This window comes from Alteromonas oceanisediminis (genome assembly GCF_018474025.1).
Classification (GTDB): Bacteria; Pseudomonadota; Gammaproteobacteria; order Enterobacterales; family Alteromonadaceae; genus Alteromonas_E; species Alteromonas_E oceanisediminis.
The window spans coordinates 288,358-455,874 of sequence record NZ_JAHCTA010000003.1; the positions used below are offsets into that span (position 1 = coordinate 288,358).

Annotated in this window: 154 protein-coding genes (1 of these 154 only partly in view); 75 read left to right on the forward strand and 79 right to left on the reverse strand. The window is 48.4% G+C overall.

Translation table 11 applies throughout. The features are described from left to right. The 5 genes from astD to ahpF form a co-directional block, all read left to right on the forward strand. Nucleotides 1-977: the 3' portion of a succinylglutamate-semialdehyde dehydrogenase gene (gene astD / locus KIU71_RS06765; RefSeq protein ID WP_214130435.1), read on the forward strand. The gene continues 493 nt to the left of window position 1, outside the view; 977 of the gene's 1,470 nt are visible here — the last part of the coding sequence; the start codon falls outside the window, past its left edge; its stop codon occupies nucleotides 975-977. A gap of 16 nt (nucleotides 978-993) precedes the next feature. Further along, complete coding sequence (locus tag KIU71_RS06770; RefSeq protein ID WP_214130436.1) at nucleotides 994-1,794, forward strand: DUF1338 domain-containing protein; 801 nt, start codon at nucleotides 994-996, stop codon at nucleotides 1,792-1,794. Between the two features lie 94 nt (nucleotides 1,795-1,888). Beyond that, entirely contained in the window at nucleotides 1,889-2,425 is a 537-nt protein-coding gene (locus KIU71_RS06775; protein ID WP_214130437.1) for a DUF4136 domain-containing protein, read from the forward strand. A gap of 232 nt (nucleotides 2,426-2,657) precedes the next feature. Beyond that, nucleotides 2,658-3,221 carry an alkyl hydroperoxide reductase subunit C gene (gene ahpC / locus KIU71_RS06780; protein WP_214130438.1) on the forward strand — a complete coding sequence of 188 codons (564 nt, stop codon included), beginning with the start codon at nucleotides 2,658-2,660 and terminating at the stop codon, nucleotides 3,219-3,221. A 66-nt stretch (nucleotides 3,222-3,287) separates the two neighbouring features. Continuing rightward, entirely contained in the window at nucleotides 3,288-4,877 is a 1,590-nt protein-coding gene (ahpF, locus tag KIU71_RS06785; RefSeq protein WP_214130439.1) for an alkyl hydroperoxide reductase subunit F, read from the forward strand. A 40-nt stretch (nucleotides 4,878-4,917) separates the two neighbouring features. Here ahpF and parC read toward each other — a convergent pair whose 3' ends face one another. Further along, a complete protein-coding gene (gene parC / locus KIU71_RS06790; protein WP_214130440.1) occupies nucleotides 4,918-7,218 on the reverse strand; it encodes a DNA topoisomerase IV subunit A in 2,301 nt (766 codons plus the stop codon). 107 nt (nucleotides 7,219-7,325) lie between these two features. Here parC and KIU71_RS06795 point away from each other — a divergent pair, with 107 nt between their 5' ends. Continuing rightward, on the forward strand, nucleotides 7,326-10,496 hold the full coding sequence (locus KIU71_RS06795) for a hybrid sensor histidine kinase/response regulator (RefSeq protein WP_250207321.1): 3,171 nt from the start codon (nucleotides 7,326-7,328) through the stop codon (nucleotides 10,494-10,496). Nucleotides 10,497-10,519: 23 nt separating this feature from the next. On the opposite strand, the gene KIU71_RS06800 is transcribed toward KIU71_RS06795, so the two are convergent. From KIU71_RS06800 to KIU71_RS06810, 3 genes are all read right to left on the reverse strand, one after another. Continuing rightward, a complete protein-coding gene (locus KIU71_RS06800; RefSeq protein WP_214130441.1) occupies nucleotides 10,520-11,251 on the reverse strand; it encodes a DUF2982 domain-containing protein in 732 nt (243 codons plus the stop codon). Between the two features lie 203 nt (nucleotides 11,252-11,454). Further along, nucleotides 11,455-14,601 (reverse strand): efflux RND transporter permease subunit, encoded by a 3,147-nt coding sequence (locus KIU71_RS06805; RefSeq protein WP_214130442.1) that lies wholly within the window; start codon nucleotides 14,599-14,601, stop codon nucleotides 11,455-11,457. Between the two features lie 2 nt (nucleotides 14,602-14,603). Then, nucleotides 14,604-15,749 (reverse strand): efflux RND transporter periplasmic adaptor subunit, encoded by a 1,146-nt coding sequence (locus KIU71_RS06810; RefSeq protein ID WP_214130443.1) that lies wholly within the window; start codon nucleotides 15,747-15,749, stop codon nucleotides 14,604-14,606. A gap of 333 nt (nucleotides 15,750-16,082) precedes the next feature. On the opposite strand from KIU71_RS06810, the gene KIU71_RS06815 reads away from it, so the two are divergent. Genes KIU71_RS06815 through KIU71_RS06825 form a run of 3 tightly spaced genes read left to right on the forward strand, consistent with a single transcriptional unit; the run spans nucleotide 16,083 to nucleotide 19,506 of the window. Then, nucleotides 16,083-17,096, forward strand: a complete 1,014-nt coding sequence (locus KIU71_RS06815; RefSeq protein ID WP_214130444.1) for an aspartate carbamoyltransferase — start codon at nucleotides 16,083-16,085, stop codon at nucleotides 17,094-17,096. A 4-nt stretch (nucleotides 17,097-17,100) separates the two neighbouring features. Beyond that, entirely contained in the window at nucleotides 17,101-18,396 is a 1,296-nt protein-coding gene (hemL, locus tag KIU71_RS06820) for a glutamate-1-semialdehyde 2,1-aminomutase (protein WP_214130445.1), read from the forward strand. Nucleotides 18,397-18,414: 18 nt separating this feature from the next. Beyond that, the gene (locus KIU71_RS06825; protein WP_214130446.1) at nucleotides 18,415-19,506 is read left to right on the forward strand and encodes an adenylate/guanylate cyclase domain-containing protein; all 1,092 of its coding nucleotides are present in this window, start codon (nucleotides 18,415-18,417) and stop codon (nucleotides 19,504-19,506) included. A 25-nt stretch (nucleotides 19,507-19,531) separates the two neighbouring features. On the opposite strand, the gene KIU71_RS06830 is transcribed toward KIU71_RS06825, so the two are convergent. The 4 genes from KIU71_RS06830 to glnK all read right to left on the reverse strand — a co-directional run bounded on the left by KIU71_RS06830 (nucleotide 19,532) and on the right by glnK (nucleotide 24,003). Then, nucleotides 19,532-20,482: a Dyp-type peroxidase gene (locus KIU71_RS06830; protein ID WP_214130447.1), complete on the reverse strand. Its 951-nt coding sequence runs from the start codon at nucleotides 20,480-20,482 to the stop codon at nucleotides 19,532-19,534. Nucleotides 20,483-20,488: 6 nt separating this feature from the next. Beyond that, nucleotides 20,489-22,174 (reverse strand): gamma-glutamyltransferase, encoded by a 1,686-nt coding sequence (gene ggt, locus KIU71_RS06835; protein ID WP_214130448.1) that lies wholly within the window; start codon nucleotides 22,172-22,174, stop codon nucleotides 20,489-20,491. Nucleotides 22,175-22,392: 218 nt separating this feature from the next. Then, nucleotides 22,393-23,631, reverse strand: a complete 1,239-nt coding sequence (locus tag KIU71_RS06840) for an ammonium transporter (protein WP_214130449.1) — start codon at nucleotides 23,629-23,631, stop codon at nucleotides 22,393-22,395. A 33-nt stretch (nucleotides 23,632-23,664) separates the two neighbouring features. Then, nucleotides 23,665-24,003, reverse strand: coding sequence for a P-II family nitrogen regulator (glnK, locus tag KIU71_RS06845; RefSeq protein WP_214130450.1), 339 nt, complete (start codon nucleotides 24,001-24,003; stop codon nucleotides 23,665-23,667). Nucleotides 24,004-24,225: 222 nt separating this feature from the next. Here glnK and KIU71_RS06850 point away from each other — a divergent pair, with 222 nt between their 5' ends. The 3 genes from KIU71_RS06850 to KIU71_RS06860 all read left to right on the forward strand — a co-directional run bounded on the left by KIU71_RS06850 (nucleotide 24,226) and on the right by KIU71_RS06860 (nucleotide 25,642). Continuing rightward, nucleotides 24,226-24,930, forward strand: a complete 705-nt coding sequence (locus KIU71_RS06850) for a hypothetical protein (RefSeq protein WP_214130451.1) — start codon at nucleotides 24,226-24,228, stop codon at nucleotides 24,928-24,930. Nucleotides 24,931-25,157: 227 nt separating this feature from the next. After that, entirely contained in the window at nucleotides 25,158-25,451 is a 294-nt protein-coding gene (locus KIU71_RS06855) for a hypothetical protein (RefSeq protein WP_214130452.1), read from the forward strand. Nucleotides 25,452-25,465: 14 nt separating this feature from the next. Then, nucleotides 25,466-25,642 (forward strand): hypothetical protein, encoded by a 177-nt coding sequence (locus tag KIU71_RS06860; protein WP_214130453.1) that lies wholly within the window; start codon nucleotides 25,466-25,468, stop codon nucleotides 25,640-25,642. On the opposite strand, the gene KIU71_RS18030 is transcribed toward KIU71_RS06860, so the two are convergent. Beyond that, a complete protein-coding gene (locus tag KIU71_RS18030) occupies nucleotides 25,643-26,152 on the reverse strand; it encodes a prepilin-type N-terminal cleavage/methylation domain-containing protein (protein WP_214130454.1) in 510 nt (169 codons plus the stop codon). A gap of 47 nt (nucleotides 26,153-26,199) precedes the next feature. Continuing rightward, entirely contained in the window at nucleotides 26,200-27,150 is a 951-nt protein-coding gene (locus KIU71_RS06870) for a TolB family protein (RefSeq protein ID WP_214130455.1), read from the reverse strand. Nucleotides 27,151-27,282: 132 nt separating this feature from the next. On the opposite strand from KIU71_RS06870, the gene KIU71_RS06875 reads away from it, so the two are divergent. Next, nucleotides 27,283-28,245, forward strand: a complete 963-nt coding sequence (locus KIU71_RS06875; protein ID WP_250207322.1) for an alpha/beta fold hydrolase — start codon at nucleotides 27,283-27,285, stop codon at nucleotides 28,243-28,245. 92 nt (nucleotides 28,246-28,337) lie between these two features. Next, on the forward strand, nucleotides 28,338-28,697 hold the full coding sequence (locus KIU71_RS06880; protein ID WP_214130456.1) for a DUF4156 domain-containing protein: 360 nt from the start codon (nucleotides 28,338-28,340) through the stop codon (nucleotides 28,695-28,697). Nucleotides 28,698-28,992: 295 nt separating this feature from the next. Here KIU71_RS06880 and KIU71_RS06885 read toward each other — a convergent pair whose 3' ends face one another. Continuing rightward, the gene (locus KIU71_RS06885) at nucleotides 28,993-31,056 is read right to left on the reverse strand and encodes a TonB-dependent receptor plug domain-containing protein (protein ID WP_214130457.1); all 2,064 of its coding nucleotides are present in this window, start codon (nucleotides 31,054-31,056) and stop codon (nucleotides 28,993-28,995) included. Between the two features lie 272 nt (nucleotides 31,057-31,328). Between KIU71_RS06885 and KIU71_RS06890 the strand changes: the two genes are divergently transcribed. The 9 genes from KIU71_RS06890 to KIU71_RS06930 all read left to right on the forward strand — a co-directional run bounded on the left by KIU71_RS06890 (nucleotide 31,329) and on the right by KIU71_RS06930 (nucleotide 42,306). Beyond that, complete coding sequence (locus KIU71_RS06890; RefSeq protein WP_214130458.1) at nucleotides 31,329-32,132, forward strand: MipA/OmpV family protein; 804 nt, start codon at nucleotides 31,329-31,331, stop codon at nucleotides 32,130-32,132. Next, nucleotides 32,122-32,535 (forward strand): DUF3019 domain-containing protein, encoded by a 414-nt coding sequence (locus KIU71_RS06895; RefSeq protein WP_214130459.1) that lies wholly within the window; start codon nucleotides 32,122-32,124, stop codon nucleotides 32,533-32,535. Before KIU71_RS06890 ends, KIU71_RS06895 begins: the two co-directional genes overlap by 11 nt. 12 nt (nucleotides 32,536-32,547) lie before the next feature. After that, a complete protein-coding gene (locus tag KIU71_RS06900; RefSeq protein WP_214130460.1) occupies nucleotides 32,548-33,264 on the forward strand; it encodes a response regulator transcription factor in 717 nt (238 codons plus the stop codon). 18 nt (nucleotides 33,265-33,282) lie between these two features. Further along, a complete protein-coding gene (locus KIU71_RS06905; RefSeq protein WP_214130461.1) occupies nucleotides 33,283-34,581 on the forward strand; it encodes a HAMP domain-containing sensor histidine kinase in 1,299 nt (432 codons plus the stop codon). Between the two features lie 160 nt (nucleotides 34,582-34,741). Further along, nucleotides 34,742-36,199, forward strand: a complete 1,458-nt coding sequence (locus KIU71_RS06910; RefSeq protein ID WP_214130462.1) for a serine hydrolase domain-containing protein — start codon at nucleotides 34,742-34,744, stop codon at nucleotides 36,197-36,199. Between the two features lie 128 nt (nucleotides 36,200-36,327). Further along, nucleotides 36,328-37,761 carry a serine hydrolase domain-containing protein gene (locus KIU71_RS06915; protein ID WP_214130463.1) on the forward strand — a complete coding sequence of 478 codons (1,434 nt, stop codon included), beginning with the start codon at nucleotides 36,328-36,330 and terminating at the stop codon, nucleotides 37,759-37,761. A 99-nt stretch (nucleotides 37,762-37,860) separates the two neighbouring features. Continuing rightward, nucleotides 37,861-38,556: a DUF4386 family protein gene (locus KIU71_RS06920; RefSeq protein ID WP_214130464.1), complete on the forward strand. Its 696-nt coding sequence runs from the start codon at nucleotides 37,861-37,863 to the stop codon at nucleotides 38,554-38,556. 185 nt (nucleotides 38,557-38,741) lie between these two features. Beyond that, complete coding sequence (locus tag KIU71_RS06925; RefSeq protein ID WP_214130465.1) at nucleotides 38,742-40,790, forward strand: hypothetical protein; 2,049 nt, start codon at nucleotides 38,742-38,744, stop codon at nucleotides 40,788-40,790. Between the two features lie 265 nt (nucleotides 40,791-41,055). Further along, nucleotides 41,056-42,306, forward strand: a complete 1,251-nt coding sequence (locus KIU71_RS06930) for a hypothetical protein (RefSeq protein WP_214130466.1) — start codon at nucleotides 41,056-41,058, stop codon at nucleotides 42,304-42,306. A gap of 293 nt (nucleotides 42,307-42,599) precedes the next feature. Here the strand turns inward: KIU71_RS06930 and KIU71_RS06935 are convergent, their stop codons facing one another. Further along, nucleotides 42,600-42,986 carry a hypothetical protein gene (locus KIU71_RS06935; protein ID WP_214130467.1) on the reverse strand — a complete coding sequence of 129 codons (387 nt, stop codon included), beginning with the start codon at nucleotides 42,984-42,986 and terminating at the stop codon, nucleotides 42,600-42,602. A 106-nt stretch (nucleotides 42,987-43,092) separates the two neighbouring features. On the opposite strand from KIU71_RS06935, the gene KIU71_RS06940 reads away from it, so the two are divergent. Further along, nucleotides 43,093-43,569 (forward strand): winged helix-turn-helix transcriptional regulator, encoded by a 477-nt coding sequence (locus KIU71_RS06940; RefSeq protein WP_214130468.1) that lies wholly within the window; start codon nucleotides 43,093-43,095, stop codon nucleotides 43,567-43,569. A 12-nt stretch (nucleotides 43,570-43,581) separates the two neighbouring features. On the opposite strand, the gene KIU71_RS06945 is transcribed toward KIU71_RS06940, so the two are convergent. Continuing rightward, complete coding sequence (locus KIU71_RS06945) at nucleotides 43,582-43,926, reverse strand: hypothetical protein (RefSeq protein WP_214130469.1); 345 nt, start codon at nucleotides 43,924-43,926, stop codon at nucleotides 43,582-43,584. Nucleotides 43,927-44,135: 209 nt separating this feature from the next. Here KIU71_RS06945 and KIU71_RS06950 point away from each other — a divergent pair, with 209 nt between their 5' ends. Beyond that, the gene (locus KIU71_RS06950; protein WP_214130470.1) at nucleotides 44,136-45,683 is read left to right on the forward strand and encodes a PQQ-dependent sugar dehydrogenase; all 1,548 of its coding nucleotides are present in this window, start codon (nucleotides 44,136-44,138) and stop codon (nucleotides 45,681-45,683) included. Here KIU71_RS06950 and KIU71_RS18100 read toward each other — a convergent pair. Beyond that, nucleotides 45,664-46,032 carry a GNAT family N-acetyltransferase gene (locus KIU71_RS18100; RefSeq protein ID WP_390881828.1) on the reverse strand — a complete coding sequence of 123 codons (369 nt, stop codon included), beginning with the start codon at nucleotides 46,030-46,032 and terminating at the stop codon, nucleotides 45,664-45,666. The two genes, KIU71_RS06950 and KIU71_RS18100, sit on opposite strands and share 20 nt — an antisense overlap. 460 nt (nucleotides 46,033-46,492) lie before the next feature. On the opposite strand from KIU71_RS18100, the gene KIU71_RS06955 reads away from it, so the two are divergent. Together KIU71_RS06955 and KIU71_RS06960 are read left to right on the forward strand one after the other, a co-directional pair. Continuing rightward, nucleotides 46,493-47,593: a hypothetical protein gene (locus KIU71_RS06955; protein WP_214130471.1), complete on the forward strand. Its 1,101-nt coding sequence runs from the start codon at nucleotides 46,493-46,495 to the stop codon at nucleotides 47,591-47,593. 171 nt (nucleotides 47,594-47,764) lie between these two features. Beyond that, nucleotides 47,765-48,364 (forward strand): YdeI/OmpD-associated family protein, encoded by a 600-nt coding sequence (locus tag KIU71_RS06960; protein WP_214130472.1) that lies wholly within the window; start codon nucleotides 47,765-47,767, stop codon nucleotides 48,362-48,364. On the opposite strand, the gene KIU71_RS06965 is transcribed toward KIU71_RS06960, so the two are convergent. Next, nucleotides 48,365-48,859 (reverse strand): MarR family winged helix-turn-helix transcriptional regulator, encoded by a 495-nt coding sequence (locus KIU71_RS06965; protein WP_214130473.1) that lies wholly within the window; start codon nucleotides 48,857-48,859, stop codon nucleotides 48,365-48,367. It abuts the gene before it with no gap. 109 nt (nucleotides 48,860-48,968) lie between these two features. Between KIU71_RS06965 and KIU71_RS06970 the strand changes: the two genes are divergently transcribed. The 8 genes from KIU71_RS06970 to cydB all read left to right on the forward strand — a co-directional run bounded on the left by KIU71_RS06970 (nucleotide 48,969) and on the right by cydB (nucleotide 56,225). Continuing rightward, nucleotides 48,969-49,553 carry a VOC family protein gene (locus KIU71_RS06970; RefSeq protein ID WP_214130474.1) on the forward strand — a complete coding sequence of 195 codons (585 nt, stop codon included), beginning with the start codon at nucleotides 48,969-48,971 and terminating at the stop codon, nucleotides 49,551-49,553. 1 nt (nucleotide 49,554) lies between these two features. After that, a complete protein-coding gene (locus tag KIU71_RS06975; protein ID WP_214130475.1) occupies nucleotides 49,555-50,073 on the forward strand; it encodes a DUF3237 domain-containing protein in 519 nt (172 codons plus the stop codon). 63 nt (nucleotides 50,074-50,136) lie between these two features. After that, on the forward strand, nucleotides 50,137-51,375 hold the full coding sequence (locus tag KIU71_RS06980) for an MFS transporter (RefSeq protein WP_214130476.1): 1,239 nt from the start codon (nucleotides 50,137-50,139) through the stop codon (nucleotides 51,373-51,375). Between the two features lie 8 nt (nucleotides 51,376-51,383). After that, nucleotides 51,384-51,884 carry a methylated-DNA--[protein]-cysteine S-methyltransferase gene (locus tag KIU71_RS06985; protein ID WP_214130477.1) on the forward strand — a complete coding sequence of 167 codons (501 nt, stop codon included), beginning with the start codon at nucleotides 51,384-51,386 and terminating at the stop codon, nucleotides 51,882-51,884. An 11-nt stretch (nucleotides 51,885-51,895) separates the two neighbouring features. Then, complete coding sequence (locus tag KIU71_RS06990) at nucleotides 51,896-52,660, forward strand: isocitrate lyase/PEP mutase family protein (protein WP_214130478.1); 765 nt, start codon at nucleotides 51,896-51,898, stop codon at nucleotides 52,658-52,660. Between the two features lie 552 nt (nucleotides 52,661-53,212). Further along, nucleotides 53,213-53,767, forward strand: coding sequence for a GbsR/MarR family transcriptional regulator (locus KIU71_RS06995; protein ID WP_214130479.1), 555 nt, complete (start codon nucleotides 53,213-53,215; stop codon nucleotides 53,765-53,767). 74 nt (nucleotides 53,768-53,841) lie between these two features. Next, nucleotides 53,842-55,218, forward strand: coding sequence for a cytochrome ubiquinol oxidase subunit I (locus tag KIU71_RS07000; protein WP_214130480.1), 1,377 nt, complete (start codon nucleotides 53,842-53,844; stop codon nucleotides 55,216-55,218). After that, nucleotides 55,215-56,225 (forward strand): cytochrome d ubiquinol oxidase subunit II, encoded by a 1,011-nt coding sequence (cydB, locus tag KIU71_RS07005; RefSeq protein ID WP_214130481.1) that lies wholly within the window; start codon nucleotides 55,215-55,217, stop codon nucleotides 56,223-56,225. Before KIU71_RS07000 ends, cydB begins: the two co-directional genes overlap by 4 nt. Before the next feature lie 11 nt (nucleotides 56,226-56,236). Here the strand turns inward: cydB and mrcB are convergent, their stop codons facing one another. After that, entirely contained in the window at nucleotides 56,237-58,627 is a 2,391-nt protein-coding gene (mrcB, locus tag KIU71_RS07010) for a penicillin-binding protein 1B (RefSeq protein ID WP_214130482.1), read from the reverse strand. 299 nt (nucleotides 58,628-58,926) lie between these two features. Here mrcB and KIU71_RS07015 point away from each other — a divergent pair, with 299 nt between their 5' ends. Then, the gene (locus tag KIU71_RS07015) at nucleotides 58,927-60,081 is read left to right on the forward strand and encodes a lytic murein transglycosylase (protein ID WP_214130628.1); all 1,155 of its coding nucleotides are present in this window, start codon (nucleotides 58,927-58,929) and stop codon (nucleotides 60,079-60,081) included. A gap of 6 nt (nucleotides 60,082-60,087) precedes the next feature. On the opposite strand, the gene hrpB is transcribed toward KIU71_RS07015, so the two are convergent. Next, nucleotides 60,088-62,691 (reverse strand): ATP-dependent helicase HrpB, encoded by a 2,604-nt coding sequence (gene hrpB / locus KIU71_RS07020; RefSeq protein ID WP_214130483.1) that lies wholly within the window; start codon nucleotides 62,689-62,691, stop codon nucleotides 60,088-60,090. Nucleotides 62,692-62,840: 149 nt separating this feature from the next. On the opposite strand from hrpB, the gene thpR reads away from it, so the two are divergent. The 4 genes from thpR (at nucleotide 62,841) to KIU71_RS07040 (ending at nucleotide 67,870) form a co-directional block, all read left to right on the forward strand. Next, nucleotides 62,841-63,404 carry an RNA 2',3'-cyclic phosphodiesterase gene (gene thpR, locus KIU71_RS07025; RefSeq protein ID WP_214130484.1) on the forward strand — a complete coding sequence of 188 codons (564 nt, stop codon included), beginning with the start codon at nucleotides 62,841-62,843 and terminating at the stop codon, nucleotides 63,402-63,404. Nucleotides 63,405-63,453: 49 nt separating this feature from the next. Beyond that, entirely contained in the window at nucleotides 63,454-64,308 is an 855-nt protein-coding gene (purU, locus tag KIU71_RS07030) for a formyltetrahydrofolate deformylase (RefSeq protein ID WP_214130485.1), read from the forward strand. A gap of 173 nt (nucleotides 64,309-64,481) precedes the next feature. Continuing rightward, the gene (locus KIU71_RS07035) at nucleotides 64,482-66,683 is read left to right on the forward strand and encodes a M3 family metallopeptidase (RefSeq protein WP_214130486.1); all 2,202 of its coding nucleotides are present in this window, start codon (nucleotides 64,482-64,484) and stop codon (nucleotides 66,681-66,683) included. 95 nt (nucleotides 66,684-66,778) lie between these two features. Continuing rightward, entirely contained in the window at nucleotides 66,779-67,870 is a 1,092-nt protein-coding gene (locus KIU71_RS07040; protein WP_250207323.1) for an RDD family protein, read from the forward strand. On the opposite strand, the gene KIU71_RS07045 is transcribed toward KIU71_RS07040, so the two are convergent. The 5 genes from KIU71_RS07045 to KIU71_RS07065 form a co-directional block, all read right to left on the reverse strand. Beyond that, nucleotides 67,867-69,231, reverse strand: a complete 1,365-nt coding sequence (locus tag KIU71_RS07045; protein ID WP_214130487.1) for a cyanophycinase — start codon at nucleotides 69,229-69,231, stop codon at nucleotides 67,867-67,869. The two genes, KIU71_RS07040 and KIU71_RS07045, sit on opposite strands and share 4 nt — an antisense overlap. Nucleotides 69,232-69,499: 268 nt before the next feature. Then, a complete protein-coding gene (locus tag KIU71_RS07050; protein ID WP_250207324.1) occupies nucleotides 69,500-70,021 on the reverse strand; it encodes an RNA methyltransferase in 522 nt (173 codons plus the stop codon). A gap of 13 nt (nucleotides 70,022-70,034) precedes the next feature. Next, nucleotides 70,035-70,412: a hypothetical protein gene (locus KIU71_RS07055; protein WP_214130488.1), complete on the reverse strand. Its 378-nt coding sequence runs from the start codon at nucleotides 70,410-70,412 to the stop codon at nucleotides 70,035-70,037. Further along, nucleotides 70,399-70,989: an RNA polymerase sigma factor gene (locus KIU71_RS07060; RefSeq protein WP_214130489.1), complete on the reverse strand. Its 591-nt coding sequence runs from the start codon at nucleotides 70,987-70,989 to the stop codon at nucleotides 70,399-70,401. The genes KIU71_RS07055 and KIU71_RS07060 overlap by 14 nt, the downstream gene beginning before the upstream one ends. A gap of 11 nt (nucleotides 70,990-71,000) precedes the next feature. Continuing rightward, nucleotides 71,001-71,333 carry a hypothetical protein gene (locus KIU71_RS07065; protein ID WP_214130490.1) on the reverse strand — a complete coding sequence of 111 codons (333 nt, stop codon included), beginning with the start codon at nucleotides 71,331-71,333 and terminating at the stop codon, nucleotides 71,001-71,003. A gap of 175 nt (nucleotides 71,334-71,508) precedes the next feature. On the opposite strand from KIU71_RS07065, the gene KIU71_RS07070 reads away from it, so the two are divergent. Further along, nucleotides 71,509-72,876 (forward strand): serine hydrolase domain-containing protein, encoded by a 1,368-nt coding sequence (locus KIU71_RS07070; protein WP_214130491.1) that lies wholly within the window; start codon nucleotides 71,509-71,511, stop codon nucleotides 72,874-72,876. A gap of 69 nt (nucleotides 72,877-72,945) precedes the next feature. On the opposite strand, the gene KIU71_RS07075 is transcribed toward KIU71_RS07070, so the two are convergent. Further along, the gene (locus KIU71_RS07075) at nucleotides 72,946-73,518 is read right to left on the reverse strand and encodes a hypothetical protein (protein WP_214130492.1); all 573 of its coding nucleotides are present in this window, start codon (nucleotides 73,516-73,518) and stop codon (nucleotides 72,946-72,948) included. Nucleotides 73,519-73,921: 403 nt separating this feature from the next. Between KIU71_RS07075 and KIU71_RS07080 the strand changes: the two genes are divergently transcribed. Further along, nucleotides 73,922-75,763 carry a cation:proton antiporter gene (locus tag KIU71_RS07080; RefSeq protein WP_315853258.1) on the forward strand — a complete coding sequence of 614 codons (1,842 nt, stop codon included), beginning with the start codon at nucleotides 73,922-73,924 and terminating at the stop codon, nucleotides 75,761-75,763. A 119-nt stretch (nucleotides 75,764-75,882) separates the two neighbouring features. Beyond that, the gene (locus KIU71_RS07085) at nucleotides 75,883-77,400 is read left to right on the forward strand and encodes a S10 family peptidase (protein ID WP_250207325.1); all 1,518 of its coding nucleotides are present in this window, start codon (nucleotides 75,883-75,885) and stop codon (nucleotides 77,398-77,400) included. Between the two features lie 12 nt (nucleotides 77,401-77,412). Here KIU71_RS07085 and KIU71_RS07090 read toward each other — a convergent pair whose 3' ends face one another. Beyond that, nucleotides 77,413-78,015: a DUF2306 domain-containing protein gene (locus KIU71_RS07090; RefSeq protein WP_214130493.1), complete on the reverse strand. Its 603-nt coding sequence runs from the start codon at nucleotides 78,013-78,015 to the stop codon at nucleotides 77,413-77,415. A 3-nt stretch (nucleotides 78,016-78,018) separates the two neighbouring features. Next, nucleotides 78,019-78,519, reverse strand: coding sequence for an LURP-one-related/scramblase family protein (locus KIU71_RS07095; RefSeq protein ID WP_214130494.1), 501 nt, complete (start codon nucleotides 78,517-78,519; stop codon nucleotides 78,019-78,021). Nucleotides 78,520-78,703: 184 nt separating this feature from the next. Between KIU71_RS07095 and KIU71_RS07100 the strand changes: the two genes are divergently transcribed. Both KIU71_RS07100 and KIU71_RS07105 read left to right on the forward strand, forming a co-directional pair. Further along, a complete protein-coding gene (locus KIU71_RS07100) occupies nucleotides 78,704-78,904 on the forward strand; it encodes a hypothetical protein (RefSeq protein ID WP_214130495.1) in 201 nt (66 codons plus the stop codon). Between the two features lie 44 nt (nucleotides 78,905-78,948). Continuing rightward, the gene (locus KIU71_RS07105; protein WP_214130496.1) at nucleotides 78,949-79,323 is read left to right on the forward strand and encodes a hypothetical protein; all 375 of its coding nucleotides are present in this window, start codon (nucleotides 78,949-78,951) and stop codon (nucleotides 79,321-79,323) included. Between the two features lie 169 nt (nucleotides 79,324-79,492). Here KIU71_RS07105 and rpsQ read toward each other — a convergent pair whose 3' ends face one another. Genes rpsQ through rpsJ form a run of 11 tightly spaced genes read right to left on the reverse strand, consistent with a single transcriptional unit; the run spans nucleotide 79,493 to nucleotide 84,434 of the window. Further along, the gene (gene rpsQ, locus KIU71_RS07110; RefSeq protein WP_214130497.1) at nucleotides 79,493-79,750 is read right to left on the reverse strand and encodes a 30S ribosomal protein S17; all 258 of its coding nucleotides are present in this window, start codon (nucleotides 79,748-79,750) and stop codon (nucleotides 79,493-79,495) included. Then, nucleotides 79,750-79,941: a 50S ribosomal protein L29 gene (gene rpmC / locus KIU71_RS07115; RefSeq protein ID WP_214130498.1), complete on the reverse strand. Its 192-nt coding sequence runs from the start codon at nucleotides 79,939-79,941 to the stop codon at nucleotides 79,750-79,752. The genes rpsQ and rpmC overlap by 1 nt, the downstream gene beginning before the upstream one ends. Further along, the gene (gene rplP / locus KIU71_RS07120) at nucleotides 79,941-80,354 is read right to left on the reverse strand and encodes a 50S ribosomal protein L16 (protein ID WP_214130499.1); all 414 of its coding nucleotides are present in this window, start codon (nucleotides 80,352-80,354) and stop codon (nucleotides 79,941-79,943) included. Before rplP ends, rpmC begins: the two co-directional genes overlap by 1 nt. A 3-nt stretch (nucleotides 80,355-80,357) precedes the next feature. Beyond that, on the reverse strand, nucleotides 80,358-81,062 hold the full coding sequence (rpsC, locus tag KIU71_RS07125; RefSeq protein WP_214130500.1) for a 30S ribosomal protein S3: 705 nt from the start codon (nucleotides 81,060-81,062) through the stop codon (nucleotides 80,358-80,360). Between the two features lie 9 nt (nucleotides 81,063-81,071). After that, nucleotides 81,072-81,404 (reverse strand): 50S ribosomal protein L22, encoded by a 333-nt coding sequence (gene rplV, locus KIU71_RS07130; protein WP_214130501.1) that lies wholly within the window; start codon nucleotides 81,402-81,404, stop codon nucleotides 81,072-81,074. Between the two features lie 11 nt (nucleotides 81,405-81,415). Beyond that, nucleotides 81,416-81,691, reverse strand: a complete 276-nt coding sequence (gene rpsS / locus KIU71_RS07135) for a 30S ribosomal protein S19 (protein WP_075608062.1) — start codon at nucleotides 81,689-81,691, stop codon at nucleotides 81,416-81,418. Nucleotides 81,692-81,706: 15 nt separating this feature from the next. Next, entirely contained in the window at nucleotides 81,707-82,531 is an 825-nt protein-coding gene (gene rplB, locus KIU71_RS07140) for a 50S ribosomal protein L2 (RefSeq protein WP_214130502.1), read from the reverse strand. A gap of 14 nt (nucleotides 82,532-82,545) precedes the next feature. After that, the gene (rplW, locus tag KIU71_RS07145; RefSeq protein WP_214130503.1) at nucleotides 82,546-82,845 is read right to left on the reverse strand and encodes a 50S ribosomal protein L23; all 300 of its coding nucleotides are present in this window, start codon (nucleotides 82,843-82,845) and stop codon (nucleotides 82,546-82,548) included. Next, nucleotides 82,842-83,447, reverse strand: a complete 606-nt coding sequence (rplD, locus tag KIU71_RS07150) for a 50S ribosomal protein L4 (protein WP_214130504.1) — start codon at nucleotides 83,445-83,447, stop codon at nucleotides 82,842-82,844. The genes rplW and rplD overlap by 4 nt, the downstream gene beginning before the upstream one ends. 18 nt (nucleotides 83,448-83,465) lie before the next feature. After that, nucleotides 83,466-84,104 (reverse strand): 50S ribosomal protein L3, encoded by a 639-nt coding sequence (gene rplC / locus KIU71_RS07155; protein ID WP_214130505.1) that lies wholly within the window; start codon nucleotides 84,102-84,104, stop codon nucleotides 83,466-83,468. Between the two features lie 18 nt (nucleotides 84,105-84,122). Continuing rightward, nucleotides 84,123-84,434, reverse strand: a complete 312-nt coding sequence (gene rpsJ, locus KIU71_RS07160) for a 30S ribosomal protein S10 (protein ID WP_008845776.1) — start codon at nucleotides 84,432-84,434, stop codon at nucleotides 84,123-84,125. 509 nt (nucleotides 84,435-84,943) lie between these two features. On the opposite strand from rpsJ, the gene KIU71_RS07165 reads away from it, so the two are divergent. Both KIU71_RS07165 and KIU71_RS07170 read left to right on the forward strand, forming a co-directional pair. Further along, the gene (locus tag KIU71_RS07165; RefSeq protein WP_390881829.1) at nucleotides 84,944-87,091 is read left to right on the forward strand and encodes a GspE/PulE family protein; all 2,148 of its coding nucleotides are present in this window, start codon (nucleotides 84,944-84,946) and stop codon (nucleotides 87,089-87,091) included. Further along, nucleotides 87,081-88,697 carry a sensor domain-containing diguanylate cyclase gene (locus KIU71_RS07170; protein ID WP_214130507.1) on the forward strand — a complete coding sequence of 539 codons (1,617 nt, stop codon included), beginning with the start codon at nucleotides 87,081-87,083 and terminating at the stop codon, nucleotides 88,695-88,697. The genes KIU71_RS07165 and KIU71_RS07170 overlap by 11 nt, the downstream gene beginning before the upstream one ends. 2 nt (nucleotides 88,698-88,699) lie before the next feature. Here KIU71_RS07170 and KIU71_RS07175 read toward each other — a convergent pair whose 3' ends face one another. Then, the gene (locus KIU71_RS07175) at nucleotides 88,700-91,039 is read right to left on the reverse strand and encodes a Tex family protein (protein WP_214130508.1); all 2,340 of its coding nucleotides are present in this window, start codon (nucleotides 91,037-91,039) and stop codon (nucleotides 88,700-88,702) included. A 438-nt stretch (nucleotides 91,040-91,477) separates the two neighbouring features. Here KIU71_RS07175 and greB point away from each other — a divergent pair, with 438 nt between their 5' ends. Both greB and KIU71_RS07185 read left to right on the forward strand, forming a co-directional pair. Then, nucleotides 91,478-91,951, forward strand: a complete 474-nt coding sequence (gene greB, locus KIU71_RS07180; protein WP_214130509.1) for a transcription elongation factor GreB — start codon at nucleotides 91,478-91,480, stop codon at nucleotides 91,949-91,951. Nucleotides 91,952-92,157: 206 nt separating this feature from the next. Then, nucleotides 92,158-92,604 (forward strand): CopD family protein, encoded by a 447-nt coding sequence (locus KIU71_RS07185; protein WP_214130510.1) that lies wholly within the window; start codon nucleotides 92,158-92,160, stop codon nucleotides 92,602-92,604. Here the strand turns inward: KIU71_RS07185 and KIU71_RS07190 are convergent. Beyond that, the gene (locus tag KIU71_RS07190; RefSeq protein WP_214130511.1) at nucleotides 92,601-93,086 is read right to left on the reverse strand and encodes a DUF2231 domain-containing protein; all 486 of its coding nucleotides are present in this window, start codon (nucleotides 93,084-93,086) and stop codon (nucleotides 92,601-92,603) included. The two genes, KIU71_RS07185 and KIU71_RS07190, sit on opposite strands and share 4 nt — an antisense overlap. Before the next feature lie 34 nt (nucleotides 93,087-93,120). On the opposite strand from KIU71_RS07190, the gene coxB reads away from it, so the two are divergent. From coxB to KIU71_RS07210, 4 genes are all read left to right on the forward strand, one after another. Next, nucleotides 93,121-93,834, forward strand: coding sequence for a cytochrome c oxidase subunit II (gene coxB, locus KIU71_RS07195; protein WP_214130512.1), 714 nt, complete (start codon nucleotides 93,121-93,123; stop codon nucleotides 93,832-93,834). Next, nucleotides 93,831-96,329, forward strand: coding sequence for a cytochrome c oxidase subunit I (ctaD, locus tag KIU71_RS07200; RefSeq protein WP_315853259.1), 2,499 nt, complete (start codon nucleotides 93,831-93,833; stop codon nucleotides 96,327-96,329). The genes coxB and ctaD overlap by 4 nt, the downstream gene beginning before the upstream one ends. A gap of 338 nt (nucleotides 96,330-96,667) precedes the next feature. After that, nucleotides 96,668-97,474 (forward strand): cytochrome c oxidase assembly protein, encoded by an 807-nt coding sequence (locus KIU71_RS07205; protein ID WP_214130513.1) that lies wholly within the window; start codon nucleotides 96,668-96,670, stop codon nucleotides 97,472-97,474. Nucleotides 97,475-97,728: 254 nt separating this feature from the next. Continuing rightward, complete coding sequence (locus KIU71_RS07210) at nucleotides 97,729-97,980, forward strand: hypothetical protein (RefSeq protein WP_214130514.1); 252 nt, start codon at nucleotides 97,729-97,731, stop codon at nucleotides 97,978-97,980. A gap of 73 nt (nucleotides 97,981-98,053) precedes the next feature. On the opposite strand, the gene KIU71_RS07215 is transcribed toward KIU71_RS07210, so the two are convergent. After that, nucleotides 98,054-98,824 (reverse strand): FKBP-type peptidyl-prolyl cis-trans isomerase, encoded by a 771-nt coding sequence (locus KIU71_RS07215; protein WP_214130515.1) that lies wholly within the window; start codon nucleotides 98,822-98,824, stop codon nucleotides 98,054-98,056. Between the two features lie 144 nt (nucleotides 98,825-98,968). Between KIU71_RS07215 and KIU71_RS07220 the strand changes: the two genes are divergently transcribed. The 3 genes from KIU71_RS07220 to KIU71_RS07230 are packed head-to-tail and all read left to right on the forward strand — an operon-like array spanning nucleotide 98,969 to nucleotide 100,691. Beyond that, a complete protein-coding gene (locus KIU71_RS07220) occupies nucleotides 98,969-99,985 on the forward strand; it encodes a WD40 repeat domain-containing protein (protein WP_390881826.1) in 1,017 nt (338 codons plus the stop codon). Further along, nucleotides 99,975-100,196: a SlyX family protein gene (locus tag KIU71_RS07225; protein WP_214130516.1), complete on the forward strand. Its 222-nt coding sequence runs from the start codon at nucleotides 99,975-99,977 to the stop codon at nucleotides 100,194-100,196. The genes KIU71_RS07220 and KIU71_RS07225 overlap by 11 nt, the downstream gene beginning before the upstream one ends. A 15-nt stretch (nucleotides 100,197-100,211) precedes the next feature. After that, complete coding sequence (locus tag KIU71_RS07230) at nucleotides 100,212-100,691, forward strand: GNAT family N-acetyltransferase (protein WP_315853261.1); 480 nt, start codon at nucleotides 100,212-100,214, stop codon at nucleotides 100,689-100,691. Between the two features lie 4 nt (nucleotides 100,692-100,695). Here the strand turns inward: KIU71_RS07230 and KIU71_RS07235 are convergent, their stop codons facing one another. After that, nucleotides 100,696-101,670 (reverse strand): threonine dehydratase, encoded by a 975-nt coding sequence (locus KIU71_RS07235; RefSeq protein ID WP_214130517.1) that lies wholly within the window; start codon nucleotides 101,668-101,670, stop codon nucleotides 100,696-100,698. A 156-nt stretch (nucleotides 101,671-101,826) separates the two neighbouring features. Between KIU71_RS07235 and plsB the strand changes: the two genes are divergently transcribed. Next, entirely contained in the window at nucleotides 101,827-104,274 is a 2,448-nt protein-coding gene (plsB, locus tag KIU71_RS07240) for a glycerol-3-phosphate 1-O-acyltransferase PlsB (RefSeq protein WP_214130518.1), read from the forward strand. 16 nt (nucleotides 104,275-104,290) lie between these two features. Here plsB and ilvA read toward each other — a convergent pair whose 3' ends face one another. From ilvA to KIU71_RS07255, 3 genes are read right to left on the reverse strand one after another with little or no spacing between them, the layout of a single operon-like run. Then, nucleotides 104,291-105,847 (reverse strand): threonine ammonia-lyase, biosynthetic, encoded by a 1,557-nt coding sequence (gene ilvA, locus KIU71_RS07245; RefSeq protein WP_214130519.1) that lies wholly within the window; start codon nucleotides 105,845-105,847, stop codon nucleotides 104,291-104,293. 3 nt (nucleotides 105,848-105,850) lie between these two features. Then, nucleotides 105,851-107,698: a dihydroxy-acid dehydratase gene (gene ilvD, locus KIU71_RS07250; protein WP_214130520.1), complete on the reverse strand. Its 1,848-nt coding sequence runs from the start codon at nucleotides 107,696-107,698 to the stop codon at nucleotides 105,851-105,853. Between the two features lie 14 nt (nucleotides 107,699-107,712). Further along, a complete protein-coding gene (locus tag KIU71_RS07255) occupies nucleotides 107,713-108,645 on the reverse strand; it encodes a branched-chain amino acid transaminase (RefSeq protein ID WP_214130521.1) in 933 nt (310 codons plus the stop codon). Between the two features lie 360 nt (nucleotides 108,646-109,005). Here KIU71_RS07255 and KIU71_RS07260 point away from each other — a divergent pair, with 360 nt between their 5' ends. After that, complete coding sequence (locus KIU71_RS07260; protein WP_214130522.1) at nucleotides 109,006-113,238, forward strand: EAL domain-containing protein; 4,233 nt, start codon at nucleotides 109,006-109,008, stop codon at nucleotides 113,236-113,238. A 47-nt stretch (nucleotides 113,239-113,285) separates the two neighbouring features. Further along, nucleotides 113,286-114,809, forward strand: a complete 1,524-nt coding sequence (locus KIU71_RS07265; RefSeq protein ID WP_214130523.1) for a YifB family Mg chelatase-like AAA ATPase — start codon at nucleotides 113,286-113,288, stop codon at nucleotides 114,807-114,809. Here the strand turns inward: KIU71_RS07265 and ilvY are convergent. Beyond that, the gene (ilvY, locus tag KIU71_RS07270) at nucleotides 114,791-115,654 is read right to left on the reverse strand and encodes an HTH-type transcriptional activator IlvY (RefSeq protein ID WP_214130524.1); all 864 of its coding nucleotides are present in this window, start codon (nucleotides 115,652-115,654) and stop codon (nucleotides 114,791-114,793) included. The genes KIU71_RS07265 and ilvY overlap by 19 nt on opposite strands. 117 nt (nucleotides 115,655-115,771) lie before the next feature. On the opposite strand from ilvY, the gene ilvC reads away from it, so the two are divergent. Both ilvC and KIU71_RS07280 read left to right on the forward strand, forming a co-directional pair. Beyond that, nucleotides 115,772-117,253, forward strand: a complete 1,482-nt coding sequence (ilvC, locus tag KIU71_RS07275; RefSeq protein ID WP_214130525.1) for a ketol-acid reductoisomerase — start codon at nucleotides 115,772-115,774, stop codon at nucleotides 117,251-117,253. A gap of 391 nt (nucleotides 117,254-117,644) precedes the next feature. Next, a complete protein-coding gene (locus tag KIU71_RS07280; protein WP_214130526.1) occupies nucleotides 117,645-117,977 on the forward strand; it encodes a hypothetical protein in 333 nt (110 codons plus the stop codon). Nucleotides 117,978-118,012: 35 nt separating this feature from the next. Here KIU71_RS07280 and KIU71_RS07285 read toward each other — a convergent pair whose 3' ends face one another. Both KIU71_RS07285 and KIU71_RS07290 read right to left on the reverse strand, forming a co-directional pair. Further along, nucleotides 118,013-119,227 (reverse strand): multidrug effflux MFS transporter, encoded by a 1,215-nt coding sequence (locus tag KIU71_RS07285; protein WP_214130527.1) that lies wholly within the window; start codon nucleotides 119,225-119,227, stop codon nucleotides 118,013-118,015. 66 nt (nucleotides 119,228-119,293) lie between these two features. Continuing rightward, the gene (locus KIU71_RS07290) at nucleotides 119,294-121,243 is read right to left on the reverse strand and encodes an alpha/beta hydrolase family protein (RefSeq protein WP_214130528.1); all 1,950 of its coding nucleotides are present in this window, start codon (nucleotides 121,241-121,243) and stop codon (nucleotides 119,294-119,296) included. A 188-nt stretch (nucleotides 121,244-121,431) separates the two neighbouring features. Here KIU71_RS07290 and KIU71_RS07295 point away from each other — a divergent pair, with 188 nt between their 5' ends. Both KIU71_RS07295 and KIU71_RS07300 read left to right on the forward strand, forming a co-directional pair. Continuing rightward, entirely contained in the window at nucleotides 121,432-123,186 is a 1,755-nt protein-coding gene (locus KIU71_RS07295; RefSeq protein ID WP_214130529.1) for an autotransporter assembly complex protein TamA, read from the forward strand. Next, nucleotides 123,183-126,851: a translocation/assembly module TamB domain-containing protein gene (locus KIU71_RS07300; protein WP_214130530.1), complete on the forward strand. Its 3,669-nt coding sequence runs from the start codon at nucleotides 123,183-123,185 to the stop codon at nucleotides 126,849-126,851. Before KIU71_RS07295 ends, KIU71_RS07300 begins: the two co-directional genes overlap by 4 nt. 16 nt (nucleotides 126,852-126,867) lie before the next feature. On the opposite strand, the gene can is transcribed toward KIU71_RS07300, so the two are convergent. Genes can through KIU71_RS07315 form a run of 3 tightly spaced genes read right to left on the reverse strand, consistent with a single transcriptional unit; the run spans nucleotide 126,868 to nucleotide 128,546 of the window. After that, entirely contained in the window at nucleotides 126,868-127,455 is a 588-nt protein-coding gene (gene can, locus KIU71_RS07305) for a carbonate dehydratase (RefSeq protein WP_214130531.1), read from the reverse strand. Then, nucleotides 127,442-128,038: a hypothetical protein gene (locus KIU71_RS07310; RefSeq protein WP_214130532.1), complete on the reverse strand. Its 597-nt coding sequence runs from the start codon at nucleotides 128,036-128,038 to the stop codon at nucleotides 127,442-127,444. Before KIU71_RS07310 ends, can begins: the two co-directional genes overlap by 14 nt. Further along, entirely contained in the window at nucleotides 128,031-128,546 is a 516-nt protein-coding gene (locus KIU71_RS07315; protein ID WP_214130533.1) for an RNA polymerase sigma factor, read from the reverse strand. The genes KIU71_RS07310 and KIU71_RS07315 overlap by 8 nt, the downstream gene beginning before the upstream one ends. 181 nt (nucleotides 128,547-128,727) lie before the next feature. Here KIU71_RS07315 and KIU71_RS07320 point away from each other — a divergent pair, with 181 nt between their 5' ends. Next, nucleotides 128,728-128,988 (forward strand): hypothetical protein, encoded by a 261-nt coding sequence (locus KIU71_RS07320; protein ID WP_214130534.1) that lies wholly within the window; start codon nucleotides 128,728-128,730, stop codon nucleotides 128,986-128,988. 22 nt (nucleotides 128,989-129,010) lie between these two features. Here KIU71_RS07320 and KIU71_RS07325 read toward each other — a convergent pair whose 3' ends face one another. Beyond that, on the reverse strand, nucleotides 129,011-129,967 hold the full coding sequence (locus tag KIU71_RS07325) for a carbon-nitrogen hydrolase family protein (RefSeq protein WP_214130535.1): 957 nt from the start codon (nucleotides 129,965-129,967) through the stop codon (nucleotides 129,011-129,013). Between the two features lie 148 nt (nucleotides 129,968-130,115). On the opposite strand from KIU71_RS07325, the gene KIU71_RS07330 reads away from it, so the two are divergent. Both KIU71_RS07330 and KIU71_RS07335 read left to right on the forward strand, forming a co-directional pair. Beyond that, on the forward strand, nucleotides 130,116-131,384 hold the full coding sequence (locus KIU71_RS07330) for a GGDEF domain-containing protein (protein WP_214130536.1): 1,269 nt from the start codon (nucleotides 130,116-130,118) through the stop codon (nucleotides 131,382-131,384). Then, nucleotides 131,381-131,977, forward strand: coding sequence for a carboxymuconolactone decarboxylase family protein (locus KIU71_RS07335; RefSeq protein WP_214130537.1), 597 nt, complete (start codon nucleotides 131,381-131,383; stop codon nucleotides 131,975-131,977). The genes KIU71_RS07330 and KIU71_RS07335 overlap by 4 nt, the downstream gene beginning before the upstream one ends. Here the strand turns inward: KIU71_RS07335 and envZ are convergent. From envZ to prmA, 14 genes are all read right to left on the reverse strand, one after another. Continuing rightward, nucleotides 131,974-133,317, reverse strand: coding sequence for a two-component system sensor histidine kinase EnvZ (envZ, locus tag KIU71_RS07340; protein WP_214130538.1), 1,344 nt, complete (start codon nucleotides 133,315-133,317; stop codon nucleotides 131,974-131,976). The genes KIU71_RS07335 and envZ overlap by 4 nt on opposite strands. A gap of 10 nt (nucleotides 133,318-133,327) precedes the next feature. Next, nucleotides 133,328-134,059 carry an osmolarity response regulator transcription factor OmpR gene (gene ompR, locus KIU71_RS07345; RefSeq protein WP_250207326.1) on the reverse strand — a complete coding sequence of 244 codons (732 nt, stop codon included), beginning with the start codon at nucleotides 134,057-134,059 and terminating at the stop codon, nucleotides 133,328-133,330. Between the two features lie 141 nt (nucleotides 134,060-134,200). Next, the gene (locus KIU71_RS07350) at nucleotides 134,201-135,100 is read right to left on the reverse strand and encodes a phosphoribulokinase (protein WP_214130540.1); all 900 of its coding nucleotides are present in this window, start codon (nucleotides 135,098-135,100) and stop codon (nucleotides 134,201-134,203) included. Nucleotides 135,101-135,182: 82 nt separating this feature from the next. Next, on the reverse strand, nucleotides 135,183-136,073 hold the full coding sequence (locus KIU71_RS07355) for a TIGR02285 family protein (protein WP_214130541.1): 891 nt from the start codon (nucleotides 136,071-136,073) through the stop codon (nucleotides 135,183-135,185). Nucleotides 136,074-136,103: 30 nt separating this feature from the next. Then, nucleotides 136,104-137,345, reverse strand: coding sequence for an ABC transporter permease (locus KIU71_RS07360; RefSeq protein ID WP_214130542.1), 1,242 nt, complete (start codon nucleotides 137,343-137,345; stop codon nucleotides 136,104-136,106). Next, nucleotides 137,342-138,532 carry an efflux RND transporter periplasmic adaptor subunit gene (locus tag KIU71_RS07365; RefSeq protein ID WP_214130543.1) on the reverse strand — a complete coding sequence of 397 codons (1,191 nt, stop codon included), beginning with the start codon at nucleotides 138,530-138,532 and terminating at the stop codon, nucleotides 137,342-137,344. Before KIU71_RS07365 ends, KIU71_RS07360 begins: the two co-directional genes overlap by 4 nt. Then, the gene (locus KIU71_RS07370) at nucleotides 138,516-139,481 is read right to left on the reverse strand and encodes an HlyD family secretion protein (RefSeq protein ID WP_214130544.1); all 966 of its coding nucleotides are present in this window, start codon (nucleotides 139,479-139,481) and stop codon (nucleotides 138,516-138,518) included. Before KIU71_RS07370 ends, KIU71_RS07365 begins: the two co-directional genes overlap by 17 nt. Continuing rightward, on the reverse strand, nucleotides 139,471-140,439 hold the full coding sequence (locus KIU71_RS07375; RefSeq protein WP_214130545.1) for a hypothetical protein: 969 nt from the start codon (nucleotides 140,437-140,439) through the stop codon (nucleotides 139,471-139,473). Before KIU71_RS07375 ends, KIU71_RS07370 begins: the two co-directional genes overlap by 11 nt. Continuing rightward, nucleotides 140,432-141,097: an ABC transporter ATP-binding protein gene (locus KIU71_RS07380; RefSeq protein ID WP_214130546.1), complete on the reverse strand. Its 666-nt coding sequence runs from the start codon at nucleotides 141,095-141,097 to the stop codon at nucleotides 140,432-140,434. The genes KIU71_RS07375 and KIU71_RS07380 overlap by 8 nt, the downstream gene beginning before the upstream one ends. Nucleotides 141,098-141,185: 88 nt before the next feature. Beyond that, nucleotides 141,186-142,475: a phosphoribosylamine--glycine ligase gene (gene purD / locus KIU71_RS07385; protein WP_214130547.1), complete on the reverse strand. Its 1,290-nt coding sequence runs from the start codon at nucleotides 142,473-142,475 to the stop codon at nucleotides 141,186-141,188. Nucleotides 142,476-142,499: 24 nt separating this feature from the next. Continuing rightward, entirely contained in the window at nucleotides 142,500-144,095 is a 1,596-nt protein-coding gene (gene purH / locus KIU71_RS07390; RefSeq protein ID WP_214130548.1) for a bifunctional phosphoribosylaminoimidazolecarboxamide formyltransferase/IMP cyclohydrolase, read from the reverse strand. A gap of 90 nt (nucleotides 144,096-144,185) precedes the next feature. Beyond that, nucleotides 144,186-144,479 (reverse strand): DNA-binding transcriptional regulator Fis, encoded by a 294-nt coding sequence (fis, locus tag KIU71_RS07395; RefSeq protein WP_214130549.1) that lies wholly within the window; start codon nucleotides 144,477-144,479, stop codon nucleotides 144,186-144,188. Between the two features lie 29 nt (nucleotides 144,480-144,508). Further along, nucleotides 144,509-145,522: a tRNA dihydrouridine synthase DusB gene (gene dusB, locus KIU71_RS07400; protein ID WP_261348321.1), complete on the reverse strand. Its 1,014-nt coding sequence runs from the start codon at nucleotides 145,520-145,522 to the stop codon at nucleotides 144,509-144,511. 131 nt (nucleotides 145,523-145,653) lie between these two features. After that, nucleotides 145,654-146,532, reverse strand: coding sequence for a 50S ribosomal protein L11 methyltransferase (prmA, locus tag KIU71_RS07405; protein WP_214130551.1), 879 nt, complete (start codon nucleotides 146,530-146,532; stop codon nucleotides 145,654-145,656). Nucleotides 146,533-146,658: 126 nt separating this feature from the next. Between prmA and KIU71_RS07410 the strand changes: the two genes are divergently transcribed. Further along, nucleotides 146,659-147,447 carry a substrate-binding periplasmic protein gene (locus KIU71_RS07410; protein WP_214130552.1) on the forward strand — a complete coding sequence of 263 codons (789 nt, stop codon included), beginning with the start codon at nucleotides 146,659-146,661 and terminating at the stop codon, nucleotides 147,445-147,447. 27 nt (nucleotides 147,448-147,474) lie between these two features. Here KIU71_RS07410 and KIU71_RS07415 read toward each other — a convergent pair whose 3' ends face one another. From KIU71_RS07415 to KIU71_RS07430, 5 genes are all read right to left on the reverse strand, one after another. After that, the gene (locus KIU71_RS07415) at nucleotides 147,475-148,989 is read right to left on the reverse strand and encodes a S10 family peptidase (RefSeq protein ID WP_214130553.1); all 1,515 of its coding nucleotides are present in this window, start codon (nucleotides 148,987-148,989) and stop codon (nucleotides 147,475-147,477) included. Between the two features lie 153 nt (nucleotides 148,990-149,142). Then, nucleotides 149,143-149,436: a high-potential iron-sulfur protein gene (locus tag KIU71_RS07420; protein WP_214130554.1), complete on the reverse strand. Its 294-nt coding sequence runs from the start codon at nucleotides 149,434-149,436 to the stop codon at nucleotides 149,143-149,145. Nucleotides 149,437-149,588: 152 nt separating this feature from the next. Beyond that, a complete protein-coding gene (locus KIU71_RS17950) occupies nucleotides 149,589-149,723 on the reverse strand; it encodes a hypothetical protein (protein ID WP_261348322.1) in 135 nt (44 codons plus the stop codon). Further along, the gene (locus tag KIU71_RS07425; protein ID WP_250207327.1) at nucleotides 149,713-150,396 is read right to left on the reverse strand and encodes a flavin reductase family protein; all 684 of its coding nucleotides are present in this window, start codon (nucleotides 150,394-150,396) and stop codon (nucleotides 149,713-149,715) included. The genes KIU71_RS17950 and KIU71_RS07425 overlap by 11 nt, the downstream gene beginning before the upstream one ends. Beyond that, entirely contained in the window at nucleotides 150,386-150,577 is a 192-nt protein-coding gene (locus KIU71_RS07430) for a CPXCG motif-containing cysteine-rich protein (protein WP_214130555.1), read from the reverse strand. Before KIU71_RS07430 ends, KIU71_RS07425 begins: the two co-directional genes overlap by 11 nt. Nucleotides 150,578-150,817: 240 nt before the next feature. On the opposite strand from KIU71_RS07430, the gene KIU71_RS07435 reads away from it, so the two are divergent. The 3 genes from KIU71_RS07435 (at nucleotide 150,818) to KIU71_RS07445 (ending at nucleotide 153,679) form a co-directional block, all read left to right on the forward strand. Next, nucleotides 150,818-151,147: a hypothetical protein gene (locus tag KIU71_RS07435; protein WP_214130556.1), complete on the forward strand. Its 330-nt coding sequence runs from the start codon at nucleotides 150,818-150,820 to the stop codon at nucleotides 151,145-151,147. 66 nt (nucleotides 151,148-151,213) lie between these two features. Then, the gene (locus tag KIU71_RS07440) at nucleotides 151,214-153,337 is read left to right on the forward strand and encodes an exonuclease domain-containing protein (RefSeq protein ID WP_315853262.1); all 2,124 of its coding nucleotides are present in this window, start codon (nucleotides 151,214-151,216) and stop codon (nucleotides 153,335-153,337) included. 87 nt (nucleotides 153,338-153,424) lie between these two features. Next, complete coding sequence (locus tag KIU71_RS07445; protein WP_214130557.1) at nucleotides 153,425-153,679, forward strand: TIGR03643 family protein; 255 nt, start codon at nucleotides 153,425-153,427, stop codon at nucleotides 153,677-153,679. A 15-nt stretch (nucleotides 153,680-153,694) separates the two neighbouring features. Here the strand turns inward: KIU71_RS07445 and KIU71_RS07450 are convergent, their stop codons facing one another. Continuing rightward, nucleotides 153,695-153,862: a DUF6435 family protein gene (locus KIU71_RS07450; protein ID WP_214130558.1), complete on the reverse strand. Its 168-nt coding sequence runs from the start codon at nucleotides 153,860-153,862 to the stop codon at nucleotides 153,695-153,697. Nucleotides 153,863-154,154: 292 nt separating this feature from the next. Here KIU71_RS07450 and htpX point away from each other — a divergent pair, with 292 nt between their 5' ends. Further along, nucleotides 154,155-155,030 carry a protease HtpX gene (htpX, locus tag KIU71_RS07455; protein ID WP_214130559.1) on the forward strand — a complete coding sequence of 292 codons (876 nt, stop codon included), beginning with the start codon at nucleotides 154,155-154,157 and terminating at the stop codon, nucleotides 155,028-155,030. On the opposite strand, the gene KIU71_RS07460 is transcribed toward htpX, so the two are convergent. From KIU71_RS07460 to cutA, 7 genes are all read right to left on the reverse strand, one after another. Beyond that, entirely contained in the window at nucleotides 155,013-155,888 is an 876-nt protein-coding gene (locus tag KIU71_RS07460; RefSeq protein ID WP_250207328.1) for a hypothetical protein, read from the reverse strand. The two genes, htpX and KIU71_RS07460, sit on opposite strands and share 18 nt — an antisense overlap. Nucleotides 155,889-156,334: 446 nt before the next feature. After that, entirely contained in the window at nucleotides 156,335-157,678 is a 1,344-nt protein-coding gene (gene accC / locus KIU71_RS07465) for an acetyl-CoA carboxylase biotin carboxylase subunit (protein WP_214130561.1), read from the reverse strand. Nucleotides 157,679-157,691: 13 nt separating this feature from the next. Next, nucleotides 157,692-158,147, reverse strand: a complete 456-nt coding sequence (gene accB, locus KIU71_RS07470) for an acetyl-CoA carboxylase biotin carboxyl carrier protein (RefSeq protein ID WP_214130562.1) — start codon at nucleotides 158,145-158,147, stop codon at nucleotides 157,692-157,694. A gap of 14 nt (nucleotides 158,148-158,161) precedes the next feature. Then, the gene (aroQ, locus tag KIU71_RS07475) at nucleotides 158,162-158,599 is read right to left on the reverse strand and encodes a type II 3-dehydroquinate dehydratase (RefSeq protein ID WP_214130563.1); all 438 of its coding nucleotides are present in this window, start codon (nucleotides 158,597-158,599) and stop codon (nucleotides 158,162-158,164) included. A 155-nt stretch (nucleotides 158,600-158,754) separates the two neighbouring features. After that, nucleotides 158,755-159,618, reverse strand: a complete 864-nt coding sequence (locus KIU71_RS07480) for a M23 family metallopeptidase (protein ID WP_250207329.1) — start codon at nucleotides 159,616-159,618, stop codon at nucleotides 158,755-158,757. Next, complete coding sequence (locus KIU71_RS07485; protein WP_214130564.1) at nucleotides 159,593-161,395, reverse strand: protein-disulfide reductase DsbD; 1,803 nt, start codon at nucleotides 161,393-161,395, stop codon at nucleotides 159,593-159,595. The genes KIU71_RS07480 and KIU71_RS07485 overlap by 26 nt, the downstream gene beginning before the upstream one ends. After that, nucleotides 161,392-161,712 (reverse strand): divalent-cation tolerance protein CutA, encoded by a 321-nt coding sequence (cutA, locus tag KIU71_RS07490; RefSeq protein ID WP_214130565.1) that lies wholly within the window; start codon nucleotides 161,710-161,712, stop codon nucleotides 161,392-161,394. The genes KIU71_RS07485 and cutA overlap by 4 nt, the downstream gene beginning before the upstream one ends. A 175-nt stretch (nucleotides 161,713-161,887) precedes the next feature. Between cutA and KIU71_RS07495 the strand changes: the two genes are divergently transcribed. From KIU71_RS07495 to KIU71_RS07510, 4 genes are all read left to right on the forward strand, one after another. Further along, nucleotides 161,888-162,424, forward strand: coding sequence for an FxsA family protein (locus KIU71_RS07495; protein ID WP_214130566.1), 537 nt, complete (start codon nucleotides 161,888-161,890; stop codon nucleotides 162,422-162,424). A 206-nt stretch (nucleotides 162,425-162,630) separates the two neighbouring features. Beyond that, complete coding sequence (locus KIU71_RS07500; RefSeq protein WP_214130567.1) at nucleotides 162,631-162,921, forward strand: co-chaperone GroES; 291 nt, start codon at nucleotides 162,631-162,633, stop codon at nucleotides 162,919-162,921. Between the two features lie 35 nt (nucleotides 162,922-162,956). After that, nucleotides 162,957-164,603, forward strand: a complete 1,647-nt coding sequence (gene groL / locus KIU71_RS07505; protein ID WP_214130568.1) for a chaperonin GroEL — start codon at nucleotides 162,957-162,959, stop codon at nucleotides 164,601-164,603. A 287-nt stretch (nucleotides 164,604-164,890) separates the two neighbouring features. Continuing rightward, nucleotides 164,891-165,760: an SDR family oxidoreductase gene (locus KIU71_RS07510; protein WP_214130569.1), complete on the forward strand. Its 870-nt coding sequence runs from the start codon at nucleotides 164,891-164,893 to the stop codon at nucleotides 165,758-165,760. On the opposite strand, the gene galK is transcribed toward KIU71_RS07510, so the two are convergent. Both galK and galT read right to left on the reverse strand, forming a co-directional pair. After that, nucleotides 165,761-166,942 (reverse strand): galactokinase, encoded by a 1,182-nt coding sequence (gene galK, locus KIU71_RS07515; protein ID WP_250207330.1) that lies wholly within the window; start codon nucleotides 166,940-166,942, stop codon nucleotides 165,761-165,763. Further along, nucleotides 166,935-167,517 (reverse strand): galactose-1-phosphate uridylyltransferase (gene galT / locus KIU71_RS17810; RefSeq protein WP_250207331.1); only part of this gene is annotated, 583 nt, incomplete at its 5' end. The genes galK and galT, both read right to left, overlap by 8 nt.

The window sequence follows — 167,517 nt, forward strand, 5'->3', positions numbered from 1 at the left end:
ATACCGTGGTGTTTAAGCCCAGTGATCTTACCCCAATGGTGGCAGAGCATGTACTCAAGCTATGGGAGAAAGCAGGTCTTCCAGCGGGTGTCATCAACCTGGTACAAGGTGAAGTTGAAACGGGTAAAGCGCTTGCCTCACACGATAACATCGATGGCTTGTTCTTCACCGGCAGTTCACGCACTGGGAAGTTACTGCATGAACAGTTCGCTGGGCATCCGGGTAAGATCCTGGCGCTCGAAATGGGCGGTAACAACCCACTCATCGTGAAAGGCGTCAACGACATTGACGCGGCGGTACATGACATCGTGCAATCGGCGTTTGTCACCTCTGGCCAGCGTTGCACCTGTGCTCGTAAGCTGTTTTTAGCCAATGGAGAAGAAGGCGATGCCATTTTGGCACGCCTGATTGAAGTCACCAAAGCGATTAAGGTCGGGCACTACGATGCAGATGATCAACCGTTTATGGGGGCGATGATTTCAGCCCGCGCTGCAGCGCTTATGGCGTCTGCGCAGCAAGATTTGATTGCGCGTGGCGCAGAGTCTTTAGTCGAACTGGTGCATCAAGACACTGAAACTGGGTTTGTTTCGCCCGGCATTCTGGATGTCACGGCGATAATCGACAGCATGCCTGACGAAGAACATTTTGGGCCGCTACTGAAAGTAGTTCGATATGATGATTTCGATCAAGCCATCGCATGGGCAAATAAGACAAACTTTGGTCTGTCTGCGGGGCTATTGGCTGACGACAAGGCTGACTATGATCACTTTTTGGCACATATCCGTGCCGGCATTGTGAACTGGAACCGCCCCATCACCGGCGCGTCGAGTGCAGCCCCATTTGGCGGTATTGGTGAAAGTGGTAATCATCGGGCCAGTGCCTATTACGCAGCGGACTATTGCGCTTACCCTGTTGCTTCGGTCGAACTTGAGAAAGTGGCTATGCCAGCAACATTGAGCCCAGGCTTACATTTCTAATACAGGGATCAGACTTATGCATACTTCTGTAGAATCGCTATTTGACGCGTTGTGGCAAGATTACATCGCTATCACGCCGTCGGCGCATTCGGTTCACCAATTACTGGCCACTGATGACGAAGATATCATCAATGACCATGTTGCATTTCGGACATTTAACCATGCCAAAATCAACTTGGATAAGTTAGCGGCGCATTTTTTAGCGTTAGGTTATGAAGCAAAAGGCGACTACGACTTTGAATCGAAAAAGCTGACGGCCAAGCATTTTGAACACCCTAACACGCAATACCCCAAAGTGTTTATTAGTGAATTGCGCGTTCACGAACTGTCAGATACGGCCATAGATATTATTGACCGATTAGTTGCCAGCATTGATGAAGACGCAGCAACACGTACTGACTTTTTGTACTCAGGCACGCATTGGCGAGTCAGCGCAGAAGATTATCGAATCTTATTGTCTGAATCTGAGTATGCTGCGTGGATGGCGGCATGGGGATTCCGTGCAAATCACTTTACGGTCAGTGTTAATCAGCTTCAAAGCGGACTGTCGCTTGCCCAAGTGAATCAAAAGCTGAAAGATAATGGCTTTAAACTGAATACTTCTGGCGGTGAAATTAAAGGTGGTGAAGACGTTTTTCTGGCCCAGTCGTCAACGATGGCCGATCGTCAGCGCGTTGAGTTTAGTGATGAAACGCTGGAAATACCCAGTTGTTTTTACGAATTCGCGCAACGCTACACGCTGCCCAATGGAAAGCTGTATCAAGGCTTTGTCGCTGCGTCAGCCGACAAGATCTTCGAAAGTACCAACGCGAGCTGATCCTACTTTTTCATTAGCAGCGTCTGGTTTGCCCTGTTATGCTGTGTTTGTGTAAAACAAACACAGCATTTGCTTGAAAACGAGAGGATGTCTTATGAAGTATTATGGCTGGATTGCTACTGTCCTCCTGGTGCTGTCAGGATGTAGTTCGCAGAAAGTGACCACCGATTACGATCCGGATGTTAATTTCAGTGCCATAAAGTCGGTACAGGTTGTGGCTGTTGATGGCGATCAGTCCCCATCTGCACGGAATATTCAGTCCATGGTCGAAGCGGGTTTATTAGCAGCTGGCATCAAAGTTAATGAAAACGCGTTAGACACGTTACAGATCATCGCACAAGTCGAGCAACGTGAAAATGACAGCGCTTTTAGTATCGGGCTGGGTACCGGTTCATCTACGCGCAACACCTCTATCGGAGTCGGCACATCAATAAGCATTCCTGTTGGCGATGACATGTTGGACTATCAGGTGATCACCCTCGAATTAGTGCGGGGCGCTCAGATTATCTGGACGGCCACCGACAGTGCTCGCATTAAAGTGAGAGATGGAAAAGGTAAACAGGAAACGCAGCAGAAACTGGTGGATCGACTACTAGAGCATTTTCCTGTCATTACCGAACTCGAAGACTGAGTACTTACAGTTGCCGACCTACCGAGGGGTCGTCTATTGCTTGCATAATTCTTAACCTTTAATTAGAAACTCCATTGCTAATCGATTTTTCACATTAAAAAGATTGATTGTTCCAATTATCTTTCCCTCTCCCCGACCCATATTATTGTCTTCGAACTTAATACGCGGCGTGTGTTACTGATTTATCGTTACGCACGTTCAGCAATCATAATTTTACATTCGGAGATAATTTATGGCGCTAATTAATACTCAAATCAAACCCTTCACGGCACAGGCATTTCGCGATGGTGAGTTTGTTGAAGTGAGCAGCGAAGATATCAAAGGCAAGTGGGCGGTATTTTTCTTTTACCCTGCCGATTTTACGTTTGTGTGCCCGACCGAATTGGGTGATGTGGCAGATAAGTATGAAGAATTGCAAGCGCGTGGTGTCGAAGTGTATTCGGTTTCAACCGATACGCATTTCACCCACAAAGCCTGGCATGATGCTTCCGACACCATTGGTAAAATAAAATACACCATGATCGGCGATCCAACAGGAACGATCACACGCAATTTCGATGTCATGCGTGAAACCATGGGTTTGGCCGATCGAGGTACGTTCATCGTAGATCCTGACGGCATTATTCAGGCGATGGAGATTACCGCTGAAGGTATTGGTCGCGATGCGGACGATCTCGTTCGCAAGGTCAAAGCGGCACAATACGTTGCTAGCCACCCTGGCGAAGTGTGTCCTGCAAAGTGGAAAGAAGGCGAGCAAACGTTAGCCCCCTCACTAGACCTTGTGGGCAAAATCTAAGCATATCAACGTGGCGTGCGGGTACCCCGCACGCATTCTTTTTACGTCAATCGAGGAATAGGCACAATGTTATCCAAAGAAATATTGCAAGCTCTCACCGGATACGCGGAAAAAATGCAGCAAAACGTGAACTTTGTGCTGCAAACAGGAGAGCACCCAAAACGCGCTGAACTATTAACATTTTTAAATGGCATTGCCAGTGTCAGTGACAAGCTTACCGTGATTGAGCGAGATGACCCTCAGCTTCGTAGCCCCATTAGCTTTCTACTGGAAACCGATACAGATACTGGCATTCGTTTTTCAGGTATCCCCAGTGGTCATGAGTTCAACTCGCTCGTGTTGGCGATGTTGCATGCGTCTGGCGTGCCTTTAAAATTGGATGAATCTATCCAGCAATTGATTAAAAAAGTCGATAAGCCGCTTACGTTTGAAGTGTTTGTGAGCCTGAGTTGCCATAACTGCCCGGATGTTGTTCAGGCGTTAAATCAATTTGCGGTTTTAAATACAAACATAACAACCGAGATGATCGACGGAGGTCTTTATCAGGATCTTGTTGCTGAACGCGATATCCAAGGTGTTCCAAGTGTTTATTTAAATGGTAAATTATTTGCTAACGGCAAAGTAGATGGGGCAGCGCTGGTAAACAAACTCATTGAGCTTCACCCTGAACTCACCGACACCCCCATTGCGTCAAGTTTACCGACTCAGGATGTAACGGTTATCGGCGGTGGGCCCGCTGGTGTTAGCGCTGCTATATACAGTGCCCGAAAAGGCCTTAAAGTGACACTGATCGCTGAAACATTCGGAGGTCAGGTAAAGGACACAATGGGTATTGAGAATCTGATTTCAGTATCAAAAACCACCGGGCCTGAACTGGTGGGTAATTTAATGGCGCACTTAAATGACTATGAAGTCACCTTGCGTCAGCATGTCAGGGTAAAGTCCGTTGAACAAGGGTCGCTGAAAACCATTACGCTGTCATCCGGTGAGCAGATAACATCCAAAACCATTATTATTGCTACGGGTGCGCGCTGGCGTGAACTGGGAGTTCCCGGCGAAAAGGAAAATATCGGTAATGGTGTGGCTTATTGCCCGCATTGCGATGGGCCGTTTTTTAAGGGCAAAGATGTTGCTGTGATCGGCGGTGGTAACTCGGGTATCGAGGCGGCTCTGGATCTGGCAGGTATTGTTAAATCGGTCACGGTATTTGAGTTTATGCCAGAGCTGAAGGCTGACCAAGTCCTGATTAAGCAGGCCGAAAAGCGAGACAACATCACCATTATCAAAAACGCCGCGACGAAAGAAATTGTTGCTCAGAATGGTAAAGTGTCTGCGATCAAGTATGCCGACAGACACTCTGGCGAAGTTCATAGCCAATCACTGAACGGCGTTTTCGTGCAAATTGGCTTAGTACCCAATAGCCAGTTTGCAAAAGGCTTGGTTGATATGTCAGCGCACGGCGAGATTGTTATCGACCATAAATGCCACACATCTGCGGCCGGTATCTATGCCTGCGGTGATGTATCCACAGTGCCTTACAAACAGATAATCATCAGCATGGGCGAAGGCTCAAAAGCGGCTTTGGCAGCATTTGAGTACTTACTCGCGCACGACAGTGACGAAGTTGAAGCAACTGAAGCAATGGTTGCTGCTTAATCTTAAACGCGCCACGCCTTACATCACTGTAACCTTGGCGCTATTCATCTTCCGCTTCATCGGGGCTTGGCGGTTTTAACGCTGCACTGGGTAGCTCTAGCTCGATGCCATCAACCCGTTGAAGGCCGCGAGGAAGCTTATTACCGCGTCGTCCACGCTCACCTTTGTAGTGTTCCAAATCGGCTGCTGAGAGTGACATGCCGCGCTTGCCTGCAATGATCCGAACACTGGCGCCCTCAGGCACTACAGCTAATGTCTTGATGTACTCTTCACGACTTTTGGCACGCGAACTAGGAATATTAATAATTTTATTCCCTTTCCCCTTACCTAAGCTTGGCAGGTCTCGCAAAGGGAATAATAACATGCGCCCTTCTGTACTGATTGCCAGGCACCAGTCAGACTCAATGTTAACCACCCGCTGTGGTGTTAAAACCTTGGCGCCCACTGGCAGACTCAAATACGCCTTACCGGCTTTGTTTTTACTGACCATGTCAGCAAATTTTCCGACAAAACCATATCCTGCATCAGAGGCCATTAAATAAAGCTGTTCATCGGCGCTCATTAAGACATGTGCAAATGACTCGCCAGCGACCAGCCCGAAACGGCCCGTGAGTGGTTCGCCCTGGCTGCGCGCAGAAGGAAGCGAGTGAGCGTCACACGCATAGGCACGTCCGGATGTATCAAGGAATACTGCTTGCTGGTTGCTTCGCCCTATGGCGCTGGCGAGATAACTATCGCCGGCTTTATAACTCAAGCCCTGCACATCAACGTCATGGCCTTTGGCACAACGCGCCCAACCTTTCTCTGATAACACCACCGTCACAGGCTCAGATGGAACTAACTCTTTATCAGACAGCGCTTTCGCATCACTGCGCTCTACAATGGGGGAGCGACGATCGTCGCCGTAGGTCTGCGCGTCTGCCAACAGTTCCTTTTTAACCAGTGTTTTAAGCCGTTGGTCGCTGCCCAGAATGAGTTGTAATTTATCACGCTCTTCCGCTAGAGATTCCTGCTCACCACGGATTTTCATCTCTTCCAGTTTGGCGAGATGACGTAATTTTAGTTCCAAAATCGCTTCAGCTTGTTTATCCGATAGGCCAAACCGCCGAATCAATTCTGCTTTGGGCTCATCTTCGTTGCGAATAATCGCGATAACTTCGTCAATGTTAAGAAAGGCGATCAACAAGCCTTCCAGAATATGTAAGCGTGCCAGCACTTTATCTAAACGATATTGCAGTCGCCGCGTTACCGTATCTTTTCTAAATACCAACCATTCCGATAAGATGCTTTTCAGGTCTTTGACTTGCGGACGACCGTCAAGACCAATCATATTCAGGTTAACGCGATAACTCTTTTCAAGATCGGTGGTCGCGAAAAGATGTTGCATCAATTGCTCAGTATCTACTCGATTAGAGCGCGGCGTAATGACTAAGCGAGTCGGGTTCTCATGATCCGATTCGTCGCGCAGGTCGCTGACCATGGGTAGCTTTTTAGCCTGCATTTGCGCCGCAATTTGCTCAAGAATTTTACCGCCAGAAGCTTGATGAGGTAGGGCCGTGATAATGATGTCACCGCTTTCTTCATGATACACAGAACGCATCTTGATCGAACCCCGGCCCGTTTCATAAAGCTTGGCAATATCACTGCGCGGCGTAATGATTTCCGCTTCGGTGGGGTAATCTGGGCCTTCAACAATGCTCAATAATTCAGATAACTCGGTGCGGCTATTATCCAGCAGTAAGGCACAGGCCTTAGCCAACTCGCGCGCATTATGCGGCGGTATGTCGGTCGCCATACCCACGGCAATCCCGGTCACACCATTGAGCAATATATGCGGTAATCTGGCCGGTAGCACCAAAGGCTCTTGCAGTGTGCCATCAAAGTTTGGCGTCCAGTCCGCAGTTCCCTGCCCCAGCTCTGTAAGTAACACCTCACTAAACTTAGATAACCTAGCCTCGGTGTAACGCATCGCGGCAAATGACTTAGGATCGTCAGGCGCTCCCCAGTTCCCCTGCCCATCAATCAACGGATAACGGTATGAAAAGGGTTGCGCCATCAGCACCATGGCTTCATAGCAGGCCGAGTCGCCGTGCGGATGGAATTTACCTAGCACGTCACCCACTGTTCGAGCAGACTTTTTATACTTGGCGTTGTTGCTTAGGCCAAGATCCGACATCGCATAAATAATTCGGCGTTGAACCGGCTTAAGCCCATCGCCGATGTTTGGCAGGGCGCGATCCATAATAACGTACATCGAATAATTCAGGTAAGCGTCTTCAGTGAATCGCTGCAGCGGTAGCTGCTCTATCCCATCGGCATTTATCGTTATGTTGTCACTCATAGTATGGTAATGCTGTCTTTTTGCAGTTGTTTTAGTAACAATGAGGCTAGGGTTAAACTTATCATAAACCATCCGATGCCAGAGTGATATGCGCATTAGGGGTAAAAATGTCATTAATACTTTGTCGCATCGCGCGCGCGGTGATGCGTTATTTTTCAATACTGATAAGCCTGTTGGTTGCACTCCTCTGGGCAGCAAGCAACGCTAATGCTCAGCTCGCCGTACAGATGCTTAGCAGTGACGACCACATCAGTCTGTCAGACAGTTTTCTCATTTATGAAGAGCAACACGATGAACTCACGCTGAGCGACATCTTGCAGAATAAGTCTCGTTTTCGATGGGCAGGAAAAAACAACCCTAACTACGGTTTTTCAGAAAGAGGCGTGTGGTTACATACCCGCTTTGCGCATTTTACTGAAACCAATGACTGGGTCATTGACCTAAACTTCAGCCAACTGGATAAAGTCGATTTCTACGTGATGTCTGAGGGCGAGGTTATTGCCCAGTCCCAACAAGGCAAGTTGAGAGTCTTTCAGCCGTTTCGCATTCCCTCATTAAACGTCAGTATACAACCGGGCCAGACGGCTGAATTATTCATCCGAATACAAAGCAAAAATTCGAGCCTTATCGCACCCGTTAACATTCGCTCAGAAGCCAGCCACACACGAGCGATGTTAATCGATAGCGTTGCATGGGGCCTGTTTTACGGCGGCCTCATCATTTTGGCGATTTACAATCTCGTGCTGTTTTTCAGTGTCCGTGAGCCCAGTCTGCTCGCTTATGTGGGCTATATCATTACGGTACTGATATGGCAGTTTGTTTGGGGGGGGCACGTCCATCTGGTCGCAGCGGAAGGGTTGTCGCCGTGGCTAATTGATCATACCGGTCTGATATTCGTTTTCATTGGCGTGAGTAGTGGTATTTTCAGCGTGACCTTTCTAAACACCAAACAAAATGCGCCCCGATCTCATACTGTTGTGGTCGCATTGATCTATTTACAGGCTGGTTTAGGCGTAGTCGCTCTGTTGCCCGTGCTACCACCCATGGTGCTCAATGGCATCATCTATGGTGCTGCAATCCTCGCTATTGGCAGCTATATTGTGGCGGGAATAGAGAGTTACACCAACCAGTTTTTACCGGCACGCTACTTTATTTTTGCGTGGGGCTTGTTGTCTGCTGGTGCCATCGTGGGGCTTCTCAGTTTAGTCGGTGTACTACCGGCCAATCGTTTCACGGCCTATTGTTTTCAAGTCGGTGTATTTCTTGAAGCAGGCTTGTTTTCCCTCGCACTCATGGATAAAAGCCGAAACCAGCTAGAACGTGAGGTCGAACAAGCCACAACAGATTTGCGCAATAACATGGAGTTGATTGAAGAGCAGAATGCCCGCTTAGACATCGCCCGTAAAGACGCCATTAAAGCGAGCAATATCAAGTCGCAGTTCTTGGCTAACATGAGCCATGAAATTCGTACGCCGTTAAATGCCATCCTGGGCTTTAGTCGAGAGCTATCTCATGCGCAACTTGCACCGGAAAAGCAAGAGCAAGTGCGGATCATCAATTCGGCAGCAGATAATCTGTTAACAATAGTCAACGATGTACTTGATTTTTCTAAAATTGAAGCCGGTAAGCTGCAAGTGCACCGACAACCCTTTTCGCTGAACCAGTTACTTGAAGACATGGTGAGTATGATGGCGAAATCTGCGCACCAAAAACAACTTGAGTTTATTTTTGAGTTGTCGCCGCTCCCCAATAAATTAATCGGCGACGGCTTTCGCTTAAAGCAAATTTTGAATAACTTGCTGGGCAATGCGATAAAATTCACCGCACAGGGTTTCGTTGCTTTTACCGCAAGTGGGCGCAGTCTTGACCATGGCTTATATGAACTCACATTGAAGATTGAGGATACCGGAATTGGTATCAGCCGGCACGACAAGAAAAAGCTCTTTAACGCATTCTCTCAGGTCGATGATTCACTTAACCGGAATTACCAAGGCACAGGGTTAGGCTTGGTGATCTCTCAGGAACTGGTCAAACTCATGCGCGGGCAACTGACTTTGACCAGTACGCCGGGTCAGGGCAGTTGCTTTGTGATCACACTTCAGTTGAATCAACTCAGTGCACAATACTGTCTTTCTGAGCAAAATGAGTGGCGCGACAAGCACGTTGTGGTGTTTGACCCATTGCCGGTTTCACGCCATGCCAGTGCCAGCCTTATGCGTCACTTAGGTGCCACGGTCACCAGTATAGAAAGTATTGAATATCTCAATCAATTCAACAAAACCTCGGCCACCGTTGACTACCTGTTCGCCAGCTTGCCGCTCGCAAAACGTGAACAGCGAAATGATGTGCTCAGTTACCTACTCGATTTCAAAGCCAGTAAGCGAGTGCTGCTTTATTCGGGCGCAGACCCGTTTAACCATTACCCCAGTTTAAGTCAGCATTTCAATACGCAAATGCGATTGCCATTGTCACCGCAGAAAATTGATAGCCTGCTGCATAGCCCATCACAAAGTTCGCAAAACCCGCTGTACGCCAAACTCGCCTCGTTGCCTCGAATTCATGTATTGGCCGTTGACGATATGGAGATGAACTTAAAGCTGATCAACACCTGGTTGCAGAATACGCCTGTCAATCTAACGGTCGCTATCAGTGGTGCTGAAGCCGTGGCACTCTGTCAATCAACCGCATTTGACATCATTTTGATGGATGTGCAGATGCCGAATATGGACGGATTACAAGCCACCAAAATGATTCGCAAAACTGAGCACAATATCGGTACACCCATTATCGCTGTCACCGCGCACGCGTTTAAAGAAGAACAAGAGCGGCTTATGGCATCAGGTATGGATGATTACCTGCCGAAACCGATTGAAATCGGTCAATTGGTTGACCTGATTAACCGTTGGTGTGAAAACGTTGAGCCGACGCCCGAACAGATCCCAAGTTTCGATTGGGAGCTGGCTTTGCGGCGCGCGAACGGTAGTGATGACGCTGCTTTTGAGCTACTGGAAGCATTTATTCAGCAACTTCCAGATTGCATCGATATGATCAAAACGGCAGCACGCTCGAAAGATTTTGAGACACTATTGCAGCACATACATCGAATTCATGGTGCATGCTGCTATACAGGCGTGAGCCGGTTTCAGGCATTGTGTCATGACATAGAAAGTGATTTGAAACAAAAAAATATGGAGTGCGTTTTGACTAAAATCCCCGCGTTGTTGAAAGAGAGTGAAGTCGTATTGAGTGCTGCCAGGGCGCACCTTGATTCACGGTAGTGCCACCCAATAAAAGCGCAGATTTACACCCCAGTTGCTTGGCTTGCCCTCTCGGTTGTTGAATGGCTCAGCGCATCTGACTGCACTTTGTCGTGACAACTTCTTAGCAGAGTAACAAATTCACTCACAGGTCGGTCAAGTTCTGCGGCAGCAATATAAAGATCGTAGCCTAGCCGCTCACGCAACCGCTGGGTACGGTTCGCAAACATCGCTTGTACACCCCGCAACACCTGACCACTAGGTAACTTATATTTGTCGTCTTCGAGTAAATCAGAACCGGCACAGGTGCCCGTCGTACAATTGTCATCAGGGTTTTGTAGCAACAATGGGCGTTGCTCCATCAATATGTTGGTGGCAAGGCGTGGTGAAATTGACATGACCACGGGTTCAACGTCTTTTAGCCGAATTCCCACCATTTCCAGATCTTTAAGTTCTATTCCACGGGTCACACGCGGCGCATCAATGCGCTGAATATTATCCCAATCGACTTGCCATTGCCCGTTACGATGAAAATAGCATATGCCCTGTGGCGTGAGCTCAATACTGAAATTGGGCTCACGGATTTTAAACCAGCCCATCACAAGGCCAACAATACCGGCACTGGCAATAAATACGCCGGCAAGAAACAACACGGCAGGTAACACCGTCATAACAAAAAATGATAAAAGCAACAGGCCGCAACCAATCAGAACGGTGGTGATCCCGTTGCGTTTAGAAGACGCTCGAATGGTAATACTCTGTTCACTGCCAGACATACAAATACACCACCATCATGATAATTCCCCACAGCGCAATGTAACGCCAGCGTAAACACGTTTTACAGGATGTTCGCCACCCTGATTGAGCCTTTTTTTTGGCGGGCATGCTACCTCGTTGTCGTTGTGCACATCAAGGCACGTTGACCTAGCAACAACGTTACCTCACTTCAGTACGCTGCTGCAATCGGAACGGTTTATCGCTACACGGAAATTTGAGGATTAACGGATGTTGCTGGCTGCTCCTGCCGCGCGCGTCGAGCCGAGCGACGTCGACACAGCCATGCCACCAATGATGGCGTAAACAATAGCGACAGGATCACAGAAAACCCAACGCCTCCGGCCAATACCACGGCCAGTGGTGGCCAAAAAGACCCTTCACTGAATAACAGCAAAGGTATCAGGCCGCCAATGGTTGTGAATGTTGTCGATAAGATATGCCGGCTGCAGCTCATGGTTTCATGCATGATAGCATCGGTTTTACCGGCTTTAGCATCAGCATTGGCATTGATTGCAGCGATGACCACGATGGAGCCATTGATCGCCACGCCAATAAGCCCAGCACAGCCAAGCAGCGGATTGAAACCAACGGGCAATCCAGAAATCCACAGGCTGAAAAAACCAAGCCCGACTGACAGCATTGCCACAATGGCAATAACGCCAGCCATACGCACGCTGTTGAAGGTCAGAATGAGGGTTGTGATCATCAGTACCAGCAACACTGGCGCATAAGTGCCAAGTTGCCCCACCGCCTGCGCCTGCTCATCAGCATCCCCGGCCATTTTCAGGCGGTAGCCCTGTGGCAAGGTTATAGCGCCATTTAACAGTAAATCGCGCAGTTGATTTGACACATCAATGGCCGGTACATTCGGCAGTAAAAATGCCTGTACACGATTAAGTCGCTCACCATTTTTCCGGGTGATCCCAGAAATCGTTGCGTGCAGTGCGAAATCGCCCATCGCGGCAACGGTTGTTGACTGTCCCTGCTGCGTCAGAGCGGCACTGTTGAGGGGCTGATTAGCGACATCGATAATGGAACTGCGTAAGTTGTCGCCGATACGCACCCTGACAGGTATATCTTCAGTCCCTTCAAGCACACTGCCACCGCTTTGACCACGCAGCGCGGTCTGTAATTGGTTGGCGATAGACGTGAGTGACAACGCAGCCATTTCTGAGACATCGCGCTCAGCATTCAACCGAAACTCCGGTTCAGCCTGCGTAATAGAGGCGATGGATTGAGTAATGCCTGGCACCTTCGTCATCGCAAGCCGCACTTGCATGCCTAGTTCATTTAACGTTTCCAAATCAGGGCCAAAAATATCCACTTCAATGGGTGCTGCAATGGGAGGGCCTTGTCCAAACGCGCGCACCACAATCTGCGCTTGAGGAAACGCATCGCTGAGGCTTATTTGTAATTCGCCAATCATTTGCGCTGCATCGCTAATAGAATCAACCGTGACTACGGCGTTGGCAAAGCTGGGCGTATTGTCACGCGTCATCACCTGATTGTAGTACACCGAAGGCGCTGAGCCTCCTACCAACCAAGTGACCTGTTCGACGCTGTTATGGCGACGTAATTTTTCATCGATTTGTAAAGCCACTGACTCGGTATTGGTAATTCCGGTTCCGTCAGCGGTCCACACGTATATCTCAAACTGGTCCCGATCGGCACTGGGGAAAAACACATTCGCCAGTTGAGCGGATAAGACAAATCCACTTACACAAAACAACACAACCGCAGGGAGTACACGAACCGGATGCTCAATGGCACTTCGTAACAGCGCTTTGAAGGCAGTACTCACCGAAGGCAATTGCAAACCACCTCGATACCACGCTCGCTCAGGGCTGGCGTCACGCGAGAGGTATCGTGCGGCAAGTGCCGCTATGAGGGTGAGCGAAATAAATAGCGAACCGACTAAGGCCATGACCACACTGATGGCAATCCCGCCAATAAAGTCACCGATATTACCATTCAGTAAAAATACGGGCATGAAACCTAAAATGGTCGTCAGTGTGGATGCTAACAAGGGAGCGAACAAATGCCGGATTGTTTTTTCAAGCGCTTGCAACCGAGAGAGCGCGGGGTCTTGTAAGTTCAGACGCGTCTCATCGGTGATGACGATGGCATTGTCTATCAGCAAGCCAATGGCGATGATAATGCCAAAAATGGACATCTGATGAATTTGCTCCCCATAAAAACTCAGGGAAAAAAGAGCAAAAGCGGCGCACAGAGGTAACGCGAGTCCAACAATGATGGAAGCTCGCAATCCCATGAAAACCAGTACCACAAACATCACGACTGCACAGCCCATCAACAAGTTCTGTGACAACTCAGACAAGCGTTGCTCGGTGTACACATTTTGTTCAAACACCAATTCAGTCGACAACGACCCTGCAAATTCCTGTTGAAAATCAGTCGCTACCTGTTTGATCGCGCCGGTCCACTGGTCAACTCGCACCGTGGTTTGCATGCGGGCGGCAACGAAAATGACTTGTTCACCGTTGACATAACCAATATCGTTCATTGGTTGTTGAAAACGCCGATCGATAGTTGCAATATCGCCTAGCCGGAGCAATAAACCTTGCTGATTGACCAAGGGTATAGCGCGGATCATATCGAGTCCCGCTAAGGGCTCGGCCACTTGAAGGCGAATATTTTGTCGTTCGGTGTACACCACGCCCGCAGGCAGCTTAGGGTCGGCTGCAGTGATTGCTCGGCTCACATCATTGATGGTTAACCCGGTCGCACTGAGCTTTTGAGGGTCGATGCTGACGACAAACTCCTCACTGGGCTCACCGTAGATGCGCACCAACTCGGTACCTGCAACATTACGCAAGCGATCCGCCAGCTCACTGCTTAAACGAGACACCATAGTGAGTGAGGTGGTTTCGGGAAAAGCAGGTTTTACCGCGTAAAGCACGGTAAACGCGGTAGCGCCGCGCTTTTCATCCAGAATCGGATCGCCCGAACCCGCAGGGAATCGATGCGAGACCTCGGAAATCGCATCACGGATTTCGGAAAAAAGTTGTTCATTACTGTTATTGTCGACCCAATCCTGCAACTCGACAGCAATGACCGAGATTTCACTACGTGATGTCGACTCAATTTCTTTGATCTCATAGATTTCACGCAGTCTATCCTCAATCACATCGGTTACCAGCGCTTCTACGCGCTCGGCTGATGCGCCCGGATACGGGGTCAGTATCAGCATATTGCGCGTATCGATGCGAGGGTCTTCAAGACGAGGCAGGGTCGTCAATGCAGAGTAACCTGCCACCAGAATGATAACGAGGCCAAGAACCAGCAGGTGTCCACGACGGAAAAATAGCGTGTACCACGGTGACTTCATGCTTAATCGCGCCCCGCGACATCAGTTTCACTGACGCGTGTCACTGCCACAGCCTGACCCGGCGCTAGACGGTGAGTCCCTGAAACTACCACCAGCATCTCTGGTGCAATAGCACCGCGTATGAATGCAAACTGCCCGTCACTGTACAAAACTTCAACGCTACGGGCTGTAACCGTACTTTGCCCGTCCTGACTGACGGAATAGATATTCCACAGGCCGCGTAATCCATGGCTTAGTGCCCCGACTGGCACCCAGGCACCTGACTCTCTTACCTCGACCTTTACATCCAGCGATAAAAGATCGCCCGGCAATACATCAACCGTCGCAGCATCGGTCAATTCGAAAACAGCATCCACAGTCCGCGTCGATAAACGGCGCAGCTTACCAATCGCCTTAAGCACCGCAGTGAAATGGGTTGAGCCATCCTTAAGTACATAGGTTTCGCCCACGCTCACCTGGCTAATCAATTGCGCCGGCATCGGTATGCGTACATCCCTCGCCGTGGTAGCGAACAACTCAAACACTGGCTGCCCCTGACTGACAACAGTACCCTGATCAACAAATCGCGAGGTGATTTCACCATCAAACGGCGCAGTCAATGTCGACTTGGCAATATTAACGTTAACCGTATTGAGGTTTGCTGTTGCCTCTCGTACCGCCGCACGCGCCACGTCCAACGTTTGTTTTGCTTCATCCAGACGCTGTTGAGATTCCAGCTTGCTTTGCACCAACCCTCTGATGCGCTCAAAAGAAGACTGCGCCAGCGTTTGTTGTGCCTGCGCTCGCGTCACACTCGCTGCGGCTTGTTCGCGTTGGCTGTTGAGAATATCTTGATCCAGCGAAGCCAATATCTGGCCCTGCTTCACTACCGCACCATCGTCTACATGGACTTTGTTGACTAATCCGGCTCGCTCAAATCCTAGTTGCGCCGTGTTGCTGGATTCGACCCGCCCAACCACTCGCTGAATTTTTTCAAATTGCTGCTGCCATACTAACGTGGCGGCTTCCACTGTCGGCGGTGATGCCTGTGGTGCGTCACTTTGCGCCTTGCCGTAGCCTGCAAAAAAGAGCAGCACAACCAGCCCCGAAAAGCACACTGCCACGAGAGTGAACAATGCCTTGTGCGCACCAGACCGATGATCACTCATAAACAAACCCATTTTTTAACCATGTACGCCTTAACATTACTAGACCGACTAGTTCGATAATGCAAAGGGTAGTTTAAATATACTAGACTGTCCAGTATGATAATGAGAATTCATCAGTTTGTCATGATTGGAACGTACAGCGTCTACAACCCCAAATAGCCCATTATTTGAGCAAAAAAGACTCAAAAGCAACCCTGTTGCCATTGAACATAACAGCAATTTCAGTGGCGACTGTCTCAGAGATTAGCGCATGTTGATCTTTGCCAACAAATCGCGCCGCAAACCTGTTCTTTTGTTATCATACCATTGGGTTAAAGCTTAGTTCGGGCAGTTATGAATTCATTCACAGGGCAACACATACTTTCGGTCAATCAATTCGACCGCGACGCGATTTTACGTATTTTCAGCGTCGCTGATGCGATGCAGCCCTACGCGTTAAGGCAAAAGCGCACGACCGTGCTGGATGGCGCCATTTTAGGTAATTTGTTTTTCGAAGCCAGTACGCGCACGCGGGTGAGCTTCGGCACTGCATTTAATCTGCTGGGCGGTGAAGTCAGGGAAACCACCGGCATGAGCTCGTCGGCTTTAGCGAAAGGTGAATCACTTTATGACACGGCGCGAGTGCTGAGCGGGTATTCAGATATCATCACTATGCGTCATCCGCAAGCTGGCTCTGTGGCTGAGTTTGCGGAAGGGAGCCGTGTCCCCGTGATCAATGGCGGTGATGGTGCAAATGAGCACCCTACCCAAGCGCTGCTTGATCTTTATACCATTGACAAAGAACAGCGCTCATTAGGCAATCAAATTGACGGCTTACATATTGCCATGATTGGCGATTTAAAACATGGGCGCACGGTTCACTCCCTGTCAAAGTTACTGTCATTGTTCGACAATATCCAATTCACGCTCATCTCCCCTCCAGAGCTTGCCATGCCAGACAGTGTCGTGTCTGTGATGGAAAACCATGGTCACCGAGTCACCATCACTGACCAGCTGTCTGGGAGTGTCAGCGCTGATATTTGCTATCAGACCCGCATTCAGGAAGAACGCTTCGCCTCTCAGGAAGAAGCCAATCGCTACCGCGGGCGATTCCGCTTGAATAATGAAATCTACACTAAACACTTCAAATCCAATACAGTCATTATGCATCCGCTACCGCGTGATTCACGCGCAGAAGCGAATGAATTGGACAACGATTTGAACCTAAATCCGAATCTCGCCATATTCAGACAAACCGACAACGGCGTGCTCGTGCGTATGGCGTTGTTCGCTTTGACGCTTGGCGTTGACAATATCATCAGTCACTACGATCGCGATGTCGTGTGGCACAGCAATAAGAGACTCTAATTTTATGCAACAATCTGAAGCCCTTTTCGCCCGCGCTCAAAAAACCATACCCGGTGGTGTTAACTCTCCGGTTCGGGCCTTCAAGGCGGTAGGCGGCACGCCGCGCTTTATTGTCAAAGCTGACGGCCCTTATATTTATGATGTTGATGGCAATCGGTACATTGACTACATTCAGTCTTGGGGGCCGATGGTGTTAGGCCATAACAACGCGAAAATACGTGAAGCGGTGATTGAGGCCTCTCACAGCGGACTCAGTTTCGGTGCCCCAACAGAAGCCGAGATCCTTATGGCCGAGCTGGTTACCAGTATGGTACCGTCGATGGAAATGGTGCGCATGGTTAATTCTGGCACCGAAGCCACTATGTCAGCGATTCGACTGGCGCGCGGCTACACCAATCGGAACAAAACGCTCAAATTTGAAGGCTGTTATCACGGCCATGCCGACGCGTTACTGGTCAAGGCTGGCTCTGGTGCGCTAACACTGGGTGTGCCCAGTTCGCCCGGTGTACCAGAAGACTTTGCGAAACACACGCTCACCGTTGAGTTCAATAATCTAGACAGTGTTGCTCAAGCGTTTGAACAACATGGCGATGATATTGCGTGTATTATCGTAGAACCCGTCGCGGGAAATATGAACTGTATTCCCCCGGTAGAGGGGTTTCTCGAGGGGCTTCGTGCCATCTGCGATAAGTACGGTGCCGTGTTGATTTTTGATGAAGTAATGACCGGCTTTCGCGTCTCACGCGGCGGTGCGCAAGAGCGCTATGGCGTCATACCGGATCTGACTTGCTTGGGTAAAGTGATTGGCGGTGGTATGCCGGTTGGCGCTTTCGGAGGCAAACGAAAAATTCTTGAGCATATCGCCCCGACTGGCCCTATTTATCAAGCAGGTACGCTTTCTGGCAATCCTGTGGCAATGGCCGCAGGGCTCGCCGCGCTTACGCAAATTGGCGAGGAAGGTCTTTACGACAGTATTTTCAAAAACACAGAAATCCTAGCGAAAGGAATCACTGCTGCCGCTCACGCTCATGACATTCCAATGACCTACAATGTTGCCGGAAGTATGTTCGGGATATTCTTTACTGAAGTTGAAAAAGTCACGAATTATCAACAGGCTATTCATTGTAATACCGCACAGTTCAATACCTTTTATCATGGCATGTTAGCAGAGGGCGTGTATCTCGCACCGGCCTCCTATGAAGCGGGGTTTGTTTCGAAACTTCATGACGAAGCGATTGTCGAACAAACTATTGCCGCTGCCGACAAGGTGTTGAAAATGGTGGCAGCAAAGCATCTGTAGCTATCGACGAGAACCTGAATGAGCACCACATTATTGATAGTATTGCTCGCGCTGTATGGCGCAGCTCTTACCGCTGTCGTTTTTCGTCAGCGGGCTATCATGCGAAGGCGCGCTGAGCGAAGCGAAGCACGCCGTGCAGCCGATGCCCGTTCTATCAACAATACCAAACCGTTAACAGAGCTTGGTGCCGAACAAGTTCGTTTTCAGGAAAAGGCAGATGAAGCCTTACGCTTAACCCAAACATTTCAAAAGTTTGTGCCGCGACAGTTTGTTGAGCACTTTGCCAAGCACGGAGAAACCAGCTTAGAGCTCGGCCGGGCCGATGAAGACAATGTTGCGATTCTGTTTTGCGACATTCGCGGTTTTACGGGCTTATCTGAACGCATGCGCCCTCAGGAATTAATGAAGTTTCTCAATTCCTATTTTCTTCGCATGAACGACCCTATCCATCAAAACAATGGCTTTATCGACAAATTTATTGGCGATGCCATCATGGCGCTATTTGATCACCCCAATGGAACGGAATCCGCAAAAGCCAATGATGCGTTGAATGCTGCCGTGGATTTGCACCGAGCACTTGAGGTCTATAACGCACACCGTGCAAACAGCGGGTATCCGCCGATCAAGATTGGGGTTGGGGTGCACTACGGTGCAGTGATCATCGGTACGGTAGGGTCTGATGATCGCATGGATACCACAGTGATCGGCGACAGCGTCAACATTGCTAACCGCTTGGAAGCACTCGCGCCTGTGTATCATGCTGACATTGTGGTTAGCGAACAACTGCTCAAGACCGCGGCCAACACGCGGGTGAAAGCGCGCGTACTGGATTGGGTTAAAGTCAAAGGCCGGCGTACGCCGCTTAAAATTTACGAAATTTGCAATCACTTGCCTGAAGCTCAACGCACGGCGAGAATGCACACATCACCTTTGATCGATGCGGCCATTAGCGCACGGATTGAACAGCGCTGGGATGATGCCATCGCTGCAATTCAAAAAGCCATTGACATATTACCTGACGACCCGTTATTGCTTGACCACTTAAAAGTGTGCCAACAGCATCGCGACGCCATACTACCGGATAACTGGGACGGCGCACTCACGCACTAATGCGTGCGTGTAAAAATCGCTCATACTAACGCTCCAGTTCTGGCTGAGTCTTTATCGGTTTAAGAACGGCATGATTGCGAATGAAGTGAATAGAGGGTGCGAAAAAAGCAGCGCCTGTTTCCGCACTGACAAAATCAAGCAATCGGTCGTATTCGCCTGCATCATCTCCAAAGATGCGGCTATGCAGTAAGGTTTTGAACGCACTCGCACTGGAGGAAAAACTCACAAACATCAGTCCTTGCGAATGCATATCACCAAATGGCATGGATTGGTTAATCAAGGGCAGTGGTTCTCTGTCGGCGTCTGTCACACTCATTCTTACAAAGTGAGCGCTTGGATTGCTTTCTGGGCTGTCAGTGTGATGTTCTCTGGTCACGCCCATCACCTGTTCCTGCTGCCTGTCAGTCAACGTACTCCAGCGACGAAGATCATGGCGAAAGCGTTGCACATGCACAAAGCTGCCTTGACAGAATTCCGGATCATCATCACCAATCAATGCCATACTTTGTTTTTTCATACCGCGGGGGTTATTCGGTGCGATAAGAAAACCGGTGAGATCGCGCCCATCCAAATAGCGGAAAGCATGCACATCATCGACCAGTTCCACGTGCAGTCGAAACAGATCCATTATCGCCAAACCCAGTGCGTAGCAGATGTCTTGGCGGTCGGCGCGAATTTGAATAAACAAATCACAGGGAGTCGCCGGTGCACATCGGTCTTCGCACTGCATGTCAGGGAAAGGGTACAAATGTAGCGGGATCGCTTCTGGGTAGAGTTCTGGCCAATATTGTGTGCCTACCGCGATCACCCCGGTTACCATTGCCTCGTAATGCTCCTCATCGTAATGATCAAATAAAGCAAGCGTGCGCGCTAACTTCTCACGTATCGCTTGAGTATCGTCGTCTACTACATTCAGCAGTAAGTACTGGGCATGTAAATTAGGTTCGGCGCAAATGCCTTTTTGCGGCTGTGTCATGGTTGACTAAAATCCGGCTGCATGACCATCCTTTCGAGATTCAGAAGCGCCATAGTATACACCGGTTTTAAGATCACGCATGATCGCCTGATAACCGCCAAAAGCCCCCGGCGCATCACGTAGTACGTGAGCACGATCTGTCAGCCCTCGCCTTACCAAAGACGAGAAGCCAGATTCTAAACTGACATAACCACCGTCTTTCATCTTGTGACCGGTCGGCTCACTTGACCCGCTATGCAAAATGCGTGGTGCATCGCCAGCTTCTTGCAAGTTCATGCCGAAATCAATCATGTTAACCACAATTTGAGCATGCATTTGCGGTTGCGTGCCGCCCCCCATCACACCAAAACTCATGAATGGTTTGCCATTGCGGGTGATAAATGCCGGAATAATGGTGTGAAACGGGCGCTTGTTGGGTGCAAAAACATTAGCGTGACCGGCTTCCAGACTGAATGACTCACCACGATTCTGTAGCACGAAACCTAAGTCTGGCGGGATCATTCCCGAGCCCATGCCACGGTAATTGCTCTGGATCAGAGACACCATATTGCCTTGCTGATCAGCAACGGTGAGGTAAATTGTATCGCCTTCATAAGCTCCGGCTTCATAACGCGCAGCCGCTTTGTTAGGATCGATCAGCGCGCGACGCTGCTTGGCGTAATCTTTCGACAACAGAAAGTCGACCGGCGTAGCCGAGAATTCTGGATCGGCGTAATATTTCGCCCGATCTTCAAATGCCAACTTTTTTGCCTCAACAAACGTGTGCACATACTCAGCGCTGTTTAAGCCCATACTTTCAATATCGTACTGCTCCAGCACGTTGAGTATTTGCAATGCGGCGATTCCCTGACCATTGGGCGGTAGTTCCCATACATCATAACCACGGTAATTGGTAGAGACCGGCTCAACCCAGTTTGACTGATGCGCGGCAAGATCGTCGTAGCTGAGAAACCCGCCCTGCGCTTCTACATGAGCCGCAATCGCTCTGGCGATATCGCCTTTATAAAACGCATCACGCCCCCCTGTAGCAATTTTTTCATACGTGGCGGCAAGATGCGGGTTAGCAAAGATTTCGCCTTTTTTGGGTACATCGCCCGTGGGCATAAAGACGTCAGCAAAATTAGGGTACTCACCAATGCGTTTCTTATTCAGCTGAAAATAATAGGCTATGACTTCAGAGACCGGAAAACCCTCGCGTGCATACGTGATGGCAGGGGCTAAAATAGCTGTCATCGGAATGCTGCCGAAACGTTCATGTAACATGAACCACCCATCCACAGCACCGGGTACCGACACCGGCAGCGCACCAAATGAGGGAATTTTCGTCATGTCTTGCTGCTTGAAATAATCCAAGGTCAGTGATTGTGGCGATCGGCCAGATGCATTTAGGCCGTAAAGCTGTTTAGTTTGGGCATCCCAAACGATTGCAAACAAATCGCCACCAATACCACAGCCTGTCGGTTCAACTAAGCCAAGCATTGCATTTGCCGCAATGGCCGCATCAACGGCATTGCCGCCGCGCTTCATTACGTCGAGCGCGACTTGCGTTGCTAACGGTTGACTGGTTGCTGCCATGGCATTGCTGGCTAACACTTCTGAACGCGTTGCGAACGGTTGCCCGGTTATCCGATCATAGGCTGATGCAAACGGAACACACAGGAGTAAACACAAAAATGGTACGGTAAGTTTCATAGCAATCACTCTTTGGGCAACCCGCTAGACAGCGAATGGTCAATGTTGTGATTGTCAGAATAGCAAAAGGCTGTTTCGTAAAACAGCAATAAAAAAGCCCCGCTGTGCGGGGCCAACATCAGTGATCAGGCATTATTATCGTTTTTATACTGAGCGGCTTCGACCCGCTAGCGTTTGCCTGTCTAACTTCTTTTTTGTTGTCGCATTCAATAGCAAACTTAGCTGCGACCGCTGGTGAATTCAGGGTAAGCTTCTAAGCCACACTCACTGATATCCACACCTTCAAACTCTTCTTCCTCAGTAACGCGAACCCCAATGATGGCTTTGATAATGAGCCAGACAACGAAGCTTGTGACAAATACCCAAACAAAGATGGTGAGTGCACCAATTAGCTGCCCTGAGAAGGAAACATCTGCATTGGTGATCGGCACCAGTAGAAGGCCCAACAGACCAACAACACCGTGAACCGAAATAGCGCCTACCGGGTCATCAATTTTCAGCTTATCTAAAGTGACTATGCTAAATACTACTAGCAACCCACCCAGCGCACCGAACGCGGTCGCCTCGATTGGCGTTGGCGTAGACGGCTCAGCCGTAATTGCTACCAGTCCGGCCAAAGCGCCATTCAACGCCATGGTCAAGTCCGCTTTGCGGAACATGAGTCGCGCAAGGATCAGTGCAGCGACTAAGCCACCGGCTGCGGCTGCGTTGGTGTTCAAAAAGACCACCGCAACGCTGTTCGCACTTTCGACCGAGGCAGTCGCTAAAACGGAGCCACCGTTGAAACCAAACCATCCCATCCACAAGATAAAGGTACCCAGTGTGGCTAGCGGTAAGTTCGCACCAGGAATAGCGTTGATTTTACCATCTTTACCATACTTACCTTTACGAGCACCTAAGATGAGTACGCCTGCCAAAGCCGCTGCGGCACCTGCCATGTGGACAATACCCGAACCGGCAAAGTCACTAAAACCAAGATCGCCTAACGTATAAAGGCCGAAGACAGATTGTCCGCCCCACGTCCATGAACCTTCCATGGGGTAGATAAAGCCGGTCATGACGACGGCGAACAATAAAAATGCCCATAGCTTCATGCGCTCAGCAACGGCTCCGGAGACAATTGACATGGCAGTCGCAACAAATACAACTTGGAAGAAGAAGTCAGCCGAAGGGGCGTAGGTTGCCGGATCTTCAGCAACACCTGTTGCGCCATCAGCCATCAGTCCGTTCAACAAGAAACCGCCGTCGTACATAATGGCGTAGCCGCACACCATGTACATGATGCAAGCGATTGCATACAGGGCGACGTTTTTAGTTAAGATCTCTGTGGTATTTTTCGTACGTACGAGGCCTGCTTCAAGCATCGCAAAACCGGCCGCCATCCACATCACGAGGGCGCCGCAAATTAAAAAGTAAAAGGTATCGAGTGCATACCCTAGTTCAAATGTGATTTCCATTAGTGTGTTCTCCGCAAATCGTTAATCTGAGTGCTATAGCGCGTCGTTGTCTGCTTCGCCGGTTCTTATTCTGACGGCGTGGTTAAGGTCATAAACAAACACCTTACCGTCACCAATCTTGCCGGTTTTTGCTGCATTGACGATGGCTTCAACCAAACGCTCAACCTGATCATCAAGTACGGCAATTTCGAGCTTCACCTTAGGCAGAAAATCGACTTGATATTCTGCTCCGCGATAGAGCTCGGTATGGCCTTTTTGGCGCCCAAACCCTTTCACTTCAGTGACGGTCAAACCGTCAATGCCTATCTCAGAAATCGCCTCGCGTACATCATCAAGCTTGAACGGCTTAATAATGGCAGTGACTAGTTTCATGGTATTCTCCCAAACAAATGTTGTGTGTTTTGTGATCCGTTAAGCAGACACTCACAAATGTTATGCCAAGAATAATTATTCAACATTTCAATAGATTAGAGGAAAACGGTTCACGCAACGACGGGTAGATTGCACACTTTTGGTGCGGCAGTGCAAAATTGCACCAATGTGTTCGAGATGACGACAGGGAACTTTTCATTGTCTCTGCCGCTCTGAACGACGATGGAATTTTACCTAGCGCCCGATCACCCTCAGCGGTTGACAACATCAGTAGCTGTACAACGCTTTCCACTGGCGAAGGTTGTGTTGTGCTCGTTACTCGTTCATGCGCTTATTGTTGCCGGACTTATGTGGCTTGGTGATCGCCCAGAATCACTGCGGAGTACTCCCAATTCACGTAGCATCGATGCCACACTGGTGTTTGTTGAGCAACCTCCACCACCGCCTGCTGAAGTTAAAGCTGAAGTGGAACCGGAAGTTGTATCCCAATCGCCTCCCTTGACATCTCCCGGTATCGCCAGCGATACACCTGCCAAGGCCGAACCCGATGTCATTCAACAGGATATACCCGTACCAGAAGTCGAAACACGTCCCAGTCGTGAGCAGCGCTCTTCTGGCATTTTAAGTACGCAGCAATCAACGCAATCGTTTTTGCAAAAATACCATCAACAGCGTGTCGGCTCGCTGTCAGAGCAGCAAAGTCAGCAATATCGGCAGCAACAACGCTCTCCTAACCTTAACATTCCTACCCGTGCTGAGCTTGAAGAAGACGGTATGCCCGGCGAACCCATGGTGGTCGCCTGTGACGACACGGCGGCCAATGCCCTTCGCATTGTCGGTTCATTCATGGGCGGACGGATGCGTTGCCGCGATAAACCCGATATTGACCAATTTATACAGAAGCGCTTGAACAAAGAAACGCAGTAGCGTTTTTGACCAACTCGATTGTGAGATAGCCTAAATTTTAGTATTCACTTTGACTATCTTCATCACACCTTCGGCAACAGATTTAAAATATTCCTTTATATTCAATACGTTAAATTTTTTATTCGGCTTGGCACAACTATCGCAATAGTGTTTGCGACTTAGTAGTACAACTGCCAAGCAGTCACAAAAGCGCAGTTTTTTTACATTTAACTTTAAAGGAAAACATCATGACACGTTCACATTCAATCAAAACTGCTGCTATCGCCATTGTTGCTGCATTGACTTTATCAACCACGGCACACGCCGACGAAGTTTCTTTGACAAGCTATGTTGATTCACTGGTTGTCGAGCAGGTTCAAGAGACTAAAGCAGATATTCGCAACCAGTCAGAACAGGCGGTTTTAAGCGCAAGCCATCGTTTTAGCCTGACTGAGCAATCACCACAGGAAATGGTCGCTAAAGTCACAGTCACGTTTTTAGACAGCGCAGACGCTGAAATCATCGACAACGACGCTGAGTAATAAGGGGAAGCCTAATGATCAGTGAATGGACTTTACTTATCGTCTTACTCGTACCCATTGCCGGCATGGCAGTGGGTAGCGTAGCGATAGCGTTGTGGGCGCGTTTATCCAAATTCGGTCGCGCATTTTACTCACCGCTATCAACAGCAAAAACACGTCATCTGCACGGGGTGCTGCACGCAAACCGCTAGTCAGCAACCTGTGGTAACGAGGCTTAACCCGTTGTCTTCGTTATAATTAAGGTAGCAGTCATCGTTGCTCACGTTACCGTCTTTGTTCAGGTCGTAGCCAACGTAGCTGTCTTTGCGGCGCGTTAACCGAAACGTGAGGTCACCGTTAAGTTCAACCAGTTTGTGTAACTGATTACTTTCTACCGGGCCGTTAATAAACTTGAGTATGTCAGCCCCCTGCCGTGATGTCACATCGGGTGATTCAGAGGCATCCATGTCTGCAATACCGTTGCCATTGATATCAACCCAGACTTTACGATTGTTATCTGACGGTAGCGTGCTGTTGGGCAGCATTGATTTCAGCATCACCAATTCTAACGTAGTAGCAACACTCGCTTTAACGCCATTAAGTGCAGATATGCGTGCATCGGTGGTGAAGTTCACGAATCGCGGGGCGGCGGTGACGCTCAACACGCCCAGAATAATAATCACCAAAATCAGTTCGATCAGTGTAAAACCTGTATTTCTCATTCCTGCCTCTTGTCGCGTTACTCCACTGTAGTATTCGGCCCTGAAGATCAACGACTAAGCGATGTACCGACCACGGCAAGCTTTTCTCCGTCTGGACTAACGGCCAATCGCGCAGCATCTTTGATGTTAAAGGTAGTCAGATCCGCAACACGCTGCCAATCATTCTGCGCACTGGGAGCAATGCGCATTAATACATTATTCTGGATCATGAATATTGTGCCATCCGGTGCCCATGCATAATTCATATTGGGTCCGGTGATTTGTACCAAAGGGCGAACCGCTTTCGTGGCAGGATCGAGCGCTTTTATCCAGACCTGCTCATTCAATTGCCTGTGTACAAAGCTAAAGTTATCGCTATTTGGGATCAGGTGCGGTGTGGACGGCGGTGTGTTGCCCGCCACAAAATGGTACATACCGGTGCGTTGATTGACTAACGTCACGCTGTAACCGTAGCGCGACCAGTAGAAAAAATTATCGTTGCTATGATCCCAGGCGAAATAGCCAATCGGTTCACGATTATCCGTGTCTGCCAATGCCCAAACAGGGTTATTCAAATCATTTCGTCGGCCAAGAAAAACGCTACCATTGCGATCGCTCACAAAAGCAATGGACTGATTATCTGGCGATGGTGTGGGTGAAAACTCCGTTTCAGGTGAGTCAGTCAGCTGGTTAATCTCACCTGACGATAACACGTACTCATACACGTCAGTTTGATACTCATCGCCTCGGGAAAAGACCAGCGTATCACTGTTGGGTGTGAATTTAGGCTGATTGTCATAGCCCTTTCGCTGAGTAATATTTCGAGGATTACGAAGCGAGACATCTTCTTTCGTGCTAATTAAATCGAACAAAAATATATCGGTGTGCGGAAAGTTTGCTTTGGTTTTTTCATCCTCGGCGAAGGCGTTAGAGATTCCCAAGAATAAAGCCATCAGCAGCAAAGAGCTACTTAGCCATAGGACACTTTTATGCTGTAGGCTGATCAGTATTTTTTTCATTATCTGTTCTTTTTAAGACCAAGATACATCAATGTTAACCTATGCAACCGCATTGGTCGCGTTCGCTTTCACGTAAGTTTCATAAAACTGTGAGAATGTTGATATCACTCTCATCATCAGACAGGTCCTTGTTTGCCACGCTATCGCAAAGAATCTGTGATCACCACTGCCGCCGGCATCCAGCTCAGTTATGAAGACCGTGGCGCTAAATCAAATCCCGTGATCATTTTGATTATGGGGTTAGGAGCGCAAATGACGGTGTGGCCAGACGAGCTCTGCGACGGGCTTGCACAGAAAGGATTTCGCGTGATCCGGTTTGATAATCGCGACACTGGGCTCTCTTCGCAGTTGGATGAGCATGGTACGCCCAGTTTACTCAAGACATGGCTAAGCCGACGCTTACCCATTCAATCCAATATTCCTTATCAATTAGAGGATATGGCCAATGATGTGCTCGAACTTCTGCGCGCGCTCAACATAAAGCGAGCGCACCTTGTCGGTGCGTCAATGGGAGGCATGATTGCGCAAATACTTGCAGCAAATTATAAGAAAAAAGTTGTGAGCCTAACCTCAATCATGTCAACAATTGCTCCACCGGCCCTATCGGCTCCAACCGTTAAGGTGATGTTGAAGTTGGCGAGGAGACCACGACAGTCAAGTCGTGAAGCGGCCATACGGTATACCATGCGATTAAATCGCCTGATTGGCAGCCCCGCTTATCCAGTGGATGACATGACGTTGAGACAGCAAGCTACCGCCAATATTGAGCGCGCCTATAACCCGTCGGGCTTTAAGCGCCAGTTGGCTGCACTCACAGCCAGCGGTGATCGTCGGCACTTGGCCGCTAAGATAAAAGTACCTACGCTCGTCATCCACGGTGCCGATGACCCAATAATTCCGGTCGTAGGCGGTCATACAACCGCGCGTCTGATCCGGAAGTCTAAGCTGCGTATCGTGGATGGCATGGGGCATAACCTGCCCCCTGCATTAATCGACAAAATGACAAAATGGATTGCCAAACACGCTAAACGAGCGGATAGAAAAAGACTTGCAAAAAAATCGGCAAAGAAAAAAGCGCGCCAACCTGGGGCGTAACGCCCTTACAATTGCTTACAAAGTCACTACAACATCGACTATTGAGGCTTAGTAAACTTTTAAGAACGATAAATTTTAAACAGCGAGTTACCATGAAAATTTACTTAACCGTTTTTTTAGTCGCAGGCCTGAGCGCTTGCTCCTCAATGCCATTAGATCCTAATGCCAAACTGGTTAGATTAACCAACAATGAACCTACCAATGAATGCGTTTTTTTAGGTGACGTTACCGGTAATCAAGGTGATTTCTTCACAGGAGAGTTTACGTCCAACGCAGATTTGGAAACCGGTGCAAGAAACGATATCAAAAACAAGGCTTACAATATGGGCGGCAACGTTGTCTATTTACTTACGGAGCGAGCCGGACAAAGTGGCGCATACGATCCCAAATATGGTGGCGGAACTAGCCAGACCAATGTCACTCTGAGTGGCAACGTGTACCGTTGCCCTTAGACTTTACAGGCCTGTTCCGGCATTTTGGAAGAAACAAGAAAAACGGCTTTGAAACAAAAGCCGTTTTTTTTATAAGCAGCAAAAGTGTCTAATAAATGTGAAGCCGAGATAACAAAACGTGCAAAGGTGTGAATGTCTCACTTTTATAATCTCAGTTGTTTAGTGATGGCCTAAACCTCGCGTTCAAGGTAATCAAGTGAAAGAACAACGGGTACTTTCGAGCTTGAGAAACGCAGAGAATCGAGGTTTGAGGCGCTGCTGTATGGAGTTACTTATCCTGAGTCCATCAGGTTAACTAAAACGTCAACTCAAGACCTATTGAGGGAAATGGCTCTAGGCCAAGCTCTTTAGCTATAACAAAATCATCCGGTGTTTCATTACCATCTGGTTTAAAGAAATAGCCTGACACATTCTCCGCCCCTAGCGCATTTAACACGGCAAAGGTAACGGCAGCCTCTTGCTGGTAAAACTGAAATTTGTATTTTGCTTGAATATCCAGACGCGAATATATCGGTAGCGTGCGTGAATTTAGCTGGCCATATATCGGCAAATAGTTTTCAGGAAAGTCAGGGTTCGGTTTGATACCTGTAATAGGCGTGTACCTAGCCCCACTGCGTAGGCTATATTTGAGGCCCACTTCCCACTCGTCATTCAGATGGTAGTTCACGACGCTATTAACAATAACAGGCGTATCGAGATAGTATTCGGTTGTGCGCCCCGTGATTTCATCGGTACGTTCACTTTGCGACCAACTGACCGAAAACCAAGCGTTCCAGTCATTGTGCGGGGCTCTTTCAACTAACCATTCTATGCCATGCGCCTGGCCTGATAAGTCGTTTGTATAACGTAATTGCTCAGCATCGTTTGCAAGATCGAGTGCTCGTCCAAAATTTTCCATATCTTTATAATAAAGTTCAAGCCGAGTGTGCCAATACGGCGTAATTTGATATTCAGCGCCCGTAGCGAAATGCGTCGCTTTAACAGGTTGTAAATTGGGGTTGCCGACTTCATTTAGTACTTGGTCAACATTCGGGAATCGGCTATACGTCCCGGCACTCGCAAAGAGAGAAAGATTCTCAGTAGGCATGTAGTTCACCTTGACTCGGGGATGTGCAAATGTTTTTTCTGTAAAATCATCTCGCTCTATCCTCACGCCCAAATCCAGTCCAATCGTGGGTGACAACTGCCAGTTATCATTGAAATACACGGCTAGCACGTTCACTTGCACAGTATCACTGAGTTGGATGCGCTCTCCCTTTTGATCTTGGCAGTTGGTATCGTGATCCGTACAAAAATATGGGATAACGTCCAGCTCATAATCGACATCGTTTGATTGCGTGTCTACACCCAAAGAGATGTTGTGATCCTGAAACAGCTGCGTCTGATACAAAAGCCGTGTGTTGTATTGTGTGCTTTTAGAGTTGCTAAATTGTCCATTCCCCAACGACTCCCTTTCTTTTGATTTAACGTGACTGAACGAAGTACTCCAGTAGCTATGTTCTCCTGTAAACGACTCCCACTGGACGCCTTGGCTATCGAAGCGCGTGCTGATGCGTAGATCGCCAATCAAGTCAGGGTCAATACGGCCTTCTTCGGAAGCTTTCGAAATGTTAAAGCCCCCCGTGTCACTGGCACCGTTGACGGTAAAGGTTAGTTTTTGATCATCACCAATTAACCACTGATATTTCCCTTGATAGTCGTCGCTTACCGGGGCTTTGAAAACAGAGATACCCTCTTCTTCAGTGCCTGCAGGCAGAAATAAATGGATTAAACTTCGCCGATACGATGCGTAAAACGCCGTATTATCGGAGAGCCCTCCTTCAATCAATGCACCGGTTTTTAAGAGGCTAGCATCCAGTTTGACCGATAACGGTTGATTGCGCGGGTCGCGTAGTGTGACGTCAAACACCCCTCCCACGGCATTGCCGTAGCTAGGGCCAAATGCGGCAGCTTCTAAATCAAAACTACGTAGCAAATTTTTATTAAAAATGCTGTCGCCGAATAAATGATAGATGTAGTCGGTCGGTATCTGATCAACATAGAATGCGTTATCGTCAGGTGATGAACCTCTGACCGCAGGTTCACCGCCACTGTCTCCTCCGGCATAAACGACCCCTGGCATGCTGAAAACAGCGTTGAGCGGATCGCCATCTAGTCCAGCAATACTCAGCAATCGTTCCGTTTCCTCAGTAGGCTCAGTGTAGGCCTGATTACGCTTTCCGGTTATCTCAATTTTTTCAACATCTTTGAGTTCCTGGCTCATTTCGACGGACAGCGCTAAGTGAGGATAACAACTGATCAAACATCCCAGCGCGATTGATTGCGCTTGACCGGTCTTCGTAGGAATTCGTACGGGCATAAGTTTCTCCAGCAAAAAAGGTTATTGACGAGGAGGAACTTTAGGCGAGTCGTTATAGATGTTCTGTGTACAAATTGTTCATAAAAAGCGAGCTATTGGCTGAGTTTGTAATATAGTGTTGGTGAATAAAAATTAAGCAGCGCTTCACTTACAATTTATGAACAATTTGCACAACGACTATATTTTTGCATCTGATACACTTCTAATCCGTCGATAAACAGTTGGTTTTTCTAGTGTTTAAGCATGTTACTCCTTGGTTTACAGTGATTCTTGTGAGTTTTAGTTTGTCATTGCAGGCTGAAACGGAAATTGCGGATGAGTTAGTTTGGAATCTACAAATTGATCTGAGCGTAGTGTCGGATCCGACAGAATTGGTTGGGGTTACCCAAAAAGAAGAGAGTGACTTCGTTGAGTTAGCCCTTTACATGGACTTGTATTACAAAGGTTTTTTTATTCAAAGTAACAAGAATCGGACAAGATTCAGTAATTTCGGTGCTGAAATAGGCTATCACCTCTATGAAGAATCTAACTACGAAATCTCACTCGTGCACAAAAGCTATGCGACAGGGTTTGACGAAAATGAAATTTACGGCGAAGGCGCCGGTGAAGATGTGGTGCCAGAACTCGAAGGCATCAACTCACGATTCGATACATCCATGCAAGGACTCCGCTTTCTCAACTACACAGACAATAGATTATTTTGGGTTGATGTTGCCGGCGACCTGATCAGTGGGGAGCATCGCGGTTGGGCTGTTGATGCATTCTATCTATTGACCTACCAGCTACGAAACTGGGACATAGATGCAGGGATCGGAGCGACCTATTTTTCTGATAAAACAAACACGTATTTGTATGGCGTAAGCCCAAGTGAGTCGCGCGCACTCAGACCTGCCTATACGCCGGGCAGTGGCCACGTCTTTTCCGTAGAGGTCTCTGCCCGGTATCCACTTTCAGCGTCATGGGTGTTTAACACCGGGGTGAGTGTCAACCAGTATTCAAGTAGCATATCTGATAGCCCCTTAGTGGCGCGTGACACGGTGACCCGCTTTAAAGTGAGCGTTGGCTATGTTTTTTAATCCTGCGACTCGCCTTGGACATTGCCTGATCGCCATACTTTCCTGTTGTTTTTACTTTTTCTCTTTGAGGGCTTCTGCGCAAACCGAAGAGATTGGTGTGTTTGTTTCCCCCAACAATTGTGTTGCACTGACGAAAGGCCGGGAATGCTATACGCGGGCAAACATCACGTGGCGCACTCGAGTTTCCGGTATGTATTGCATTACCATTGATACCGATTTAACACCGGTGAAATGTTGGCAAGATGCACGCCGAGGCGAATTTGTTTATGAGATGTCTTCCAGCCAGAATGTCACCATCACATTGCATAGGCCCAATACCAACACATTGATAGGAACGGCTGTGATTGAGGTCAGTTGGTTGTATGCCGGCGATAATCGCAAACGCCGGTGGCGCCTTTTCTAACAGAGGTTAACAATGACTAATTACGGCAACATTTTACTTGTTGAAGACGATGCCTCTCTGGCGCAATGGGTGGTTGAGTACCTCAATGAACAAGGTTTCTCTGTCACTCATATTGGTCGCGGCGATGAAGCGGTTGACCTAATGCGTAGTACCGAATTTGATTTGATTTTACTGGATATCATGCTTCCCGGTCTAGACGGGATTGAAGTATGTAAGATAGTGAGAGGGTTTACAGATACGCCCATTATTATGATGACAGCCCGATCAGATGAGTTTGATGAAGTTATTGGTTTAGAGGTTGGCGCAAATGATTATGTTATCAAGCCGGTCAGGCCTCGCGCGCTGTTAGCAAGGATAAAAGTGTTACTGCGGCAAGACTCCAATCCCGCAGCGCATGCAAAGCCAAGGAATGAACTTGTATTCGGTAACTTACGTTTGGACAACAACGCTAAACAGGGGACGTTGGCCGATCGTGACCTTAATCTATCATCGGGGTTGTTTGATCTGTTGTGGCTGATCGCCACAAACGCGGGCACAATCACCACCCGAGAGCAGGTTTTTCAAACATTGACAGGGCGCGAGTACGACGGACTTGACCGACGGTTTGATGTCATGATTTCTCAGTTGCGTCGCAAGGTGAATGATGACCCCCAAAATCCAAAACGGATAAAGACAGTGTGGGGTAAAGGTTACCTGTTCGTCGCGAATGCCTGGAATGATTATGGTTAATGCACGCCAGCAAATCTGATGAGAAAAATCTATCTCGGGATCATTATCACTGTCGTTGGGTCGCTGATTTTCATTGGTGCTATACTTGATTTGTTAGACAGTGAAAGCAATCAGCAGCAAGCACCAAACGAACTTTCGTTTAGCCAGCAAATGTTGCTCGGTATTGCTACACAGCTAAGCCAAATAGAGCCGGAAGACTTGATTGACCAAACCGCTGAACGCGCCCGGCAATTCGACCTTAACCTTCACATTGTTCCTCTTTCAAGCGTCTCATTACCTGCGTCTCTACTGAGTATTCTGCAAGAAAAAAACGCGTTGGTATTAGAATCAGACAATCGAATGTTCGTATTCAACACGCTGCAAAATCACCCTGGTATGTTGCTACAACTCACCGTGCCCGCGAGGCAGGAAGAAAGCTATTTTACCGATATGATGATGACACTTGGATTATATGCAGGACTTATTCTGATGCTGTTTTTATGGCTACTTCCGCTCACATCCAGGCTTCGAAAGCTAACCGAACTTGCGGCTGAATTTGGCAATGGTGATTTGGGCAAGCGCATTCAACTCAGTCGATTTTCTTACATCGAGGGGCTTGAGCAGAGCTTTAATAGAATGGCTGCCAAAATCGAAACACTCATCGCAGACAATAAAATACTCGCTGGCAGCTTGTCTCATGACTTGCGCACTCCTTTAGCGTGCCTGCGCTTTGGAGTAGAAGCAGCAATAGAAACGCAAAATAGAGAAAAGCAAAGCATCTATTTACAACGTGTTGATAGCGAACTAACCCGGCTTGAGAATATGCTGGAAGCCTTCTTAGAATACGCCAGTCTCGAGCAAAGTGGTGTTAATTTAGTCAAGCAATGGATTGATGTTAAAGCTCTGACCTTGTCAGTTGTTGATGAGCTACAGCCACTGGCAAAAGATTCTGCAATCGAGTTTTCTTTTGCACTTAGTGCATATGACGACACAAAAATAAGAGTTGATGCGCACTGGGTGTACAGAGCGATCCTTAACGTGCTTGGCAATGCTATCGAGCATGCCAACAACTGCATTACAGTCGAACTGTACACCTCTGGAAATACCGTAACTTTGGCTATCCACGATGACGGTGATGGCATTGAAGGGTTTCAGAGCGAGTTGCTTTTCGCACCTTTCCAAAAAGGCGATCAAAGTCGAAATCGCGATCAACAACACTACGGGCTAGGTTTGGCTATTGTCAGTAAGGTGGTTGAATGGCACAACGGCCTTGTCTCAGCGTCTAACTCGACTAAATTGAGAGGCGCCTGTTTTGCAATTCAATTGCCTATCGACTAACCGTGTCCTAGCGCTTTTTTAACGTCCGGTATTTGGATCTACACTATTCGCCTCATGGGTATTGCTTACAATTACCCTACAATCCTTCACTAAGTTCAAACAGATAGGACCAATAGCCCGCTATATACTTCGCAGCTTGTATTACTTTGTGAGAAAAAACATGCAAAAGTTGTTATATATCGTTGTTCTAAGCATTGGACTATCAGCCTGTGGGGGCTCTGACCCTAAAGTCACGCCGCCCGCCACCACCGATCCCGAGCAATTTATCGCACTACGCAGTGCGATCGAAAGTGACCTGTCAGAAAACGATGCTGGTGCAGTATCGGTTGCTATCTATCAAGACGGAAAGGTTGTATTTGCTGAAGCTTTCGGAAAGAAAGTAAACGGAGGAACCGAGGCGGCGACACCGCAGACTCTGTTTCAACTAGGTTCGACCACCAAAATGTTCACCGGACTAGCCACTCTTCAGTTTGTCGAGCAAGGATCGCTAACTATCGATGACAAACTGGTAAATGTGTTACCGAACGTACTCTATCCAAGCGCCGATTCACTCACTTGGCAAGATATCAGCATTAAACACTTGCTAACACATCAAAGTGGACTGCCAGATCGTTATGCAGGAGAAACGCCTGATGTCTCTTTGCTCACCTATATGGCTTCCACATACCCTCAACTGAACGAACAGATGAATCCCCCCGGTATTTTCCACAACTACAGCAACCCCAATTGGTCGTACCTTGGAGCATTGGTGGAATATCTCGCTCAGAAATCGTTTGCTGACTACATGAGCGACAACGTTTTTCAGCCACTAGGTATGACGCGCACATTTCTAAATCGTGATGACGCAATTAGCGACGGAGACTATGCGCTTGGCTTTCAAAAAGGTGAGAACGAAGGCTATCTGACTGACATTAATCAGATCCCAGCTACGCCTGCGGTGGTGCCCGCAGGCTCTGAGACATGGTCGACCCCAACACAGCAACTTAAGATGGCAGAGTTCTTACTGAATGGCTCACCCAATATCCTGTCAAATCAATTGCGTTCGACAATAACCGAGCGGCATGTTGATCAAGAAATTGGTGGTTTACCTCTACATTATGGATTTGGCATCTACGTCGACGATGGTTTTTTACATGACGGTAAATGGTATCCGGTTAAAGTCTGGCAGCATGGAGGAAATACATCAGCATACACCAGTTTATTTTGGGTACTTCCAGAGAAAAAAATTGCCGTCTCGATTATGAGTAGCGGTGGCTTTACCAGCTTTGAGTCAAGTATGCTTGCAGCACTGAAGTCGGTGACGGATTTACCGTCTCCTCAAGACATACCGTTTGTTGAGCCCAGTGAGCAAGATATTCAAAATCACTTGGGCACCTACAAATTTGGCAACTTCACCGCCATTATCGCTGAAGGCAACGAAGAGTTACAGATCACCCTTCCAGAACTGGATGTCGTTGGCATTCCTTATGAGCCAACCCTCAATCTACTTGGCGATGCTACCTTCTTAGGCGTCATCGAAAATGAACAAATTCAGTTTACCTTTCTGCCAATCACAGAAGGCGGTGAGTCTGTCTATTTACGAAATCGACAGTTCGTTGGCATCAAAGACGGTTATTAGGTGAATTTGTTCCCTATAATTGTGAACAGGGGCGTAGGCTGAGTGCGCCCCGCGGTTCGCACGTGAATGGGCTCGCAACCTATCGATAGCGATACCAATACAGTCACTAAAAATTAAATGGATACCTGATGAATCGACTCTTTCTATCTGCTGTTGTGGCGCTAGGACTATTTCAACCTACCGTTGGCTTATCAAACAGCTTAGAAGCTAAAGTTAGCGATGTTGTAACACCTTTTTTAAAAGAAACTGGCATCCCTTCAGTTTCCTACACATTTTTTGACAACAAAGGGATCATTATTTCAAACGCGCACGGTAGATCGGACCTGAAAAGCAACAAGCTCGCTGACAAAAACACTTTTTACAATGTGGGTTCTAATTTCAAGATATTTACTGCGGTAGCTGTCATGCAAATGGTTGAGCAAGGTCATGTAAAACTTGATGACCCGGTCATTGACCATTTGCCTTCAACGATTCCAGAACTAAATAAATATCCAGATAATCCAATTAAAATTAAGCATCTTCTTAATCATTTATCCGGGATTACAACAGGAGCATGGCTATCGAAGGCCTGGCGTCCACAAGATTATTACACGAAGGAAAAACTATATAATTCTATATTGGTAACTGAGACGCCAGGAACGGTTTATCAGTATTGCAACATCTGCTATTCGATTGCGGCAGATATTGTCGAGTTTTATGCTAAGCAGGCATTCGAGGATTTCATATTTGAAAACATCTTAAGACCTGCTGGAATAGAACATCGTGGATTTCTTTATCCCAAGCCCTACATGTATTCAGATATGGCATTTCCTTATAATGTGAGATTCGGTCAAGCTTACATCACTGACTTTTACATAAGCACAACAAAACCTGCTGGAGGCGCATGGTTTAGATCTGAAGATTTAGCTAACGCCTTACGCTTTATATTTTCCAAACGAAAACTTTCAGCACTCACGCCAAAATCAGTGGATGTGCTAACAACAGAGTATTCGAAAATTGAAAACTACGATGGTGGCTACGGTTTGGGGGTTGGTATAGAGCATTACCCGTCCGGCACTTACCTGTTTCATCAAGGCTCTTTGCCCGGATACATATCGCAATTCATCTTTGATACGTCTTCTGGTAAAGGACTCGTGATTTCTGCCAACGCAACTGCAAATCAAGAGACTGCCGATCAGACGGTTTGGCTAAGGAATCAACTTTTTTCAATGGTTGTACCTGAATTTGAGTTTCCCGACAAAAATTACGAGATTAAACCAGAAAAAAGAAGCCCTCTTAGTGAGGTTGAACAAGAAATACTTCCATCCGCAGAAGGTAAATACTTTTCAAGTGAACTCAATGTGTTTATGGAAATACAAAAGGTTGGAGACCAGTTAGTTTTCAAAAATCCTGTTGGACAGAGTTTTAATTTAGCGAGGCTCAGTGAGGAATTTTTTATTTTAACGACTGAAAATGAGAGTCTCAAAATTACGTTTAAAAATGAAAAGCCAGCTTCATTAACCTTCTTATCCTCGTCTGGAAACCCTATGGTTTCGCTTAATTTTTTCGAAAGTGTTCAATGACCAAGCCGTAACAGCCATGTGTCGTCTTTTATTTTACTTGCTTAAGTCAAAAACTGTTTTTTGAGAGAACAACACTATTGAACAATTGTGGAGTGAATCATGCCAGCTCAATGTATTGAAAAATTGGATACCAAAATGACTTTTTTAGGAGGGATTTCAGGCATTGCAGGTAGTCTAATTTTAATTTGCGTTATCTTCATAGTGGTCCTTTTTATTGGAGAAGATCCATCGTCGCTTGCGGGATGGGTTGAACGCTTCGCGTCAATAAAGCACGTTAGAGCAATCGAAAATAGCTTTTATATGCTTACACTGACCCTCTGGATTCCATTTTATGTCTCCCTCTATCGTACATTGTATCGTTGCGATCCGGTTTTTTCTCTTTTTGGGTGTATCATTTGCACAATTGGACTGAGCGTTATGATTGTCGGAGCTCTCCCACATATTGCTGTGACACCTCTTTATGAAATCTATTATTTTGACTCGACATCGAATACTGAGAAAGCTTCCATAGCCCTAATCTGGCAAGCGATCTGGGGTATATTCGACGCTATTTTGTATGCAGGATTTTGGTTAGTTTCAGTAGGATTAGTCCTGTTTGGTACTGCCATGATGAGTTCTCAGATTTTTAAAAAATGGTTGGCTCACGCTACAACCGGTTTCGGATTGGTTTGCATACTTTCCGTATTTTTTTTGTTGCTAGATCCTAATTCCTCAGCTGCATTTTTGATCGTATGTAGTCTTATCCTCATCAATGGCTTATTGGGTTTCAACATGATTCGCTTATCTGTCCGTTAATTGAAAAAGGCGCAAGCAAGAAGGTGCAGCTTTACCTTCGCGGTGTCCCGAGTTGGGGTCGACAGGCGCTATGAGTAGTCAAATCTTATTGTTTACATTTTGACCAACTGCCGACATGATGTTCGCACGTTCCCCTATTAATGCCCACTAAGGTTTATCCAATTACTTCTTTTTCTGATAAACCCATGCCTCTGTCAGTATCCTTATTTGGCGATTTCCGCTGTACCACCGCCAGTCAGCAGCCACTTGTGTTTACCAACAAGCGCGCAAGGGCCTTGTTTGCGTTTCTTTGCCTAACACCAAGTTTGCCTGTCAACCGAGAACTGCTGAGTCGATTACTCTGGCCTGGTCGTTATAATGCTCAAGCTAAATCCAGCCTGCGCCAATGTATTTTTCACCTCAACAAACAATTTGAGCCTCTCAAGGACACACCGCTGGTCATTTCACGCACACATTTAGGGCTTAGATCGGATTTAATCTCAACCGACTTGACTCAGTTTGAAGCCACACTCGCTTCGGGTGACGCTTTACTGATAGAGGAGTCTATTCATAAGATTGGCGATCGGCGCTTGCTCGAAGACGTTGACATCAACGAACACTTTGCAGCAGCGGTTGAACGCCAATGTCGACACATTGAACAGCGCTTATCTTCGCAAGTTGCGAGCGCTGAAAACACATTCATGTACCCCAAACGAGCTTGCGATTTCAATAGCGTGAAACAGGCTTGGGCAATGAGGACTGCCGCGTCATTACACATCCGACTAGTCACTTTACCCTTTGCTTTTAACGCATCGAACGAAGATACGCATCATTTGGTGGAAGGCATCAGAGACACAGTAAACTCCCTTCTGCGTATGCGTACGCCGCTTTCGATCGTAGGGGCTGCCTCAGTAAATAGCCTGCTACACCGAGGCAAATCGCCAGCAGAGATCTCGAGGCTATTGGCTGCGCAATATTGTATGTCAGGTAGCATCCATGTAACCGAGCACGAATGCCGAATAGAAGCTCACCTGATTGACGGCAAAAGCAATTTCTTGTTATGGGAAAACGAATACACACTGACCGCATACCCAATAACAACGGAAAAGATTTCAAACTTTCAGGTGAGTGTCTGCCAGACTCTATGTGCTGAAGTATCAGAATGGCTAAGCGTTCCTTTTAAAACACCAGCAATGCATCGCATGACGTTGAACCACCAAGCGTATGACTTTTATATGCAAGGCCGTTCACACATACGGCGAATTATAGGTGATGGTGTGCTGCCGACCGCAATTTCACTGCTTGAGAAAGCGGTTAAACTGGATGAAGGTTTTTCTAAGTGCTGGTCGGCATTGGCAGAAGCCTATGCGTACTTATCAGTATTTGTTCCCTATTGTGACAAGCAAGCCACCATCCAACGGATCAAAGACTGTGCAGAAAAAGCGTTGTCAATTGACCCGACCGATGGTTTAGCCTTAGTTATGTTAGGCGTCTCGAAATGGTGTGACAACGACCCGCTTGGTGCGATTGATCTCGCTTACAATGCTTATCACTATGAGCCGACTAATGCTGCCGTGGCCGGGCGTTTAGGGTCGTTTCTCTGCTATGCTGGGCTGACTGAACAAGCCCTACCCATCATGCAGCAAGCTGTCGATATGGAGCCCTTAGATGGTCGCCATCTGATCATATTGTGTAACGTTTACATCAACTTAGGGCACTACGCTCACGCGCGAGAGATTGCGGCAAAAATATCGGCGATTGGTTTTCCTGCCATGTGGCTAGGTTTAACCACAGCGCTAGCTGGCGACCAACCACTCGGGGTTAAACTCTATGGTCAAACACGAATGATCATGAACTCTCTAATGACATCAATCCATGGCACAAAACCGATGTCAGAAGACGAACTTGACACACTTTGGGACATTGCAGCGAAAGGCGTATGCAGTGGTTCACCCGAAGCCAGAGAGGTCTACTGTCATTTGTTGGATAGAATTCAAACCTCTTTACCGGATAAGCAAGACATCAGCATCATATTACCCGCTGTGTGGATGGGCTACGCCGACTTGGTAATTAACACGTTAAAAGACGGAGTCACACCAGCAAGCACCGTCTGTCTAGGTTACCTTTGGGCACCTCATGCACCGACAAATCGCATTATTAAACACCCTAAATTTCAGCAATTGGCAACCTCACTAGGTCTTCCCCGTGTTTGGGAAAAATACGGTTGGCCGTCATTAATCACAAAATTCTCCTGACCTACGCGTGCTCAGAAAGCACTTGAATGCATTTTTAACGATCTTTTAACGTTGTTTCAACTTTGTTCACATAGTATGCCGTTGGAGACGGTGCTAGCCTAAGTTTGAAGCTCATGCTTTACATAAAATCGTCTTTCTGATTTGGACGTAACCGCAGCGTCTCTAGATAGAAGCTATCGCAATCACTATCTCGCGCTGTGCCAAGAAGCACGGAAATTATCGCCAATTGAATTGGCTAATAGCTGAATTGATGAGAAGAACTGTAATGAAACTCACAACAACTAAACGATTGCTTTCGCTCGTATCGATAGCAATATGCTATAGCGCAAGTGCGCAAACCCCCACCCCAACCGCTGATGACGTATCAGCTGAGCAAGTTTTCCAAATTTCATCCTCTCAAGATGCGGGTACAGGTGGCGGTGGCCCATGGGTAGCGGAGCAAGAGAGCCGCTGGAAGCGGGGTGAAATTACTGGCGTCGAGGTGTGTTTTGGCTCATATGTAGAAAACATCACTGTTTTTTACGGGGGGGTGCGCGGCACCAAAATGGGTGGCGCAGGCTCCACGGTTGGGTGTGAAGTTTGGAAAGCACCACAAGGCAGCTATTTAAAAAGCATTTATCTGTGGTCGGGCGTTTACATGGATGCGATCCAATTTCACCCTAGTGAAGGTGAGCCCTCAAAACGCTTTGGTGGCGGTGGTGGCGGCAGAAGTATTCTAGAGGACCCGAATAACGGTGCCATTCGAAAAATTGATGCAAAATCAGGTATGTATCTGGACCGCATCAAAGTCCATTTTGGATTACCCTATTACATCAACAATATCAATGCTGACTACGCAGCATTACAACGGCAAATTGCCAACACTCGACCAGAGCGTATCGATTTGCAAACGGTTGATGCTTGCCAAAGTAACGCCCCCGCTCGCCAGAATATTGTGATCGAAAAACGCTTGGTTGAGTCACACAGCTTCAAATTTAGCAACACAAACACGATTGGCCTAAAAACCTCTGTCGAAGGCGGCTTTGCCCCTTATGTCAAATTCAGTGCCGAGACAAGTTTTAGTGCTGCGTTCACGGTTGAAAAAGCCAATGCCTTTGAAACCGCGTCAACATATACACGCAACGTAAGTGCAGAAGCAGGCCCGGGCGAGAAAATACAAATTATAACGGTGTCAAAGATCGCAAAACTGGATCTCCCCTACACCTACGATCTCGTGCACTACCGAAACGGTAACAGGCGCGACGTTGTTAACACACAAAGCTTTAATGGCGTGTACAAGGGCAATCAAGCTGCGGATACCAACACGCGCCAAGTTAGCGTTGATTGCACCACAGGGGAGCCTATCGATGTGAGTTCACCCGCTGCATCGCCTGCCACGTCGCAGCATAACGACACAAGTCATGATTCTTCAATGCATGAAGAGTGGAGCGAAGAAGAAATTATGATTTGGATCCATGAGGAAACCGAAGATATCGAGTTTTTCGAGGAAACTGAAGAAGTCTGGATTGAGCACTAATGGCGGTGAGTCAGTTGACTTAAGAAGCTGACTGTTCGTTGTTACCACATACGTTATTAGGTGAATTTGCTGCCTGTGATAGTGGACAGGGGCGCAGACTAAGTGCGCCCCCTTTTTGACCATTTCTGATTGAGAAATCCCCTTCTTACCTTTCTCCTTATCCACTAACTCTAATCAAGCGCCACCAACAAACGTGCCCAATTGATATACAGATAAAAAATATGTCGGGTGCAGTTTCTCTAACGCAATAAGACTATGCATGCTTTTCACGAACGCATGAAGTAACCGCTTGCTCACCACAATTTTTTGATTGCCGCTTCAGGAAACATCATGGCCATTAATAACGAAACAGCGATAACGCTAAAGAAGATTGCCAGCGCACCGTTTAGCTTGCCTTTACCCATCAAAGTCAAAAGTAGAGCCGCTCCCGCGTTTGACACCAAACCCATGGTGGCGATCCCCCAAGAAAAAACACCGGCGTGGGAAAGCGGAACGGCGCTAGCATAACCGACAAGTAGCGCTAAAATTGCCACGCCATACAGTCTAAAAAACAGAGGGTTATCGTGCTGACTGTGTGTGCTCTGTTCTAAACGTTTCTTTGGTAGCAGTAAAAAAGGCACTGCCACAAGCAACAGAGTGAACATAATTTTAATCACCAACAAAAGCGTAAAACTCGACATAGTGTTTCCTCGACGTGATAAATCAGTAGACCAATTACAACCTAAGTCTATATATTGAACTTAGACTCATTTTGCATGCGCTGAGTTCATATGTCAAACTTAGCTAATGAAGACTACAAAAAGCATACGCAGAAATTCACCGATACCACTGAGCCAATGTGGCGTTTTTTTAGCGGCAGAACTGATTGGCGATAAATGGACGCTGTTAATATTGCGAGAGGCACTGTATGGCGTAGTGCGGTTCGATGACATGCTGAATGATTTAGGCATTCCGCGCGCAGTTTTGACAGCCAGACTAAAACGTCTTGTCGAGAACGATATTATGCGGCGCGATCCTTATCGCGAAGAAAATAGCCGAACGCGGTATTCCTACACCTTGACTGATCAGGGAATTGAGTTAACGCCGGTTATCATCGCGCTGATGCAATGGGGTGATCGTTATTTACGGAATGATGCTGCACCGATATCACTCATGCACAAAGACACAGGTAATGGATTAAAAGTCGCGTTGGTTGATGAGCAATCAAGCGCGCTCTCCATTAATGATATTACCCTGAAAATTAATGACGTGGAAAAGCGCTAACCTCCCAGCTTTTTACTCACAGTAACGTCCTAACGAAGATTGCAGGCCTTCAAAATTGGAAAGCAGCACTTGGTTGGACAATGCGTCAGTTTCCGACAGTTTGCGCGAGCCCAAAAAAGGCTTTGCCGCATCCATGATGGCCATTCTGGTTTTCAATGAACGACAGGTGAACTGTTGAGCTTCTGTATACTCTTTTCTTTCAATGAGTTCAGAAATAGCGGCAAGCTCTACGGCACCGGAAAAAACCTGATTGACGTTTGAGCCAGCAGCACCAGAAACACCAACGAATAGTCCAAGCGCACCACCAGAAATGAACAAAGCGATGAAAAATAATGAGATTAACAGTTTAGATTTCATGATTTACCTTGTAGTAAGCGAGTGCACAACGCACTACTGATAACATTTGTAGAGTAATTAACAACCTGTTTTTCAGCTCAACGGCCTATCAAAGTGACCGGATAGATTCAGCACAGTGAACAGTCTGTACGCTATCTGACGGGTGATTTTGAAATAAACGAGTAGAGCACCTATGCTAATTAATAACGTCGTTTAATAAGCGAGGAAGTATGCATACTGCAACATTAGGCTCACTGATTTTTATTGCTTCTGTCTCTTTGGGTTTATCCGCCTGCGGTGGCGGCAGCGACGATAATGACAGCCCTCCAGCGCCGCCCCCTGCAGAGAATCAAGCGCCTAGCTTTACATCGGCAAGTGAAACGACTATTGCCGAAGAGCAAACGGGCAGTGTTTTTCAATTTACCGCTGAAGATGCTGATGGCGATACGCTGTCATTTAGTATTGTTGGCGGCGAAGATGCCGATCTCTTTGAACTTTCCTCGTCCGGCGCATTAACGACGGCCACGCCAATCAATTTTGAGCGCCCTTTGGATACCGATCGCGACAACATCTACGCCATCACCGTGCAAGTGTCTGACGGAACGGCCAATTCAGAGCAAGATGTGCTGTTAACAGTGACCGACGAGCCAGAAGCTTATCAATTATCGCGTGTTGCAGAGGGCTTTGCTGCCCCGCTATTTCTCACTGGGAGACCGGGACATGATGACGTATTTGTGACTGAGAGAGCCGGTGTTGTGCAGTTACTTGATCCGAACACAGGTGAGCGTAGGGGCTCCGCGTTTTTAGATATCAGTGCCACAATCGGCACAGCCGGTGAAGGTGGCTTAATTGGTTTTGCGCCTGCGCCCGATTACGAAACCAGCGGCAATGTGTATGTGCACGTTACGAACGTGGAAGGTAACACGGAAATCCGGCGCTACACCCGTTCTGATGTTGACCCAGACAGCGCCGACCCCACCACAGAAGATATTATTTTCACCGCCGAACAGCCTGCCAGCAATCATAATGGTGGTTGGATAGGATTTGGACAGGACGGTTTTTTGTATATCGCACTTGGGGATGGCGGTGGCGCGGGTGACCCCTTTGAAAATGCCCAAGATCTTCATACCGTGCTTGGCGCTATGTTGCGGATTGATGTATCTCAGGATGATTTTCCCGACAACCCAGACAAAGACTATGCTATTCCGCTGGACAACCCCTTTAGCGCAAGCACTGATGGGAATAACGCCGGTGAAATCTTTGCGTACGGCTTGCGAAACCCGTTTCGTGCAGCTTTCGACAGACAAACAGGTGATCTCTACATTGGCGACGTAGGGCAAAATGCAATCGAAGAAGTCAGTCGAATTGATAGCGGGGAAACGGGGCAGAATTTTGGCTGGCCGATTCTGGAAGGTACGGCGATTTACGACGGCGGGAATACCGACATGCTATTAGCGCCAGTGATTGAATACTCCCACGGCGAGGGGCAAAGAGAAGGCCGCTCTATCACTGGGGGCTACGTGTACCGAGGCAGTATTAGCGAGTTGCAGGGTCGTTACTTTTTCGCTGATTTTGTCAGTGACAATATATGGTCATTGCCTGTTGATGATCTCGAATCAGGGCAAACAATCAGCGGTCAGGATTTTGTGTTTGAAACGCAATCACTCACTCCGGATGAAGGAACGCTAACCAATATCGTCAGTTTTGGCGAAGACAATGCAGGCGAACTTTATGTGCTGTCTATCAACGGTGATATCTTCAAAATCCTGCCCAATTAGGTTCTAGGGGGAGGCATTTATACCGTCTCAAAAGTACATATGCCATACCGATTAACGCCAGTGCGCAATGTATGGCTGAGATAACGAACTGAGTGTGTTGAATGACTAGCTTTGTGAGAAGTTCTGATGCCACACCCAAGTCTCTAAAATGACGAGATGTGCGCATTGATCTAATTTCAGCGCTTTGGAAATCAAGGTTCTTGATAGCAATGCAACTAGCAAGAGATTGATTTAACGCAAGCTTAATAAGCATTGACGTAGCGCTATGATCGCGAAGTGCCCCTGCGTGACTGTAACTGTGACCGAAGGGATCCGAAACAACTAACAGACTGGTTGTTGTCTGTAGGATTCATTGAAGCTCTAAGGCTGGATTGTGCGTTTTGCCGCCATCGGGATTAAGTCGAAAAATGCGCGAACGTTATCTACGAAGAATCGTCATCGTGGCGGAGGCCACGACCTCCTTGGAACTCTGCAGATCCAATATAAACATTACATAGAACTGTCAATGTAAAGTGCTCGTGTGCGATTTGTATCCATCTTTAGTGTAAACAGGTTAATCAATGCATTTTGGGAGGTTGCGGCCTTTGCCGCAATGACGCATTTCTTCGAACAAACATTGTATCAGCTCCTTATCTATTACAGCCCTTCAAGCTATTACTTTAAAAATCCATTGTCACTCCTAGCAATACCTAGGAGGCCTTGAGCGCCAAGTAACTTTTATTTCACCACTGTGAGGCCTTCATTTCACAATATGAGACTTTATTTCACGCCAGAAGATATCTCACACTAAATGTGGGTTCTCTTATTCGTTGAAACAGCGAATTGACGGTAAAGCTGCATATCACATCGTCTATTTAGATGAATTTTTACAAAGAAAGAACATTAACATTAACCGTCTGAGAACCAATTCAACTAGATTGAAGAAGCTCTTAAGCAGTATAGAAAAACCAACAGCAGTCCTTGCAGGTTTATTTAATATTCCTGAGCAATTTCTGCTCGACAATAGCCTTAACGAAAGTGTTTTAGACTCAAACAATGCGTCAAGATGCGATTTATATGAAGCTCAGGAACTCGCTCGCTTCTACCGCAACAGCCTATCAATTGATGACGCTGCGATGCGTTTATCCATACCCTTAGAAACTTTTGTACGCCTAGTTGAAGTCAATGCCTTCAAGAAAACTCAGATAGAAGGCCTTAAATCTAGCCAATCACGCGTAATAATGACAGATATTAAAGATTTTGAATCAGAAGTACCTGTGATAAGTAGGAATAGAGATGGGTACTGGTCTATTGATAGCTTAGTTGAAGACTTCGGATACCACTTCCATGATCCCTACATTGCGTTATATATTGCGCTCAAAAGAGCCAAGATCAAAGGCTATAAGCTCGTTCATGAAGGGCAATATAATTACTACTTTGACCTCACTTCGTTCAAACAATGGTTGAAGCTTACGCAGAATCGAGCTTCTGGGCTAAATTTGAGCGCTGTTGCTGAGTATTTGGATGTAAAGCTAACTACATTGAGGCGACTGATAGAATTGAAATTTATCCAACTGAGTTTGTATGGAAAGGAGTGTTATCAGCATATAAAGGATTCACAAATTCATGAATTTAAATCCGAATTTATTCTCTCTGGTCAACTAACCAAAAAAACTGGGAAAACGAAATCCTGGTTGCATCAGTATTTTGATCGACAAGGCATCAGTGCGGAAAATGAGTTTGAAGGTGGATATGTAAGAGTCTACAGAAGGCAGGAAGTGGAAAAAGCTTTGCCATATAGTACCACTGGCAGTGTTGCTCTTCAGCAAGCTGTAGATGAGTATCATACAAGCCCATTTACCGAAAAGTCGAAAAAGTCTGATTGCGGACGCGCTCAATATAGATCAGCTTCCACTCTATGGCGTTTGTAATCAACAAGAAAATAAATACTTGATCGTCTGTTTGGTACGCAGAGTTGCCCCCGAACAGCCAACAAAAAATGCCTGCAAACTGCAACAATCGAAAGTTTGCTCACATCAGATTCCAATAGTTCGGTAATCATTATATGCTTCACGCATATAGTTTTCGAGATAGGAGCGTATATGCAGTTACCTGATGAATCAAAGATTTTGGCGTTCGAAAATGCCTACTCTTTGAGCGAGTGGCTCAAGACAAACCACGATAAACATGACGAACTCTTCGTCAAAATCTATAAAAAAGGCTCAGGCAAACCCAGTGTTACGTGGGGGGATGTGGTTGTTGAGACACTTTGTTGGGGATGGATTGATGGTGTGAAAAAATCCCTAGGTGAGGAAGCGTATTTACAACGGATCACGCCGAGAAAACCCGGTAGTGACTGGTCTAAGAAAAACACTGAGCATGTTGAGCGCCTAATTATAGAAGGCAGAATGCAAGCACCCGGAATGAAACAGGTTCGCGCGGCCAAACAAGATGGTCGATGGGAAAATGCTTACGCACCCCCAAGCCAAATGAAGGTGCCCTTGGATTTTGTCGCAGCGGTAAGCGAAAAGCCAACCATCAAAGCGTTTTATGAAACCCTCAAGAAGACAAACTTCTACGCCATTGCCTACGGCTTGGAAACGGCGAAGAAGCCTGAAACTCGGCAAAGACGCTTTGATAAGTTCATGGATATGTTGTACAGAGGCGAAATGCCAGACTTTGGCTTTAAAAAGAAGTCTTGACTAAATTGCATTGCCGCGTATCGGGCAATCAGGACAAGCCGTCGTCGAACAAAGCCTGCAAATATGATGTTTGTCCATTTCAGTTTCAGGGAGTGTTGATAAGACTTTAGACAGCAAATGCCCGAGCATTTCTTGCTCATTACTGCTTAAAGATTCGACTGCATTCTCAAGGATTTCTATTCGCGAATCCATTAGATTCGCTCTCAAGTCTGTTCCAGCAGTTGTTAGATGTAAAGCGACAGCTCTACCATCTTTGGCTTTTTGCCTTTCCACATAACCGTCATCACTCAAACGGTCAATTAGGCGAACCGTACCCGGATGTGATAATCCCAGCACCTGCCTAAGAAGCTCCACGGAAATACCCGGCACGTAGCCAATCACAACGATTGCGGCTGGAGACTCACCCGCCCGTTCAAGCAACTTCTGTGTCGAACCTCGAATGCGGTCCGTGAGTGCCATTGTCAGAGCACCCAGTAAATTTGCAGTACTTTTCATGGGCGCAATTTTATGCGTGATGCACATAAATTTCAATGCAGGGATTGATTTATATGCACTGCGCATATAATGTAATAAAAAGCAAAAAGTCCTGAGGTGCAAAAATACCATGTCGATAACGAATGGTGATCCACAATTACACTCAGATGAGATACCGGGCACCGATAACTTTCCTAAACTTAACGACAGGATATTTTGTGGTACACAATCGCCCGTATTGCACCACGTATGCTTATTCGTACCTGATATCGACGCCTCAGTCCGTTTTTACACGTCTGGCTTGGGTTTAAGCGTCAGAGAAACGTTTGACGACATTATTGGCCTTCGTACAAAAGGCAACTTCCCTTTTAAAGTACGTAGTGTCTTTATCCAAGCAGGAGAAGGCAGGTATATCGAATTGCATCCCGCTGGAGATGGGGCAATGCAAGCACCCGGCTTTCCTCTCAACCACCTCGCTATCGCAGTCGTGAGTGTCGATGAAGCATACCAACAAGCGCTCAATGCAGGCGGCAAAACTTTTGGTTTCAGTATGCAAGAGGCGGATTGGGACGGTACACCTATGGATGTCATCATGGCCGGAGAGCGCTCTGAGCCAATGCGAATGGCGTTTCTTCAAGGACCTAGTGGTGAGCTGGTTGAGCTGTACCAAGCACCTATCAAAGCATTAGAGCAACAAATAGCAAAGGGAGAATAATATGCTGGAGACATTCAAATCAGATGAAAAAAGTTGGGATGCGTTTAGCCCTCCCGAGCTGGAGTTTCTGTTCGAAGCCAAAGTCCAATTGCACTTACCACCCATCGATGTCGGCGCAATGTCAGATGCGAACCGCCTAATATTCCGTGTGAAAAGTGGTACGTTTGAAGGGCCGCACTTACGCGGTACTGTCGTCCCTGATTCTGGAGCTGACTGGATAAGGAATCGTCCCGATGGTACGGGTGAATTGGATGTGCGCTTTTGTCTGGAAACGCACGACAATGCATTGATATACGTTTATTGGCAAGGTCGTTTTTGGACAGAGCCCGAGCATCTAGAGTATGCGTTCGATGTAGAAAAAGCAGACGACCCCCAAGGTGCATGGCGGTATTATTTCCGCACTGCGCCATTCTTTGAAACAAGCGATCCTCGCTATACATGGTTAAACAATCTCGTCTCAGTCACTAAATCTCGTACTGGTGATGGCGGTCCAATACATCGCTTCTTCGCCGTGATGTAAATGGCACATGTATTTATAGAAACATTATCAAAGTTGAACTAAGCAATGGTAATGTACAAATCCATGACTATAAATCGAAGCGCAAAGGTCATGCTTGCGCTTTTAACGTTCTTTTTCATACTAAGTCATGCGTTTCGTACCATTGTCCCGATTGTCGCCCAGCCACTTGCAACCGAGCTGTCTTTGTCTCCCAATGCGCTCGGTTTATTGGCAGGGTGTTTTCATCTGGCATTTGCGCTGGCCCAACCCGTTGTTGGGGTTTCGCTTGATTTCTATGGCGCTAAACGCACGGTTGTTGTCTTCTACCTCCTTGTTATCACTGGCAGTTGTACTTCGGTGTTTGCTTCTTCATTCTCTGTGCTTGTTGTTGGACAATTGCTCATTGGTATTGGATGTGCGCCTGCATTGCTTGCGTCTCTGGTATTTATCACGCACCACTTTCCATCACATCGATTTACCGCTTTGTCCGCAGTCGTGCTGTCGTTAGGCGGCGCAGGGATGCTTGTTACCAGTTCACCATTGGCTTGGGTTGTGAGTTGGATGTCGTGGCGAAGCGCGTTTGTAGTGCTCGCTATCTTATCTGTCATAAGCTGGGTGGCGATTATCTGCATCGTCAAGGAAAAACCGCTAGATACACAGAGTACAACAGCGTCTTTGCGTGCCACTGTCTTTGAATTAAGCGATGTGTTCAAACAACAGGGTATGTTGGGGATTTGTTGTTTAGCGGCTACCAGTTATGCCGCATTTTTGTGTCTCCGTGGACTTTGGTTGGGGCCGATGTTGACTAGTCGCTATGGTTTAACCACGGCTAACATCGGGCATGTGGCGCTACTGCTTTCCATTGCGGCGATGTTGGGGCCACTTATCTTTGGATTGGTGAAAACCAGCCCGTACAAACAGCGACTTATCATCATCAGCTTTGGATGCTGTTATTCTCTTTTGTTTGTTTTACACGCCATACAGTTGGGTCTGTTGGCAGATATTGTGTTGATTGTTTTAAATGGCTTAATGGGGGGATTCATTGCCCTCCAGTATGCCGATTTACGAGCAGCATTTAGCGCCGATAAAATTGGCAGAGCGCTAAGTATTTTTACGATAGCCATGTTTTTAGGCGTGGCTCTTTCACAGTGGATAAGCGGTTTTATCGCATCACTTGCCGCTTCAATTAACGCAAATTCGCTCTACTGGGCGCTGCTTTTCGTTGCACTGCTTCAAGTGCTGGGAGTGTTTGCGTTTTGGTACTGTCAGTGGCCTTGTCGCATTCAACGTCATAAAGCCGCACTGCGCACCGAGCCTTCATGAGACGTGATATGGAAACCATTTACACCGAGTTCTTCGATAGCCCGGTTGGCATCCTCAAAATAGAGGCGAGCAATACCGCCTTATTGAGTGTTTGGTATTGCAAAGGTGGACGAGAATCGAAAGATCCCTTAGTCCGCTCAAATTGGCTCACTGAGCAAACAAAAGTGCAGCTTCTTGAGTATCTTGCTGGTGAGCGCACTGAATTTGATTTACCTCTAAAGCTAATCGGCTCTGCATTTCAGATTGAAGTATGGGAAGCGCTGCTTCGCGTGCCATTCGGAGAAACGCGCACATACGCTCAACAAGCAAAAAACATAGGAAAACCAAATGCGATGAGGGCAGTTGGTGCTGCAAACGGTAAAAATCGCATCAACATCATCGTACCATGCCATCGCATAATCGGTGCTGACGGCTCACTAACCGGGTATGGCGGCGGGATAGAAAACAAGGCGTGGTTGTTAAATCACGAGGGTGCTTTATCTCCCCATCAAACATCATTAGATATCTAGGAGATAAGAGAATGAACAAGACTGAACTGTTTATGTCACTTCATTACCAAGAAGACATATTGTTCCTGCCCAATGCATGGGACGTCATCTCTGCTATTGCAATAGAAAAAGCCAGCTTTAAGGCGCTTGGCACGACTAGTTATGGGTTGGCGAACGCACATGGGATGGAAGACGGCGAGAACATAGCATTTGAACTGCTTCTTGAGTCCGTCAGAAGGATAATTGGAGCGGTATCAATTCCTGTTTCTGTTGATATTGAAGCAGGGTATGCAAGCCGTACTGATGATATTGCTCAAAACGTTTTGTCTATTGCTGAAATTGGTGCAGTAGGCATCAATATCGAGGACTCGCGCAAAGATAAAGTCGGACTTCGCGCAGTTGAAGAACAAGCAGACATCATCCGAGCTGTTAGAAAACAACTTGTAGACAATGGGTTTGAAACCTTTTTCATCAATGCACGAATTGATACCGTCTTTCAAGGGAGACCGACGGAGGAAACGCTAACCCGTGCGTCAAAATATATAGAAGCAGGCGCAAATGGTGTTTTTGTGCCAGGGTTAAGTGAATCTGGCGAAATCAAGATACTGACGTCTGAACTGGATGCACCCGTGAACATCATGTCACTAACTAACTTGACCTCTTTGCAAGATTTGCAAGCTTTAGGTATAAAGCGCTTTAGTATGGGGAATGCATTCTCTGACGCAGTGATATCGCATGTTGAAAAAACAGCCACGTTAATGTTTAACGATAACTCTACAAAAGCGCTCTATCCATAAAAGGGGCAAAATCTAAGTGTGTGAAGTTCCGCTTTTTTGTATTGGGCTGCCCATCAAATTTAGAAAATCCACTTGCGCCATTCGCTTACTGGGTACTGTTGCGAAATGCTCGATTTCTTTTGGATTTATCATCACCGAATAAATTACCAACGTTTCACAACTTGTTGATTAAAAGTTGCAATACATACATTTAAATTTATAATCTCAAAACTAGCGATAGCGTTTCGACATAGTATTCTAATAAAATTAACCACTTTATTGGACAACAAGACCGCCGGCCACGGCGGTTTTTTTGTGCTTGTTCTTTGCTTAACTTCTTCTACTAAATGGAATGATTAGTTTCATATGTGTTTTGTAGCTGGCACAAAATCGATTTCCTTTTCAGGTAAATTTTCACTTTTGTTTCACCAACATGAGACACGCATTTCACGATAAGAGACACCATTTCACTCCAAAATAGATCTCACACTAAAGCTCCCGAAACCAACAAAGATTGATCCAAGTCAATAACCTGCTATACTTTCAGAAATTACTGAAACTTTAGAAACAATCATGAAGATGACACCGATGATCACCAGTTTTGTGATGCACTTTGGCGAGATGGGAAGTCGCTGGGGTTTCAATCGTACAGTGGGTCAAATATATGCCTTGCTGGTGGTCAGCGAACAAGCGTTAACAGCCAATGAGATTGGTGACGCGTTAAACATCTCTCGTGGCAATGTCAGCATGGGTTTGAAAGAACTCAACGCATGGCAGTTGATCCGTGCGCAGCATAAACCCGGCGATCGTAAAGATTATTATCAAAGTCGCGGCAGCATTTGGGATATGGCGAATCGCGTGTTTGAAGAGCGCCGCAAACGCGAGATTGACCCGACGTTAAGCTTGCTGCGTGACTTAATGCTGGATGCACCGGGAAATCAGGGCGAGCAATTTGCGCAGGAGCGGATCGCGGAGATCCACGATTTACTGGAAAATATCACTGAATGGACACAGAGCTTGCAGTCTCTCAGCCCGGAAAAGCTCAACACATTAATGAAGCTCGGTTCAGGGGTCGGAAAAGTCCTCGATTTAAAAGATAAACTGTTGTTGCCGAAACAAGCCAACTAAAACAGTAGATTAGCCTTCAATGTGCTATTGAGGGGAAAGCAGAACGTCTCCGTTTTATTCAATTTGAGGTAGTTATGTTAGACGTACTCATGCTGTCACGCATTCAGTTCGCAGCCAATATAAGCTTTCACATCTTGTTTCCAACCATCACGATCGCGCTGGGCTGGTTGCTGGTTTACTTTAAGTTGCGCTATGACAAATCCGGTCACCCCGTGTGGATGAGGGCCTACCGTTTTTGGGTGAAGGTTTTCGCGCTGACGTTCGCGTTGGGTGTGGTTAGCGGTATCACCATGTCGTTCCAGTTTGGAACGAACTGGCCAGGCTTTATGGAAACCATCGGCAACATCGCAGGTCCGCTACTGGCTTACGAAATCCTCACGGCGTTCTTTTTGGAAGCGTCATTGTTGGGTGTGATGTTGTTCGGCTTTAACCGCGTACCGGGCTGGGTTCATACCCTGAGCACCTTTTTGGTGGCTTTAGGCACCACCATGTCTGCGTTTTGGATCATCGCACTGAATTCATGGATGCACACCCCTGCGGGTTTCGAGATGCGCGAGGGTGTCGCACATGCTACCGATTGGCTAGCAATTATTTTTAATCCTTCGTTTCCTTATCGTTTTGCGCACGTTCTGATGTCTTCCGCGCTGACGGTCTGTTTTCTTGTCGCCGGTATTTCCGCGTATCGAATGTACCGGGGCGATAGTAAACAAGCGCCCAAAGTCACTTTAAAAACCGCCCTGTTCAGTGCAGCCCTGCTAGCGCCAACACAAGCCTTTATTGGTGACCTACATGGGCTCAATACGCTTGAGTACCAGCCTCAGAAAGTGGCCGCAATGGAGGGCATTTGGGAAACAGAGAAAGGCGCGCCTCTGCTGCTGTTTGCTATTCCAGATGAGGACGCACGCGAAAATCGCTATGCCATTGGCATTCCGAAACTTGCCAGTCTGATTCTTACGCACGACCTGAATGGCGAAATTAAAGGCTTAAATGAATTTAAAGGTGAACACCCACCTGTAAAGCCTTTGTTTTTTGGTTTTCGTGTGATGGTCGGCACTGGGCTACTAATGATCATGGTGGCGTGGTGGTGTAGCTGGCGGCTATACCGACGTGACTCATTGACGCAACTGCAACTGAAAGTTGTGATGGGCATGACGTTTAGTGGTTGGATTGCAACGCTTGCAGGTTGGTATGTCACTGAAATTGGCCGACAACCCTATTTGGTCTCGGGTGTGCTAAAAACACAGGACGCCGTCACTGACATTGCCTCGGGTAATGTGATGCTCACGCTGGCTATCTATCTTTCAATTTACGTAGCACTGTTGATCGCCTACATCCGAACTTTATTTTTAATGGCGCGCCGTTCAGTCGAGCTGGAAGAAATTCAACCTGAAGAACGTGAGCGACAAAAAGGAATTACGAGAGGCAGTATGAGGAAGGAGGTTAGCGCATGATTGACTGGCTTTTTGCAGATGAGAATCTTCCACTGGTGTTTGCTGTTCTGATGGCGCTCTCTGTTATTTTGTACGCAGTACTCGATGGCTACGATCTCGGCGTGGGCTTATTGCTGCCGATGGATAACGCCGAACAAAGAGATAGCGCCATTGCTTCCATTGGGCCGTTCTGGGATGCCAATGAAACATGGCTGGTATTAGCGATTGGGCTGCTTTTGGTCGCCTTTCCTGCTGCGCACAGTGAAATACTGCATGCGCTTTATCTGCCCGCAACCTTCATGCTAATTGGTTTAATATTGCGCGGCGTGGCATTTGATTTCAGAGCAAAGGTGTCAGTGACCCAGAAGCGGCAATGGGATTACTTATTTAAGCTTGGTTCTTTGATCGCCACGCTAACACAAGGATTTGTGTTGGGCATGTTCGTGATGGGGTTTGAGTACACCGTCGGTGGTGTATTTTTCAGTATCCTCAGCGCATTCGGTGTTGCCACTGCCTATGCTCTGATTGGTAGTACCTGGTTAATTATGAAATCTGAAGGAGAACTGCATCGACGCGCTTTGCGGTGGGCGAAATATTCAGGAGCCATCGCGTTTGCGGGCATTCTGGCCGTGTGCTTTATCAACCCGCTGATCAACTCGTTTGTATTGGAGCGCTGGACGACCATACCCATGGCGTACTTTATTGGTGCGATTCCGCTGCTGTGTTTCAGTATGTTTGCGGTTGGATATCAGGTACTAAAACGTTTACCGCTGGAAGGCCATCGGGGTGACTGGGTCCCCTTTTTGATGACTGTGGTGGTATTTTTGTGTTGCTTTGCCGGCTTGGCGTTAAGCTTCTATCCGTATGTGGTACCGGGGCAACTGACCATCTATGAAACCGCCAGCGCACCCGAATCACTGAGGATCATGTTAGTGGGTGCTTTATTAGTTTTGCCGATGATTGCTGGTTATACCGTTTTTGCTTATACCACCTTTCGTGGCAAAACAACGGCGCTTAGATACTACTAGCGCGCAAGAGACTAACCACCAAACAAGCGCTCCCACCAGGAGCGTTTGTCCTCAGACTTTTCTGTGTTGCGTGGCTCGGGTTGTGCCCGGCCACTGCAATCAACTTGCGAAAGCGGTAGCACGTCCAATATTGCCGGTACGCTCAATGCATTAGGACAGCCTGCCGTCACGACCTCACCGGTGGCGGGCAAGAAGTGCGCTATGCCCAATCCATCAGGAAAACGGCGAGACAGGGACTTAGGTTCCTGCCGCTTTTGATAGGCTATAAATGCGCTCAGTGCACCGCTGGCGCCGGTTAATCCGGTAGGTTTATTATCGTCCTCGCCCAGCCAGGTAGTCACCAGAACATTCCGATCAAACCCCGCAAACCAGCTATCACGATAATCGTCAGTCGTGCCAGTTTTGCCGGCCATGTTAACGCGTGGGAACTGCTGTCTAATACGTTTGGCGGTTCCTTCAACAGTGACCTTATGCAGTGCAAAATTGGTAAGGTAAGTGGCTGCGTCATCAACACGTTGTTCCGCATAGCCACTGTGTTGCCACATAAGGCGATTATTGGCCGAAACGATCGCGTTGACCGCATGCACCGGCTTGTAGACACCGGTGTTTGCGAGGGTTTGATAAACTTGATTCACTTGCAATAGTGAGAGCTCAACTGAACCCAAAGTCAGCGCAGGTACTTCTTTGATTGGCGTGGTCACTCCCAGTCTGCGTAACGTGTAGGCAATGGTGTCCAGCCCCACCGCCAGCCCCAAGTTGACTGTCGGCACGTTCAGCGATTGTGTGAGGGCGTCGATTAATGGCACTTCACCACGGAAGGTTTTATCTGCATTCAAGGGCTGCCAATACGTGCCGGTTTCATCCTCAAAAGACAATGGTTTATCTTCCAGCAACGTGGCCAGATTGAATCGCGCGGGTTCCTCCAACGCAGCCAGATAAATTGCAGGTTTGATCAAAGAGCCAATAGGTCTGCGCGCATCCAATGCACGGTTAAAGCCACTAAACTCAACGTTTTTGCTGCCTACAATCGCTCGAATTTCGCCACTGCCGATGTCAGTGACCATCATCGCGCCTTGCAATGTCGGAACTTTTTGCTGCTGAGCCAACTGCGTGACAGTCTCTTCTAGCGCCCGTTCTGCGCGTCGTTGCGCGTTAATATCCAGTGACGTAAAGACTTTAACACCGGATTCGCGAATGTTCGGGTCGGCCAGAATGTCATTCAATTCGCGTCGCACTTTATCCATGAATGCAGGGTGTTTTCCACTCGCAAGGGTTGCACCGCTAGCGACTTGTAATGGCTGGTTGACCAGCATCTCGTAGTCGTCCGCACTGATCTCGTTGTTTTCAAACAGAATACGCAGCACCAGATCACGCCGCTCCACGGCTCGCTCAGGATGACGGCGGGGATTGTAGTAAGATGGTCCTTTAACTAACCCGACCAAAGTCGCTATTTCTGCCGTGTTTAGCTCATCAACAGGCCGATCAAAATAAAAGTGGCTCCCCAGCCCAAAACCGTGCACGCCAACCCCACCGTTCTGCCCGATAAACACTTCGTTAAGGTAGGCCTGCAATATCCTGTCTTTGGAATAACGCGCGTCAATGACAACAGCCATTAATGCTTCTTTGACCTTGCGTACAATGGATTTTTCGCGGGTTAAATAAAGATTCTTGACCAGTTGCTGTGTGAGCGTGCTACCGCCCTGCACGGTGCGTCCTGCCGCTAAATTAGCCATAAACGCGCGCAATATCGACATCGGCGCTACGCCATGGTGTTTGTAAAAGTTTTGGTCTTCCACCAATGTCAATGCTTTAACCAGCATAGGGGGAACCGTGTCGATATCGAGCAGCATGCGGTCTTCGCGTTCATTACTGACTAACCGGGTGACTAGCCACGGTTCTAAACTTATTTTATCGAGTCGCTCTGCATTCAGCCAGGTATCATCGATGACCGAGCCCTCCTCAATGTGAGCGATGCGAGTGCCGTTCCACGTCACTCGGATCAGCCGTTGCCCCTGTTGCCCTTCGACAAAGTGAAAACCACGGCGCATGAACGCGATCGCATCGCCGCGTAATGAGTACTCACCACTACCATCAATATTTGCTACTTTGCGATAGCCCAGTAGCACCAATTCATCGACCACTTCTCTTGGCGTAATTTCCTGACCCTGTGAGATAACCAAAGGACGCGCGTAAATCTGTGCTGGCACTTGCCATTTGTTGCCGGTGAAATGGTGTTTTATGGTGGCGTCTAGATAGAAAAGGTAGGCAGCTAACGCGACCACGCTGACCAACACAAGCTTCCAGAATAACGACCAGAACCACGGCTTCTTTGACGATTTCACTGAACTCGCTTTCGTTTTTGTGCTGCGTGGTTTGGGTGTTCGGGTAGTTTTTTTAGTCAATGCGTCCAGTCTCTTGAGGGGCACACCTTGAGCAAGGTGCTTAAAGCCTAATTTTGCGTGACCACAACGAAAATTGCTACCCCCTGAACGTGGATTCCATCGCCAACCACATCATGTTAATGCTCGTCGTCGATATATTTCTCAAATACACCCGACTAACTGTACCGATACAGTGAACATTCCGCTAGCATGGAGGTCTTTAAATCAGTAGCGACTTTGTTGTCGTCAATTATCATTTTGGAGAAGATCACGTGTTACCGTCTTTCCGGCCACCAAAAGCCATCGCGCTGGCGCTATTGATGATCTGCAGTGCTGGATTATCCGCACAGGAGCAGGAAAACTCATTTTCTCAATGCTTAACGTCACTGGATTCGCTCGCGAACGAAGAGGGAGTGAGCCAGTCGGCGCGCGATGTTCTCAAGTCGCTTTCCTACCAGCCTCGCGTGATCGAGCTTGATCGCAATCAACCAGAATTTGTGCAGACCTTTCCGGCTTATTTTAGCAAGCGCGTGAATGAATGGCGTATTAATAAAGGTCGTGAAATGTATGCTAAGCACGCTGAGTTTCTGGCTGAACTTAATCAACGCTTTGGTATTCCCGGCCATTACCTGATGGCCTTTTGGGGTTTGGAAACAAACTTCGGCGGATATAAGGGCAATATGCCCACCTTGGACTCATTGGCAACACTGGCGTGCGACCCACGGCGGAAACGTTTTTTCACACACGAATTATTGTTGGCGTTAAAATTGGTTGACCGTGAAAAACTCGACCCGAGTGCCATGCAGGGTTCGTGGGCCGGTGCAATGGGCCACACCCAATTTATGCCTTCAACTTATACCCAATACGCCATTGATGGCGATGGTGACGGCAGTATTAATCTGTGGGAAAGTGAACAGGATGCATTGGCATCAGCGGCCAATTTTTTGCATCGGCTTGGCTGGGAACCCGGTCTGCGATGGGGGCGAGAGGTACGCTTACCCAACGATTTTGATTTCGCACTAGCTGGCAAAAGTCACCAACGCAGCGTTGCTCAATGGCGAGCATTAGGCGTAATGTATGCTGATGGCTCTGAACTTCCCGACAGCGATGTTAAAGGTACGCTAAGGGTGCCTGCCGGCCATTCTGGGCCAGCGTTCTTAACCTATAAAAATTTCAACACCATCATGCGCTGGAATAACTCAGAATTCTACGCCATCGCCGTCGGGCACCTAGCCGACCGCATTATCAAGGCCCCGGCGTTAACAGCACCACTACCTGACTTACCGGCACTAGCACGCGCTGATATTAAGAATATGCAATTGGCGCTGGCCGCCAAAGGCTATGATGTCGGCGGCGCTGATGGCATTATCGGTCCGGCCACCCGCGAAGGGATCCGCCACTATCAAATTGACAATGGCCTGGTAGCTGATGGTTTTCCTAGCCTGGAGATCCAGCAGCGCTTACTGAGTGACTAAGTAAGATTAGCCGCGCTGCATTTTCGCTTTGGTGACCTTGGTAGGTTGCGTATTGGCCGGATCATTCGGCCATAAATGTTTTGGATAGCGGCCTTTCATTTCTTTTTTAATCGCGGTGTAGCTGTCACTTTGCCAAAACTGGCCGAGATCACGGGTGGTTTGCAGTGGTCGATGTGCCGGCGATAAAAGCTCAAAACTCAGCCCAAGTTCACCGTTTGCCAAGCACGGTGACACCGCTAATCCGAAAACGTACTGCATGCGCACGGAAATTTTAGCCCCTTGTTGGCTTAAGTCGGTTTGCAGGTCAACACAGGAATAATCGATGCTAACGTTGTCTCCCGTCGGTAGACTTAATCGCTTGGGTAATTGCTGATCAAGCCATTGTTGTTGTGTCCAATCCAGCCGATTTCGGATCAATTCAGGCCACGCTAGCGTGGAAAGTTGTTTATAAGAACGGCAATTACCCAAAAAAGGCATCAACCAGTCTGTCGCGGTCGCAATCAATGCCTCATCACTGAAGTCAGGCCAAGGTGACAGCGCTTCCGATAAAGTGCATTGCTGCGCTATCCGGCAGCGATGCAGTAGCGACTGAGCCTCGGCGCTTAATGGCAGCCACTGGACACCCTTATTATGGAGCAGGTCAAGCCATAGTGTCTGCAGCGTTGATTCGGCTTGCTGTGATAACGAATAATTGAATTCTAGTGCTTGGTGCGCGAACTCAATCGCGCCGAAACTGCGTGTTTGTCGTCGCTGCCAGCGCTGGGTGTTATCGTCCCACAGAACCATATCAGATTGAGTGAAGTCACTAGGTAAGGCTTCTTCAAGAAGTTGTAGAGAGATTGGTTCGTAGGCGTACACTATCGGTTCACCACTGGGATTAATGCGAATGTCGACAACACTCAGCCAATTACCGGGAGTCACGAAAGTGTCGCGCTGAAGACTCGCCTGCTTGCCCCCGGATAACTTCAAGCGGCCTGTATCCGTGGCGAAAGCAATTCTGTCTGGCCACGCGGTCGCACTGCATACCGCTAATTGTTCGTGGCTAACGCTTTTAAGCGCGATGAAATCAAAGCGAATATCGAACAGAGCCAACAAGGCGATCATTCGTTGCTCAATACGTTGCATGTCGTTGTGCCGCATCGCACTCGCAGTATTTCTACTGTGCTTATATGCGCGCAACCGCTCGTTCACTTGCGCGTGATCGAAGGTCGCACCAAACTCATCCATCATGGCCACAAATGCAGCGGCATGAAGCCAAACGCTATCCTTACCTTGTGTGTCCTGAATACTCAGAAGCATATGTGCCAGGCGCGGAATAAGGGGCACACGCAACAATGCCCGACCATGTTCGGTGACGCGCTCATCGTCGGATATTGCCCGTAACCACTGTAACTGGGTTCGCGCTGAATCCAGCTGCGCGCGGCTCGGTTGTGAAATGAGTGGCAACTGATCCAGTTCAGTACCCCACACTTTCGCGTGCAGCACCATGTCGGTGACATCACATTCCAGCATCGGCACTGGCGCCTGCGCAGCTAAACGCTCCTGCTGCGCTGGAGACCAGAGTCGATAACAGTGCCCCTCAGCCATTCTTCCCGCTCGGCCAGCACGTTGATGGGCCGAAGCCTGACTGACCCGCAGCGTGACCAGCTGCTCAATATCACTGCGTAAATCGAGTTTGACTCTGCGCTCCAGCCCCGTATCGATGACGATACGAATTCCTTCTATGGTCAAACTCGTTTCTGCAATATTCGTTGCCAAAACAACCTTGCGGCGAGTTTGTCTGTCGGGTTGAATGGCGCGATCCTGTTCCTGCTTGGTCAGCCCGCCATACAAAGGCACCAATACGGTATCTGGCGGAACACAGGCTGCCGTCATAGCAAGCTTAATTTCTGCTGCACCGGGTAGAAATACCAACACGTCACCCGTGTGGGCGGCCAGCACGTCAGGCAGCAATGAAACCGCATGCGCTGTGAGTTGCTTCGAAAGTGAGACTGACTGCCCACTTGTCCGGGCCTGTTGAGTAGACAGTGGATGATAGTGATAGTGGATAGGGAATTGCCGCCCCGGCACATCAACAATAGCAGCTTCGGGAAGTGTGTGCGCTAAGCCGGGTACGTCTAATGTTGCTGACATGATCAGTAAGCGTAGGTCAGGTCGCAAGGCTTGCTGCGATTCAATCGCTAATGCTAGCCCAAAATCGGCGTGAACGTTGCGCTCGTGAAATTCATCAAACACCAGCAAACCTACACTGGACAGCTCAGGATCGGCTTGAAACTGCCGGGTAAGTACTCCCTCAGTGATTATCTCTAGTCGGGTTGATGAACTTACCTTTCGTTCTCCGCGAATACGATAACCCACTTGCTGCCCTACAACTTCTCCCAGTTGCGCAGCCAAATAGTGAGCCAGTGCTCTAACGACAACACGTCGTGGTTGCAGAACTATAATTTTTCCAGACCAACTTTCGCTACACCTGAGTAAGTGCAGCAATAACCGCGTTGACTTTCCCGCACCGGGTGCCGCACTGAGGATCACATTGCCATCTTTCAGACGTTCGGCTATCGGGCCTAGAAAGGTTTCTATCGGTAGTAATGTTGTCTCAGTGGAAGTCAACACAGGCTCCTGTTCAATCAATGGGGCATGTACAAAAATGGGTTTGGGTGTGATTTGCCACGCGCCTTTATGATATCGTAAATTGACGATGTACAGCGTGTTTTATCACTGGCTGATACTTTTCTACACGGCGGGCAGGACAGGATTATATGCGCTATTTTATTGGTTTAGAGCTACCATCGCACGCAAAACAGGCCGTTGACGCGTGGCGTGAGAAAGCCTGGCTTGCTGGTTTAAACCAGAAACCGGTACCCGCGCCAAACTTTCATATCACACTTGCGTTTCTGGGTCAGGTGACTGAACCCCAGCTCGACCGACTGCAAACAGCATTGGGTGAAATAGACTGCGCCCCATTCGCGCTAACCATTGATCACTTCGGCTATTGGCAGAAACCGCCCGTGGCATGGTTGGGTTGCAGCGAAAAACCACCACAGTTGAGCTCGTTACAACTGCGATGTGTTGCGGCATCTCGTCGGGCCGGGTTGCAGCTTAGCGAGCGTGAATATGTACCCCACATCACGCTTGCTCGGAAGTGTATGCCGCCTGTGCCGCCCCCGCTATTCGAACCTAACCTACCAATAGAATTCAGTGCATTCTGCTTATTTGAGTCGGTGTCAACAGATCGCGGTGTTACCTACCCTGTCAGGTTGCGCTGGCCACTCACGGTGCCCTTTCGCTCCCCCAGCCATAAAATGAATAGCTCAGGCCATTAAATGTAGTCTATGATGAGAGGCACAAGCCACCAAGACGTATAGACTGCTCATGCAACAAACTTTTCGCCTTATCATAGATTGCCCCGACCAAGTGGGTATTGTCGCCTCCGTCGCAAGTTTTTTAGCGGAGCACAACGCCAGTATTGTTGAAGCTAACCACCACACCGATCTGCAAACCGGGCGCTTTTTTATGCGCCACGAGATACACGCTGACAGTGTTAACATTGGCCATTCTGATTTTAAGAAGGCGTTTGCGATTTTAGCTGATGAATACAACATGCGCTGGCAACTGAATGATTCGCACGTTAAGCAGCGTGTGGCTATTCTAGCCAGCCATGAATCACACTGCTTAGTGGATATTTTACATCGCCACCACACGGGCGAGTTGATGTGTGACATCCCGTGCATTGTTGCCAATCATGAAAAAATCAGAGCATTCGCGGATTGGTATGATATTCCATTTGTGTTTGTCGACTTTAGCGCGCAAGACAAAAGCACCGCTTTTGCGAAGATACAGCAACAACTCGACGTCTATGCCGCAGACGTGGTGGTACTTGCGCGGTTTATGCAGATACTTCCGGATGAGATGTGCCAGCGTTGGCAGGGCCGCGCGATTAACATTCATCACAGTTTTTTGCCCTCTTTCGCCGGTGCCAGGCCCTATCAACAGGCGTATGACCGGGGCGTAAAACTGATTGGTGCCACCTGCCACTACGTGACAGCCGATCTTGATGAAGGCCCTATCATTGAACAGGATGTTAAACGCATTAGCCACTCTGATTCAGCCAGTGATATGGTTCGAAAAGGCAAAGATTGCGAAAAAACGGCGCTAGCGCATGGGCTCCGCTACCATTTGGAAGACCGCGTTATTATTCACGGCAATAAAACGGTGGTATTTGCTTAAAGTTTCCCTCTTTGCGGCGATCCGCTAAACTTAAATCACAACACACGGCCACATATTTGCGATTACGCAGCGACTGCGGCCGTGTGCGATTTTATATACTAACAATAGGAAGGGCCTATTCATCGTAAATAACCGGCCCATCAATAATCAAAACGACAAGCACTGGAAAGACTATGAATAAACCACTTTTAACGTTAACGGCACTTGCCGTCACACTTGCGCTGAGCGCTTGCAGTGAGAATAAACAAGCCCAGTCAGGCGCTGAAAAGTCGCCGACGACGGCGCAGCATGCCACGCAAAAGCAAACTTTCGACAATGTCCTGCTTCAGGAGTTTAAGGGCCCATACGGCGGCGTTCCTCAGTTCGACAAGATGAACTTAGACGATTTAAAACCCGCGCTTGAAAAGGCAATGGAAATTAATCTGGCTGAAGTCGATGCCATCGCCAATAATTCTGCCGCACCCACCTTTGAAAATACGATTGTTGAGTTAGAACGTGCTGGCAGTGAATTACAGCGCGTCTTTACCTATTGGGGCATTTGGAGCTCCAACATGTCGAGCCCGGAGTTTCGCGAAATTCAAAAAGAAATGTCACCAAAGCTGTCGGCATTTTTCTCTAAAATCACTCAGAACGATGCACTGTTTCAACGAGTCAAAGCGGTCTATGAAAGTGATGAGTTAGACACAGTGACCGACGAAGAGCAGCGAGTCACCTGGCTGACGTACAATAGCTTTGCCAGTAACGGTGCAACGCTGGACGAGGAAGCCAAAGAACGCTACGCGCAAATTAATCAGGAGCTGGCTAAATTACATACGCAGTTCTCCACTAACGTGTTAGCGGATGAAGAAAACTATGTCATCTATATCACCGAAGATCAACTCGATGGACTGCCTCAGTCTTTCATCAACGCGGCTGCAGCAACCGCCAAAGACAAAGGGCAAGAAGGTAAGTACGCGATTACTAACACGCGTTCTTCGATGGATCCGTTTTTGACCTACAGCACTAACCGTGAGCTACGTGAAGAGGTTTGGAAAACGTATTACAACCGCGGTGATAATAACGACGAGTTTGATAATAAGGCGCTGATCAAACAGATCCTAACGCTACGTCATGAACGCGTTAAGTTACTTGGCTACGACAATTATGCAGAGTGGCGGTTGGAAGATCGCATGGCGAAGAATCCTGAAAACGCCATGGAACTGATGATGAAGGTGTGGCCTGCCGCGCTTGCGCGAGTTGAAGAAGAAGTGGCAGACATGCAAGCCATTGCCGATGAGGAAGGCGCGGATATTACCATTAAGCCGTGGGATTACCGTTTTTACGCAGAAAAGGTGCGCAAGGCCAAATACGATCTCGATTCAGATGAAGTGAAACAATATCTGCAATTGGACAAGTTGCGAGAAGCCATGTTCTATGTGGCTGGGCGCTTGTTTAACTTTAGTTTCAAACCCGTTGCCGAAGGCTCTGTACCGGTTTTCCATCCTGATGTTAAGGTCTGGGAGGTTAACGATAAAACCACTGGCGACTTCATTGGCCTTTGGTACCTAGACCCATACGCTCGCCAGGGTAAGCGTTCGGGCGCATGGGCAACCATGTATCGCAGCCATACAACCTTTGATGGAAAGAAAACGGTGCTATCGTCTAATAATAGTAATTTTGTCAAGCCGCCTGAAGGAGAAACAGCGCTCATTTCATGGGACGACGCCGAAACCTATTTCCATGAGTTTGGGCATGCATTGCACTTCTTGTCTGCCACCGTGAAGTACCCAACATCCCAGTCGGGCGTTAGAGACTACACTGAGTTTCAGTCGCAGTTGCTTGAGCGTTGGTTGCTAACCGACGAAGTGATTAACAATTACTTGGTGCATCACGAAACCGGCAAGCCCATTCCTGCCGAGCTGGTGGAAAAGATCAATGCAGCGGCTACCTTTAATGAAGGCTTTAAAACCACGGAATACATGGCCTCTGCGATCATGGATTTACTCTATCACACTACCGATCCAGCTGATATTGATCCGGATTCCTTCGAGCGTGAACAGCTAAGTGCGTTGGGTATGCCAGAGGAAATCGTAATGCGCCATCGCTCGCCGCATTTTGGCCACGTATTCTCTGGCGAAGGCTATGCCGCAGCGTACTACGGCTATATGTGGGCCGAAGTTCTCACGTCCGATGCCGCCGAAGCTTTTGCTGAAGCACCGGGTGGGTTCTACGACAAAGAGGTAAGCGATCGCTTGGTGAAATACTTGTTCTCTGTGCGTAACGCCATGGACCCAGCAGAAGCCTACCGCAAGTTCCGCGGCCGTGACGCCAACGTTGAAGCGCTGATGCGCGACCGAGGCTTTCCTGTTGAAAGTGAAGAGAACGGCGGCAACTAGCCAAACGTCCTAGTAGGGTCTGCAAAAGAGCGCTTCGGCGCTCTTTTTTATTTTGCGTATGGCTCCGATTAAATCCGTTGGTAAATTGAGTGAGATTGAGTACTGTAGAGAAACATCCAGACGACGCTAGCATTTCAATGCCTGAAGCCACCAACCTACCATCACCGAATTCCCATAGTGGTAAAGACGACAAATCGATTGTCACGCCTTATGCATTTGGTATTGCTAAGCATCTGCTTAATAAACCACTTGCTTCTCCTCAACGTCGCTTAGTCGCTATTCTAATTGATTTGCTCATTATCGCTATTATCAGTGGGCTCGATGCGGTGATATTGGCTATGTTGGTTACGGGCGTGTTCTTGCGCACAACGTTCAAACTGGCGCGACAGCATCGCTATCCGCGCACGCGAATTGCGTTAAATATCGCTTCTGCCGGGCTGGTTTTTCTGATCGTCGTCGTGCTCGCTGAAGCCTTGCGAGATGATGAGCAATATACCCAGACTCATGGTGAGCAAGCGATACTGGCAACCGCCGCGTTCGTTGAGTGGCAAGCCTGCGACTCGCTATTATGCAAACAAAGCACACTGGAAACGTTCAGTGAAGCATTTGCCCAAACCACTATCCGTGAGGCGCAATTTAGTCTTGCAGCACAAGAGTTGATTAACGACGACGCCGAGCTCACTGGAGAGCAACGACAAAGTTTTCTGTTTATTGCCAATACCGTGTTTCATCAAACGCGCGCTAAACAGGGTAAAGATGCTGTCACGCTTGATTCCGAGGACGAACTTAGCATTTCTACGCAGCCTGAGGATAAACCAGCGCAAGCCGGCCAGTATTCCTTAATTGCGTGGTTGAAGGGATTTGCTACCGACCTCGGATTAGGGTTTGGCTGGGCAGCGCTGTACTTTTCAACGCTTACAGCGTGGTTTAATGGCGCAACAGTGGGTAAACGATTAGTGGGTATTTGTGTCGTACGGTTAGACGGAAAAACGCCCTCTCTCTGGGAGAGTTTTGGACGCTACGGCGGTTATGGCGCAGGTCTGGCGACGGGATTACTGGGTTTTTTGCAAATCTACTGGGATGCAAACCGCCAAGCTATACAAGATAAAATTTCTGAAACGCTGGTACTGCGCCTGCAATCTGAGCGCAGTAGCCAGCAAAGAGAGGAAAATAAACCGCTACTCTAGTACGGGTTTCCGGTCACCCAATAGTTTGTGTTCCGCCCGTCGAGACTGATACGGATTGGCGAAACGGAACCGCTTAATGTAGAAAAGTCAAAACTGTCGCCGCTGAGTAAACGATAGCGTAAAACATCGTCTACTCTTACCGCCTGACCACAACTGGCCTGCACTACGTTGGTTTGGCTGTCACGACGCAGGACGTACACTTCATTATCGCCGTCGACCACGCTGCTGCCATCTTCGCGCACGTAGAGCGAAGTTGCTTCAGACACACCAATCGCGGTCGTTTGCTGGCTAAGATGTGTCATCAATACTACCAGCCTGCCCATCCGATCGCGCTCGTAAAAATGCGTGTCGGTTAAGGTGTTTTGCATCACAGGCGTGCTCAGGAAATCGGTGGAAAACTGAATGCTACTGTCGCAAAAGTCTGTAACAACTTCATCACTCACCGCACCCGCCACACCGTCGGGGTCGTACACTGTTGATGATTGCACCGCATTACCAGCTGATGTGCCGCCGATAATCCCATTTCGGGCATACACGGCGTCAATCGCATCCGACACAGCCGTATTTTTCCATTGGTTGATATAATCTGACTGGTCTCCACCGGCTATCCAGACAAACTCAGCTGTTTCTACCGCCCAGGATACATAAGCTGAATTAGCCTTTGTGCGCGTATCAACAATCAGAGTTTCGACGGAGTCAGCGTTGGTGAGGTTCTTTAAATAATCGTTGTAGCCATCCGTGCCACTGGTTCGCAGCACGACGATATCGCCACCGTCAATGTGCGGGGCAACGCGATTCACAAACGCATCATCCACATCACTGCCGCCGCCCATCAGTAAGACGCCGGCACTATTGGGTAACGTGGGGCATACGTCTGAACTGTTTCCCACTAACGAGCTGACTAGCCCAGAAGGTAAAGCAGGACGAGCACCGTAGGTATTGCAAGCGCTCGGCGATGAACTAGACGTTAACGTCAGGGTGTAGGGCCCGGTTCCTCGATAGCGGGTGACTTTCAGGTAATAATCATCACTGCCAAGAGTTGCCGACGCGGTTTCAGGGTTATTCGCTGTCGTCGAGCTAACGATGGCAGGCCCGCTGCTGCCATACAATGACCAATCAAAGTCATCATTGGTGTCATGACTTAAGGCAATGCTTACATCACCACTCACCGCGCCATCAATCGCAAACCAGTCCGTGTCGCTGCGCGACCCGATCCGCGCACTGACCGGTTGCGCAGCACAAAGTGGGCTGTCGGCGCGTGATTCAGTATTGTTGTTTTCAGATTCGGCAGAAATACATGCCGTTGATTCAAAGGATATAAAGGCCAGCAAGCCCATGCTCAATGCAAATCGTGTTTTCATAAAAAGCTCCACGTATCACAGGGTCGTCGTGATACCGTCTGTACGTTGATAATGTCGTGTGAAAAGATTGAATAATGACGCAGAGGTGGAGGCTATTCGTCAAACCATTCTGACAAATGAAAATCGCTATCACGCTTTAGCAGTCGCGACATTTGGATTTCAAAATGCAGAAAGGTCATATCACAAATTTAACTTGTTAATACAATGTTAAATAAACCTTAGACTATTTTACGCGCCACTGCAAATTCTTGATGTTGACGCAAATGCATCAACGCCTAGCGGTATTATTGTTGACGTCGCGGCTACGTTTTAACGCCTCGATTGACTCATCATAAGTGCTCTTCGCAAGCCGGTCGTAAAGCACCACGTTAGCCGTTGCGGCAAGGTTCATGCTGGTGAACGTGGGTATGTAAACAATGTGCTGGGCTCGCGCTAATACGTCTTGCGGTACCGATCCATCTTCAGGGCCAAAAATGTAATAAGCATTGCGCGGGTGTTCAAATGCAGGCAGTGGCATCGCGCCTTCAACTAATTCGATCACAACACTTTCCGAGCCACGCGGTTGCATAGCCAGTAAATCATCTACTCCGACGGTCGGTATCTGCAAACGCATCTTTTTGGTGTCTGCGTTAAATTGCCGGGCGTAGCGAAAGCGCTGCCCGGTATAGAAAACGGCACTGGCGCCGTAACAACCACAGGCTCGCAGTATTGATGCTACATTGGTTGCAGATTTCGGATTAACCAGACCAATGCTGACCGCTTGATCAATCATCGACGATGATGCGTTCATTGAACGAATAACCTCATAAGATGGCGACTCCGTTGCTATTCGTTTTCCCACGGCGCTCGACCAACGCATGGCCTATTTCCCACAGCTTCACGCAACAGAAAAGTGCACCAGAGGTTGCAATGAAGGCCCAGGGAGTTCCCTCAAACAGAGCAATAGTTTTTGCTTCAACCGAGGTTAGCGCATAAATTGAAAACCCAATAACAGCCAAAATGACGGCAACGATCGCGGTTTTGGCCATCAGGGTTTCTACCCGAGAGTCTTCGTCAAAATCGCGCGTAAGTTGCGCAATGCTGTGCGCCATGTCTTGGGGTGGCTCCGGTAACGGGGCCGTGCGCACAACGTGGCTTAAGAATGCGTCGAATGGATCGTCCGATTGTTTATGTTTTGTCATGAACGATCTCCAGATGTTGAGCAAATTGTTCACGTAATTGCGCGCGCGCCCGGAACAGCGCATTCTTCACCGTGCCCTCCGGTTTTTCCATAATACTGGCGATCTCACTGACACTCAATTCATGCAGATAGTATAGCGTTAACATCGTACGGGGAATCGGAGCCAGTCGCTCAAGTGCTAGGTGGAGTTTCGCCAAAAGATCATCATTGGCACACACGGCAGCGAGGTCAAAGTCATCGGCCACGTCTTCGACGATAGGCGCTGCGCTTTCCTGCGCATCGGCAAGCGGCAGCCTCTTACGCTGTAAATGCCTGACACTGACATGATAAGCGATTCGGCCGATCCAGGTAGCCAGCGTGCTCTGAAAGCGAAATTGGTGTAAATTTCGATGAACTCGTAAAAACACGTCCTGACACAGCTCTCTGCAGTCTTCAGGATGTTGCACCATGCGGTAGACCAGATGCCAGACTAAGTGTTGGTGCTGTTCAACTAACCGGGCAAACCCATCGGCTCCTCCCGCCAGAGCATCACGCACTATCTGTCGATCGGGTATGGTTTGCCGTTCCCGCTTATCCATTGGATAACGTCTCAGCCATCACCTTGTTTCAAAAACGAGGAAAGCAATAAACCAAGGCCTACCGCCCCCATCAGCAGACCATAGGCTCCGGGATCTTGACTGCTGAGGTTAAAGTATTCAATGAAACCGAAGGCGACGCCACTCAACACCATCAGCAGTCCCCACTTCAGCGAAAAATGCTTTCGTTTCGCAGCATCTGCCTGTGTGATGGCGCGCACCAGTGCCTCGCTGGCGTGTGTTTCGGCAAAGCGGCGTTTCACTCGCCCTTCAATGATTGCTCGCACAATCACAACCAAACACACAAACCCGACAATCGGGATCAATAACGAAAGAATGTCACCCATACTTTGCTCCGGTGAATCGCAGTTTGTTTAAAATGGTTCACCCAATTTGTGACGCGACTAGGCATAAATTGCAAGAAAAGTTTTACTGCAACCAACTTCACAGTCGATGTATCTATCCCTTTTGAATGTGCTCCATTTTTAAGGAGCCATCACCCATTATGATGAGGAGAGTTTTATGAATCGAATGTTGATTGTGACAACCATTGCCGTTCTCGCGCTTGGAATATCAGTGGCACGAGCTGAGCTGTCGCCGCCGGATGAATTATCAAAACAGATCCCAGAGCTGATGCAACACGCTAAGGTTAAAGGCCTCGCTATTGCCAAGGTGAATGAGGGAACCATCACATGGCATGCGGCATTCGGTGCGCGATCACCGGACGATCCGATGCAGGTCGACACCGTTTTCAACGCTGCCAGCCTGACCAAGCCAGTATTTGCGATGATGTCTCTACATCTTGTCGCAAACGATACGCTAACGCTCGACGGCGCACTGAGTGACTATTGGATCGACCCTGACGTTGTAAATGATCCTCGCCATCAGGCGTTAACGGCGCGGATTATACTCAGTCACCAAAGTGGGTTGCCCAACTGGCGAGGTGAGCGGCAACTCGCCTTCTTATTCGCACCCGGCGCTCGGCACGAGTACTCGGGCGAAGGGTATGAGTACCTGCGCCATGCGATTGAAAATAACACACAGGCACCGTTACCATCGCTGGTACACAAGCACGTGTTTGCGCCTGCCGGTATGACACATAGTGCAATGAGCTGGGCGGAGAGTATGGGCAACAACGTAGCGTTAGGTTTTGATGAGTCCGGCAACACGATAGACTCTGCGCTGACCGAGAAGCAGCCTAATGCCGCTGCACACCTGATGACAACAGTGGATGATTATGCCCGTTTCCTATCTTGGGTCGCGCAAGGTGCTGGCCTACCCGACCCTATCTTTCAGCAAATGCAACAACCGCAAGCCCTACACGACGATCCCGCTGAACGATTTGGGCTGGGGTGGAAGCTTATCCCGCTAACGAACACTGAACTGCTGATGCACGATGGTCGCGAACCCGGTGTAAGAACCTATGCAGTCGTGCATCCAGAAACGCAGGAAGGTTTAGTGATCTTAACGAATAGTTCGAACGGCGATTTGATATTCCGAGACCTGATCGTCGCGGCGCTGTCCTACGGCGATGAACTTATGCAGAGCACGGATCAGTTGGTCTGGGATTATTTGCAGCACTTGCCGTCACAGGCGCTGATCCCGATGAGCCAGGGTATTGCTCAATCGCCGGCCTATCTTTCTACGCTGTTACACGCAGTGAATACCGTATTGGTGCAAACGTCGCCACTGACGACTGATGAAAAATTTGCCGCAGCACAGGCAATAAAACCCTTTGTTCTCGGACGCCTGAACAACACTGTCAGTGCAGAGCAGGCAAAAAAACTTATCCATCAATTATTTGTGACAAAACAAGATGCAGTAAACATAGCCACAAGCATGGATGTTGAGCAGGCTAGAAAGTGGTTGCGCGTGTTAGAAAATATTTAGGGACAACGTAGCCCTACACTGACGTTTAACCCTGAATTGTGATATTGAACGCCTAGAATGTTGGGTGCATCAAAATGCGATTGAGTAGCTGACCGTCAGCGCAGTATTTTTGGCGCTATAACTACCGTCGGTAAAGGCAACATCCTCAGCCTGCCATGTTTCATGCGCCAACGAAACACGTGTTGAGTGATTCTCAGCAAACGCTGGCAGGTCAGCCTCAATAGCGTACGCTTTTTGCAGCGGCAGACGTATGTCAGGCCCATGTGATGAACGCAGCTCATGAGCGGATTGCACGGTGATCCCCATACCCACTGCGAAACCTTCAAAATGCCAGCGAGGCATAATTTGATATTCTTTAATCAACACGGTTTGTGAGTAGACGCCAAAGCTGTTTCGCCCTTTCGCGTACCCCAATGACATATCAATCGAAAAACGATCGGTTATTGGCTTGGAGATCAGCAAATCGTAGGCTTTCTGCTTGCACCCCTGAAATTGGATTTTCTGCTTGTTGAACGAAATTTTGAATGGTTGCTGCGTCTGTCCACCAAGCCATTCAGTGATTTTTTCCTCAAGCTGCGAAGCGGCAACCGAGGGGCATGTCATCGCGATGGCAAAAATAAAACTACTGTAACGTAACATCATTGAGCACTCTCGCAAAAATGGCAGATAGAAGGAATGCACAAATACTAACCAATCGCGTCTGCTATGCCTGCGCCCAACCACATACCTATGTATATTTTTTAATACCTATGCGATGGTCGAGATCCTCTCAAACAGTTGACGCGAGGGGGGCCATTTCGGTCTACGCGGAATCGGTGCGAAAAAACTATTTCATGTCCACAATAGTCAGGCGATTGGTGTGAATCGCACGTCGAACCCATGCGCTCCGCAGCTGAAAGAAGCAGTCAAATAGCTGATTACACAAGCAATCATAATGTGATTGTCTCTGCTCAACATAGCTAATATCACGATTAGGCATTGAATTTACCCGACTAAGTAGACTAATGTACTGCCTTTGTCTTCCCTCAAACGTAAGGGCTGTTGAGTGGACCCATCGATTAGCTTGGTTATTGTTGGATTGTTATCCATCGCCTGTCAGTTTTTAGCGCATCGCGTGAAGCTGCCCGCAATTCTATTTCTTTTGTTGGCCGGTATTATTGTCGGCCCTGTGACGGGCACTATCAATGCAGACGCGCTATTCGGTGACTTACTCTTTCCGATTGTCTCCCTTTCCGTTGCAATCATCTTGTTTGAAGGTGCGCTTACACTCAAGCTCAGCGATTTAAGCGACCACGGTTCGATGGTTCGCAACCTGTGCAGCGTGGGTGTGCTGGTTACGTGGTTAGTGGTGACGCCAGCAGCACATTATGTGCTCGGTTTTTCGTGGGAAATGGCTGCCCTTCTAGGCGCAATCGTCACTGTGACAGGCCCTACCGTTATCATGCCGATGATCAGAACCGTTAGGCCATCTACCCGCATCTCCAACATATTACGCTGGGAAGGTATTGTCATCGACCCCGTCGGCGCTCTGTTCGCAGTATTGGTATTTGAGTTTATTCTCGCTCAACAAGATGCGGCGCTGCATACCCTGTATTCATTTGGTTTAACCCTACTCGTGGGCGGCGGGCTTGGCGCTGCAACCGGTTATTTACTGGGTATTGCTTTACGCCATAGCTGGATACCCCATTATCTACAAAATACAGCCGTACTGACGTTGATGTTAGGCAGCTTTGCGATGTCGAACCTTTTTGCGCATGAGTCCGGGCTACTTACCGTGACTATTGCCGGCTTCATTCTGGCTAATATGCGCAACGTGGACGTTGAGGACATTCTGGAGTTTAAAGAAACACTGAGTGTGCTGTTGATCTCAGCACTGTTTATATTACTTGCAACGCGGATCCAGTTTGAAGCCATTCTCAATGTTGGCTGGGGTGCTGTGATAGTGATTGCGGTGGTGATGTTTGTGGCTCGTCCGTTGTCGGTATTGGTGTCTTCTATCGGCACAGGGCTTTCAATGAAAGAGCTTGGCATACTCAGTTGGATAGCGCCGCGCGGTATCGTTGCAGCCGCCGTATCCGCTTTGTTTGCGTTGAAGCTAGAGGAGCAGGGTTATCCTGAGGCTGCTCTGCTTGTACCCATGGTGTTTCTCATTATTATCGCCACCGTGGTAATACAAAGTCTAACCGCGACGCACCTAACGACGTTTTTAGGGTTGCGCTCGCCAGAACCGAATGGTTTCTTACTGTTTGGTAGCAGTGTTTTTGCGCGCGAATTTGCTGATGAACTCAAAGAAAACGGTGTTGATGTCATTGTCGCGGATACAAACTGGGATGCCATTAAACAAGCGCGGATGCAAAACTTAAAAACCTATTATGGTAACCCGATGTCCGAACACGCAGAGCGCTATCTGGACTTGACCATGGTCGGTACGGTATTGGTGATGTCGCCCTATCGTCAGTTAAATCCCTTAGTGACGACGCATTTCGAACACGCACTGGGTAAAGAAGGTACCGTATTGGGTCTCACCAATAATGAGACCGGTACGCGCGAGAGTCATCAGGTTTCTGACAAATACGCGCGCAAAATGAGTCTGTTTGACGTTGGTATTACCTACGGATACCTCGCTAGTGCAATGAAAAATGGCGCAACGCTTCGCACCACTAAACTCACCGATGAATTCAAATTTTCAGATTTCGAAAAGCAGCATGGCAACAATGCTATTCCGCTGGCCTACATCAGGCACGGTCATGTCGGACTATTCACAACCACCAAGAAGGTTGACCCGAAAGCAGGCTGGAAGATTATTAGTTTGGTGCTCAATGGCAGTGAAGCGCCTGAGAAAATTATTGATAGAGACAAGAGCGTCGAACCGAGTCCGGCAACTTAACGCTGAACGCGTAGACCACCTTGAAATTCTAATCAAAAGGCCGCTGATGCGGTCTTTTTTACGTCACCCGTCATTTGCCTTATACTCAGGCAAATACTCTTTTTTGATTTGGATGTCGAATGCGCACGCTTTTAATGACTTTGTGTTACCTCATGGCGGTGAATACGGCGCAGCTCGCATGGGCTGAAGGCACCTCTGACACCGAGTCAGCGAGTAAAGACATACCCCCTCCAAGCGTTTTTGTCAGTCAGCACAAAGCCCGGTTTAATGGTGAAAGCATTAACTATAAAGCAGTTGCCGGGGAAACCTATTTGACGGATCTTAAAGGCCAGCACAAGGCGAGTATTTTCACGTTCAGTTACCTGAAAGACGACGACAAAGATCCCTCGCACCGACCGGTGACCTTTGTTTGGAATGGTGGCCCGGGTTCAGCGTCAACATGGCTGCATATGGGAGGGTTCGGCCCCAAACGTATCGTTGTGCCATCAGATGCGAGTCATGCAGGCTTGCCCCCGTATGACATTAAAGATGTGCCTGAAACGATTCTGGATGTCACTGACTTAGTATTTATAGATCCCGTTGGAACGGGCTTCTCTCGCGCCTTGGGCGACTATACGGGCAAAGATTTCTGGGGTCTTTATGAAGATGCAGAGTCGATGGCCGATTTTATCCAAACGTGGCTGACCGACAACAAACGTTGGAACTCGCCTCGTTTTATTATGGGTGAAAGCTACGGCACGACGCGTGCGGCTGCAGTGGCAAACATTTTGGAAAGCGACCGCAGTATCAGCGTAAATGGTCTGCTGTTCATCTCACAGGCGTTGGACTATCAAGGGTCAACCCCGTACGTGCGCGATAACATCGTTTCACACATCACTTACCTTCCGACCATGGCCGCGACGGCGCTTTATCACCAAAAAGTTGCGCCGCAAACCTCTAAGGCCGAGTTTCTCCAAGCTGCAAGAGCATTTTCGACCGATCAGTTGCTCCCTGCACTTTTCAAAGGAAGTGCAATCAGCGATTCAGAGTATGATGCCGTGAAACAAGGGCTTGTTAAGTTTACGGGCCTTAGCGAAACCTATATTGACCGGGCCAACATTCGCATCCAGGGCTTTCGGTTCGCCAAAGAGCTACTGCGTGATCAAGGTCTCGCCGTCGGGTTGCTGGATAGCCGGTATACACGAGATGAAATCGACGACCTAGGTGCTGATGACGCCGGCAGCAATGCGATAAGCGCGGCTTACAAATCAGCGTTGATGATGCACATGCAATCCAATCTTGGCGTTGATTGGTCCAGACATTATTTGTCTCCCGCCGATCCTGATCTGAGTCCGAATTGGCGCTATCGAACAACTCCCGATGGCAGCGGCTATGAGCCCAAATATGTGAATACTGCGCATGATTTGTCTAAAGCAATGCGGGTGAACCCTGCTTTGCAAGTGTTTGTTGCGTCTGGCTACTACGACTTGGTGACACCGTTTTTCGATGCCGAGTACACGCTGGGTAGGCACGACATTCCAAAACAGCGGGTGACCTACAAATACTATGATGGCGGTCATATGATGTACGTCAATGAAGAAGCTAGACTAGCCCTGCTGAACGATACCCGTGCGTTTATTATTGAGCTAACGCGGTAGCTTTTGCATACACTATTTGGCTGTCGCCGCCTGTCGGCAGCTTAGTATCCACCACTCTACAACCAATAAGTTTGGCACCCATGCAATCCAACTTAAAACAGGATAAAATTCACTAAATGGGATACCCGCAGCAAAACTTACCCCCAAATAGATCCTCAATGTGACACCTGCAAGTGTGATGGCGTAACTTCTGATCATCCATTGCCGATGGGCTTGTATTTCACCTTTTCGGATAAAATAATAAGCCATTGCCGTCGCATAAAACCAAGCCAATGCCATCATCGCAAAGCCAACATGAGTCACTAATCCGCCGTACGACTGCCATGCTAATATGAAGCCCGAAATACTACTGACAAACACTGACACCACATATAATTTCCCCGACTGACGGTGCATTGTGAGGTATTTCTTGCGCAGTGCTGCAGAGAACTGAAAAGGCCCCAGCAACATAGCGATGGCGCCAAAACCGAGATGTAAATAACTCGCGACTGGAGTTTCTGCAAAGATATTGCTGACAAACGGTGGGCGAAAAGTGGGCCACACCACATTTAGCACGGCGTAACTAGCTGTGCCTATTGCGAGTAACAACATGACGAACCACATTGGCTGCTTCATCAACTAATCGTCGCCAAATGTCGAGTTTTTATCTTTGTGCTGAATACGATCGATGACAATAACGGTAGCCAATATCTGAGGAGTCCACTCTGGGTGGTGAATTGCAACACCATAACTGTCTGACCAACTGATCAGCTTTTTAGAAATCGATGCAATGAGACTTCCCTGCTGCCGGATCTCGTACTCGTGCTGCCAGAAATTACCGGTCATGTCGAGTTGTCCTTTGGGCGTATCGATACTAAAGCGACTGGTCCAGAATGGCCAAAACTTCTTTTTAATCAACCACTCACTACCATCGTTATTTATAAGACGGCATGCTGGCATCAAAGATAAGTATTTACGCTTAATTTTCAACACTTCGTTGTCAGCCTGATCGAACAAGGTTTGACTGCTGGAAATGCTGAAAAGCTTACCCTTAGCCGTAAAAGCCGTACGCCCGTTCTCATCCTCAATATCAAAACTATCAGTAAGACTGAAGATTTTTTGCTTGATTCGATAGTTCATAAAAGTAAATCCCTTTGGTCAGATCTCAGCGAATCTTCGATATATCGTTAAAGAAACCAACGTGCCAAGATAACTCTGCATCAAGATAAGTTAGTTCCACAGTACAGTTTTTATTTCTTTCAAAATCAGCGACTGTTTAGAGGAAGCATTTGCTTCAATAACTAACAGAGTAAAAGGAATTCTAATGAAAGACAACAACACGATAAGCGGTATCCAAACACTGAAGCAATCACAAGTAGACGCCGTATCAGGCGGTGGTTGGGGTGGTATTATTGGAGGCTGGGGATTTGGTCTTGGCATGCAAGCTTTAGGTCACGCTGCAAATAACGGTGGTTTTGCGTTAATGGAGCGTCACAACATGGCGTTGGCAACCAATCGGCTATAATAAAACAACGAGGATGCGGTGACTTAGTCACCGCATAGTTAATTATGGTCAGACATGTTTATTACGTTCTTCTCATTACCTGTATCGCGCTGGCAGTAGTCACTCATATTGTCAGTGTTAATATACAGGGCTACCACGTTGCCGCCACTGCGATTGACAGTCTCCAGTCGCTGATTTACACATTAGCACTACTGTTTGTGATGTATATCTTTGATCGCAACCGCTCTCTAAGTGCCAGACTATGGCAATGGGGTTGCTGGTGCTTGGGTAGTGGTATCTATGAATTGCAAAAATCCTTTATGTCTTCGACACTCTCTTATTCAAACTACCTTGCCATTCTCGTTGCCTTTTTAATAGGCGTACAGTGGATCATTATTGTTAGTGGCCGTGAAAAACGTAACAAGCTGCCTGAAAGATGAGTCTATTTTGATGTGTGGGTCTTCAGTACTTTCGGTGCTAGTCGAAACGCTGACGCTTACACCGCTTTATGGGGAGGGCAAACTAGCCGAAAAACACGATTTTCACCTAGCCAGACAGACACAAAAAAGGCCGCAAATGCGGCCTTTTTCACTACGTTTGAATAACGAATTATTCAGCAGCTTTGGTAACGACGTCGACTAGTTTCCAAGTTTTATTCTTAGAAAGTGGGCGACATTGTGTAATAGTGACTACGTCACCTTCATTACACTGGTTCGTCTCATCGTGTGCGTATAGCTTGGTTGAGCGCTTGATAAACTTCCCGTAAATTGGGTGCTTAACAAAACGTTCAATCATAACAGTGATGGTTTTATCCATCTTGTTGCTCACCACACGACCTTGTACTGTACGAATCTTTTGTTCAGTCATTAGCTTTTAGCCTTTTCAGTCATAATGGTCTTTACGCGCGCAATGTTACGACGCACTTTTTTCAACTGGTCAGTTTTTTCAAGCTGGCCTGTTGAGTGCTGCATGCGAAGGTTGAATTGCTCTTTCAGAAGGCTTAAAAGCTCTTCGTTAAGTTCTTCAACAGATTTAGCTTTCAATTCAGTCGCATTCATTACATCACCGTCCGAGTTACAAAGGTTGTTTTAAATGGCAGTTTCGCCGCAGCCAATGCAAACGCTTCACGTGCAAGAGACTCAGGAACACCTTCCATCTCATACAATACGCGACCCGGTTGAATTTGGCATACCCAGTACTCAACGTTACCTTTACCTTTACCTTGACGCACTTCTAGCGGCTTCTCAGTAATTGGCTTATCAGGAAATACGCGGATCCAGATTTTACCTTGACGTTTTACGTGACGCGTCATCGCTCGACGAGCGGCTTCGATTTGACGTGCAGTCATACGACCACGCGCTACAGCTTTTAAGCCGTAAGTACCGAAACTGACTTTACCGCCAGCGACAGCCATACCACGGTTACGCCCTTTATGCTGTTTACGAAATTTCGTACGCTTTGGTTGTAACATTGATTAGCCCTCTCGCTTCGCGTTGCGGCCTTTCTTCTTAGGTTGTGCAGGTTGCTCAGCTGCGTTTGCTGCAGGTAAACCACCTAAAACTTCACCTTTGAAGATCCAGACTTTAACGCCAATGATTCCGTAAGTCGTCAATGCCTCAGAAGTCGCATAGTCGATATCAGCACGGAAAGTATGTAGAGGTACACGACCTTCACGATACCATTCACTACGTGCAATTTCAGCGCCGCCAAGACGACCGCTGACTTCAACTTTAATGCCCTTCGCACCGATGCGCATTGCATTTTGTACCGCGCGCTTCATTGCACGGCGGAACATAACACGACGCTCTAGCTGGCTTGAGATGCTATCTGCTACCAATTGGGCGTCTAGCTCAGGCTTACGAACTTCGGCAATGTTGATCTGAGCAGGCACACCGGCCAACTTAGATACGTAATTACGAAGCTTCTCTACATCTTCACCTTTCTTACCGATAACAACACCAGGGCGAGCTGTGTGAATAGTCACACGGATGCTCTTCGCTGGACGCTCGATAACGATTTTAGAAAGTGAAGCGTTCTTCAACTGTTTAGTCAAATACTGACGTACTTGATGATCATTAAACAAGTTGTCTGCATACTCTGCAGTATTCGCGTACCAGGTAGATGTCCATGGCTTGCTGATACCCAGGCGTATACCTGTAGGATGTACCTTCTGTCCCATTTTCTACTCCTAGTTATCCGCTACAACCACAGTGATGTGACTGCTACGCTTAAAAATACGATCAGCACGGCCTTTCGCACGTGTCTTGATCCGCTTCATCGTTGGGCCTTCGTCAACATAGATTTTGGCAACGGTCAATTCATCAATATCAGCACCGTCGTTATGCTCTGCGTTAGCAATAGCTGACTCTAGTACTTTCTTGACCAATCCTGCACTTTTCTTAGGGCTGTAAGTTAATAACTCAAGCGCCTTTTCAACGTGCAAACCGCGAATCTGATCTGCTACCAAACGTGCTTTTTGAGCTGACGTACGGGCAAAACGGTGTTTAGCTAATGCTTCCATCTTCCTACCCCTTAACGTTTAGCTTTCTTATCCGCGACATGGCCGCGGTAAGTGCGCGTTGGCGCAAATTCGCCCAACTTGTGGCCGACCATTTCGTCACTAATAATGACAGGTACGTGCTGGCGACCGTTATGGACTGCAATGGTTAGACCAATCATATCTGGAATAATCATAGAACGGCGTGACCAAGTTTTGATTGGACGACGCTCGTTCTTTTCCACTGCAGCCTCTACCTTCTTCAGCAAGTGAAGGTCAATAAATGGACCTTTCTTGAGAGAACGTGGCATGGTGAATCCTCGCTTTTACTTGTTACGACGACGTACGATAAGCTTATCGGTACGCTTGTTACTGCGGGTTTTCTTACCCTTGGTAGGCACACCCCATGGAGTAACCGGATGACGGCCTCCAGAAGTACGACCTTCACCACCACCGTGTGGGTGATCAACCGGGTTCATGGCAACACCACGAACGGTCGGACGAACACCACGCCAACGTGTGGCACCGGCTTTACCCAGTGAACGCAGCATGTGCTCAGCGTTGCCGACTTCGCCAATCGTGGCGCGACAATCCGCTAATACTTTACGCATTTCGCCAGAACGAAGACGTAGTGTTACGTACGCTCCATCACGAGCAAGGATCTGGCCGTAAGCACCCGCAGAGCGAGCGATTTGAGCACCTTTTCCAGGCTTCATTTCAATGGCGTGAACGGTAGTACCGACTGGCATGTTACGCATTGGCATGGCGTTACCGGCTTTGATTGGTGCATCAGAACCTGATTGCACAGAATCACCCGCTTTTGCACCTTTAGGCGCAAGAATGTAACGACGTTCACCGTCTGCATACAATACCAAAGCAATGTTGGCTGAACGGTTTGGATCATATTCCAAACGCTCTACCTTTGCTGGGATACCGTCTTTGTTACGTTTAAAATCGATAATACGGTAGTGTTGCTTATGACCACCACCGACATGGCGCACGGTAATGCGACCATTGTTGTTACGACCACCAGATTTGCTGTTCTTTTCTAACAAAGGCGCGTGTGGTGCACCTTTATGTAGATCAGGGTTGGTTACCTGAACAACATGACGACGTCCGGCAGAAGTTGGCTTAGCTTTCAATAATGGCATGTCTAATCCCCTTCTTACTCTGCGCCACCGACGAAGTCGATTTCTTGGCCTTCTTTCAGAACAACGTATGCTTTTTTCCAATCGCTACGCTTACCGAAATTCATACCATGACGTTTGGTTTTGCCTTTACACACAACCGTACGTACAGAATTGACTTCTACTTCAAAGAGCTTTTCAACGGCTGCTTTGATCTCAGCTTTATTGGCGTCTTTAACAACTTTAAAAACAACCGTGTTGTTCGCTTCCGCAGCCATTGTCGATTTCTCAGACACGTGCGGAGCAAGCAATACTTTTAATAGACGTTCCTGGTTCATGCTAACGCCTCCTCAAGTTGCTTCACTGCATCAGCAGTAATAAGCACTTTATCAAACGCAATTAAGCTAACCGGATCGATACCCTGAACGTCACGTACGTCTACTTTGTAGAGGTTACGTGCTGACAAGAACAAGTTCTCATCAACTTCAGGTGTCACAATCAACACGTCTTTCAACTCAAGTTCGTTTAACTTAACCAACAAGTCTTTCGTTTTTGGTGAATCAACACCAAATTTCTCGACCACGATTAAACGGTCTTGACGTACCAATTCAGAAAGGATGCTTTTGATCGCACCACGGTACATCTTCTTGTTAACCTTTTGATCAAAATCACGTGGCTTAGCAGCAAACGCGCGACCACCACCAACCCAGATTGGGCTGCGGATAGTACCAGCACGAGCGCGGCCTGTACCCTTCTGACGCCATGGCTTCTTACCACCACCACGAACTTCAGAACGTGTTTTTTGAGCTTTAGTACCCTGACGAGCGCCTGCACCGTATGCAACGACAACTTGGTGAACCAAGGCTTCGTTGAATTCACGTCCAAAGGTCGCTTCGGATACTTCAAGAGCGCTTTGCGCATCTTTCAATGTTAATTCCATCACTACACTCCCCAGACGTTAGGCTTTGACTGCTGGCTTAACAATGACGTCACCGCCAGTTGCGCCAGGCACCGTGCCTTTAACCAATAACAGGTTGTTTTCTGCGTCTACACGTACCAGTTCTAAAGACTGAGTGGTGATGCGCTTGTTACCAAGCTGCCCAGCCATCTTCTTGCCTTTAAATACTTTACCTGGTGATTGGTTTTGACCAATTGAACCAGGTGCACGGTGCGACAACGAGTTACCGTGTGAATTACGTTGGTGACTAAAGTTCCAACGTTTAATTGCACCAGCAAAACCTTTACCTTTTGAAGTGCCAACAACGTCAACCTTTTTGGTGTCGTTGAAAAGCTCAACAGTGATGTCACTGCCCACTTCAATTTCTGTGCCTTCGTTCGCGTCAAGACGGAATTCCCACAGACCGCGACCAGCTTCTACGCCAGCTTTAGCAAAGTGACCAGCGGCCGCTTTGTTAACACGATTTGCTTTCTTCTCACCAGCGGTAACCTGCAATGCACGGTAGCCGTCAGTTTCGTCTGTGCGCAGTTGAGTCACACGGTTAGGGGTTGCTTCAATAACAGTCACAGGAATTGAAACGCCATCTTCAGTGAAGATGCGAGTCATGCCTACTTTACGACCGATAAGACCAATCGCCATTGTTATAACCCTCTTCTATTAGCCCAGGCTGATTTGAACATCAACGCCGGCAGCCAAGTCCAATCTCATCAGAGCGTCTACAGTTTTATCTGTAGGCTCAATGATATCTACCAAACGCTTATGAGTGCGGATTTCATACTGGTCACGAGCGTCTTTATTGACGTGTGGAGAAACCAACACCGTATAGCGTTCTTTGCGAGTAGGTAGTGGAATAGGACCGCTTACCTGAGCACCAGTACGTTTCGCCGTTTCTACGATTTCAGCCGTAGATTGATCGATCAACTTGTGATCAAACGCTTTTAAACGAATACGAATTCTTTGATTTGGCATCGATTAAGCTCCAATCGAAAGAACAAAAAAATTCACCTTTTCTAGCAGTTCGTTCTGCAGAAAAGATGTGCGTAAACCAATAGTTCCCAATCGGAACCCTGTTTCGACCCCTAACACGCCCGCTTCATACTGTTCAATCATGAAACTTCGGCGGCAACCCTAAAAGCAGTGTTGCTACGGTTAAAAATCTATGCCTACTAAGGCAAGTGGGCGCGAATTATACAGACGAGAGCGGGGAATGCAATAGTAAATGACGATTGAGTGGGCAATCTTTGCTTTTCATACCTGAAGCAAAAGATACCCTTATTGCCAATACTGCAATCAAGGTGCCTAAAAAAACAAAGCAGTAGAAATTAGTCACGCTTTCAGCGGATGTAAAGTGACATCCACGTAAAAAGTTTATACTGTAGCGGTATTGTAGCTATCACGGTTTTTCTATGTATACAAATGATGTACTTGAGCGCAGTTTTCAACAGATAAATGCCATCTTGGCGCGTGAGACACCATTGATGGATGCTTATCAGGAGCTTGAACCACTGATTCTTGAGCTTCTTGGTGCTGAGCGCATGAGTATCTTCCAACGACGTCTTCAACATCAGGATCTGGTCGCTCGCTTTAAAACCGGTAAAGAAACTAAAGAAATTAAAGTGCCTATCAGCCCATTGTCGATTGCAGGATACGTCGCATTATCGCAATTACCACTGATTATTAACGACCCTTATGACAGTCACGAGCTAGCGCAGATACACCCTCGTCTACGATTTGCCGACCGCTTTGACAAGAACAGCACGTTTAAAACAAACAGTATCCTCTGCATCCCCATACTGAATGCCGGTGTCATGATGGGGGTCTTGCAAATAATTAATAAAAAAAGCGGGCAGTTTGACGATGCTGATTTGCGAGTCGCTACTAAACTGGCCGATGTCATTGGCGCTAAATTTCGCTACGAGCTTGGCGGCACAAGCGCACCATTTGATTACCTCGTTCATCTTAATCTGATATCTGACAAGGTGCTTAAAGAGTTAACCGAAACATCGTCAGATGACAAACAGTTAATTCAACGTTTGCAAAGCGAACAGCGCATCACTGATGAACAAATTGGCAAAGCACTATCAGTTCATTACCAAGTTCCTTACATAAGCTATTTACCTGACAAATATCACCCCTATCAGAGCGACAGTAAATTAAATGCCAGCTATTTAAAGCGCAACTGTGTTGCTGTGATTGCCGATGCGAATGAAAATATTATTGTGCTGCTGGCAGAACCCAACAACGCTGCCCTGTTGATGGAAATCGAGCGTGCGTTGGGCATCGACAGTTACGACATCGCGGTGGGAATACCCAATCAAATCCTCCAGTACCTCGGCGGTGGTGGTAGCGGCGGCGCGCCGGGTGAAATGAATGAAATTCTGGACGAGATTGGTACCAGTGCAGATGAGAAAGATGATCAGATCGACGAACTCAGCGACGATGCGCCTGCCATCGTACGTCTTGTCAGCCGCATTTTGCATGACGCTAAGCGGCTGAATGCATCAGATATTCATATTGACCCTGAAAAAAGTGGCCCGACGCGCGTCAGAATGCGTGTTGACGGCGTGTGCCGAGATATGAATCAGGTGCCCGCCTCGCACCATAGCGCAGTTATTGCGCGGATTAAAATCATGTCTAACCTGAATATTGCAGAAAAGCGTGTTCCGCAGGATGGTAAATTAGCGTTTCGCACCGGCGGGCAACTCGTTGAGGTTCGGGTGGCCAGTATTCCCACCGTTGCGGGCGAGGGCGTTGTCATGCGTATTCTTGCCTCAGGTGGAGCGATGCCGATTGATAAAATGAATGTCGCGCCAAATAATCGAACTCGCCTCGAAGAGATGATCAAAAAGCCCCATGGTATTTTGCTTGTGGTTGGACCGACAGGTTCAGGTAAAACCACCACGCTGCACGCCATACTGGGTTACTTAAACACACCCGAGAAGAAAATCTGGACTGCGGAAGACCCTGTGGAAATCACTCAGGCTGGTCTCCAGCAGGTACAAGTCAGCCCGAAAATTGGTTTCACATTCGCCAATGCACTACGCGCTTTCTTACGGGCAGACCCTGATATCATTCTCATCGGTGAAATGCGTGACAAAGAAACTGCCCATGCGGGTATTGAAGCCTCACTCACCGGTCACTTAGTGTTATCAACATTGCACACCAACTCAGCACCTGAAACCATTACCCGATTACTCGATTTGGGTCTCGACCCGGTTAACTTTTCCGATGCGTGCGTGGGGATCCTGGCGCAACGCTTAATTCGCACACTCTGCACCAATTGCAAAGAAGCCGAACCGGCGACCGACGCTGAGAGACAATTTATTTATCGCCAGTATGGCGAGGAATATATTGACGAACTACACTTGAGTGAACCGCTCATGGTGCACCGAGCAAAAGGCTGCGAAGCTTGTGGCGACACAGGTTACAAGGGGCGAACTGGGGTGCATGAACTGCTCGGTATGACGCCGGAATTGCGTTCACTGGTTTACAAGGAAGCGTCTGTGGCACAAATGAAAGCGCAAGCCATGAAGGATGGCATGAGAACACTGGTACAAGATGCTATCTATAAGGTGATCAAGGGTGACACGGACATCGCGCAAGTCCAGATTTTGGGTGGCGACTAAACGACAGTTTCATCACGTAATGTGGCTTTGTGCCCTTGTCGGCATGGGCTTTGTTGTTGGTCCTAAACAGGCTCAGGCGCAAGCTCAGCCAGGGAGCCAGCCGGTATCCTACTGTTCCACACCTGCCGCCGGTCCCTTGCTGATTGGCAACCAAAAATCTCTAGCACTAGTCGCGGGGGATGTCCGCTTCGATGTCACCTGCTTTATTGAAAAACCCGCCATCTTTTCGATGCCGTGGTATGGATTCCAATCTGCTGTTGTTAAAACCGTTGAGGGGAATATTTTAATTCCATTGCGGGGTCGTGATCAGGCTTATCTGTTGGATAAAGGGCAACATGAATTGTCTTTTGTCCTAAGTGTTTACGAAGCGCGTGACTTCACGCTCACGCTAAGAACCGTCAATTCGTACCATCATGTAAGCACCCTACACGCCATGGTGATGGGCTTGTTTCTGGGCCTCTGTGTTGGCCTTTCGGTTTACGTGTCACTGCTCGGTAGAGGTGTTAAACACCGCGGTTTCTATGCTTATGGCTGCTATCTGATGTCAGCGGCACTATTTTTTGCGCTGCAGGAAGGGGTATTCAACTATATTTGGCCCGGCAACACGTTGTCTAACCACATGCGCGCACAATCCTTGATGGCTGGGTTGGTTGTGGTATGTGCAGTCACGTTTATTGCGCGACTGCTCGACTTTAAACTGCTGATTAAAAAGCCACTGTATCTCGCCTTACAAACCGCCACGATAAGCGTGCTTATTGCGGCTATCACCATCGTTGTTGCGCCAAGCGGTCTAGAGTCACTGGCCTCTACTTACATGGGGTGGACAACCCTTTTTATTGTAGCCTGTGTGTTTGTTGTCAGCTGCTATGCTGCTATCCAACGAGTGCATACTGCACCGTTGATTGTCGTTGCGCTGAGCTTCGTATTTTTTGCCATGATTTTTCGCATCTGGTTGGTCGATGTGAACGAGTTTATGCACCGTTACGCATTGATTATTTCCACCGCCATTGAGTCCTTTTTATTCGCCGTTGCGGCCAGTGAGAAGGTCAAATATCTTGAAGAGGAAAAATCCAAAGCGTATCACACGGCCGCACAGGACGAACTGTGCGCAGTGATGAATCGGCGCGGATGGTTGTTAGCAGCACAGCGGAAGGTTGATTTTCACCAATCTCGTGGTGGTATGTTAGTACTGAATTACATCGATCTAAACGACTTCAAGACGATCAACGACCAACATGGTCACTCCACCGGCGATAAGGTGTTGCAAACCGTTGCTAAAATCATTCGACATCAAGCCCGCGAAGACGATTTGGTGGGGCGTATCGGTGGCGATGAATTTGTGGTGCTATCGCATGCGCTTACGCGTGGGCAAGCCGATCGGATACATCAACGTTTTCGCCAGAAACTGCACTTTATAGAACTGTCGGTGCACGGCCAGCTATTTCACCTGTCAGCCAGTGTTGGCGTGACCGTTGAAAACAGCTACGCAGCGGACCTATCACGCATGCTGGAATGTGCAGACCAACAAATGTACACAGCTAAACGCGAGCGGGGTGCAGCGAAAAGCGCCGACACCACCGCTGCAATAGCCAATGAGCCCGCTTAACCCTATTTTTCTTTTGCCTTCGCAAAGGCATCTGCAAACGCGTTACCCATAGCGGCATTGCTGATTGGCTTAGGTTTTGGCGCTGGTTTTGGCGCTGCTCCGTGGCTTTTCCCCTTGCCGCCTTTACTACGCTTGGATGCATCTCCGCCGGCGTTTTTCTGCTGTTGTGGACTGGTCTCATCATCCAATCGCATGGTGAAAGCGATACGCTTTCGCGCCACGTCCACATCCAGCACTTTGACTTTAACAATATCGCCTGCTTTGACCACTTCGCGAGGATCGGCGATGAATTTGTTCGTCAGCGCTGAGATATGCACAAGACCATCCTGATGCACACCCACATCGACGAATGCACCAAAATTAGCCACATTACTCACAACGCCCTCGAGTACCATGCCAGTTTTCAAGTCGTTTAAGGTTGTGATGCCTTCTTTGAAACTCGCCGTTTTGAACTCTGGGCGCGGATCACGGCCCGGCTTTTTCAATTCACTGAGAATATCAACCACCGTGGGAAGGCCGAAGTTATCGTCCGTAAACTGGTGTGGTTCAAGCTGAGTTAGCACCGCGGTATTGCCTATGAGCTGAGGGATCTGCTGCTGTGTCGTGGATAATATTTTATCAACCACAGGGTAAGCTTCCGGGTGCACAGCTGATGCATCCAGAGGATTACTTCCACCAACGATACGTAAAAACCCTGCCGCTTGTTCATACGCTTTTGGACCGAGCCTTTCAACGTCTCGTAATGCTTTACGGTCGTTGAAGCGACCGTGTTGATCACGAAATGCCACGATATTGTTTGCCAAGGACTTGTTTAATCCCGACACGTAGCTGAGCAGAGCTGGCGAGGCGGTATTTACATCAACGCCTACGGCGTTTACACAATCTTCTATAACGCTGTCCAGTGAGCGCCCTAGCTGGCTCTGACTGACATCATGTTGATACTGGCCGACACCGATAGCTTTCGGTTCTATTTTGACTAGCTCCGCCAGCGGATCTTGTAACCGCCGTGCTATCGACACAGCACCGCGTAGCGACACGTCCAAGTCTGGCAACTCGTTTGAAGCTAACTCAGAGGCGGAATACACCGACGCGCCCGCTTCACTGACCATGACTTTTTGTACCTTCAGTCCCGCTACCGATGCCAGTGCTTCAGCAACCAACTTGTCAGTCTCTCGTGAGCCAGTACCGTTACCAATACTGATAATGTCGACTTTAAATTGCTGGCACACTGTCGTGATTGTGCGCTGCGATTTATCCCATTGATTCTGTGGCGCATGGGGGAAAATAGTGGTGGTGTGCAGTACCTTTCCAGTACCATCAACCACGGCTATTTTGCAGCCAGTGCGAAGACCGGGATCTATGCCCATCGTCACTTTCGCCCCTGCCGGTGCAGCCATCAGTAAATCGCCTAAGTTTTTGGCAAATACATCAATGGCGGCCGTTTCAGCTTGCTCACGCAACGTGCCAAACAGTTCTGTCTCTAAGTGTAGCTGGAGCTTAATTTTCCATGCCCACTGGATGACTTGCTGCATCCAGCTATCACCGGCTTGCCCACGCGGCTGAAAGCCAATATGCGACGCAATGATAGACTCGCAATGTGAGGGGGCTTGCGGCTCGTCTTGATTAGGATCAGCATCCATCGACAATTGCAAAAAGCCTTCGTTGCGGCCTCGGTACATTGCTAACGCACGATGTGAGGGGGTATCTAACAGTTTTTCAGCATGATCAAAATAGTCTTTGTATTTTGCACCTTCGGCTTCTTTACCGGCAACAACTTTGCTACGCAAAAAGGCGTTCGCATGCAAATAGCGTCTAACCGTGGCCAGAAGCTGGGCATCCTCTGCCCAGCGTTCGATCAGAATAAAGCGTGCGCCATCCAATGCGGCTTTAACATCGACTACGCCTTTCTCAGCAGAAACGAAAGCCTCAGCAGCGGCTTCAGGGGACACACTCAAGTCGTCGAACAATCGCTGAGCCAGCGGCTCAAGCCCCGCTTCGATAGCAATTTGTCCCTTCGTACGCCGCTTGGGTTTATAGGGTAGATAGAGATCTTCCAATTCTGTCTTGCTCGGCGCGGCCTTTATCTTCGCCGCGAGCTCGGACGTAAGCTTTTCCTGCTCGGTGATCGATTTTAAAATAACCGCGCGCCGCTCTTCCAGTTCTCGTAAATAACCCAAACGTTGCTCTAGAAAACGCAGTTGAATATCATCTAAACCTTGCGTCGCTTCTTTACGATACCGCGCGATAAAGGGAACTGTTGCACCACTGTCAAGTAGCGCAATGGCAGAGTTGACTTGTGCTTCACTGACTTTCAGTTCAGCGGCTATTTGGTTTTGGATCATAAAACTCTCTGTGAGCGCAGAAGCGCGAAAATAATTCCAATTTGGAAATGCGTTTGGCGCAAGTATATCACGCTTACCAAGCGCGCCTAGGCTGCGAGAGACTGTTCGAACACATTTCACACCTGTATTTGATGACCACGCAAAAAACTGACGTCCATTCCTTTGAACGTAAACAGTGCGAATGGAAACTCAACGCTGACTCAATACGGCCAATGGGCAAGCATGAGTTTGCGCCAAATTCAGGCAGAGAGCACGATTGAATGAATGTGCAGCAGTACCCTGTAAATTGATTTAGTTTTTTGCTTCTACTGATACTATAACGCGATCTGAATAAACTCTGATCCAACTCAGAAACGTGACGGCGGCGATGGAGCTATTGCGTCGAGTCGCTGTCATAGGCAGTCATAGGATGGTGAAAGAGGCCAAGGTGCTATCATATTGAAAACAAAACTCATTACCCCGGAAGGTTATACCCAGCTCAAGCAGGAACTCGATGACTTATGGCGCAAGGAGCGACCCGAAATCACCCAGAAAGTGACGTGGGCAGCCAGTTTGGGCGATCGTTCAGAAAATGCGGATTACAAAGAAAATAAGCGCAGGCTTAGAGAAATTGACCGGCGCGTACGTTTCTTAAGAAAAACACTGGAAGATATCAAAGTTGTTGATTACCACCCTCAGCAGGAAGGAAAAGTGTTCTTTGGCGCGTGGGTCGAGGTCGAAAATGAACAGGGTGATCGCTTAACGTTTCGGATTGTTGGCCCTGAAGAAATTTATCGGCGCAAGCACTATATTTCGATCGATTCCCCCATGGCCAGAGCATTGTTAAAGAAAACGGTCGATGATGAGGCGCAGGTGCGTACGCCAAACGGCACGGTTAGTTGGCAGATTGTCAATATATCGTATGTAAAATGACACTCGCTTGTCGATGATCGTTGGCTAGGGCAGACCCTAGGAATACAAGAAAATGTGCGTTTCGTTCACTGCAGATTAGCGTTTTCCTGTCTAACTCGTTAGGCTTTAAAGTACACCCGTTGATGTTGGGCAAAGCGCGTTCGTCAATCGATGTGTTACAACATCAACTATTTTTATTAATTGAGCGCCGATAAAAGGAGTGAGTCGTGCTGTGGTTTCTGTCGTTGCATATTGCGTTTCTGATTATTTGGATAGCATCAGCGCTATATATTCCTGTGCTGATAGCGATGCAGGTTAGAAAAGAAGCCCAGTTTATGCAACATCCGACAGGCATGGGATCCGTGGCTCGTTTGGTGTTCACTCACATCGCTTCTCCAGCGGCAGTTATCTCCATTATCGCGGGAACCCTCACGTTTGTAGTGGGTAACATTTTAAGCTTTTGGCTCGTCGCAAAGCTGACACTGGTCACCTTTTTAGTGATTTTTCACGCGTGTCTCGCATTACTGATAACGCGCATGGAACGCGACAGAACTCATCATCTCCAGCGCTATAGCTGGGCGCTGTTCATCGCCTTGTCTCTTTGCATGGTGGGTATTCTCAGTATTGTCATCATGAAACCTACCGAGCCTGGGTTTTTACCTTGGACGCTCTAAGGATCGACCAAATGCTGATCTTTTTGCACGACATCAACGCCGATACCATACTCATAAACCAATTGTGCACCCAGCGACCCCGTGATGTTGATCATCACCCCCGTCAGGACACTAACATACAGACCCCACGGCAGTATCTGAGCGGACGGGTCATCCCCCAGTCGCAACATAACGTTCAGCGTCGCCAACGACAGCGTCATGACTGCCAACAAACCGTGTGCCCAAGCGGAAACAATTTTGCGGATGCGTTTTACCGAGAAAACATCAATAGCACCGGGAATACTGCCCAGCACACCAAACAACAACCCGGTCGTCGACAGGTAGAAGCCGGCTTTTGCCCAAAAAAAATCGTCCGTGACCACATAGCAGATATCCGTTACGACCAACAGCAACAAGGTCGCGATCGGGAAATGGATCAAAGCTGGGTGCAACGGGTGCCCTTTTATCAGAGAGCGGCTGTCAATTTTTTCTTCTCGCAACATAAAACTCTACACCTTCAACCGAATGGCACTTTGTATGCTGAATCGCTTAGATAAACTATTCATACTAACGATAGCATTATCGTTAGCGGGTTGTAACGGAGGTTACTCGATATTAGATCCTGCGGGCCCAAACGCCAATGCGGTGCGATGGCTCTGGTGGGGTATGTTCTCGGTTGGATCTCTGGTTTTAATCGGCGTTTGCGCTCTGTGGTGGTATGCCATGCGTAAACCCCACAAAGATTACTCGCCATACGACGTTAAACGTATCACTAATCGACTCGTGCTGATGGGTGGAATTGGCTTGCCGGTCGTGTGCATTAGCGTGCTTTTGGTGTTTGGCATACCTGCGGGACACAACATGCTGCCCTGGCCGAGCGAACGAACCATCACCATCAATGTCCACGCGAAGCAGTGGCTTTGGGAGGTCAGCTATCCTGATCACCACATTCAACTCACGGATGAAATCTATCTGCCCGCCAGCACGCCTGTGAATATAGAAATTACCAGCGAAGATGTTATCCACAGCTTTTGGGTACCTAGGCTTGGCGGCAAGATGGATGCGATCCCCGGCAGAACCAATGTGTTGCGCTTATTCGGTGATAAGCCAGGCTCTTATGCGGGTCAATGCGCTGAATATTGTGGTTTAGCACACACCAAAATGAAATTTGTGGTGCACGTTCTGCCAGAAAACGAATTTGCTACGTGGCTCTCGCAACAGCAACGCTCGACAGGAGAAGCAAACCAGTGAACAACGACTTATCATTGCACTCCCAGTTTGCCAAAGTATGGGACAACCTGCCGGGCTGGGGGCAACTCGCGGCAGTAAATCATACTTCCATTAGTCGCCGGTTTATGATCACAGGCGCTGTATTCTTTGTGATTGGTGGTGTACTGGCGATGCTTATCCGCTCCCAGTTAGCCTTGCCTCAGCAAGAACTTATTTCCCCTGAACTGTATGCCCAACTGTTTACCATGCACGGCACGGTAATGATGTTCTTATTCGCCATTCCCATTCTGGAAGGCGCCGCCATGTACCTCATTCCTAAGATGATCGGTACGCGGGATTTGGTTTTTCCGCGCTTGAGCGCTCTGGGATACTATTGCTACCTGTTTGGCGGCATTATCATCATGACCAGTTTATTTCTGGGCATTGCGCCTGACTCAGGCTGGTTTATGTACACGCCATTGTCCAGTGCAAAGTTTTCGACTGGCCCCGGCTCAGATTTCTGGTTGTTGGGTATCACCTTTGTTGAAATCTCCGCAGTGTCGGCTGGTGTCGAGTTAACGGTATCTATTTTGCGCACCAGAGCGCCGGGCATGTCACTGAGCAAAATGCCCATTTTCTGTTGGTACATATTGGCCATGGCATTAATGATTGTGTTTGGTTTCCCACCGCTCATCCTTGCCAGTATTTTGCTGGAATTGGAACGCGCCGCGGGAATGCCCTTCTTTAATCCGGACGCCGGTGGTGATCCTATTCTGTGGCAACACCTGTTTTGGCTATTTGGTCACCCTGAGGTCTACATTATTTTCCTGCCGGCAGCGGGCATTGTGTCTACCATTATCCCCGTCTTTGCTGGCAGGCCACTGGTGGGCTATCGCTGGATCGTTCTGGCCATTATTACCATGGGATTTGTCAGTTTTGGTCTTTGGGTGCATCACATGTTCACAGTGGGCATTCCGCAACTAGCGCAAGCGTTTTTCTCTGTCGCCAGTATGCTAGTGGCTATTCCTACTGCCATTCAAGTATTCGCGTGGATTGCCACATTGTGGACGGGGCGAGTACGCTTTGAATTACCCATGCTATGGATTTTTGGCTTTTTATTCATTTTTGTGTGTGGCGGCTTAACTGGCGTTATGTTGGCGTTAGTGCCTTTTGACTGGCAGGTACATGATACCCATTTTGTGGTCGCACATTTTCATTACGTTTTGATCGGTGGCATGTTGTTTCCGTTAATAGGTGGGCTTTACTACTGGCTACCCCACCTTTCAGGTCGAATGCCTACCATGCAGATGGGGCGCTGGGCATTCTGGCTCATCTTTATTGGATTTAATGCCACATTTTTGATGATGCACTTAACTGGACTCCTAGGCATGCCGCGGCGCGTGTATACCTATGAACCAGAACTCGGCTGGGATTGGCTGAACATGCTCTCATCGTTTGGCAGCTTCATTATGGCCAGTGGTTTTGGCATGTTATTTCTGGATGTGATTTTGCATTTCCGATATGGACAGAAAGCCACCTTCAATCCCTGGCAGGCCGATACGCTCGAATGGGCCACCGGCACACCGCCAACGTCTTATAACTTTTTGCGTATTCCAACGGTAACAACACGCCACCCCTTATGGGATACCCCGAAAGTGGAACCTAAGGTTGAAAATGATGGTCAGGGTTTGGAAGATATTAGCCACGGGCGGCGCGAACTCTATGGAACACATGCCGTGACAGGGAAGCTGATGGAAGTGATCCACATTCCAAGTCATTCATGGCTACCGCTAATTTCAGCGTCGTTTCTTGCGCTACTGTGCATCAGTTTACTGTCGCGAGCTTATCTGCTCGCGCTGGGCGTCACTGCACTGGCCGCGTTAAGCCTATTCCGCTGGGCATGGGTGAATGGAGCGCATCGCGTGATGGCCCCGTTATCAGATAAAGAACTTCAGCGCAGAGAACCTAAACTGCATTCGCGTACCCTCAGCGGACCGGGATTATGGGGCATGGTGATCACTTTGCTCAGTGATGGCTCCCTCTATCTATCGTTGGTGTTCGGTTGGCTTTATCTTTGGACGGTAGCCCCCAACAGCAAAGTGCCCGACGTAGCGACTGTTTCGCTGAGTGTGATGGCGTTGAGCGGCGTGTTTTTAACGATCGCCGTGGTACTTTATGGCCAAATTGTGAAACGTTTACGAAGCGGAAATGCAACTAAGCTGGTCAGTCAGTTAAGCAGAGTATTCGCCTTCGGGCTGGCACATCTGCTACTGCTCATCTACCTGACAGCCACGACTGATTTAGCAATCACCACCAGCGCTCACGATGCAGCGCTATTGGTGATGCTCATGTTTTTACTATTTCATAGTAGCATCGCCGTAGTTATGACTGGGTTGCAGATCGTAAGGGCAGCAAAAGGGTTTATCAGCCAGACACTTCCCTATGAACCGGCAGTGCTCAACCCATTCTGGGTATTTACTGCGGGCATATTTTGGGTAAGCTTTGCCTGTTTTCTTATTTTGCCCCGAGTTTGGTAACGTACAATGACATTAATCAGCCGTCACCCATGGCATTTAGTCGCAGGCCTCGTAATTTGGGCGATTTGGTTCGTTGTTGTTTATGGCGGACTCTCTGTGGCCTGTCAAGTTAGCCCACCCAACCCCGAACAAGGCCTGTTAAATTGGATCAGCATCAGTCTAATCTTAATGACGCTGGGCGTGGTTATCTTGCTTTGTGCCTGCGCAATTCAAGGGTATAAGTTAATCCCAAACGCTACTTCCGGGTCAAGATTCATTATACAGATTGCCACCGCTGTATACGCTTTCGCCGCATTTAGCACGCTCGTTATCGGGTTTGCTACCCTGACAGTAGTGCCATGTCTGTAGTTCGCTTAGCGCTACCGGCTCTCGCCCTGTGGTCAGGTCAGGCTATCGCCCATAGCCCTTTCTCAAGCTCAGGTCAGGAACGCATTGCTGCTGGGATAACAGCACTGGTTATTATCCTGTTATGGGTAATGTACGAAGTGGGATGTTCTCGCGCGTCTGCGACGCCGTGGCGACGCGGGTTATTCCATGCAACGGTTTTAGTCACCTTGTTGACGGTTCTCGGGCCGCTGGATCAGTGGGCGGAGGAAAGCGCCGCTGCGCACATGACCCAACATATGTTCATGATGGTGATCATTGCGCCAGCGTTCGCCCTTGCCCGCCCCCTGGCGCAGTACTACACTTCATGGGGTCGCTACGGTAAACAATGCTGGAAATTGGCGTTCAAAATCACTCAATACCCTATGTTCTGCGCTTATTTACACGCCGCTATTTTATGGTTTTGGCATATCCCTACGTTTTACATGTTGGCGGTGGAAAATCCGTGGATCCATGTGTTCGAGCACGCGTGTTTTTTAATCACCGCGATATGGTTCTGGTGGGCCTGTTTAAACACGTATTCGAGCAAAGCGCATTACGCCTTGCTGGCGCTGCTTTTTACGCTGATGCATACGGGCTTTCTAGGCGCTTTACTCACGTTTGCCGATTCCCCCTTATACGGCGAAGCCCGCGGTCTTAATGATCAGCAATTGGCAGGATTGATCATGTGGGTATTGGGAGGAATACCCTACATCACGGCGGCTATCTGGGCAGCAAATAGGTGGTATAGGAAATTTGATAACGCGTATACGCAAGAATAAATTTTCTGACTGGCATTGGCTTCGCGCCAAGTTCCCGTCAACACGCGCTGTCCACACTCAACAACATCAAGGCTGCCTGCCTAAAACGCCAGCAATTTCAGATGATTAGTCCATTAAAAGCCGTGAATGGCACATGATTTGCTAAATATTTTTTGCTAAAGTGTTAATGCGCTTTTACAACTGTGCCTGTTTTTTGAACTTTTTGTAGTTGCTGGTGACTACTTATTACATGCTTTTTTTTGAGGATCGATGCCATGAAGTCAACGCAAGAACAGCCCAAGCATCAGAATGGACTGCTTATTTCACGCAAGCGACCTCAGTCAACAGGGCTCGCCATTGCGTCATTAGTTGGCTTCTTAGTGTTTTTAACCAGCGGTCTACTCGCAGCAGCGGTTCTTATTGACGGTGTTTTAAATGGTTTTTCGGTAAATTCTTTTTTACTGATTTGCGCAGGGCTTGTAGGTTACAAGCTGGGCAGAGTGGTTATGAATCGCTGTTCACTCTAGTTCAGCATCATCGTGCGCCGTTGAAGGTAGGGGATACCTTCAACGGCGCTCGTATAGCCTGATGATTACTGCATTACTCGCTGGCGTTATCGCTAACAACTTCCAGCAATTCCACATCAAAAACCAGTGTTGAATTACGGGTTATCTTGCCTGTAGCGCGATTTCCATAAGCCAATTCTGGCTTAATGTGAAAACGATACTTTGCACCTTCCTGCATCAATTGAACGCCTTCTGTCCAACCTGCGATTACACGTGACAATGGAAACACTGCGGGTTCATCACGCGCGTAAGACGAATCAAACACGGTACCATCCAGCAAACGGCCTTCATAATGTACTTTTACAGTGTCTTCAGCGCTTGGTTTAGGACCATCACCTTCTTCGAGTACTTCATATTGAAGCCCAGATTCTGTGGTCATGACGCCTTCTTTTTGTGCATTCTCAGCCAGATAAGCTTGACCTTCGGCAAGATTCTGTTCCGCCTGAGCATTGCCCTGCTCAGCCTGCTTCTCTCTGAATGACGCATCAGCAGCTTGTGCGATAGCTTGCAGCTCTTCAGGTGCATATATCACCTCGTCGGCAACGCCATCTTTGAAACCCTGCAGTGCCGCCTCGGTATCCAATTCCATCGCAAATTTATCGTACTCTGTTTTGCGATTATTGATATAAAGACCCATGCTAGCGCCCAATGCATATGCCTGCTTCTCTGCTTCAGTGTTAAACTCTTTCGCTTCTGCTGCCTTTTCCGTCTGTGCTTTCTCAACAGATTCAGTTTTCGGCTGACAAGCAACCAAAGCTAGCGAAGCAGAAGCGATTGTCGCGACTGCGACCCGTGATAATTTCATATTCAAGCGTCTCCCTTAGTTTTATAATGTAGCGCGAATATAATCCTGTGACAGAGTGATATCCGATTGCTGTGCTATGGTAGTCTTTACACATCTAAAGCGAAACCCCAAGCTCTGATTATTCAGTGTAGAGGCAGAATTATCATGACGAGTTACCGCAGACTACGTGTTCCGATGACCTGTGCGTTGCTGATGCTCTCAGCGTGCAGCCCTTTCACCTCTGAACCGATTTTTACTCAACAGCATGCCGAGGAAGGTGCGCTGGCCGCTGATATTTCTTTTGATGGCTCATTGGCTGTTGTTTCCAGCGTTTCCCGGGGGGTAACGGTGTGGGATCTCACTCAACGAACACAGAAGTACGAGTGGCACTATCAGGCCGAAGAGGGTGATAGTGCTGCCGGTACGGCGGCAAACTTAGTCACCCATATCCACATATCGGCGGACAATAGCCACGTGGTTACGGCCGACAGAGAAACATTCACTTTGTGGGATACCACCACAGGAGAGCCTTCCGGCTTCTGGCGAATCGACGAGAGCCATATACGTGACGTGGCAGTCAGTAACAATGGCACCGCGATTTTAGTGGGGCGAAGTAACGGTAAAATTATGATTTTCGAGCCCGAGTCAGGCCGACGTCTGGAGTTTCTCGGGCATCAGGAAAAGATCAATAGTATCGACCTTTCCCCCAACGGTCGTTTCGCGCTGAGCGGAAGTAACGATTATGTTGCCTATTTATGGAACACTGACAGTGGGCAGATCATTCACACATTCACTCACCCGCAGCGGGTCACCAAGGTAGCCATTGATGATCAGGGCAGGTTCGCTTTTACTGCAGATAGCACTAACAATGCGAATATTTGGAATGTACAAACTGGCGAACTCATCAGCCAACTGGATATCTTTGTTCGTCAACAAATTTTCACCGATGCGGTGTTCTCCGAGGATGGCCGCTGGTTATTGACCGGCTCGCCGACTCGACGCATCAACTTGTGGGATGTTAACAGCGGCAAAGAGCTGGCAGAATGGCGAGTGACGCCGAGTGAGACAACAGCGCTGCGCACGGCTGTAGTGAATGCAGTGGGATTTTATAATAGCACACAGGTCGTCAGTGAAAGCAGTAGCGGCCGCGCAGAATTTTGGGAAATAGCAGATGTCGAATAATGATCCATTGCAAACACAAATTGATGAACTGCAAAACAAACTCGCATTTCAGGAGCACACCATTGATAGCCTTAATCTGGCATTGAGTGACCAACAGAACCAGATATCTCAGCTGCAAAGAATCACTAAAATGCTGACGGACAAGGTGAAAAGCCTGCAAACATCAAATATCGCGACGGCTTCAGAAGAAGCACCACCGCCGCATTACTAATTAGGGCAATCTAGCGTGCTCAATGCAATTGAAATTTTACCGTTCAGCGCCGACTTAGCGCATTACTTTGAACAGATAAACCGTGAATGGATTGAACACATGTTCGTGCTTGAACCTGTTGACGAGCGCGTTATCTGTGAACCACAAGCGTCGATTATACAACCCGGTGGGTATATTTGGTTTGCCCGACATCCTTCGTTTGGTATATGCGGGACCTGCGCGTTAATGAAAAAGAACGACGGTAGCTACGAACTGACCAAGATGGGTGTTTCTTCTTCTGCCCGGGGAGCCAAAATTGGTGAAACACTGTTGAAATTCGTGTTGGCTGAAATAAAGCGTATGCAGCTTCCTGCGGTGTTTCTGTTAACCAACAAACGCTGTGAGTCAGCCATTCATTTATACCTAAAACACGGTTTCGAACACGACCCTTTCATCATGCAGCGTTATGGTCAGAGCTATGAGCGCTGCGACGTCGCGATGCGCCTTACGCGTTGATGACTCACACGGTCACCTTGGGCGTAATACCGCTTAATACCTCAGCAAACACTGACGTATCGATGTTTCCGCCGCACAGTATCACTGCAACGCGTTTGCCCGAGAGCTGTTCTTTCTCTTGAATAGCGGCAGCTAAAGCGGCTGCACCCGCGCCCTCAGCCACATTATGTGTGCAGCGAAAATACGCTCGAATAGCGTTAGCCACTTCATCGTCGCTCACCTCCACAATCCGGGCAGCGCCAGCCCGGTACATCGCAAAAGACTCAGCAATGGGCGCACGTACCGCCATGCCATCAGCAAAGGTATTGGCACTGCCTGTTTCTGTGATGACGCCGGATTCAAATGAACGTTTTGCCGCATTAGCTGCCGTTGAAACCACGCCGACGATTTGCGTATCGAGACCCAGCGCATCGCGTGCGGCAATTAAACCGCAAATGCCTGAACCACAACCGATTGGCACGTAAACAGTATCAATAGCATCTACTGAGTCGAACAGTTCCAAGGCGTAGCTCGCCACGCCCTTGACGATTTCAGCATGAAACGGAGGCACGAGAAATAGGCCTTGCGTTTCAGCGATGTGTTTTGCTCTCAGTCGTGCTGCATCAAAGTCGTTGCCATGAACAACAACCGTTGCACCAAACGCCTGCATTGCCTGATTTTTCTCTGATGAATTTCCGTGCGGCACAACAATCGTCGCAGATAAGCCCAACGCTTTTGCCGCACGCGCCTGACTTTGGCCGTGATTCCCTCGCGTTGCCGTTACGATGCCTTTGACATTAGGATGGTTGCTGCGCAGCCAATGCATAAACGTGATGCCACCACGTATTTTAAATGCCCCTGTTGCGGTATGGTTTTCGTGTTTCACCCACAACTCAGTCCCGACAACTGCAGACAATAAGGGCCATTGGTATTGAGGGGTTGGAGGTTGAACTCCATAAACCTGCTTTTTTGCTGCTTCTAACTCTGCCAGACTAAACACGCGCACCTCCTGTATACCAACACTAAACCCAATCGCATCACTGGCCCTCTACATTACAGGTTTTTGCATAATCCGCCATGACAGAAAGTTTGGGTACAGCAAAATGGCCTCAACCATGCTAGCATTGAGCGGTTCAAATTTTCGGAAGAGTATGCAATGTCGTGGCTTCGCCGTAGCCTTTTATCCACTTTTTATTGGCCTGTTAGACTGTTGGTTCGCGCTAAGAGCATTCCACAGGATGTGGAATCCGAACTGGGTATTGATCGTAACAAGCCCATCATCTACCTGCTTCAAACTGATTCGGTCACCGACCAGTTAGCGCTATCCTTTGCGTGCAAACAACGCGGGTTACCCAGCCCCATTGATGATATTCAACAAGCCGGTGCCACATTGCCTTCGAGCGTATTCTTACGGCGGCCTCAACCGGTTTTTAAACGGCAACCAAAACAAACCGAGATCCTGAATGTGTTCACGGAGATGTTCCACCTTCATCGAGAGCATCCGCAACTCGACTTACAGGTGGTACCGGTGTTTGTCACATGGGGGCGAGCACCTGGCAAAGGTTCACCAGGCTGGGCCGATTTGATCGCAGACAAAGCGTCACCTAGTTGGCTACGCAAATTTTTTATTGTGTTGTTTCTGGGTAGAGATAACTTTGTGAGCTTTTCTAAAGCTGTGTCGACGCGATCCATGGCAAACAAGCAGCAAGGTGACGATCATCTCATCGCGCAAAAACTTGTCCGCGTGGCGAATACGCATTTTCATCGAAAACGTCAGTCGATGACGGGCCCCACGTTGCTCGAGCGAAGCGAGCTGAACAATGCTGTTTTGGGTGCTGAGAGTGTGAAAAGCGCGGTACAGGAAGAAGCCCGGAGCAAAAACCTGTCGATGGACGAAGCCAGACAGCGCGCGCAAACCTATATAGATGAAATTGCCGGTGATTATCGCGAAGGCTTAATCCGCATTGGCGACCGAGTGCTTACCCGGATTTGGAACAAAATCTACAATGGCATTAGCGTCAGTCATGCGAAGCGCATTCGTGAACTGGCTCAAAACGGTCACGAAATTATTTACGTTCCCTGTCACCGAAGTCATATGGATTATCTTCTACTGACTTACGTGATTTACCACGAAGGCATGGTGACACCGCATATTGCGGCAGGTATCAATCTGAACTTCTGGCCTGTTGGAAAAATTTTTCGCCGAGCCGGCGCGTTTTTCTTACGTCGCAGTTTTGCCGGGAATAAATTGTATACCGCGGTGTTTCGTGAATATCTTGAGCTGCTGTTCAACAAGGGTTATTCAGTTAAATATTATCCCGAAGGCGGGCGTAGCCGAACGGGCCGATTAATCCCACCGAAAACTGGCATGCTGGCTATGACCCTGCAGGCCATGCTGAAAGGCATTAAACGCCCAGTGAGCATCGTACCGGTATATATCGGCTACGAGCATGTGATGGAAGTGAATAGCTACTTAAAAGAACTCAGTGGTTCAGGAAAAAAGAAAGAATCGCCGATGCAAATCCTGTCTGCCGTACGCAAGCTAAAAAATTATGGCCACGGTTATGTAAACTTTGGCGAGCCACTGCAGCTCAATCAATTTCTGGACGATAACGTACCGAACTGGCGTGAAAGTCAGGCGATTGGGCCGGATAAAAAACCTTCGTGGTTGACACCTGCAGTGAATCAATTGGCCAATACGGTCATGGTTCGAATCAATAAAGCGGCTGCAATTAATGGCATGGCACTCACCAGTTTGTGCCTGCTCTCGTCGAAAACAAAAACCATGACCGAAGCTGAGTTAATCGGTGCCATGGAGAACTATTTAAACCTGCTCAAAGTCTGCCCTTATAGCGCAGATGCCACAATGGCTGACGGCTCAGCGGCAAACTTGCTCGACAGTATACTCAAACTTAAACGTTTGAAGGTAAGTAACGACAGCTTGGGCAAACTGATATCGCCGATGCCAAACAAAGCGGTGATCATGACCTACTACCGAAACAATATTTTGCACTTATTTGCGCTGCCAGGTCTCATCATGACGATTGTTTTCGCGCATCGCAGTGTTGAACGTTCTGCGGTTCTCAATCTGGTCGGAGAGCTGTATCCGTTTTTGCAGCGCGAGTTATTTATTTACATGTCAAAAGAAAATGCGCTGGCTTATTGTGAGCGTCTGATTGACCAACTTTGCGAGCAAAAACTACTGCTCGCAGAGAAACACTTGCTGACTCCGCCAAGCGCTGACAGTCAGGCCTTCCACGCCGGTTGGTTATTGAGTCGCGCGATGCAGGAAACGGTGCAGCGGTACGCCGTGGTGCTTCGTGTACTAGAGCTTGCGCAAACCATAAACCGCGGCGAGCTGGAAAAACAGTCTCGCCAAATGGCGGAACATCTGTCGACGTTGTACGGCATGAGCTCGCCAGAGTTTTACGACAAAAATGTGTTTGCCGCGCTGGTGACCACCTTACGTGAACAATCGTTAGTCGAGTCTACTGACGAAGGAACGCTGCGTCATTCTGACAACAGCCGCGCGCTACAACACCAGATTAATCAGTTGGTGTGGCCAGAAATAACCCAGCATCTCGCGCAACTTAAATCACTTTGACCTGAATTCAGGTACTTTAGTGTGCCAAAAAGAAACGGTACGCTGGGTTATCGGTTTGCTCTTCGTACCGATAGCCCAATGCCGCCAGATGTGTGTCAAAGTCTGCCCGGCTCTCATTGGGAATATCAAAGCCACACAACACCAAGCCGTCTGCTGCGCCATGGTTCCGATAGTGAAACAGGGTAATGTTCCATTTCTCACCCAAGGTGTTGAGAAAGGTCAATAAGGCACCGGGATATTCAGGGAAATAAAACGAAAACAAATGTTCGTTAAGTGGTGTCGATGGTCTTCCACCCACCATATGGCGCACATGCAGCTTGGCTAATTCGTTGTCGGATAAATCAAAGCACTGGTAATCCCGTTGCTGTAGCTCAGTCAATAAGGCTGCAAACTCAGCTCGCCCGCGTTTTAGTTTAATTCCTACAAAAACGTGCGCTTCTGTGGTGGCCGAAAAACGATAGTTGAACTCTGTGACGGCGCGGCTCCCGATCGCCTCACAAAAATGCTTAAATGCGCCTGCCCGCTCAGGCAGTTTTACCGCAAATACAGCCTCTTTTTGTTCGCCCAGTTCACACCGTTCCGACACATAACGCAGTGTATGAAAATTGGTATTGGCACCACACAAAATGCCGCCAAGGATCTCATCTTTTATACCGTGTAGCGCCACGTACTTTCGAATCGCCGCAATTGACAGCGCCCCTGCTGGTTCCGCAATCACGCGCGTGTCATCAAATATGTCTTTGATCGCCGCGCAAATTTCATCATTGCTGACTGTCATAACATCGTCAATGTATTGATTGAGCAATTTGAACGGTTCATCGCCGATTGTTTTTACAGCCACCCCGTCGGCAAAAATGCCAACGCTAGGTAAGGTGACAGGATGACCCGCTTTCTGAGCCGCCGTTAAGCACGCGCTTTCTTCGGCCTCAACGGCAATGAGTTGAATATCGGGGCGAAGTTGTTTTAAAAATACCGCTATGCCGGCGGCTAATCCGCCCCCGCCCACGGCAATAAATAAGCGCTGAATGTTGGGGTTTTGCTCTAATAACTCCCGCGCGATGGTGCCCTGCCCAGCGATGACATCAGCATTGTCAAACGGCGGAATAAACGTCATACCGTGACTTTCACTCAGTGCCCGAGCATAGCCATTTGCCTGATCAAAACTGGTGCCATGCAGCACCACCTCTACTGCACTGCCACCAAAACGCTTAACCGCATCAATTTTTATATCTGGTGTGGTTTCCGGCATCACAATTGTTGCTTTAACCCCGCGACGATTGGCCGAGAATGCCACGCCTTGAGCGTGATTACCGGCTGATGCGGTAACGATACCACTGGCGAGCTTCGCTTCGCTAAGTTGACTAATACAATTGTAGGCGCCGCGTAATTTAAACGATTTTACCGGCTGCTGGTCTTCTCGTTTAAGAAAAACACTGTTGCCCAGTTCAAGTGATAAACGCCCCATCAGCGTAAGCTCACTGTTAACGGCAACATCATAAACCGGTGCCAACAAAATCTTTTTGAGATATTCGATTGCGCTTGCATCATCTAGCGGATGTGATGGCGTTTCCACTATCTAATCTTCCAATTTTGACGCATCACGCACCGCACCCTTATCGGCACTGGTAGCGAGTAATGCAAAGGTTTTCAATGACAGCGAGACCGGTCGAACTCGCGACACTGGCTTCCACGGATTGGCGCGCTGCTGCATGTGCTCGCGACGGGCCGCCATATCTGCATCCGTTAGCGTGACGTTAATAGTGCGCTGGGGAATATCTATGACAATCTCATCGCCATCTTCAACCAGCGCCAGACCGCCGCCGCTGGCAGCTTCTGGTGAACAATGGCCGATGGATAAACCTGAGGTGCCGCCTGAAAAACGCCCATCAGTGATCAGCGCACACGCTTTGCCGAGACCTTTCGATTTTAAGTAGGAGGTAGGGTAAAGCATCTCTTGCATACCGGGCCCACCCTTGGGGCCTTCGTAGCGGATCACGACGACATCGCCGGCGACAACGTCGTTATTCAGAATAGCTTCCACAGCTTCGTCCTGACTCTCATAAACTTTGGCTTTTCCTGTAAACGTCCAGATGGATTCATCCACGCCGGCCGTTTTTACAATACAACCATTCTCAGCCAAATTGCCATACAGCACTGCCAGTCCGCCCTCTTGACTATAGGCGTGTTGAACGTCTCGAATACAGCCAGCACTGCGATCTTTATCCGCGTCGGGGTAGCGACAGTCCTGACTGAACGCCTTAGTGGTACGAATACCGGCTGGTCCTGCCCGATAAAACTGCTCAGCCGTCGAGTTACTACCGGCAGTAATTGACCAATCGCGAATGACCTCCGACATCGGCTTGCCTAACACGTGATGGCAATCACCGTGTAGTAATTCTGCCTGATGAAGTTGCTCTAAAATACCCATGACTCCACCAGCTCGATGCACATCTTCCATATGGTATTGTGGCGTGGCAGGAGCCACCTTGCACAAATGCGGCACGCTGCGCGATAAGCGGTCAATATCGCTCATGCTAAAAGGAACCTCTCCTTCAATAGCAGCCGCCAGCAGGTGCAGTATCGTATTGGTTGAACCGCCCATGGCGATATCCAAACTCATTGCATTTTCAAACGCAGAGAAATTAGCGATGCTGCGCGGCAAAGCCGTTGTATCGTTATCCTGGTACCAACGTTTGCACAGCTCGACAACCAGTTCACCGGCTTGTTGAAATAATCCTTCCCTGTCGGCGTGAGTAGCCAACATTGAACCATTACCAGGTAATGACAGCCCCAGCGCTTCGGTTAAACAGTTCATTGAGTTTGCGGTGAACATACCCGAACATGAACCACAGGTGGGGCACGCGGAACGCTCAATCGACTCGCTGTCTGCATCGCTGACCTTGTCGTCTGCGGCAGCCACCATCGCGTCTACCAGATCAAGCTTGATAATCTGATCAGACAATTTGGTTTTACCCGCCTCCATCGGTCCACCGGACACAAAAACGACGGGAATATTCAGGCGCATTGCCGCCATGAGCATTCCCGGCGTTATCTTGTCGCAGTTCGAAATGCACACTAGCGCATCTGCGCAATGTGCATTCGCCATGTACTCCACAGAATCCGCAATAATCTCACGCGAGGGTAAGCTGTAGAGCATGCCGCTATGTCCCATGGCGATGCCATCGTCCACAGCAATTGTGTTAAATTCCTTGGCAACACCACCCGCAGCTTCGACGCTTCGCGCCACCAATTGTCCCATGTCCTTCAAATGTACGTGACCCGGCACAAATTGAGTAAACGAGTTGGCGACGGCAACGATCGGTTTACCGAAATCCGTGTCTTTCATTCCGGTGGCGCGCCACAAAGCGCGAGCTCCGGCCATGTTTCGGCCTTGGGTTGTTGTCGCTGATCGAAGCTTAGGCATGTTGCCCTCCTAAATTATTCGTACACTGGCGTTAACCAGTTCCATTTGTCTTCGGTTTCGCCGTTGAACAGCCCGAAGAATGCTGCTTGTACTTTTTCTGTGATCGGCCCGCGCCCGCCGTTACCCACTTTGATCCCATCAACGCTGCGCACCGGCGTCACTTCTGCCGCCGTGCCGCACATGAGGATTTCGTCGGCTAGATACATCGCCTCACGCGGAATATTCTCCTCTCGCACGGTGTATCCCATATCTTGAAGTAGTGTGATCACCGTGTCACGGGTGATCCCCGGCAAAATAGCTGCGGTTTTGGGTGTGGTTGACACAACGCCGTTGCGGATCACAAAAATGTTTTCACCCGCACCTTCGCTGATATAGCCATTGACATCCAACGCAATGCCTTCGCCATAACCGTGACGACGAGCTTCCATCGAAATGAGTTGTGATGATAGGTAGTTACCGCCGGCTTTAGCGCCTGTCGGCATGGTATTCGCGGCAAGGCGGTTCCAACTTGAGATACCCGCATCAACACCATTTTTCAGCGCTTCTTCACCAAGGTAAGCCCCCCACTCGAATGCAGCGATGGCTAACTCTGACTCTTGTCCAAAAGGAACCTGCAAGCCCATACCAATATCACCGTAATAGGCGATTGGGCGAATGTAGGCTGATTTAAGTTGGTTCTTGGCGATAATATCTTTGGTGGCCTGATTCACCTGATCGAGGGTGTAGGGAATCGTCATACGGTAGATTTTCGCTGAGTCAAACAAACGCCGATTGTGATCATGCAGCCTGAAAACGCAGGTTCCTCTATCGGGCGTGTTGTAAGCTCTTACGCCTTCAAACACGGAAGAACCGTAGTGGATTGCGTGCGTCATGACATGCACGGTGGCGCTTTTCCACGGCATGATTTCGCCATTAAACCAAATAAATTCTGCGGGTTGCTTTGCCATTTCAGTGTCCTTAACAAACCTTGTTGTGTGTAGGGTAAAAAAACACAGTCGATAATACATGCAACCGTCATCGCACCCAACGCAAATCGAGGTGAAAACCGCAGAACAAATAGAAAGGGTGTGTCACGCAATCGAGACACTGAAGACTTCAGCCTTATTGAAGCGTCGCGAACTACGCTTTAGGCTCTGGAGATTGGTATCGTCATGGCAAACGATGATGTAAAGCTACCGTGCAATGTTTAATTAAGCAACCCTTTCCTGAATTTTTGATTTAATTTTTTAGTATTCGACCGGGTTTGGCTTTGGTTATCTGCTGGCCTTTGCTAAACTTTGCGGCGTTTTTTATCCTCGGAATGCATCATGAAGGTTGTTGTCAGCTTGCTTCTCACATCGCTATGGATGGTGAGCGCGTGCGTGCATTCCAGTGCGGCAGATGCGCTCCTCGAACAGCCCCGTTTCTTTTCATTGTCTACCGCTAACGGACTCGCGCAGGACACCGCAGAAGCCTTGCTGTTGGATAGCCGAGGTTTTCTTTATATTGGCACCGATAATGGGCTTGATCGCTGGGATGGACACCATGTAAAGCGAATATACGGACCGAATGACGAGCTGCGCGACGCGTCAATCACTGCATTATTTGAAGACAGCATGGGCGGTATTTGGATCAGCGCTTTCGGTTCGGGCGTTTACCGTCTGAGACCTGAGTCGCAACAACTGACTCAGGTTCTTGCTGCCCCGTATGTCGATGCTCCTGATTTAATCCAGTCAGCGACCCAATTCTCACAAGCGGATCATGATCGCGTACTCATCGCGCTGGAACAGCAGGTCGTTCGCTATGATGTGACTAGCCAGACAATAGAGAAGCTTTTCAGTTTGCCCTCCGATGCGGTCGAAGCCGGCTCATTCGTGCGCGACGCACTGCTGCTCGACGACACAGTGATAATTGCAACAACCGACGGCATCTACGCTGGGTACACTTTCGGTGATATACGCTTGATTGACTTTTTACCCAGTGGTCAGGATCACATGGATTCGCTTAATGCAAAGTATCTATTGATCGATTCAATGCAGCGATTGTGGATTGGTACGGTTCGTGGGTTGTTTGTTCTCGACGTTACTCAGTTCCGAAACCAATTGGACGATGCACAGTCAAAAATCACCTTTGAGCTAGCGCTTCCTGAGCACAACATCTGGAAAATGACTGAGTATGGCCCTTCACAATTCTGGCTGGGTACCGACAGTGGATTAATAGCGATGATGGTGGAGCCGCAAACCACGCAAGTGACCTCTACGCAACTGATACTGCAACCCACAAAAGGCTATGACCCACTAGCACGCAAAGATATCCTCGATATCGCAGTAGATGCACAAAACAATGTGTGGCTGGGTACTAATTTCGGTGGTGCGCTTTATTGGGCAACCGATAGTTTAAAGTTCAATGAAGTAAGAAATCGACAAACAAACCGCCTTGCATCCCCATTGAGCGACAATAATGTTTGGTCGATTGTTGAAGATCCAAAACAACAGCTGTGGGTTGGCACTGCCAATGGTCTGACACGATTATCTGCTGACTTATCCACATCAGAGCATTTCTTTCAGAAAAAAAAGTATGAAGCCTATAGCGATGCGGTGATAGAAAACCTGTTTGTGGTCGACGATAGCACGCTGGTTATTCAATCCGGGTTTGGGCTGTATGAATTTGACACCCATTCAAATACGCGGCAAATCGTGGAAACGCAGAGTGAGGCAGAGCACGCCATCGTAGAGGGCTTTGTCTGGGGCGCCGCGCAGGCTAAAGATGATGCCATTTGGTTTATCCAAGACAGTCACGCGTTTCGCTATGACCCCGATGAAAAAACCGTCACGCAAACCGACATCACTGAGACGGTTAGCGCCCACACCATGTATGGGTTTATCAATGCTATCCCCCAGTTGCCTGACCAGATTTGGCTTTCTGTCACGGGCAAACTGATGAGCCTATCCCACAATGGCCAAGTACGAACAGTACATGAACTTCCACCCGAAGCCCCGACGAAAACCGCCTACCCCAACAGTATTGCTGTGGATAAAGACAATGTATTGTGGATTGCGTATACCGGGTACGGAGTGTTTGGTATCGATGCAGACTCTCACACGCCAAAGTTTTTTATTGATAGAAAGTATTTTCGCGGGCTGGATAGCCTTTACTCCCTGATGATCGATGCCAGCAACAGTTTGTGGTTTAGTTCTCACTCAGGGCTGCATCGAGTCAACGCTGACAGAAATTATATCGAGCACTTTCGTTATGGGCAGGAAATTTCCGTCTCGGAATTTAACGAAGGTGCCAATATCAAACGCCAGAACGGGGAGTTAGTGTTTGGCTCGCCAAACGGTATCGTTGTTTTTGACCCCGCTGATTTGCAACAAGCACCTGAGGTACTTGCGAGCAATCCTTTCAAAGGTACTTTTACTCAGCCGGGCATGGCGATTACTGACATCGCTCTCGCCACGCGAGATTTGGCTTTTTCTAACACCACGTTGAACGACAGTACGATTGATTTGAACCATAACGATAATGGCCTGACAGTGTCGTTTTCGAACCTACGTTTTGATCAAACACAATTTATTAAATACCGATATCGGCTATATCAACAGCAGCGCCTGATCAGTGAAGGCATCGCCCATGACGCAAGCCTCTCCATTCCGCTGCTGGAGCCAGGCCACTATCGATTTGAAGTTGAACCGCATGACTTTGACCCGAACGCGTCTGACGTCGCTAGGTTATTCATTCGTGTTGCTCCCTCACCGTGGCTGACATGGCAAGCAAAAACGTTGTATGTGTGCTTATTCACAGGCCTGATTGCCACCCTGATATATGTGCGCCGGAACCAAATCCTGACGCTGGATCAGTCGCGCCAGCAGGTCCAGCTATTCGGTAACGCCTTTCAACAAACCCGTGATTGGGTCATTATTTTTGATGAAAATCGACACCCCATTGCAACCAATGAAGCTTTCTCACGTGCGTTCGGGCTCAAGCCACATGACTCTGTTACTGATCAGTATGCGCAGTTCAATCAACGCTATGCTGATTTGATGGCGCGTACGCAGGAAATTTTACTGAGTTTGTCGCCTGATGAATTCAAGCGTAAAGAAACCAGTGTCAAAATCGCTGATGGCCGGTCTCACGATATTTTGATTAACTTTACGGCCGTTGCACGGAAAGGTGATGCCAACACGATCAGCCACTACCTCATGGTTATCTCAGATATTAGTGAGCAGAAGCGAGCCGAACGAAAGCTGCGTAAGATGGCAACGGTTGACCATTTGACGGGGCTGGTTAATCGCACTCTCATGATTGATCGTCTGCAACATGCCGTTGCCAGCGCTGCACGAAATGGGCACAAAGTTGCGGTTCTGTTTGTTGATTTAGACCGATTCAAAGGGATCAATGACAGCTTAGGTCATGACTACGGCGATCAATTGTTGCGAGTGGTCGCTAAACGAATGCAGGCATTGGCCCGCTCGGATGATACCGTCGCACGCATTGGTGGTGACGAATTCGTCATGATCTTAGAGGCCACCAAGCAAGTTGACGATATCAGCCGATTGATAGATCAACTCATTGAGCGAATTGAAAAGCCCATTCAAGTGCGTGATGAGGTACTAAGAGTGTCGTGCAGCGTCGGTGTTGCCGTTTATCCTGATGACAGTGAGGATACGGCAGAGTTGTTGCGTTTCTCTGATGTCGCCATGTACAGCGCCAAACGTGATCCCGTCAATCGGTTTGCCTTTTTTACTGATTCGATGAATATTCGCGCGCAATACCGCCTGTCTCTGGAAAACCTCGTTAAGCATGCCTATCAAGGCCAGCATTTCTATAATGTCTATCAACCTATTGTTGATCTGAATACGCAGCGTACGGTCGGTATGGAACTGCTATTGCGATGCAATCTTGATGAACGACCCATATCGCCGGCAGAGTTTATCCCGGTACTTGAAGAAATGCGTTTGATCCTGGACGTAACAAAGCAGTCGTTAAGCACGGCCGTTGCCGATCTCGCCGATTGGTACGCGCAGGGTTACAGGGGCTATCTTTCCGTTAATCTTTCCGCGTTGCATTTCACCTCAACGTTTGACACGCAGTACTTAACGCAACTGCTGGATCGTTTTAATCTACCGCTTAGCGCACTTCGCTTCGAAGTCACCGAGGGCATTCTCATGGAAGATAAAGAGACCGCCTTAATCCAGTTTGAAACCATCAAACAGGCTGGTTTCCTACTCGCACTGGATGATTTTGGCACTGGCTATTCGTCGCTAAGCTATCTGCAGTTATTCCCTCTCGACGTACTGAAAATTGATAAAAGTTTCTGTGACGGCATCGGCCAGACGCACGGTGACAACCTGATCAAGACCACCATCGGCATGGCACGGAACCTCGGCCTAGACTGTATTGCCGAAGGCGTCGAAACACAGCAGCAAGTTGAATTCCTACACGCTAATGGTTGCACAAAACTTCAAGGTTATTTCTATTCCAAGCCAGTTGACGCCGATGCCGCGAAGATTCTAAGCAGTGTTGACTGGAGCACTCAAACTGGCCACCAGACGAGTACATAACCTGCACGATCCACGCTAGCCTGTCGTTTTCATTGTTGAGTTTTATTATGAGCGCAGGCTTTGCTACCGTGTTCTCTCGCGCCTGTCTTGGCGTTGAAGCACCACTGGTCACCATTGAGGTGCATCTAGCCAATGGGATCCCCAGTTTTACCTTGGTCGGATTACCTGAAACTTCGGTTCGCGAAGCTCGCGAGCGAGTGCGCAGCGCAATCATTCAAACCGGTTTCGAGTTTCCGGCTAAACGCATTACGATTAACCTTGCTCCGGCAGATTTACCCAAAGCCGGTGGGCGTTTCGATTTGGCGATTGCTGTGGGTATTTTAGCCGCCAGTGGCCAGATTGATGAGCAACCTATTCGCGATTTACTCGGCGAGTACGAGTTTCTGGGTGAACTCTCTCTGCGTGGCGATATTCGCCAGACCAGTGCGGTATTGCCCTCCATCATCGCCGCCAACACGGTTGCTCGAAAGGTCATCATCCCCAGCTTGAACCGAGCCGATGCCGCCATATGCAAGGGTAGCACCTGCTTCTGTGCGAATGATCTGGCTGAGTGCATCGCGCACCTCAATCACACCAAGCCGTTACTACCGGAATCCTATCGCCCTGTCGAAACATCTAACGAGCATGCTGTCGATTTCGCCGATGTGGTTGGCCAGGCTCAGGCTAAACGGGCACTGACCATAGCGGCAACCGGACAACACAATATCCTTCTGGTCGGGTCGCAGGGTACGGGCAAGAGTATGCTGGCTCAGCGCTTACCGAGCATACTGCCATCACTGTCTGAGCAGCAAGCCATTGAATGCGCAGCGATTGCCTCAATTGCCGACATTCATCAGAAGTTTCAATGTTGGCGCGAAAGACCGTTTCGCAGCCCCCACCATGGGAGTTCACTGAATGCGCTGATCGGTGGCGGTGCAATTCCTAAACCGGGTGAAATATCGCTGGCTCACCATGGCATTTTATTTTTGGATGAACTCCCGGAATTCGGGCGTAAAAGCATTGATGCGCTGCGAGAGCCGATGCAAAATCATGACATTCACTTATCCCGAGCAGCGTGTAAGGTGCGTTACCCGGCGCATTTTCAGCTGGTCGCGGCAATGAATCCGAGCCCAACCGGTGATATTCACGACGGACGTACAACGCCGGACAAAATACTGCAGTACATCAATAAAGTCTCTGGACCACTGCTTGATCGTATCGACTTGCAAGTTGATGTCTCTCGCCAACAACTCAGTGCCATGGCTGCGTCTGGCGAGCAAACCAGTGCCGTTATCCGTCAACGTGTCGTCGCCGCCCAGCAAAAACAACAACAACGACAAGGTCGACTGAACAATGCACTGTCGGTAGCGCAACTCAATCAACATTGCCAGCTCAGCCGCGACGACCAAGCGTTTGTGCACAGCGCGCTGGACAAACTAGGCGCTTCTCATCGTCGATTGCACAAAGTGCTGAAAGTCGCTCGCAGCATCGCCGATCTCGATGACAGTGCACATATAAAGAGAAAACACTTAGCCGAATCAATAAGCTACCGCGCGTTAGACAGTATCGTTAATCAACTTTCCAGTTGCTGAAAAAGCGCGTGTATAAGCGCATCGTTTCGACGACTGGAAAGACAGCATAAACCCAGTTCATAGGATTCGATGTTGTCTACCTCAATCACGTTAATGTGGTGTTGCAGGGTGGAATGCTCGACCACCACTTTCGGCACAAAACCCACACCGCAGCCCAGCGCAACCATACTGACAATAGCTTCATTTCCACCCACTGAGGCATAGATTGTCGGGCGAATACCCGCCTCAGCAAACCAATGATGCACTGTGCGCCGAGTGGGCCCGCTGTCGGGCATAACTACCTGAGTTTGCGACCACTGCACATCAGCAAGCGCTGACACTCGCATCGACTTTGGTGCAACCAGCACCAAAGGCACATACGCCAAATGAGCAAAGTGTAATGCAGCGGGGAAATCGGGCGAGTTAATGGCAATGGATACATCACACACACCATCGATGACTTTTTTAACAGCAATGCCCGGATCGCCCGTTTCCAGTTTGATGTCCACCAGGCTATGTTGCTGGCGAAATTTATCAAGCAGCAGTGGCAGGTGACTTTGACTGGCTGTCACGGAGCAAAACAAGGTGAGCTTACCGCTTAACTGCTGCCCGTCAATATTCAGCTGGGATTTCAGTCGTACCCAATCCTCAAGCACCGGCAGGGCAAACGCGAGTAACTTTTCACCCGCCTTGGTCAACGCCACCTGACGATTGTTGCGCCAAAAAAGCGTGGCGCCAACTTCACTTTCCAAGCGCGTGATTACGCGGCTTAAGGTCGATGGTGAAACAAACTTTGCTGAGGCAGTTTTACCAAAGTGCAGGCTATTGGCAAGGTGGCAAAACAGGCTGAGTTCCTTTAAATCCATGCTTTATTTCACTTTATGCAACACTGTGATGATTTTAATTCATTTTATTAAATAGTGCGAATCGCCTATCTTGAGCTCAGGCTAAAATCGCCTGAACAAATAGTGGACTTGGTAAACATGGCAAATTACTTTAATTCTCTCGCGTTACGCGAACAACTCAAACAACTTGGGCAATGTCGCTTTATGCAGCGCGAAGAATTTTCACACGGATGTGATTATTTAAAGGATCAACTGATTGTGATCGTTGGGTGTGGCGCCCAAGGCTTAAATCAGGGTCTAAACATGCGTGATTCGGGACTGAACGTGAGCTATGCGCTGCGTCAGTCAGCGATTGATGAGAAAAGAGAATCATTCAAACGCGCTAGCAGTAATGGTTTTACCGTAGGCACCTATCAGGAGCTCATTCCTAACGCGGACATTGTCTACAACCTTACGCCAGATAAACAACACGCGAGCGTTGTAGAAGCTGTGATGCCGCTGATGAAAAAAGGCGCTACGCTAAGCTATTCGCACGGTTTCAATATTGTCGAAGAAGGACAACGCATCCGTGATGACATTACCGTGGTGATGTGTGCACCGAAATGCCCCGGCACGGAAGTACGAGAAGAATACAAGCGCGGTTTTGGTGTGCCTACGCTAATCGCAGTTCACCCTGAAAACGATCCTCAGGAAAAGGGCTGGGATATCGCCAAGGCGTTGGCAAGCGCGACTGGTGGAGATCGTGCTGGTGTACTGGCATCCTCTTTTGTTGCCGAGGTAAAGTCTGACTTAATGGGTGAACAGACTATCCTTTGTGGCATGCAACAGACCGCCGCCATTTTGTGCTACGAGAAAATGCTTGAGGATGGCGTCGAGCCGGCCTATGCGGGCGCGTTGATTCAACACGGTCTTGAAGCCATCACTGAAGCGCTAAAAATTGGTGGTGTCACACACATGATGGATCGCTTGTCTAATCCGGCGAAAATCAAAGCGTTTGATCTCTCAGAGCAATTGAAAGATGTGTTGCGCACGCTGTTTGAAAAGCATCAAGACGATATTATGAGTGGTACATTCTCTGAGACAATGATGGCTGATTGGGCTCAGGGTGATAAGAATTTATTGCAGTGGCGCGAAGAGACCGGTCAAAGCGGGTTTGAGAATGCGCCTGCGTTTAGCGGTAAAATTGACGACCAAACCTTCTTTGATCAGGGTATTTTGATGGTAGCAATGATTAAAGCCGGTGTTGAATTGGCCTTCGATGTCATGGTGGAGGCTGGGATTTTGCCTGAATCTGCCTATTATGAGTCACTCCATGAAACCCCATTGATTTCAAATACCATCGCCCGCAAACGTTTGTACGAAATGAATGTTGTCATTTCGGATACGGCTGAATATGGAAACTACCTATTTGCTAACGCGGCCATCCCCCTATTGAAATCCACGTTGATGCCTGACATCACACCGGTTGAATTAGGCAGCGGGGTTGACCCGACCAAAAATGGCGTCGATAACCGGCGCTTGGTAGAAGTTAACCAAGCCATCCGCAGCCACGGTGTTGAAACCGTGGGAGCAGTGCTGCGAGATTATATGCGCGATATGAAAGCGATTGTTGAAGCATAACAGTTCTGTCGTTAGGTGCTTTGTATAAGCCCTCTTGCCCGGCCTTCGTGGTCGGGCTTTTTTTATCCAAAAGTCGCTTTACAACAGCGCAGATAACAGTAAGCTTAAAAGTGAGTTAGCGATGAGAGTCGTGTCGCCTTTAACAGACACCAAGTTTTCCACGCATTCAGATATAACTCAATGATTTAAAAGTGTATTTATTTATTTTGTCAGATTAGAAAAATCACACTGGATTAGTTGTCTCAATTTAGTGACAGGTGATATCCCCGCACAGTTTACACCGTTGTTTTTAATTGGTTTTTTAGTTGGCAGATATATTGCTTGTGAGCCCTGAGTTTCAGTTAAGGAGCTTACACCCTGATGAAAAGACCTTGTTGAAAAGGAAATACGAATGAACCAAACGATGACGCGTTTTACGCAAATCGGTGATTGGGTTTTTGAAGTGAAAATGGTCCGCGCTTTGCGCGTTAGAAATTACGGCGAACCCTACTCTGCCGTTGCCAACCTCACGGCAAACGGCGACCAAATTTATATTGATACGCAAATGACACGTGAAGGCGAAGAGTTTAACCGTAAAGACTTCATGACCTTTTATAAGTTTTGTCAAATGCTTGAAATGAAAACCGTCAGTTACGACAAAATTAAAAATGGCGAGCGTTATCCACGTACCGTCGATATTCTTGAAAATCAACGCCCCAAACCGAGTATACGCTTAGTAAAATAGCGACACTGCCCGATGAGCACCACGGATGGTGTACTTCAATTCATCCGAGTCGAAGTCGCCCAGCGCGCTGCTACTGTCGCCAGACTGCAAAACACCGCGAAGCCAATCGCAATGGGATACACATTATCGATAAGATAAGCATCGATGATTAACGCGACTGGCACCGATAATAAGCTCGAAATACTGCCGATAATCGCCGCCCCAAGCCCGGCCATCGCACCAAGTGGCTGCATTGCCATCGCATTTAAGTTGCCAAACAGCACGCCAATGAAGAAAAACCCGACGAATAGCGTACCAACAAACACGCTCAGCGGTGGAACTCCAGCGTAGGCGAACACAACGGCAAGTAATGCGAGACTAAAAACGATGCTACACAGCAATGCCGAGTGACACAGTAAATGCATACCTAACCGCATCACCAATGCCCCATTGAAAAAAGAGGCCAACCCTATCGAGCCCGCCAGTAGGGCAAAAATCAGCGGAAACTGTTCGCCAGTTTGATAAATGGTTTGGAATATCGTTTGCGATGCACTTAAGTAAGCTAAGAATGCTCCGAAGATGCATCCCATCGCGATGCTGTAACCCATAACAGCTTTGTGAGTGAGGATATATCGCGTTGATTGATACAAGACTTTCCATGTGAATGGTTTGCGCTTTTCCTTTGGCAAGGTTTCAGGCTGACGGACGAAAAACCACACCCCGGCAATCAGCGCGACGACAAGAAACAGCGTGAAAATGTGTCGCCATGAAAACCATATCAACACACTCTGACCCACAAGGGGTGCCAGCATTGGCATTAAAATGAACACCACCATAATGAATGACATGACACGCGCCATACTCTCACCGACAAATTGGTCGCGTATCACTGCCATGGCGGCAATACGTGGGCCTGAAACGCCAAAGGCTTGGATCAAGCGACCCAACAACATCACCTCCATCGACTCAGATAGCATGCAAATAACCGTGCCGACAGCAAACACTAACAGCCCAACGAGAATGGTTTCCCGGCGGCCACGCGCATCAGCAAAAGGCCCAAAAAATAATTGACCAAACGCCATGCCGATAAAGAAAATAGACACAATCAGATGGATCTGTTGCTGCGAGTCACTGCCTAGATCAGCGCCAATTTGATTCATAGCCGGTAGCATCGCGTCAATACTCAATGCGACCAGCGATGTCATCAGCGCCATCAAACAGACAAACTCGAAAATTCCTAACGCAGGTTTTACTAGCGTCGACTGCGACATGATATTCTTTAATTTGCGGAAAGTGGCGCAGAGAATAGCAGGACTCTGCGCGGAACAACAGTCAGGTTATTTCGTTAAGTGTGCTTTCAGAAACGTGTCCATTCGCTGAAAAAACGTATGTCGGTTTCGTTGAATAGAGAGGTAATGGTCACCATTAGGCAGTTCGATATATTCGACATTTTTATCCAAATCCTCAAGCTCTTCGGCAAACATCCGGCTCTGCCTTACACTCACCACGCGGTCTTCTTCACCGTGCACCAGCAGCAATGGCATAGACACTTTTTCAGCCTGCTCATACGGTGAACGTTCACGCAGGTCGTCACTGTCATCACCGATTTGATTGCGTACGAATTTCTTATTCAGAAAACGACGCGATGTCGACAACAATTGATTTAAACTGCTGACACCGGCAAAACTGACTCCGCAGGCAAACAAGTCTGGCGTTTTCACCGCCGCCATCAGGGTGGCATACCCGCCATAACTTGCCCCCACAATACACATCTTCCCCGCTTCGGCCACACCCTGCTTAACCAGCCAATGCGCTGCATCCGTGAGGTCATCTTGCATTGCTAGCCCCCAGCTTTGCATCTGACTTTGTGCAAACTCATACCCATATCCGCTAGACCCCCTAAAATTGGGACGGAAAACCGCATAGCCTCGGTTAACGAAGAACGACGTCCAATAGTCGAAACCATCATAGTCTCTCGCCCCCGGACCGCCATGCGGATGCAGTATGGTGGGAAAAGGGCCTTGGCCATTCGGCAAGGTTAAATAGCCTTCAATGTCGATACCGTCACGCGCCTGATAGCTCACAAGCTTATGCTCGATGTTGCTGGTTTTCAGATCGGGATATTGTTCAAACAGCTTGCCTAAGGTCTGCTTCTCTCGATTGCCGAGGTAGTATGTACCCGGTGTAAAATCGTTCTCTGTATAAAGAATATAGGCATTCTCCGTCTGGTTAAAACTGACGAAGTAGTTGTCAGTGTCCGGGAATAGCTTCTCAACGCTATTGTGCAGTGCTTCATAGCGCGGCTCCCAATACACTCGGCCGAGTTTCGAATGGCTATGACTGACACCAATCACGTCGCGCGTTACTGGCGAATACAATAGACGCCCGTTTACGTCGTAATCAGTGTCACTGAACATCTCAGTCTTGTTATCATCGCGCAGATCCCAGGTAAACAGTGCGAGCTTGTCATCTTTATAGGCGCGGTAATACAACAGGTTGGGATCAAGTCCAAATCCCACTGGCCGAATACCGGCATCTTCAAAGCTGTTATAGCGGAAAAGCTCATCCCAGTCTGCCTCTGGCGTGCGGCGAACCAGAATCGTTTTTTCACCGTCGCTATAGTCTGTCGCGATGCCAACACGCAGGTGATGTTGCTGATCGGTCAGCCAATCGCGCACTTCGCGCTTACCTTTCTCAACGCGTTTAGTGCGAGTGGAGTAAATATTCAGCTTGTACACACTGGGTAAAAATTGCCTATCAAGATCAATCGCTACCATAATATGCTCGGGGTCATCGGGGAGCCAATCAATCACGTTGTCCTGAAACTGCGAGATGTGGTGACCGGTGTTGACCGACGTTGTGCGCCGAGGCTTAATCAGTAATCTCGGCGTGGCTTCTAAGTCGTCATACTCCATGGCGAACAAACGCGTGGAGTAATATTTGGTTGTGCGATGACGTGATTCATAGCGGGCACTGATAATCAACGTTTCATCGTTTGCCCAGCGGTACCAATTAATTTTGATCGATTCGTTGTCAGACTGAAGAAGATAAAAGCGTTCACCGCTGTTCAAATCGACAGCAGATAACACACTCAATGGGTTTTCACCGTCAATATTTTGGATAAAAGCCACCCGTTCACCGCTCGGCGACAGCGACGGACGCTCAAACTGCGGTAACTGGCTAAAACTGCTGACTGGCAAGGGGTCGGCAATAGCTGGTAAACTTACCAATACGAGAACAATCAATCGAAAGAGTTGAACGCCGAAGCGCTGCGAGTGTCCATTCATAAAGCAGTCCTTTTAAACACGATTAGATGCAGCGGAACATTATATGCAAATGCATTTTGAACACAACCTTGGTCCCCATCGTAGCAAGTAGCAACAGGTGTTGAGCGAGAGTCCCGTGAATACCTGTATCAAACCACCCAGAGAGTACCATTTATCAAACACTTTGTTATGAAGAATGCCCGTTGAACATGCCGTTATCTATCCGACTCACTGCTTCCAGCATGACTGCGCGACTGTTGACCGGCTTGCTGGCCAGCGCGCTTTTCCTTGGCATTCTGGCTGACGCTCAGGCTGCGCCTAATTTTAAAGTCACCGGTGTGAAGGATGCCGCAGTCATGAACAATATCAGACTGCACCTACAAAATGTGAACGTGGATACTTCTGTTACGCCAGACAGGCTTTGGAAGCAGCCGGTACAAGATGCAGTTCAGTCCGCGATTAAACCATTCGGGTATTACGAAGCCGAAATGACTGTCATCGACGATGACAGCGCAGTCAGTGTGAATATTTTTCTGGGTGAGCCACTGATTATTACAAACCTGACGCTAGAAGTGGTCGGCGAAGGTCGCACGGACGAATGGTTTTCAAAGCGATTTAAAGCCTTCCCATTGCGCAAAGGCGATCGCTTGCTTCAACAAAAATACGACACCTTTAAATCCGAAATGATCGCGACGGCTATATCGCGTGGATATTTTGATTTCACATGGCAAGCGGCGCGACTGGATATCGTGAGAGAACAGCATGAAGCGAACGTGCTTTTGGTGGCGCGTTCCGGCCCTCGTTACAAATTTGGCAATATTATTGTCAAAGGTGACGAGCTCGCGACTGACATTGTAAACCGAGTGAACACACTAACTTACGGTGACTACTACCGAGCCGATGCAGTGAGTGAATTTAATCGCATACTCAGTCAAACCGGTTATTTCTCTCGTGCGATAGCACGCCCTGTGGTGAAAGAAGCTCAAGATAACATCGTGCCAATTGAAGTGACACTGACGCAAAAGCCTCGCGACTTATTTGACGTAGGCGTTGGTTTTTCCAGTGATATTGGGCCCAGACTCGATTTCAAATGGCAGCGCCCTTGGGTAAATAGCGAAGGTCACAGTATTATTACTGAGGCCTTTATCTCCGCACCGGAGCAAACACTGACCAGTAGTTATAAGGTGCCAATGGCCGATGTGAATGATGACTACGCGATATATCAGGTGGGTTATGAAAAAGTTGATGACAATGACACACGGAGTCAGAAATTCAGCGTATCGGCGCAGCGCTATTTACGTCCAAAGGGGTCTGAATGGCAGCATAGCGTTTTCATCCGCTACTTAAATGAAACCTTTGCTCAAGCCTCTGAAGCGAAGCAAACCACCCAGTTAGTTCTGCCCGGTTATTCCATCAGCGGCTTGCGCTCCAGCGGTGGACTCGATCCAGAATCGGGGCGACGAATCATTGTAACGCTCGAAGGAGGCAGCCAGTCGTTAGCGTCCGACATTGACATTGTACGCGTAGTGGCAAAAGCAAAATGGATTGAGTCACTGGGCGATCATCGCTTCATCTTTCGTACCGACTTAGGGGCTATTGATACCAACGATTTTTCGCGAGTGCCGTCCTCGCTGCGTTTCTTCGCCGGTGGCGACCAAAGCATTCGTGGTTTTGGCTACGAAACAATTTCACCACTTGATGAAAACGACGAGCTTACCGGCGCCCAGTATTTAACGGTTGCCAGTGCAGAGTATGCATTTCCCATCGCCGAGAACTGGCGATTGGCGACCTTTGTTGATGCCGGAACGGCAACCAATGATTTTGACGAAGGCATCTCATGGGGAACAGGTATAGGCGCACATTACCTGTCGTTCATCGGCCCTGTTCGTTTCTATCTTGCATATGGTCAAAATGATTTTGAAACTAACGTGAGATTACATGTTTCGTTGGGGCCTGCGTTATGATTTGGCTCAAACGCTTAGGCATTAGCATACTCATTGTCCTGATACTGTTAGTGGCACTTGTGTTTGTTTCTGCCAGCCGCCTCGGCACGCCCAGCATCATTCAGTTTGCCGCAGGGTATGTAGAAGGTCTTCGCATTGGCGAGGTCAATGGTGGTTTAACCTCAACCATTACGTTTTCAGATATTCAATTTCAGTCCGACGCGGCCGAAGTAAACGTGAAGCAGGCCGCCGTTAATATTCGTCTTAACTGCTTATTGCAAGTGTCAGTGTGTGTTGAGTCCCTGCAGCTCGACGGCACATCAGTGGTGTTAAAACCGACTGAATCGCAGACCGAAGAAGTTGACCCCACAAATAAACTGATCACATTGCCGTTGCTGGTGGCCGTCGACTCTTTCCTTGCCAACCAGACGCAGGTCACACTAGCCTCTGGTGAAAAAATTGAGGTAGGTCGATTACACACAGAAATACGTTTGTATCAGCAGTGGCGGCTGCTTAACCCGAACATATCGTCATTGGCCATCACGGTGCCCGCCAGCGATCAAGAGCCAGTGCCTACAGTACCCTATTGGCAGCGCAGTGCCGATATTGTTTTACCGGATGTGTTTATTCCACTCAATGCCGTAGTGAAAAATCTCGAAATAGCCGGTATTTCACTGAATAGTGGCGAGCAACGTCATCAAATAGAGCAACTCCTTCTGGATGCCTCTGCGCGCGGCACCGACGTACAAATCAACCGCCTGAACGTCGGCCACGCACAAGGTAGCGCAAGTTTGCAAGGCAATGTCAGTTTGTCGGGCGCTTATCCACTTTCAATGGAGTTAACTGTTCAAATGGCGGCTCAGGATATGCCACCCGTACAGTTGCAAAGTGCAATAAACGGCAGTGTGGCTGATCTGTCTCTCTCACTGATAGCAGAACAACCGGTTCGGGCGAACGTGACCGCAAAACTCAAACCGCTTGCAGCGACACTTCCTGTGTCAGCCAACGTGACGTGGGAGGCCTTTAACCATCAATCGCTGGGGCTTTCTACCGCCGATTTCAGTGTCACTGAGGGACAGTTAGGCATTGACGGGAACACATCAGACTATCGCGTTAAGGTTGATACTCAGGTGAGTTTACCGCGATTGCCCACGCCAGTGCGCCTTGATATAGATGCCGATGTGAATACGCAGCGAGCGCGGGTAAGAAATGCTACATTGATCGCGCTGGGCGGCGAAATTCAATCATCAGGGTCGGTGCGATTTAACGATGGAGTCAGCGCAAACTTATCATCAGCTATCCGTGATTTGGATGCCAGCTTATTCAGTGAGCAACTGCCGAGTCAGATCACCGGGCGACTGCGTTACGAAGCACAGTTAACTGACGGTCAACTGAACCTGAACGTACCAGAAATCAATATTAGCGCCTCTCAGATGGGTTACCCATTAACCATTGCGGGCAGCGCGGCTTACGCGGGCAACGCCGGTGTTGCTGTGAGTAACGTGCGCGTGTCACATGTTGACAACACGATACAGGGGTTTGCCCGTCTGCTGATTGACCGGCGCGTCGACGCTGATCTGATCATCGCTGTCAATGCTCTAGAGCAATCCATACCCGGCTTTTTTGGACAGGCGCGCGGCAATATTTTGCTATCCGGCTCCCCCACTACGCCAGATATTGAGGTAAAAATAGACGCCACCGATGTTGCTAACGAGGATGAGTTTGGTGATCAGCAGATGCTGGCTCAGCGTCTCGATATAGAAATGACCGGAAGTAGCACCGACCATGAACTCACTGTAGCGCTAGTTAGGCCTGATGTGAACGCCAATGTGCGTGCTCAACTTAAGTACGATGCACCGCAGTGGCAAGTTCAATTACAGGAAACGACCGTTGAACACGCGGCGGTGCGCTTGCAACTGAGCGATGCCGAACCGATTATTGTCAACCCTGAAGCGCAAAGTGCTATTATCAATCCGCTATGCTTTACTATCAACGAAGACGGCAAAGCGTGTGTAAAGTCATCCCGTTATGAGCCGCAGGGCGCCGAATTTGGCTTGTCTTTGTCAGCGCTGCCGCTGGCCGATTTGCTCGCCTTGTCAGCCGCCGAGCTGCCCCTGTCAAGCGCAGATGCCACATTGGGTTTAGAGGTAGAAGGAACTTATTCACCTGAACAAGGTTTGATCGCGAACGTGCAAGGCAAGCTTAGTGCAGCTGAGTGGGTCGTTGGCGACGACAAAAAGAATTTGCGCATAAAGATCGACCCGGCTGATTTTGTCCTGAATGCAAATCAACAATTGCTTGATGCAGAGATTGCCCTGAACAGTCAGGCGCTAGGACGAATAGAAGCGCGAGCAACCTTCGATACCACACCGAATAAACAGACCGTGGATGCCACGCTGCTCGCAGAATCAGTCAAACTAGCACCACTTGCCTTTTTAAGTCCTGAACTGCATCGCCTTGAAGGTGTTTTCGATGCTTCTGTCACCATTACGGGTGACCCGGCATTACCTCAAATCAACGGGTCGCTGAACTTACGAGACGGTGTTATTGATGCAGAGCGCGCTCCAGCCGTGATTACTGACTGGCAAACTGCGATGACGTTTGACCGTTACAAAGCTAATCTCTCCAGTGATTTTAAACTCGGCAGTGGCTCAGGTGCTCTCAGCGGCGAAATTCGCTGGAAAGACGACATTGCGTTAAACGCAGTGCTCAGTGGCGACAAGCTGCAAGTTAGCCATCAGGATATTGCACTTACGCTATCTCCAAACCTTGAAATTGATTTTGAAGAAAGGGCGCTCGCGGTCAACGGTGAAATCATTATTCCCGAAGCTAACATACTGATTGAGAAATTACCGCCAAATGCGGTGTCTCCTTCGTCAGATGTGCATCTTCGTGGAGAACCAGAACCGACGTCAGTGATTGATCTCGCTGATGTGAATATTGATGTCGTCATCGATCCTAAGCGAGCGTCAAAGGTTAAAATCGATGCGTTTGGTTTACGCGCTAACCTAGCGGGAAATGTGGCTGTCCGCACCCAGCCAACGACTCAAGGGTTCGGCGAATTGCAGATATTGAATGGCGAATATCGTGCTTACGGCCAGGAGCTTCAGGTACGCACAGGTGAACTCCAGTTTAATGGCCCCATTAGCCAACCGCTTCTGTATGTTGAAGCAATACGAAACCCAAAACTCACGGAAAATGGGGTGATTGCGGGCGTGCGCTTGGAAGGGCTTGCCACTCAACCTAGTTTGGAGTTGTTTTCTGAACCGGCTCTCGATCAGGCCGATAATCTGGCTTACTTACTCTTTGGCCGCGGCCGTGTAGGTGGTGGCGAGAAAGACAATAATCAATTTGCCGGGCTGCTAGTGGGTTTTGGTGTGTCAAACAGTGAAACAATCACCGGTAGCATGGGAGAAGCGCTGGGTATCAACGACCTTAGTTTGCGGGCGCAGGGAAGCGGTTCTGACACGACCGTGAGTGTGAGCGGCACTATCGCGCCAGATTTGACTCTGGAGTACGGCGTTGGCGTGTTTAATTCTGTTTCAGAAGTCAAGCTTCGCTACCAACTGATGCCGCAACTCTATCTGGAAGCCATCAGTGGGCTGAGCGAAGCGTTGATTATTTACTATCAATTTTCTGTGGGTGACGTCAATCAACCCTCAAAGGCCACCGAAAAAGGGGAATGATCCTAAATCACCCGCGTTATCCCTCGGCGGCTAAGTCTTTGAGGTGGCCATTGCTCAAGCTGTAAATCCAACTATGAATTTTTAATGGTTGGTTTCGTTGTAGTGCGTCCCTCACAATATTGGTGCTCTTAACATTCGCCGCCTGCGCCAACACATTTAATTCACACAATCTGTCTGAGCGCTCAGTGTCAGATAATGCTGAGAGATGATCAGAATTACGATCGTAAATGTCTCTGATATGTGCAAGCCAGTTGTCGATGAGACCAAGCTGCGCATCGCCCATCGCGGCTTCAACGCCCCCACAACCGTAGTGACCACACACAATGATATGTTTTACTTTGAGTACATCTACTGCGTACTGCAACACGGAGAGGCAGTTGAAATCAGTGTGTACAACCATATTGGCGACATTGCGATGAACAAAAATTTCTCCCGGCAGCAAATCAACGATTTGATTCGCCGGAACACGACTGTCTGAGCAACCAATCCAAAGATAAACAGGGCGTTGCTGACGAGACAACATATCAAAAAAGGTTGGATTGGCTTCGTGAGTGCGTGCCGCCCACGCTTTGTTGTTGTCTAGTAGACGCTTAATTTCCGGCACTGTCGTACTCCTTTAGAGATTGTTCAAGCGGCACCAATGCGCGTTCGAATTTGCGTTGTCGATGCTGCGCCCAGAACCAGAAGGGGATAAAGACCAACAGCGACACGGCATTCATTAACACAAATTTATTGCGCCATTCTTCTATGGGCATGTCGTCAGCGGCCCATAAAATTAACCACACAATATTCAGGCTACACCAGCTCACCCAAGTACTGTGCTTCGTGATACAGGCAATTTTGATGTTACTTCTCGTTTGTTCCGTTAATGATAAAAGGAATTCGCGCGTGGTTCTGCGCTGCGCAAATAAGGCAAATCGACGTAAGTACACAATATAGAGTGCAAAGACGAGAGAAAGCACAACAAAAGTGAGCATGACAGTAAAAAATATTTCCGACATACGTTCACGCGAGAACCAAAGCACCGCAAGTCCGATAAGAACGCCGAAGACATCGCCACAGGCATAAGACACCTGACGCCAGCGCATCCGGTTAAATTTTTTGTGTAGCTTATCAGTATCAATGTTGGGGACGCTCTGCTGCTGCCATAGAGCAATTAAATCCGATTCTTGAGGCTTTTTACTCATTGATTTCCGTCTCCATTAGGCGTTGCAGTTGCTGCTTCGCTCGCGTCAATACAACACCCACATTTGATGTTGTCATACCGCATGTTTCGGCGATTTCTTTATAGCTCAGCCCTTCTAATGACAACCCTACGACCTGACGCGAAGCAATAGGCAATGCCCGAACAGCCGCGACGAGTCGTGCAGCACTGCGTTGATTGGCGATAACAGACTCCATTGAATGACGACTGATATCGTCACCTTGCGCCTTTTCCACCATGTCATCTATATCGTCAAATTTGGGATGGCGCATCTGCACCGACACGTGCGTAACCGCGCGATTGTGTGCAATACGTAATATATAAGTTTTAATGCTGCTGTTACCTTCGAAACGTTTCAGCCCTTGCCAGACCGCCAGACATATCTCCTGTAACAGCTCCTGTTGTAAGGCCGGTACGGCTTCATACGAGGCTGCTACCCGAGCCAATAAGCCCGCATATTGCTCAAACACTTGGTTAAATGACAATGTCATAGGCTTTTGTACTTAGTCTGTCGAAGGATAAAAAAGTTACATTAAAAAAGTCTGTAATAAAAATCACAGCGCAGCGTCTATAGAGTTATTCGTGAGGGCAATTACGCTACACGTCAAAGGTCGACCCCGCAAGCGGCTCGGCAAAATGAACGTTAAAATCGCTATTCCAAGGAGAATATCAATGACTGCTGTTACTGTTTTTATGATTATTTCAGGCGTGCTTTCAATCTGTTTGATAACACACTTCCTCGACCACAAGTTTAATTTACGTTTGAACGACTGGATGAATGGCAGTTGTGCCAGCCCGTTTGATAAAAAGGCGTCAACGACCGAGCACGCTCAAGCACAGACAATCACAGAATTAAGAGAGCGCGTTGCGACGCTGGAAAAGATAGTGACCGAACCAGCCTACGAGCTAAATCGCAAAATAAATCAATTGTAGCCTGCAAAATATGCGTCGTTTGTTAGGGGTCTAAAAAACGAACCGTTGACTGACGTTCTCGATTGACCTGTAATTGAGTCACATCAGGACGCGAATAATGGCCGACGGGATCAAAGTTCTGACGCTCTTCTAACACCCGAAGATGGTCGATATCAGCCACAAAAACGCCTTCGTTGCCTATTTGTGGCTCGATCACCCAGCCGCCGTCAGGTGCAGCAATACATGACGCGCCTGATGCCAGGAATTCTGGAGCATTGTGTAGTATTTCAGCCAATTCAGGCGTGTCGTCTGGGAAATCGGCAGGCCGCATTAACCCCGACACCGACATGACGTAGCTGCGACCTTCTTTGGCGATGAAGCGGGTGATATCCTGAGTGTTATGCTCACCACCCGGCCAGATAGCCACATGCAGGTCCTCACCTTGCCCATACAAAGCTGCTCGCGCCAATGGCATCCAGTTTTCCCAGCAATTTAAAGCGCCTAGCGTGAAAGGTTGCAAAGGGAATGTTCGAAGGCCATGACCATCACCGGGTGACCAGGTTAGACGTTCTTCATAGGTCGGCATCAATTTTCGATGCACATTGGCAATGTGCCCTTGTTTAGAAATATACACCAAAGAGCAATACAGACTGTGCCCGCCTCTATCTCCGGCACGCTCAGCGGTACCTAAAACGACGGCAATGTGGCGTTGCGCTGCCAAGCGGCACAATTCATCCAGATGACCTGACTCAATGCTCACAGCTTGTTGAAGGTAGCGAGCATGGATCGCTTTTTGTTTCGCCGAATTAAATATAGCCCCACCGGTGCGCTCTAACCAAAAAGGGTAGCCCGGCAGCAGAGATTCGCCGAACGTGACCAGTGAAGCGCCTTTATCCGCTGCTTCAGCCACGGCAGTCTTAATTTTTTCTAACGTACCCTCCCGGTCAAGCCAAACCGGCGCTATCTGAGCGAGTGCCACAGTGAGAGTTGTATCAGTCATAATTATTCCCTAGGCCCGATGCTGTGCGTTTTTAATTCATGATAAGTCAATAACTTACACGGGTACGCTTAATTAATCGACGATTTTGTGAAAGGCTTAACCGATTAAGTTGGTCAATCATTAGACATATTATTGGTTGGGAGCTGTCATGCACCTTAAAGGTTTCGACTCGCATCGCTTACTGGAACAAATCAGTGATGCCACTGTTGTGTTCGACGCGTTAGGCCAACAGCGATACGCAAATCCCGCGTTTAGTCGTCTTGAGCCTCAGTTTCAACAGTTTCTGCTGGCGGCTGCAAAAACACACGCTGGCCATGTAGATATGGAGAGCAATTTCCACGATCATCAACAGGTGACTCCTGTTGCACTTGACGACGGCTTTGCGTTTGTCATTTCATCGCAACAGCCACAGCATCACGTGATTGCTGAACAAACACTACAATCGTTGCTGACCGCCATGGAGCGCGACGCGAACGTTTACATGGCTGCTGCAAAAGCTATCCAGCAGCGCTTAGGCTGGCGTTGGGTAGCGATTACGCGATTCAGCCAACCGACGTCGCTAGAGATTTTAGCCTTCACGGATCACCAATCGGCGTTAGAGCCGTTTGAATATGACGTCGCTGGTACGCCGTGCGAAATGGTTGTCGATAGCCAACGCTTTACCGTTTTTTCTGAACTGCAGCGTATTTTTCCAAATTATCAAGCGCTTAAAGACATGGGCGCACAAGCCTACGCTGGGTTGGTTTATCGAGACGCAATGGGCAACCCCTTGGGCCACATTATGGCAATGCATGACTCAACGGATACTGATTATGGTATTGCCGAACAGGTGATTAGCATTGCGACTATTGTGATTGCTCCACAATTCAAGTTGCGTAGCGCAGAATCTCAACTACAGACTGCCGAAGCGCTATCGCGCACCGATGCCTTAACTCAAATTGGTAATCGTCTCGCGTTTGATGACACCATTAAGGGCTTGCGCAACAGTGGCAAGTTACGAAGTAATGCAACCATTGCTGTAGTTGACCTGGATCACCTTAAGCCACTGAATGATCGACTGGGCCACGCCGCCGGCGATCGTTTTATTCAGCTTATTGCAAATGAACTATCGGCGCTTGGCAGAGAAAGTGACTTGGCATTCAGGTTGGGCGGTGATGAGTTCGCCGTGATATTCCATCATTATGATCATCAATTTGTTGAACGGATAAACGCTGCATTTGAACAAGCGATTGTGCGCATCCAGCACAGCTTAAACTTTCATGTCAGCGCATCCATCGGCTTTGCTGCTCTACAAGAGGTAGAATATGACATTCCAGCTTGGATCGCATTAGCAGATCAACGTATGTATGCGGCTAAGAAAAGCCATGCACTCGCCACACCGATTCCCCAAACTTTATCTGCGGGGATGCGCTCATGAGCAATTACGCCTGTGTGAATTATGAACATGCTTCAGACGAACTTCGCGCAATTTATGATGAAGTCCGCGATACGATGGGTGATCGCGAACTTCCTAACTGGCTGACTTACATGGGCGAAATGCCGCATATGGTTCGAAGTACATGGTCGCTCCTCAAGTCGATTTTAGTTGAGGGGCATTTATCCCCGCTGCTGCAAGACTTGATTATGTATACAGTTGCCTATCATCGAACCGTTCCCTACTGCATGGCATTGCATGCGTCGAATCTGATCAGAATGACGGAGTCTTTGTCTTTTCAAGATTTAGAAGATATAGCCTTGGGCGACAGCCGTGGATTTATTCCGCCACGCTATGAAACGGCAACGCGAATCGCGGCAACCCTGGCAAAAAGCGATTGCGCGCTGTCAGAAAAAGATTTTACTGCATTGATGAACGCCGGTTTCGACCGCACCCAAGCGCTCGAAATTACCATGTTGGTATCTGTTTCGTTGTTTTTCAACACCTATACCTTTGCGGCGAATTTACCGGTTGACCCAGAGATACAGCGGCTGGTTAAAAAATCACAGGGCCACCGCATCACTCATAAGAGCTAGCGGATTGCAGGCAACTCGAAATAGGCAACGAGGCCACCTGCAGGGTGGTTGGTAATCGATATAGCCCCCCCGTGCATATCAATAATTCGTTTGCTAATGGCTAACCCAAGCCCCGAACCGGCGCTACCGTTTGCCGCGCCTCGCGCTTTATCACCCCGTACAAAAGGCGCAAACAGAGACTCTATTTCGTCTTCATCTATACCGGTGCCAAAATCCCGAACAGTGCAACAAATGACTTTACGGCGTGCATCAATTGCAGTGCTAATCTCAATATTCGGACTGCCATATTTGAAGGCATTCTCAATTAAATTGTCGAGCACCCGTTTAATGGCTATCTTGCGGATTAACGTTTCAGGTAGTGGTGCCAAGTGCAACTGAATATGGTGGTTTTCTTCCACGTGCCTGACTTGTACCAATTCTTTGATTAATAAGTTGAGATCAATCGGCTCTCTTCGCTCGTTGGTGTCTTGCCGGGCGTAATCAATGAACTGATCGATAATGGCGTTCATATCTTCAATATCATGCACGATACCGTCCTTCACCCACTCCTGCTCATCGGGCAGCATTTCTGTAGCCAATCGTATGCGAGTAAGCGGTGTACGTAAATCGTGAGAAATACCGGCTGTCATCAGGTTGCGATCAGCCTCGAGTTGCTTGATACCTTTTGACATCCGGTTGAATGCTTGCGTCACTGCCATCATCTCACTCGTCCCATCTTCCCGGAGTGGTGCAGGAAATATTCCCCGGCTCACATCCATAGCGGCAAGTTCCAGCGACTGTAATGGTCTGTTTAAGCGGCGCACAAACAGCCAGCCGCCCAATACGCTGAGCACGCCGATTACGATGAGGTAAAACGTCAGCGGAGAAAAATCAGCTTCAGATAAACCACGCATGGGAAGCGCTATCCACGTATCAGGCGCAGTCGATGAGTTTATCCATACAGTGTATGCATTCGCAGACAGACTTTGCACATCACGCGGGTCGGTAGTGCGCAGTCCCAAACGCACATCTGTCGATGCATTCAAACGCTTTGACACAGCGTTTGAAATAAACGCGTAAAACGTTGCATCGTTCAACCCATTTTCGATAGCCTGCTGAGGTGAAAAAAATTGGATACCGGTGAGTTGAGCGAATTCGTTGCGCTCACTTGCACTGCGTTGGTGAATATTTTCGTTGAGCAACACGCGAGCCTGATCAGCAATCAGTTCGTTGATCTGCTGATAACTGGGGCGGATGAAATAATGCGTGACCAGCAGATAAGACACCATTTGGTTGATCAGCAAAACAATGCCTATCAGCAGCACCGTTTGCCCAAACGCACTTTTAGGAAATAGTCGCATTTATCAGCGCTTAGCCATCCCCGGGAACACTGCCATCAGGCACAAAAACATAACCCAGCCCCCACACCGTTTGTATGTAACGAGGGTTTGCAGGGTCGACTTCAAGCATACGGCGTAGTCGCGAAACTTGCACATCAATACTGCGCTCCAAGGCACTGTAATCTCTGCCTCTAGCCAGATTCATCAGTTTGTCGCGTGATAATGGCTCTCGCGGATGAGTCACCAACGACTTTAGCACCGCAAACTCACCACTGGTCAGGCTAATGGGCTTGCCATTGTCGGTCATTTCCCGCGTTGCAAGATTCAGTGCATAATGACCAAACTCTACCACCTGTTCCGACTGCGAAGGGGCACCGGGCGCTTCAATGACTTTGCGACGCAACACGGCTTTCGCTCGTGCGAGTAGCTCTCTTGGATTGAACGGTTTAGGCAGGTAATCATCTGCGCCCATTTCCAGGCCAATGATTCGGTCAACTTCATCGCCTTTGGCTGTCAGCATGATGATGGGAATATCGTTGTCTTTCTGCCGTAGGCGCCGACAAATAGACAGGCCGTCTTCACCGGGTAACATCAAGTCGAGCACGATCAAGTGGAAATTCTCCCGCTCCAATAACCGATCCATTTGCTCCGCATTCGCGGCGGCCCGTACTTGATACCCTTGCTCTACCAAATAGCGCTCAAGCAACGAACGCAAGCGCATATCGTCATCCACCACCAATATTTTCGATGTTTCCTGACCCATAACTAAACTCATCTATTGCGATGTTTTCACTATAAATCAAAGGTATCAATAGCGACAGCACTGCCGCTCGGCAATCTCGATTTTGAATGTTACAAAGCGTTACAGCGCAACCTCACGTTTTTTGTCTGAGTCAGGTTCTGTTTACTCTTGCAACCAGTCGACCTGAAAACCTGCGCGGCGTTTTTTATCCAGAAGCTCTTCAATCAGTGGGGTCAAAATTAACTCCATGGCTAGGCCCATCTTTCCACCGGGCACAACCAATGTATTGATACGCGACATAAAAGCGCCATCAATCATCTGTAGCAAATACGGGAAGTTAACGTTTTTCATTTCACGACGGAACCTCACCACCACAAAACTTTCATCCTGGCTCGGGATCTCGCGCGCGCTAAATGGGTTTGAGGTATCTACCGTGGGTACCCGTTGGAAATTGACATGCGTGCGAGAAAATTGCGGCGTAATGTAATGGAAGTAGTCATCCAGACTGCGCACGATGCTGCTCATCACCGCCTCGCGCGAATGCCCTCGGTCAGTGGTATCGCGCACAATCTTTTGTATCCACTCCAGATTTACGATTGGCACCATTCCCACTAACAGATCAACGTGTTTTGCCACGTCTGCGTCGTCGGTAGCAACGCCGCCGTGTAACCCTTCGTAAAACAACAAATCCGTATTTTCTGGTAGCGCCTGCCACGGCGTGAAAGTGCCGGGCATCTGATTGAAAGGTACCGCCTCGTCAAACGTGTGCAAATATTGCCTGAACTGGCCTTGTCCGGTTTCCCCATAATCTTTAAACAAGGATTCAAGCAAAACAAAATCGTTTGCCTTGGGGCCAAAGTAACTAATATGACGCCCCTGTTCCTGCGCTTTGCGGATCTCAACTTCCATTTCAGGGCGCGTAAACCGGTGGAAACTGTCGCCGCCGACAACCGCGGCATTGATGTCGAGATTGCGAAATATATGACGGATTGCATTGGTGGTTGTTGTGGTGCCTGCACCAGAAGAACCGGTAATTGCAATGATGGGGTGTTTTACCGACATAGCGCTCGAGGGTAGCAAAATGGGACACTAGTTATATGCAAGCGAACGGCGATGGTCAAGCTATTTGGTGCTTAAACTCAACTTACTGACTGGTCGAGTCATCGCCTTTTGCCGTCATTCCTGCCAATCCATTCGGTTTCAGCACCTCCTCTCGATAGAAACTAATAAAACTGGGTTTGCCTCGTTCCTCACTCCACCATGTTGTCATCGCGCGTTGATATTCCGGTTGAGCCACCAACCGATGCAAAGCTGCGTTAACCCGTTCAATCACTTGCTGTCCCCATGGGGTGTCTGGACAAGCAACATGCCCAATGGCGTATTCGGGAATGCCAGCGATAGGCAGCGCGACTAACTGCTCAGATGGCGAGTGCAACAGGTTGAACAGATTGAGTTCAAAAGGATACGCAACACTTGCATCCACTCTACGTTTAATAATCAGTTCAAAAAGTTTGTCGTTACGCTCCACGGTCATCAGTAACACACTGCGTACAGGAACTTTCGCCAGCACACTGTCTAGTTTCCCATACGAACGTCCATTGATAAGGGCTAAGCTGATGTCATGCTGAAGTAACGCATCTACAGAGACAGGCGGCTTCAATTGATACTCTTGTTGTGCCGCCTCGGTCAGAATCAGGCGATTGGCTGGCGTAAAGAATGCGGGGTGGGAGAACACAGCGTAAGTTTCGCGTTCGGCGGTTTTAAATAGCGCGGGATGACACGCTTGTTTGCCCAACCGAATGTCATACATTGCACGCGCCTGCGTGGTCAACGGTTGGAGATGCTCATATTCCGGTAATTCTGCGATAATCATGGCCAAGAGCGCATCAATAAAACCTTGACCTTTTAGCTCCCCCGTTTTCATGTAAAGAGGCGGAACATGAAAGGTTTGCCAGCGGATAGTGTTACCCTGACTCAATACGTTAGACGAGTAGCCCAGTGCTACAGTGATGATAACCGCTGTAAAGATGCGCACAATAATCCTTATCGATACAGAAATGTTGGTTTAGTCGCTGTGTAATGCATCAATCGGGTTGAGTTTAGAGGCTTTTATGGCAGGAAATACTCCAAAACCTACGCCAACCAGCATGCAAATCACAAGTGACAAAACAATCGCCAAGATCGACCAGATCACCGCCCACCCACTGTAAAATCCAATCAATTCTGAGAGCGCTAATCCAAACACGACACCCAAAACGCCACCCAGCGCCGAAATCGTAAAACTTTCCGCCAGAAATTGAAGCCTGATATCTCGTTGAGTCGCCCCTACCGCCCGCAGCAAACCAATCTCTTTGGTTCGTTCAAGGACGTTCGCGAGCATGATATTCATGATACCGATTCCACCAACCAGCAGTGAAATGCCGGCGACACAAGCCATCACGATATTAAATATAGCTTGCGTTTGCGCTTGTTGCTCAAGAAGTGCAGCCGGCACGATTAATTGATAGTCATCTACTTCGCCATGCCGTAAACGCATCAACTGATCAACGGCCTGCGCTGCCGCACGAGGATCAAAGCCCTCTTTAACACCTAATTTAACAACATCCAGTTCACTGGCCAGCGTATCTCGCTTCAGTTTGTGTTCTGTCGTCGCGATGGGAATAAACACCCGATACTGATCCCCACCAATCTTGACGCCTTGAAACTCGTCCTTTGTGTTGGCTGGTGCGTCGAGAATACCAACCACTCGTAGCCACAAATGATTGACTTTGATGAGGCCGCCTAACGCTGCGCTGGCCTGCCCAAACAACTCCGTTGCCGCATCGCTGCCTAAAACGGCAACTTGTGCAAGGCGGCGGTTATCATCTTCGGTTAAATAGCGTCCTTCCGCGAGCGCTAGACTTGCATGCTCAAAGTAGCTGGTTGTCACGCCAAATACTTGTGCACTGGACTTACCCCTATCGCTATAAAGCGCGTGTACTTTGACTCCTTTTGAAGCGCTGTAATCTTGAATAAATGGCAGTGTTTGTAGAGCGGCATTAACATCACCCATGGATAACCCAAGACTTTGCTCGCGGATTTCGCGCAACTGCTCGGCGCTACCATCATTACTCTCAATGATCAGATTGTTGACGCCCATGGAATTGATCATTTGCAGGGCTTCGCGTTCTGCGCCAGCGCCAATGTTCAACATGGCAATCACCGCCCCGACACCAAAAATCATGCCCAGTAGGGTCAAAAATGTGCGTAATTTTTGTGCCGCAAGCTCGTTTATCGCATCTTTTAACAGGGTGATGTACAAATTCATACGCTAACCTCGGGTGGACTCAAAGCCACCTCTTCGCCCTCGATCAAGCCGTCAGTGATCTCCACGAAAAATAGATTTTTGTCACCGGTAGTTACTGTGCGGCGCTCCCACCCGGTCAGCGTTTTTACGTACACGTAGCTCGCTTGTAAATCATGACTGAGCGCTTGAAGCGGTATCTGTAGCGCAGTTTCTTTTAATTGTGAGGTAATCGTGGCGGATAGCTTGCTGCCCGGTTTCATCAGATCAGGGCGCTGCTGGTCAAACGCAAACACGACTTCATAATACGTCACTGGCGAGCCACGTTCGATAGAACGCGGAAAGCCAGCCACTTCCTTAACATAGCCCGTTAACGGGGTTTGAGGAAACGCATCTAATGAGAATGCCACCGGCAATCCGGTGACCAGACCAATAGCGTCTCGCGACAACACATAGGCTGTCGCCTGCATTTCATCTAGATTGGGAATCTGCGCAATTGGCCGGCCCGGAAACACAGTTTGGCCCACACTTGGTTTCTCGCCACGGCGATCTTTTTCATAAGTGATGAGACCATCATTTGGCGCGTAAACCTGCAACTGCGAAAGTGCCTCCTGATGTCGCTTGTACTTCACTTCATGACTGTCACGTTTGATATCAAGTACTGCCATTTCACTGGCATTTTGCTCGACGACGCTGCCTTCTTTCCAATCGAGGAAAGTGTCTTTGGCTTGCAAAAAGTCGCGATTCTGGAGTGTCTCGATAATTTCTAACTTGCTGTAGACGCGCACATCATCAATCGCAAAACGGTCAACAAAATCGAACTCATGTGACACAAATCCCTGCTCCGACAAAATTTCGTTAACCTGCTTGTTCTGTGCGGCTAAGCTCTGAGCAATGTCTTGCTCAATCATTTGCATTTCAAGCTGCTCTTCACGGCTATCCATCATGATCCGCTCACCGTCAAAACGGGCTATCACATCACCTTTTTTCACTTCACTATTCTCTGGCGCCAGCCACTCGATAGTCATTGGCTGGCGGCCCGGCGTCATTACGCGCTGGGCCTGCGCCGCTTCCACTTCGCCAAACGCCTGCATAGTGACAACCAAAGGCTTTTTCTCGACAGTAAACACGGGGGCAGACACTGGCTCATCGGAACAGGCCACCATCATCATGAACGCGCTTAATAAAGCGGCTTTACAGTAATTCGACATTCGCTTTCATTCCTGGACGCATAATCGCGTTATCGATTTGATCAAGCGTGACATACGCATCCACAACCACTTTCAAATCCCATTGAGATTTAACGCGATAGGTTTTCCCCATGTCTGTAATCACGCCACTGAAGGCGCGTTCAGGGTGATCATCTAACACTACCCGTACCTGTTGCCCAGTTGTCACTTTGGCAGAATCAGACTCATCCACTTCCACTTTCACCGCAATCTGTTGCAATGAAGGTAAGTTCATCAGTGAGCGGCCCATGTAAACCGTTTCACCTACAGCGGGTTTATTGTCTTCCCAATCTGCTACATACAACACCATGCCATCGGCAGGTGCATAAATTTCAAGCTTGGCGATACTATCTTCAAACTCTTTCACGCGTGCTTGGGCATTGGCCACTCTGGCATCCTGTACGTCTAAATCCAGTGCCGCCGCAGCCTTATGCTGTGTCAGTTTTTGTTCCGCCTGACGCAGTAGCGCTGTGGTGATTTTAAGCTCGGCTAGCTGCTTTTTGCGTTCGATCTCAGATCGTGATGTGTCGGTAATTTCCACTTTGCGCTGAGCGATGTCGCGGTTTTTCCTAGCTTCAGCGACGGCCAGTATGCGGTCTTGCTGCACTGCCTCATTGCGTAATACTGATTTTTCGCGCTGCTTAATCGCAGCATCCAGATCGCTCTGTCGCCCAATCAAGTCGTTGCGCAGGCTCTGCCCATCAAATCGAACCAGTAAATCACCTTGCTGAACCACGGCGTTTTCTTTCGCAAGATATTCTATTTTGAACTGCCACATCCGCCTGATATTCGGTGGGCCTATGGTAATTTCTTGCCGGCTGATCAATTCTGCCGGAGCCACCAGCACTTCAGCTTCCGCAGCAAACACATACGTAGGAGCCGCTAAAAGCAGGGATACCAGAGCCGCATACACACAAGCATTACGCTTCATCCGTTATCACCTCAATTCTTACACTCATACCGGGCAACATGTCGATATCAGGCGTTTGCAAAAAATGAAACACTAAAGGCACGTACACGCTGTTGCTCCACTGTGGCTGCTTCTCTGACTGCGTTGATTTTTTGCTTAGACGTGCAGTAAAGCGTTTGTCGGGGTAGGCGTCGAACACAACGCTAACCTGTTCACCTTCATCAATACTCAGTGCATCAATTTCATGCACGTAGCTTTCAATCTGGAAATCATCGATTGCCTGCACATCCATGATTTGCCACGCCGCTTGCACATTGATCCCCGCATCAAGCTTTTCCCCACTCCATGGATGCATGGCGTAGTTTACTGGGCCGTTGTACTGGGATGTTACCGTCATTTGAGTAAGCTGGCGTTGTTGGAATGCGATTTCTTCGCGCAGTTTGGTGAGCTCCAGCAGCTTTTTCTGAACACCAGTCGAAAGGGCTTGCCGCGCCAGCTTCAGTGCCTCCTGAGCTTTAAACAGCTCGAACAGTCGACGTTGCAACGTCAGTTCGTACTGGCCTTTATCGTATTGACTGACCTGCCCTTCTGGCACACTGGCTTCAATTTTGGCTTGCTCGACGCGCATACCCGCCACGGTGAAAGCGCCCTCAGCTTCCAGCACAGCCTGTTCCAATGTCATGCGTTCCTGCTTGAGTTCCAATGCGAGCGTTTCAGCACGTTCAAGGTTGATATCCAACTGACTCTGCACGGTAGAACCATCGAAAGTGACAATAGGATCGCCTTCATTCACCACCTCACCCTCTTCTTCCATCCACTGAATTTGAATTTGCCAACGATTGGTGCGAGGTGCGGTGACAATTTGTTTTTGCGCAGAACTGATCTTACCGGTGAGGAGTAACATTGGCTGAGCCGCCGCTGGCTTAGCATGCAGCACGATCAGAAATGCAACAGCCAGTGAAATAATGTATTTAAACATGCTGCACATTCCCATCTTTCATGCGCACAGTACGTTGTGCATACGCGGCGATATCGTCTTCATGTGTCACCATGACTATTGTCTGGCCTTGTTGATGAAGTTCGGTGAGGAGCTGCATAATTTCGACAGACGTTTTGCTGTCGAGGTTACCGGTTGGTTCGTCGGCTAAAATAACACTGGGTTGATTGATCAGCGCGCGCGCAATCGCAACCCGTTGGCGCTGCCCTCCCGACATTTCAAAAGGCCGGTGACGTTTGCGGTGAGAAAGACCCACGCGCTCAATGAGTTTGTCGGCGCGGGCGAGCGCGTGTTCATCGGCTCCATGCGCATAACGCAGGGGCAGTAGAATGTTATCCAACGCAGATAATTTGGGGAGCAGATGAAAGGTTTGAAAAATGAAGCCAATTTTCTGATTGCGGATGGAGGACAAGGTGTCGTCATCCAGTAACGCGATATTCTCGCCGTCCAGAAAATATTCGCCAGCATCTGGGGTGTCCAGACACCCTAGCACATTCATCAAGGTCGATTTGCCCGATCCTGAACTGCCCATGATGGCAACAAATTCATTCTGATTTATCGATAGCGAGACGCCGTTAAGCGCAACGACTACGTCGTCACCATTTTGAAATTGCCTACGAATTTCGACCAGTTCAAGCATAGCGGTTAACCACAACTTTCCTTAGTAAGGTGTGTTGCTATTAACCGCCATACGATACATAAATGCAAGTCGCTACGCGACTAATGCACTATTTTTGCTGTTCGCGTGCAATCGCCCGATGTGCAATATCATTGCGGTAAAAGACACCATCCCACCGGATCGGCTTAAGCAGCGTGTACGCATTTTTCTGCGCTTGCGTGACTGAATCACCCAGCGCTGTGGCGCACAACACTCGCCCGCCAGACGTAACAATCTGACCATCAAGTGATGCAGTTCCTGCATGGAACACTTTCCCTGCTTGCCGTGCTGCATCATCTAATCCACTGATCGGCAGGCCTTTTTCATAACTGCCCGGATAACCGCCTGCGGCCAGTACAACGCCAACAGCACACTGATCTGAGAACGAGATGGGTTTTCCTGCTAACTGTTTCTCACAAGCTGCCATGCACAGTGCGACCAAATCTGACTCCAAACGTAGCATAATCGGCTGGGTTTCTGGATCACCAAAGCGACAATTGTATTCGATCACTTTGGGCGTGCCGTCAGGCATAATCATCAACCCGGCATACAAAAACCCAGTGTACTCGTTACCTTCATCGCGCATGCCTTTCACGGTAGGATTAATGACTTCCTGCATAATGCGCTGATGTATTTCGTTAGTCACCACAGGCGCTGGCGAATAAGCCCCCATGCCGCCTGTGTTAGGACCAGTATCGCCGTCGCCAACGCGTTTATGATCCTGACTGGTGGCAAAAGGCAATACGTTTTCACCGTCGACCATGACGATGAACGAGGCTTCCTCGCCGTCCAGAAACTCTTCGATAACAACGCGGCTGCCAGCGTCACCAAACGCGTTACCTGCCAGCATGTCGCGAACAGCGTCGTTAGCTTCTTCCTCTGTCATGGCCACAATGACGCCTTTGCCGGCAGCAAGACCATCAGCTTTGACCACAATCGGCGCACCATGCTTTTGAATATATGCCAGCGCAGGCTCAACCTCAGTGAACACATCGTAAAACGCCGTAGGTATGGCATGACGTGCGAGAAAATCCTTTGTAAAGGCCTTTGACCCTTCAAGTTGCGCCGCGGCTTGGGTTGGACCAAAGATCATAAGCCCCTGTTCTCGGAAAGCATCAACAACCCCGATCACCAAGGGAGCTTCTGGCCCAACGATGGTTAAGTCAATATGGTTTTCTTGGGCGAATGATAACAACGCATCGACATCAGTTACGTCAATGGCGACGTTTTCGACGTTGTCTTCCTGCGCAGACCCCGCATTTCCCGGTGCCACGTACACCTGATTGACTTGAACCGACTGTGCGGCTTTCCACGCGAGCGCGTGTTCACGACCGCCACTGCCAATAACCAATACTTTCATTCTGTTCTCCTCAACGCTTGTCAGTTAGTGACGGAAATGGCGCATACCGGTAAATACCATGGCAAGACCATGCTCATCCGCAGCCGCAATGACTTCGTCGTCACGCATCGAACCTCCCGGCTGAATAACCGCCGTAATTCCGGCAGCCGCAGCCGCATCGATGCCATCACGGAAGGGGAAAAATGCATCGGATGCCATAACAGCACCTTCCACTTGCAAATTCTCATCCGCTGCTTTTATTCCCGCAATTTTAGCCGAATAGACTCGGCTCATCTGGCCAGCACCAACGCCTATCGTCATGCCGTCACGGCAATAGACAATCGCGTTAGACTTCACATATTTGGCAACTTTCCACGTGAAAAGCAGGTCACGGAGTTGCTGCTCGGTGGGTTTCACTTTCGTCACCACTGTCAAATCTTCGGCTTCAACCATACCAAAATCGCGTTCCTGCACCAGCATGCCGCCATTCACACGTTTGAAGTCATATCCTTCCGTCAATTGACCTTGCCAGTCACCACACGCCAAAACGCGTACATTCTGCTTCTTAGCGCACACTGCCAAGGCTTCGTCGGTAACGGAGGGTGCGATAATAACTTCAACGAACTGGCGCGACACAATCGCGTCTGCCGTCTTTTCGTCGAGGGTTCGGTTGAAGGCAATGATGCCGCCAAATGCAGAGGTCGGGTCGGTTTTGTACGCACGATCATAAGCGCTTACAATGTCCTCTCCCAAAGCAACCCCACAAGGGTTAGCATGCTTAACGATAACACAGGCCGGCTGTTCGAATTCTTTCACACACTCCAGCGCAGCATCCGTATCAGCGATGTTGTTAAACGACAACGCCTTGCCTTGCAATTGCTTTGCTGTCGCTACGGATGCTTCCTGAATAGTGTTTTCTACGTAAAACGCCGCGTCCTGATGCGCATTTTCACCATAACGTAGATCTTGTTTTTTACGTAATTGTAAATTGAATGTTCGTGGGAATTCGCTATGCGCACAGTCTTCTGAATGCGCATGTTCAGCAGAGTGATCGAGGCGTGAACCAAAGTAATTCGCAATCATTCCATCATATTCAGCGGTGTGTTCAAACGCTTTTACGGCTAGGTCAAACCGCACACTGTCAGACACCGCACCCTGATTATTTTGCATCTGCATGATAACGCGTTGATAGTCATTGGCGTTGACGACTATGGTAACATCACGATGGTTTTTAGCCGCTGCACGCACCATGGTGGGTCCGCCAATATCAATATTTTCAATCGCGTCTTCGAGGCTGCAGTCAGGATCGGCAACGGTTTGCGCAAAGGGATACAAATTGACCACAACCAAATCAATCGCGCTAATACCATTTTGCTGCATAACGTCTTCATCGACACCGCGGCGCGCTAAAATGCCGCCGTGTACCTTAGGGTGCAAGGTTTTCACTCGCCCCGCCATTATCTCTGAGTGACCCGTGTAATCGGAAACTTCAATCACTGGGATAGCGCTTTCAGCCAGCAGCTTGGCTGTGCCGCCAGTAGAAAGCAGTTCAACGCCCTGCTGATGTAATGCTTGAGCAAATTCAATAATGCCGGTTTTGTCAGATACACTTAACAGTGCGCGTTTGATTGGATTAGCCATATTTTTTTTTGATACCGTTGTACGTGCGCGGAAACGCGATTCTAGCAAACAAAAAAAGCACCCGCGGGTGCTTTTTTTAAGATTGTAAACTTAGTTCATGCCGTATTGCTTGAGCTTCTTGCGCAGCGTACCGCGGTTGATGCCCATGAGAATTGATGCGCGCGTTTGATTGCCGCGAGTATATTTCATAACTTCTTCTAGTAATGGCGCTTCCAGTTCAGCTAAGACTAACTCGTATAGATTATCGATGTCGTTGTTGTTCAGCTCTTTTAGGTATTTTGCTACCGCTTGCTTGACTGAATCACGAAGTGGCTTTTGAGCCAATGTTTGTGAAGGCGTCGTCACCGTCGTGGTGAAAGGAGAAGTTACTGTTTGATCGAACATATACTACCTGCTCAGTTAAAGGATTAAATCTACGCTGCGGAAGAAACACATGTGCTTCGCAGCTTGTCAAAAAAACACTCTATCGCTTCCAATTGCGCCTCTACACTCTCTAATCCATTAAATTCAGACCGAAATCTGCGTTCGGTATCGCGCGACGCCATATACCACCCCACATGCTTGCGGGCGATCCTGACACCACTAATACCCGGATAAAAAGCATGCACATTTTGAATATGTGCACGCATCACACAATGTTGCTCTTCGATACTGGGCATTCTAGGAGCAGCGCCAGTGTCAAAGTGTTCGATAATCTGCTGGAAAATCCATGGATTACCTTGAGCACCTCGCCCGATCATAACGCCATCTGCCCCCGTTTCTCGCATGACAAAAGCCGCTTTTTCTGCGCTGGTGATATCACCATTGGCGATGACAGGAATAGACACAGCCTGCTTAATTGCCGCAATCGTGTCGTATTCAGCATGGCCTTTGTACATACACGCTTTTGTACGGCCATGCACCGCAAGCGACTGAATGCCTGCATCTTGTGCGATTTTGGCAATCTCTACCCCATTGCGGTTTTCCGTATTCCAACCCGTGCGAATTTTAAGCGTGACAGGTACGTCTACAGCCGCAACGACAGCATCAACAATCTCTTTCACTAGTGGAGGAAACTGCAATAGCGCTGAACCGGCCAGCTTTTTATTCACTTTCTTGGCGGGGCATCCCATATTAATGTCAATGACTTGAGCGCCATTCTTGACGTTAAATCGAGCAGCTTGTGCCATAAGTTCAGGTTCAGAACCCGCTATCTGCACGGAGCGAATGCCAACTTCACCGGTGTGATCCATGCGCTTCTGTGACTTTTCTGAACGCCAAACGTCGGGATTACTCGACAACATTTCAGACACAACAAGCCCAGCGCCCATGCTTTTACACATTTGCCTGAAAGGTCTATCCGTCACGCCAGCCATGGGCGCCAGCATCACATTGTTGGATAATGTGTGAGGCCCAATGGTGAGTTTTTTTAGTAACGAATAGCTCAAAAAGTAACCTTCCATTTCAAAGAGAGGCGCATTTTACGGATTTCTTCGCAAATGAAAAGGCTATTTTTTGCACAATAATTGATGCTAGGGGCTTGACAAGCCTACTGTGGTCTGACCAAACCGATTGACGATTAGCGCCGAGTACCGCTGACCCGCGCCCAGTCGCCGTGGATCTTTGCAGGCGCCAAGTCAAAATCAGCAGCATAAGCAGCTTCGATTTTTTCGACCTGCTCAGCAAGAATGCCCGACAGTACTAACTTTCCCCCTGGCTGGCAGTACGCGGTAATGACCTCGCGAAGCGCAAGCAAAGGACCCGATAAAATATTAGCGACCACGACATCAGCTTGAACTTGAGGTTGATGCTCAGGAAGATACACATCAAACTGGCTATCCACGCCATTTCGTTGTGCATTGTCTTTGGTTGCCAATAGCGCTTGAGGGTCAATATCGATGCCCACACAATGTTTTGCACCGAGTTTCAGCGCGGCAACGCCTAAGATGCCTGATCCGCAACCGAAATCGACAACCTGTGCGTCGTTCAGCGTCAAACCGTCGAGCCACTCCAAGCACAAAGCGGTGGTCGGGTGCGTACCGGTACCAAAAGCCAAACCTGGATCCAGCATCACGTTCACCGCATCGGGATACGGTACATCACGCCAACTTGGGCATATCCACAGTCGCTGACCAAATTGCATGGGATGAAAACTGTCCATCCACTCGCGGATCCAGTCTTTGTCTTCAAGCTGCTCCGTTTTAATTTTGTCGCTACTTGCAAGTAACCCTGAGGAGTGCAATTGGCTAACCAGTGCCTCCATATCGTGGTCGGCATCATATAAACCAATAATCCGCGTATCCGGCCACAGCAAAACTTCACCCGGCTTTGGCTCATAGGTAGGAGTATCTTTCGCATCCAAAAATGTCACGGCTTGTGCTTCCTGCATTTCAAGCCAGTCACCAATAGCGTTTGCGCGCTCAGGGTGCGTATCAATAATCAATTGTAACCAAGCCATATCTTTCTCTTTTGCTAAGCAGTGCTCTATAATATCAAAAATATCCTAACCTTTGCGTTAGTTTACCGGCTCGCGCTAATGGGCTCGTACTAATGGACTCACGCTAACGAACAAAGGAGTCGCCGTTTGACCCGCGCAATACGCCAGTATGTCGTCCTTTATATTTTGTTATTTTTTGCCGTTGCTGCGACGCCTGCTTTCGCTAGTCGCCCCATGACTATCGACGTTGCCGTAGGTTACAACAAGCCGCCATATATTATCAGCGATGAAGACAGCGGTTTTGAGCTAAGTCTGGTCGAATCCATTTTCAACCAGCAAGGGTATGCTGTGCAGTGGGTTTACGTACCCATTGGGCGAACATCATTGTTGCTGCTGGCTGGTCAGGTGGATGTTGGACTCACCTTGAACCACCGGCATGGGATCAATCCCTCGTGGCTGAGCGAGCCCTATATCACCTACCAAAACGTTGCGGTTTCATTACAATCTCGGCAAATAAATATCGAAGGGATCAGCGATTTAGAGCGCTATTCGGTGGTTGCATTCCAGTCTGCAAGCACGTTATTAGGCGACGAGTACGCCCTTGCGGCAAGCCAACGAAAAGACTACTTAGAACTGCCCGAGCAGGAGAATCAAGTCAACCTGCTCTTAAAAGGAAGCGTGGATGTGGCTGTGATGGATATCAATATTTTCAATCACTTTAAAACACATGCACCTTCGCCATTGCAGCAGAAAAGGGTGGTGATCCACCCGATATTTCCACCCAGCATCTACCGCGCGGGAATACGTGACACAAAACTGCGAGATGCATTTAACCAAGGTTTGCGTCACGTGATTCAGGATGGCACTTATGAACGTTTGCTCGAACAGTTCAATCTTACCAGCAAACTCTTTTTGATTGAGCCGGAAGCTGAGTAATAACGCTCCGGCGTACACTGTTATCAACTAACGCGTTAAGAAAGCCCGCATATCATCAATTAGTGCATCCATAGACGGTTGATGGATGTACATCATATGCCCTGCTTGATAGTACTTCATGTCCACCCGATCGCGATCGATGCCATGATGATTCATGGAGTGTTCCGTGGCGAAAAAGGGCGTGGCGAGATCGTAATAGCCATTTGCGACAAAAATACGGAAATCTTTATTTTGACGCATCGCTTTAGCCAAAATTGGCGTGACATTGAGGAAGCCCTGACTGCGTGCAGAGTTGCCATATAACCAATTCCAGCCGCTAAAAACCTCACCTGATAGCACGTGATAACGCGCATCGCGTTGCACGTCGAGATCGCTGGCAAAATAGCTCTGAATAGCTGCAGTGTAAGCACCGTCTATTGCATAGGCTGAAGGATCTGCTTCAAACCGATTGCTGACAATGCTCGCATCCTCGCCCAAATAACGGCTATCGAGCCGCCCCACCACTTCTCCGCGATCTCGCAGTAATTCTTTCATAAACAAAAATTCATCGACGCGTAAATCCGATTGCTGCAAATACTGTTTTCGCAAACCGGTAAACTGATGCAATTGCTCAATAACGTGCTGACGCTCGCTTTCAGCCATCAGCGAGCCTTTGATTAAAGCGGTGGCGTAATCTTCAAGTGAGAATTCTCTGACGGCGTCAATAAAACCTTCAAAACTAGACCACTGGGATTTATCCGGCACGACATCGTGATACCACGCTGTGGCTGCATAGGTCGGCAGAAACGTCACGTACGGTAGGTCATTTCCGTCGGTGAAATCTCCGGCTTGGAAATCAAGAATGGATGAAATTAGCAAAACGCCGTTTAAGTCAATCGACCCCCATCCTTCTTGAAGACTTTTCACCATCGCTGCGGCACGTGTTGTCCCATAGCTTTCCCCGGCGAGATACTTTGGTGAGTTCCAGCGCTGATGGCGAGTAATGAATAAACGCACGAATTCCGCCAAACTGTCAGCATCTTCGCGCACCCCCCAAAAGGTTTTCGCCTCGGTCTCCCCTAGCGCAGTAGAGTAACCCGTGCCGACCGGATCGATGAAGACCATATCGGCGATATCAATCAGGCTACCGGGATTATCGATGACAGAGAAAGGCGCTGCGCCAACCCGCTCCGCGTCGCTGGGTAACTTGACGCGTTTGGGGCCAAACACTCCCATGTGTAACCAAACACTGGACGAACCCGGCCCGCCGTTAAAGATAAACAAAATGGGCCGTTCGTTAGGCTGGTCAACGCCTTCTCGAAAATACGCCGTGCTAAAAATACTTGCCGTCGGTTTGTCGTCTTTGTCGGTTAAGTGTGTATCGCCAGCCTCAACGCGATACGACACCATCGCGCCATTAATACGCGCTTGGTGGGTTGTCTTGGCTATTACAGGAGGCGCTATGGACGGCGATGATTCATGGGTGGTGGATTCGGCAGGCGTTGAAGCAACAACCGGCACACTCGCGAATACAATCCAGCAGGCGATCAAAAAGCGTAACATAATGAGCATTCCTAAGCGTTTAGCTATTTTTTTGTAGACTAGCGCGTTGCGCCCGATGATGAAACGCTGAATGGGCTGAGAAAACTAACAAGCCGGCACAAGCCGGCTTTAGCAAAAACATTAAGGCGCCTATGCACGCCTCATAACGCTAGATTAACCTGGCTTTTTGACCCAGGCGCTACACCAGCCATCAGCGTTGACGGTTTTGCCGGGGAAAATTGCGCAAGGGCGCCATTGAGCACCCGCTTCGCCCTGAATGTACATACAATTGTCACAGTTTGCACCATCGACTGTCGACTCATGGGTGTACTGGAGCGCTTTTGCGGTCGCGTCATCAGTACTCAGCTGCTCTTGGGCGCTTGCCCGCAAAGCAACTCCGCCAAGGGTTAACCCGATCAGGCTGGTACCTGATATTTTCAAAAAATCTCGTCGATTAAATTGACTCATGTAGCGCTCCTTGAGTGATCACTCACATCGATTTGTAAATAAAAATGATTATTAATTACTAAACCCACAAAACAACAAAGGCCCGCCAGTTGGCGAGCCCGTTTGAATCTTTTACCTTAGTGTACGCTTAACAGATCATCTCGCAACGACTTTCAACCACTGGCTTGATCTGTATCATCTTCCTCGCCACTGGCTTTCACAATTTTGAGCATAACGTAAACACAGACAAACACTAACAATGACACCAGCCCGCAGACCAGTAGCAATTGATCAAGGTTAGGTATCATTCGCATGACTCCGCTGCAAAACGTTCTTCACCGGTGCATCCACCTTGGCATAAGGGTAACGTGCCAGGCGCTGCGTTGCGTGGTAACTCACTAAGCCACTAACCGCTATGCTACCGCAACCTTCAATATCGACATATCCGGATTTATCGATGCTTTGATCAGGTAAAATAACCTCAACAATTTGCCCTATGACCAACTCAGTTTGGTTAATTGACAATAACTGAATATCCTGCACTTGTAGGCTGAGTTTAATCGTCGACTCGGCCACATAGGGCGCACTCACCGCCGTTGAGGGTTGAGGCGTTAGGCCCACTTCGACAAATTCACTGATGCCCGGCGCATACCGGGCAGAGGTTTGATGCGCAGCTTGTGTCATGTTGGGGAGAATATTGTTTAGCGTAAACACGCCCGTCGATTTAATATTCTCCAATGTATCACGCTGTACCGTATGTGGGCGCATGATCATACCTAGCAACGGCGGATGTGCACCAATATGTACCACTGAGCTAACAATACACAGATTTTGATGACCTTGGTGATCCTGAGTGCCAACCAAGTTGCCACTTTTGAACCCTGACAGACTATTGATAAACTCCGCGCGGTAACGCTGTGGCAATTGGTCAATGTCACTTGCCGAAAATACACTGTGTGTTTTGTTGTCGTTATTCATCATCTCGCTTCGCTACGATCTCAATCCCAAACCCCGTATCCATAACCAGCAATTCAATCGGCTGACAGCATATTTGGCAGTCGACTATTTGTTGTTGGCCGATATCATTCTCATGATCGATTTCGAGATCGTTGTAGGTCATGCAATAAGGACATTCAAATTGTGCTTCATCAGTCAGGCTCATGGAGTTCCTCCCTGTGCAGAAATGGTATAGCTTAGGCGGTCATTACGGCATACAGCCTCAAACGGATTTGTTGCTTCATTAATGCTGCAATCTTATAACAACATTCAAGGTAGCAACATTCTTGCCGCATAATGCCACCACAAATTGCGTAGACTAACTTTTGCATCAGATGCCGTTGATCCTTACTGTATTATCTGCTGGCAAACGTGAGTAGCATTGTCGGCATCTACAGGCCCAAGTATGAACCATGATCGCATTTTAGCCACTGCAGCAAGTCAGAAACCGGCGCAGCCTAAGCACGGCCAGTGCCCATTGTGTCGTCGTGTCACAGATTTGACCTATCATCATCTGATCCCGAGAAAAATGCACCGTCGTGCATTCTTTAAGAAAAACTATAGCAAGCATCAACTTGCCGAGGGCATTGCAATTTGCCGCCTCTGTCATTCAGGCATTCATAAAACATACACAGAAATGGAACTGGCTAAAGCATTTGATAGCGTTGAGAAATTACTTGCCGATGAAACACTAAGCGTTCATTTCAACTGGGTCAGCAAGCAACGTAGACGCTAACAGCTAACTTGCATAAACCACCTACTTACTGATACTGTATATTTAAACAGTTTAACTGCGCACCGTGTGAAAAAGCTACCCACCTTTTACTATCTCGACCATATGATGGAGTTTCTTCGCTGCATTCAAACTCATCATAGTCAACTGCTGACTGCCGAACACCAACAATGGCTCGAAGATTACTTTGCATTGCCTCACGATGCTCAATGTGTCGTTGCCCGTGCGGCGAATCGCAAGCACGAGTTGATTGCGGTAACAAGCCTGCATTACGACGAAATAGTGTCGCCGGAAGAGCATATTAATGAACTCACTGACGCCGGCTGGTTTCGACAAGTCAATGGCAGTGATCTCAACAGTGTGTGGCCGCAATTGACCAAACCAGAATTAGTTAAAACGCTAAAACTCCTGCCCCAGTGCACTGTAAAAACAACCGCCAACAAAGCGGCATTAGTCGATTATGTGTCGCGTCATGTAAGTTTTAACACGGCAGCGCGAACTGGCACTTTCAATGCGTATTTGATGCGCAACTTCTCGCACACCATGCGATATTTTTTGTTTATTTACTTCGGCAGTTTACGTGGTCAATTGAATCAATTTTCCATGCGCGACATGGGTATCATGCGAACGCGTAAAGACAGCGAACAGCAGGGCTGTCGGTTTGAGTCTGGGCGGGCAGCACAATCGGCTTTTACTTATGCTCAATGGCGCGAACAGCTCAGAGCAGCCCCTCAACAGGTCAGTCTGGATGATTTACCCGAGGCCGCTGGTACGCTTGCCGAGCGCTACAAAGATGACTGTTTATGGTTACTGGGCAAAGCCATGTTAACGCAAGACCCGCCGTACGCTTTGAAGGCACTGTCGCTTTCAAAAGCCGATGCAGCGCAAGAAAAATGGTTGCGGGAGTTATACAAACAAGACAACAAAGCCTTTGTCGAATCTGAATTGGAAAACATCATCGCCGATCCACCCAGTGAAGAACTACTGGCCTTTGCAGAAGACTTTTTAGCGCGCAAGTACCATAAAAAAACCACTAGCCGAATGACTGACATGCTGCGAGGAGCTGCACGCACACTGTCGATCGATCAGATGTATATAAATCGTGTTGAAGTAGGCGTGGTTAATTTTTATGAGCGCCACGGCCTCATTGCAAAGCGAACCGAGAACGCATTGTGGTTAAGTTTCTTCGGGCTCATTTTTTGGGACATCCTCTATGAACAGGATGCAAAAGGGCTGGTCAATGAATTTGACATACGCCCTAGCGTACTCACCGAAAACCGGCTTTATCGCGATCACAGCCTGGCGGTTGAAGAACGACTCACACAACTGCACAGCGTTTCCAGCACCATGACATTCTTACTGAAAGCCAGTGCTGCACATTATGGAAAGGTTAACAGCCTGTTCCGCTGGCACCGTTCATTGTTAGACAATATAAAGCTGTTGGTAGAACACAGTTCACCAACCATGTGGCAGCACATGCTACGCCAAATGACACAGGATTACGCCAGCTTACGCGATGGTTACCCAGACATCATGGTGATTGAGAATGGCCAACTCCGCTTCGAAGAAATTAAAGCACCGGGCGACCAGCTCAGGCGCAACCAGCTGATCTCATTAACTAAGCTTGAAAACGCGGGATACCGCGTTCAAATAACAACCGTCCAATGGGTGCGAGATCCAATGCAACCTTACGCTGTCGTTGATATTGAAACGACAGGCGGTCGTGCTGCGGCGCACAGGATCACCGAGGTCGGTATCGTCAAGCGTGTTAACGGTGAAACGGTGTCGACATGGCAATCTCTGGTCAACCCTCAACGCCAAATTCCAAAGAACATCACTGCGCTCACCGGAATAAGCAACGCGATGGTCGCCAACGCTCCGCTGTTCTCTGAGGTGGCAGGTGCTATTGATGAATTTACCAAAGGCTGCATTTTTGTTGCGCACAATGTGCAATTTGATTATGGCTTTATCAAACAGGAGTTCGCTCGGCTGGAGCAATTCTACCGTCGCCCCAAGTTGTGTACCGTCAGAGAGATGCGTCGCACACACCCTGGTTTGCGGTCTTATTCTCTCGCTAATCTGACCGCACATTTCGGTATTCAGATGACAAGGCACCATAGGGCACTTTCGGATGCTGAAGCGGCGGCCGAGCTGCTCAGTTTAGCGCATGATGCAGAGCACAAATCCGAATAGCGATTCAACCCGTAATCATCTCATCATTTATTGACCGATAACGGCATGACAACAGCATCATTGAAACCACCGAGTAGCCACAGGGATATGAACCAATCTGATATTTCTCGCGTGATCGAAATGGCTTGGGAAGACCGCACCCCTTTTGAGGCCATTGAAGATTTGTATGGCCTGAGTGAGCCTCAGGTTATTGCACTGATGCGAGCGAATATTAAACGAAAAACATTCAATAATTGGCGTGCTCGGGTATCAGGAAGAAACACAAAGCACCTGAAATTGCGCAGCCCCGATGTAGACAGAGGCTATTGCCCGACCCAGTATAAACCGGCGGGCAAACGCTAGACCGCGTTATGCCGGTCATTTTTGCTTAGACTCAATCTCTTTCCACAGTGCCTCGGCCTCTTGAGTAAGCTGAGAATACAGTCTAATGTCGCCTTTGCGCTGCGCGTGCATTGCCTGCTCAAGCTTCGCGTCATAAGCTTTACGGAGTTTCTTCGTCGGGTCGGATTTAAATAAGCCAAACATAAGCATTTCTCAATAAAAGAAATGATTACGCTGCTCTGGCTAGAGACGATCAGTTGCCGGGCGAAGTACGCCAAGGCCGAGCGGTTTTAATTCAACTTAAACGATCCAAATTCCGCATTAGGGCGTAACTATTTTGCACTGTTGAAGTGTGTACGCGTTCTTGCTGTTTGGCCCACCTCTTGGTGGGCCTTTTTTTTGTCTTTTATTCTCTATTCCTATTGCACAATACGTGAACTAGCCCAATATTATGAGCCGTTACTGGGGTTAATTCTCAACGATTGGAGTTGAATACATGTTGCGAGTCGGTTTGTTTATTGCGGTGAATATTGCCATTCTGGCGTTGTTGAGCATCACCTTTCGCCTGTTAGGCATTGATGGCTTATTGCAGGAAAATGGTGTGGACCTAAACCTTTCAGCATTGTTGATTTATTCTGCAGTGATTGGGTTTAGCGGCAGCATCATCTCGCTGCTGATCAGTAAGTTTATGGCTAAGCGAACCATGGGGGTATACGTCATAGAAACCCCGCGCAATGCCACTGAAAAATGGTTGTTGGATCGCGTATCGGTGCTGGCAAAGAAAGCCAAGATTGGCATGCCGGAAGTGGGTATCTTCGAAAGCCCTGCAGCCAACGCATTTGCGACAGGTGCATCAAAGAATAATTCGCTGGTTGCGGTAAGTACCGGTCTATTACAGCAGATGACAGAGGACGAAGCTGAAGCCGTTTTAGCGCATGAGATTGCGCACGTGGCGAATGGCGATATGATCACGCTTACATTGGTACAGGGCGTGGTAAATACCTTTGTTGTGTTTCTATCACGCGTGATCGGCTTTATTGTTGACAGAGTGGTTTTTAAAGTCGAGCGAGGCCATGGCCCTGCCTTCTTTATTGTTTCTTTGGTTGCACAAGTCGTACTCGGCTTTTTTGCCACAATGATCGTCATGTGGTTCAGTCGATATCGTGAATTCCGCGCTGACGCGGGCGGAGCCAGCTTGGCTGGCAGAAACCAAATGATTGCTGCCTTACAACGGCTAAAAAGCGATAACGCGCCAGACAAAATGCCGGACGAAATGGCGGCTTTCGCCATCAGTGCGGGGAAGGTACAGAAACTATTTGCCAGCCATCCACCGCTGGAAGATAGGATTGCTGCGCTAAAGCGACCAGCTTAAGCCAGCCAATACTCTGGATTGATCGTCAACGCCATCGTAGCGTATGAACCACCCGAACTGAGTGTCTTGAATGTCTGCACTCAGTTCGGCTGAGAAACCATGCCCGAAACCGAGAAAGTCTTCGGTTAATTCAGCTCTTGCGCCAAACCCTTCACCCACGTAGGAATAATAGCTAAAGTACTCTAACTCGGTACCCAACAGGGTAAAAGTACCATCCACACCGAGCACCGTTTTCACTTTGTATTCATCGAGGCGCTGCACTAGTTCAGCAAACAAGGTTAGATCTGAACGTAAACGATGACGAACTTCTGTTCTCACAAAGTTTGCCTCAGTCATCCGCTCTAAACTGATTTCATAGCTGTTTCGTTGGCTCATTCGAGCCGAGTATTCAATTTCGATGTAGTCAATATCATCCGGTGCGTCCAATGCATGTGCCGGATCAAAATTATTCAGTTGGCCAACGACGACTTCCAATTGATTGTCGAACCCCAACTCTCTGACGTGCCTGACGCCAGCAATCCATCCATCTTTGGAAAGCCCCGTTGATGAGACTCTGCCTTTGTACGTTGGAATAAAGCCCACTTCCGTTTTTCCATAACTGCCTTGGTGGCGAGCATACACGCGCCGAATATACACTTTGTCGTTAATCGCGCTGTCGAAGGTGTTGTGACTGGAAGCGAAATCATCTCCCGTCACAATAAAACCATTCAGGCTCCATTGTTTATCAAAAGCCCACTGTGAATAGTGGCGAACCCTATATTGATAGCGAACCTCGCGCCCTGAGCGTTCATCAACGCGCGTCTGCACATCCAGTTTCTGAGAGAAATCAGCCTGCGCTGGTTGAATAACAGATAGCAAGATTAGACAGCAAGCGGCTGTCCTTAGCTTGAAAAAATAAAATCGCATAGTGTCCTGTTTCGTAAATTAAAAAAACATCTTCGTAACCGAAACGGTCAACCGTTGATATCTCTGGTTTTAGTTAACCTGAATTCGGGATAAGTTACTTTATTCATCGATCACTGTGTTCGCGTACCCGTGTTTGAAACGATTTAAAAGCCGGTTAACTCATCTGCACACATTATTGATCGTATTATGCAACAAAGATTATTCGACGCGCATAGAAATTTGCTATGCAAGCACATCAGCATAAGGCTGACAGTGTCAAATGAACGAATGATTTAGGCGATATTTTAGGTGAACTTAATACAATGGCGGTCTGATTATTGGCTAATTGATAGTTTATAGCTTCCATCATCGACGCCTTATTGAGGTGGTCGATGATGGATGTTAGGCGTAACGGAACGTTATCCGATGCCCAGCTTTTTCTCCAAATAATGAATATTTGTTCCACCGGCGAAAAAGTTTTCGTCTGCCATGATTTGGCGTTGCAACGGTATGTTTGTTTTAATCCCTTCAATAACCAATTCATCCAGCGCGTGTCGCATACGCGCAATAGCTTCATCCCGACTCTCACCATAGGTGATCAACTTACCGATCATCGAATCATAAAACGGTGGTACCGAATAGCCTGCGTAGATATGCGAATCCCAGCGCACGCCAAGACCGCCCGGCGAATGAAACATATTGATATTACCGGGGCTAGGTACGAAAGTCGCTGGGTCTTCTGCGTTGATGCGACACTCGATTGCATGGCCACGTACTTGAATTTGTGACTGATCAATCGAAAGAGGTTGCCCGCCAGCGATGCGCAGTTGTTCTTTTATCAGATCAACGCCCGTGATCATCTCAGTGACCGGATGTTCAACCTGAATACGCGTATTCATTTCAATAAAATAGAACTCGCCGTTTTCGTACAAGAACTCGAATGTCCCTGCACCGCGATAATTGATTTCAACGCAAGCGCGACGGCAACGGTCACCTATTTTATTACGCATTTGCTCGGAAATTCCCGGCGCGGGTGCTTCCTCAACGACTTTCTGATGACGACGTTGCATTGAACAGTCTCGCTCAGCCAAGTGAATAGCGTTGCCCTGACCATCTGCCAGTACTTGGATTTCAACGTGACGTGGGTTTTCAAGAAACTTTTCCATGTACACAACATCGTTGCCAAACGCGGCCCCAGCTTCAGCCTTGGTCGTTTCAATGGCTTTGATCAGCTCATGCTCACCACGCACGACCCGCATGCCTCGGCCACCGCCACCTCCGGCGGCCTTAACGATAATGGGATAGCCGATGCGTTTAGCGATGCTTTTGTTCTTTTCAACATCACTGGTCAGTGGGCCATCGGAACCGGGCACGCAAGGCACGCCAGCTTTACGCATAGCAGCAATCGCTGAAACCTTATCACCCATCAGGTTAATCGTGTCTGCGGTCGGGCCAACGAATACAAAACCGGAACGTTCTACGGCATCAGCAAACTCAGCGTTTTCTGCTAAAAAGCCATAACCGGGATGTATGGCGACCGAATTTGTGACTTCAGCCGCAGCAATAATACGCGGAATATTCAGGTAACTTTCTTTGGCTGATGGTTTGCCGATACAAATGGATTCATCGGCCAATAAAACGTGCTTTAAATTCTGGTCGGCAGTGGAATGCACGGCAACCGTTTTAATGCCTAACTCTTTGCACGCACGCAGGATCCGCAAGGCGATCTCCCCACGATTGGCAATTAATACTTTGTCTAACATAGCGAGTGCCTACTTATTCGATGATGAACATGGGCTGGTCAAATTCAACAGCATCTTGGTTATCGACCAGAATTTCACGAACGATTCCCGCTTTGTCAGATTCGATCTGATTCATCATTTTCATCGCCTCAACGATGCACAATGTGTCACCTACATTCACACTTTGTCCTACTTCGACAAAAGGCTTCGATTCCGGCGAAGAGGCGCGATAGAACGTACCTACCATCGGTGATTTAACAACGTGGCCAGTCATCGCAGGAGCAGGTTTTTCTGCTTCTGGCGCAGCCGCGGTCTGTGTCGCAGCTGTGGCTTGTTGCGCTGGCACGTGATACTGCATAGGCGCCTGCATCATCTGCTGGCTTGAGCCGCGGTGAATGCGCACCGACTCCTCGCCTTCAGTAATTTCCAACTCAGAGATACCTGACTCTTCAACTAACTCAATAAGTTTTTTAATCTTTCTAATATCCATAATCTGTCTCTACTCTACTGATGTTGTAAATAATCGTTGAGGCCGTTGAGGCCCAATAAATAGCTGTTCGCGCCAAAACCACACACCACACCCACTGCGATGTCAGAAAGGTAGGAGTGCTGCCTAAAGGGCTCTCTGGCATGCACGTTAGATAGATGCAATTCAACAAAAGGTATAGCAACACTGAGCAGCGCATCGCGTAACGCGATACTTGTGTGCGTGAATGCGCCCGGGTTGATCAAAATGCCATCCACCTTCTCATGTGACGCGTGAATGCGTTCAATGAGTTCATGCTCAGCATTAGACTGGAAAGCACTAAACTTGTGTCCCATGGCCTCAGCATGCTCACGTACCGTGCTCACAATCTGATCGAGTGTTTGCACACCGTAGGTGTCAGGCTCTCTTTTGCCCAGCATATTCAGATTAGGGCCGTTCAGTAGCAATATATTCAAAACTTCGTCGCCATTTGTTGCGAAATTGCAATTAACTTAACATTGACCTCAGTGTTGTTGCAAACAACTGGATGCGTTGGTCACATTGTAGACTGAGAGTCTTATTTGATGAATGATTATAGACGTTGGTCGCAAGATCGCAGCAAAATACTGGTCTAATGAGGTAAAAATTGAAAAGGTATCGACTGATACTCACCAAAGGCGCGCGCTGAGTAAACCGCAAAATGCAAGTGCGGCAGTGAACTAAAACCGGTATTGCCAGAATAGCCTAGCATATCACCCGCACTCACCTCCTCGCCGGTTTCAACCGCAACACCATTAAATTGCAGATGATAATATTCACCCGTAGTACCATCGCTGTGCAGTATCACAACGTAGTTAGCGTACTTTGCGTAGCGCCTTGATGCGCCGCCCTGCCTGTGGCTCTGCTCCGTGTCGATAACCAAGCCTCCTCGCGCTGCATGTACCGGCGTTCCCACTGGCATGGCAAAATCGACAGCATAGCGAGATGCTCCGGTATGGCTATACCCTCCCCCAAAGCCCTGCACCATGCGGTACTGCTGTTCTGGCGCGAAGGGCAATTGATACCGATAGGTATCATCGTGTGTGGCGTTAAGTACCCCGCCTACCCAATGAAAGCGCGAGTACACGCGCGTGGTCTGGTTGAGTTGTCGCGGTTTTATCACAACCAGTTCAACACGCTCTTCAGGCCCAAGCGACACCGTCATATGCTTGGGTAAAGGTTGATTATCGACGGAAATTGCATTGCGCCACCAGAATTCCGTGGTCACCACCACAGGAAAACGAGTGCGATTCTGTAACACCAAAACAGCGTGTTGATGATGGCTGGATTGTTCAGCGCACCACCAGTCGTCGAAGCAGCCAGAAAACTCGTCGACGAAGGTGGTAGCCTTGGCACTGCCAGAGAGCACTGATAACACAACAACGAATCTGACCAGCAACGCACACATGCGCTGCCGCTCGAAGGTTTGATTATTTGGGAAGGATACGTGAAACATGTTGAGCAAAGGGTTCAGCGCGCATAAAGCCAGTCACACGGCCCGATTTTATTTCGTTGCCTGAGCTATCAAAAAACAGGATCGTCGGTAATCCTAAGACCGAAAACTGTTCCTGAAACTCGATACTCGTTGGCGTGTTGTCAGTCAAATCGATTTGCATCCACACGGTGTTGCTCAGGGCATCCACCACCTCAGGATCAGGAAAGGTATACTTTTCGAACTCTTTACACGCTACGCACCAATCCGCGTACAGGTCCACCATCACACTTTTTCCGTCGGCCACTGCTCTGCCAAGCTTCGCTTCAAAGTCAGCTAAATCTCTAACCACTACAAATTCTGGATGCCCTTTTTCACTCACACCGGCCTCGCCAGCACTTCCGCTTGCGACCATTCTTTGCGGACTCAGCGCAGTGTAACCGTACAACGCAGAGCCTAAGAGGCCAGCAAATATGACAAAGGTCCGTACGCCTTTCCAGAAGGTTAGCGCACTATTTTGATTGATGACGAAGAAGTACGTGAAGGTGGCGAAACCCAACACCGCATACATGATATCGGTCCATACGCTAATCCATAAGCGCTCCAAAAACAGAATGGCTACGGCCATCATCATAAAGCCAAACGTGGTCTTGACTACGTTCATCCAGTTGCCTGCTTTAGGCAGTAGTTTCCCACCGGTTATCCCAAATATGATCAACGGGATCCCCATACCAATACTCAGTGCATATAACGAGACAAAGCCGAGTAATAAATCACCGCTTTGCGCAATAAACAACAATATCCCGGTTAATGGAGCGGTAGTGCAAGGTGATGCGACTAGACCGCTGATCATGCCCATCACAAAGACACCGAATAAACTGCCACTCTTTTGGTCATTACTTAGACCATTGAGCTTCTCCTGCCACTTGCTGGGCAGTTGCAATTCATACGCGCCAAACATCACCAACGCCAGTAATACAAACAATACAATCAGCACAATCAGAATCGCAGGGTGCTGCAACGCGGCTTGGAATTTGACGCCCGCCGAGGCCACAATGAGGCCCAATATAGAGTACGTGATGGCCATCCCTTGCACATAAATGAACGACAATAAAAATGCACGCGATGTTTTGATTTGCTTGCCCTGGCCAATCACAATCCCCGACAAAATGGGGTACATCGGGAAAACGCACGGGGTAAATGCCAACCCGATGCCTAACGCTAAGAACACCAATAGGGTCAGCGCAAGCCCCTGTTCGGAGGAAAGTCTATCTGCTAAGGCAAATTGTTCAGACACGCCCTCAACTTTGTCAGCTGGCTCAGAAGCGTTGTCTGCGTTCGTTGTATTGACGGCATCCAGATAAATCACTTTAACCGTGGGTGGATAACACAAACCTGCTTCGGCGCAGCCTTGATAGCGTAACTTTACTGAGCCATCCTGCTGTGCGGTTATAATGGGGAAAGACACCGATAGTTCATTAAAGAACACATCAGATACACCGAAAAACTCATCTTCTATCTCAACCGCCGGGGGAAAACTGGGCTCGCCCAAAGTCACATCTTTGGTCACAGTTTTGAACTGCTTCTTATACAGGTAGTAACCTTCGGCAATATCGAAAGTGATCAGCAACTCATCGCCTTGCTGTGAAAAATCAAATTGGAAAGCCTGTGCTTCTTGTAAAAACTCAGGTTCATCAGAAAACAAATCACCGAGCGGGTCGTCGACGCTTTGTGCCTCGCACGCCCAAGGAAAAGACAGAACTAAGGCGGCAATTAACAATAAGGCGTTTCTATATTTCATGTAAGACTACTTCTCATCCAGTTCAAATAAGATGGGCTTGCTCGGCCATCTAAAACCACCCACTCGGGTACGTCGTAAGGATGAAGCTGCGACACTAACTTTGCTGCTTCATCAAGTTGTTCATGTTGCGTTTTAATCAACAATTGTGATTCGTTGCACTGCTCCACTTTGCCTTCCCAGCGATATACGCTGGTCACATCATCAAATACATTGACACAGGCAGCGAGACGGTTCTCGATCAAACCCTGAGCAATGCGTTGTGCAGTGGCGTTATCCGGAGCGGTACACAGCACTAAGCAAATTGTATTTTGGTTCACTGGATTGACCTGACGTAGCAATAAACAATTTCAGTGATGATATCAATTAGTTGTTCGGGCCACCATGTGATGGACGGTGTCAGAGCGCAAATATTCGACTATCCACGGTATCTGCATTGAAGTTACGGCATTTAGCCCTATCTTTGTTTACAGAACGTAGTGAAAGAGAATTGGTTTGGGTAAACTTTTTATTTTATTCGCTGTAATGCCCATTGTGGAAATTGCAGTGCTCATTCATGTGGGTGAGATTATTGGTGGCTGGAACACCGTGGCAATCGTTTTATTTACCGCTTTTGTCGGCGCGTACTTGGTAAAGCGCGAAGGTATTTCTACGCTCACAACGGCCCAACGAAAGATGCAGCAAGGTAAGGTGCCGGGTGAGGAAATGGCGCAGGGTTTATTACTCGTGATCGCCGGTGTTTTGCTGGTCACGCCTGGTTTCGTCACCGACTTTATTGGCTTACTGTTTACCCTGCCGCCAACGCGTAAGTTTTTTGCTAAATCGTTAATGGCAAAAATGGTTGCGAGTCCGAACGTCTCGGCGTCATTTACGACAGGGCAGTTTAATCAACACGGATTTAAGCAAGGCACTGCACAGTCATCCGACGCAGACGGTGACATCATCGAAGGGGAATACCACGCGACGGATAATGAAAGGTTAAATACGCCTCAAGACGATAATCACAACAGTGATAACCAACGCCGTCGATAACCTGACGGCGTTTGTATTTCATAAAGTCATTTTTTTTAATTTTTTCGACAAAATAACCTTGAGTTCCACAAGGGCATACCCATCTATGCGTGCAGAAAAGATTTTGTGTCATTACTGGAACATTTGTCAGTGATGGCCATTTAACAACTCGGCGTGCCGAGAATCATTCAAAACCCAGTAATTCAATATTTTCAGGAGATTTGAAAATGGCAATTCGTCCTTTACATGATCGCGTTATTGTTCAGCGCGACGACCAAGAAAGCAAATCTGCAGGCGGCATCGTTCTGACGGGTTCAGCAGCAGAAAAATCAACTCGCGGCAAAATCATTGCAGTGGGAAATGGTCGCGTGCTTGAGAATGGTGATGTCAAAGCGCTTGACGTAAAAGTTGGCGACACCGTTATTTTCAACGACGGTTATGGTGTTAAAACCGAAAAGCTAGACGGTGAGGAAGTACTCATCATGAGCGAAAGCGACATTCTCGCAATCGTAGAGTAAGACTTTTAAACCACAGATTTTAGAGGAATATAAAAATGGCAGCTAAAGAAGTCCGTTTTGGTAATGACGCTCGCACGAAGATGCTTGCAGGCGTAAACATTCTGGCAAATGCAGTAAAAGTAACCTTAGGCCCGAAAGGTCGTAACGTTGTTTTGGATAAGTCGTTTGGTGCGCCAACGATCACAAAAGACGGTGTTTCAGTCGCGAAAGAAATCGAACTTGAAGATAAGTTTGAAAACATGGGCGCGCAAATGGTTAAAGAAGTTGCTTCTAAAGCTAATGATGAAGCAGGTGACGGAACAACAACAGCCACTGTACTTGCGCAAGCTATCGTTACAGAAGGCTTGAAAGCCGTTGCTGCGGGTATGAACCCGATGGACCTGAAACGCGGTATCGATAAAGCGGTTATCGCTGCAGTTGATCAACTTAAAACCCTCTCTGTGCCTTGTGCAGACAGCAAAGCCATCGCTCAAGTCGGCACAATTTCTGCCAACTCTGACCTAGAAGTCGGTGAAATCATTGCTGAAGCAATGGATAAAGTTGGTAAAGAAGGTGTGATCACGGTTGAAGAAGGTCAGGCATTGCAAAATGAGCTTGACGTTGTTGAGGGTATGCAGTTTGACCGCGGTTACCTGTCTCCATACTTTATTAACAATCAAGAGAATGGCACGGTTGAACTCGACAGCCCGTACATCTTATTGGTTGATAAGAAAATTTCTAACATCCGTGAGCTATTGCCTACGTTAGAAGCAGTGGCTAAGTCATCTAAACCATTAATGATCATCGCAGAAGATGTTGAAGGCGAAGCACTGGCAACACTAGTTGTGAACAACATGCGCGGTATTGTGAAAGTTGCTGCCGTTAAAGCGCCAGGATTTGGTGACCGTCGTAAAGCGATGTTGCAGGACATTGCGGTACTGACTGGCGGTACGGTTATCTCTGAAGAGATCGGCCTTGAGCTTGAAAAAGTTCAGCTTGAAGACTTAGGCACAGCGAAACGCGTTGTGATCAGCAAAGACAACACCACAGTCGTTGACGGCGCCGGTGAAGAAGATGCGATCCAAGGTCGTTGTGCTCAAATCCGTGCACAAGTTGAAGACTCAACCTCTGACTACGACAAAGAAAAGCTTCAAGAGCGTTTAGCCAAACTTGCTGGCGGTGTTGCCGTTATCAAAGTGGGCGCTGCGACTGAAGTTGAAATGAAAGAGAAAAAAGCCCGCGTTGAAGATGCGTTGCACGCAACTCGCGCAGCGGTTGAAGAAGGCGTGGTTGCCGGTGGTGGTGTTGCACTTGTCAGAGCCGCAGCGAAAATTGCTGACCTGAAAGGTGACAATGAAGACCAAACTCACGGTATTAAACTCGCGTTGCGCGCGATGGAAGCACCATTACGTCAAATCGCTTCCAACGCCGGCGCAGAAGCGTCTGTGGTCACCAACAGTGTCAAAGGCGGCGAAGGTAACTACGGTTACAATGCCGGTAACGACACATACGGCGATATGATTGAGATGGGTATCCTTGACCCAACTAAAGTCACTCGCTCTGCGTTACAGTTTGCAGCTTCTATCGCAAGCTTGATGATCACCACTGAAGCCATGGTGACTGACGCGCCAAAGGAAGATGAGCCAGCCATGCCAGATATGGGCGGCATGGGTGGAATGGGTGGCATGGGCGGCATGATGTAATCTGCCAGCCAAACCGCTGCTCCTTAGAACCCCCAATGTCATGAGGCATTGGGGGTTCTATTTTTTGGATGACGCAAATAGCCCCTCTTACCTAATTACATTGCTCTGCCAACCGCATTGCTGTATGTTTTTTACTCACATCACTTTCACCGTTTGCTGTGACGTCGTCAGTATCTTCCCTTTTAGTATGGAAAGTCCTTTTTAAGACTACGCTGCCGTGAGCAACGCCCTGTGAGTGGAATCTGCTCGTTCAACAACGTTCACTAATCAAAGACAAAGGAAGGCTCATGAAAGCAATACTTATCACTGGTTGTAGCTCGGGTTTTGGGTTTGACGCAGCGAAATATCTCGCGTCTGCTGGGCATCATGTGTACGCCACCATGCGTAACACAGAAGGGAAAAATGCTTCTTCAGCTCAGGCTTTACATGATTATGCACAGGATAATGACGTTAAGATTGACGTCCTTGAGCTGGACGTTACATCAGATGACAGTGTGGCAGAGGCATTCACTCATGTTTCCTCGCTGGATGTTGTGATCAACAACGCAGGCCTCGGTTATGGCGGTCCGATCGAAGCGTTTTCGTCACAGGCTGTATTGGCGCAATTGGATTTAAATATTGTGGGTACCATGCGGGTTGCTAAAGCGGCTCTACCGCTGATGCGCGCTCAGCAATCAGGGCTAATCATTCAAGTCAGCTCAACCGCTGGGCGAGGGGCCTTTCCAGGCTTCGGTGTTTATCATGCCAGTAAATGGGGGCTGGAGGGGTTTAGCGAAGCTATGCGCTACGAATTGGCCCCATTAGGGATTGATGTCGCCATTGTTGAATCTGGCCCATTCTCAACCAGCTTCTTCGCAAACGTGGTGAAGCCTTCGGATGAAGAAATCGCTTCTGCTTATGAACATATCACTCAGTTTATGGATGGATTTGCCGAGCAAGTCACCACACTTTTTGAGGATGAAAACGCGCCAACAGACCCGATGATCGTCGTGAAAACTTTCGAACACCTGATCAACCAGCCCGTGGGCAGCCGTCCGCTGAGAACCATTGCGGGTCTGGATTTTGGTCTACAAAAAGTCAATGACGCTGTAGAACCTATCCGAAAGGATGTAATGCAACAAATGGGCATTGGTGAGTGGGACGGCCCTGCTCCGTAGCTATTTAGGCTCACTAAATGCGCCTTGCTGGGCGCTGCACTGATAGAAGCTGGGCTGTAGACCCGTCATTTTTGGGTAAACTTGGGTTACCTTCTGCTCCACCTGTGCGACCAACTCCGGTGTGGTAACAACCACTACGCAACCGCCAAATCCGCCGCCGGTCATTCTCACGCCCCCACGACTCCCAATCACCGATTTCACTATTTCCACCAGTGTATCAATCGGTTCAACGGTGACCTCAAAGTCCTCTTTCATTGAACGATGGGACGAAGCCATTAGCCGACTGATGCTGTCTAAGCTACCGGTTTGTAGCGCGTTGAACATGTCCAGTACACGCTGATTTTCCGTGATCACGTGGTGTGCTCGTTGATACGCTAACGGCGGCAAGCTCTCTCGTGATGCGTGTAAGTCTGTTAAGTTTGCACTCCGCAAACTGTCTACTCCCATGCACTGCGCGGCCTGCTCACACTGCTTGCGTCTTAAGTTGTATTCACTGTCAACTAAGCCTCGTTTCACATGACTGTTGATGACAAGCACCGCATAATCCTCAGGGATTTTGGTGTGGGAAACGCTCAAGTCCGCACAATCAAGTAGCATGGCATGCCCTGACTTCCCCTGCGCACTAATTAGCTGGTCCATAATTCCGCACGCACAACCCACAAATTTGTTTTCTGCTCGCTGAGCAAGTTTTGCTGCCTCAACGCCTGTCAGAGGCAAATGATAGGCATCTCGGAATACGGCTAATAGGGCTATCTCCAACGAAGCTGAAGAACTCAATCCGGCGCCTTGAGGCACGTCACCACTGATCACCATATCAAGGCCACCTATCTGTGGATAGGCATTGCGCAGCTCTACCAACGTACCTCGCACGTAGTTCCCCCAACCAAATGGGCTGGGCGCGATACGTTCATTCAGTGAACAACTGTCTGATTGGCAATCAAAGTCTAATGCATACACACATACCTGCTCATCGTTTCTCACTTTTGCGGCGATGTAGGTACCTCTGTCGATGGCTATCGGAAGCACAAAACCTCGGTTGTAATCGGTGTGTTCCCCGATCAAGTTGACTCTGCCTGGCGCAAACGAGAGCAGATCCGGCTTTTGGCCGAATACGGCTTCATACCCCTGAATGACCTTTTGTTGCATGAATTGGGGATCGGGTCGAACTTCTTCACTAAGCATTGTCAGGAGCTCCACTCAAATAGTGCACATTGGATTGCATTTTCAATTGCTCAGCAGCCTGCTCTGGCGTGATGTCGCGCTGACTTTCAGCAAACATTTCATAACCCACCATAAATTTTCTCACGTTGGCCGAGCGCAACAAGGGTGGGTAAAAGTGCGCGTGTAACGTCCATGCAGCATCAACTTGGCTTTGTGGTATGGGAGCTTTAAGTCCCGATGGCAAGTGACGTAAGACCGGCGCACTTGCCCATCCCATACTATAAGGAAAAGAGGTTTGAAAAAGATTGTCGTAGCGAGCGGTAATATCTCCGAGTATCGCGGCGAGACGGGTGCTGGCTTCGGCACTGATATCGGCCATACTGCTTATATGTTGCTTGGGCAATACTAATGTTTCAAAGGGCCATGCGGCCCAATAAGGCACAATCACCACCCAGTGACTGTTTTGACACACCACCCGTTGCTCCTGACCCAGTTCACGTTGCAGGTAGTCGTAAAGCAGTGGTGAACCATGCTGTTGAAAGTAGTCTGTGAGGTTTGTTAACTTGTGTTGCGCAATGGTTGGCAGGTGTCGCTGC

What these genes read in the sequence shown, in the direction of transcription:
- KIU71_RS06770 (WP_214130436.1), top strand. Translation starts at nt 994, where the DNA reads ATGCATACTTCTGTAGAATCGCTATTTGACGCGTTGTGGCAAGATTAC.
- KIU71_RS06775 (WP_214130437.1), top strand. Translation starts at nt 1,889, where the DNA reads ATGAAGTATTATGGCTGGATTGCTACTGTCCTCCTGGTGCTGTCAGGA.
- ahpC (WP_214130438.1), top strand. Translation starts at nt 2,658, where the DNA reads ATGGCGCTAATTAATACTCAAATCAAACCCTTCACGGCACAGGCATTT.
- ahpF (WP_214130439.1), top strand. Translation starts at nt 3,288, where the DNA reads ATGTTATCCAAAGAAATATTGCAAGCTCTCACCGGATACGCGGAAAAA.
- parC (WP_214130440.1), bottom strand. Translation starts at nt 7,218, where the DNA reads ATGAGTGACAACATAACGATAAATGCCGATGGGATAGAGCAGCTACCG.
- KIU71_RS06795 (WP_250207321.1), top strand. Translation starts at nt 7,326, where the DNA reads ATGTCATTAATACTTTGTCGCATCGCGCGCGCGGTGATGCGTTATTTT.
- KIU71_RS06800 (WP_214130441.1), bottom strand. Translation starts at nt 11,251, where the DNA reads ATGTCTGGCAGTGAACAGAGTATTACCATTCGAGCGTCTTCTAAACGC.
- KIU71_RS06805 (WP_214130442.1), bottom strand. Translation starts at nt 14,601, where the DNA reads ATGAAGTCACCGTGGTACACGCTATTTTTCCGTCGTGGACACCTGCTG.
- KIU71_RS06810 (WP_214130443.1), bottom strand. Translation starts at nt 15,749, where the DNA reads ATGAGTGATCATCGGTCTGGTGCGCACAAGGCATTGTTCACTCTCGTG.
- KIU71_RS06815 (WP_214130444.1), top strand. Translation starts at nt 16,083, where the DNA reads ATGAATTCATTCACAGGGCAACACATACTTTCGGTCAATCAATTCGAC.
- hemL (WP_214130445.1), top strand. Translation starts at nt 17,101, where the DNA reads ATGCAACAATCTGAAGCCCTTTTCGCCCGCGCTCAAAAAACCATACCC.
- KIU71_RS06825 (WP_214130446.1), top strand. Translation starts at nt 18,415, where the DNA reads ATGAGCACCACATTATTGATAGTATTGCTCGCGCTGTATGGCGCAGCT.
- KIU71_RS06830 (WP_214130447.1), bottom strand. Translation starts at nt 20,482, where the DNA reads ATGACACAGCCGCAAAAAGGCATTTGCGCCGAACCTAATTTACATGCC.
- ggt (WP_214130448.1), bottom strand. Translation starts at nt 22,174, where the DNA reads ATGAAACTTACCGTACCATTTTTGTGTTTACTCCTGTGTGTTCCGTTT.
- KIU71_RS06840 (WP_214130449.1), bottom strand. Translation starts at nt 23,631, where the DNA reads ATGGAAATCACATTTGAACTAGGGTATGCACTCGATACCTTTTACTTT.
- glnK (WP_214130450.1), bottom strand. Translation starts at nt 24,003, where the DNA reads ATGAAACTAGTCACTGCCATTATTAAGCCGTTCAAGCTTGATGATGTA.
- KIU71_RS06850 (WP_214130451.1), top strand. Translation starts at nt 24,226, where the DNA reads ATGGAATTTTACCTAGCGCCCGATCACCCTCAGCGGTTGACAACATCA.
- KIU71_RS06855 (WP_214130452.1), top strand. Translation starts at nt 25,158, where the DNA reads ATGACACGTTCACATTCAATCAAAACTGCTGCTATCGCCATTGTTGCT.
- KIU71_RS06860 (WP_214130453.1), top strand. Translation starts at nt 25,466, where the DNA reads ATGATCAGTGAATGGACTTTACTTATCGTCTTACTCGTACCCATTGCC.
- KIU71_RS18030 (WP_214130454.1), bottom strand. Translation starts at nt 26,152, where the DNA reads ATGAGAAATACAGGTTTTACACTGATCGAACTGATTTTGGTGATTATT.
- KIU71_RS06870 (WP_214130455.1), bottom strand. Translation starts at nt 27,150, where the DNA reads ATGAAAAAAATACTGATCAGCCTACAGCATAAAAGTGTCCTATGGCTA.
- KIU71_RS06880 (WP_214130456.1), top strand. Translation starts at nt 28,338, where the DNA reads ATGAAAATTTACTTAACCGTTTTTTTAGTCGCAGGCCTGAGCGCTTGC.
- KIU71_RS06885 (WP_214130457.1), bottom strand. Translation starts at nt 31,056, where the DNA reads ATGCCCGTACGAATTCCTACGAAGACCGGTCAAGCGCAATCAATCGCG.
- KIU71_RS06895 (WP_214130459.1), top strand. Translation starts at nt 32,122, where the DNA reads ATGTTTTTTAATCCTGCGACTCGCCTTGGACATTGCCTGATCGCCATA.
- KIU71_RS06900 (WP_214130460.1), top strand. Translation starts at nt 32,548, where the DNA reads ATGACTAATTACGGCAACATTTTACTTGTTGAAGACGATGCCTCTCTG.
- KIU71_RS06905 (WP_214130461.1), top strand. Translation starts at nt 33,283, where the DNA reads ATGAGAAAAATCTATCTCGGGATCATTATCACTGTCGTTGGGTCGCTG.
- KIU71_RS06910 (WP_214130462.1), top strand. Translation starts at nt 34,742, where the DNA reads ATGCAAAAGTTGTTATATATCGTTGTTCTAAGCATTGGACTATCAGCC.
- KIU71_RS06915 (WP_214130463.1), top strand. Translation starts at nt 36,328, where the DNA reads ATGAATCGACTCTTTCTATCTGCTGTTGTGGCGCTAGGACTATTTCAA.
- KIU71_RS06920 (WP_214130464.1), top strand. Translation starts at nt 37,861, where the DNA reads ATGCCAGCTCAATGTATTGAAAAATTGGATACCAAAATGACTTTTTTA.
- KIU71_RS06925 (WP_214130465.1), top strand. Translation starts at nt 38,742, where the DNA reads ATGCCTCTGTCAGTATCCTTATTTGGCGATTTCCGCTGTACCACCGCC.
- KIU71_RS06930 (WP_214130466.1), top strand. Translation starts at nt 41,056, where the DNA reads ATGAAACTCACAACAACTAAACGATTGCTTTCGCTCGTATCGATAGCA.
- KIU71_RS06935 (WP_214130467.1), bottom strand. Translation starts at nt 42,986, where the DNA reads ATGTCGAGTTTTACGCTTTTGTTGGTGATTAAAATTATGTTCACTCTG.
- KIU71_RS06940 (WP_214130468.1), top strand. Translation starts at nt 43,093, where the DNA reads ATGAAGACTACAAAAAGCATACGCAGAAATTCACCGATACCACTGAGC.
- KIU71_RS06945 (WP_214130469.1), bottom strand. Translation starts at nt 43,926, where the DNA reads ATGAAATCTAAACTGTTAATCTCATTATTTTTCATCGCTTTGTTCATT.
- KIU71_RS06950 (WP_214130470.1), top strand. Translation starts at nt 44,136, where the DNA reads ATGCATACTGCAACATTAGGCTCACTGATTTTTATTGCTTCTGTCTCT.
- KIU71_RS06960 (WP_214130472.1), top strand. Translation starts at nt 47,765, where the DNA reads ATGCAGTTACCTGATGAATCAAAGATTTTGGCGTTCGAAAATGCCTAC.
- KIU71_RS06965 (WP_214130473.1), bottom strand. Translation starts at nt 48,859, where the DNA reads ATGAAAAGTACTGCAAATTTACTGGGTGCTCTGACAATGGCACTCACG.
- KIU71_RS06970 (WP_214130474.1), top strand. Translation starts at nt 48,969, where the DNA reads ATGTCGATAACGAATGGTGATCCACAATTACACTCAGATGAGATACCG.
- KIU71_RS06975 (WP_214130475.1), top strand. Translation starts at nt 49,555, where the DNA reads ATGCTGGAGACATTCAAATCAGATGAAAAAAGTTGGGATGCGTTTAGC.
- KIU71_RS06980 (WP_214130476.1), top strand. Translation starts at nt 50,137, where the DNA reads ATGACTATAAATCGAAGCGCAAAGGTCATGCTTGCGCTTTTAACGTTC.
- KIU71_RS06985 (WP_214130477.1), top strand. Translation starts at nt 51,384, where the DNA reads ATGGAAACCATTTACACCGAGTTCTTCGATAGCCCGGTTGGCATCCTC.
- KIU71_RS06990 (WP_214130478.1), top strand. Translation starts at nt 51,896, where the DNA reads ATGAACAAGACTGAACTGTTTATGTCACTTCATTACCAAGAAGACATA.
- KIU71_RS06995 (WP_214130479.1), top strand. Translation starts at nt 53,213, where the DNA reads ATGAAGATGACACCGATGATCACCAGTTTTGTGATGCACTTTGGCGAG.
- KIU71_RS07000 (WP_214130480.1), top strand. Translation starts at nt 53,842, where the DNA reads ATGTTAGACGTACTCATGCTGTCACGCATTCAGTTCGCAGCCAATATA.
- cydB (WP_214130481.1), top strand. Translation starts at nt 55,215, where the DNA reads ATGATTGACTGGCTTTTTGCAGATGAGAATCTTCCACTGGTGTTTGCT.
- KIU71_RS07015 (WP_214130628.1), top strand. Translation starts at nt 58,927, where the DNA reads ATGATCTGCAGTGCTGGATTATCCGCACAGGAGCAGGAAAACTCATTT.
- thpR (WP_214130484.1), top strand. Translation starts at nt 62,841, where the DNA reads ATGCGCTATTTTATTGGTTTAGAGCTACCATCGCACGCAAAACAGGCC.
- purU (WP_214130485.1), top strand. Translation starts at nt 63,454, where the DNA reads ATGCAACAAACTTTTCGCCTTATCATAGATTGCCCCGACCAAGTGGGT.
- KIU71_RS07035 (WP_214130486.1), top strand. Translation starts at nt 64,482, where the DNA reads ATGAATAAACCACTTTTAACGTTAACGGCACTTGCCGTCACACTTGCG.
- KIU71_RS07045 (WP_214130487.1), bottom strand. Translation starts at nt 69,231, where the DNA reads ATGAAAACACGATTTGCATTGAGCATGGGCTTGCTGGCCTTTATATCC.
- KIU71_RS07050 (WP_250207324.1), bottom strand. Translation starts at nt 70,021, where the DNA reads ATGAACGCATCATCGTCGATGATTGATCAAGCGGTCAGCATTGGTCTG.
- KIU71_RS07055 (WP_214130488.1), bottom strand. Translation starts at nt 70,412, where the DNA reads ATGACAAAACATAAACAATCGGACGATCCATTCGACGCATTCTTAAGC.
- KIU71_RS07060 (WP_214130489.1), bottom strand. Translation starts at nt 70,989, where the DNA reads ATGGATAAGCGGGAACGGCAAACCATACCCGATCGACAGATAGTGCGT.
- KIU71_RS07065 (WP_214130490.1), bottom strand. Translation starts at nt 71,333, where the DNA reads ATGGGTGACATTCTTTCGTTATTGATCCCGATTGTCGGGTTTGTGTGT.
- KIU71_RS07070 (WP_214130491.1), top strand. Translation starts at nt 71,509, where the DNA reads ATGAATCGAATGTTGATTGTGACAACCATTGCCGTTCTCGCGCTTGGA.
- KIU71_RS07075 (WP_214130492.1), bottom strand. Translation starts at nt 73,518, where the DNA reads ATGATGTTACGTTACAGTAGTTTTATTTTTGCCATCGCGATGACATGC.
- KIU71_RS07085 (WP_250207325.1), top strand. Translation starts at nt 75,883, where the DNA reads ATGCGCACGCTTTTAATGACTTTGTGTTACCTCATGGCGGTGAATACG.
- KIU71_RS07090 (WP_214130493.1), bottom strand. Translation starts at nt 78,015, where the DNA reads ATGAAGCAGCCAATGTGGTTCGTCATGTTGTTACTCGCAATAGGCACA.
- KIU71_RS07095 (WP_214130494.1), bottom strand. Translation starts at nt 78,519, where the DNA reads ATGAACTATCGAATCAAGCAAAAAATCTTCAGTCTTACTGATAGTTTT.
- KIU71_RS07100 (WP_214130495.1), top strand. Translation starts at nt 78,704, where the DNA reads ATGAAAGACAACAACACGATAAGCGGTATCCAAACACTGAAGCAATCA.
- KIU71_RS07105 (WP_214130496.1), top strand. Translation starts at nt 78,949, where the DNA reads ATGGTCAGACATGTTTATTACGTTCTTCTCATTACCTGTATCGCGCTG.
- rpsQ (WP_214130497.1), bottom strand. Translation starts at nt 79,750, where the DNA reads ATGACTGAACAAAAGATTCGTACAGTACAAGGTCGTGTGGTGAGCAAC.
- rpmC (WP_214130498.1), bottom strand. Translation starts at nt 79,941, where the DNA reads ATGAATGCGACTGAATTGAAAGCTAAATCTGTTGAAGAACTTAACGAA.
- rplP (WP_214130499.1), bottom strand. Translation starts at nt 80,354, where the DNA reads ATGTTACAACCAAAGCGTACGAAATTTCGTAAACAGCATAAAGGGCGT.
- rpsC (WP_214130500.1), bottom strand. Translation starts at nt 81,062, where the DNA reads ATGGGACAGAAGGTACATCCTACAGGTATACGCCTGGGTATCAGCAAG.
- rplV (WP_214130501.1), bottom strand. Translation starts at nt 81,404, where the DNA reads ATGGAAGCATTAGCTAAACACCGTTTTGCCCGTACGTCAGCTCAAAAA.
- rpsS (WP_075608062.1), bottom strand. Translation starts at nt 81,691, where the DNA reads ATGCCACGTTCTCTCAAGAAAGGTCCATTTATTGACCTTCACTTGCTG.
- rplB (WP_214130502.1), bottom strand. Translation starts at nt 82,531, where the DNA reads ATGCCATTATTGAAAGCTAAGCCAACTTCTGCCGGACGTCGTCATGTT.
- rplW (WP_214130503.1), bottom strand. Translation starts at nt 82,845, where the DNA reads ATGAACCAGGAACGTCTATTAAAAGTATTGCTTGCTCCGCACGTGTCT.
- rplD (WP_214130504.1), bottom strand. Translation starts at nt 83,447, where the DNA reads ATGGAATTAACATTGAAAGATGCGCAAAGCGCTCTTGAAGTATCCGAA.
- rplC (WP_214130505.1), bottom strand. Translation starts at nt 84,104, where the DNA reads ATGGCGATTGGTCTTATCGGTCGTAAAGTAGGCATGACTCGCATCTTC.
- rpsJ (WP_008845776.1), bottom strand. Translation starts at nt 84,434, where the DNA reads ATGCCAAATCAAAGAATTCGTATTCGTTTAAAAGCGTTTGATCACAAG.
- KIU71_RS07165 (WP_390881829.1), top strand. Translation starts at nt 84,944, where the DNA reads ATGGATGCTTATCAGGAGCTTGAACCACTGATTCTTGAGCTTCTTGGT.
- KIU71_RS07175 (WP_214130508.1), bottom strand. Translation starts at nt 91,039, where the DNA reads ATGATCCAAAACCAAATAGCCGCTGAACTGAAAGTCAGTGAAGCACAA.
- KIU71_RS07190 (WP_214130511.1), bottom strand. Translation starts at nt 93,086, where the DNA reads ATGTTGCGAGAAGAAAAAATTGACAGCCGCTCTCTGATAAAAGGGCAC.
- coxB (WP_214130512.1), top strand. Translation starts at nt 93,121, where the DNA reads ATGCTGAATCGCTTAGATAAACTATTCATACTAACGATAGCATTATCG.
- KIU71_RS07205 (WP_214130513.1), top strand. Translation starts at nt 96,668, where the DNA reads ATGTCTGTAGTTCGCTTAGCGCTACCGGCTCTCGCCCTGTGGTCAGGT.
- KIU71_RS07210 (WP_214130514.1), top strand. Translation starts at nt 97,729, where the DNA reads ATGAAGTCAACGCAAGAACAGCCCAAGCATCAGAATGGACTGCTTATT.
- KIU71_RS07215 (WP_214130515.1), bottom strand. Translation starts at nt 98,824, where the DNA reads ATGAAATTATCACGGGTCGCAGTCGCGACAATCGCTTCTGCTTCGCTA.
- KIU71_RS07220 (WP_390881826.1), top strand. Translation starts at nt 98,969, where the DNA reads ATGACGAGTTACCGCAGACTACGTGTTCCGATGACCTGTGCGTTGCTG.
- KIU71_RS07225 (WP_214130516.1), top strand. Translation starts at nt 99,975, where the DNA reads ATGTCGAATAATGATCCATTGCAAACACAAATTGATGAACTGCAAAAC.
- plsB (WP_214130518.1), top strand. Translation starts at nt 101,827, where the DNA reads ATGTCGTGGCTTCGCCGTAGCCTTTTATCCACTTTTTATTGGCCTGTT.
- ilvD (WP_214130520.1), bottom strand. Translation starts at nt 107,698, where the DNA reads ATGCCTAAGCTTCGATCAGCGACAACAACCCAAGGCCGAAACATGGCC.
- KIU71_RS07255 (WP_214130521.1), bottom strand. Translation starts at nt 108,645, where the DNA reads ATGGCAAAGCAACCCGCAGAATTTATTTGGTTTAATGGCGAAATCATG.
- KIU71_RS07260 (WP_214130522.1), top strand. Translation starts at nt 109,006, where the DNA reads ATGAAGGTTGTTGTCAGCTTGCTTCTCACATCGCTATGGATGGTGAGC.
- KIU71_RS07265 (WP_214130523.1), top strand. Translation starts at nt 113,286, where the DNA reads ATGAGCGCAGGCTTTGCTACCGTGTTCTCTCGCGCCTGTCTTGGCGTT.
- ilvY (WP_214130524.1), bottom strand. Translation starts at nt 115,654, where the DNA reads ATGGATTTAAAGGAACTCAGCCTGTTTTGCCACCTTGCCAATAGCCTG.
- ilvC (WP_214130525.1), top strand. Translation starts at nt 115,772, where the DNA reads ATGGCAAATTACTTTAATTCTCTCGCGTTACGCGAACAACTCAAACAA.
- KIU71_RS07280 (WP_214130526.1), top strand. Translation starts at nt 117,645, where the DNA reads ATGAACCAAACGATGACGCGTTTTACGCAAATCGGTGATTGGGTTTTT.
- KIU71_RS07285 (WP_214130527.1), bottom strand. Translation starts at nt 119,227, where the DNA reads ATGTCGCAGTCGACGCTAGTAAAACCTGCGTTAGGAATTTTCGAGTTT.
- KIU71_RS07290 (WP_214130528.1), bottom strand. Translation starts at nt 121,243, where the DNA reads ATGAATGGACACTCGCAGCGCTTCGGCGTTCAACTCTTTCGATTGATT.
- KIU71_RS07295 (WP_214130529.1), top strand. Translation starts at nt 121,432, where the DNA reads ATGCCGTTATCTATCCGACTCACTGCTTCCAGCATGACTGCGCGACTG.
- KIU71_RS07300 (WP_214130530.1), top strand. Translation starts at nt 123,183, where the DNA reads ATGATTTGGCTCAAACGCTTAGGCATTAGCATACTCATTGTCCTGATA.
- KIU71_RS07310 (WP_214130532.1), bottom strand. Translation starts at nt 128,038, where the DNA reads ATGAGTAAAAAGCCTCAAGAATCGGATTTAATTGCTCTATGGCAGCAG.
- KIU71_RS07315 (WP_214130533.1), bottom strand. Translation starts at nt 128,546, where the DNA reads ATGACATTGTCATTTAACCAAGTGTTTGAGCAATATGCGGGCTTATTG.
- KIU71_RS07320 (WP_214130534.1), top strand. Translation starts at nt 128,728, where the DNA reads ATGACTGCTGTTACTGTTTTTATGATTATTTCAGGCGTGCTTTCAATC.
- KIU71_RS07325 (WP_214130535.1), bottom strand. Translation starts at nt 129,967, where the DNA reads ATGACTGATACAACTCTCACTGTGGCACTCGCTCAGATAGCGCCGGTT.
- KIU71_RS07330 (WP_214130536.1), top strand. Translation starts at nt 130,116, where the DNA reads ATGCACCTTAAAGGTTTCGACTCGCATCGCTTACTGGAACAAATCAGT.
- KIU71_RS07335 (WP_214130537.1), top strand. Translation starts at nt 131,381, where the DNA reads ATGAGCAATTACGCCTGTGTGAATTATGAACATGCTTCAGACGAACTT.
- envZ (WP_214130538.1), bottom strand. Translation starts at nt 133,317, where the DNA reads ATGCGACTATTTCCTAAAAGTGCGTTTGGGCAAACGGTGCTGCTGATA.
- ompR (WP_250207326.1), bottom strand. Translation starts at nt 134,059, where the DNA reads ATGGGTCAGGAAACATCGAAAATATTGGTGGTGGATGACGATATGCGC.
- KIU71_RS07350 (WP_214130540.1), bottom strand. Translation starts at nt 135,100, where the DNA reads ATGTCGGTAAAACACCCCATCATTGCAATTACCGGTTCTTCTGGTGCA.
- KIU71_RS07360 (WP_214130542.1), bottom strand. Translation starts at nt 137,345, where the DNA reads ATGAATTTGTACATCACCCTGTTAAAAGATGCGATAAACGAGCTTGCG.
- KIU71_RS07365 (WP_214130543.1), bottom strand. Translation starts at nt 138,532, where the DNA reads ATGTCGAATTACTGTAAAGCCGCTTTATTAAGCGCGTTCATGATGATG.
- KIU71_RS07370 (WP_214130544.1), bottom strand. Translation starts at nt 139,481, where the DNA reads ATGAAGCGTAATGCTTGTGTGTATGCGGCTCTGGTATCCCTGCTTTTA.
- KIU71_RS07375 (WP_214130545.1), bottom strand. Translation starts at nt 140,439, where the DNA reads ATGTTTAAATACATTATTTCACTGGCTGTTGCATTTCTGATCGTGCTG.
- KIU71_RS07380 (WP_214130546.1), bottom strand. Translation starts at nt 141,097, where the DNA reads ATGCTTGAACTGGTCGAAATTCGTAGGCAATTTCAAAATGGTGACGAC.
- purD (WP_214130547.1), bottom strand. Translation starts at nt 142,475, where the DNA reads ATGAAAGTATTGGTTATTGGCAGTGGCGGTCGTGAACACGCGCTCGCG.
- purH (WP_214130548.1), bottom strand. Translation starts at nt 144,095, where the DNA reads ATGGCTAATCCAATCAAACGCGCACTGTTAAGTGTATCTGACAAAACC.
- fis (WP_214130549.1), bottom strand. Translation starts at nt 144,479, where the DNA reads ATGTTCGATCAAACAGTAACTTCTCCTTTCACCACGACGGTGACGACG.
- prmA (WP_214130551.1), bottom strand. Translation starts at nt 146,532, where the DNA reads ATGGCTTGGTTACAATTGATTATTGATACGCACCCTGAGCGCGCAAAC.
- KIU71_RS07415 (WP_214130553.1), bottom strand. Translation starts at nt 148,989, where the DNA reads ATGTTACGCTTTTTGATCGCCTGCTGGATTGTATTCGCGAGTGTGCCG.
- KIU71_RS07420 (WP_214130554.1), bottom strand. Translation starts at nt 149,436, where the DNA reads ATGAGTCAATTTAATCGACGAGATTTTTTGAAAATATCAGGTACCAGC.
- KIU71_RS17950 (WP_261348322.1), bottom strand. Translation starts at nt 149,723, where the DNA reads ATGATACCTAACCTTGATCAATTGCTACTGGTCTGCGGGCTGGTGTCA.
- KIU71_RS07425 (WP_250207327.1), bottom strand. Translation starts at nt 150,396, where the DNA reads ATGATGAATAACGACAACAAAACACACAGTGTATTTTCGGCAAGTGAC.
- KIU71_RS07430 (WP_214130555.1), bottom strand. Translation starts at nt 150,577, where the DNA reads ATGAGCCTGACTGATGAAGCACAATTTGAATGTCCTTATTGCATGACC.
- KIU71_RS07435 (WP_214130556.1), top strand. Translation starts at nt 150,818, where the DNA reads ATGAACCATGATCGCATTTTAGCCACTGCAGCAAGTCAGAAACCGGCG.
- KIU71_RS07445 (WP_214130557.1), top strand. Translation starts at nt 153,425, where the DNA reads ATGAACCAATCTGATATTTCTCGCGTGATCGAAATGGCTTGGGAAGAC.
- KIU71_RS07450 (WP_214130558.1), bottom strand. Translation starts at nt 153,862, where the DNA reads ATGTTTGGCTTATTTAAATCCGACCCGACGAAGAAACTCCGTAAAGCT.
- htpX (WP_214130559.1), top strand. Translation starts at nt 154,155, where the DNA reads ATGTTGCGAGTCGGTTTGTTTATTGCGGTGAATATTGCCATTCTGGCG.
- accC (WP_214130561.1), bottom strand. Translation starts at nt 157,678, where the DNA reads ATGTTAGACAAAGTATTAATTGCCAATCGTGGGGAGATCGCCTTGCGG.
- accB (WP_214130562.1), bottom strand. Translation starts at nt 158,147, where the DNA reads ATGGATATTAGAAAGATTAAAAAACTTATTGAGTTAGTTGAAGAGTCA.
- KIU71_RS07480 (WP_250207329.1), bottom strand. Translation starts at nt 159,618, where the DNA reads ATGTTTCACGTATCCTTCCCAAATAATCAAACCTTCGAGCGGCAGCGC.
- KIU71_RS07485 (WP_214130564.1), bottom strand. Translation starts at nt 161,395, where the DNA reads ATGAAATATAGAAACGCCTTATTGTTAATTGCCGCCTTAGTTCTGTCT.
- KIU71_RS07500 (WP_214130567.1), top strand. Translation starts at nt 162,631, where the DNA reads ATGGCAATTCGTCCTTTACATGATCGCGTTATTGTTCAGCGCGACGAC.
- groL (WP_214130568.1), top strand. Translation starts at nt 162,957, where the DNA reads ATGGCAGCTAAAGAAGTCCGTTTTGGTAATGACGCTCGCACGAAGATG.
- KIU71_RS07510 (WP_214130569.1), top strand. Translation starts at nt 164,891, where the DNA reads ATGAAAGCAATACTTATCACTGGTTGTAGCTCGGGTTTTGGGTTTGAC.
- galK (WP_250207330.1), bottom strand. Translation starts at nt 166,942, where the DNA reads ATGCTTAGTGAAGAAGTTCGACCCGATCCCCAATTCATGCAACAAAAG.